The following is a 161,657-nucleotide window of genomic DNA, read 5'->3' on the forward strand; positions in this document are numbered from 1 at the left end:
AGATAAAGGTTTGGATATACTTATAAATGCAATGATAAATTGCATAAAGAAAGGCATTAAAGTTGAATTAGATATAATTGGTGATTTTAATTCTGATTTTGGATTTAACCTGAAAAAGGAGGTAGATAGATTTGGTTCCAAACAGATTAAATTTTTAGGTGTTATAGACTCTAATGAAGTTAATATCACATTAAGAAACTATCATTTTTCCGTAGTTCCATCAAAATGGTATGATAATATGCCAAATTCTTTGATTGAAAGCTCCTTGGAAGGAGTACCCGTAATAGTTTCCAAGATAGGAAGTTTAGAAGAACTTATACAGAATGGCTATAATGGCTTTACTTTTGAGCATTTAAGTTCTAAAAGTTTAGAAGCTACAATTATTTCACTAGTTGACTTAGGGGAAAAAGAATACTATAAGGTTTCGGAAAACTGCATAAAGTGGATACGGGAATACTGTGACAAAGAAAAGCACTTAAAAAGATTACTAAAAATCTTTAAAAGAGTTATCAATGAAAAAACTAGTAAATAAGGTAATCACTTCGCTTGGCAGAGATGGCTACCAACTTGATAAATCAATAAGTTCCTATCATCTTATTGGTATTCTTTTTTCAAAAGGTATTCAGGCGGTTAGGGGAGTATTTTTAAAACCATTTTTAAAGGAGTCTAAGGGATTAATTTTTTTAGGGAAAAATGTAAAAATTACCGCAAAATCAAAAATTTCATTTGGACGAACCATAATTATTGGCAATAATGTTTTTATTAACGCGTTGTGCAAAGAAGGTTTAATGTTTGGAAATAATGTGTCGGTCGGCGATAACACGATTATCGAATGCACGGGTGTAATAAGTCATTTAGGCCAAGGCATTAAAGTAGGTAATAATGTTGGTTTTGCTCAAAATTGTTTTATTCAAGTAAGAGGCAAGGTTGTGATAGGAAATAATGTGATTTTTGGTCCAAATAGTTCAGTATTTTCTGAAAATCATAATTTTTCAAGTTTAGATGTGCCAATTAACATGCAGGGTGTAAATAGAAAAGGTGTGGTTATAGAAGATGGGGTTTGGATTGCGAGTGGCGCTAAAATTTTAGACGGAGTAATTGTCGGCAAAAACAGTATAGTAGCTGCCGGAGCTGTAATCAATAAGGACGTCCCCCCCAATTCTATAGTGGGTGGAATTCCTGGGAAAATATTGAAGTATAGAAATTAATAAATATTTAAATATAAACATGAAAAAAAGAATTTACATCGCTGGAAGTGGCGGTATGTTAGGAGAAGCCTTTTATACCCAATTTAAGGATCAGTACGACATTAAGTGTTCCGATAAGGACGTAAACGAAACCTGGCTTTCCTATTTGGATTTTCGTGATTTTAATGCCTATAAAAAAGAGGTGGAAGAATTTAAACCTGATTATTTATTTCATTTAGGCGCCTATACCGATTTGGAATTTTGTGAGGAACATGTAGATGATACCTATGCTACCAATACCATGGCCGTTGAAAACGCTGTGTATTTGGCCAATGCCATGGATATTCCGTTGTTATATATAAGCACGGCGGGTATTTTTGATGGAAAACAAGATCTCTACGATGATTGGGATTTACCAAACCCGTTAGGCGTTTACGCGCGTTCTAAATATATGGGAGAACGCTTTGTTTGCGAAAATGCAAAGCGCTTTGTGATTTGCCGTGCCGGCTGGATGATGGGCTCCGGTCCCAAAAAGGACAAGAAGTTTATTCAAAAGTTAATGAAGCAATTGAAAGACGGTAAAAAAGAGCTATTCATTGTAAACGATAAGGACGGTACACCTACCTATACCCACGATTTCGCAAAAACCGTAAAAAACTTGATTGAAAAAGAGTATTGGGGGCTTTACAATTGTGTATGCGGAGGTGAAACAAGTAGATTGGAAGTAGCAGAAGAGTTGGTTAAATTATTAAAATTGGAAGATGAAATTAAAATTACCTCTGTAAGTTCGGACCACTTTAAGGACGTCTATTATGCGGAACGCCCCCCCTCCGAGCGTTTGATAACCAAAAAACTAGACCTTAGAGGAGTCAATGAAATGCGCGATTGGCGTATTGCCCTTAAGGAATACATTGAGAATTATTATCAAGATTACATATAATCAATGACAAAAAAAAAGAAGGTTGCTATAATAGGGTCCGTAGGTTTGCCCGCCAATTATGGCGGGTTCGAGACCATGGTTTTCTATTTGACCAAAGAAAAGGGTGATGAATTTGATATTACCGTTTTCTGTGAAAACGTACCTAAAGAGCAACGTATTCAAAAATATCATGGATGCACCCTACGGTATTTACCTTTTAAGGCAAATGGGGCCCAAAGCATCGTTTATGACGTAAGCGCCATTTTTTTAAGTTGGTTCAAGTATGATACATTATTGATTCTTGGAACTCCGGGTTGCCTTGTTCTGCCTTTTCTAAATATTTTTAGAAAAACAAAAACGGTCATCAATTTTGGTGGCTTGGAATGGAAACGGGACAAATGGGGGGCATTTGGGAAGTGGTACCTAAAACTAACCGAAAAAATTGCTGTTAATCAGGCAACCGTTATGGTTGCCGATAATCAACATTTCATTGATTATGTCCATCAGGAATACAGTAAACCAAGTCTTTTAATAGAGTATGGAGGGGACCATACATCAGCAAAAGAAAAAAATACTTCGCTTATTGCAAAATATCCATTTTTAACTGTTGATTATGACGTAAGTGTTTCTAGGGCGCAAGTAGATAATAATTTGCATCTGGTACTGGAGGCTTACACCCAGTTACCACAAAGAAATCTAGTATTGGTTTCCAACTATGACAAGTTTGAATACGGTAGGGAACTAAAAATAAAATATGCGGGTTATCCAAACATTTACATGCAAGATGCGGTTTATGACCTTCATGAATTGGATGTCATACGGAGCAACGCACAACTTTATATCCATAGCCATACGTTTTGTGGCACGGCACCTTCTTTGGTGGAGGCTATGAACTTAAATTTGCCTATTATGGCTTTTAACGTACCTACCAATCATTTTACTACGGAGGAGAAAGCATTTTATTTTTCAGATGCTAAGGACTTAGTAGAAATCCTTAAAAACATTTCCCAAAATGGACTGAATAAAAATGCCGAAAGTATGAAAGCAATTGCTGAAGGAAGATATACCTGGGCCTTAATTGCAAATAAATATGCAAAACTTTTTTAGGAAAAGGTGATTTTCTTCTGCATTCCATACTATTTAGCCTTTTAAGGAGATAATTTAATATTACTTCCTTAAAAGGCTAAAGTTTATTTACCTATTCCAAAATTGAAGAATCGCCTCGCTTTTTCATTGTCACCAGTTGACAATTTTAGCATAATTGCAGATATTAATCAGGACAAGAATTATTGTTTTGGCTTACGTTTGTAGAGCCTTTTATATCTATACACATATAACCGTACCACGTAATAATGTTATTGCTTATTACAGTTCCACTATTATTGGTTATGGCAATAGCATCTTGACCTCCTCCTTCTGCATCTTCCTCACCAGTCCAAGTTTTACCTTGAGAAACACTTGGTACTCCACCCCATTTGGTACTTATGGTATTTTTATCAACAACACAATTAGTACAATTGACCAAACCAATACCTTCATTTTCAACATAAAGACTATTTCCACGAACAGTTACATTTTTATTTATACCGTAATTCACTCCAATACCATTGTTTATTTTATACAAAACATTATCCTCTATTAGAATATTCTGATGAATAGCTGCTGGTTCATCAGGTTTACCTATTAATATGCCGTGCGAATATCCTTTGTTTTTTATTGTATTTCTACGGATATTCAAATGGTTATGACTGCCTCTATAAAAGGCTATAGGCTCCGACCAATGATGGCCATCCATAAAATTATCATCAATATTGATATACTCAGTGTTACCGTAAGTCTGTATTTGACAATCTGAATTGGTTAGTTTGTTATTAGTAAAATCTCCGTGAGTGGCATTTTTAATCTGAATATTATTGTACCAAGAATTTCTGCCTGTAAAATTGTCTACAGTAAAGTAGTTGCAGTTATCAATGAGTAAATTAGCAACACCCTTCTCTGCTGTACCTACTACATTATTCCAGTTACCGTCAATTACCAAATTTCTTATTTCCCAGTTATCGGCATCTTTAACCAACAAGATTGTACCCCAACTTAAAACTGGATCAGGAGGAATGGTAATAACGGAGTTTTCCCCTTCACCGATTAAAATGGTGTTTCCATACATTTTTAACCTGTTCTCGCTTTGCTTTCTAACAAGATACGTGCCAGAAGGAACAAAAATAACTGAGGGGTCGGAAGGGGTTCCAGAATTTTTTGCGGCGTCAAAAGCAGCTTGTAAAGCAACTCTATCGTCCGAAACTCCATCACCTTTTGCTCCAAAATCCCTAACATTCAAATCAAAGGTAATATCATTGGTAATAACCTTTACATTACCCGTATCCGTGGTTACTGACTCATCTTCATTTACAACTTCTGTGGTGTAGTCAAAAGTATCGGTTACAGGTCCGGTTTCTTCATTATTAGTACTTCCCTCGTCAACATTGGTGGTAGTTGGGGTGTACGTTAAGGTGTTGTCATCATTTATTTGGATAGTACCATTTTCAGGTTCAGAGGTGTTAGTTATCGTTACCTGAGCCTGATCATCAATGATATCGTTGGTTAAAACATCCAATACCACACTGGATCCTGGACGAACATAATAATTATCATCAACAATATATTGAGCGTATAACACCTGCTCGTCATCCGTAATTACATATTCAGAAAGAAGATCCGCATCTTTAGAACAGGAAAAGCAAAAAACTAAAAGGGTTCCCAAAAGTAATTGGGCTGGTGGGGACAAAAAGAATCTTTTCATAAGTGGGATTGTAGGTTAAGATTTAATATTCAAAATGTAAAATAGACATATGGGTTTGTCAAAAATATTTCGAAATTTTATAAAATCGATAGGATTAATGATTTATTCGATGAACTACATAATTGGTAACGTAGCTTATACGAAAGTTATGGTCTAGACGGATGTCTAAATATTTTTTTTTCGACAAACTACCTATTTCTTTAACATTCTTTTAATATTATGGTAGATAGTTATACTTCTAGAACAAAAGTTGTAATTCTCTATAGGATAGGATTAATTTTAAATTTCCCAACTATTGTGTAGATGATTAAAACGAGGTATGGCTTTTTATATTATATGACAGAATAACAAGATTACGAGAGGTAGTTAAGGGGGTTGTGCTCCAATTAATTTAATAACAATAGTTTGTTACTTTTTAGATTAAGCAAGAAACTCACTTTTCATTTTAGAAAAAGCATATGATTTTTAAAATAAAACCTATAGGTTAGTTTCCTATATTTAAATTTTATCAATAAGATAATACTTTCGGGTAAAAAAATTAAAAATGATGTTGTGAATATCTCTTTTTCAGTTAAAGAAATAAATTAAATACGCCACCACTTTTTGGTTGTCTTAGCGTAACCATAGCCATATTTACCGCCATATCCCAAATTAGAATCTTTTACACCATTCACAACGAAAGACAACCCTTTTAACTTACCCTCATTTGATAGTTTTAAAGGATAGTTCAACACTTTTAATTCCGTCATTCCTGCCCTAGTAACATATAGCGTTTGATGGGCAAACTCACTTATCAATAAGGTATCAGCAACTACTAGTAAAGGTGCTGTATCCACAATAATATAATCGTATATACCTTTTATTTCATCAAATAGTTCCTTCATCCTGCCATTCATTAAAATTTCTGCGGGATTAGGAGGTATTTTCCCCGAATAGATGACGTCTATGGTCTGCTCATAAGCCAACATTGTGGAAATAATATTTTCAGACTTTAATGTATTATCCACTAAATACTCGGTGAGGCCTTTATCCCTTGAACTTCTGGATGATTTACCCAATTTATCCACATTCTTCCCTGAATAAAATTGGTAAAGTTTTGGATTTCTAATATCCGCACCAATAAGTAAAACCTTCTTGTTGGTATTTGCAAAAATCATCGCCAAATTGGACGATACCAAAGTTTTACCTTCCCCGGATACACTTGAAGTGACAAAAATAATATTCCCGTTAGTTCCTAGATTTTTTTTAGATTTAAGAATGTAGTCTAGATTGGCCCTTAAAATTCGAAGAGACTCTGCCATAACCGTCCGTTCTCCCTGTCTGATCAAGATATTGTCCTTTTTTGAAATCTTTGGTAACTCAGCAAGTACAGGGGTGGAACCCACCAATTTTTCCAAACTTAATTTATTATGGACTTTATTATCCAGTAAATCTATAACATATATGTATGAAAAAGGAAGCAACATACCCAATAAAAAGGCGGCTGCCAAAACAATTGATTTTTTTGGAAATACCGGATATTTGCTTACTAAATATGCGTTATCGACAATTTTGGATTTTGGTGACGAGGACGCAAAAGCAATTTGTGCTTCCTCGCGTCTCTGTAATAAGTACAAATATAAAGACTCTGTGGTCTCCTGTTTTCTACCTATATCTCTAAGGGCCTGCTCATTTTTGGGCGCGGAATAGATTCGGGAATTTATTTTTGATAGGCGGCTACTAAGGCTATTTACTTGTAATCCTAGATTATTAGTCATGCTGCTAAGACTGGAACGCATACTTCTCTTGAGACCGTCCAACTGTTGGTCCAAGTTTACAATAGTTGGATTCTTCTCATTAGAACTTTCCAATAACCGTTTACGCTCCAATGCAAGCTCATTATATCGCTCCGTTGCACTGGCTATAGAGGCATCCTGTAATCCGATATTTGATGGGAGTAATTCATACCCATCTTCATTTTCAATGATATCCTTCATAGAAGAGGCAATATCCAATTGAATAGATGCATTCTGCAATTGTTCCTGATTTTCTGCCCCAATACTGAGGTTGAGACTATTTTGTGTGGCAATATCAGCTATACCCCTGTCTGATTTAAATTCCACAGCGGACTGATCAGCAGAGGATAAATTGGATGAAATACTTGCAATTCTATCGTCTATGAAATTTGAGGTTCTATCTGCTAAAGCTTTTTTATCATCGATAGCATTTTGGTTATAGTCCGCAATTAAAGTATTAATAATATCTTGTCCCCTTGCCGGAATAGCGTCCTGTAGGAGAATTGAAATTATCTTAGATTTTTCATCCGCTACGGTAACCTGGATTTCTTTTTGGTATTGTTCTGCTACCAGCGAAACCGGCGAAATTGAAACCATATATTTTTTGTAATTTACACCACCGGTATTTTTTACGTTTGGTGTGATAATAATGTCTCCAACAGGAGAGGATATGGTTTTCCCATAGGAATGTAATTTATAAGGACCGTCACTACTTTCAGCATATTCGTAAGTGTTCTCATCATTAAGGTTAATATAGAAATCGACCATCGAATTATAAATCAATGAATCGGCCGCAATAAAATTTACTTTGAATGGAAGGTTTTGACTACCATAAATTTCTGAATCTTTAATGTTTCCAAGCGCGATAATTTCCACATTTAGACCAAGCTTCTTTACGAGATTAACAAGGTTAGACCTAGAAGTTAAAATCTCCATTTCATCCTCTATTTGATTACCCACTCCCCCAAAAACATCTAAATCCTGGAAAACGTCTAATTGGGAAGAGCCACTTTCGTCTTCTATTATTTGTATTTTTGCCTGTAACTCATAAAGAGGTACAGAATAGCGAACAAACAACAATCCAAGTAAAATTGTTATAATAACAAAAACAACAAATAATTTCCATCGTTTCGTGTAGGGGTATAGCATTTGCCTATAATCAAAGTTACGTTCCGAAATATTGTTAAAATCTGAATTCATTGTTGGGCGGTACCTTAAATATTTAGTTTTCTATTGTCTTGTAAGTATTAATACCGATGAGGTTATTAATAGTGAAGCTATGGAAATGGCAATTTGTGCTCTAGTATCCAATGATGATGCCGTTATACCGGATTTATTTGGCTCTACATAAACCACATCGTTCTGAGTGAGATAATATACAGGGGACTTGACCATGTTCTTCGTTGTCAAATCTATACGGGTATATACTTTGGTGCCATTAAAATCCCGAATAACCAATACATTTTTACGAACACCACGAATGGTTAAATCCCCCGCCAAACCCAGCGCTTCTAATATGGTAATCTGCTCCCCGTTAACAGGATACGTTCCTGGCGTTCTTACTTCTCCAAGTACAGTAACCGTAAAATTACGAAGCCTTATATTTATTATGGGGTCCTTTAAATAATCGGAAAGACGATTTCTTAACAAAAGCCTTAATTCATCAGGCGAAAGACCCTCAATCTTTAACTTACCAATAACAGGAAAATCTATTTCACCGGCCTGGTCAACCAAATAATCAACTTGTTGGGGAACCATTCCATTTTCCCCTGCGGCACTAACTAAATTGAAAGGGGCGCTGGCTTCGGGATTTAAAGAAGAAACGTGAATAGACACCAAGTCATCTACCTTAAATTTAGAAACGAAAGTAGTTGTATTCACTAAGGTTTCAAAATTACTTGAATCCTGAAAATACACTACCTCCTTCCTGGAAGCACAGGACATTATCATTGTATATACAATAAAGAGGAAAACGAATCGCTTTATTAATTTTATCATGTTCAAATTGTTTATTTTGCAATTATATGCAATCTTTAAAAGAAATTAAAAAACCCTAAGGTGCAAACCAATTGTTAATAATTACAACTATCATAATTGAATAACAATTGAGTCCCTTGCTAATTTAGCCATAATGAATTATCAATGCCTTGAAGTAATGATTTATTTCGGTAAAAATATACATATTATCGGTTTATAACCAACATGTTTATCAAAGAAGTTTAAAGCAAGAATGATTAACATTTTTTAAACAAAAGTATCTTACTTTTAAACCAAAAAAATGGTCAATTTGCAGAAAAGTAATACTGAGTCACCATATTATTTAGTTAATTTGCCATCTAAATAAATACTCAAACTATTTAATGAAGGTTTTAATTACTGGTGCGGCGGGCTTTATCGGTTTTCATACATGTAAAAGTTTAATTGCCAATGGACACCAAGTTATCGGACTTGATAACATCAATGATTACTATGATGTAAACCTGAAGTTTGGAAGACTTGAAGAACTTGGTATTTCCAGACAAGATTCGGAAGATTTTAATCGGTTAACAAGCAGTTCAAAATATCCTAATAATTTTAACTTTACGCGAACCAATTTAGAGGATGGCAAGTTTCTAGCTGCTCTATTTGAGTCGGAAAAATTTAATGCTGTTTGTAATCTAGCAGCTCAAGCAGGTGTTCGATATAGCATTGAAAATCCTCGGGCATATATAGATAGTAATATTATCGGCTTTTTTAATATTTTGGAATGTTGCCGGAATTATCAGGTAGAACATTTAATATATGCCAGTAGTTCCAGCGTTTATGGTTTAAACAAAAAAATCCCGTTCGAAACTTCGGATAACGTAGACCACCCTATTAGCCTCTACGCTGCCACAAAGAAAAGTAATGAGTTAATGGCCCATACTTATAGCCACTTATACGGTTTCTCGACAACCGGACTTCGATTCTTTACAGTTTATGGACCCTGGGGAAGACCCGATATGGCATACTTCCTCTTCACTGATGCCATTATAAAAAACAAGTCAATTAAAGTATTTAATAACGGCCATATGGAGCGTGATTTCACCTATATTGACGATATAGTGAAAGGTATTGTGAAAATCATTGAAAAAGGATTAGACAACTGTCCACAAAGTTCTGATTTATACAAGGTTTACAACATTGGCAATAATGATTCCGTGAAATTAATGAGTTTTATTGAATCAATTGAAGACAACTTAGGAATGAAGGCAAAAAAAGAAATGCTTCCTATGCAACCCGGGGATGTAATACGAACCTGGGCTAATGTTGATGCATTAATTGAAGACTATAATTATAAGCCTAGCACCCCAGTAAAATTAGGTGTCAAAAATTTTATAACATGGTATAAAAACTATTATAAAATATAATGAAGGTTTTATTACATTGTTTTCCTATTTTAAATCCCACCTTTAAGCTCTTAACTTTTATAAATAAATGTTTGCCCAAAGAGCAACACAATGGATAATAAGTCGTTATTTTACTTATTTATGACATTTACAAAGGAAGATAAAATCATAAAAAGTAGTTATTTGAAATTAAATTAAGCCCAAATATTTACGCAATAAAGAAAAGAAATTATGAATTTAACTGTGATAGGTACAGGATATGTTGGTTTGGTAAGTGGTACATGTTTTGCTGAAATGGGCAATAATGTAACCTGTATTGATGTAGATAAAAAGAAAATAGACGCCCTTAAAAATGGCACTATTCCAATTTATGAGCCTGGTCTTGAACCCATGGTCAAGCGTAATATTGAGAGTGACACATTGCACTTTAGTACAAAACTCTCGAAACACTTGGAAAACTGTGACATTGCATTCATTGCCGTGGGTACTCCAATGGGTGATGATGGTTCTGCAGATTTACAATATGTTTTGCAAGTTGCCAAAGAGATTGGAAAAAATATGGTGCAACCACTCATCGTCGTTGATAAATCAACAGTTCCTGTCGGAACAGCCGATAAAGTAAAGGAAACTATACAAAAAGAATTAGATTTAAGAAATCTTGACATTGAATTTCACGTGGTGTCAAACCCTGAATTCCTTAAGGAGGGAGATGCCATTAATGATTTTATGAAACCAGATAGAGTGGTTATTGGTTCGAATGATAATAAATCGACCCAAAAAATGAGAACACTTTATAGTCCGTTTTTTAGAAGTAGTATGGATCGATTGATAACAATGGATGTTAGATCTGCTGAGATGACAAAGTATGTTGCCAATGCCATGCTAGCAACAAAGATTTCATTCATGAACGAAGTAGCCAATATTTGTGAGTTGGTAGGCGCTGATGTAAATAAAGTACGAATAGGAATTGGCTCAGATAGTAGAATAGGCTATAGTTTTATTTACCCCGGTAGTGGTTACGGGGGGTCATGTTTTCCCAAAGATGTAAAAGCCTTAAAAAAAACAGCCCAAGATCATGGTTATAAAGCTGACTTAATTACCGCGGTGGAAGATGTAAATGATAAGCAGAAAATGGTTATTGCGAAAAAGGTAGTTAATAGATTTGGTAATGATTTAAAAGGGAAAAAAATTGCCATTTGGGGCCTCGCATTTAAACCACAAACGGATGATATGAGAGAGGCCCCTGCGATTTATATCATAAAGGATTTAGTAAAACGCGGAGCAGAAATTCAGGCATATGATCCAAAGGCTATGCAAGAAGCACAGCACTTTTATCTTAAGGATGTACCTAATATCACTTATTTTAATTCCAAATATGAAACCCTCAATGGAGCTGACGCTATGATTCTCCTTACAGAATGGAAGGAGTTTAGGTCTCCAGATTTTGGAGAACTTAAAAAACAGTTAAATTATCCCATTATCTTTGACGGAAGGAACCAATATAATGACCAAATGATGGAAGATTTAGGATTTGAATATTTCCAAATAGGGAAAAAATAAAAATCTTAAAAGTATGTGTAAGTCAAATTGCATTTGACCATTCTCGATTTAATGATTTAAGCCTAATGATATTCAATAAATCTGTGTCTATTTAAAGAGATGGATTTATAATTTAACCATCATAGTTCGTGATTCAACTGAAAAATAAAAAGTTTAAAATAAGCTGACCTTATTTAATCATCATAATCAACCATTTCACAAAACTCTAAATTACCCATTTCCAAAAGTAGGGAAGACCAACTAAGACCAGCTCCAAAACCTGCCAAACATATTTTTAAAGAATCTTCTTTAAGTTTTTCTCCAAGGTTAAACGTTATATTGGTAGGTGTTGAAACACTGTTAGCATTACCAAAATTTTCAACCACGTTATGGGGCATTTTTTCGTATGGAACCTCCATTTTATCAGCTAATTTCTTAAGCATAAACTTGTTAGGCTGATGAAACATAAAATAGTCAACATCATTTTTGGTGCAATTAGCTCTTTCCAATAGCTTGTCGATCATAGGAGGCACTTCCTTTTGTACAAAATTAAATACATCATCACCTTTCATTACCAAATGGTCCAATGATCTTGCATTTCCTTTACTATCAGTTTTCAATTCCCTCGTTTCCGGACTGGATGGCATTTTAAAACCTCCCGCCGGAATTATCAATGCTTCTGCTCCAGTACCATCGGTATTAATAGAGCCATATATTAATGTATCCGAAATAGAAGAGCTATCATTTTCGACAATGGTAATAGAAGCGGCATCACCGGTCAAAGGGCGACTACCTCTATCTTTTTCAGATACTTTACGGCTAAAAATATCCGCATTTAAAACTACAACCTTTTTTATTTCCTCTTGTTCCAGTAGCATAAATGCTTGAATAATTCCAATAGGATATCCAGAACAGGCCTGGCTGGTATCAAGACATACCATATCGGTTTTTAAGCCTAATCTACCTTGAATAATATGGCTGGTAGAAGGTATAAAGACATCTGGTGACTGGGACACTAAAACTATAGCATCTATATCCTCCTTTTTAAGTAGGTTATTATCGAATAGATGGTTTAAACCATGAACGCATAAATCTGAAATAGTGGTACCCGCTTTGACAACCCTTCTTTTGTTGTAACCCATGATCAGTTTAAGTTTCATAGATTGACTTCTAGAAAAGGCATAGTTCTCTATTTCATCTTCAAATTTAACCTCGTTTTTTGGTAGAACGGTTAGAATTCCTGTTATCTTTTTATTTTTAAATTTTAAATTCATTTTGTTCTATTTTAAATTAAACACTGATTAACTCTGAAAAAGTAAATTTTAATTGGATTTATAAAACACTATATAAGTGGCCCGCCAAAAGTACTCCATCTTACCATTCTTTCCATTAGAAAAATTCCGTCCCATGGAGATTCAAAATTCAGCATTCTACCCATTTCAGGACAACGCATCACCCCTTTTTCCACAGCTTCCTCTGCAAATTTCAAAGCTTTTTCGCCACTAGAAGCAAGGCCAATCGTTTGCATATTGTCATCAATATATTGTAAAGTTTCATTGATATGATCAACAGGATGTACCATTATAACCCTGGAATATACAGGTGCGGCCAAATTTGAGTCTTCAGAATACACCACTGTCCAGGTAGTATCGTCACTTGCCCAAACCTCTCCTTTAAAATCATATAGTCCCCTAATAGAGTGAATAGCGGATATTTGTTCTACCGAGGTCTCCCCCTTAGGTATCTGAACAGAAGCTTTTACCATGCCTTCTGCCAAGAATTGGCAAAATTCCTTTGGTGAAACCTCTCCTCCTCTTTCAATATATAGATTATGCGGGGAAGCACAACCCGTTTGATCAAAAACACTGGAATCAACGGCTACCTTTCTAGCAAGTTTCTTTGCTTTTCTTTCAGTACCAAGAACTTCTTTGGATATGGCAGAAAAGGATATCTTAGGTCCAAAAATAATATCTTCCGTATCATACATTGCCGGATAATTAGCTACGGTTTCTACAGCTTCACGTCCACCCCATGCTATTCTTACATTGGCAGATTTGGACATAAGCTCACCAAGGTCTCTATCCTTACTGGAAAAATATACAACGGCAATGGTTTGTAATAAATCTTCTCCATCAATTTTGTATCCTCCAGGGGTGGTATAACTTACCCCTTCAAACGTTCGTAATAGATTGGCAAAAACACCTCCGTCCTTAGAAGATATTTTTAATAGGTTCACATTCTTTGTGAGTATGGCCTGTAATAGAGCAAACATACCTAACACCTGAACATTACCAGCTAACCAATGGCATACCAAACCTTTTTGATTTGCTTTTAAAAATTGTTTTCTAGATTCATTTAAGGGTAAAAAACCATCGATATACTGGCGATTATTTCTAAGGCCAATTGTGGAAATTCTATTCAGGTGAATCGGCTTGGCCCAATTGGCAAGAAAAGCTAAGCCCTTTTCCTTCATGGATTCTAAATCTCCCTCTGCCTTCAGCCAAACTTTTGACGCTTCACCAATTAGCCCTATCAAAGCATCTATTGGTTGGTCCTTTAACCATTGCTTTTTTGCATTAAGTTTAGTGATAAGTTCTGTTAACTGAGCCTCTGCTGCCAATGTTTGGTCCAACTTTTCTCCCTTCCAGAAATGGAGCTCTAAATTCGATTTTTCCGATATATCTAGTGTCAAATCATCATTTGAAAATTTAAGCTTACTACCTAATATATCACCACAACCTCTAATTTCAGCCTTTTTTAATCTTCCTAAAATTTTAAACCTGGTCCCATTTCTTCCATACGGACAGGGTTCGGGGTTTACAATTCCCATATCATCCGTTAGCACCACGTTTCCAGGGTAAGAGTGGGGAATAGGAGACAAAAATTCTAAAACACCTTCTTCACCATCTTGGACCTGCTCCCGAGTTGCTGGGTTTCTTACAATAATTTCAGAATAAATTGGTGTGTGTTTCCACCCACATTCACAATCGGGATAATTCAATCCCATTTGTTCCGTAAAGCCATAAATATCTATTACGTGTTCCTCTTCTACAGAGAACAATTGTGACATGGCTGCATTGAATTGCGGTTTACTGATTTTTTCGTTTTCTAATTTTTTCCATCCACCGATATGAATGATTTTAGATCCCTTAGGCAGCTCAAACTTTACACCTTTGTCCAATAATGGTTTTACAACCTGTGCATATAGCATATAGGTAAAACCGAAAACGACCATAGGCACATTCTTATCCATGGAACTTATGAATTCCTTGGTCTTTTCAATATTGAAAGAAACGTTATCACCCGCTTCTATATCCAGAGCATAATTTACTTCGCTCGCAAAATTAAGGTAGCCCCCAATAGCTGCATATCTTGCGCCTAAAAACCTTATATTTTCAGGATTTGGGGTTACGTCAACTATAATAAACGGTTTTCTTTCAGCTCCAATAAAATCCTTTACCACCTTCACCATAACCTTAGCCTGGCGTTTGGCAGTTATTTTATCCAGGACCACGGTACTAGGAATCCCTGATGTTGCCGAAGACTGTAGCGATAACTTAACCTCATTGTCAGGAACGGATTTTAAATCCTTGCCCAAGTCTTTAAAAACACTTACCGCAATTGGTGGAATCTGTTCTAGATTTCCATTAAAATCATGCGGATTAAAGTCTTTATTTTTACAAAAATTTCTGTACTGTTCATTATTGTCATAATGAAACTTTATTTCTTCAAATAAAGCTTCAGAAAAAAGCTGTTCTTTTTGTTCAGAGCCTATTTCATATGGGTTGTTACCAATTAGGCTATCGGTCATCGTACTATTTTTCATGAGCAAGCTTCTTTAAAAATTTCAAGTAAAAATCCCTTGTCCATAGGTACTGGGTTTCCTTGTCCGCCTTTATCATCTAATGCTTGAATAAAAAAGTCATTATCCGAAAGGATATGCTGTTCATTTTCCTTGACTATTTTTCTTTCCTTGGTCAGGTCAACACCTGCTATAAAATCTTCTACGAAAGTCAATAAATCTTCACCATTGTTAAATCCTGAATGTTTTGCCAACTGACCAAATCTTTCTTTTGAAGCTTGGTCGTTATTATTTTTTCTGATTACTGCAGGTAAAAAAATTGCGATTGCAGCTGAATGTGATAATCCATATGCAGACATTTGATGTGCCAATGCGTGTGTGGCCCCCACGATACAGTGATTTTGTACTAAGCCAGCAAACAAAGATGCCAATTGTAATTTATTGATATTTTCAGGGGAAGTGCCTTCACTGATTACTTGGTGGAATTGCGATATTATTTGAATGGCCTTTTCCGCATAACTATCCACCAACATATTATCAATATTGGACATATACCCTTCTATGGCATGGCTTAATGCATCTACCATTGAAGCCAATAACATGTTCTTTGGCGCATTTACTATAAGGCTTGCGTCCAAAACAATTATTTCCGGAATGAATTGATGGCTTACCACAAATTCCTTTGTCCTATGACTATCATTGTACATTACGGAAGCTGAGGAAATTTCAGCTCCACTACCAATCGTCGTAGGTATTGCCACGAATGTCGTTTTCCAATTTAACATTGAAAAACTTGTCTCGTTAATATTGAAAAATGGAAATTCGTAATAGGTCCTAACCATTTTAGCACCATCAATAACACTACCTCCACCTACAGCGATAATCAAATCAGGATTAAACTCCTCAATTTTTTTTATTGTTGCATGAAGTGTTTTCAATGTTGGTTCGCCTATCCAGGTCTTTTTAACAAAAGAAATTTCAAAAGCCGATAAGGCATTTGAAATTTTATCCTTGTAGTCCTCATCTAAACCAGAACCATAAATTACAGATACCCTAGAAGTAGCATAGGTTTTAAGACCCATAATAGCGTTATCCCCAAATAGTATGGTTGGTTGTTTTAATAAGAACTTTGAATACATTCCTTGTGGTTCCCACATATGCTATAATAATTTTTGTCTTTGTATTTTACCTGATTTTGTCTTGGGAATTTCATCTATCCATTCAAAAAAAACAGGCACCTTATACGATTCAAGATTTGATTTTAAAAACCTCTTGATATCGTTGAAATTATGATGGGCGTCCGTTTTGACAATAAACAGCTTAACCACTTCACCTAAAACACCCTCTGGGTCTTCAACACCTATACAGGCCGTTTCTAAGGAAGCATCAAATTCAGTGATTTTGGATTCAACTTCAATTGGCGATAACTTCTTACCGCCCACATTTATAATTTCTTTGTATCGTCCCTTGAGAGAGATATAACCATTAGCATCTATACTACCAATATCTCCTGTTCTGAAATAATCGCCATGGAAAAAATCATCTTTTGACATGTTTAGATATCCATCAAAAACATGATCCCCTTTTACACAGATTTCTCCTTCATTGCCTAAATTTGTGGTTTTACCTAACTGGTCCAATATTGCTATCTCTACATTGGGACTTGCCTTTCCTACTGTATCCAAATAAATTGAATCTGTCGAGAACTCCATAAAAGCCGATCTAGAGGCTTCGGTAAGTCCGTAATGCATACATATCCTTGTATTCGGAAAAAGCGCTTTTATATGCTTCTTATCCTTTGGGGACATATAGGCACTACCCAATTCAATATAATTTAACTGTTCTGAAAAATCCGATAACCTATTCCCACTCATCTTTTGAATATATTCCCAACTTGCAGGTACCATTCCAAAACCGGTGATTTTATGTTCTTCAAAACTTCTGAACATTCTTTTCATATTTACGATACTACCCAATAAAACCAAAGTTCCCCCTGCCGACAAAACACATTTAATACGACCAAGACCAAAAGAGTGGCTTATGGGCAAGGCCAAAAGTTCAATATCACTGTTCGTATTACGAACAAAAGTATTTATATTTTCTGCACTTGCCGCTATATTGCCATGGGTTAATAAAACTCCTTTTGGATTTCCCGTGGTACCTGTTGTAAATAGAACGTCAGCGTGTTGCTTAACTTTAGGGTAATCAATATCGACCGGTATATTGGTTGACTCAATATTTTTAAAAATATCAAAATCATAACACCTGTTGTCATTTTTTAAAGCAAGCCCAACAATTAGTTTTGGTTTGGTCTGATCAACTACGTGATCAAGTTTGTCAACTTGTATTTGTTCATCCAAAGGAGCTACTTTTGCCCCAATAAGATGGAGTGCAAAATATGAATAAATAAAATTGACATTTTTGTTGGCTGCCAATAAAACAACATCATCCTTTTCTATGAAAAAATCCTTTTCAAGTTTTGCTTTTACAGACCAAATATTGTCAACAAGCTCTTTATAGGTAATAGAAACTTTCTTATCTACAAGTGCTGTTTTTTCCGGGGTTCTTCTTGCCCATTCAAATATTTTTTCCTCTATTGAAACAAAAGGCATAGCCAACATTTATTAAGAAATGCGTTCTTCCACAGCTTCTATCATATCACCTACATCCTCTAAATCCATTATTACCTCAGGATCAAACTTAATATCAAATTCTTTTTCAAGTGCCGAGATAATAATTACTTGCCCCATAGAGTCCCATTTAGGAAAGTCACCTATTGCCGTATCCTCTTCTATTTTAGAAACTTCAACTTCTATAGCTTCTGCTATTATATTTTTCACCTTTTCTTCTGTATTCATCTTAAATAATTGTAATTGTTTGATTGTCTTTTGATTTTCACCTTTTCTCTTCTTAAAAACTTAAAACAATTCATTTTAGTGTGCAAAAGAAAACATTTTCATTTTTAAATCATCATAATTTTGATAAAACCCACAAAGCATCGATGAGGATCAATCTTTTCAAGATTTAAAGCTTTATTTTTCTATATTTTATACCCCTAGGAAATATGAAATCCCGCGTAAAATCTATCATTTTTTTTCAAAGAACTATAGTTCGAATCATTGAAACCTGCCATTTTCATTAGTTCGTTCACCTTGTCTATATCATAAGCTACCCTATGTAAAGATATTTCACCTTGATCATAAATGGCAAATGCCGATTTTGGGTTTTTATCTCGAGGTTGGCCAACTGAACCTGGGTTACAGTAAACCTTTTCTTTATATATTTCTAATTTTTGGATATGCGTATGACCAGAGATAAAAGTTTTACCTTCTATTGTTGAAAAATATTCTTGTGATGGGTTAAAGAGGTACTCATCGATGGGGTCTGACCATCCGCCATGTACCATATGAAGATCATTTAATACAAATTGAAGCTGATTTGAACCTAGCCATTTTAAATTTTCTTTTGTGATTACCCGTCGTTGATATTCTAAACATTTGTTCACATGTTCTGACCTTGTACAAAATCCTCCACTGACCATATACCAATCATGATTGCCCATTAATGTTGGTATATTTCTTTCAATCAAGGCATTACAACATTCGTTTACTTGAGAGTAATATCCCACAACGTCACCCAAACAATAAACTTTAGAGATATTTAATTGATCTAAATGTGCCAAAACCATCTTTAGAGCTTCATAGTTTCCATGTATATCCGATATTATACCTATTTTCATGAATAATATATATGTTCTTCAATATATCTAATTGCTTTTCCCTTTCTTATAATTGGTTGTTCAGGGGCTTCGCTTTCTAAAAAATAATCAACTGCCATAACAGCATCATTATAACCAAAAGCACTCCTCATTGAAGTAGAGGCAGAAAAACGTGGATTAATTTCTAGCAATTGAAACTGATTATTATGCAATCTAAATTGGAAATTTGTTGGGCCTAATGGCTTAAGAATTTTACATATATTAAAGACCGCTTCCTGAATATTTGTATTTTCGATAACCTCTGCTTTATTTGTATAGCCTTCAGCAGATAATTTTCTTCTAAGTGTTATTATAGCATAATAACCTCCTTTACCATCACAGAAAGCACCTGTTGTATACTCCTCCTCCTCAGTTCCAATTAGTGGTTGTACCATTAATTTTTCACCTATTTCGTCTTTATGTAAATAAAAAGTTTCCTCATTAAGAACCTTAACAATACCTTTTGATGCACTTCCACGTCTAGGTTTTAAGATTAATGGCAATCCAAACTGTGTTTTTAACCTTTTAAAATCGGAGGATAAAGAACTAGGAATTACAAAAGGGCAATTATTAACTTTTAATTCTTCATAAAACTTCCATTTGTCCTCACACAAGGAAATTAAATCAACATTGTTTAAAACCAACTTGGCTCGCGAGTTTTCTAATAAATATTTTTTTTTCGACCAAAAATTCACATCAATTTCAAAGCTTGGAATTATCAAATCAACTTCATACTCCCTTATAACGTTCATTAACCAATCTATGAAACCATCTGAGAGCGTCAATGGAGCTTTTAAGACTGTATCACAATATTTAGGAGCCACGGAATCATCATAATCGTAGATTGTTGTCCCAATTAGATTGTAATTCCGGTTCGACATCCTTAGGGATTTTAGAATTCCATAACCCATAAGTGCACACGCACCCGAAACCAGAATATTTTTCATTTTAAATCAATCTTAAAATATTAAGCTAAAATTCAACTAATTCTAATAGCTCTGTATTAAAAACTCTAACCGTCTATTTTCCTGATGCTGTGCCTCTGTACATCTGACCCCATCAGTACAATTGTTGGTAAGTTCTGTTTCTCCTTTGGCCTTTCCGATTATTCGCCCGGAGGCGATTCCTTTTTCCTTTAAATATGCTACTGTTCTTTCCAGTCGCTTTTCCGATAACCATTGATTATAGGTTTCCGTACCACGCGCATCTGTATGGGCTGAAATTTCTAAAACAACGGTTGGGTTTTCATTCAAAATATTGGTTAAACTACCCAATAGCTCCTCGTCTTGGGATGTTAAGGAAGAAGAATTCAATTTAAAATATACCTTTCCTAAGGCATCAATTCTTTGTTGAATATCTCTCCTTTCAGCCTCCTTTTTGTCTTTTGCGGCCTTTTCTGCCGCAGCTAATTTAGCAGCTTCTTTTTCTCTTTTTAATTTTTCGGCCAATAAAGCCTCCTCCCTTTGTCTATTTACCTCTGCTATAGAATCTGCCTGTCGCTGTTTCTCTTTTTCTATAGCAGCCAATAATTCCATTTTTTCTTCTCCTCGTTTGGACAGTCCTTTTTCAATTCCAAATTGATATACAACACCAACGGCGTGTTGAATATGGTTGGTAGCACCATCGGATTGACTCATGGCCCATTTTCCAGACGAATTGAAATCCAATCCCCAGGTATCCGAAAACCATGTCCTGAATCCAACAATAGCATTATAGGTTCCTCTACCTAAATTATTGGCGTCGGTATATCCCAATCCGATTCCTACATAGGGATCAAACCAACCGGTCTGTCCGACAATCTTATTCAAGTCGTACGTCAAACGCGCATCCAATCCAAAATAGTCTATATCGCTTGGGTTCACTTCACCGTCAACTATGTTTCCTTCCTTATAAACACTATAAGTTCCAATAGCCTCAACCCCTAGTCCACTTTTAAAATACTTACCAATACTCACTCGACTGGGATAGGGTACAAAATTCCACTCCGAGCCTACGTTAAAAAGTCCATCAAAAACATTGCCTGAATCATCAACGGCATTGAAACCAATACCAAGTATCCAGGAACTTTGCACAATACTGTCTTTTGATGTAATTTGAAGTTCTTCCTGTGCAATGGACATATTATAAAATGCCAACACTAGGAATGCTGAAAATAAAAATTTAGTTCTCATGTCTCTTACATTTGGGGTTTAAAATGTAAAACTAAAACTTTAAAATTGACATTTCAAAAAAGTACTTTGTAAGGTAATTATTATCGTTTGATAGATGTAATCCTATAATTAACCGATGTATTTATTGGAGTTTAATGTTTTTGGTCGTTTTTGGAATACTGTAGATCACAAAAGGGGAAAGTATGGCCGTAGTGTTTAATTTCTTTTTGGACTTTGTCTTTTTTAGATATACAGTTTTTTCTGATAGAATACCTACTTGCAACTCCGTATTACTGGAGGTGGTTTTACCCCCTAGCCAAACCACTAAGGTCTTATGGTCAAAATCGATATTGGGTACAGGAATACCCGGTTTTCTCGTTCTATTTATTTTCCCGAAAAACACTACTAATTCGGACTGATTTTCAATTTTCAATAACTCTTCTGTTTCTTGTCCACTATAGTCTCCCCTCAGAACTGTTTCCAAAACCATTTTTTCGTTTGGCTTAATTTTAACCTTTTCCTGACTTTTGCAAGAGCAGCATATAGTTAACAGTAAAAAACCTGAGATCAATATAGGTTTAAACATTTTTAAACCTGCTTTTATAGGCTCTTTCATATACTTCCTCATATAAGGGGAGTACTTTCAGAATATCAAACTTCTCGGCTTCCTTGACCGAGTTATTTTTGAATTCTTCCAAGGTCTTTTTATCCTTCAAAATGAAAATAGCATTTTCTACCATTTCATCAATATTACCAATATCACTTAGAAATCCAGTTACCCCTTGGATATTTACTTCTGGAATACCCCCAGTATTACTTGAAATCACGGGTACTTTATTTATCATTGCCTCCAGTGCGGCCAATCCAAAACTTTCTGTTTGAGATGGTAACAAGAATAAATCGGAAAAACACAGGATTTTATCTATCTCATTACTATTACCCAAGAAGATTACCTTATTGGCTATACCCAAATCCTCACATAGTCTTTCTGCTCCTTCTTTTTCTGGTCCTTCGCCGACCATTATCAATTTGGCCGGTAATTGTTTCTGAATCTTATTGAAGACTTTGATAACGTCAGGAATGCGTTTTACCTTCCTGAAATTACTTATGTGCGTAATTATTCTCTCACCCTCCTTGGCCATGGTAGACCGCTGACAATCCGTAAAAGAATTTTTATATTTACTTTTATCAATAAAATTGGGGATTACCTCAATTTCCTTTTGTATGTCAAATATTTCAAGAGTTCCCTGTTTAAGACTTTCTGAAACCGAGGTAACTATATCGGATTGATTAATGCTAAAGTTAACGGCAGGCTTATAAAATGGATGTTTTCCGACCAAGGTTATATCCGTACCGTGCAGTGTAGTGACCATTGGCACATAGATGCCTTCCTCTTCCAACATTTTCTTTGCCATATATCCTGCGTAGGCATGCGGAATGGCATAGTGAACATGAAGTAAATCTATTTCGTACAGTTTAATGGTATCGACCAACTTACTTGAAAGTGCCAATTCATAGGGTTGGTAATGAAAAAGCGGGTATTCCGGTACATGAACTTCATGAAAGTAAATACTATTGTTCAAAAGTTCTAATCGTACCGGTTGCCTATAAGTAACAAAATGAACTTCATGACCTCGATTGGCAAGTGAGATTCCCAATTCCGTAGCTACTACTCCACTACCCCCAAAGGTGGGGTAACATACTATTGCAATTTTCATAATTACAAAACTACTCTTTAATTTATAATGGAATCGTAAATCGCTTGCTGAATCCTTGTTCTTAACCCAGATTTAACTAAAAGCGTATTGGAAGCGGTAGGGTAAGTCCTATTGGACAAAAACACATAAACTATTTCTTCTTCAGGGTCTGCCCATGTGTATGTTCCTGTAAAACCACTGTGTCCAAAGCTTTTTCTAGAAACGCACCCACAGGTGGGCCCACTATGCTCTAACTGGGGTTTGTCAAAACCGACTCCTCTCCTTACATTTTTATTGCAGAAATAGCAGGTATTAAACTTTTTTACGGTTCTGGACTCAAAAAATTTAGTGCCCCCATAATATCCATTCTGTAAATACATTTGCATGATTTTGGCAATGTCGTTCGCATTGCTAAAAAGTCCGGCATGGCCACCTACCCCACCTTGCATTGCAGCTCCCATATCATGAACATAACCCTGCACCTTTTGATACCTATAGTAATTATCCTCCTCGGATGGAATTATTTTATTTTTGGGAAACTTTTCCAACGGGTTGTAGGAAGTATAATTGGCCCCAATTCTACTATAGAGAAAATCGTCCGCCAAAATATTCAATTTCTCCCCGTAGGTATCCTCTATATATTTTTTCATTACATAGTAAGGAACATCGCTATACCTATATCTGTTGGATTTTAAATCTTGTCGACCGATTCTATTATAAATGGAATCATTATAGGCATCTGTCAAATACAAATTATCGGCTACTTTAACCGAATATCCTAATGATGGTTGCGTCCTATAAAATTCCTTTGAAGGCTTCCTGTCCTTATCAAGGGTTCTCACATAAAAAGGAATCCAGGCCGGTAACCTCCCATAATGGGACAAAGCTTTTAATACCGTCACATTTTTGATTTCTGTATCCGAATACTCGGGTACCAGTTCCTCAAAAGTATCGTTCAAGGCTATCTTTCCTTCCTCTTCCATTTTCATTACCATGGGCAGGGTCGCCAAAATTTTGGTCAAAGAAGCTAAATCGTAAATATTATCATTCAATACATCTGTGTCCGAGTCATATGTAGGCTTACCAAAACTTTTATTATAGACCACTTTACCGTGTCTAGCCACTAAAACCTGTGCACCAGGAAACATAAGACTATCCAATCCGTCCTTTACGAGTTTATCCACTTCCTGCAGTGCATACGAGCTAAGCCCGACTCTTTCCGGAAAACTGTAACCCAAGCGACTCAAGGAACTAACTTTAATCCCGGAACCTGCACGATATTCAAAACTACCGCTTACTGGAAGTTTACCAGATGCTGGAATAGCTCCGAATAGAATCTCTGCTGTTTTCTTTTGGGCTATTTTACTGTTTTGATAAGAAACGACTACAGCATCGATATTCTGAAATGTTGCAATGTCCGATAAGGCGTAAGGCTTTGCAAATACAGTTAAAATAAGATTTGATGTTCTAAGATTTGAAATTTCCTGCAACCACGCCAGTTCTTTGTCTGAGAACTTATAGGACTTCCATGGGCTTTCATTGCTTTTATGATGACCTATAATCACTAAATTATAGTTGGCCAATTCTTTTTTGAAAGTTTCTATATTATTAGCGTTGACCTGAGTGACTTTGGTGTACTTATTAAGTTCCTTAATAAAGGCATCGTTTGGAGCATCACCAAACTTTACATAAGCTATACGCTTATTTTCAAGGTTTTTTATTCCTAATAGATCGTATCTATTTTTAACCACTGTAATAGCATTTTCAATGGCTTCCTCATAAAGAATATCATCTTCGTTGGAATTCAAATCCTCATACAGATTATCCAATTTAATGGGTTGGTAGTCATTAAGACCAACCTTGTATTTGGCCTTCAATATTTTTTTTACAGATTCTGACAATCGCCTTTCACTAATTCTTCCCCTATTATAATTTTTGATCAACAAATTCTTGGCTTCCAAAACATTTTCCGGCATCAATAAAATATCATTACCCGCATTGAATGCTGCCAGCTCAACTTCTCCCTCTTTCCCAAATTTTGAAGCACCCTGCATGTTCAAGGCATCGGTAAAAACCAATCCCTTAAAACCCAATTCTTCCTTAAGTACTCCCGAGATAATCTGTTCCGACAAAGAAGAAGGCAATCCTTCTTTTATTTCCAAAGAAGGCACTTCCAAATGTGCGACCATTACGCTGCTAAGACCTTCATCTATGAGTTTTCTAAAAGGATAAAGCTCTAAACTATCAAGTCGCGCCCGAGAAAATGGGATTACAGGTAAATCTTTATGGGAGTCTACCTCCGTATCACCGTGGCCTGGAAAATGTTTGCCACTGGAAAGTACCCCAGCACTTTCCATCCCTTTCATAAAGGCAATACCTTTGTTAGTGACAACGTCACGAGTCTCACCGAAAGACCGATTTCCTATTATCGGATTCTTTGGATTAGTGTTGATATCAATATCCGGAGCAAAATTAATATGAACGCCTAAACGCTTGGCGTGTAATCCAACCCGATGTCCTACTTTTTCAATAATACGGTTATCTTGAATAGCGCCCAAAGTCATGTTCCATGGAAAGGCATACGTGGAATCCAGACGCATAGCGAGACCCCATTCTGCATCCATACCTACAAGCAAAGGCACTTTGGATAAAGCTTGATAATCATTACAAAGTTGAGCTTGTCTTAGGGGTCCACCTTTGGAAAAAATCACCCCTCCAATATGCTCATTTTCTATAAGTTCCTTGATTTTGTCGGTATCCTGTTTATTTTGATTTGAGGCTACCATGACCATGAATAACTGACCCACTTTTTCCTCCAGTGTCATTTTTTCATATTGGTCATTAACCCACTCAGCTTGTGCAAGACTGTCCCTAGTTATTAAGGGATTCTGTGCAAAAAGAGCGAGTGAACTAAAAAGAAAAAAGAAAATTCTCAAAAAAAGCCTCATGTGTTTTTGATGTATGGAGATAACATAAAACCATGAAATTTATTGCATTTCATCGATAAAACCTAATAAATATAGCTATTGGGGAAAGTTTTTGCTTAAACGAAGCGTGCGTGCCAACTTTCAGAAGCAGGAACTTCCCAATGCTCCTTATACTCCCCTTTTGTTGCTACAAGATTGTTAAAAACAATTGTTTTTTTAGAAATTGCCTTTTGTTTGGCCATCGCCTTAAAATCTAAAAGTGTTTTATACGCAATAAATTCACCTTGCTTATAAGAAACATTCATTTTGTCCAAAAGCTCAACCTCGTATTTTTTTTCTAAATTTTGAATAAAATGAACAGAAGCATCTATTGAACAACCCGTTGCCGACTGGCCACTTTGATCTAAGCCAATGATTAGAAAACGTTTGTACCTTATTTCGTATCCAGCTTGTAAATCTTTTCCATGTGCCGTCCAGTTTTCTAAAAAAATATCCAAATCCTTCTTAATTTGATTCAGTTCTTCTTCTGTAAAGCTTCTATTGGCCTGATAAATCCATACTCGAGAGGTATCCGGTAATGTATTAAAATCTGCTAACATTTTTCCTTCAATAATTTTTAATAGTATTACTTCTTTACAATTTGCTATAGGTCTTCTGCGGTCGCGATTAACTCAGCGATGTCCATAACGGCAATTTCACTTTCTTTCTCTTTATTTTTTACACCATCCGTCATCATCGTATTGCAAAATGGACATCCGGCCGCAATGATATCTGGAGTGGTTTCCAATGCTTGTTCCGTACGTTCTATATTAACATCCTTATTTCCCTTTTCTGGCTCCTTGAACATTTGTGCACCCCCCGCTCCACAGCACAAACCCTTTTGCTTGCAGTTTTTCATTTCTACCAACTCAGCATCCAGTTTTTGAATAAGTTCTCTAGGCGCTTCGTAAACACCATTGGCCCTTCCTAAATAGCAAGGATCATGAAAGGTTATCCTTTTACCTTTAAAAGTTCCACCCTCCATCGAAATACGTCCCTCATTCAATAGTTCTTTTAAAAACTGGGTATGGTGAACTACTTCATACGCCCCCCCCAAACCAGGGTATTCATTTTTAATGGTATTGAAACAATGTGGACAGGCCGTTACTATTTTCTTTATCTCGTAGGCATTTAAAACCTCAATATTACTCACTGCCTGCATTTGAAACAGAAATTCGTTTCCCGCTCTTTTAGCCGGATCTCCAGTGCAACTTTCTTCCGTACCCAAAACAGCAAATGATATATTTGCTTTATTTAATATCTTCACAAATGCCTTGGTAATCTTTTTGGCCCTATCGTCAAAACTACCGGCACAGCCCACCCAGAACAACACTTCAGGTTTCTTACCGGCAGCAAACATTTCTGCCATTGTTGGTACTTTTAATGCATCAGCCATTTTCTTTGGTTTAAGATTCCTTGCTCCAGTTTAAGCGGTCCATCTGGTTAAATGGCCACGGAGCTCCATTATTCTCTATATTTCCCATCATATTGTTCAAATCTGAAGGTGCTGCAGACTGTTCCATAACCAAATATTGCCTCATGTCCATGATAATCGATAATGGGTCTATACTTACCGGACATGCTTCTACACATGCATTGCAGGATGTACAAGCCCATAACTCTTCTCGGGTAATATAATCATCCAATAGTTGCTTGCCATCCTCTTTAAACTCCCCTTTGTTTGCATCCAATACCTTACCCACTTCTTCCAGACGATCCCTCGTATCCATCATTATCTTTCTAGGAGATAATTTTTTACCGGTTTGGTTGGCTGGACATTCGTTCGTGCATCGGCCACACTCGGTACAGGTATATGCATTTAATAATTGAACCCAATTCAAATCCATCACATCCGAAGCACCAAACTTGGAAGGATCCTCTGTATCTTCACTTGGTGCGGCAAAAGGGTCTGCATCGGGGTCCAACATAAGCTTAACTTCCTTGGTAACCGCCTCCAAATTTTTAAACTGTCCTTTAGGCCCTAATTTGCCATAATAGGTATTAGGAAATGCCAAAAGGATATGTAAGTGTTTGGAATAATACAAGTAATTCAAGAAAAACAATATTCCAACAATATGGAGCCACCAAGCTGTTCTCTCCAAAAGTATCAAGTTTGGTAAGGACAAACTACCAAACAATTCCGAAATATATTGGCTCACAGGAAAACTTCCTGCTTGTAAGTAGTGTTCGGCATTCATTTGTTGCAAGCTATAATCGGCAGCGTTCATCGTAAGAAAAAGCAACATCAAAACAAATTCAATATATAAAATTAGATTACCATCCTTTTTAGGCCAGCCTTTCATTTCAGGCTTAAAAAAACGGCTCAATCGAATAATATTTCTGCGCACCCAAAATACAACCACAGCAACTATGACCAATACGGCCAAAATCTCAAACGAAGCAATTAAGAAGTCGTAAACAGGACCCAATCCAGCAAAGATTCTATGCGTACCAAAAATTCCATCAATGATGATTTCCAATACCTCTATATTGATAATAATAAAACCTAGATAGACAATAATGTGAAGTAGACCTGCGATAGGTCTAACCACCATTTTTGATTGTCCCAAGGCAATTAAGGCCATGTTCCTCCAACGTGTGGGTTTGTTATTATTTACATCCACTTCTTTCCCCAAAAGGATATTTCGTCTAAGCTTTCCAAGGTTCTTGACAAAAAAGCCAATTCCTATTACCAGAATTGCAACAAAAAGAATATTAGGAAGGTATTGCATGGGGTATTATTCGATTTTTGATGCTGGGTCATCTTCAGGAACTTCGTATTCCTTTTGCTTCTTCCCGAAAACGGAAACATTGACGTACCTTTTTGGATTGAGTCTAAAATCCTGAAGTAAAAGATCAAGCTCCCTAGAGGCATTATTTAGATTAGTGTACAGTTTCTCATCGTTCATGAGTTTGCCCAACGTCCCGTCTCCCTCTTCAATTTTGGATAATACCTTATCTAGATTGGCAACGGTAGATTCCAAACTTGATAATGTTCTGCCCAGCCCAGCATTATTCAGGGTATCTGAGAGTTTTGCAAAATTATAGGTCAAATCTTCAAAGTTGGTAAGTGAACTATCCAATTTGCCCTCGTTTGTTTTTAAAATGTTATTCAGGACCTTAGCGCTACCATTAAGACTTACCATAAGTTCACTTAGGCCATTGATTGCCGTTTGTAAATCTTTTTTGGTTTTGGTATCCAAAACGTTATTGACATTTATCAAGACTGAATCAGCATCGGTGACGGCAGATTCAAATTTTTTAAACAATGGAGTTAGTTTCTCCTGGGCCAATTCCGTTAATCCCGGTCTAGTTTCAGCACTAAGTGTATCGCCGGATTGAACGTTCGCCGCTCCATCGAATACTGGGGTAATTTGAAGGCCTTTTCCTCCTATAATACCCGTATCATATAATTCTACCGTGCTGTTTTTAGAAAATTCAAAATCGCTACCCACAGTAAATGTCACGACCAAATTTCCTTTTGTGTCCTTAAATTGGATGTCATTTACCTTTCCAACGGAGAATCCGTTTATTGAAACAACAGTTCCAGCTTGTAGTCCTCCCACATCCGGATAAACCGCATATAAAGTTTTACTATTGTCAAAAAGAGGTGAAGACTTTAAATAACTAAATCCTAATACAAATAATAGAATTCCTCCAATTACTATGATTCCCGTTTTAATTTCCCTCGATAGTTTCAAGCAATTAGTTTTATGTTTATCACAAAATTAGGAATAATTATTACACCAAAAGGAATTATTGGGAATCCTCCTGCAACTCTTTGGGAACCGCGACTCTTTCGCCTTGCTTATAAGCCACAATATAAGCAGAAGGATAACCTATTCTCGCCGCCTTGGATTGAAGCATTTTAGCCTCCCTATAAGACAATGTAGAACCATACAGATACCGGAATAGCTTATTATACGGTTCTTTTGTTATTTGGGACAATCCCTTAAAATTATCCGAAACCAGAGGTAAGTCTCTACTACTCGCCATTAGTTGTACTTTATAAACCAATTTATCCGGATTTGATTGCTCCGGGTCTACTTTTGGTTTTTCGACTACGACAGTCTTAATTTCTTCCTTTGAGGGAATTTCCTTGGTTTTTTCTTCAATCTTATTCTCAGAGGTTTCTTTAGATGGGATGTCAACAGAAACCACTTCTCTGGTTTTATCGTCAATAATTTCTTTAGGGGCATTGGATGTTGAGTTTTGAGCTATCTGCCCAACACCACCCTGTGCATCTACCTTATACTTCAAAATAGCATCGGCTATAGCAGTACCCATTTCTGATTGCCCTTTTTTAGAGTTCAGATAAGACCCTTCATCTTTGTTGGTCAAAAACCCAGTTTCGACTAAGACACTTGGCATGAAAGTTTGATGTAACACGATAAATCCTGCCTGTTTTACTTTTCTATCCGTTCTTTTTAATCTTCCGGACATATTGTCCTGGATATTTTTTGCCAATGCAATACTTTGGTCTAAAAATTCTTCCTGCATAATTGTTAAACCAATTACCGATTCAGGAGAGTTTATATCGTAATCCGCATAACGAGTCTCATAATTATCCTCCAAATAAATTACGGAGTTTTCCTTCTTCGCTATCTCAAAATTTTGCTTGTTGGCGTGTAATCCCAGTACAAAGGTTCCGGCGCCATGTGCATCTGAAGAATGGGAATCACAATGGACGGAGACAAACAGGTCGGCATTCGCCTTGTTTGCAATTTCTCCCCGAACAAAAAGATCTATAAAAGTATCGTCCTTCCGCGTATAAATTACTTTAATGTCCTTATTTGCGGATAAAATCTCCCCTACCTTGAGTACAATATTCAGTGCAATGTTCTTCTCTAGGTAACCATTGCCCAAATTACCTGGATCGTGACCACCATGACCTGCATCCAATACTACAACAAATGGATCAATTGGAGATTTTTCCAAATCCATTGCGTTAATCCAACAGAACGATGTGGAAAAACTCAAAATTAAGAGAACAAAAACAGATTTAATTTTCATATTCGATTTAGGTATTTATAGCTCTATACATGGTTAAATTTATGGTAATACCCTGTATAGAGAATAAAAAATATATGTAAGTTTGACATCTGAATCTAATGGCTATTAGATTGCCAAACCTTTACAAAAATAGGATATCTAGCCTTGCAATCAAATAAACAGAACGTACTTTTCCTATTCCTACTTTTTGTTGGTGTAATTTCCCTAACGGCACAAGAGGACAAAATTGTTCCCCTTGAAATAAAGGTAGTGAAGGATACCCTTGTAGCACCATTAATGCCCAAACCTATAGCCAATGATAGTGTTGTTCGAGATTCTTTGCAAAGAGATTCCACGAACCAGAAGACTTCAATACTACTTGATAATATTACTTACAAGGCAAAGGATTATGTTAAATTAAGTCAGCGGGAGCACAAAATATATCTTTATAACGAAGCCGAAATTTATTATCAAGATACGGAGTTAAAAGCGGGCATCATCATCATGGACTATGTGAAAAATGAGGTTTATGCGGGTAGATTAAAAGATTCCCTAGGCAATTACACCCAACTCCCTTACTTTAAACAAGGTTCTAATGTAGTAATACCAGATTCTATCCGTTTTAATTTTGATACGCAAAAAGCCATTATTTGGAATTCCCGTACCGAACAGCAAGCTGCTGCCGGGCAATTGGGAAGTGATGCCATGAAAGTCTATGCAGAAATCACCAAAAAAGAGAATGATTCCGTTTATTTTTTAAGCGAGGCAAAAATCACCACGGCTAAGGATACCATCAATCCAGATTATTACATACGCGTGAGAAAGGCAAAGTTTGTGCCCAGCAAAAAGGTAATTGCAGGTTTTAGTAATTTGTATATTGCCGATGTCCCTACTCCGATTGCAATGCCCTTTGCCTATTTTCCACTGGATGTTGGTAGTGCGCCGGGTATAATTATGCCCACTTTTGGCAATGACCCCAATCGGGGTTACTTTTTACAGGATTTTGGATACTATACCCCTATAGGGGATTATGCCGATGTTACTTTAAGCGGTGATTTCTATACCAATGGGAGCTGGGGCTTTAGAACGGCTTCCATTTACACCAAAAGATATAAATATCGTGGTAACGTCAATTTTAGATATGAAAACCTAGTAAATAGTCAGAAAGGATTTAGCGATTATAGCCTTACCAAAAACTGGAACCTGCAATTTTCACATTCCCAAGACCAAAAGGCCAGTCCCAATTCAAGGTTTTCGGCCTCCGTTAACTTAGGGAGTAGTGAATATTATAGAAATTCTTTACAACAAAGAAATTTACCGAATACACAGAACAATACACTATCCTCCTCTATCTCCTATTCAAAGACCTTTCCGGAATATCCATCGGTTAATATGAGTTTAACGGCCACACATTCACAGTTGACTTCACCTTCGGCAACAGCTTCGAACAGCGATAATATTACCATGACCTTACCGACATTACAGGCCAGTATGGAACGTATTTTTCCGTTTGCCAAAAGGGACGGAATAAAAAAAGGGGCAATCCAAAACATTAATTTTCAATATGACCTAAATGCCCAAAATAGGCTTACCACAAATGATGAAAATTTTCTTACCGGTAGCATGTTCGATAATGCCAGGATTGGTGCTAGACATAGAATTCCAATCAGCACAAACTTTAAAGTAGCCAAGTATTTTAGTGTTACCATGGGCGGAAGCTATGAAGATGTTTGGACCATGGAAACCTATGAAAGGAGCTATGATACGGAAACAGAGGGTGTTGTGATAGACAGTGTAAGTGGTTTTGACCGATATAATCAATATAATCTAAGCGCTAGTATCGGTACTACACTTTATGGAACCTTTGATTTTGGGGAGGACAAAAAAATTCAAGCAATTAGGCACGTTATGCGACCTACCTTAAGCTATGGGTATGCCCCTTCATTTGAACAATACTATGACGAGTATACCGAAGGGATTAACGGCGAAGGTGAAGTAGTCCAGTACAGTCGTTTTCAAGGGACTTTGAACGGGGCTCCTAGATTGGGGCGCTCCAATAGTTTAAGTTTTTCATTGGCCAATACGCTAGAAGCCAAGGTTCGCGATAAAGACTCAACAAAATTAGAACCCAAAAAAATTCCACTTTTAAGCAATCTAAATTTGTCCACATCCTACAATATGGAATCAGATTCTTTACGTTTAAGCCCTTTAAGTCTTAATGGAGGTACCAATATATTAAACAACAAAATGTCCATTAACTTTTCCGCTGGATTGGACCCCTACGCCATTGATAATAACGGAAGAAGAATTGATACTTGGAATATAAACAATGGGGGTAGCCTGTTTCGTTTAACTCGGGCAAATGCGAATATCTCATATTCTATAGACAGTGAGATGTTTGGCAAGAAGAAGGAAGAAGAACAAGAAGAGGAAGAAGAAGACCCATTTGACTACGTAGCACAAAGTGGAGGTAGAACGGATGATTTATTTGGTAGAGCAGATAGTTTTAGGGACAACCCAGTTAGATCTGAGAACAAAGATGAGGATATAGAAAACCCAGTTTATGGAACAAAAATACCTTGGAATTTTAGATTAGCTTATTCCGCGAGTTATTTGAACAGTGCGAGACAGAATGAGTTCAGTTCACATTCCCTCATGTTTTCTGGAGATATAGAACTTGCACCACGCTGGAAAGTTGGCGGTTCATCTGGATATGATTTTAAAAACAAAGGATTTACCCTTACTCAATTGAGATTTCAAAGGGATTTAAAGAGTTTCTCCATGCGATTCAACTGGACACCTTTTGGCCAATACAAACGGTGGTATTTCTTTATTGGGATAGATGCCTCTATACTTAGTGATTTAAAATGGGAAAATAGAAGTCAACCTTTTAGAAATTAAACAAAACACGATGAAAAAAATAATTAATACCTCCAAGGCCCCCGCGCCTATCGGACCTTACAATCAAGCTGTTTTAATCGAGAACACCTTATATATATCAGGGCAAATCCCGTTAAATCCAGAATCTGGAGAATTAGTTGAAGGGGACATTAAAAAGGAAACCGAACAATCCATGGAAAACCTAAAGGCCATACTACATGAAGCTGGAATGACCTTTGAAAATGTTGTAAAATCTTCGATTTTTTTGAGTGACATGAACCAGTTTATTCATGTCAATGAAGTCTACGGTTCCTATTTTAACGCTGATACCGCCCCAGCTAGGGAAACCGTTGAAGTCGCCAACCTTCCAAAATTTGTGAATGTTGAGATTTCTATGATTGCCTTTAAATTCTAGCCTACATATTTTCTTTGTGAAATTCAACCAAACCTTCAATCGGTTTCTGACGAATTACGCCTACGATTAAATCATTTCGTTTTAAGACCGTAGATAGTTCATCCCTTAAATAATGCGCTATACTACCTACAAAATTGATTGGCACTTTTGTAGCCAAATCAAATTGCATGATGTAATTATTTATAAACTGTTGAAAGCCTTTGTCTATAACACCCTTGGAATAAGGGTGCTCCTTATTTTCAATTAAAAACCTGGCAAAAGTTGCCAGATAAGTGTTTGGATTAGGTTGCTTGTAAAGATTGTCCTTAATAACATCAGCTTCTAAATCATGCTGACTTGCAAATTTCTCCGCCAAATCCTTTGGCATTTTATTGAAGTAGTAATCCCTAATTAATTTGCGGCCAAAAAAGTTCCCACTACCATCATCCATTGGTATATAACCTAAGGACGTTACTTTTTGATGTAACTTTTCCCCATCATAATAACTACAATTGGAGCCTGTCCCCAAAATACAGACGATTCCTTGATGTCCTATTTTTGTGGTAGCGAATATAGCGGCATAGGTATCCTCTTTAACTTCTGCCACGGCATTTGGAAAAAAGTCTTTAAAGATTTCCTTTAGAAATTTTTTCATTCGGTCCGTTCCACATCCTGCCCCATAAAAAAACAAGTGACTAACATCTTCCCTGTTTTTTGAAAGTTCAAAGTTATTCGCCAAGCGATCTTCAATAACATCTTTGGTTAAAACTTCTGGGCTAAGTCCCAGTGTTTGGGTCAAGAAAAGCTTCTCCCCATTATCGTCCAATGCAATCCAATCCGACTTGGTTGCCCCGCTATCCACTATTAAAATCATAAACCCTGTATTTAAAAAATAATCCTGAAAATAAGGAAAAAATACCTTATTCTCAGGATTATCATTATTAAATCTAATTGCCTAATTAAAGACTGTTTACGTGCTGAATTAAATCTACCATTTTATTGGAGAAACCAGCTTCATTATCGTACCAGTTAATCAACTTGTAGAACTTAGAATTCAATTCAATACCAGCTCCGGCATCAAAAACACTTGTATTTGCCTCACCAACAAAATCTTGGGAAACAACCGCTTCTTCCGTATAACCCAAAACACCGTTCAACTCACCTTCTGAAGCAGTTTTAAATGCTTTTTTAATTTCTTCATAGGAGGTTTCCTTTTTCAAACGAACGGTTAAATCAACTACAGATACGTCTGCAGTAGGAACTCTAAAGGCCATACCCGTAAGTTTACCTTCTAAGGATGGAATTACTTTTGTAACCGCTTTGGCAGCTCCCGTGGATGCAGGTATGATGTTTAGCATAGCACTTCTACCACCTCTCCAGTCTTTCTTAGAAGGACCATCAACCGTCATCTGTGTTGCAGTGGTAGCGTGAACTGTCGTCATTAGTGCTTCTTCTATACCAAAAGCGTCATTTAACACTTTGGCCATTGGAGCAAGACAGTTCGTAGTACAGGATGCATTTGAAACTATCGTATCAGAAGATTTAACCTCTTTATGGTTAACCCCCATTACAAACATTGGAGCATCCTTAGAAGGTGCAGATATAACTACTTTCTTGGCACCCCCGTCGATGTGATATTGAGCCGTCTCCAAAGTTGTAAAAATACCTGTACATTCAGCTACTATGGAAGCACCAACTTCATCCCACTTGCAATTTTTTGGATCTCTTTCCGCGGTAATTCTTACTGTTTTACCGTTTACGATTAAGTTACCATCCTTCACATCGACAGTTCCATCAAAATGTCCGTGTACGGAATCATATTTTAATAAGTAAGCCAAGTGCTCAACATCCAATAAATCATTAATAGCGACTACATCTACGTCACCTCTTTTTACGGTAGTCCTAAACACCAATCTACCTATTCTACCAAAACCGTTAATTCCTATTTTTAAATTTGACATTTTCTATTGTTTTTATCGATTAAATTTTAAGTTGTCATTATTTCAGAAACTCGAATAAGTTCCTTATCTATCTTAGTATGTCCCTTTATTGCCTTGTTTATAGGTGTTAGGGTAATTTTATTATCTTGAATACCTACCATTAAATTAGTCTTGCCCTCCAGAAGCGATTCCACCGCCCTTACTCCCATTCTACTGGCCAGAACACGATCATAACAAGATGGGGCACCTCCTCTTTGCATATGTCCTAAAACGGAAACCCTAACATCATAGATCGGTAAATGCTCTTCCACGTATTCCTTGAGTTCAAAAACGTTTTTACCTGTTTTGTCTCCTTCAGCGACTATAACTATACTTGACGATTTACCTGATTCCTTACTTCTCCTCAAAGACTCCAATAAACGGTCTAGACCAAGATTTTCCTCGGGAATCAAAATCTCCTCGGCACCTGCACCTACTCCGGCATTAAGGGCAATGTGCCCAACATCACGGCCCATGACCTCAACGAAGAAAAGTCGGTTATGCGAACTAGCCGTATCCCTAATTTTGTCGATACAATCCACGACGGTATTAAGTGCCGTATCAAAACCAAGTGTGAAGCTTGTTCCAAAAATATCGTTATCTATGGTTCCCGGAATTCCCATAATAGGAAAATTATATTCTTGATTAAATATCATAGCTCCGGTAAAACTTCCATCTCCTCCAATCACTACAAAGGCATCAATTCCTGCCGCGAGCAATTGGTCATGCGCCTTTTTCCTACCTTCAGGAGTTCTAAATTCAGTACATCTTGCAGATTTTAAAATAGTACCACCCTTATTAATGATATTATTTACACTTCTTGCATCCATAGGTTTAAAATCTCCTTCTATCATTCCTTGATAGCCTCTATAGATACCCATGCACTCCACCTTCATGTAGGCACACGTCCTAACTACAGAACGTATGGCCGCATTCATACCAGGAGAATCCCCCCCGGAAGTAAGCACTCCTATTTTTTTTATGTTTGAAGACATTCGAAAAATTAAGCCAACGAAATTAGTAAAACTTCTTCCAATTATGAAATATGGCAAGCTTCCATTTTACGTTTAATCTGGAAAAAAGTTGTGGATGTTATATTTTAACCAAAATATAAAGCAAACCTATGTTAACCTAACAATTTTTATCTGCTATAAACCAATTAAAATGATTTTGGTTTAGCGTAAAAATTAAGCAGACTATCCTTACCCATTACAGAAATAGGTGGTTCTGCTTGAGGAACAACCTTTACCTTTACGGAATCTTGGCTTTGTTCCTTTTTTAGTATTTTCCTGAATAACTCCTTAAAGCTGTTAAAGTCCACTTCATAGGAAAGGCCTGCACCCTGTGTGGAACCTTGTTGATCGGGCAAAAAAGCTTGAATCTCACTTTGCCTACTAAAAAACTTGGCACTTAGACTACCCTCCTCATTTAATAGAACTTGAATCTCAAAATCTCCTGCCACTAAAGTTTCACTGGCTCCCCCAACCGGCACCCCTACCTTACCGTTAAATAAAACTCTATCCGAAATTTGAGTAGATACAGTCACACCGATTCTATCGTCCGTTTCCAAGTCCGTACTTTGGAACCCCTGCTCATAGGATAAACCAAAATTGAGTTTGTCATTTCCACCTCCTAGGATCGAATTTAAAATACCGGATGCACTTTGCACCAAGTTACCCGTAATGGCTTGTTGATTGATACCACTTTGATCGTTTACGAAATTCCCTTGGGCCAAAAGAAAAATTGCATTTTTCTCCGCTACGGTTGGATCCTGCAAACGGTACTCCAATTCAGACTGAACAATGGAATTTGTGCTCGGAAAATCGATTCCAAATTCTATATCTGGATTCTGTAATTGTCCAGTTAACTTTATAACTACATCTGTTGGTATTCTTCGAGTATACCCTTGATTGTCCAGCAATGGTGCCGGGTTAGCGGTTAATGAATATACAGCTTCCATATCTAACTGTGCTTCCAAAGGTTTTTGGTCCCAATTAATTGTACCACCAGGTTCAACCATAAAGGTCTTATCTATAATTCCTCCAAATTTGTATCGAAATTGTCCCGTAACTACAACAAAATCACCATACATCTCAAATTTCCCGTTGGTATTGATTTGAATCAGCAAAATACCTTCCCCAGTACCCTTTAATGCACTACCTGTTTTGGTATCCGTAACGATCTCCACTTCAGCAGCAGGTGTAACATCCAAGTTAAATTCCAACTCTAGACCTTGGTAATCCTTTAATTGTCGTTGTTCCTCAATAGATTTAATATTATCCTTTTCTAAAAAATTGATGAAAGAGTAGTCACCCACGCTAGCAACATCGCTGAGAGGAATTTTCAATGAGGTCCCTCGTGCAGTTTCGCCATCCACAGTAATATTAAGTGCAGTAGTGGGTCCATAGATTCTACCTGTTCCATTTAAGTATCCGGTACCATAGTATAAATCACCTTCTTCAAATTCTGTATTTAATATTAAAAATCGGTTATTATTGGTATCAACATTCAAGTTGAGGACCCAATTGTCAAAATAACTGTGGGTGATAGTACCGTCTAGATTAGCCCTTGTACCATTGGTCACATCCGAAAGTGCTATGTTTTCAAAATTGAATGTTTGATTTTCTAAACGAACCCTTGACCTTGGTGCAAATCCATAATCTACATTTAAGTACGGAATGGCAATACCCGCATTATCCAATGTTAACAGGCCATTAAAGTTAGGATTGTCCACTGGTCCTGAAATACTTACTCGACCATCCAGATCACCTCGAATATTATCTATAACTCCTTCTCCTAATGGACTAAAAGGCTCAAGTTTAAATTTGCTGAAATTTGCCACTAAGTTGGCGGTCGGCATTTGTTCCTTATTCTCAATCTTTCCGACCACGCCAAATTTCTCAATTCCATTCTCACTTAATTGCGAATTCACCTGAAATTCTGTTAAATCCCTATTACCGACAATACTAATTGCCAAATCGCCCATGGGCATATCGTTAATTCCAAATTGATCGATGTTCAAATTTGAGGAAGGCAAATAAATTCCATCCTTTTGAAGGACATTGAGGTTTCCATTGACCTCTCCCTGTAATTTTAGACTATCTATTACAGGTGTAATCTTATTCAATGATACTATTTTGAATTGAAGTTGCAAATCCTTGTAGGTAGAATCCGCCAATTGGCCACGAAGTCTAATTTGCTCCTGCTCATCATTATTCATCACAATTTCCTGAATGGTAATGCTATCCAATGACCTATTCAAGATTACTTTGTTCATGGAATTACCTTCCTTATTTAATATCCACTTGTTACCTTTAAAGCTGACATCCGAAGTTTTTAAGCCAATGACAGACTTATTTTCCTTGTTGAAGGTATGATAAAAATTAAGGTTATAACTATCGTTATACTCACTTCCTCCCTTGAATTCCGACCTAAAGAACAAGGTGTCCTTTAAAGTGGTATTGATTAAACTAAAATCCTTTACATTGTAGTATGGAGTGTTTAAATCACCTACTGAAACATAGGTATTGAAGAGTGGGTTCTTATTATCAATTTTAATCTCTATATTGTCTGCTTCATTTCCAAAAGCAACAATACTGGGAGATTCAAAATTAAGTTTGAAATCTCCTTCGTCCGAAATAATTTTACCCTTTATGAATGTATTTGGATCAAACTGAACCTCGGGAAAGAAAACATCGACAATTTTATTATAAATTTTAAAATTGAAACTTAGATTTTGTCCCCTAGAAATTTCAAATGGTCTATAATTGGTATAGATGCTACCTATGGAGTTTTGGACCAATTTCCCTAATTCCTTAACCCTAAAATTACCTTTCATGTAACCCGTAATAATATCGGGTGAATTAATATCGATGACCCTTACAGAATCACTTTCAAAAGTGGAGGTAATGGTAAAATCCTCAAAATAATACGTATCGTTTTTATTTTGAAAATTGGTCTTGGTAAAGTTTACATCACCGACGATATTGTCCAAGGTATTCCCCTGAATATTCATGCTTACATCGCCCTTAAAAATAGAGATACTATCACTAATAAAGTTTAGTTTTTTTAAGTCGGCATAATCCACAGAAGCCTTAAAATTAAAGTTATTGCTTTCCTCTCCGAAATCCGCTAGTCCCTTAAAATTGAATTTTAGATTCTCATCATTACTGGTCAATGATCCATCGAACAATTGTTCCTTTAAAATTCCGGATACTTTAATATCGCGGTAATTATAGTTGTTGAACTCAATGGAATAAATTTGTCCTATTACTTCAGTATTCAATTTATCCGTCACAAAACCCCTACCTTCAACATTAAAATCCAAATTGGCCTTTCCTAGGCTTTTGCTGTTCACAAAGTCCCCCAAATCGAAATCGATCAAAGAGATAAAACCTGAATAGGTGGCATTATCTATATTATTAAAATTAGTAAGTACAATATCGGAATAACTACTACCTACCGCCGTGTTTAAATTAACTTTAGCGTCAACGGAAGAATCTGTAATCAACGCATCACCACGAATAGTGAACTGACCCAATTTACTAAAGGTAGAGGGGAGCGAATTTCCAATTAAATTTGGCAATAAGGCATTTAATTGATAGTAACTACTGGTAACATTTTTCATACTGGCATCCAGTATGAAGGATTTTTGTTTGTTGAAAAGATGCTTAAAATTAAAGTCTCCCCGAATACCTGTATTATCGGATATTAGAAATAAATTTTCAATATTCAAATCATTTAAAACTCCGTTTACACTAGTAGTCAAGGTAGCCAACTTACCTTTTCCAAACTCATTGTAAATCATATTGATTTCATCAAAGGAAACCGTGGATTCCTCGAAATTGGCCACTACATTTACTTTGTTAAGAAAGTCTTGAAAATCCTCTCGATTATAATTGAAAACAACATTACCATCCAACTGGGACAAAGGTGTCTTAATTTGTAGGGAATCAAAACGCATTTGCTGTTTGGTGTATTTAAAATCTGTATTCAATTTTTCAACTAAAATACCCCTATGACTAAAAAATGACATTTCATTAATATCGGCCGTAACTTCCGGACCCAATATCTGAAAATCATCGGCTTGTATGTTCAAATCCTTAAAATTAAGGGCCTCTTCATTCTGCAGATTCTCATCAATATATTGAAATCTACTATTGTTAATGTCTACGAAAGAAGAGGAAAAATAAAAAGGAGGTGTTCCTGGCGCTCTAGGCTTGCCATCATCTAACTTGTCAACAAACACGTTGATATTGGTGGTTTGTTCCCCGTAATAGGTTTTCAGTTTAAAATGAAGGTCATCAATTTCAATATCTCCGAATTCTAGCCTGCCCCGGGCCAAATTTCCAATACTTACAATTGAGGTCTTTAATTCATTGATGTAAAAAAGTGTATCCTGCTTGTAATCCTCAATATAAACGCCCTTAAGAGAAGTGTCCCAAGAAATTAGGGAAACCCTTAGCCTTTCCACATTGATATTGGTACCAAACTCTTCATTGATTGAATCTGTAGCGTATTTCGCCAAAGTAGTTTGGACTATGGGCAGGGAAAGTACAATAGTCCCCAAAACACAGGTCAACAAAAGAACCAAAAGTGTTCTAACCAGTATTTTTCTAAGTTTTTTGATAGGGCTATTATGTTTTACCTTTGTATTTCAATTTTTATTCCAAACACGTTGGAAAAAGAAACTATTTATATTCTAGCCATTGAATCTTCCTGTGATGATACTTCCGTAGCAGTCTTACAAAACGATACTATGCTAAGTAACGTGGTCGCTTCCCAAAAAATTCACGAAGAATATGGTGGGGTTGTACCAGAGCTCGCTTCCCGTGCGCACCAACAAAATATAGTCCCCGTTACAACCCAAGCTTTAGCTAGGGCAAATATCGATAAAAAACAATTATCCGCCATAGCTTTTACAAGAGGACCGGGACTTATGGGATCTCTTTTGGTAGGAACATCGTTTGCAAAATCGCTTGCACTGGCTTTAGATATACCTTTGATAGAGGTAAATCATATGCAGGCCCACATCTTAGCCCATTTCATTAAGACTGAAAATATGGCTCCACCGGCATTCCCGTTTATAGCTTTGACCATAAGTGGAGGCCATACCCAAATTGTAAAGGTTAACGATTATTTTGAAATGGAAATATTGGGGCAAACCTTGGACGATGCCGTAGGTGAAGCTTTTGACAAGAGTGCGAAAATTTTAGGTCTCCCCTACCCTGGTGGCCCTTTAATTGACAAGTATGCCGCGAAAGGTAATCCTAACGCTTTTGAATTTCCAAAACCAAAGGTAAAAGACCTGAATTTTAGTTTTAGCGGATTAAAAACGAGCATCCTCTACTTTATCCAAAAACAAACTGCTCAAAACCCCAATTTCATCCAAGAGAATCTTGAGGATATTTGTGCCTCCATTCAATACACCATAATTAATATATTGATGAGCAAACTTAAAAAAGCGGTTAAAAGTACCGGAATTAATCGAATAGCAATAGGGGGTGGAGTTTCCGCAAATTCGGGGATAAGAAGTGCCTTGAAAGACGCTGAAAACGAATTGGGCTGGACAACCTATATCCCAAATTTTGAGTTTTGCACGGATAACGCCGGTATGATCGGAATTGTAGGATATTATAAATTTAAATCCAATCAGTTTACAGGACAGGAAATTTCTGCGAAAGCCAGGTATAATCTAACTTCATAAAAGAACATGCAATTATTCTATAATCCCGATCTTGACGAAACCAGTTCGCAATTCTTTTTTGATGCCTCGGAAAGCAAGCATATGATTCGGGTCCTTCGAAAAAAAGTGAACGATGAAGTTTTAATTACCAATGGAAAAGGGTTGATGCTTAGTGCTAAAATCACGGATAACAATCCTAAAAAATGTGCTGTAGAAATTACCGGAGTAAAAAAGGTACATCCTAGAAGTTACTGGTTGCACATGGTAGTTGCCCCAACAAAAATGAACGATCGATTTGAGTGGTTTCTGGAAAAGGCTACCGAGATTGGAGTCAACGAGATAACACCTGTCCTTTGCGAACATTCCGAAAGAAAGAAAATTAAATTAGACCGATACAAAAAGGTAGTGCAATCTGCGATGAAGCAATCTTTTCAGGCCTATCTCCCTAAATTAAATGATTTAACAACAATGGAAGAGTTCATTAAAAACCCGCGAGAAGGAGCCTTGTTTATTGCCCACTTGGATGAGTCGGAACGATATGAACTGAAAAGAAGGGTTATTCCGGATAAGCCCATTACCATACTTATTGGGCCAGAGGGAGACTTTTCGGCCAATGAAATCAAAAAAGCAAAAAAGAACGGGTATCTCCCAGTATCTATGGGCCGTAATCGATTAAGAACCGAAACGGCAGCCATAGTGGCTTGCACGACAGTTGCTATCATCAACAATGGTTAAAATTATAAGAGCCCAAACTTTCGTTGTTTCTAATTGTTTATTTTTGATAGGCAATTTTAACTAAATGAATCACTTTCCCTATATCTTACTTCTAATTTTAAGTTTCGGTTTCAATACCTATTCGCAAGAAATTGCAATTTTGAAGTACCAAGGAGGTGGAGATTGGTACGCTAATCCAACGGCGTTACCCAACCTTATAAGTTTTTGCAATACCCATATTGGTACAAGTTTGAACACCAAGCCCGAAACCGTGGAAGCCGGAAGCAATGCTATTTTCCAGTACCCTTTTCTACACATGACGGGACATGGAAACGTAGTTTTTTCCTCCGAAGAGAAAGATAATCTAAGAAACTATTTATTATCGGGTGGGTTTTTACATATTGACGATAATTACGGCATGAAAGAATATGTGATGACCCAAATTAAGGAATTGTTCCCGAATAGCCCCTTGGAAGAAATTGGTGTGGACCATCCCATATTTGGCCAAGAATATCAATTTCCTCAGGGTTTACCAAAAATTCATGAGCATGACGGTAAAAGACCAGAAGCGTTGGGTGTTTTTGTAAACAATAGACTAGTTTTACTACTCACTCTAGAATCGGACCTCGGAGATGGATGGGAGGACCCTGCGGTGCATAATGACCCAGAAGAAATCAGGATTAAGGCTTTACAGATGGGAGCAAATATTATTTCTTATGTCTTTAAAAACTGACAATGACTTCTAAAACAATTGCAAACGGTATTTTAAGAGCTGTGGGAATACTTGCCGCTATAGTTCTACTTCTTTATTTCTTTTACATTATTCGTTCTGTCCTCGCCTATTTGGCCGTGGCGGTTGTAACCGCATTAATCGGTAGGCCGATAGTGCTTTTTTTAAGGAGAAAATTAAATTTTCCTAATTTGTTGGCAGTCATTTTAACCATGCTTCTTTTAGTTGGAGTATTGGCAGGTGTCTTAGCCCTTTTTATTCCTTTAATTACAGAACAAAGTAAAAACCTATCATTACTGAATATAGATGAACTACAAAACAGTATTAATACACTTTATCACAAAACCACCCACTATTTTGGGTTGTCTTCACATCTAGTTGAAGATGTTATCCAGGATACGGAAATAGAAAAAGACATTCTGAGGGATTTGGACATAGGTTTTATTCCAAATTTTTTGAATTCTTTATTGGATATTCTAAGTTCGGCAAGTATCGGTCTTTTTTCCGTACTGTTTATTTCGTTTTTCTTTTTAAAGGATAGTAAGCTTTTTCAAAACGGTTTGCTCATATTCGTTCCTCAAACAAAGGAAAAAGGGACCATTAACTCAATAGAGAAAATCAATAATTTACTTTCGAGATATTTTGTTGGCCTCTTACTTCAAATTTTTATTCTATTTATAATTTATACAATAGTCCTTTTAATTGTAGGTATAGAAAATGCTATAGTTATAGCCTTTCTATGTGCGTTATTCAATATTATACCTTATATAGGACCATTGATTGGTGGAGGACTCATGATTATTTTAACCATGACCAGTAACTTGGGAGCAGATTTTAGTGAAGTTATTTTACCCAAGGCTGGTTATGTTCTTATTGGTTTGGCCATAGGACAGTTGGTGGATAATTTTTTCTCTCAACCCTTTATCTTTTCCAATAGTGTCAAATCACATCCTTTGGAAATCTTTTTGGTCATTATAATCGCAGGGTTATTGTTTGGCGTTGTGGGTATGATTGTCGCCGTACCGGGATACACCGCAATCAAAGTAATACTGAAGGAATTTTTGGCCGAAAACAAAATTGTAAAATCCCTGACGGAAAATCTTTGATACTTTTTGAATAAAAATCTATTAAATACTGAGGTTCAAGATTATATTACCAATAATCTTAAAACCGATATCCATTCCATCCTTTTAGGTAAAAATGATTTCCCCAATGTTAGTTCAAGAGAGTTGGTAGAACAGCTAGAATCAAAAGGAAGAGCACAAAAAAAATTACCCACTTGGTTTTCTACGCCTAACATATATTATCCCAATAAGCTTAATATATCGCAAACATCTTCAGAGGTGACTGCAAGATATAAAGCAGAGCTTATGCAAGGGAACACTATTCTAGATGTAACCGGAGGTTTTGGGGTTGATACCTTCTATTTTTCCAAAAGGTTCCAAAAGGTTTTCCATATTGAGAAAGAGCAGCAACTCTCAAAAATAGCAGAGCATAACTTTAAGCAACTTGGCGTTACGAATATTGAGTCCATCAATGCTAATGGAATAGAGTTCCTAAAGTCCACTGAGGAAAGTATCGATTGGATTTATCTAGATCCATCTAGAAGGGACAATCGGAATAAAAAAGTATACTTTCTTCAGGACTGTGAACCGGATGTAACTTTACATTTGGGTTTTTTGTTTTCAAAATCGGAAAATATTCTAATAAAAACTGGACCCCTACTTGATTTGTCTATGGGGATGAGCCAATTGGAACATGTTAGAGAAATACACATTGTAAGTGTAGAGAACGAGGTCAAGGAAATTCTCTGGATTCTAAAAAAACAGTATGTGGGAAATATCAAAGTCAAGACCATTGATATTTCCAAGGACCGGAAGAATACTTTTCAATTTGATGTGAAGGAATTAAACGAGTCCAAGGTTGAATATTCAGAACCCATGAAGTATTTATATGAACCGAATTCGGCGATTATGAAATCGGGGGCGTTCAACTTAATTGGAAAAAAATATGGACTAAAAAAATTAGAGGAACATGCCCACCTTTACACCTCGGAAATCCTCATTCCTTTTCCGGGTAGAAAATTTATCATTGAAAAAGTATTTCCGTACCATAAAAAAATAATAAAGCAATTAGGTCTGGATCAGGCAAATATCACTACTAGGAATTTCCCAGAATCTGTGGCTCAGATTCGTAAAAAAACAAAACTGAGGGATGGAGGTAAAACCTACCTATTCTTTACAAAAGATCTTAACGGCAAACTCATCGTAATTATTGGCGTAAAATCCTAAAAAAGGAACAGAAAAAGATTACAAATAGATTATTGACCATCGGTTGCAATAGCAAACTATAACGTTTGAAATATGCGAAAAGATTCGATTATTGACACATCAAGAGACAATAATGTTAAATTTAAAAAATTATCAATTTGATAATTTTCAACACCTCTAATTTCCTATAAACACAATAAAAACAGTCAATTATAGGATTTACCCAATATTTTAAGTGAATTTTTAACACTAAAAATTAAAAAATATTGAATAATCCATTATTTGTATGTCATAATATTTTGTTATCATTACGCCGAATTTGGTTTTTTTTAACACTTTCTCATACTCAGGGGGAGCCCTTTAAAACCAATTCGGGAGATTAATTTAAACTAACAAACAACAAGGATTATGAATCAAAAGCATGATTTCAAGTCGGTCAAATCCAAAAAAGGACTATCCTTTTTTAAATCTGGGATTTTATCGATGATCATTTGTTTAGGAACACAATGGGTTTCTGCAAATGCGACGACTACAAATTTTAAAATTGTAGTAGACGAAAATTTACAGTCTACCGTTACGGGTACTGTAACAGATGAGGCAGGCACACCTTTACCAGGTGCCAACGTATTAGAAAAAGGTACTACTAACGGTACCCAAACTGACTTTGATGGTAACTTTACATTAAACGTAGAGTCCGGAGCGGTTTTAGTATTCAGTTATATTGGATTCCAAAGGCAAGAAGTTGCGGTGGGAGGGCAATCAACTGTTAATGTTACTCTTTTAGAAGATGCCGCTGCTTTGGATGAAGTAGTTGTTACTGGTTATCAGGTTCAGTCAAAAAGAGAAACTACTGCTGCCGTTTCCATTGTTAAGGCCGAAGATTTAGCCGCTGTACCCTCAGGTAACATCGAACAGCAATTACAAGGTAGGGTTGCTGGTGTAACTGTATTAACAAACGGACAGCCAGGTACTACAAGTCAAATTAGGGTACGTGGTTTCAACTCTTTTGGAAACAACGCACCTTTATATGTAGTTGATGGTGTTCCCACTAGAAATGTGGATTTTATAAATCCAGATGACGTACAGACCGCTACTGTACTTAAAGATGCGGCTGCCGCTTCCATCTATGGAGCCAGAGCTGCAAACGGTGTAATTGTTTATACAACTAAACAAGGTTCTAGGTCTAAAAGAAAGACTAGAATGACACTTAATCTTAATAGTGGAGTCGTGGATCCAAATGTGGCTGGCGCTCCTCAACAGTTAAATCCATTGGAAATGGCCCGCTATACCCATATTGCTTATGAGAACAATGCCGCCGTTAATGGAACTGCTGTACAATATACACATCCTCAGTATGGGAGTAATCCAACACCTACTATTCCAGATTATTTACATGCTAATGGCGCTAACGGAGTTAGTGCTTCAGAGGTTGACCTTGCTGCTGTAAGAGCGGCGTACGAAGCTGATCCTGAAAATGTATTTTTAATTCGTCCAAATTTACAAGGAACTAACTGGTACAAGGAAATCACAAGGATTGCTCCTCAAAGTAGACTTTCCATTGGTTTCGATGGTGGAAATGAAAATGGTAGATTTTACATGGGTGTTTCTGCACAAAACCAAGATGGTATCGTATTATCACAAAAATTTTCCAGATACGCAGCACGTTTCAATTCAGAATGGGATGTTACCCCATGGATGAGTATTGGAGAGAACTTTCAAGCTACTTACCGATCAGCTGTAGGTATTGCCGGTGGTGCTGGTGGTGTTGAGGCAGCCGATGATGAGACTGAGGTATTATCTGCGTTTAGAATGCCAACTATCCTACCTGTTTATGACGATTTTGGAAGTTTTGCAAGTACTAAGGCGGCTGGGTTCAACAACCCAAGAAACCCGGTTCGTCGATTAAAATTGAATAATGGAGACGACAAATCCTATAATATAGGAGGGTTTGGAAATATTTATATGCTACTAAAACCATTTGAAGGTCTTACGCTTAGATCAAGCTTAGGTGGAACTTATAACAACTATCACTATGTAGATTACAACTTTAGATATTTAGGAGATTCCGAACCTGAAGCCAGTAATTTCTTTGGAGAAGGTAGTGGTTATAGCTTTGCTTGGACTTTTACCAACACGTTCAGTTATGAAAAACTATTTGGCAAACATAAGATTACCGCTTTCGGTGGTATAGAAGCTTTAAACACGGGTAGAGGTAGAAATATCTCCGGTTCCGGTATCAACCCATTCTCTACGGATTTGGATTTCCAAAGTCTTAGTGTAGTACAAAGCCCAGTGGTTAACAGTAACCAGTTCAAAGGTTCCAACTATTTCTCCTACTTTGGAAAGTTGGATTATAACTTTGATGAGAAATACTACTTAACAGGGGTGTTAAGACGAGATGGTTCCTCCCGTTTCGGTGAAAATGCAAGATATGGTACATTCCCTGCAGTTTCTGCTGCTTGGAGGATAATTTCAGAACCCTTTATGCAAAACCAAAATTTTATCTCTGATTTGAAAATTAGAGGTGGTTGGGGACAAATGGGAAGTGATTCTAACGTGGCTCCAAACAACCAGTTCTCATTGTTCGCATCGGACAGAGCAAATACCTTCTATCCAATAGATGGTCAGAACAGTGGTGCAAACGAAGGGTTTGCCGCTAGTAGAATTGGTAACCCTGACGCACAATGGGAAACTTCTGAAACCACAAACATTGGTTTTGACCTTTCTTTGTTCGATAATAAATTAGAGTTTATTCTGGATTGGTGGAAAAAGGATACCAAAGACCTTCTTTATCAGGTACCCTTACCAGGTGTGACCGGTAACTACGCTGCCTCCCCCTCTGTTAACATTGGTGGTATGAGCAATTCTGGGGTTGACTTTCAGATTATTGGAAGAGGTAATATTACAGAAGATTTATCTTTCACAATAAGTAGCACGAACTCCTTCTTAAAGAACGAGATTACTGCACTTGCTCCAGGAATTGAATCTTTTGGTGATAACATCGCTTTTCGTGGTATTGCACCAATCAGAAACTCAGTGGGAGAACCCATTTCTACTTTCTTTGGATATCAACAGATAGGTTATTTTAATTCCCAAGCTGAAGTAGACAACTCACCAACACAGCCAGACGCCGCTGTGGGGCGTTTCAAGTATGCCGATATCAATGGAGATGGTGCCATTACGCCAGAAGATAGAACCGTTATTGGTAATGCAGTACCAGATTATACCGGTGGACTTGATTTATTGTTCCGTTATAAGAATATAGAATTCCAGACCTACTGGTATGGTTCTGTTGGAAATGAAATATTTAATCAATCCAAATGGTTTACAGATTTCTTCGGAACTTTTGAGGGTTCTGCTAAAGGTGCAGCCGCTTTCAATTCATGGACTCCTGAATTAGGAAATAATGCAGGTGCTCCCATTTGGGAAAGTGCTTCCAACTTAAGTACTAGTGGGGCTGCTAACTCATGGTATGTAGAAGATGGTAGTTATCTAAGATTGGTTCAATTGCGTTTAGGTTATAATTTTGATACAGATTTGGTAGAGAAATTAGGTCTTAGCAAATTCAGCATTGGACTCAACGCTAACAATATATGGACGATAACAAAATATAGCGGTCTTGATCCACAGGTTGCCGGTCCAGATACAAACTTCGGTGTTGATATTGGTAACTTCCCTGTTACCCCTAGTTATGCAATAACCTTAGAGATAGGTATTTAACATATTCAAAATTAAAATATTATATAATAATTAGTAACTTTAACAAAAAGTAAACTATGAAAACATTTAAATTAAAAACTCCGTCACTATTACTGGGAGCCATGCTTATGGCGACTATGTCCTGTAGTGATGAATTTTTGGAAGTTGCGCCAACCGACTCCCTAGCAGATGCTCAGGTGAGTACACAGGCTGGTATCGACGGATTGTTAATCGGAACGTATTCTGCGCTTAATGGCGTATTTGGTAACCGATTCGAAGGACCAAACCATTGGGCTACAGGTTCTGTAGTTGGTGGAGAGGCCAATAAGGGGACCGATGCCGGTGATTATAGCTCTTTAAACCCTATTCAGCGGTATGAGGCAAGCCCAGTTGACCCCAACAACGACTTTAACAACCTTTGGAGAGGTAGATATGAAGGTATCAGTAGGGCCAATAAAGTCCTGTCTGCTATTGCTAACTCTACGGAGTTAAGTGCTGCAAATGCGGCCAGATTAGCTGGTGAGGCCCGGTTGTTAAGAGGTCATTTCTATTTTGATCTTAAGAAGCATTTTAATAACATCGTTGTTTTTGATGAAACCGTTCCATCTCCAGAGATTGCTTTATTGCCAAACAACGGAGATGCCTGGGCTATCATAGAATCTGATTTCCAATATGCTTATGATAACCTACCTGCCGTAAATGGAGCTGGTAGAGTTAACAAGTGGGCAGCTGCTGCCTATATGGGAAAAGCCAAGTTATTCCAACAAAAATTTGGTGAGGCTAAATCATGGTTCGATGATGTTATCGCCAATGGTGTAACATCAGACGGTCAGAAATATGCCTTATTGGATGACTATGCACAGATTTTTAATGCTGAAAATGATAACCACGCGGAGGCAGTATTTGATGTTGAATCTGCCAATAATACGGGAAGTGTTAATAACGCTAACTGGTTCGATGACTTGAATTATCCTTATAACACAGGGGCTGATGGTCCTGGTAACTGTTGTGGTTTCTTTCAACCAAGTTTTGAAATGGCCAACTCATACAGAACATCAGCTGAAGGTTTACCACTATTGGACGGATCGTATAATGACCCAGCAAACGTGGTTGCAAATGACTACGGTATCGAAGCGGATGAACCATTTACTGAGGATGCCGGTCCACTAGATCCTAGAATTGATCACGTTATCGGTAGAAGAGGTATTCCTTATTTAGATTGGATAGAGCATCCAGGTAAGGCTTGGATTAGAAGCCAACCCTATGGTGGTCCTTATTCTCCTAAAAAATACATCTATTACAGAAGTCAAGAAAATAGCTTTACAGATGGTAGTTCATGGACTCGTGGTTATGCCACTATGAACTATACGATTATACGCTTTGCAGATGTTCTTTTAATGGCTGCCGAGGCTGAAATTGAAGCTGGATCTTTGGATAAAGCTTTGGAATATGTAAACTTGGTAAGAGCCAGAGCTGCAAATTCGGAGCACTGGGTAAAAGAGTACGATTCGGATGACAATGCTGCAAACTATGTAATTTCTGAATATACATCATTCCCAAATGCTGACTTTGCCAGACAAGCCGTTAGATTTGAAAGAAAATTAGAGCTTGGTGAAGAAGGTCATAGATTCTTTGACCTTGTAAGATGGGGTGTTGCCGCAGATGAGTTGAATGCATACTTAGATTATGAATCCACATTGTTGGTAACTAAATTTGGAGGTGCTAGCTTTACGGCAGGTAAAAACGAGTTTTTCCCAATACCACAAGCTCAAATTGATCAAAGTGAAGAGGGTGTTTTAACTCAGAACCCGGGTTATTAATAATAAGTATTTTGTACTTAAAGAAAAGGGCGTATTTAATACGCCCTTTTTTTATAAACCAAAAATTAAAATAGATTAATAAAAGTTTAAACTAGATTTCTTTTGTGCACTACAATTTTAAAAAGACTAGCTTTTAATTAAATTTGCCAGCAAATCATCTTTTAACCACCATTAGAACTCACTAATTCCTTTTACTAAAATCCATGAGTTTAAAAAACCTCAAATTATCGATGAGAAAATTAATTGGTCTTCTAACTTTAATTGGTCTAGTCACATTTTCATGTAGTAATGAAAAAGAAAAACTCTTTTCACTTATTCCTTCAAAAGATTCAGGTATTGACTTCAATAATAAAATAGTTGAAACGGATAGTTTTAATATTCTTACCAGCGAGTATATTTTTAATGGCGGCGGTGTTGCCATAGGAGATTTTAATAATGATGATAAGCCTGATATTTTCTTCTCCGGAAATCAAGTCTCCAATAAACTCTATCTCAACGAAGGAAATTTTAGTTTCTCGGATATTACAAATGAGGCAAATGTAGCTGCAGATAACAAATGGAGTACTGGTATTACCTTGGTCGATATTAACAAGGACAATCTACTGGATATCTATGTTTGTGCGGCCATGCTTGAATCAGAGGAAGAAAAAGCAAATATGTTATTTGTTAATCAAGGAACAGATAAAAATGGAATTCCAACCTTTAAAGAATTAGCAAAAGATTATGGCGTTGCTGATGTAGGCAATAGCATGGGAGCAACATTTTTCGATTATGACAAAGATGGGCTATTAGATTTATATGTTCTTAATAATGTTGACATTCATGTCTTGCCTTCAAATTACAGAAAAAAAATTACTGATGGTTCTGCCTTGAGTAATGACAAACTGTATCACAATAATGGTGATGGGACTTTTACGGATGTTACCAAAAAAGCCGGAATTACAATTGAGGGATACGGTCTAGGGTTGGCCATTGCAGACATTAATTACGATAATTGGCCAGATATCTACGTAAGCAACGACTATCTTACCAATGATCTACTATATATTAATAATCAGGATGGAACATTTACCAATAAAATATCCGATTTAGTAAAGCATCAAAGTAAATTCTCGATGGGTAATGATATTTCGGATTTCAACAATGACGGCTATTTGGACATTATAACCTTGGATATGTTGGGAGAAACCAATGAAAGGCTTAAAACGACTATAGCTAGTAACAAGTATACCAACTACATTCTTAATGACCGTTACGAATACGAATACCAATACACTCGAAACATGCTTCAGAAGGGAAATGGAAACGGAGTTCCATTTAGTGAAGTAGGATTGATGTCCGGTATTTCAAAAACCGACTGGAGTTGGTCTCCCCTATTTGCGGACATGGACAATGATGGTTATAAAGATTTATTGATAACCAATGGATTTCCGCGCGACATTACGGATTTAGATTTCGGCGATTTTAAATTCAATGTAAGCAGATATTTAGGTCCGGAAAAACTATTGGACTCTATACCTACCATAAAGATTCCAAATTATGTATATAGGAACAAAGGGGTAGGTAAATTTGAAGACAAGGGGGAGGATTGGGGATTAAATATACCCTCTTTTTCTAACGGGGCAGCTTTTGCAGATTTAGACAATGACGGAGATTTGGACTATGTTGTAAACAACATAAATGATCCGGCCTTTGTTTTTAAAAATAATTTGAAAACAGAGGCGAATTACCTCAAATTGAACTTAAAAAATTCAAGTACCTATGGTATCGGGGCAAAGATTGTTCTCAGGTTTGCCGATGGTACTTTTCAATACTATGAAAACTACCTATACAGAGGCTATATGTCGTCATTAGAGGGCATCGTCCATTTTGGACTAGGTAATAAAAATGAAATAAAGACTATCGAAGTACTATGGCCAAATGGCAAATTTCAAAAATTGGAAAATGTCAAGGCAAATCAAACCATTGTATTGGATCAAGAAGATGCCGTTTCATTAGACCTTTTGGATTTAGCATTTCCGTTCAATCCAAAAAATGAACAAAGATTTTTTACCGAGGTTTCAAAAGATATGGGTATTGATTATGAACATAAGGAATTGGACGTTGTGGATTTTAACATTCAACGAATTCTTCCTCATAAACTTACACAAAATGGACCGTGTTTGGCAGCTGGTGATTTGAATGGTGATGGTACCGACGATTTTATTATGGGCAGTTCAGCAAGATATTCCCCAGTTTTATTTTTACAAGATGAGCAAGGCAATTTTACCCAACGTGAATTATTTACCGAAGAAGAGGATAAAAAATATGAAGAGGAAGGGATAACTCTTTTTGATATTGACAATGATGGTGATTTGGATATTTATTTTGTATCCGGAAGTAATGAATTTACACCTGATGACAGTTATTATCTAGATAGGTTACTTTTAAATGATGGTAAGGGCAATTTTACATTGGACCAAGCCAATTTACCGGAAATTAAAAAAAGTGGTTCTATCTCGGTAGCTAATGATTTTGATGGTGACGGCTACGTCGATTTATTTGTAGGTGGCCGGACGCCCTTTGCCAAATATCCTATCCCTGAAAGGAGTTTTCTACTAAAAAATGAAAAAGGAAAACTGATTGATATTACAGATTCCAAAGCTCCAGGATTAGGGGATATTGGAATGGTGACGGACGCTACCTGGGCAGATGTAGATTCCGATGGAATAAAAGACCTGATAATTGTTGGAGAGTTTATGCCAATAACCATTTTTAAAAACGATAAAACAAAACTAACCAAAATCGAAAATACTGGCATAGATAGCCTTTATGGGTTTTGGGAAAGTATTAAAGCACACGATTTTGATAAGGACGGAGACCTAGATTTCATCGTTGGTAATTTAGGTGCAAATAATTTTTACCAACCTACTCCGGAGAGACCTACCAAACTTGTCTCAAAGGATTTTGACAACAATGGTACCGTGGATCCCGTAATGTTCGCCTACTTTAAAAATAGTTTCGAGAATCCAGAATATAAGGCTTTTCCTGTAAATTTCTGGGGAGACTTAAACGGCCAAAGCCCATTGTTTAGATCAAAATTTAACACGTACAAGGGTTATGCCAAGGCAGATATCGAAACACTGTTCAACGAAAAAGAGCTGGAGGGAGCACAGACTTTTACCGGTAATTTTGACAGAAGCGTATATCTAGAAAATCTAGGAAACGGTAAATTCAACTTAAAAGAACTTCCTTGGGAAGCTCAGATGGCTCCTATAAACAGTATTGCTATTACAGATTTTAACAATGACGGAAACGATGATGTTATGCTTGTTGGAAACGATTATGGCAATGAAGTTTTTATTGGAAAATATGATGCTTCCAATGGGTTTTTACTAGAAGGAGATGGACGAGGCAACTTTAATGTTGTTGATATCCAAAAGAGTGGTTTTGTGACACAAGGAGATACTAAAGATATTGTACTTTTAAAAAATGCAAATGGGAAAAATCCATATATTGTAGTATCTCAAAACCGTGGACCTGTACAAGTTTTTAAAAAGAAAGAATAGTTAGGCTATTAGTACTAGGTTCCCTAATTGCAAAATTGTGTTGCCTTTAATAATTTTTTGTTAAAACTCTCTGCTTTCAGGGGTACAATGCAATCAGATAACCACCCTGAATTTAATAATGACTAAAATTAAAATTCTGAAATATCCTTATTTTGCCCTTATACTGTTATTAGTTTCCTGCATAAAAACAAAAGAAGAAAAAGCAGTAGCGCTATACGATACTTATTGCTCAAGTTGTCATTTATTACCTGAAATAAACAGTCTACCAAAACACATTTGGGAGGAAGGCGTGCTTCCCGATATGGCTGCGCGAATGGGAATTCAAGATTCTACATATGACCCCTATGAAAAGGTTTCTCGAATGGAAAAATTTGCCATTATGGAGTCTGGTATATATCCCAAAAAACCGATAATCGAAACCGAGGATTGGAATTTATTAAAGGATTATATTCTCAAAATGGCGAATGATTCCCTAGATACTAGTGACGTATTTACCCCCATAAAAAAGATATCACAATTTCATCCACAATCTGTCATTCTAGATAGCACCAAGGGTGCACTCATCACTTTTTTGGAATATGACTCACTGCAAAAAAAAATAGTTGCAGGCAATCTCAATGGTAAATTGATTCATTATGACCCATTGCAAAAAAAAGTAATTAAAACCGAACGTACTGAAAATGCACTTACCGCCTACGCTCAAAAAGATACATTGAGATATCTTACCTACGTAGGCTATCTTAATCCATCAGAGCTTGCCAGTGGTAGCGTTCATGTTATTGAGCCAAGCAAAAGAAAATTAAATAAAGTAGGCATACAATTACATAGACCGGTACATACACTGGTTTATGATTTTAACGAGGATGGCAATGATGAAGTTGTAGTCTGTGAGTTCGGAGATTTAACCGGGAAGTTATCATTACTTAGTCATACTGGTGATTTTGAATACCAAAGAGAAGTGCTTTTAAATCAACCTGGAAGTATTAGAACCATTGCAAAGGATATGAACAAAGATGGTAAAACTGACATTGTCGTTTTAACGTCGCAAGGAAGGGAGGGTATCACTATTTTATACCAGGAGGATAATTTGGAGTTTAAAATGGAAACTCCAATAAAATTTAGTCCTGTATACGGGTCCAGTTGGTTTGAAATCATAGATTACAATCATGACGGTTTTTACGATATCGTTACCGTTCATGGCGACAATGCGGATAAAAGTTATGTGCACAAGCCTTATCACGGACTACGGCTACATATAAACGACGGAAATAATAACTTCGAAGATAAATATTTCTATCCTTTGAACGGTGCCACTAGGGTGGTATCCAATGACTTTGATCAAGATGGGGATATTGATTTTGGTATTCTGTCTACTTTTCCCAATTATGAACAAAAACCTACCTATTCCTTTGTTTATTTACAAAACAACGATGCCGATCTATTCAATTTTGAGCCATACCGATTAAATTCTAGTGATTTAGGTAGATGGCTATTGATGGATTCTGGAGATTTTGACGATGACGGTGATATAGACATAGTTTTGAGCGCCTTTAGTTATTCATTTACTCCTGTGCCGAAGAATTTGCATGAAGCTTGGCGGAACTCAGATGTTGATTTACTGATTCTGGAAAACAATTTAAATCCTGCTGTTCCCAATCCTTAAATCAAAATTTTAGATTAAATTAATACCTAGTTTCCAAGTTTCTGTGAAATCATCCATTCATAAAGCTCTTCCGTTGCATAAGCTCTTGACCAAGCATTATGGCCTACTCCTTCATATTTTGTGAATTTTACGTCATACCCTAAGGACTTTAGTTTTTCAACCATTTCCTCTGATTCTTGAACGGGAATAACGGGGTCCTCTTCACCATGAAAAACCCAAATAGGCATTTTCCTATTAATCCAGGATGCATAAGGTACCGGTGTCATTCCACAAACGACAGCCATAGCAGCAAAAGTTTCCGGATATTGAACGGCCATTTCCCAAGCTGCCCCTCCCCCACGACTAATACCACTTAAATAAATCCTTTGTGTATCAACGCGATTGTTCACAATTACACTATCCAATAATTGTTTTACAGCTCTAGTATTCCACCATTTTTTAGCAAAGGAATTTTGGGGAGCCAAGATTATAAAAGGAAAATCCTTTCCCTCTAAAATTAATTTTGGTGGCGGAATTCTTTTGTTTTTGTCATCATCCGGTTCAATTTCGCCTCCCCCATGCAGAAAAAGCAGAATAGGGAACTTCTTATTGGTTTCTATCTTATAGTTTGGTGGATAGTACAGATAATAGTTGAGCGTCTCCTTTACCTTCGTTTCTAATTTCTCATCTATTAAACTAAAGCTTTGCTGTGAAGCACAGCTATTAAAAATAAAAGCAAGTAAAAGAAGAGGTAATTTTTTGAGCAATTTAAATGTACTTTATACCTTTTGAAGATACATAATAAAGAATTATAAAGCTAGTTGAATTAAAAAGGGAAGACTTTATCTTCCCTTTTTTTAAGATTATCTATAGAGTGTGAAATGTCCCACATAACGTGTCTCACGCTTCGCCAAGGCATTTACGACATACCAATAATCGCCTGAGGGCACTTCTTTTCCTTCATAGGTGCCGTCCCATCCACTTACTTTGTCCAATACCGCCACTACCCTACCATAACGATCATAAATCTTAACCTCAACATCATCAAAAAACTCTCTGTTTCTGGGTTCCCAAACATCGTTCATATTATCACCATCAGGGGTGAAGAAATTTGGAATTTCCAACATTCCGGTGAACTCAAATGGCAACTCGACCTCTGCGATACATCCATTGGCATCCACTACGCGAATATTTACCATACCACTTTCATTTGTAGTATATGTAGTTTCTTCTCCGTAGGAAACCCCATTGAAAAAATATTCATATCCACCATACCCACCTTCGGCCATGGCAACCATCTCATTAGGTCCAGTTTTCTCTGCGCTTAGGGTCAATGGATTATAACTATCCACATCGAACTCAACAAAATTGGTACAACCATTTTGATGATATATATATACAATATGAGTTCCTGCAGTTAAATCTCCCCATTGGTTTTCAACACCTGCATTGGATGTAATGGCATCGGTAGCATCCACGGGATCCAATGCGAACATTAAATCCCCCATAGCTACATTACCAGTCATATCAATGGTAACCGTACTATTAGGGAATATTCCCTCGCACCCATATTCTACTATTGGTTCAGCGGTTAAATCAACACCGATGCCAATGGTAAATAATTCAGTATTTGAACATAGATTAACGTCCCTAACATAAATGGCATAAGATGCACCTCCCTGTAAATTCTCTATCACCTGTCCAGTAATAAATGGTTCAAATGTTCCAGTACCTGTTTCATCAACCGGGTCTATCATTTCCACTTTGTATTCATAGTACGGAGTAGCACTTACCATTGGGTCGTTAAAAGTAGTTCCCCCGGTAATATCAAAAGTCATAGTTCCATCATTTGCCCCAATACACAATTCAGGAGTTGTCTGAATATTGATGACCTGAAGTACTTCCGGTTCATCAACTGTAATAAAGTCACGCTCAAAACATCCATTTTCATCTTGAATCAATATCTCATAAGTGCCTGCGGCCAAATCCTCAAAGATATATTGGCCCGGAGTGGTGGGATCACTAAAAAATTCATTGAAAGTTGGACCTATGGCAAATTGAATAAGACCTATTCCTCCAGAAAGTACTTCAACCGTAATTGTTCCATCTTCTTCTCCATTACAAGTTACCGGAGTAGGGTTAGCTTCAAAAACAATGGGTTCAGGTCTTGTAATTTCAAAAGGTCCAGCGATATCCATACAGGTAGCACCACTGGTAACCGCTATATAATAGTCCGTTCCCTCAGGCAAACCTTCAAAAGTACCATTGTCTTGCGGACCTCTGAATAAAGTTGCAGTTGCTGCCGGATTAAATGCATCTAAGGGATCACCATTATACAAAAAGAACGTGTCGTCTCCTACCCCGCCGTTAACGAAGGACTCTATTCTACCATCCAACTCGGAAGCACAGGAAATATCATCCGGTAAATTGGGCAATAGTGTTATTCCGGTTGCATCAGTCATTGTAATTCCATTGGAACGCACAGCTAAACAAGTGCTAGCCAAACTCGTCTTTCTAACATCGAATTGATAGGTTATACCTTGCACACCTGAAACCAAAACAGAGGTACCCGACATAGGTTGATAAGGTCCTATTACAACACCATTTTCTACAGGTGCAAATTCATAAGTGAATGAAGGATCTGGATTTTGTATGGACAAGCGCATTTCACCATCTCCTCCACAACCAGGCACCCTTGTTTGTACCAACAATGGTGCAACAGGTGGCGGTGGATCAACAAAATATGGTTCTGTTACATATAGACAATCAAAACTTGAAGATACCTCGATTGCATACCAACCTGCGCTTATAAATCCGCCACTAGCACCAATAAAGGTTGGTGTATTTTGTAATCCACTTGTAGATGCTATATCTGTATTATCGTTACTATTCAAGTACAACAACCTATAGTTATAACCGGCACCAGGGAATCCTCCCGTTGCTCCGGCGATTGCCGATGTTGCATCACCTGTGGAAGGGTCAAATGCTTCAAGAACAGCATTGTTACCATTGGGACAATCCAACCCTTGTGGTTGTCTAATACCTGCATCAATCTGTGGAACTTCTTCCAATTCAATATCGAAAGTACTTGGACATCCCTCAGTATCTTGGACCTCAACACGGTAAAATCCAAAAGCAAGGCCCGTAAATTCGTTATTGATTGAGAATGGCGCAATTTCAGTTGTATACGTACTACCGTTATCCGTACTGAACCACAATCTATATTCATATGGTGCATTATCCCATCCGCCACTACCTGTAGCCTCTATTTCTCCAGAATCATTGTTACAGCCCACATTTCCGATAGAAACCGCGGTTACTTGCAACGGTCCATTAGGTGTTCTAATATTGGCCACGTTACTATCATTCGTACAAAAGGGAACATCTGTTGAAACAACCTCTACGATTAAGTTACCTCCTGGTAGACCAGTAATCCGAGCTTCCTCACCATTAATATCCGGATAATTAGTGGTATCAAAATTACCCGTTGCAATTAATGTACTCTTGGTAACATCATCGGCCATATAGACATTGTATGTATACTGTCCTACATAATCGGATACCTCTATAAATAATTCTCCATCATCTAAACCAAAACAACTCACAGGCTTAGCTTCTGTAATAAAAGCAGTGGGTAATTCTGGTTCCGCTACCGTATGTACTGGCAATGGATAAGTACATCCACCCGTATTATCGGTAATTTCAAACAAATAGTCTCCCGCTGCGGGTAAATCTACAAACCCAAACGATGAACCACTTACATTAACATTGGCTACAGGTACTACCGAAGTGGTCACAATTGTAAAATCCGTAGTTCCAACCACATCTATTCGAACTCTCTCGTCATTGGCACAATCCAGAGGACTAACAACACTCAGAGATGTGACCACATCAGTTGGTGGATTAATTGTTGGTACATCAAAGGTTGTTTGACACCCATTTCCATCTATGGCATATACCGTAATATCTTGAGAGGAACCATTATCTACGATTTCGAAAGTGTTCGATGATTGATAGTTAGAAAATCCCGTTATACTATATCGATATCCAGAACCAATAGTGCCCGGATCTACCACATTAACCGTTATGATTGTGGAGCTATATCTATTTGCACCGGGCTCACATGCAAAATCAGGAGCAACTGCCGTGATACTGAAGTTTTCTGGGTTTGTTATGGTATGTACACCGGACAATACTTCGCATCCACGCTGAGTAAGTACCTGAACTTGATAGTCACCTTCAGGCAAATCTGAAAATGCACCGGTATTATTGCGATCCTGTTCCAATGAAGTGGTTAAATTATTAAGTATATAGGTAATCGGTGTATCCTCTGATGTAAATGGAACCAAGGGATTAGCGGGTCCTACGACCACCTCAATAGTTCCATCATCACTATCCCTACAAGTTATATCCGTAGCTATTTCAGAAGTAATGACAGGTTGCGCAGCCTGGTTAAGGTTAATATCACTAACGATATATTCACAGAAATCCGTACCATCAAACATTATTCTGTCCACTACTAAAACATCGTATAATCCTGGAACCAATCCGGTAAATACAGGATTGTCTTCCTGTGTGATAGGACCTACGGCCGCTCCGGTATAATCTGTTCCGGATAGGATAAAGCCAAAATCACCACTCCCACCAAAAGTATCAATGGTTATTTCCCCGTCGGCATCATTACAGGTTGAGTCCGTGGAAAAGGTACCGGTGGCGGATAAAAAGTTATATACAGTAGCAGTTCCCTGACTTGTACAACCATTGGCATCAACAACATCTACTATATAATCTCCAGGACTGGCTACGGTATAAGTATACACCCAATTGGTACCGTCATCTGTTGGTATCTGTTCATCACCTCCTAAAGTAAAACGCGGAGTATTTACAGCGTTCGACATGGAAACGGTTATATCAAAAGATGTAGAACTTGGATTACATTGATTTACAACCGTAAAAGTAGGTACTGGCAAATCTGGATCTAATTGAATAACCGTAGCGATATCAAAAGAAATACAACCACTAGCATCACGGACATAAACGTCATAATCGCCCGCTGGCGCCACAAAAGTGGTAGCTGTATCATAATCAGCAGGATAGACAGGTTCGGGAGAACCATCAGTTACAAATGCAAATTCATAAGGACCACCAGAACCGCCTCTACCCTGAACAGTTATCTGACCAAATGCATTACAATTTGCAGGCACTTCTGAAATAATATCAATGGCAGGCAGGTTTTGGTCAATAATAACAGCGGCTGCATCCCTACAAGTATCCGTTTCGTTGACCACAATTATTTGATAATCACCTGGGAGTTCAGGATATGTATTATTATAAGGTAAAGCAGTAGTTGTAAAGGATGGAACAATTACCGTTGTGGTGTTATCATCATTATTCAACAATTCTATACGTAATTGATCACCTATCGTATATCCTGTAACCTGATAGCTGATTTCCCCATTCCTGTTTACATCGCAGGCTCCCGGAGTGGAAGATGCCGTAATGGCCAAAGTAGAGGGCGCGTCTACAGGCGGAATTTCTTGCTCATAGATACAGCCTGTAACCGTATCCCTAACTTCAACGGTATAGGCAATACCATATTGAATACCATCAGCAGTATTACTAAAAGTATGATCATCAATTCCAGGAGTATTGTTTAAGGGGTAAAAGGATGGTTGTTGCGCCAACTTTATCTCATAGGAACCAGAACCTCCACTAACACTTACCGCGTAGGTAAATGCACTGTCATCGCAAGTTGGTGGTAAAGGAGGCATAATAGGCGTTATTACTACCTCATTGGAGGTTATAGTAACCGTGTCAATATCTGTACAACCATTGGCATCCAAAGTAATCACAGTATAGTCTCCAGGTACCAGGTTTACGTCGCTTATCGTTATTGGAAAAATGGATTGATTCTCTAGCCTAGTGATCTCGGTTCCTGTATTATCCTCAATTCGGAAATCAAAATTGGCCGTTCCATCGGTAACTCCCGTTATATTAATACCTCCACTAAGTGTTCCACTACCGTCACAAATAGCAGGATCTTCGGTTACGGTAGCATCTGGTGGAAGGGTTGCATCTGTACCAATCACGGCATTGGCAGGTGCCGTTTCGCAACCTCTTGCATCCCTTACTAAATAAGGATAAGTTCCTGCCGGCAAATCAGAATAAACCGTTTGCGAGCTCCACCCCATACCGTTAAAATTAACCTCATAAGGCGGCACACCACTAGTAGCATCTGGAATAATGGTTGCAACACCATTATTAGGCGCTCCACAACTTACAGGTCTCGTAGTTACCGAGGCCGCAGCAATATTTGCAGGTGGATTTAATATTAAAGGTGCAGAAGTAGCTTCACACCCAGTATTGGTGGTATTATTATCGGTTATTCTAAAAACATAGGTTCCGTCAACATTAGTATCATATAAGAACGTACTCGATGAATAAGGAACAGGAGCACTAAATGTTACTCCATTATCAGAACTAACTTCGTATAATCCCGTTCCAGAAGCATAGCCTCCAGAGACTTGAACACGAATCTGTCCTGGAGCACCACCACATGGTATTTCTGTGACAACTGTTGTATTAACTCTTAACTGTGGCGCTATGTTTATAGTAATGGTGTCACTACAATTATTTCCATCTACCACCTCTATCGTATAATTACCGGGAGTTAGGTTACTGAAAGTTCCTGTGGGTTGTAAAGTTCCACCGTTGATTCTGTACTCATGTGTTCCAATGGCCGCACTTCCCGCTGTAGAAGTAACTACTGCCGTGGCCCCTGTCCCAGGTATATAACAAAAATCGGAAGCGGCATTATCCAAGCTTAATGCTGGAGCATCAATAGGCGTAAGATCAAATGTAAAAGTATCAATACAACCTTCGGCATCTTCAGCAGTTAAGGTATAGGTACCGGCCACCGTAAGATTATTAAACGTTCTTCCTGATTTTGGTCCAATTGTAGGACCAGATGGTGGTACCAACGTATATTGATTTCCGCCCCAACCGCCAGTGAAATTAGCCCTAACCCGACCAACGTTCCCATTGGCACAGCTCATTGCTGTCACACTACTTGTACTTATATCTAAAACTGGTGCGTCCTCAATATCAAAAGAAGCCGTATCTGTACAGCCCGTATCGGCATCTGTAACCGTAATGGTATAGGTTCCTACTCCAGATAAAGGCAAGTCGACCTCGGCATCATTTTGAGGTCCCCCTGAGAATAATCCTCCATTAATCTCATAGGTGTAATTATTGGCAAAACCATCGATAATGAAAGTTCCTGTACCATCCGATGCACCATTGCACACCCTTAAATCTCCTCCCGACTTTACACGTGCCCGAATAGAACTAATGACGGCAGGACTAAAGCCTTCGGTATATGTACAATTGTTTGCATCGGTAATTTGGAAAATATAGGTTGTCGATGTGCTTAATCCTATAAAAGTGTCACTACCACCATTGTCAATAGAAACAGGACTTATGATGGAATAATTAACGATGGCAGCATTGGACGTAGGTGTTAACGTTACATCCGAAGTTCCTGCCGCACAACTTATATTGCTTTGTGCAAAATCAAGGTTCGTTGGAGGGTCAACATCTAATATATCTATGGGTGTTAATTCTAAACGACAACCTCCACCATCGCGGATGATTGGTGTATAGGTACCGGCTGAAAGATTTGAATATGAGGTTATGGTTGTAAAATTTACTCCATCAATACTAAATTCATATCCACTCCCAGCCCCCCCTGAAAATGGGCCAACAAAGTCAATTTGACCACCATTTGTTCCTCCACCGCCGTCACAAGTCACGTCAGAAATCTTGTTCGCAGCACCATTGATAACCCCAACATTAGTTACCGTAACCGACGGCAAAGTGATAGTACATTCGAATCCACTCTGTTGATATCTTACCTCAATGTTGTTATAGGTTCCGGCAGCAACGGATATCTGTGGGTTAGTAACCCAGGGATTACCAGAATCAACCCTATAAGAAAGATTATAACCTCTCGCATCATTAATTGTAAAATCTATTTTGGCTCCGCCATTACTACAGGTTCCATCTATTCCAGTCGCTATAATATCTGGTGGTAATAGATTTTCCACATTTGAGGAAGCAGTTATGGTACAACCGTTGCTATCTGTAATAATGAAGTCATAAGTGCCTGCCGCTGTAACCGTAAAGGTTGTTGTTCCCGTATCCGTTGATGGATTACCGTAAGAGGGCTGTACAGCACCCCCATTTACAGTAAACGAGTAAGGTGCAGAACCGCCTTCTGTGTTTACGGTAATATCCACATTTGAAATTGTAGAGCAACCAAAACTACTGTTTACTTCGGTAGAAGCATCCAAGGCATTGATTCCAGAACCAATTGTAATCGGATTACCAAAAGTATCTACGTCAATTCTTGGCGGATCAATCCCGTTCAGTGGGTCTCCAGTACATTGCTGAGTTTCTACCTGAGCAATGTAGGTTCCTGAACCAACGGCTGAAAACGTGTAGGTTTCATCAGGTATAAAGGCCGTAAATTCTTGAGCCACACCACTGCTATTCAATAAAGTATATTTATAAGGTCCAAGTCCCGGAGTTGGAGTTACCGTAATAGTACCCGTTTCACCAAAACAGGAAATATCCGTAAAATTTACGGATAGATCTAAATTTCTTTCTACAATTTCTATAGGTTCATAAGGGTATTCGCAAGTATTAGGTATATTCCTTAATCTAGCCTTTACTATATAAGTACCGGGCAATAAATTCGAAAAAATAGCTCCCTGCCATGGTCCAAAACCACTACCACTGTTGATGCTGAATTCATAAGCACTAGATAAATTAGTAATTTGAATTCTACCGGGTACATCACATATATAATCTTCCTTGACATATGTTTGGCTTATTGTACTCTTTTTAACTTTAAAATAGAAAATTTGGCCATCCGCGACCACACGATATTCTGCACCCACCGTAGCCGGCACTGTACTAGCATCCAAATTGAATGTTTGTCCTGTAGCTACTTGTGAATAACAAGAACCCGTATTGGGACAATCCTCATTTATATCCGGTGAACATGAACCCCCTAATATTTGCCAAGAAACGGATGAATATGGACCTCCTGATAAACTAATGATTCTATCATCACTACTACCACAAAGATTAAAACGGGCGACAGTGAATCCATTACTGCTACATCCCACTTCTTCGTCGGCGCCTTGAATAATAGTTGTGAACATGGGCGCCATGGCAGTCATTGTACTTGCCTCTGAGTCTAATGTGGAAAAGGGAATGGATTTAGATTTTGAATCAAGAGTCTCCTTGGAAATAGCTTTTTCAACTACTCTTTCCACCGCAAGGGTTACCTCACTAAAAATTTTATTAATGCTAGAATCCGCAAGTGCCGTAGAGCCTACTACCGATAAAAGTATCAGCAGAACTACATACAGCGATTTACGCTGTTGTGATGGATGCATAGGTTAAGTAGTGTTTGGTAAGAAGGATATTGATTTGGGGTCAATATCAATCCTTGGTGTAATTATTTTTGCTTATATTCTTCGTATTATCTTAAAAAATCTATCTTCATTAAATAATATATATCTAACGTAAAGACATGAAAAAAAGTGTATTATTCTTGAGTTTTTTTGCCTTTTTACTAAATAATTCCTGTGCGCAAAACCCTGAAAATAAAGTTTCTACGCCAGAAACAGTCCCTTTTTCAGCTGAGCTGTTTGTCGATCAGCTACAGATTCCATGGGGATTTACATTCCTTCCGGATGGAAGTATGTTGATTACCGAAAAAAACGGTGATTTAATCCATTTTTCTAATGGAAAAAAAGCTAAAATTTCTAATGTACCTGAAATATATCAACGTGGACAAGGTGGGTTATTGGATGTTGAACTGCACCCTAATTATAAAGATAATGGGTGGATTTATTTATCTTATGCTTCTCCAGCCGGAGATGAAAAAGGAGGTAATACGGCAATCATGAGAGCTAAGCTTAAGGGTGACAAATTAGTTGAAAATCAAGTGTTATACAAAGCTGTTCCCAATACTACCAAAGGCCAACATTTTGGATCGAGAATCGTTTTCGATAAGCAAGGATATCTCTATTTTTCAATTGGAGAACGGGGTAATCGTGATGAAAATCCGCAGGATATAACGAGAGACGGCGGCAAAATATATAGGCTCTATGACGATGGAAGAATCCCCGAAGACAATCCTTTTGTTGGACGAAACAATGCAAAAACTGCTATTTATAGTTATGGACATAGGAATCCACAAGGTCTTATAGTAAACCCAGAAACCGGAGCTGTATGGGATAATGAACACGGACCACGGGGAGGCGATGAAATCAACATTGTTAAAAAAGGGGCCAATTATGGGTGGCCTGTAATTACTTATGGTATCAACTATAGTGGTAGTCCTATAACCGACAAGACAAAAATGGAGGGTATGGAACAACCTATTCATTACTGGGTACCTTCTATCGCCCCAAGCGGAATGGTCTATATTACAACGGACAAATATAAAGATTGGAAAGGTAGCCTACTTGTTGGTTCATTGGCATTTCAATATTTGGAACGTTTGGAACTAAATGGAACAAAGGTCACAAAAAGAGAAAAATTGTTAGATGGTGAAGGTCGGGTTCGCTCAATAGAACAAGGACCTGATGGTCTTATTTATGTTGGTGTTGAAGGAAAAGGCATCTATAAGTTAGTACCTAAAAACTAAAGCTATATCCAGTTTTAAATTCCGGATTCCAAGGCTTTTTTTACGGAACCGTGTTTTTTGAGCAATTGTTCGGCTTTGTCGTAGCTCACGCCAAGGCCTTCAACAATATACCGCGTTCCCCGATCGACCAATTTTTCATTGGTAAGTTGCATGTTGACCATTTTATTACCCTTAATTCTGCCAATCTTGATCATGAGAGCAGTTGAAATCATATTTAAGACAAGTTTTTGGGATGTTCCACTTTTCATTCTAGTACTGCCCGTTACAAACTCTGGTCCTACATTTACCTCAATAGGTATGTCCGAAACTGCAGTAATGGGAGAATTTGGATTGTTTGTGATACAGGCGGTCAAAATATGATGTTTTTGCGCCATTTTTAGCCCACCTATAACGTAAGGAGTAGTTCCCGAAGCCGCAATTCCTACTACAACATCATTGGAATTGATATTATGTTGATTAAGGTCCAACCAAGCTTGTTCCGTATTATCCTCCGCATTTTCCACTGCCTTTCTAATGGCTTTATCGCCTCCGGCTATGAGACCAACTACACGTTCATGGGACATTCCAAAGGTTGGGGGTATTTCTGAGGCATCTAAAATGCCTAATCTACCACTGGTACCGGCTCCAATATAAAATAAACGTCCACCTTTCTTGAATCTTTCCGATAGCCCATCTACCAGTTTGGTTATCTGCGGTATGACCAAAGCCACGGCATCGGCAACCTTTCTGTCCTCTTCGTTCATTTTTTTAAGAATCGAAGTCGTATCCAATTGTTCTAAGTCATCATGATTAGATGGGGTCTCCGTTATTTTATTAAAATCCATAGCTTCTTACAAGATTTTGATATCATGATTTCTAAAAACTTCTAAAACCCTATCCGTGGGATCCAATTCAGTAATCATGGTGTTAATTGAGTTTATATCGCAAGTTTTAAATCGATGTTGCGAATTTAATTTTTCCGAAATAGATAGTAAAACTGTTTTCTTCGCGGCCTGTATAACAGCTTTTTTTACTTGTACAATATCCCAATCGAACTCGGTAAGCCCATAAACCGCATCAACATAACCAGTACCAATGAAGCTATAGTCCACCTTAATTTCCGATAAATTATGAATTGCATTGGCACCAATAGAAATTTGTGCCTCTTTGGAAATTTGTCCACCAATGGAGATTACCGTAACATTAGGTTTATGGGATAATTCCATGGCCACAGGCAAGCTTATTGTAAAGCAGGTTAAATTTAAGTTATCTGGAATCAACCGAACCAATTCCAAACATGTAGTTCCACCGTCGATAAAAATAACAGCACCATCTTTTAATAAGGTAATGGCCTTCTTTGCTATAGCAATTTTATCGTTTAACGCATAAATATGGTTGTTTCTACTATTACTATTCGTAAAGCCCAAGGAAATAGCGCCTCCATGTACCTTTTTTAGTTTTTTTTCAGCATCTAATTCCTTTACATCCCTACGGATGGTATCTATGGAAACATCTAAAGTTTCAGCGATATCCGTTAACAATATTCTATTGTGTAGTTCTACCTCGCTTAAAATTGTTTGCTGACGCTCTTCCTTCAACATAATACTTCATTAAATAGGATAATTCGGCAAAGATAATCAAAATTTTATATTTGCCGTTTTATACCGTTATATAGACTTTTTAATCTAAAATATATTTATAAACGCAAAAAACTGCATTAAAAAATAGCAAAAAACTGCAAATTATGATTTTTATGCCTATATTTGCATGATTTTAAATATCAAATTATCACACAGTATGAAGACCACCATTGTAAAAAAGAAAACAGACATAAGCCACAAACCTATTGGTCAATTTGAAGAGACCCGTTTTGAAAAAATCCATAATGTAATTTTCTCCGACTCCAATGAGGCATCCATTCGAGTAGCGGAAGAAATTGCCGAACTGATACGAAAAAAGCAAAATCAAAATAGAACCTGTGTATTAGGTTTGGCCACAGGCTCCTCTCCTATTCGCGTGTACGAAGAATTGGTGAGAATGCACAATGAGGAAGGGCTTAGTTTTCAAAACGTGGTAACCTTTAATTTGGATGAATATTTGCCCATGGAAAAAAGTAATATCCAAAGCTATCATTACTTTATGCATGAGCACCTGTTTAATCATATAGATATAGACCCGGAAAATGTCCATATACCCGATGGTACGGTTTCACCAGATGAAACCGTTGCATATTGCATTGATTATGAGAAAAAAATAAAAGATTTTGGAGGATTGGATTTTCAATTGCTAGGTATCGGTAGAACTGGGCATATCGGTTTTAATGAACCCGGGTCGCATTACAATTCTGGAACTAGAGTAATTACATTAGACCATATAACTAGAGTGGATGCCGCTCCTTCCTTTTTAGGAATTGCAAATGTGCCAAGGAAGGCTATAACTATGGGGATTTCTACCGTCAGAAAAGCTCGAAGGATAGTGTTACTAGGTTGGGGTGAGAACAAGGCGGAAATCATAAAAAAAACAATAGAGGGCGACATTTCTTCCCATGTACCCGCCACTTACCTACAAAATCACGCTAATTGTACCTTTATTTTGGACACTGGTGCGGCTTCAGAACTTACAAAAAACAAAACACCTTGGTTAGTAGATGCATGTGAGTGGACCGAGGAATTAAAGGCTAAAGCAATTATTTGGCTCTGTGAGGAAACTGGTAAAACCGTACTAAGTTTAACCGATAAGGATTACAATGACAATGGTATGGCAGATTTGCTTTCCAAGGAGGATTCATATGACTTAAACATTCAAATCTTTAACAAATTACAACACACCATTACAGGATGGCCAGGAGGTAAACCCAATGCAGATGACACAAACAGGCCAGAGAGAGCTGAACCTGCCAAAAAAAGAGTTATCATTTTTAGTCCCCACCCAGATGATGATGTCATATCGATGGGAGGTACATTTGATAGGCTTGTGGAACAAGGTCATGAGGTGCACGTGGTGTATCAAACTTCGGGTAACATAGCTGTTTCAGATGCCGATGCGCGAAAATTTGCGGAAATCTCCATGAATTTAAATCCTTCGGATAAGGCACAAAAAATTATAAACTCCATCACGCAAAATAGCGATAGTCAAGTAGATTCCCCTGAGCTACGAAAACTTAAGGGGGATATTCGCAGATCGGAATCCTATGCGGCTACCAGGTTTATAGGATTAAAGGATGCAAATGTCCATTTTTTGGATTTACCGTTCTATGAAACGGGAACTATAAAAAAGAATAACCTTTCGGAAGAAGATATCGCATTGATGACGGACATAATTAAACAAATAAAACCTCATCAAATATACGCTGCAGGTGATCTGGCCGATCCGCACGGGACGCATAAAGTGTGTTTGGATGCCGTTTTCGAATCTTTAAAGCGTTTGAAGTCAGAACCGTTTATAAACGACTGTTGGCTTTGGTTATACCGGGGAGCTTGGCACGAATGGGATATTAATGAAATAGAAATGTGTGTCCCTATGAGTCCAGGTCAAGTACTTAAGAAAAGAAATGCCATCTTCTGTCATCAATCTCAAAAGGACGGTGTAATGTTCCAAGGAGACGATTCTAGAGAGTTCTGGATGAGAGCGGAGGAACGAAATAGGGATACGGCGAATAAATATAAGGCCTTGGGGTTATCTTCCTATGCCGCCATGGAAGCTTTTGTGAGACATAAGTTTTAGAACCTTTCAAAAAGGCCTATTTTCGAATTAAATAGGCCTTTATTTTTTATTATGCCAAGAAAATTTTTGGGAGTTATCCTCCTTTTATTCCTTAATTCCTGTGGTATTTTCAAATCCAACATACCGCAACCCAAAACTGAATTTAGGGGCGTTTGGATTGCTACTGTGGTCAATATAGATTGGCCTAAAAACGGGCTGGATTCCGTTGAAAAGCAAAAAAAGGACTATCTTAAAATTCTTGATTTCTATCATGACTTGAAATACAACGCTGTGATTGTACAAGTACGGGCTGCTGGGGACGCATTTTACAAATCCGAACACGCACCATGGTCCAGATTCTTAACAGGTAAAGAAGGTGAAAACAACAAGTGGAATGAAGACCCCTTAGAGTGGATGATTCAAGAAGCGCACCAAAGGGGAATGGAATTCCATGCTTGGTTAAACCCCTATCGGGCTACATTCGATTTAAATACCGAAATACTCAGCGATAACCATGATTTTAATGTCCATCCAGATTGGATGGTTCAATATGGAAGTAAATATTACTATAATCCGGGCCTACCGGAAGTACAAAACAAAATCACCTCCATCGTTGAAGAACTCACTGATAAGTATAATATCGATGGCGTGCATTTTGATGATTATTTCTATCCTTATACTATTCAAGGCGAAGTCTTCAACGATAGTATTACCTTTTATAATTGCGCCAAACCTCGACAGTCTTTGGCCGATTGGAGAAGAAGCAATGTAGATAGCCTAATAAATAAAAGTCATACCGCAATAAAAAAAGCAAAACCAACAGTTCAATTTGGGGTTAGCCCGTTCGGAGTTTGGAAAAATAATGCTACGGACCCAAGAGGTTCCTACACCAAAGCAGGACAGACAACGTTTGAAAATCTTTATGCCGACCCCCTTATTTGGATGGAAAATGGTTGGTTGGATTATCTGGCACCTCAGATATATTGGAGTATGGACTTTCCCGTTGCATCACATAAAATATTGGTGGATTGGTGGGCCAAAAACAGTAGCAGTAGCAATACCAACATCTATATTGGCAACGGTGCATACAAAGTTAGAAACAACAGCGATAGTGCTTGGGATAATAAAAAAGAACTACCTAATCAATTTAGGTTGGCACGCCTTACTCCAGAAATTTCTGGAAATATCGTTTTCAGCGCTAGGTCGCTTATGGAAAACAATTCCGATGTCGTTTCTTATTTAAAAAGGAAATATTACAAATGGCCAGCTTTAACACCAACCTCACCTATTGTTGATGCCCCATTGGAAAAAATAAATATCATTGGGAAGGTGCAGACCAAGAACGCCATTCAATTGACTCTTAATAAACACGATAGATTTCAATTTGCCCTTATTTACAAATCTGGTAAAAAATTAAGTCCAGAATTAAAACTCAAGCATCTACAGGATAAAATATTCATAGCTCCCGATTCCACTACGATATTAATTCCTGAAAAAATAGTGAAGCGCAATTATTTTGCGATAACTTTTTTGGACCATTTCGGTAGGGAATCTGAACCTACAATTATAAATTTAAAGAAAATTAGTGGGTATGGTACAAAAAGATAAAGGTGCCTGGGGATGGGTCCCGTTATTATATTTTACTCAAGGTCTACCTTACGTATTAGTGGTTACCGTTTCTGTTATCATGTATAAAAAATTAGGGGTAAGTAATACCGATATAGGTCTTTACACGAGTTGGTTGTATTTACCCTGGGTACTAAAACCACTTTGGAGCCCATTTGTGGACCTAAAGGGCACCAAGCGAAAATGGTTCCTTATTATGCAATTGATTATTTCCATAGCTCTGTTTGGAGTTGGCCTTAGCATATCTACCAATATGTTTTTTATCACCACATTAGCTTGTTTTTGGATGGCAGCCTTTGCCTCTGCCACGAATGATATTGCCTCTGATGGTTATTACATGATTGGACTAACGGAAAAAAAACAATCGTTTTTTGTGGGTATGCGAAGCACCTTTTATCGGTTGGCCATGGTCACCGGTGAAGGGTTAATTGTTATTATGGCAGGTTTTCTTGAAAACAAGTATGGTGATAATTCCAAGGCATGGAGCATCACAATGATAGCTACTGCAGTATTAATGTTGTTACTAACAATTTCAAATTTCCTGGTCGCTCCTAAATACGAATCTGTACAGAGCGAAAATCAGGAAAAACCAAAAGGCTTTTTAGAAGTTTTCGCTTCCTTTTTTCAAAAGAAAAATATAGGTATTGCTTTGGCCTTCATTTTGACATTCCGTTTGGGAGAATCTCAATTGGTTAAAATGGCTGCTCCATTTATGCTTGATAGTACAGAGAAAGGTGGGTTGGGCTACTCAACAGAACTTATCGGTACCATTTTTGGTACAGCCGGTGTAATCATGCTATCGGTCGGTGGTATTTTAGGCGGTATCTTAATTTCAAGGGACGGATTAAAAAAATGGATGCTTCCAATGGTACTTTCCCTAAATCTTCCTAATATCTTGTACGCTATATTGGCCATTACCAAAACAACCCATGTGGTTCCAGTAGCCGCAACAGTGATGTTCGAGAAGTTTGGATATGGGTTTGGATTTGCTGCGTTTTTAATGTATTTAATTTATATAGCCGAGGGAAAATCCAAAACCAGTCATTATGCCATTGCCACTGGATTTATGGCCTTAGGGATGATGTTACCTGGAATGATAAGTGGGTATATGCAACAATGGTTGGGCTATGATGGTTTCTTTATCTGGGTCGTAATTGCAGCTTTACCCGCATTGTTCCTATTAAAATATATTAGCTATCCTCCTGAATTTGGTAAAAAAACCAATACCTGATATGAATAAAATTCCGCCTTTGGATATTGCTAAAACTGAATTGAGCACCATTGAAAAAATAGGTCAGTTTTTTATGCCTGCGGCATTCATCAATGATACTGAGGAAGAAATTAAGGCCTTGGAGACATTGATCAAAAAACATGGAATCGGCGGTATTTGTTTCTTTCATTCCAGAGCCAGCGCTGCGACCAATTTTGAAGGCAAAAAAAAGGTTGTTAGAAATGAAGCGAGTTTAAAAACCCTTAAAGGCTTAATAAAAAGATATCAAGCGGCCTCGAAATATCCATTATTAATTGCCATTGATGCTGAATGGGGATTGGCCATGCGTATTGAAAATACCCCCCAATATCCGTATGCAATAACACTGGGTGCAATAGTGAATGATGATGATGAACTAATCTACGAGGTTGGAAGAAATATTGCTAGAGATTGCATTAGTGCAGGTATTCATTGGAATTTAGCACCCGTCGTTGATATTAACAACAACCCAAATAACCCCGTTATTGGGTACCGATCGTTCGGTGATAATAGGGAGCAGGTCTATACCAAAGCGGCGGCATTTATCAGAGGGACCGAAAGTTTAGGAGTTTTAACCAGTATTAAACATTTTCCCGGTCATGGAGATACCGCTGTGGATTCACATCTGGGAATTCCGATAATCAACAAGTCTAAAGAAGAACTGCTCCAAAATGAACTCTACCCTTATCAAAAAATTATTGAAGAAGGAGTAGATTCAGTAATGGTGGGTCATCTTTCCATTCCTGCTTTGGCCAATGGAAATGAAACTCCGGCAAGTATTTCAAAGGAAATAATAACGGGATTTTTAAGAGAGGAAATGAGATATACAGGTGTTGTTATTTCAGACGCCTTAAACATGCATGCCGTATCGAAAGACTACCCTGTACCGGGCGAATTGGAATGGTTGGCCTATGATGCCGGGAATGATGTTTTATGTTTTTCAGAGCATGTAAAAGAAGGTATCCAAAGCATTACCAAGAACAGCTCTACGCAACAAATTGAGGAAACTTTTTCCAGGGTTTGGAATTTGAAACGCAAGGCCATTAAAAATCCTATACTAAATAAGCTTGGGGAGCGCTACGGTCATTCTAAATTGAACAGGAATATAGCAGAGGAAAGTATAACATTATACCACGGAAAAGAAAATACCATTGAAAAATTTAGTAACACTTCATTTTGTACACTTACCCTTGAACGAAAAGATGTTAATCAAAACGCAATTGAAATTCTTGAGTTCCTAAAAACTGCTGAAAAGGAAATACAGGAAGAACAAAATATCTTGTTATTACTTACCCCACCTAAAGTAAAACCAGCCAGCAATTTTGGTTTTTTGGATAAGGAAATCGAATTTATCAATAACATGATTTCATCTAAAAACGTAGTGCTATACCATTTTGGAAACCCATATGCACTTAAACTCTTTGAGACCGATAAATCACTTGCCACTGTAATTGTGTATCAAGATTTTAAGGAGTTTCAAGATGTTGCCGCTAATCATTTTCAGGGAAGGATTAAGGCAAAAGGGGAATTACCGGTTTCTTTAATATAAAAATTTAAAATTGATTCATTTAACCTAAGTCCTAATTGGAATAAAATGAAAACATATAAAATAATTGGAATGATGTCGGGAACCTCCCTGGATGGACTCGACCTTGCGTATTGTCATTTCTGGAACAAAAAAAACAAATGGGAGTTCGAAATTAAGAACACAAAAAGTATTTCCTATAGCTCAGAAATGCAAAAGGAACTCAAAGACGCTATTCATTTATCTGCGGAAAAACTAATTCAACTTCATAATAATTACGGTACCTGGCTTGGAGAACAAGCATTGAATTTTATTTCTGAAACTAATTTGGAGGTAGATTTTATTGCAAGCCACGGACATACCTCTCATCATAGACCAGAGCTAGGAGTTACCTTTCAATTGGGTTGTGGGCAACATTTGGCCAATGCTTCAAAAAAAACTGTCATATCCGATTTTAGAAGCAACGATTTGGCCTTGGGTGGTCAAGGCGCACCCTTGGTACCCATAGGAGATCGCCTTCTTTTTGGTGAATATGATTTTTGTCTAAATCTAGGTGGGATCAGTAATATTTCTTTTGAATTGAAAGGAAGGCGTATAGCCTATGATATAGGACTTGCCAATATGATATTGAATTATATCACCAGAAAAATAGATTTGGATTACGATGAAAATGGAACACTTGCCAGATCGGGCACTATTAATCCAAAGATGTTAAAAAAATTGAACGATTTATCCTATTACCTACTTCCTCACCCTAAATCCATAGGGTATGAGTGGTTTTTGGAGGAGGTGGTGCCCATCGTAGATGTAACCAAGGATAGCACCGAAAATCTACTCCACACCTCAGTACATCACATCTGTGAAAAAATTGCCCAACAAGTGGCCTTGAATGCTAATAAAAACCATCAAAAATTATTCGTCACCGGAGGAGGGGCCCTAAATACTTTTCTTATTGAAACTTTAAAACAAAAATTGGATTCTAAAATTGAAGTGGTAGTTCCAGAAAAGATATTAATAGAATTTAAGGAGGCACTCGTTTTTGCATTTATGGGAGTACTAAGGTCTGAAAGGGAAATCAATGTGCTTAAAACGGTAACAGGTGCTAAAAGAGATTCCTCAAGTGGTGTTATTTTCTTACCTAACTAAAGTATTTTCACTAAATTTCTATGCAAATTAGATAATTCCTAAAAATGTCGGACAAACAAAAGAAGGCTACTGCTTACTGGAAAGAAAACGTTAAGTATCTATTTATTCTATTAACCATTTGGTTTCTGGTATCCTATGGGGCAGGAATTCTGTTCAAAAATGCACTTGACTCTATTAAAATAGGTGGTTTTAAACTCGGCTTTTGGTTTGCACAACAGGGTTCAATTTATGTATTCGTGATACTTATTTTCGTTTATGTTCACCTTATGAATAAGTTGGACAAAAAATATGGTTATAATGAATAAGTTAAATCATTCAATAAAGTAAAAATCCATATTTAGGTCAACCGATCAAACCACAAAATTATGAGTGTTCAAATCTGGACGTATCTATTAGTAGGAATAACTTTCGCCTTATATATAGGGATAGCAATTTGGTCACGAGCCGGCTCCACCAAGGACTTCTATGTTGCAGGAGGTGGTGTTTCCCCTCTGGCCAATGGAATGGCCACTGCAGCAGACTGGATGTCGGCTGCCTCTTTTATCTCTATGGCGGGTATTATAGCTTTTGCTGGATATGATGGCTCCGTTTACCTAATGGGATGGACTGGCGGTTATGTACTTTTAGCATTATTATTGGCGCCGTATCTCAGGAAGTTCGGAAAGTTTACGGTCCCTGATTTTATTGGAGATCGCTATTACTCCAAAACGGCAAGGATTGTTGCGGTGATTTGTGCACTTATCGTTTCTTTTACTTATGTAGCGGGTCAAATGCGAGGGGTTGGCGTAGTGTTTTCCAGATTCTTGGAGGTCGATATAAATACAGGTGTAATAATTGGGATGATAATCGTGCTATTTTATGCAGTTCTAGGAGGAATGAAAGGTATAACCTACACGCAAGTGGCTCAATACTGCGTCCTCATATTTGCCTTTATGGTACCGGCCATTTTTATTTCGATTCAGATGACGGGTAATCCAATTCCTCAATTGGGTATGGGGTCCAAACTATCGGATGGTTCAGCTACCTTTTTACTGGATAAATTGGACGGACTTTCAACCGAATTAGGTTTTAACGCCTATACAGATGGCACAAAATCAATCGCAGATGTTTTTGCCATTACTTTGGCCTTGATGGTAGGTACGGCCGGCTTACCCCACGTTATCGTGCGTTTCTTTACCGTGAAAAGAGTAAAGGACGCCAGAAAATCTGCCGGTTTGGCATTGTTACTTATTGCCATTCTTTATACCACAGCGCCCGCAGTATCGGTTTTTGCAAGGACCAATATGATTAAAACTGTGAGTGAAAAAGAATACAGTGAAATGCCGGCTTGGTTTACGAATTGGGAAACCACTGGATTGCTAACATTTGAGGACAAGAATAAGGACGGTAAAATCCAATATGTTGCCGATGCCAATAAAAATGAGTTAATCGTGGATCGAGACATTATGGTATTGGCCAATCCAGAAATTGCAAATTTACCACCGTGGGTAATAGCTTTAGTAGCTGCAGGTGGTTTAGCCGCTGCCTTGTCAACTGCCGCCGGATTATTACTGGTTATTTCGGCCTCCGTATCCCATGATCTTATTAAAAAAGTATTTAAACCGAATATTTCCGATAAAGGAGAATTATGGGCAGCTCGTATGGCGGCTACCGTAGCTGTCGTAATCGCTGGGTACTTCGGAATTAATCCCCCGGGCTTTGTTGCCGCAGTGGTAGCCTTGGCTTTTGGTCTTGCCGCTGCTTCATTTTTTCCGGCTATCGTACTGGGTATTTTTTATAAAAAAATGAACAAGGAAGGTGCTATCGCCGGAATGGTCGTAGGTACTCTTTTAATGTTATTTTATATGACAAAATTTAAATTTGACTGGTTCGGGGGAGGTACATCGGAGGATTGGTGGTTTGGGATATCTCCAGAAGGATTTGGAAGTATTGCCATGGTGGTCAACTTTTTAGTCTCCATTACGATTATGAAATTCACCCCACCGCCACCAGAAAATGTGCAAGAAATAGTAGAAGATATTAGAATACCAAGCGGAGCAGGTGAAGCAACAGATCATTAATTATTTATTATTTTAGTTGAAATCAGAATTTAGAAATGAGTAACTATCACATCAAACATTTAGAGGAATATTATCAAGTCTATAGAAAGTCGGTACGAAATCCAGAAGCCTTTTGGGAAGAAATAGCCGAGGAGCATTTTGTATGGCGAAAAAGATGGGATAATGTATTGAGTTGGGATTTTTCCAAACCTGAAATTAAGTGGTTTGAAGGTGCCCAATTGAACATCACCGAAAATTGTCTGGATAGGCATATACCTACACGGGGAAATAAAACGGCTATTATTTTTGAACCGAACGACCCAAAGGAAGAGGCAGAGTATATTACCTACAGACAATTACATGAACGTGTGTGTAAAATGGCCAATGTACTTTTGGAAAAAGGAATCAAAAAAGGAGATCGCGTTTGTATCTATTTGCCCATGATCCCGGAATTGGCAATTTCCGTATTGGCCTGTGCCCGTATTGGGGCAATTCATTCGGTGGTCTTCGCTGGTTTTTCTTCCAATGCTCTGGCTACACGAATAAACGATTCTGATTGTAAATTAGCCATTACCTCCGATGGTTCCTATAGAGGGTCCAAAACCATAGATTTAAAGGGGATTGTGGATAAAGCACTTGAAGCTTGCCCTGGAATTGAAAATGTTTTGGTAGCCAAAAGAATCAATAGTACCATTGAAATGGTTCCCGATAGAGATCATTGGTTGCAACCTTTATTGGACGAGGCTTATGGAGATAATGTAGCCGAAATTATGGATGCAGAGGACCCGTTATTTATTCTTTATACTTCCGGCTCAACGGGCAGACCAAAAGGCATGGTACATACCACTGCGGGATATATGGTCTATACGGCATATACCTTCAAAAATATATTTCAATATAGAGAGCACGATGTGTATTGGTGTACTGCAGATATTGGGTGGATTACGGGTCACTCCTATATTGTTTATGGTCCACTAGCTAATGGAGCAACCACGGTTATGTTCGAAGGTGTTCCCTCCTACCCTGATTATGGGCGCTTTTGGGAAGTCGTCCAAAAACATAAAGTGACCCAATTTTATACAGCACCAACGGCCATAAGAGCTTTGGCCAAAGAGAACTTGGAGTTCGTTGAAAAGTATGATTTATCCAGCCTTAAAGTCCTAGGCTCGGTTGGAGAACCTATCAACGAAGAAGCTTGGCATTGGTATAACAATAATGTAGGTAAAAAAAACAGTCCTATCGTAGATACTTGGTGGCAAACCGAAACAGGCGGTATTATGATAAGCCCTATACCCTATGTTACTCCAACGACCCCAACATACGCAACTTTACCTTTCATTGGTATTCAACCGGCGCTGATGGACGAAAATGCTGAGGAAATTAAAGGCAACCAAGTGGAAGGTAGATTATGCATAAAATTTCCTTGGCCTTCCATAGCCAGAACTATTTGGGGAAATCATGAAAGGTATAGAGACACCTACTTTACGGCCTATGAGAATATGTATTTTACGGGCGATGGTGCATTAAGGGATGCCGTAGGCTATTACCGTATTACAGGAAGGGTGGATGATGTAATCATCGTTTCTGGACATAACTTGGGAACCGCTCCCATCGAGGATTCCATAAATGAGCATCCTGCTGTGGCAGAATCTGCTATTGTTGGTTTCCCTCACGATGTAAAGGGAAATGCCCTCTATGGATACGTAATCCTGAAAGAAACTGGTGAAGGTAGGGACAAGAACAATCTAAGAAAGGAAATCAATCAACAGATTACAGAGCAGATTGGACCCATTGCAAAACTCGACAAAATTCAATTTGTATCAGGATTACCGAAAACACGAAGTGGTAAAATCATGCGGAGGATACTACGGAAAATAGCAAGTAACGATACTTCAAATCTTGGGGATACCAGCACCCTATTAAATCCTGAAATTGTTCAGGAGATAATGGACAATGCCCTTTAAATTTATTGATATGCCCGGTTACTGGCAAAGAGTGGTCTTGTTTTAAATGCTATGAACAGGGCCACTGAAAGTAACCCACAAACCCCGAGACCTGCGAACAAGGCCCATACAGAATCTGTAATATATTTTCCAATAAATATGGAAATAGGTATCGACAATACGGTGGAAACGAAACCTGTTATTGCGGCACCAATCCCAGCGATATGACCAATAGGCTCCATGGCAATGGATCGCATATTACCCCAAATAAAACCTAAACATAAAAATAGTACCGAAAGAAAACTGAGTAAAACAGGAACACTAGGATCAGGACTGTTCCAGAATAACGCGCTATATAATAACGCGATTGCCGTATATGTTGAAAGTGCTACAAATGAAAGGTTTCTCATACCAAAACGAAGTACCAGAGTACCATTCATCAAGGTAGAAAGACCAATGGAAATAGCCAGTCCAGCAAAAATTAAAGTAAAGCTGTCAGCAAGTCCGTACAGCTCTTCAAAAACATGTTGCGCAGAACTCAAATAAACCAAAAAGGAACCTGTTATCAACCCTGAAATTATTGTACATGAAACGGTTTCCCTGTATCTAAATATCTCTTTAGTTCCTTCAATGAATACGGATGCTTTAAAAGCTACCTTATATTCTGGTTTTAAGGTTTCCTCCTGTCTTTTGTAGAACCAGATACAAACGACCAAAGCAAAAAATAATTGGGCATAAAAAATACCTTCCCATCCGGAAAAACTCATAATTGCCTTGCCAAAAGCTGGCGCTACTACAGGTATTAGGATAAAAAAGGCGGTGACAAAGGACATTATTTTTGCCATGTAATCTCCCCGATACGTATCCCTTATAATAGAAATACTTATGGTCCTAGGAGCCGAAAGCCCTACCCCTTGAAGAATTCTACCAATAATCATTATTTCCAAATTAGGAGCCAATAGACATATGACGCTGGCAATTGCAAACACTACAAAACCCATATAAACGATTGGCTTTCTTCCCAAACTGTCGGATATCGGGCCAAAGAAAAGTTGTCCTACCCCAAGACCCAAAAAAATCATGATAATCAGCAACTGGTTCTGAGTTGGGTCCAAGCTATTTATGGCAATTCCAATATCTGAAATAGCCGGTATCAAAGCATCTATCGTTAAAGCGACAATAGACATTAATGAGGCCATTAAAGCGACAAACTCGAAATTAGGTTTTACATTTTCATTCTGCATGGTGCAAAAATAAAGCTTAAAGCCAGAAGGAACGTTATCTAATCTTCAATTTTAAGTTTTGGCCAATTTTGATGTTCAAATATGTATTTTTGATCTAAATATTTTTTCGAATATGTTGATCATAGGAATTGCAGGAGGTACCGGCTGTGGTAAAACCACAGTGGTAAATCAAATCATTAATGAGTTACCGAATGAAGAAGTTGGGGTAATTTCACAAGATTCCTATTACAATGACCTATCTCATCTTTCTTTGGAGGAAAGACGAAAGACAAATTTCGACCACCCAAACTCCATAGATTTTAAACTATTGGAAAAACATTTAAAAACTTTAAAATCCGGTGAATCCATAGAACAACCCGTATATTCTTTTTTAGAGTGTAATAGAACAGAAAAGACAGTTCCTACCCACCCGAGAAAGGTTATGATCGTCGAGGGAATTCTTATTTTGACCAATGCAGAAATAAGAAATATGTGCGATATTAAAATTTTTGTGCATGCGGATACGGACGAACGTCTGATAAGGAGACTAAAAAGAGATGTAAACGAAAGAGGTTGGAACTTGGATGAAACCTTGGATAAATATCAGCGTGTAATAAAACCTATGCACGATCAGTTCATTGAACCCACAAAGGAGTATGCCGATATTATCATTCCCAATAATAAATACAACACAGTTGCCGTTGAAATTGTAAGAAGCATTATTAATGAAAAACTGGCAGAAGCTTAATGGGATTCAAGGAACTTAAAAAGAAAAAGTGGTTTAAGGTACTGACCAATATTTATGTATTGGTTCTCACCGTTTTTGTAATATGGATGGTCTTCTTCGATACCAACTCCTTATTGATTCATTTAGAACTTAAGCGAGAAATCAATAAACTGGAAAAAACTCAGGAATTTCTAAAAAAGGAAATTGCCAAGGACAAGGAGGTAATCGAAAAATTATCCGACGAAGACGAGTTGGAAAAATTTGCCCGTGAGGAATATTACCTAAAGAAAAAAAATGAGGAAATTTACCTAATAGAATATGAGGATAGTCTCAAATTGAAGAAAAAAAACGAATAACTGTCCTCAAAACTAAGTTTCCACCCCCTTTATCATTTTCATTCTAAAGTTTTGATATATAAAACTTTAACGCTATTTTAATGAAAAGCTTTTGGTTATTCACCTAGTGTTAACAAAATCCTTTTAACAGCCCCACAAATAATCGTATTTTTACACCCTAACTTACTTTGAATATGGGCAAGATAATTGCTATTGCAAATCAGAAAGGTGGTGTTGGTAAGACTACAACTACGGTTAATCTGGCTGCCTCGCTAGGTGTGCTGGAAAAGAAAGTTTTACTGATTGATGCCGACCCCCAGGCGAACGCAACATCTGGACTAGGTATTGATGTGGAAAGTGTTGAATTGGGAACCTACCAACTACTGGAACATACCAAAACCGCTAAAGAAGCTGTAATCCCTACAACTTCTCCTAATGTAGATTTAATACCAGCCCATATCGACTTAGTGGCTATTGAGATTGAATTGGTTGATAAGGAAGAAAGGGAATATATGATGAAAAAAGCCATCATAGAACTTAAGGATGATTACGACTATATTCTTATAGACTGCGCACCATCCTTAGGCCTTTTGACGCTAAATGCCTTAACCGCTGCGGATTCCGTAATTATACCCATTCAGTGCGAATACTTCGCCCTGGAAGGCTTGGGTAAACTTTTAAATACCATTAAAAGCGTTCAGAGAATCCATAATCCACAATTGGATATCGAAGGTATGCTATTAACGATGTACGATTCCAGATTACGCTTGTCCAATCAAGTAGTGGAAGAAGTTAAGAAACATTTTGGGGATATGGTCTTTGAAACCATTATTCAGCGCAATGTTAGACTTAGTGAAGCCCCTAGTTATGGAGAAAGCATTATTAAATATGATGCCTCCAGCAAAGGTGCTACCAACTATCTTAATCTAGCCAATGAGGTAGTAAAGAAAAATAAGCAGACAGTATAAGATGGCAAAAGCAGTAAAAAAACAAGCTTTGGGGAGAGGTCTTTCAGCTTTATTGAAAGATCCCGATAATGACATTCAATCTGCAACGGATAAAAATGCCGATAAGGTTGTAGGAAACATCATTGAATTGGATTTGGAACATATTGAGGTTAATCCATTTCAACCCCGTTCCAATTTCAACGACGAAACACTACAGGAACTCGCAACCTCCATTAGGGAGTTGGGTGTTATACAACCAATAACGGTAAGAAAACTTGGTTTCAATAAATATCAGTTAGTCTCCGGAGAGAGAAGGTTTAGGGCCTCTAAACTTGTCGGTTTGGAAACTATTCCTGCCTATATACGTATTGCCAATGACCAAGAGTCACTGGAAATGGCCTTGGTGGAGAATATTCAGCGGCAAGATTTGGACCCCATAGAAATAGCCCTTTCTTACCAAAGGCTGATCGATGAGATAAATTTGACCCAAGAGAAACTTAGTGATCGTGTTGGAAAAAAGCGTTCGACCATTGCGAACTACCTAAGACTACTAAAATTAGACCCTATTATACAAACCGGTATGCGCGATGGTTTTTTAAGTATGGGACATGGTAGAGCTTTAGTAAATATCGATAACCGGCAGGACCAGATTTCACTGTATGAAAAGATAGTGGGTCAAAACCTTTCGGTTAGGGATACGGAAAATGCCGTTAAAACCTATCACCAGAAAGATACTTCCAAGCCGCCCAGTAAAACTTCATCCAAAAACGAAGCACCAGTATATATAAAATCGGGAGTAAAAGAGATTGCAGAGCATTTATCCGTAGGTGTCAATGTTAAAACTTCGGGAAAGTCCAAAGGAAGTATTTCCATACCTTTTAATTCTAAGGAAGAATTTGAGCGTATTAAAAAGTTAATTACGGGTGCATAAACTCCTAGCTATATCTTCTATACTATTTTTTCTGGCTCTTTCAGCATATTCGCAAGAGGAAGAAGATGTGCTAGAAAATAAAGAAGTAGACAGCCTTTCCAATTCATTAAGTACCGATGTCTTGGTCATAGAGGATTCAATTTCCCAAAAAAAGAAAAGAAATATAAATCCTTTGGCCCCAAGTAAAGCCGCCTTCTATTCGGCAGTTTTTCCTGGACTAGGTCAAATCTATAATAAAAGGTATTGGAAAGTACCGCTCGTATATGGGGCAATTGGAGGCAGTATTTATGCCTATACCTGGAACAATGATAATTACCAACGGTTCAGAACCGCCTTTAAAAGGAGGCAGGCTGGATATACAGATGACGAGTTTTATGACCTTAATGGAGACAATGCTTCTGGAGCTCCACCGGATTTGGATTTGGACGATTTAGAAAATCAGCAAGAACGTTTTCAACGAGACCGTGATCTATGGTTGGTGGTTGCCATTGCTGCATATGCCCTTAATATTATAGATGCCAATGTGGATGCCCACCTAAAGCAATTTAATATTGATGATGAATTAGCTTTTGATTTTGAACCTTTTCTTGACCTTAATTCCGTCACGAACGATCCAACGTACGGAATGGCATTAACCATAAAATTTTAATCATGATGTTAAATGGCAAATTACAACTGAATTGTAATAGAGAAATAAATTTGTAAGGATGAAGATAGCACTATTTGGCTACGGTAAAATGGGAAAAATGATTGAGCGCCTTGCCATTGAGAAAGGACATGAAATTACCGCCAAGATTGACTTAGGTACTGAGAAAATTGACTTTACCAATGTTGATGTCGCCATTGATTTTAGCACACCAGATGCCGCCTATGGAAATATTACAAAATGTCTGGAGAACAACACTCCCATAATTTCCGGAACAACCGGTTGGCTGGATAACTATGGGGATGTCGTGCAACTTTGTAAGCACAAAAAAGGTGCTTTTATCTACGCTTCAAACTATAGTTTAGGAGTAAATATCTTTTTTGAACTCAATGAATATTTAGCAAAAATGATGAAGAGCCTTTCTCAGTATAAAGTTTCTATGGAGGAAATTCATCATACCCAAAAGTTGGATGCCCCAAGTGGAACCGCTATTACTTTGGCTGAAGGTATTATTGAAAATTCTAATTATACAGGTTGGGAACTAGACCAAGGTGGTAATCAACAATTATCAATTACTGCCAAAAGGATTGGAGATACACCGGGAACACATTCTATTGATTATCAAAGCCCGGTAGACAGTATAGAAATTAAACACACGGCACATAATAGAGAAGGATTTGCCCAGGGTGCGGTAATAGCTGCCGAATGGATACTTGGGAAAACAGGTGTCTTCACTATGAAAGATGTGTTAAACCTTGGTTAAATAACGTAACAAAAAAGAATACATAAGACAGATACTATCAATATCGAACCAATAAAGGTTTGATCATAAGTACAAAAATTATAACATCATGAATGGAACCCAGTGGATTATTTTCATCTTAATAATACAAGTAATTCATTTTCTTGGAACATGGAAATTATACGTAAAAGCAGGTAGAAAAGCTTGGGAAGCAGCAGTTCCAATATATAATGCTATTATATTAATGCAAATCATCAACAGGCCTAAATGGTGGGTGATTTTGTTGTTTATACCTATTATTAATCTGTTAATGTTTCCAGTAATCTGGGTGGAAACGATTAGGAGTTTTGGTAGAAATAGTCTAGTGGAGTCCTGGTTAGTTGTTCTTACCCTTGGTTTCTATATTTATTATGTCAATTATGCGCTGGATGTAAAATACATTGAAAATAGGAGTTTGCATCCGGGAACGGCTCTTGGCGAATGGGTAAGTTCTATTGTCTTCGCCGTAGTAGCGGCAACCTTGGTGCACACTTACTTTATACAGCCATACGTTATTCCAACCGGTTCTTTGGAGCGAACCCTTAGGGTTGGTGACTTCCTATTTGTCAGCAAATTCCACTATGGTGCTAGGGCGCCGATGACTACGGTTGCCGCACCTATGGTGCACGACACTCTGCCTATTATCGGGACTAAATCATACCTCAACAAGCCTCAACTGCCTTACTTTCGTCTTCCTGGATTTACCAAAGTAGAACGAAACGATATTGTAGTTTTTAGTTGGCCAGCGGATACGGTAAGACAGTTTTTTAGAAAGGAAGCAGGAGTTAAAAAACCAATAGACAAGAAATCTAACTACGTTAAACGATGTGTTGGAATCCCCGGAGATTCAATCGAAGTGATTGATGGTTATGTTCATGTTAACGGCAAACAACTGGAACTGCCGGGAAGTGCAAAACCACAATACGATTATTTAGTCTACTCTCAAAAAGGTGTTTCTTCAAGATTATTCGATCAATTGGGGATAACTGATTTTACTAGAAAATATATTTCCGGACCTGTTAACCAAGAACAGGTACAAGCCATAAGCCCTTATATAAAAGGTTATAATCAATTGGGCGATGGACAATTGGAACTCTATACCGGTAGTTCCGGGATACCAACTGGTACCATTCGCAAATATCGATTATCGTTAAAGGAGGTTACTGATCGGGAGCGTTTAGTTCCCTTAACCGATGAGATGGTGCAGACCTTGAGAAATGACTCTGGTATTGATTCTGTGGTTCGACAAATTATACCTAAAGGACAAAGAGGAATTAACCTTTTTCCTCAAAGTCCGGACTATCCATGGAATTACAGTCAAATGGGGCCAATTTACATACCTAAGGAAGGGACTACAGTTCCTTTAAGTTTAAAAGTGCTTCCACTTTATAAAAAAATAATTAGGGAATATGAAGGCAATACCATTGATATATCTGGTAATCAAATAAGTCTCAATGGAGAAATTGTAGACTCCTATACCTTTAAGCAAGACTATTACTGGATGATGGGTGACAATAGAGATCACTCCGAGGACAGTAGAGCTTGGGGATACGTTCCCGAAAATCATATTGTAGGAACTCCAATTTTTATTTGGATGAGTTTTGATAATTTTACGGAAAGTATTTCTAACTGGAGACCTAGATGGAACCGAATCTTCACCACCGTGAATGGAGATGGAGAGCCACAGTCTTATTTTAAGTATTTCCTTATTCTTTTGGTCGCCTATTTCGTGGGCAGTTGGTTTTGGAAAAGAAAAAAGTCAAAGTAATTCCATAAGATTAGAATGACCGTATTACATCCTGCATATTTTCCAAATGCCGCCTTTTTCAGCATATTTATGACCGCCGAAAAGGTTACATGGGAATATCATGACAATTACCAGAAACAGACTTTTAGAAATAGGGCCTATATCTGTACGGACAGGGGTAGACATATGCTAAGTATTCCCATTTTGCACACCAAAAGTGAGCATGGAAGACAACAATACAAAGACGTAAGGATTGATAATTCATATTCTTGGCAACGCCTACACTGGAGAACATTGGAAACTGCCTATAGGACCTCTCCCTTTTTTGAGTTTTATGAAGATGAGATAAAACCCTTGTATGAAACACCGTTTGAATTTCTAATTAATTTCAACCTTAAGACCATAGAAATTATTTGTGAGTTACTAGAGATTGAATTTCCAGAAGAGCGGACAAAGGAATACGCACTAAATTATGATATGGATAATCGGTTTTTAGTCAATGCGAAAAAAGAAATTAAACTGGATGCACCCGAATACGTTCAGGTATTTGGCGAACGACACGGTTTCATCCCTAACCTGAGTATTTTGGACCTACTTTTCAATCTTGGACCTAATACTACAACCTATTTAAGGGATGTTGAAATCAACAGCCTAAATGCTTAGGTTCTTTATACATTACGGAATTCACTTCATAGTGCCCTTTATAGTGGCATTTCTTTTTTATAAAGCGCATTTTTGGAAGATTAGCCTGATACTGATTTCGGCCATTCTAATTGATATAGACCACTTATTGGCCACTCCCCTATTCGACGCTAATCGTTGTAGTATAGGCTTTCACCCCCTGCACAGTTATGGGGCAATATTCGTTTATATTTTGATGTTGTTTTGGCAAAGAACAAGGATATGGGGAATAGCATTTTTACTCCATATGATTGCCGACCTAGCGGACTGCTTCTTTATCCGCTCCTATTCTTAGGGTGGCCATAATCGGCTCATGATCGGATAGTTTCACATTATAATTTTCATGTTCTAAAACCTCGATACCGGGGTCTGTTAGAATAAAATCAATCCTTAAAGGAAACTTCCAAAAATTAATTGTTCTACCATAACCAAAACCTTTTTCCTCAAAAGAATCTTTCATGTCGTTTTTGACGGCGTTATAAGCATAAGAATACTGAGTATTATTGAAATCTGCACAAACTATTTTTTTGTAATTCACTAAATCCATATGATTTCGAATCAAATCCGCCTGTTCCTGTTGTTTGGCAAACGAATTTCTTAATCGACCCAATAGCCTATCAGAACGTTCCCTTTTAATACTTCTTGGACGCACCTTTAAAGATTCTAAATGTAAATTGTAAACTCTTACCGTATCCTTGTTATAAAGTACATCGACATAACTTGCACCATTCCCTGAGTTAGGAAAATTTATGTTTCCTTTATCAACAATAGGATATTTTGAATATATTGCCATGAGTACCCCAGCTTCTTTCGAATACTTTTGACGATTTATAAACCTATAGGGATAATTGACAAATAATTTTTTCCATATCCGCCGATAACCAAATTCCTGAAAACAAATAATATCAGGATTTTGATTTTGAATAAAATCTTCAAAGACTTGAATATTCGGCCTAGTCATTTCTGTTGGATGCCCCTCAAAACCTTGGATATTAAAACTCATCACTTTCAATACATTTTCCGATGCAGATTTGTCCATAGAATTAAACTGAACAAAGGAACCCAAAACAAAATATCCCACTGCTAAAACGGTAAACGATAGCCATACCCTTTTTGGAGAGACCATTAACCAATACAAGAGAAAAAGAAGATTGACCAGCACCAATAAAGGAACGGTCAGACTTAAAAATGAAAGACTGGCAGACTTGGTATAAGGGACTACACAAGCCAGAAATAGCAAAGCTGAAAAAAGTATATTTAACCCGTATACGGTTTTACTCCAAAAGGACATCACTAATATTTTTATTCCTTTCCGGCCTTGAACAAAAAATCCTTTTCGGCCTTGGAAAGGCTTTCATATCCTGACTTACTAATTTTGTCCAAAATGGCATCTACCTTTTTCTGTTTGCTTTGCGCATCATAATCTTTGGAACTACCACCAGTAGTATTCTTACGCTTATTCTTATAGACAGTTTTCATGGGTGCCTTTCGTTCAGATTTTTTAAACATATTCGTAAGACCATCCAAAAGCTTTGAAAAACCAGACCCTATATCATTCCCTTTAAATAGTTGGTTAGCATATAAATAACCTAGCAACGCTCCGCCCAAATGGGCTAAATGTCCTCCTGCATTACCACTTGGCAACTGAATCAAATCCATTACCACTACAAAGACACCGATATACCATAGCTTAACATTAAAGAAAATAACCCTAACCTCTTGGTTGGGTATATAAGTGCATATGAAAATTAAGATGGCGCTAGCACCGGCTGAAGCACCTATCAAAGCAGCGCTAACATTAAAAAAAGCAGGAAAAATATTGTATCCAAACATAAAAAAGAGCCCCCCAAGAACCACTCCCAAAAAATAAACGTTCAAAAATCGTCGTCCATCAAAAAGATTTAGAAAAATTCTTCCAACGAAAAATATAAGTAACATATTCCAGAACAAATGGCCCAAACCACCATGAAAAAAGGAATAGGTAATAATAGACCATGGTTGAACCAAAAACGCAAAAAAATCATTTGGCAATTCAAACCACTGTACAATAGTATTTTTAGAAATCCCCAATAAAAATGGGATAAGCGCATTTACAATAAATACAACAACGTTGACTGCGATAAGCTTTTCCGCCACACTCAACCTCTCAAACTGGTATCTTAAATTGTTTCCTGCCATTATCTATCCCAGCGATTATTGTTAAACTGATTCTTCTTCCAGTACCACATCATCAAGAATCCAACTAAAGCACCTCCGACATGGGCAAAATGTGCTATACCCTGACCAAAAATACCATAGCCCGTTATCCCTGAGAACAAGTCCAAAGCAATCAATACCGGTATAAAATATTTTGCCTTGATAGGTACGGGCAGAAACAAAAGAAACAGTTCGCTATTGGGATAAGACATTCCAAAGGCGACAAGTATACCATAAATTGCTCCAGAAGCCCCGACCGCGGGGGTATGATATGCACTTAAAAAGTTATCGATCGTGGTTTTACCAGCTATATTGTACCATTCTGTATTGTATTGTCCACTAGATACTATCTCCATGACAGTACTTTCGGAAACACCCGAATTAACAATTGCATTCAATCCTTCTTGAAAATAATAATAGTTTACCCCAGTATGGAGCAATGCCGCACCAAGTCCTGCCGAAAAATAAAAGAACAAAAACTTGTTCCGTCCCCACATTCGTTCCAGCGGTGTTCCAAAGGCGTATAGCGCATACATATTAAATGCTATATGCATAAAACCGCCATGCATAAACATATGGGTTACTATCTGCCAAATACCAAAGTTTTCATTCTTCGGAAACCAAAGGGAGAACCATTGATACATTTGGTCCCCGTAAATTTGAGTGGCCACAAAAAATAAAATATTGATAATCAATAAGTGTTTTATCGCCTCGGTTAATCTGCTCATCTAAATAAATTTTCGATCAATATCATTTTCTGTAATCGTCGTATAGGTTCTTTTATTAAAAGGACTTAACGTACTTTCTTTGCAAGCGAACAACTTATTCACCAAACTAATCTGTGAAAGTTCATCCAAAACCTCACCGGTCTTAACGGATAGTGTTTTGGACAGCGTTTTGGCCAACATATCCACTTGGGAAAAACTATCCTCGGAAACTTCCATTTGAAAATCGGAAATGAGTTGTTCCATGACCATTTGCACTTCACTTTCGGTAACGACCACGGGAACACCCTTTACTTCAACTGTTTCATTGGTCATTTCTCCAAAAACAAAACCAACCGCACACAAACTTTCTTTTATTTCCTTTAAGATGGCTAACTCACTCTTGGTAAAATTAAGGGTTAAAGGGAATAATAATTGTTGACTTACCGCTTCTTGTATGGTGATATTTTTTAAAAACCCTTCATAAAGCACACGCTGATGGGCTCTACTCTGGTTAATAATCAACATTCCAGATTTTATGGTCGATACAATATATTTTTTTCTAAGTTGAAAGGTTGTGGTTACGGTGTCTTGGGTTTCTATATCCGAATCAAAGATAGTACTGTTTATTTCTTCGGATTCCATTTCCATAATTCCAGATCCACTACTAGGTACTTTTCGATCGAGACCCTGATAAATATTCTCCCAGCCTCTGGCACTTGTCTTTGTAAAACCTGATGCTCTTGAGCTTCCTGATTGCTTAAAGGGATTAAAATCAGAATCAACCGTTATGCCGGGTACGGCAGCCGATCTATTCTTAAAATCATAAGGAGTTTCTAGGTTTTGGTCTTTTTCAAAATCAAGTGAAGGAACCACATTGAACTGCCCCAAACTATGCTTTATGGTCGATTTTAGATAAGCATATAAAGTGTGCTCATCATCAAACTTTACTTCAGTTTTTGTAGGATGTATATTGATGTCGATAGTGGATGGGTCAACATCTAAACGAATAAAATAACCTGGATGTGTACCCGATTTTATCAATCCTTCAAAAGCGCCCAACACGGCATGATGCAGATACGGACTTTTTATAAATCGATTGTTTGCGAAAAAAAATTGTTCCCCCCTGCTCTTCTTGGCAAATTCCGGCTTCTGTATATAGCCAGATATTTTTACCACGTTGGTCTCCTCATTGATTGGAACCAGTTTTTCATTGGTTTTCCTACCAAAAACCTGAACGATTCTTTTTTTAAAATCATTGTTTGGAAGATTAAAAACATCACTTCCATTATTATAAAAACTGAACGAAATTTGGGGATGTGCCAACGCCACCCTGTGAAACTCATCCGTTATATGGCGGAACTCCACTTGATCCGACTTTAAAAAATTACGTCTGGCGGGTATATTGAAAAAAAGATTTTTTACTAACATGGAAGTACCTTTGGGAACCACCGCAACTTCCTGACCTACAATTTTACTTCCTTCAATTTTAATATGGGTTCCTACCTCATCATCTTGGGTTCGCGTCATCATTTCTACATGTGAAATTGCAGCAATGGACGCCAGTGCCTCCCCTCTAAAACCTTTGGTATGTAAATTAAACAGATCTTCCGCCTTCTGTATTTTGGAAGTCGCATGACGTTCAAAACTAAGTCTGGCATCTGTTTCGGTCATACCAATGCCATTATCGACCACCTGAATTAAGGTTTTTCCTCCATCCTTTACAATTAACTGTATATCACTTGCTTGGGCATCAATGGCATTCTCCAGCAACTCCTTTACCACGGAGGCCGGTCGCTGAACTACTTCTCCCGCTGCAATTTGGTTAGCAACGTGATCGGGTAAGAGTCTAATAATATCCGCCATTATCAGGAATAAAATATGGAAAGGTCAAAATCAATTATAAAAAGGAAAATAAGTATAAGAACCACTAAAATAATAGCGAAACGAATTTTTACATTTCGATCACCCTCTCTACGGGTATCTTCCAAAGCATTACTGATTTTATTTTTTAAACCCCGTTGATTGTGGACCGTACTTCTAAACTGGTCGAACTTAGGTTCTATTTTATACGGGTTCCCCTTACCCTTATCATCATAAAATCTAGGATTATATTCGAATTGCCTATTCTTTCGTAAACGTGTTATTTTACTTAGCATTCCCATAACCTCAAAGTTACTTAAAATAGAAAAAAAGGCCCCATAGGGAAAGCCAAAATTTGTTAACAGAATGCTATGGTCAATTACATTGAATAGAAGATTCTTAGAATAAAGTATATTGCTAAGCTCCTAAAACGGCCATTTTGATTGCCGCTATGGCAGCTTCCGCGCCCTTATTACCGTGTTTACCCCCACTACGGTCAATGGCTTGTTGCATAGTATTATCCGTTAAAACGCAGAATATTACCGGAACCCTGTGTAAAACGTTAAGGTCTTTGATACCTTGCGCAGTAGCACTACAAACAAAATCGAAGTGTTTAGTTTCACCCTGTATAACACTTCCAATGGCAATGATAGCATCCGGTTTTTCCTGTTGTATCATCCTTTTACAACCATAAGTAAGCTCAAAACTACCAGGCACATTCCATCTAATAATATTGGAATCCTGAGCACCACAATCTTTAAGTGCTAACTCGGCACCTTGATATAAGCCTTCCGTAATATTGGAATTCCACTCAGATACAACAATCCCAAACCGAAGGTCTTTCGCATTTGGGATTGTTTCCTTATCGTATTCGGATAAATTTTTGTTTTCCGTGGCCATTACGCCCCAGTTTTAGCTATTCCAATAAAGGCATCGATAGTGTTGGCCGCTTCGGAGTTAGAAAATTCATCTTTAATTCGTTGAAAATATTCTAGTGCTTTAGTGTTATTACCCATTTCCAAAGCGGTAACACCTGCCTTGTAAAGGAATTTTGGAGTTGTATAGTCATTTGTACTATGAGCAAAGGCAGATTCGTAATAACCCAAAGCATCCGATGGTTGGTCTAGTTGCATAAAAGCGTCTCCAAGACCTCCTTTTGCCAAAGCCCCCAGTATATCATCATCTGAATTAAAGTCTTCCAGATAATCGATTGCTTCTTGATACTTATTCATATTCAAGTAGGACATACCTGCCGAATAGCTAGCAAGATTAGCCGCTTTGGTACCATTGTATTCCTCTATAATATCTAGAAAACCATATTTACCTTCTCCACCTTCCAATGCTAAAGTGAACAAAGAATCTTTGGCGGTAGTGCTTGTCAAAGCTTGGTCAAAATATTGCTGAGGGTAATACATTTCATTGGCTGCATTAGCCTCTTTTGGTTTCAAAACGAATTGGCTATATGCCAAGTATCCCAATACCGCCACCGCAATAACACCTATTGTACCTAAAATATAATTCTGATTCTTAGAAACCCACTCCTCGGTTTTAGAGGCGCCTTCATCCAACGAACTAAAAACTTCGGCAGTTGTACTTTCCTGTTCCTCAAACTCCTGAGCCTCAACCTTTGTTTTGGGTTTAAATCCTCTTTTCTTATATGTTGCCATCTCTAATTTTATTGGTCGCGCAAAAATAAAGTTTTTATTGAAATCCAATAGTGTATTTATTCGTTATTTTTGGAAGTCTTGTTAGCTAATGCTCAAACACCGACGAAAAACCTATTATTTTTAATGTTTCTTAAAAATCTTTCCCTTCTTAATTACAAAAACTTTGAATCCAAAAATCTAGAATTTGATTCAAAAATTAACTGCTTCGTAGGTGATAATGGGGTAGGTAAAACCAATATTTTAGATTCGATTTATCATCTTTCCTTTGGTAAAAGTTACTTTAATCCGGTTTCGTCCCAAAACATTAAACACGGTACGGAATTTTTCGTAATCGAAGGAATATTTCAAAAAGCAGACAAAGAAGAGAAAATAGTTTGCAGCCTCAAAAAAGGTAGTAAAAAGATTATCAAGAGAAACGGCAAACCTTATGAGCGATTCGCAGATCACATTGGGGTCTTGCCTCTTGTTATAATATCCCCAGCAGACCGAGATTTAATTTTAGAAGGTAGCGATGTTCGCAGAAAATTTATGGATGGTGTTATTTCCCAGTCCGATAAGGAGTATTTGCAATCACTAATCAATTACAATAAAGTATTATCGCAACGTAATGCACTGTTAAAATACTTTGCAGCCAACCACACTTTTGATAAGACTACACTAAATGTCTACAATGAGCAATTGGAAAGGTATGGTACAGATATCTTTACAAAACGATTGAAGTTTCTAGATGAGTTCATCCCTATTTTTAAAGAACAATATATCGCTATTACCAATAATACAGAGGAAGTAAATCTTACCTATGACAGTAAACTGATAGACGAAGAGCTTAAAACTTTATTAGAGAATAATATTGATAAGGACAAAGCATTACAATATACGAGTGTCGGAATACACAAGGATGACCTGAATTTTACCATCAGGGACTATCCCATTAAAAAATTTGGAAGCCAAGGTCAGCAAAAATCCTTTTTAATTGCCTTGAAATTTGCCCAATTTCACTTTATGCAGGAAATATCGAAGACTAAGCCCATTTTAATTTTGGACGATATTTTCGATAAATTGGACGAACACCGAGTTTCCCACATTATTTCACTAGTTAACCAAGAAAATTTTGGGCAAATATTTGTAAGTGACACCCACGCAGAAAGAACTGAAGCGGTGGTGAAAAAAATTCATCAAACTTATAAAATCTTCAAACTTGAGTCATGAAAAGATTTTTGCTTTTAACCCTACTTATTGGCATGTCCTGTTCCCATAACATAAGTAAGGAAAAATTAGACCTTTTAAACGGTTATTGGGAAATCCAGGAAGTTGAATTCCCAAACGGGGAGAAAAAAGAATACCAAATGAGTGCTGTGGTCGATTATATTCAATTGGATAATCTCCAAGGGTATAAAAAAAAAGTGGTTCCGAAATTTGATGGGAGTTTTGAAACTTCAGATGATGCAGAAGCCTTCAAAATAATAGAAAGAAATGAAAAATTCCTTATAAAATATGAGAATCCATTGAGCGAATGGGAAGAAAGTCTTATATCTTTATCCTCCGATAATTTCTCCGTAAAAAACCCTGACGGCTTAATTTATCACTTCAAACGTTTTGAACCCCTAAAATTAGACCTTTAATGTCACGTAGAGAAAATGACCATTTAAACATGTCTGATGCACTTTCGGCCTTTTTAAAGAAAAACAATCTTCAAGAAGGAATGGATAAGGTGGATGTGAGGACTGCTTGGGCCAGATTAATGGGAAATGGTGTAGAGAACTATACAACGGCCGTGGAGCTTAAAAAAGAAACCTTATTTGTATCCCTCTCCTCCTCGGTTTTAAGGGAAGAATTAGGGTTGGGAAAGACAAAAATTATCTCTATGCTCAACGAAGAACTGGGAAAAGACCTTATCAAAAAACTGGTACTCCGCTAAAACTTAGTTTCATAAAAACAAAAGACCGGCCCATTAAAAGCCGGTCTTTTTGTAACAAACTTATTTTACTCTAGTAGATTTCCCTGCCTGAAAAATGGAAGGCACCTTCTACAGCTGCATTCTCATCACTATCCGAACCGTGTATTGCATTCTCTGCAATATCGGTTGCGAACATTTTTCGAATAGTTCCTTCGGCGGCCTCTGCTGGATTTGTAGCTCCTATTAAAGCCCTAAAATCTTCTACCGCATTTTCCTTTTCCAAAATAGCCGAAACAATGGGACCTCTGGTCATAAAGTCCACCAATTCCCCAAAGAAAGGTCTTTCCTTGTGAATCGCATAGAATTCCTGAGCATCCCTCATACTCAACTGAGTATATTTCATAGCTACAATTTTAAAGCCAGCAGCTGTAATTTTTTCTAAAATGGCACCAATATGACCGTTTTCAACGGCATCTGGCTTTATCATTGTAAATGTTCTATTTGTAGTCATTTCTTTTAATTTTGCGCAAAAATACGCTTTTCCCTAAAAACAGCAACTTTATGGCGCTTTACCAAACCGTTATTTACAAGCATTTTGAATTTAACTATTAACTCCTTTTACTATTAAATTGTATCTTTGCGCCCATGAATTTTGAGCAAATAGAGGCACTAAAGCAATTGCTTTCCACTTCAAAAAGGATAGCTATTGTTCCACATAAAAATCCGGATGGCGATGCAATTGGCTCCACATTAGCTCTTTGCCACTATTTGACAAAAAAGGGACATCACGCCCATGTTATAGCACCGAATGATTTTCCAAAATTTTTAAAATGGATGCCGGGAGCCAACAGGGTTTTCAATTTTGAGCGGCATAACACAGAAACCAAAAAAATTATTGCGGAGGCCGAATTGATATTCACTTTGGACTTTAATGATTTTGGAAGGGTAGGTCAAATGGCGGAAAGTCTTGAAAACGCCTCGGCCAAATACATTATGGTGGACCATCACCAGCAACCCTCCGATTATGCAGATATTACCTATTCTGACGTTCTTATGAGCTCCACATGTGAAATGGTCTACAATCTTATTGGGTATATGGGTGATTTGGATGTAATCGATGAGGATATCGCTAACTGCATCTATACAGGGATTATGACCGATACAGGTTCTTTTAAATTTAAAGCGACTACTAGCCAAACGCATCGTGTTGTGGCAGACTTAATGGATAAAGGAGCAAATAATACTGAAATCCATGAACGAATATACGACACCAACTCCCCCAGTAGGTTGCACTTGTTAGGATGTGCCTTAAAAAACATGGTTATTCTGGAAGAATTTAATACCGCCTACATTTCATTAACACAAGAAGAACTAGACCACTACAGTTACGAAAAAGGTGATACCGAAGGTTTTGTAAATTATGGGCTTACCTTGGACAAAATACGCTTTGCGGTCATCTTTATTGAAAACAAGGAAGAAGGGATATTTAAAATATCATTCAGGTCCGTTGGGAATTTCTCTGTAAATGAATTTGCCAGAAATCATTTTCATGGCGGTGGACACACCAATGCCGCCGGAGGTAGAAGTGAAAGCAATTTAGAAGAAACAATTAACCATTTTGTTTCCTTATTGCCGCAATACAAAAAAGCATTGACAGAATGAGAGCACTTGGCATACTTTTTATTTCAGTTATACTTTTTAGCTGTGATGGTCCTGAACCCCGAAAACCGGTTCAAAGAAAAAGTGGAAGCTACTTTAAAGCCTCTATCGAAAGGAGTCGAAAACTTTTGGAAGTCGAGGAAAAAAAGATTCAGGAGATTATTACAAACGATTCCTTAAAACATTATACCCACAGTGCTTCCGGTTCTTGGTATCATTATTTAAGGGTTAACGATTCTTCTGATTATACCCCTAAAACGGATGACCTTGTAACGTTTAATTACAATGTACTTACCTTAGATAACGACACATTGTATTCCGAATCTGAAATTGGAACTGTTACCTATAAAGTAGATAAACAAGAGCTATTTCTAGGACTTAGGGCCGCTATAAAATTATTAAAGGAGAATGAAAAGGCGACTTTTCTCTTTCCTTCTTCCATCGCTTTTGGGTATCATGGAGACAACAATAAAGTAGGAACAAACGTTCCCTTAAAATCAACAATTTCCATATTAAACATTGAAAAACAAGAGAGTAATTTAGAAGAATAAACAAATATTATGATAAAAAAAGTTTACTTATTGGCAGTTATTGCCATCATTATGGCAAGTTGTAAAACCAGCCAAAGAGCAGATTTAGGCGATGGTCTCTTTGCAGATATCAAAACCTCTATGGGTGACATTGTTGTAAAATTGGAACATGGTAAAACTCCGGTAACCGTAGCAAATTTTGTTTCCTTGGCAGAGGGAAATAGTCCCTTCGTTAGTGAACAATATAAAGGAAAGAAATACTATGATGGACTAACCTTTCATAGGGTAATGAAGGACTTTATGATACAAGGCGGTGATCCGCTAGCAAATGGCACAGGCGGTCCAGGCTATAAATTCATGGACGAGTTCAATGATTCCTTAATCCATGGTGATAAAGGCATCCTATCCATGGCCAATCCGGGTCCAAATTCCAATGGGAGTCAATTTTTTATAACCCATGCTCCAACACCCTGGTTGGATAATAGACATAGTGTATTTGGAAAAGTCGTTGAAGGAATGGATGTTGTAGATTCAATTGCAAATGTTGAAGTAGCTGCTGGAAGCAACAAACCGGTAGTGCCTGTAACCATGAATACGATTGAAATCATCAGAAATGGCAAGGAAGCCAGAAAATTTGATGCCGTTAAGGTTATGTCCGACTATTTCGATGGTGAAGAGGAGCGTCTTGCCGCCATTGAAAAAGAAAAACAGGAAAAACAGGCTGAAATAATTAAGGTAAAGGAAGATTTTGTATCCACTACCGAAAAGCAAAAAGAGAATGCCAAAACTTTTTCTTCGGGACTAAAACTAGTTCAGTTAGAAGAAGGAGACGGGGAAAAACCTAAAGTCGGTCAAAAAGTATTGGTCATGTACTCTGGATATCTTCCAGATGGTACTTTATTTGAAAGTAATTATGAGGAAGTAGCACGTAAGTATGATATGTTCGACGAACGTAGGCAACAAGGTGGAGGATACTTTCCTGCGCCCATGGACTATAGCCCAGACTCCGGTTTAATCGCTGGATTTAAAGAAGGTATGCTAACGATGAAAGTCGGTGACAAGGTAAGATTGTTTATTCCATCACATTTAGCATGGGGACCACAAGGTTCCGGTCCAATACCACCAAACTCCGATGTTGTATTCGATATAGAAATCACAGGAATTCAAGAATAGTATTCGATACTACGTAAAAAAGCCGATTGTTAATTCAATCGGCTTTTTTCGTTTTATGGTGTTTGTTTTAAAATTTCTATCAAGAATTTCCAAAATTTTTGAACTGAACTGATACTTACACGTTCATCCGGTGAATGCGCCCCCTTTATAGTCGGACCAAAGCTTACCATATCCATTTCTGGATAATTTTGTCCTAAAATACCACATTCCAAACCTGCATGGCAGGCAACAACTTCAGGTTCAGATGCAAAAAGATTGGTATAAACACTTCTAACCACCTTCAATATCTTGGAATCCATATTCGGATTCCATCCAGGGTAAGCACCAGAAAAGTCTACTGCAAAGCCACCTAATTCGAATACCGATTTTAAGGAATTTGCCAAATCCATCTTGCCAGATTCCACGGAAGACCTTGTTAAACACCCAACAAGTATAGTGCCATTACCTACTGAGACCTTGGCGATATTATTGGAAGTTTCAACCAAATCCTTCATTGAAGCGCTCATGCTATAAACCCCATTATGCAAACCATACATAATTTTTATAAACTTATCTTGAGCCTCCAACTCCATAAGCTGCTCATTGGGCTTATCCAAATCTTCTACGGAAATCTCTAGCTTCGGTTCTTTTAACACTAACTCAGACTTGATTGTTGTAATCTCCCTATCCATTATTTCCAAAAAGGCATTTTTCTGATTTTCATCAACATTTAATTTACAACTACTTTCCCTCGGAATGGCATTTCTTAACCCACCTCCAGAAATTTCCGCAATCCTGAAGTCAAGTTCATTTCCATTGTAGAGCAAACGATTCATAATTTTGTTGGCATTTCCCAGACCTCGATGAATGTCCATTCCACTATGCCCTCCAGAAAGACCTTTTACATTAATTTCAAGTCCTACTTCTTTAGGTAAAACCGATACTTCTTTATAGGTTCTCGTTGCCGTAACATCAATACCACCCGCACAACCAATGTCGATTTCATCGTCCTCTTCGGTATCAAGATTTAATAAGATCTCACCTTTTAACAATCCTCCCTTAAGCCCAAAAGCTCCGGTCATACCGGTTTCCTCGTCAATAGTAAACAATGCTTCCAAGGGTGGATGTTGTATATCATCCGCCTCAAGTAAACTCATAATAGCAGCTACTCCCATGCCATTATCAGCGCCAAGGGTCGTTCCTTTTGCCTTGACCCAATCTTCCTCTATATACATTTGGATGCCTTGCTTATCAAAATCAAATTGGGTATCGGAATTCTTTTGGTGAACCATATCCAAATGGGATTGTAAGATCACCGTTTTCTTATCAACCATTCCCGAACTTGCGGGCTTACGAATGATTACATTGCCCACCTCATCGCTCAGTGTTTCCAAACCAAGAGATTTTCCAAAATGAATCATAAATTCAATTACTCTTTCCTCTTTTTTCGAAGGTCTTGGAACCTCATTCAATTTTGCAAAATTCTTCCAAACACTTCTTGGGGTCAATTCAACTATTTCTTCGTTCATGATTATCAAAATTTTGAGTAAAAATACGTACCATGATATCAATTCCCTATTTTTGACTACATGAAGATTTCCTTAAAAACTGCCATTGCAGTTTCATTAATCCCCCAAATCATTCTAGTAAAGTGGCTCGGCCAAAACACGGATTTCATCGAAAGGTACTATAGCACTGGAGCATACCCCGCCATTTCAAAATTTTTTAGATTTCTATTTGGCTGGATTCCATTTTCGATGGGAGATATTATTTATTTCCTCCTGTTATTAATTGCAATATGGTATCTATACAAAAATTGGATGCATATTAAAACCCAAAAGATTTCCTTTTTAAGGGATGTTATTATGGTGCTCTCCATAGCCTATTTAACCTTTCACTTATTATGGGGTTTTAATTACTATCGAAAACCGCTCTCAAATAAATTGGCATTGACCGAGAGTAAGGATTATCAAGAACTAGTAACTTTCACCCAAGAACTGATTTGTAAAACCAATACAATTCAGGAACAAATAGCTGGCGATACTATTCAAAAAATTGACATTCCCTATTCCCAAAAGGAAATGTTCTCCATGAGCATAAATGGCTATGAAAAGCTTGCCAAAAAGTTCCCATTTTTGACTTATGAAAAACCCAGCGTTAAGACTTCAATTTTTAGTACGGGATTAACCTATATGGGATATGCCGGATATTTAAATCCTTTTACCAATGAAGCACAGGTGAATGGAATTTTACCAAATTTTAGATTTCCAATCGTTACGGGGCATGAAATAGGACATCAATTGGGCTATTCTGCTGAAAATGAAACGAATTTTATTGGATACTTGGTAACTTCAAACAACAACGATCCATATTTTCAATATGCGGCATACGCCTACGTTTTGGGCTATTGTTTAAGTGATGTGAGGAGGGGTGATATTGAAGTTTTTGACCGACTATTCCTAAGCTTAAACCCAGGAGTAAGAGCCAATTTCCAGGAAATGGCCTTGTTCTGGCAGAAATATGAAAACCCGATGGAACCAGTCTTTAAAGCTATTTTTAATTCTTTTTTAAAAGCCAACAACCAGTCGCAAGGAATTAAAAGTTACAATGGCGTAGTTTCCTTATTAATAGCATACCACAAGAAATATCCATTATGAGGTCCTTTTAAATTTTTCCTTTAAAATGGCAATTATTCCTTATGCCATCATTAGAAGACTGACAAAATTTTAAGAATTTAGGTAAGAATACCCTATTTTATTTAAAATAAGGATTATGGATATTCAATTCCTTGATTTCAAGTGTTAAAAAAAACTAAAATCCATGTAAACCAGTTATTCAAGCCTTAATTTTAAAAGGACTAATCAAACGAACTCAAAATGAAAAAAATTTTATTTTCACTATGCCTCCTTTGGTGTGGTGCAACAATCTTTTCACAGGATTATTTTCCTGAAAATGAAGGTGTAAAGGCAAACAACAATAACTATACGGCCTTTACGAACGCTACAATTTATGTTACTCCGACCGAGATAATAAAAAAGGGCACGCTATTAATTCAAAACGGTAAGGTAGTCAACGTTGGAAGTTCTGTCAACCTTCCTCAAAACACCATTGTGGTAGACCTGGATGGAAAATCCATTTACCCCTCCTTTATCGACGTGTATTCGAAATTTGGAGTAGAACAGCCCAAACGAAGTAGCGGAGGAAGAAGGTCTCCACAATTTGAACCCACACGAGAGGGTTTTTATTGGAATGACCATATCATGCCAGAAAATGATGCTATCAACAGTTTTAAGTATGATGAAAAAGAGGCAAAAGAATTGATAGATGCTGGTTTTGGAGCGGTAAATTCTCATATACATGATGGTATTGCTAGAGGAACAGGAGTGCTTATAGCACTCAATGGATCGGGAACGGATGCCAATCGTATTTTAGATGACCGTTCTTCACAATACTTCTCACTTACTAAAAGTGTCACCAAACAACAATCCTACCCTACTTCATTAATGGGAACCTTAGCATTATTAAGACAGATGTACAGTGATGCCGCTTGGTACGCCAAAGGAAACGCAGAGACAAAAGACAGATCTTTGGAAGCCCTTAATAGGAACACGGGTCTACCTCAAATCTTTGAAGCGAAAGATAAGGGCAACAATCTACGTGCCGACAAAGTTGGCGATGCCAATGGAATACAGTATACCATTCTTGGGGGAGGAAACGAATTTGAAAGAATAAATGAAATAAAGGCCACTAACGCGACTTATATAATTCCTTTGGATTTCCCGGATGCCTATGATGTTTCCGACCCTTACCAAGCGAGTTACGTTTCTTTGGAAGATATGCGCTATTGGAATCAAGCACCAAGCAATCCAAAAGTATTGGCAGAAAATGGGGTTGCCTTTTCATTAACACCTTATGAGTTGAAATCGATGTCAAAATTCAAGGAAAACTTAATGAAAGCAATCGAATATGGTCTCCCAAAGACAAAAGCACTAGAAGCGCTTACTGTTGTACCTGCCCAGATTTTAGGAAAGTCAGGAGAAATTGGAAGCCTAAAAAAAGGTGCACATGCCAATTTCTTGATTACTTCCGGTGATATTTTTGACAAATCGACCACGCTTTATGAAAACTGGGTCCAAGGGAACAAGAATGTTATCAATGATAAGAACACTAAAGACATTAGGGGTAATTATACCATCGCACTTAAGGGAAACAGTTATGACATTTCCATAAGTGGGGAAATTTCCAAACCTAAATTAGAAGTAAAACAAGATACCATTAAATTACCTTCAAAAATATCCTATACCGATGATTGGCTCACGTTTTCCTTTGCCACTGATGATGGGGATATGACCTATAGAATGATAGGAGCCGTACTCCCCGATACCGAAAATCTTTCCGGTAGACTTATACTCCCAGATGGAACCGAAACCTTTTACACAGCCAATAAAATATCAAGTTTTGAAGAGAAATCAGAGAAGGATAATGAAAAATCCGATGCTCCAAAGGTGATGCCGGTTACCTTTCCCAATGTAGGCTATGGATATGCCACTAAGCCGAAACAGGAAAATCTACTCTTTAAAAATGCCACGGTTTGGACAAGCGAAGATGCCGGAATATTGGAGAATACAGATGTGTTGGTCAAGAATGGAAAAATCGCAAAAATAGGGAAAGATTTAGGCGCCAGAGGTGCCAATGTGGTTGACGCCACGGGAAAACATTTAACGGCGGGAATAATAGATGAGCATAGCCATATTGCAGCGCTTTCCGTTAATGAAGCAGGACATAATAGTTCCGCAGAGGTAAAAATGGAAGATGTTGTTGACCCCGAACATATGGGTATATATCACTCATTGGCCGGTGGAGTTACATCCCTGCAGTTACTACATGGTTCGGCGAATCCCATTGGAGGTCGCTCGGCCATATTAAAATTAAAGTGGGGAGAAGAAGCGGACGGACTAATCTATGATAATTCACCAAAATTTATAAAGTTCGCTCTAGGAGAAAATGTTAAACAATCCAATTGGGACAGTCGTTCACGGTTTCCACAGACAAGAATGGGAGTTGAACAGGTATTCATGAATTATTTTCAACGTGCCAAGGAATATGATGAAAAGAAAAAAAGCGGACAACCTTACAGATATGATGAAGAGTTGGAAGTTTTAGCAGAAATCATTAATGGTGAACGCTTTATATCATGCCATTCCTATGTGCAAAGTGAAATTAATATGATGATGAAGGTGGCCGAAAAGTTTGGATTTAGGGTAAACACCTTTACCCATATCCTCGAAGGATATAAGGTAGCCGATAAAATGTACGAGCACGGTGTTGGTGCCGGTACATTTAGCGATTGGTGGGCCTACAAATTTGAAGTGAATGATGCCATCCCCTACAATGCCGCAATAATGCAATCCCAAGGTGTAACGGTTGCTATCAATAGTGATGACCGAGAAATGATAAGAAGGCTAAACCAGGAAGCTGCTAAAACAATAAAATATGGCGGCATGACGGAATTAGAAGCTTGGAAAATGGTAACGATCAACCCTGCAAAACTTTTACACTTAGATGACCGTGTCGGCAGCATTAAAGAAGGTAAGGATGCTGATTTGGTTCTATGGTCCGGTCACCCTATGTCCGTATATTCCAAAGCAGAAAAAACCCTTATCGAGGGAACTACTTATTTTGATTTAGAAAAGGACCAACAACAAAGAGCAGCCATTAAAAAGGAAAGAAATCAATTGGTGAAAATGATGCTCGAGGAAAAAGCTGGAGGAAAAAAGATGCAAAAGCCAAAGCAAAGTACCAAGAGAAACTTTACTTGTGAAAGTCTATAAAAATCTTTAATTGAAAATATAAATAAAATGAAAAAAGTAATATTCATACTTCTGGCCTTAGCTGTTTTTATTCCAGGTTCGGCGCAACAGACTCCTGCACCTAAGCAGACAGAAGCCTTAACAATAGAAGGTGCTACCGCACACTTAGGAAATGGAGAGGTCATAGAAAGCTCCTTGATTATGTTCGAGGATGGAAAACTGACATTCGTTGGTGATTCTAAAATGAAAATTGCCCGAAAAGGAAAAGTAATCGACGCTGCAGGAAAACATGTTTATCCAGGTTTTATAGCCCCGGCCAAAACTTTGGGATTGATAGAGATAGAGGCCGTAAGGGCAACAGAAGACCAAGATGAAATTGGAGAATTAATTCCACATGTCCGTAGTTTAATAGCCTATAATGCGGAATCCAAGGTAGTAGAGAGTATGCGTCCGAATGGAGTATTGCTCGGCCAAATAGCCCCTACGGGCGGTAGAATCTCTGGAACATCATCCATTGTACAATTTGATGCTTGGAACTGGGAGGACGCTGCTATTAAAGTTGATGATGGCGTACATTTAAATTGGCCCAGAAGCTTTAGACAAGGCAGATGGTGGATGGGAGAAGAAAGAGGATATCGACCCAATAAAGATTATATGGAGGAGGTTGAAACCGTAGTTACCTTTATAAAAAATTCTACGGCCTACGGAAAAGGAACACCTAAAGAGGTAAACCCAGCTTTTGCTGCAATGCAAGGTGTTTTGGACGGTTCACAGAAAATGTATGTGTACGCTGATGGAGAAAAGGAAATAATCGATGCGGTAAACACCCTAAAGTCTAACGGTATCAAGGAAGTTGTTTTGGTAGGTGGATATGAAGCCTATAAAATAACCGATTTCCTAAAAAGAAACGATATTCCGGTTCTCGTTCAATTTACACATAACCTTCCCAATTTTGACGATGACGACTACGATTTACCGTACAAGCTTCCAAAATTATTAGTGGATGGTGGTCTATTGGTTGGTTTGCAAAACAACGAGGCTTCTAACTTCCAAACAAGAAACCTACCTTTTTACGCGGGTCAGGTGGGTCAACAAGGCCTGGATAAGGAAAAGGCACTTCAACTTATTACGGGAAATTCAGCAAAAATTCTTGGCATAGATGACAATTATGGAACTCTGGAAGTAGGTAAAAGTGCAACTTTGTTCATTTCTGAGGGTGATGCCTTGGATATGCGCACCAATAAGCTTTCCCATGCTTTTATCGATGGTAGGGATATTTCTTTGGAAACTCACCAGACTGAGTTATGGAAAAGATATATGGGTAAATATGAAGGACAATAACATCAATTCGTGAAATCAATATAAAACAGTACATTTAAGTTGATAAGTATCGACATAAATAGTTACTCTTCCACAGTATTAAAAAAGCTCGAGCACATATCGAGCTTTTTTTATAACCTAAAACCAAAAGTATGAAGCGATTAACCTTGATTGTACTTACAGCACTTCTTTTTTCTTGTAAAGAAAACAAAACTAGCACAACAGACTTATATATAAACGGGCTGCAAGAGCCTGTAGAAGTTGTCAGGGACAAATGGGGCGTTAACCATATCTATGCGAAGAATCAGCATGACCTGTTTTTTGCGCAAGGATATGCCGCTGCGGTCGATAGACTTTTTCAGTTCGAAATCTGGCGGAGACAGGCTACTGGTACAGTTTCAGAAATACTTGGAGAAAGAGAGTTAAAAAGAGATATGGGTACCCGTCTTTTTATGTTTAGGGGAGATATGAAAACGGAAATGAATCATTACCACCCGGATGGGGATGAAATTATTACTGCCTATACTAACGGAGTAAATGCATATATAGAGGAAATGTTGAATAACCCTGAAGACCTACCCATAGAATTTAAAATTCTGGACATAGTACCCCAAAAATGGACTCCAGAAGTAGTTATTTCAAGACACCAAGGCTTATTGGGTAATATTAAGGAAGAATTACAAATAGGAAGGGCCGTTGCCAAATTAGGACCCGAAAAGGTTAAAGATTTGTTTTGGTTGCATCCCAAAGATCCTGATCTTACTTTGGATAAGAAAATCGATGAAAAATTGTTATCCCAAGACATTTTGGAACTCTATAATGCTTATAGAAAATCGGTAGAATTTACCGCATCTGATATACAACCCGAATATAGAAATAAAGAAATAAGCTCAAACCTTATAAACAAAAAGGGTGAAAAGACGGATTCCCTTTCTATAGGAAGTAATAATTGGGTAGTGAGTGGCGACCGAACCATTGACGGTAATACCTATATGGCGAACGACCCCCATAGAACCATAGCCGTACCCTCATTACGCTATATGGCGCATCTCGTAGCACCGGGTTGGAATGTAATTGGAGGTGGTGAGCCAGAGATTCCAGGTATTTCGATAGGACATAACGAATATGGTGCCTGGGGGCTTACGGTTTTTGAGACTGATGGCGAAGATTTATATGTATACGAACTAAACCCAGAAAACCCAAACCAGTACAAATACCAAGGTAAGTGGCTGAACATGAAAAATATTAAGGAAACCATAAAAATAAAAGGACAAAAAGATACTCTGGTAAACCTCTCTTACACAAAACACGGTCCGGTCACCCTTATTGACAAAGAAAATAATGTGGCCTATGCGGTCCGTTGTGCTTGGTTGGAGCCCGGCGGTTCCCCTTATCTGGCCTCCTTAAGAATGGATCAGGCTAAAAATTGGAAAGAATTTAGGGAAGCATGTAACTACAGCCATATTCCAGGTGAGAATATGGTATGGACGGACAAGGAAGGTAATATTGGATGGCAGGCCGTAGGTATTGCCCCTATCCGAAGAAACTTTAGTGGAATGGTTCCCGTTCCAGGAGACGGAAGCTATGAATGGGATGGTTATTTACCAATCATAAAAAAACCGAATGACCTTAATCCCCAGAAAGGTTTTATTGCTACCGCCAACCAAAATGTCACACCACCTGAATATGAACATTGGGATGCCATTGGCTATTCGTGGGCGGACCCCTATAGAGGTAACCGGGTTAATGAGGTATTAGGTAAGAATACAGAGTTTACCATGGAGGACATGAAATCCTTACAAACGGATTATTTGTCCTTACCTGCCAAAGAACTTGTTCCACTCTTAAAAGACATTGTGTTTGAAGGAAAATATCAAAAGGCAAAACTTAAATTGGATGATTGGAATTTCAAACTAACATCTAATTCTATCCCTGCAGCCATCTATGTGGTTTGGGAAGAGTCCTTAGCAGAATCGATAGAGGATGAGTTTATTCCAAAAGAGGTAAAAGATATCATACCTTATTTACAGCTAAAAAAGATCTTGGATGTTTTTACCAGCCCTGATGCCCTTACAGAAAATGAAAGGGAAGAGCTCCTAAAAAAGTCCTTTCAATATGCCATTGATGATTTGGAAAACAGATTGGGTCCGGATATGAAATCATGGCAATATGGACAGAGCAACAACAAACATATTTATATAGAACATGCTTTAAGTAATGCCGTTAATGGCGCAATGAGAGATTCCATGTTTAACTTAGGACCTCTCCCCAGGGGAGGAAATGGAAGCACTCCGGGATCAACAGGAAGTAACCTCAACCAATCCAGTGGAGCATCATTCCGATTGATCGTAAATACAGGAGACTGGGATACCGCTGAAGCAAGCAATGGACCAGGACAGTCCGGTAATCCTGAAAGCCCATTTTATAGAAATCTTTTTGAACCTTGGGCCAAGGATCAATATTTTCCAGTCTACTATTCTAAAAACAAAATCGATTCCGTAGCAGTTGATCTAAAAAGGTTGCTCCCAATAAAGAAATAAGTTTTACTATTGACCTTAACCCTGTTTACCATTGAATTAACTGGCCATCAAAGAAATCATGCACAGCCATTACTCCTATTGATGATCATTAAGTGAGTTTTTTTACGTCCTTCTCTCTTAGTGAAATAGTACGAATAAAAATTAAATTATGTTCGTGAGAAGGTGTCACAAAATCAATATTATTTTCTTGAATCCAAAATTTATCTAATGTTCACAAACCTGACCCGCTCCCCTATTTTGTAAACTTCATCCCTTGGCTCTAAACAAATAAAACCATCTGCCCTGGTAAGGCTTGTTAAGTCACCAGAACCATTTTCAACTACCGGAGTTACCTCAAGACAGTTTTTGTTCCATTGCGATTTTACTTGAATGAATCTGGTTAAAGGGGGATTTACATCCAAATTGACCTTTAATTTAGCGTATTGCTTTTCCATTTTAATGTCCCATGATGTGTACAACCATGGCAAAAAATACAAATGATAGTTAGCAAATGTGGAAACCGGGTTACCTGGAAATGAAAAAATAACAGTTTGCAATTCTTTATGGATTCCAAACCAAAATGGCTTTCCGGGCCGTTGTGCCACACGATGAAAAATTTTCTCTACACCCAAGGAATCCATTACTTCGGGAATAAAATCAAACTTTCCTTTGGAGACTCCTCCACTCAACAGCAGTACATCATTTTCTATAAGGGCTTGAGAAAGTCCTTTTTCAATACTTACTTTGTCATCTACTAAATGCAAGGAATTTCCTTTTATCCCAAATCCGGAAAGGGCAGAGAGCATAGTAATACTGTTGGATTTTCTTATTTGATGTGGCTCCGGCTCAACATCGATATCTACCAATTCATTTCCTGTAGCTATGCTACAAACCTTGGGCACTTTCTTGACCAACACCTTTGGCTTACCTACGGAGGCCATGACACCAATTTCTGCAGGAGTAATTCGAATTCCTACAGACAATACTTGTATTCCTTTGGATTCATCGCTCCCTTTATAATGCACATTTTGACCCTTGTTTACTTTCTCATTAATAACTACGAATTCGCCGTCAATGGTTAAATGCTCATACATAATAACAGTGTCCGTATTTTTGGGAAGTACCGCTCCAGTCATCACTTCTATACAATTCTTATCATCCCTTAAGGAAAGTTGTGCCATACCGGCACTGGCCATATTTTCAATCTTAATGTTTTGAATGCTATCGATTACCCCATCAAAATTAATTGCAATACCGTCTTTTGTGACCCTGTTAAACGGTGGGAAATCCCTATCGGCAAAAATAGGTTCGTCCAGAAACCTGCCAACGCTCTCTAATAATGGAACTGCTTCATTGCCCAAATGCAATGGATGTCGCAATACCATTTTTAATGCTTCCTCAAATGTAATCATGGTTTCAAAAAATTATAATCAAAAAACTCCCAGTCCATTCACCAATAATACTCTAACACCAACAATCAATACCAGCAAAGCTGTTACTCGCTTAATTCTATTGGCAGAAAATCTTTTAAGACTGATCCTGATTCCCAATTGACCTCCCAAGAGAACTGTGATGGCCAAACACAATGTTTCGATCCATGGTAAGGTAAGAGAATCACTAGAAATTAAACCCATTAAACCCGAAACAGAGTTTACCAAAATAAAAAAGCTTGCCAAAGCTGCTATTTTAATTGCTTTATCCCATTTTAAATGATTTAAAACAGGAGCTAAAAAAATTCCTCCACCTATTCCTACAAGTCCGGACAAAAAACCTATCCCTGCTCCTAATAAATAACATAAGTAGCTTGGATATTCTTTAGTTTCCGATTGGGAATGTTTCCAATTATACGTTTGGAGAGCCAAAAAGGTTGCGGACAAAATCAGTGATGCTCCTAGGATTACGAAAAAGATATGTTCCTTTAATCTAAACGAGGCGCCTAAAAATGCAAGTGGAATACTGGCAATAATAAACGGGAGAAAGTCCTTTAATTTGGCATGGCCATTTTTAAAATAGAGATACGTACTTCCAGAAACCACAACTAGGTTACAGATTAAGGCAATTGACCGAATAGCAAAAAAACTACCAAGAAAAATTGTGAGTAAGGCCAAATAGCTTGATCCTCCTCCAAAACCAACAGAAGAGTAAAGAGTAGCAACAATAAAAAAACCTAAGCACAAGAAGATAAAATTCTCAATAGGTATTTGCATAGGTATCTATTTGATTCATCCCCCCTGTGACATTTATAAACCTATTATTTGGAAAAAGCTTTTGCAGGGTTATTATTGCTTTTAGACTCCGGGTTCCTGATTGACAAATAACATATACCGGTGTTTCTTGTTTTACCTCCCTTACTCTTTCCTCCAATTCATCCAAGGGTATGTTTTTAGCTCCTACTAAATTTTTGGATTGGAATTCTTGGGGGGTCCGTACATCAATCAGTTCTATATTTTTATCCTTTAAAAGGTTTTGAATTTCAACAGCTTGAATCGATTCGTTGGGAACTTCACATTCAAATTCATAGCTATCCAAAACTTGTGAAATTTTTAAATTTTCTTGATTAATATTAAATTTCATCCTTTGCATCCGTTGTGAAATTCCATCGTACAATAATAATATCCCGGATAATACCCCATCTAGACCAGATACTATCTTTATAACCTCCAAGGCCTGCAAATTTCCTATGATACCCGGAAGTATTCCAAGTACTCCGTGTTCGTTACAATTAGGAACTTCATCCATTTTTGGCATCTTTGGAAATAAACAACGATACGTTGGACCATTTTTATAATTAAAGACACTCACCTGACCTTCAAATCCATGCAAGGCACCATATACAAATGGTTTATTTTGGATAACACAGACATCATTGATCAAATACCTGGTGGGAAAATTATCGGTAGCATCCACGACCAAATCATACTTTCGTATAATTTCGGAAGCATTGGAAGGTTCCAGAAAAGTCTTGTAAACTAGAATCGTTGTCGCGGAATTTTGAGCCTGAAGTTGGTCTTTGGCAACCTCTACTTTCTTCTTACCTACCATAGCTTCTGTAAAAAGCACTTGCCTGTGGAGATTTGATTCCGAAACGATGTCGGCATCAACAATACCAAGCGTACCCACTCCCATGGCATTCAAATACGTCAAGACCGGAACCCCAAGTCCACCGGCTCCTACAATAAGAACCTTAGCTTTCCTCAAAGCCTCCTGTCCCTCTGTACCAAATCCCGGTAAAATGGTTTGTCTAAGGTATCTAGAATCCATTATACTTCTAATTTTTGCAAAGCTTCCTGATATTCCAATTGGGAATTTGCATTGAGTAAAACTTCCTGTTTTTCGGGAAAAACCAAGGATACATCATTATGGATTAAAAACTTCCTTGGGCATGTTCCATTTCCGGCCTTTAAATAAGAAATAGATATTTTTAATGCCTCAGGTTCCCAAATGGCAGCTAAAGGTTCAGGTAATGGATTTTCTTCATTGGCAAAGGCGGTTGCCATTTTTTTACTGTTTCTTTTGCCAATTAATTCCTTTAATGCTTCCTCATTTATAAGGGGAAGGTCACATGCCAATACCAACCAAGACACCTCTGAATATTTTTTATGTGCCGATAACAATCCGTTATAGGGTCCTCGAAACTCATCTTTGTCCACAATAACATTGAAATCAGGGGCAATTGAATTCTGTTGATCACTACGGATACTTAGGAAGGCTTCATCACAAACTTTACTTAGTAAGTGATATAGGTATTCTCTTTGGGGTATTCCATGATAGGGAATTAAGCCTTTGTCCTGTCCCATTCTGGTACTTTTCCCTCCAGAAAGCACCAATCCATATATTCTATCTTTCGAAGTCATTTTTCCCTCCTATTTTTTTTTCGAGTTGTAAAGTGGAGATTACTATATTCTGGGATAGGGCTTTACACATATCATAAATAGTCAAAGCTGCTACACTAACCCCAGTGAGTGCCTCCATTTCTACCCCAGTCTTTCCATTGCATTTCACGGTACAACTAATATGAAATTCGTTTTCACCTGGAACAATGTCCAGATCAATTTTCGTTAAGTTTATTTGATGACATAATGGAATTAATTCAGATGTCTTTTTCACCCCTTGAATTCCTGCGATTACAGCAGTTTGTACAATACTTCCCTTTTTACCTAAAAAATCTTGGTCCGATAGTTCCTTAAAAACTTTCGAGGGAAACAACACGCGACCAGAAGCCACAGCAATCCTTGAAGTCATCCGTTTTTCAGAAACATCCACCATGGTGGCATTCCCATCCTCATTTACATGTGATAACTTCTTTTCCATACTATCCTCCGATTGATGTCATTGAATTGGAAAAAACATCCTTATATTTTTCTTGGGCTTCAAAACCTGTTTTAGCCCTACTGCCAACTGCTTTTAAAACTTGCTCCCTGACTTTTTTTTCTGAATCTTCCCTTCGGAGAATATCCCTTAGATTGGTAAAGGCTTTAGCATATAAACAAGTAATTACATCACCTGTTGCAGAAATCCTTAACCGATTACAGCTTCCACAAAACGTCCTACTAAAAGAGGGTATGACCCCAAAAGTTCCCTTAAATCCAGGTATTTTATAATTAATGGATGTTGACGTTTTGGGCGATTCCAATTTATAATAATCCGGATGTTCTGCTTTTATATGCTCCAATATATGTTTATAGTCCCAAGTAATTTTTTGGAAAGATTTAGACCCGCCGTTAAAGGGCATTTCTTCCAAAAACCGAACGGATACCGGATAGTGCTTGGCCAGTTCCAAGACGGGTATTATGTCTTGAGTGTTTTGCCCGTCCAAGGCTATAAAGTTAATGCGCACATTAAACCCTTCACTTATTAACCGAATTAGATTATTATGTACGGTATCGTATTGATTCCTTCTTGTAATTCTTTCGAAAGTGGCTTTGTTTATGGCATCCAAACTAACATTGATGTTCTTTATATCGAGTGACTTTAATTCATCTATATAAGGACCAATCAAAGTAGCATTAGTGGTCACAGAAATATCCATTAGTCCGTCCAAAGAGCGAAGGTGACGTAATAGAACCATTAAATCTTTTCGAACGAAAGGTTCTCCCCCAGTAATTCTAATTTTATCAATTCCCTGATCGACCAAAATTTCGCTCAACACTTTCAGTTCATCTATAGTGAGTAGCTTGTTATTTTTGGCAAAGTTTATTCCTTCGGCTGGCATACAGTAATTACAGCGGAGATTACAACGATCCGTTACTGCAAGCCTTAGGTAATTAATTTTTCTATTATGATTATCTATTAACATATTCAATCAATATAATGTATTGAAACAGGAACTCAAAACGACCAACAACTTTCCATAGTTCTATTGTAAAAAATTATGGGTGAGCCGAAACCCAAACAGATTTGTTTTTAAAAATCTCTTTCTTCCATATGGGTATTGTTTCCTTTAAAGTATCTATCAAAAATCTACAAGCCTCAAAACAAGCAGAACGGTGCGCGGATGAAGCTCCTACGACGACCACTGGTTCCTGCACTTCCTTCTTTCCAATCGCATGTTTAATGACAACCTTATTAAGTCCCCATTTTTCCAGAGCAGTATCTGCTAACTTGTTCATTTCCTTTAAGGCCATTGCTTCATAAGTTTCAAATTCCAAACCAGTGACCTGCTCGTTATTGGTGAATTCACGAACAGCTCCAAAAAATACACAAATACCTCCACTATTGGGATGGGAGAGCTCCGCATATACTTGATTGGTATCAAGTGAACTTACTATCTCTATTATTTTATTCATTAACCTCCACTTACGGGTGGTATTATGGCCACCTCATCATTAGTTTGCAATTGAACATTATCATCCGCATACTCACTGTTAACAGCAACTGCCAAAGAAGACAACTTTGAAAATTCTGGGTATTTCCTTTCCAATTTCATCTTTAGCTCCCCGACAGACTTTGGAACTTCGTTTTCAAAATCCAATTTTACTTGTGAGGATCCCACAATATCCTTAGTTATTCCAAAAAAAAGAATTTCCATATTTATTTATTCAAAGGCACAAACCCCATATTCGCTAAATGTCTAAATTACTTATTATTCTGGAAGAAATGAATTTGTAACCGAGCTATTTAACCTTTCCTTAAGTTTGAATTTTATAGTAAATTAGAATTGCTTATTCCCTTCCACAAAAACACCACCTTCTGGTTTTTTGTAAAATTCCTTCGGTCTGGATTCTTCACTCAGATTCACATTATCAAAAAACACGGTGTTTTTCTTTTGTTTTATTGTTCGTCCTTCATAGTCAAACCAAGAAATTGAACGAGGCAATAGAACATCTTCTACCTTTTCCCAATCATTATATCGAATCCATTTAATATTATCAGAATCTTCACCACTTCTATAGGTAACCGTATACCCCAACCAAGCCATTTGGTATGTTTCCGGATCATAGTGAAGATAATATTCGTCTTTTGGGGAGGTTCCTACTCCCTTGTTATAGGTAATGCTAATTCCAGGATATAATTTTCCTTCAAATCGAAGTGCCTCGGCAACCCCATAATTTATACCATCGTCCCCAAATACAAATGGCATTGCAAAAAAGTAAAACATTAAATTATGATAAAAAACGGGATCTCCTTCATAACTATTTTCGGGGTTTTGTAACCAAACTTTTGAACCATCGAACCCCATTTCCACTCCACCTATGGATATCACATCCATTCTGCTGTAAAGGTCAATCGTATGTATTTCTTTATTTTTTTCCTTCGGTATCTCGTAAGACAAGGTTTTATACTCTTGCCAAGAATCCAACCCTCCATGTGCATTAAAAATTTTCTCCAAAGCCTCTGGGTATTTTTTAATTACGGATTCAGAAGTATCATTTTCAGAAATCTTTACTTCTTGTTCCTTTTTTGAAATATCCTTACAACTGAATACACTTAGGGTAAAGACCACTAACGCCAATTTTTTTATCATCATTTTTTCATTTCAATTTTTAGATAAGTCGAAGCTAGAGGTAATACTTAACATAATCGATTATTTTTGCAAACAATGAAGGATATAAAACATATTAGTAGCTTACAAAACCCATTGGTAAAGCAAACTATTCTTCTAAAGGAAAAATCAAGGGAAAGAAAGAAAACCGGGCTTTTTGTTTTAGAAGGGAAAAAAGAGTTGGAAATCGCTACTCGAGCAGGTTATTCAATGGATACAATCTTGGTTTGCAAAGATTTTATTGATGAGGAGGCGTTCCATAGGTTTTCCATTATCCCAAATAATTCTTTTGTCTCCGTTAGTTCTGTTGTTTATAAAAAATTGGCACATAGAGATACTACCGAAGGAGTCATTGCAATTGCGCAAGCAAAAAACCATGATCTTAGTGCTATTAATATCGAGAATAAAAACCCATTAATTCTTGTTGCAGAAGCACCTGAAAAACCAGGAAACATTGGTGCGCTTTTAAGAACGGCAGATGCAGCAAATCTGGATGCGGTATTTATTGCCAATCCGAAGACTGACCTTTATAATCCAAATATCATCAGGTCAAGTGTTGGATGTGTTTTTTCAGGAAATATTATCTTGTCCGACACGAGTTCTATCATTGCTTTTTTGAAAGAAAGGGATATTAATATATTCTGCGCAGCATTAACTGCAAGTAAACGATATACCACAGTAGCATATACCAAACCGACAGCTATAATTGTGGGAACAGAACATAGTGGGTTAAGCGAAGAATGGCTTTCAAGTTCTTCACAAAATATAATAATCCCCATGGAAGGCAAGATAGACTCTATGAATGTTTCCGTCTCCGCGGCAATACTTATCTTTGAAGCAAAGCGACAGCGGCATATCTCATAACAACAAATGAGAAGTTCGCTCGTTAACCTGAAAAGCCTATATGAGTCATACTTTTATTTTTTACTGTATTCTTGCCATTCTCATAGGTGATTTTTTATTGTCGACCGTATTAAACTATTTAAATGCAAAAAAATTTCGGGATCCCGTTCCAGAAGATGTTGAAGACGTTTACAATACCGAGGAATATGAAAAATCGCAGGACTACAAACTTACTAACTATAAGTTTGGGATAGTTACCTCTACATTCTCATTGGTTTTAATTATAGGCTTTTTAATATTTGGAGGTTTTGGGTATGTAGACAACTTAGTCCGGGATTGGACAAATAATCAAATTTTACAAGCACTACTGTTTTTTGGTATTATTATGATAGGTAGTGATTTTCTTGGCACTCCTTTATCTTACTATCAAACCTTTGTGATCGAAGAAAAATTCGGCTTTAACAATACTACCAAAAGTACATTTATACTGGATAAAATAAAAAGCTGGTTAATGACCATAGTTATTGGTGGGGTAATCCTTTCTTTGGTAATCTGGTTTTATCAATGGTCGGGAAAGAATTTTTGGGTATACACTTGGATACTGGTAGCGCTATTTACGGTTTTTATGAATTTATTCTACAGTAAGTTAATTGTACCTCTTTTCAACAAACAAGAACCTTTGGAGCGTGGAAGCCTCAAACAAAAAATTGAGTCTTATGCCAGTAATGTAGGGTTTGAACTCAATAATATTTTTGTTATCAATGGTTCAAAAAGATCTACCAAGGCAAATGCCTACTTTTCAGGATTTGGGAAGGAAAAAAGGGTAACCCTGTATGACACTCTAGTCAATGACCTTGAAGAGGATGAAATTGTAGCTGTTCTGGCCCATGAGATAGGGCATTATAAGAAGAACCACATAGTTTTCAACCTAGTGACTTCTATTTTATTAACGGGACTTATGTTATTTATACTCTCCATTTTTATCAATAACCCAAGTATCTCTTTGGCTGTTGGGGTCGACCAACCAAGCTTTCATGCTGCCTTAATCGGTTTTGGAATTCTGTACAGTCCAATATCGGAAATCACGGGTCTGATAATGAACCATTTTTCAAGAAAATTCGAATATCAAGCGGATGATTTTGCAAAAAACACCTTTGCGGCCGCTCCTTTGGTTACCTCCCTAAAAAAATTGTCCAAAAACAGTTTAAGTAACCTTACCCCCCATCGTGCATATGTTTTTGTTCACTATTCACATCCTCCTTTAATAGAAAGAATACGAAATTTAAAGGCATAATTTTTGTTGTCTAACAGTTAGGATTGTACTAATTTTAATCTAGTATGACAAAGGCTGCATTAGAGAAGGAAAACAAACTTATAGCAAAGGAATACAAGGAATTACTTCGTATTAGTTATCAAACTTTAACAGAGGATGATAAAAAATTAATTCGTAGTGCTTTTGAAATTGCCGTAGATGCCCATAAGAATCAGCGAAGAAAATCAGGGGAAGCCTATGTTTTTCATCCAATTGCCGTGGCCAAAATTGTAGCTTCCGAAATCGGTTTGGATGCCGTGAGTATCGCTTCCGCTCTTTTACACGACGTAGTAGAGGATACCGAATATACACTGGACGATATTGATCGCATGTTTGGAGAAACAGTGGCACGTATCGTGGATGGGCTTACGAAAATTTCCCATCTTAAAAAGGACATGAACATCTCCCAGCAGGCGGAGAATTTCAGAAAGATGTTATTGACGCTAAACGACGATGTTAGAGTAATAATTATCAAAATTGCAGATCGTTACCATAATATGCTTACCATGGATGCCATGCCCGAGCATAAACAGGTGAAAATAGCCTCGGAGACTCTTTACATCTATGCCCCTTTGGCACATAGAATAGGGCTATATAATATAAAAACAGAGCTAGAAGATTTAAGCTTAAAGTATACCGAGCCTGAGGTATACAACGATATAAAAAGTAAAATAGAGGAAAGCAAGGAAGAACAACAGGCCTATATAGATGCCTTTTCCGAAGTTATTGACAATTCCCTAAAGCAAGAAGGGCTTAACTATATTATTAAGGGCAGAATGAAATCCATTTTCTCCATGAGGAGAAAAATGAAGGCCCAAAATGTCGGTTTTGATGAGATTTATGACAAGTTCGCGATTAGAATTATTTACCGGTCCGATGCCAAAAACGAAAAGTTTTTGGCCTGGAAAATATATTCCATAGTTACCGATCACTTTACACCTAACCCTGTTCGGCTTAGAGATTGGATTTCTTCTCCAAAATCTACAGGTTATGAGGCCCTTCACATTACGGTCATGGGACCCAAAGGGAAATGGGTAGAGGTACAGATTAGAAGTGAGCGAATGCATGAAATTGCAGAAAAAGGGTATGCCGCCCATTTTAAATATAAGCACGGGGACCAGAAGGAACAGGGCATAGAAGTGTGGCTAAACAAACTACAGGAAGCATTGGAAAATTCCAATGCTAACGCCGTGGATTTTGTAGAAGAGTTTAAACTCAACTTATACTCCAAAGAAATTTTTGTTTTTACCCCAAAAGGTGAACTAAAGTCACTACCTAAAGGAGCAACTCCGTTAGATTTTTCCTTTAATATACATACAGAGGTAGGAATGCGTACCAGGGGTGCAAAAGTCAACGGAAAACTTGTTCCCTTGAACACGCCATTGCAAAGTGGGGATCAGGTTGAGATTATAACTTCCGACCAAGCAAAACCTAATCAAAATTGGTTAGACTACGCTACCACAGCAAGAGCGCGTTCAAAAATTAAATCCGTTTTAAGGGAAGAGAAGAAATCGGTTGCAGAAGAGGGTAAAGAGATTTTAAGAAGAAAATTAAAATCCCAAAAAATTTCCCTCAATGAGGATTCCATTAACAAAATGGTAAGCTATTTTAAACTCAAGACCAGTTTAGATCTTTTCTTTAGAGTGGGCATTGGTTCCATAGACAATCAAATGATCAAGGACTTTGCTTCTTCCTACAGTAACGCCTTTATTAGTTTCTTTAAAAATAGAATACGAAGGACTCCCGCCCCCGAAGACGTAAACAAGGAAGAAATCACCTCCAAATTCGACCTCTTAGTATTTGGAAAAGAGGAGGAAAAATTGGATTACAAACTATCCCAATGTTGCAATCCCATTCCTGGCGATGAAGTCTTTGGGTTTGTAAGTGTATCAGAAGGAATCAAAGTGCACAAAAAAAATTGCCCAAATGCCATATCATTGCAATCCAATTATGCCTATCGTATTATAAGTGCCAAATGGGTGGATTCTTCACAAGAAGAATTTAAAGCTGATATTCAGTTGACCGGTATTGATAATTTAGGATTGGTAAGTGATATAACCGAAGTTATTTCTGATAACATGCATGTTAATATGCGAAATTTAAACTTTAGTACCGATGGTGGTACCTTTACCGGTAGAATAACAGTTGTGGTCAAAAACAAGGGCATTTTAAATAAATTAACGGAAAACCTTCAGCAAATACACGGTATAGACAAAGTGACTCGACTTTAGAAAAGGAATTAAAATTTAACTGTACCTTTGCTTATTAATGCAAGTTATATGACTTCTGATAAAAATCAGGAAATAGTAAAAAATGTCTTCACCTCCTTTTTGGAGGATAACGGACATAGAAAAACCCCCGAGCGTTACGCAATCCTTCAGGAGATTTATGAAAGTGAAGAGCACTTTGATATTGAATCGCTCTACATAAAAATGAAAAACAAAAATTATCGTGTTAGTCGTGCTACACTATACAATACGATAGAACTTTTGTTGGATTGTAAATTGGTGCGCAAGCATCAATTCGGAAAAAATCAGGCGCAATATGAAAAGTCATATTTCGATCGTCAGCATGATCATGTTATCCTTACGGATACCGGTGAAGTGATGGAGTTTTGTGACCCTCGAATACAATCAATCAAAAAAACAATAGAAGAAGTCTTCGATATTAAAATCAATACACATTCGCTCTATTTTTATGGAGTAAAAAATAATTCAGATAATACAAATAACTAACCAAGCAAGTTTTTTTTAGATGGCAGTAGATTTATTGTTGGGCCTACAATGGGGTGACGAAGGAAAAGGTAAAATTGTTGATGTACTCACAAAAAATTATGATATAATAGCCCGTTTTCAAGGTGGGCCAAATGCAGGGCATACCTTGGAATTTGATGGAATAAAACACGTACTACATACGATTCCATCGGGGATTTTCCATAAAAACGCCCTAAATGTAGTGGGGAACGGTGTGGTTATAGATCCGGTAATATTTAAAAAGGAAATAGACAACTTAAAAAAGTTTGATTTGGACATCAAGTCCATTTTATTAATTTCTAGAAAAGCACATCTCATACTTCCAACGCATCGCCTGTTGGATGCCGCATCCGAAGCCTCAAAAGGAAAAGCAAAAATTGGTTCCACCTTAAAGGGTATAGGACCAACCTATATGGACAAAACTGGTAGGAACGGCATGCGCGTAGGTGATTTGGAGTTGGACGACTGGAAAGAAAAATATAGAAGTTTGGCCAATAAACATGAGGCCATGATCAACTTTTATGATGTGGACATTCAATACGACCTGGCCGAACTGGAGGCTGATTTCTTTAAGGCCGTTAAGGAGCTGAAAGAATTAACTTTTATCGATAGCGAAGAATACATCTACCAAGCCCAAAAGGCTGGAAAGAAAATACTGGCAGAGGGTGCTCAAGGTTCTTTATTGGACATTGATTTCGGGACTTATCCTTATGTAACTTCTTCCAATACTACAGCGGCTGGTGCTTGTACCGGCTTGGGCGTTGCACCTAACCAAATAGGAGATGTTAAAGGTATCTTCAAGGCTTATACTACTAGAGTAGGTAGCGGACCATTTCCAACCGAACTCTTCGATGAAGTTGGTGAAACTATGGGCCGAGTAGGTAACGAATTCGGAGCTACAACGGGAAGGCCTAGAAGATGTGGATGGTTGGATTTAGTTGCACTTAAATATGCAGTCCAAATAAACGGGGTGACCGAATTAATGATGATGAAGGGTGATGTTTTAAGTGGGTTCGATAAATTAAAGGTATGTACAGCCTATAATTATAAAGGAAAAAAAATTGAACATTTACCTTTTAATATTGAAGCTGAAAATGTCACTCCTATCTATACAGAAATGGATGGATGGGCAGAAGACCTAACAAAAATGAGCAAGGAAGATCAATTCCCAAAAGCTTTGAATAATTATATAGAATTTTTGGAAAAAGAATTGGAAGTGCCAATAAAAATTGTCTCCGTGGGACCGGACAGAACCCAGACAATACATAGGTAAAAAAATAGAATTCATAAATTTTAGGATAGCGGTATTGGCAAAAGTCAGTATCGCTATTCTTTTTTTATTAAATTACCATTTAAACCAAAAAATCTACCATAATATAAAATGAAATATCTCAAATTTCTACCTATCCTTTTTTTACTTATTCAATCATGTAAGACAGAAAAAAAGGAAATTACAGATACCACAAAGGATGATAAAGAATTAAGCGATGAGTGGATTGTTTTATTCGACGGTAAAAGTACGGAAGGCTGGCGTGCCTATAACGGAGATAAATTACCTCCTGGTTGGATTGCGAAAGACGGGGCCTTGACTTTTGATACGGAACTGGGGCTGGAACAGGATTACACAGGCGGCAAAGATATTATTTACGGCGCTGAGGAATTTGAAAACTTTGAGCTGTACATTGAATGGAAAATACCCGAAGGAGGTAACAGTGGTATTTTTTATCATCTCAAAGAAGGCTATGATGCCCCCCCTGAAGTAGCTCCGGAGTATCAGCTCATAGATGATGAGAATTACGCTAAAATCCATGATTTGACCGCCTACAACAAAAGTTTGGGGTATACCGAAAAGCCGGAAGAATTAAAACCATTACAACAAACTGCTTCGGACTATGCCATGCATGCCGCCGATTCCAGTAAAAAAACGCTTCATCCCGTTGGGGAATGGAATACGTCCAAGATAGTTTTTACTCCAGAAAAAGTAGAGCATTGGTTAAATGGTGAAGTAGTACTGTCCTTTGTGCCCTGGTCCAAAGATTGGTACGAAAGAAAGAACTCTGACAAATGGAAGAATAGTGAGGACTATGGTAAATATAAGACTGGGTACATAGGCTTACAAGACCACTCCAGCCCAATCTGGTTCCGTAATATCAAAATCAAAAAACTTTAAACCAAACAAATGAAAAAAAGGGAATTTTTAAAAAAATCGGCCATACTTGCCTCGTCAACAGCTATCATGCCCTCTGTATTAATAGCTTGTAAGGAACAGCAACAAAAGTCAGAAGGACAACCAATATCAAAGTTGAGAACGGCACATATCGGTGTAGGTAATATGGGCGGTGAGGATTTAAGGGATATCTCCTCTCATGCCAAGGTTGAAGTAACAGCTTTATGTGATGTAGATGCCAATAACCTTGCGGCGGCAAAGGAATTGCATCCCAACGCAAAAACTTATACGGACTACAGGGTTATGCTAGAGGAAATCGGTGATGAGATTGATGCGGTTATTGTAAGCACACCAGACCATACCCACGCGCCTGCCTCCATAATGGCCATGAATATGAATAAGCCGGTTTACTGTCAAAAACCCTTAACTCATTATGTTTCAGAAGCAAGAGCCATGAAAAAATTGGCTGAAGACAAGGGCCTTGTAACACAAATGGGAATACAGGTTCATTCTTTTTACGACTATAAATTGGCCACTTTATTGATTCAATCCGGTATTATCGGCAAGGTTCATACGGTTCATGCGTGGTCACCTAAAAATTGGGGATATGATGGCCCTGAACCAGAAGGTTCGGATCCGGTTCCCGAATCCCTGGATTGGAACTTATGGCTTGGAACATCTGCCGAAAGACCTTATAAAGAAGGGATATACCATCCAGGTAATTGGCGAAAATTGGTAGATTATGGTTGTGGAACGCTTGGTGATATGGGTGTCCATATATTCGATACGCCATATAACGCGTTGGAACTTGATGTCCCGAGGACCATTAAAAATGAATGTAGAGAACCGAACGGTTTTGGATTTCCAGAAAAAAATATAGTCACCTATGAGTTTCCGGGCACAAAACATACGGCAGAATCTTTAAAATGGGTATGGTATGATGGACCCGGAGCACCAGAAATGCACGAAGATTTAAAGTTGCCTAATGTTGCTTCCTCCTCAGAAAATAATAAGGATGAGGATGGGGATACATCAATGGAGGATAAAATGTCATTGGACGCAAAAGTTGCCGATGAAGGGCAACTACCAGAACAAGGCGCGATGTTCGTCGGTGATAAAGGCCGACTCCTTTTACCACATTTTATGCAATTGCCTCAAAAAATAGTAGATGGTAAATATGTAGATATTTCAGAAGAAATAGCTCAGGTAGAGAAAGCAAATAATATGGGGGAACCCATTAGAGACTATGCATCTGAAGGACCAAAGCATTATCATCAGTTTGTGGATGCATGTTTAGGTGAAGCAGAAACTAGCGCTCCCTTCTCCTATGCCTCCAGACTTACGGAAACTATTCTATTAGGCGTAATAGCAGGTAGATTTCCAAACCAGACATTACACTGGGACAGTGAAAATGCTAAATTCGCCGAAGATGATGCCAATCAATATTTAGAGGGAGATTATAGAAATTTTTAAGGACACATCCATTCGGATCAAACAAAAAAGCCACTATGTAGTGGCTTTTTTATGTTTATATTTAAATACAATTTTATCCAATCAATGAATACAAGAAAGCAAAACCTATATCTACTATTTTTCTTTACAGTAATTATTTTTTTTACTTCCTGTGAAGGTAAAGAAGAGCCCCTGATAGAAATCGAACCAAATAGTAATATCGTTCTTATAGGTAACAATTTGGGATCGAGAATGCAAAATTTTGGTTTTTTTGAAACTGAAATGCAGTTGAGGTTTCCCAATGATTCCCTTAAAATTAGGAACATGTGTGATGGAGGGAATACCCCTGGATTTCGCCCCCATTCCGCCAGAAACGCACCATGGGCCTTCCCGGGAGCTGAGAAATTTCAAACCGAATTGGCAATAAACTCAGGGAGCGAAGGTTTTTTTCCTACCCCAGATGAATGGTTAACCCATTTAAAGGCAGATATCATTGTGGCCTTTTTTGGATATAACGAGTCATTTCAAGGTCCAGATGAACTTGAGAGTTTTAAAGAGGAATTAGAAACTTTTATTAATCATACTAAGAACCATAATTATAATGAAAGTAGCAGTCCTAGTTTAGTTTTAGTTTCCCCCATAGCTTTTGAAGATCTTTCTGACAAAATGGACCTTCCAAATGGTGTAGAAGAAAACAAGAACTTAAAATTATATGCCGAGGCTATGAAGCAAGTTTGCTTGGACAATCAAATTCCCTTTATTGATGTTTTTACTCCAACTATGGAATGGTTCAATGGTGATGACGACCTTACCATAGATGGTTCCCAGTTGAACGAAAGAGGATACAAAAAATTTGCGGAGTTCTTAGCTTATAATATCTCCGGTATCAAAACCGCAGGTAACACCTCAGAAAGAATGGCCATTAATAAATTGGTAAATGATAAAAACTTCTACTGGCATAATGACTACAAAATCCCGAACGGAGTTCATGCATATGGTAGAAGGTATGATCCTTTTGGACCGGACAATTATCCCTTTGAAGTACAAAAGGTAAGGGAAATGACCGCCATAAGGGATACCGCTATTTGGTCCAGGCTTCGAAATGATGAATTTGATATTGCAAAAGCGGATATCAAAACCACGGTACTTCCAGAAGTTGAAACGAATTACAACTTGGCAGATGAAGGTGAAATGATTACTTATAAATATGGGGAGGAAGCCGTAAATACCTTAGCCGTACCCGATGGATACAAGGTGGAATTGTTTGCATCCGAGAAAGAATTCCCTGACTTGGCCAACCCTGCCCAAATTTCTTTTGACAATAAAGGCAGGTTATGGGTTGCTACACTACCCTCCTACCCTCACTATAAGGTTGGTGACCCAAAACCTAACGATAAATTAATTATTCTGGAAGACACCGATAAAGATGGAAGAGCTGATAAACAAACAATATTCGCAGATAGTCTTCATTTACCCATAGGTTTTGAATTTGCCCCCGAGGGTGTTTATTTGAGCCAAGGCACTAACCTTAAACTATTAACCGATACCGATGGTGACGACAAAGTAGATAAGGTTGAAATCGTACTGAGCGGTTTCGATGACCATGATACGCACCATGCAATTTCTGCATTTTGTGCAGATCCTTCCGGTGCTTTTTATATGTCTGAAGGTATCTTTCTTCATACAAACGTGGAAACCTCATATGGACCCATTAGAGCTACAAATGGTGGATTTTACCGCTATAATCCCCAAAGAAAAAAATTGGAGCGTGCGTTACAAGTAAGCATTCCCAATCCTTGGGGCATTGCCTTTGATGAATGGGGCCAGGATTTCTTCCTTCATACTTCTGGCCCAACAGTAAACTGGATGATGCCAAGTACTTTAAAACCCATCTATGGTATTGCTTCTCCATTGACGGAAGACCTTATAGAGGAAGCCCACCAGGTAAGGCCAACTTCCGGATTGGAATTTATCTCCAGCAGTCACTTCCCAGATGAGGTTCAGGGCGATATGATTTTGGCCAACTCCATTGGCTTCTTGGGTATGAAACAACATCAGGTCCTAGAAGATGGAACGGGATATATAACAAAACATAGACAAGACCTAATCAGTAGTACGGACAATAACTTCAGACCTGTTGAAATGGAGTTCGCTCCAGATGGCTCGCTTTACCTTGTGGATTGGCATAATGTACTTATAGGACACATGCAGCATAACGCTAGAGACCCCCTAAGAGACCATGTTCATGGTAGAATATATAGAATAACTTATCCTTCAAGGCCACTAGTGGAACCGGCAAAAATTGACGGGGCTTCTATTGAACAACTCTTGGACAATTTAAAACTTCCTGAATACAGAACTAGATATAGAACGAGAAGGGAATTAAGAGCTAGGGACACCGAAGAGGTTCTCAACAAACTGCAAACTTGGATTACTAAATTAGACGTTGATGATGAAAACTATGAACATCATCGTCTTGAAGCTTTATGGGTAACTTGGGGTGTGAACAAGGTGGATAAAACTCTTTTGAAAGACTTACTACAATCCAAAGACCATCGAGTAAGAGCTGCATCCGTTCGAGTATTGAGATATATGGGGCATCAGCTTGATAATTCCTTAGAGTTGCTAAAGACAGCGGCCGCTGACGACCATGGAAGGGTTCGTCTGGAAGCGATTACCGCAGCATCTTGGCTACCAGAAAAAGAGGGTATTGAAGTATTGAATATTGCAGAGCGGCACCCATTGGATAGATGGATGAAAGATTCTTTCAAATTTGCCAAAAGTAGACTTACCGGCGACTTTTTGGCCAAAAACGACGAAGAAATCTTGATTACCACTTTGGAAGGTGAAGATTTGGAAGTGTTTGCCAAAGGGAAGAAAATTTATGAAACCGAAGGATATTGCATTACCTGCCATCAAGAAAGCGGTACTGGTCTGCAACAGGCTGGTTATCCAACATTGGTAAATCAAGAATGGGTTACCGGTGATGAAGAAAGATTAATCAAACTAGCCCTACATGGACTTTATGGTCCGATGGATGTAATGGGCAACCATTATGAAGGTCAAGTACCCATGATGCCCTTTAAAGGGCTTTTAAATGATGAAGAAGTAGCGGCCGTTTTAACCTATGTTAGAAATGCCTTTGGAAACAAAGCATCGGTTATTAAACCAAATATGGTCAACAAAGTAAGAGAATTGACAAAGAATAGAAACGACTTTTATACCCCAGATGAATTATTGAAAGAGCATCCTATGAAATAAGCCAAAATACTATTTCGTGTACTTGTAAAAAATCATATTTCAAATTAAAACTGAACCGTAATATCCACAATATGCTGAAAAAACCAATATTCAAAAGCTTGGTGTTAATTGCTACTATCATCTTATTTACCTCCTGTAAAGAAGAAAAAAAGCCAACGGTAGATACCATTGAAAAAACCGAGCGTAGACCACACATCGTATTTGTAACAGGAGACGAAGAATACCGATCTGAAGAATCTATGCCAATGTTGGCATCTATTGCGAAAAGAGAATTAAACGCTAAAGTCACGGTTTGCTATGCTTTGGATTCGTTAGGGATAATCGACCCGAATAGGATTGATCATATTTCCAATTTAGAAGCGCTAGAAAATGCCGATTTGATGGTTATTTTTACTAGATTCCGTCAACTTCCCAAAAAGGAACGGGATTACATTGCCAATTATGTGGAATCGGGTAAACCCATTGTAGGTTTCAGGACCGCTACACATGCGTTCAATTATGAAGACCCTTCTTTAGCCTACTGGAACAATGAATGGCCAACGAAGGTATTCGGCCAACAATGGATAACACATCATGGTCATTTTGACGATGGAAAATTTCCGGTAACCCAAATAACAAAAATAGATTCCAGCAGTGTTATATTAAATGGTTTTAAACCTTTTGAAGCTTATTCATGGTTGTATCACGTAGACGGGGGAGACTGGAAATTATATGGGGATTCCAAACCCATTCTTCAAGGACATTCATTAAAATCCCAACATCAAATGGACGGTAATCTAGATAAGTTCCCTTTGACAAATCCGGTAGCCTGGACCAAGAGTTATACTGCAGAAAGTGGAGGGAAATCCAGAGTGTTTTTCACTACTCTGGGGCACCCTTATGATTTTAAAATTCCGGAAGTAAGGAAGATAGCCATGAACGGTATCTTTTGGGCACTTGGAAAAGAAAAAGGAATTCCTGATAACGGCGTTAATGTGGAATTGAACACACCTTATGAGCCAAACAATTCAGGTTTTGGTGAAAAATATAAAAGGAACAGAAAGCCCCAACCTATTCTGTAAATTTTACCGGATTAGAATCAAAGATCATCTGAAAAATCAAAGATTTGATCTCGGGGCTTAACTCACGGCCATGAGATCTGAAGTAGCAAGGCTAAGGATTCCTAAAAGTATGCAAATAATATACCAGCCTACACTAAAAATCCTATTTTTGACAAAAATTTCATCTTGCGCTGTACTTCAATAGGAACTTTGTTCTTCTTTATAAGCTTTTCCATATTCTGTCAGGAGAATACCGAAGAACCTAAACAAATCAATATTGTTTACGGGGCAAATTTTACCAAAAACGAAACCGAATATCCTGGAGCATCTATATTTAGCAAGGATGAAAGACAGGTTCAATTTGAGCATCAAGGAGCCGACTTATGGTGTGATGTGGCCATTTATTTCCAAAGGGAAAACAGATTAGAGGCTATTGGAAATGTCTTGTTGAAACAGGGTGATTCTGTGGAGATGACAGCAAAAAAGATTAATTATCAGGGAGATGTGAAGCTAGCTAAGGCCTGGGGAGACGTAGTGCTAACTAATGCCGATATGACCCTAAAAACGGACACTTTACGTCTGGATAGAATTAACCAGGAGGCATATTACCAAGACAATGGAACCGTAATAGATTCCGCAAATACATTGACCAGTAAAATTGGTAGGTATTTTATGGAGTTAAAAAAATATCAGTTCTTGGATAGTGTCCATATAAAAAACCCGGAATATATTCTCGATTCCGAGCAGTTAGACTATTACACAACTTCTAAAAATGCATATATGTACGGGCCATCCACTATTGTCGGTGAAACCTACAAAATATATTGCGAAAGAGGATTCTACGATACAAAAGTGGAAAGTGGCTATGGTATCAAGAATACCAAAATAAACTATAATAATCGCATCGTTGAAGGCGATAGTGTCTACTTTAATAAGGCCAGGGAATTTGCATCCGCAACCAATAATATAACCGTTACGGATACCATAAACAATGGAGTAATACGAGCACATTATGCAGAGGTCCATAAAGCAAAAGATTCTGTTTTCGCCACAAAAAGAGCTGTTTCGATATTGGTTCAAGAACTAGATTCCCTCTACGTTCATGGAGATACATTAATGGTAACTGGTAAGCCGGAAGCAAGAATTACAAGGGCCTTTAGAAACGCCAAGTTTTACAAAAAGGACCTTAGTGGAAAGTGCGATTCTATTCATTCCGAAGAAAATACAGGAATTACGCAGTTGATTAAAAACCCTATTATCTGGAACGGGGCCAACCAGATGACTGGCGATAGTATTCATCTTATTTCTAACTTGGAGACGGAAAAACTTGATTCTTTAAAAGTCTTGGAAAATGCGTTCATTGTTTCATTGGACAGTATTAGCAAGACAGGTTATAACCAAGCAAAAGGAATTAACTTGTATGGACAGTTTATCGAAAACGAATTAAAAATTATAGACCTTGTTCAAAATACCGAGGTGGTCTATTATATGTATAATGACGACGATGAACTTATCGGAATAGATAAAACGGTATGTAGTTCTATTCGAATAACCATGGCGAACAACGATGTTGAAGACCTAACATTTTATACCAACCCGGACGGAACAATATATACCGAAGCCAATCTTCCCGAAAACAGCAGAATTCTAAAGGGATTTTTATGGCGCGGCGATGAGCGCATTCTTACCAAAGAAGACATATTTGACGAGGATGATAACAATATTGAACTGGTTACGATTAGAGGTATAGACAATCCCATAGATATTGATGCAGAAGAGGAAGAACGAAGTCAAAATGAAAATGACCCTGTAAATAATATTCCTAATAACAAGGTGACGGACCCAAGAAAAAAAAGTTCTTCCAAACAGTAAAAAATAGCCTTCGATGAAAGAGGACTTCCTCAAATATCAAGCTCAAACCTCTTTACACCCTTTAGGCATAGAAATTTCACATGCCAAAGGAAGTTATATTTATGACGTTCATGGAAATGCCCATTTAGACTTCGTTGCGGGCGTTTCAGCTTGTAGTCTTGGCCATTGTCACCCGAAAGTAGTCAATGCAATTCAACAGCAAACTTCCAAATATATGCATGTGATGGTCTATGGAGAATATGCCCAATCACCTGCTACGGAATATGTGAAATTATTACAACAAAACCTTCCTAAAAAACTAGAAGTAACCTATTTGGTAAATTCAGGTACGGAAGCCATTGAAGGTGCCATTAAATTGGCAAGAAGATTCACAGGAAGGTCTCAAATTATATCCGCACAAAAAGCGTATCATGGCAATACCATGGGGAGTCTAAGTCTTATGGACTACGAAGAACGTAAAGCTCCCTTTAGACCCTTACTCCCCGATGTTTACCATATTCGGTTCAATGCATCGGAAGATATCGATTTGATTACCGAAAAAACAGCCTGCGTAGTCTTGGAGACCATACAGGGTGGAGCGGGTTTTATCTTACCTGACGATGGTTACCTAGAGAAAATAAGTAAACGTTGTAAAGAGGTTGGAACATTGCTGGTATTGGATGAAATTCAGCCTGGCTTTGGACGCACTGGAAAATTATTCGCATTTGAGCATTTTAATTGTATACCTGATATATTGGTCATTGGTAAGGGTATGGCTTCGGGAATGCCCGTTGGAGCCTTTACATCAAGTCGAGAAATTATGAACACGCTCAGTGAGAATCCAAAAATGGGACATATCACGACTTTTGGCGGCAATCCAGTCATAGCAGCTGCCTGCCAAGCAACCCTAGAGGTTTTATTGGATTCCTCCGTTATTGAGGAAACCTTGAATAAAGAAAAACTACTCCGAAAACTATTAGTCCATTCAAAGATTAAAGAAATCCGAGGTCGCGGATTAATGTTGGCATTGATTATGGAAACCCCGGAATTTGCCAACCAACTTATACTAGAGGCGAAGAAGGATAATCTTATTTTATTTTGGCTTTTATATGAAACAAGGGCTGTTAGAATTTCCCCGCCACTTACCATCTCCATGGAAGAATTAGAAGAAGGGTGTAAGATAATTCTAGACATTTTGGATAGGCTATAACAATATGTTGTTAACTAATTTGTTAATAATATAGCGTGCAATCATTGAGTTTAGCCCTACAAAAGATTAATTTTAAATCCATAGTTTAACCAAAACGTTCCTATGGCGTTAGAATCTAACGAAAGACCTGACAAGCCCATTACCAAGTTTGAATCCATGCTGAGGACAGATGATGTCTACTTCTTTGATGCGGAGGATTTTGAAGATATTGTGCACCACTATCTTAATAACGGTAAAATTTCCCTGGCAAAAAAAGGAATTAAAATAGGATTGCAGCAACATCCAGGTTCTACGGAGCTTAAGTTATTACAGGTGGAGGTTATGGTTTTTGAAAATAACCTTGACTATGCCGAACGGTTATTGGATGAATTACAATTACTAGATGCCAATAACGAAGAAATATATATTCAACGTGCCAATATTTTTTCCAAACGGGATAACCACGAAGCAGCGGTAGCATTTCTTCACAAAGCCTTGGATTTAACTTCTAATTCCTTTGATATATATTCTTTGCTGGGCATGGAGTATCTTTTTATGGACGATTTTAAATTAGCCAAGGAAAGTTTTATGCGCTGTGTAGAATTCGACAATGAAGACTATTCCTCCCTTTACAACGTAGTTTATTGTTTTGAGTTTTTGGAGGACTACGATGGTGCCATCGTTTATTTAAACGAATACTTGGAAAGCAATCCATACTGTCAAGTGGCCTGGCATCAATTAGGAAAACAATACTCTGAAAAGGAAATGTTTCAAGAGGCACTAACGGCATTTGATTTTGCCGTTATTTCCGATGACAGTTTCATTGGTGCTTATTTTGAGAAGGGAAAAGTATTGGAGAAACTCGGGAAATATGAAGAAGCAATAGAAAATTATGAAACCACCATCACTATAGAAGATCCAACTTCACATGCCTTTTTAAGAATCGGTAAGTGCTATGAAAAGTTGAAGAACAGGGACATGGCAAAGTATTATTTTTATCAAACGGTCCATGAAGACCCTTTGCTCGATAAAGGTTGGTTGGCCATCACCAACTTTTATTATAATAACAAAAACTACGAAAAAGCCCTATACTACATAAATAAAGCGTTGAATATAGACGGTGAAAACCCGTTATATTGGAAGAAATGTGCCAATATTAATTATGCCTTGGAGAATTTTGACCAAGCAGATTTTGCGTATAAGCAAGTGGTCGATTTGGGGAATTATGAATTGGAAACTTGGCTTAAATGGGCAGATGTGGCACAAATTAACGGTGATACCATATCGGCTTTACAGATACTCGCACAAGGACGGGAATTCTATCCCAATAATTTAAAAATTATATATAAGTCAGTAGGGTTTCACCTAATTTTAAAAGACTTCATTAATGCAAGAATATGCATGTTAGACGCCTTAAAATTGGACAAAAAACACAAGCAATTACATCTTTTCAACAAACAATTCCCCCAATACTGCAATTCTGAATGGATTAATACTATTTTAGCCAACTACAAAAAGGCTTCTTGACGTTTTACTCCTAAGATTTATGGGAAATAGAAATTTTTTAGATTACATATTCATAACTCTTAAAGGAATGGCTATGGGTGCCGCCGATGTGGTACCGGGAGTATCTGGTGGAACCATTGCTTTTATCTCTGGAATTTACGAAGAACTCATCACCTCCATTAACAGTATTAATCTTGGGTTATTAAAAACTTGGAAAACCGAAGGTTTTATGTCCGTTTGGAAAGAGGTAAACGGTAATTTTTTACTTGCGCTGTTTGCCGGAATCTTTATCAGTCTATTTTCATTGGCCACGTTAGTTAGTTGGTTATTGGAAAATGAACCCGTTTTGCTTTGGTCTTTCTTCTTTGGCTTGGTTTTAGCCAGTGTTTTTTTTGTCGGAAAGGAAATAAAACGTTGGAATTTAGGCATCATAACTGCCCTGATATTGGGGGCTATTGTTGCCTTTTTTATTACCACACTACCCCCTAACGAAAATATAGAGAGTCTTCCTTTTTTGTTTCTTTCAGGGGCATTGGCGGTCTGTGCAATGATTTTACCAGGAATTTCCGGAGCGTTTATTTTAGTGCTTTTAGGATCCTATAAAACAATTTTGGATGCGGTTCACGAAAAAGATATTAAGATAATAATTACGGTAGGATTGGGTGCTGTTTTTGGTCTCTTGAGCTTCGCAAGACTGTTAAAGTGGATGTTTACTCATTATAAAAACATTACCCTAGCCATACTTACTGGGTTTATACTAGGTTCGCTTAATAAAATATGGCCATGGAAACGTATCTTGGAAACCAAGGTTTTTGGTGATAAAACAGTCATTATAGATACCAACACCTCCCCGTTTAACTACGATGGAAATCCCCAAATATTATATGCGATCATAGCCGCGTTCATAGGTTTTTCCCTTATTTTTATATTGGAAAAAACAGCTTCCAAAAAGTAAGTAAGGTCCCAAATGAACGATTCTAGAACTTTAACGGATAAACTATTTTTAATAGTTAAAGGATTGTGCATGGGTGCTGCCAACAAGGTGCCGGGGGTTTCTGGTGGAATTGTAGCTTTTGTAGCTGGTTTTTACGAGGAGTTTATTTATTCTCTGCAGAAAGTCAATTTAAAAGCTTTTAAGCTACTAATAAATGGTAGGTTAAAGAGTTTTTTTAGGTATGTCAACGGTACCTTTCTTACACTATTAATTTTTGGAATGCTGGTCAGCTATTTTAGCGTTTCTAAGGTGCTAGACTATTTTCTGGTCAAAAAAGAATTGTTCGTATGGTCCGCTTTTTTTGGTATGATTCTAGGTTCCATATATTACATTGGAAAAGACTTTGGACACTGGACAAAAAAAACAATTCCTTCTGCAATTTTAGGTTTGTCGGTAGGTGTTGCCATAAGCTTTTTGAGTCCTGCAAAAGAGAACGACAACTTACTTTTTATATTTTTTTGTGGAATGATTAGCGTTTCCGGAATGACCTTGCCAGGACTTTCAGGTTCCTTCATACTTATTTTGTTAGGCAATTATGTTTTACTATTGGTAGACTCCGTAAATGCCTTGTATGATACTTTCTCCGAACTTATAGTCGGTGACTTCAGTTTTACTTCTAATAGTGAACGATTAAGAACCTTAAAAATACTGGCTGTTTTTACTCTAGGTTCTGCAACCGGCCTGGTTACTTTATCCCATATCCTTAGTTATGTTCTAAAACACTACAAGCATATTTCAACAGCTGTTATATTGGGCTTTATAACAGGATCTCTAGGAGTAGTTTGGCCTTGGAAAGAAACTGTTTACAAAAGGGATATGACCGGAAATATTCTTTTGGATACAAATGGAAAAGAGATTATTGTGAATTATGAACGCTATCTCCCAAATCTATCATTTTCGGAAACGTGGTGGGCCTTCTTTTTTATAGTTTTTGGAATTAGTATTTTACTACTTTTAGATTGGTATGGAAAAAACAGAAAAAGAGTTGCATAAATTTGGTTTGATAGGTAGAAATATATCCTATTCATTTTCTAGAGGTTACTTCGCAAAAAAATTTGATCAATTAGGACTAGATGATCATAGTTATGTAAATTTCGATATTCCGTCAATCGATGAATTTAAAAACCTAATTTCAAATACTGAAAACCTCAAAGGATTAAATGTCACCATTCCGTACAAACAGGAAGTAATACCTTTCTTAGATGAATTAGATTCCGCCGCTGCCAAAATAGGAGCAGTGAACACAATAAAAATAGAAGGCAATAATTTAAAAGGCTATAATACAGATGCCTATGGTTTTCATAAATCACTGGAACCCTTACTAAAAACTCATCACAAAAAAGCTCTTGTCCTTGGAACGGGTGGTGCTTCCAAAGCCATTACATATGTGTTAAATAACTTGGGCATAGTAAGTACCTTGGTCTCTAGATCCTCAATGTTAAATGGACTCACCTATGATCAATTAACGAAAAATGTTATTGAAAATCATCTTTTAATCATTAATTGCACGCCTCTAGGAACATACCCGGAAACCGATAAAAAGCCCAATATACCCTACCAACATATAGGGCAAAATCATCTTTTTTTTGATTTGATATATAATCCAGAAAAAACTACTTTTTTAAGAATGGGAGAAGAAAGGGGAGCCACTATTTTAAATGGATATAAAATGCTAGAATTTCAAGCTGAGAAAGCTTGGGAAATCTGGAACGAGTAATATACTTCATTTAAAAACCCCAATTAATACTAAAATTTTAAGTACTCATTGAGTCTCAAATTTTGAAAAATGAGATATCAAAGCTCCTAAAAAGAAATCCTATATACTTTGCAGTTATTTAGCTTGTCACTATCTTGTAAACACCTAATTTTGGAAGATGTCTGAAGAAAGCGATAAAAAAACACAAGAAACCAAAGTAGCCGAAGAAAACAACGAAACCGTTAAAGTTGAAGAATCCGCTAAAGTGGAAAGTCCGATTGAGGAGGAAAAGGTTGATGAGGAGGTCATTAAGAGTGCGGATGACAAAACAAAAGACCAAAAGGAAGAGAGTGTTTTAGACGAAATTGATGAGAGTAATGCCGAGGATGCCGAGGATACAGAAACTCAGAAAAGACATGAAATTCCTTTTTTAGATTATCATTCCATTTCCATGGAAAACCTCGTCGGGGAGCTTCAAAAACTGGTTCGTAATGAAAAAGTCCAGGCCATTAAAAAGCATGTCGATTCCATCAGGGACGAGTTCAATCTAAAATTTCAAGAGTTTATTGAACAAAAGAAAGAGGATTTTGTATCCAATGGTGGTAACGAAATAGATTTTAGATATAACTCGGTTACCAAAAGACAGTTTAACGAAGTTTACTCCGACTATCGAGAAAAAAGAAATCAGCACTACAAAAATCTCGAAAAGAGCCACAAAGAAAATTTGGCATACCGTCTAGAACTCATAGAAAACCTAAAAGGTCTTGTAAATGTGGAGGAAGACATGAATACCACGTACAAGAGTTTTAAAGAAATTCAGGAAAACTGGCGCAATGCAGGACCTATTCCACGAGCCGAATACAATAACGTTTGGCGTACGTATCATCACCACATCGAAATATTCTATGATTTTCTTCACCTAAATAGAGAGCTTAGAGATTTAGATTTTAAACACAATCTGGAAGAAAAGTTAAAACTTGTGGAGCGGGCAGAAGCATTGGCCGTAGAACCTGATTTAAATAGGGCCTTTAGGGAACTACAGGCGCTTCATAAAATTTGGAAGGAAGAAATAGGGCCAGTTGGAAAAGAACATAGGGAGGAAATTTGGGAACGTTTCAGTAATGCCACTAAAGCTATTCATGAGAGAAGGCAGGAATATTTTAAGGAGTTGGATAAACTGAGTGAAAAAAATCTTGAAAGAAAAAATGAAATAATTAAAGAAATAGTTAAACTGTCAGAAAATGTAGCCAATAATCATAGAGCTATCCAAAAGCAGATTAAACACTTAGAAGAGCTAAGAGAGTTATTTTTCAAAGCTGGTAAAGTTCCCCAAAAGGATAACGAAAAAACTTGGAGTGCATTTAAAAATGCGGTCAGGTCATTTAATAGAAGTAAAAACGCTTTTTATAAAAACCTAAAAAAGGACCAACAGGAAAACCTGGACAAAAAAAGGGCGTTATTGGATGTTGCAGTTTCCTTGAAGGATAGTGAAGATTTTGATACCGCAACCAATGAAATGAAGCGGATACAAAGCGAGTGGAAAAAAATTGGACATGTTCCCAGAAAGTATTCCGATAAACTTTGGAAAGAGTTTAAAGATGCCTGTAACCATTATTTTGACAGACTACACGCTTCCAAAAACGATTCCTATAAGGAGGAACTAGAAAATCTGAACAAAAAGGAAACTATTCTTAATAGATTAAAGGAATTTAAACTCAGTGGTAAAAAGGATAGCGACACAAAAAATATCCAGAAATTTTTGGAAGAATGGAAGGTTATCGGTCATGTGCCGTTTAAGCAAAAAAACATCAATCAGAAATTTCATAAAATAATAGATGCGCTGTTCAATAAGCTAAATATTAGCCCACAGGAATCTGAGTTGTTAAAATATGGGAATAAAATTCAAAAGCTAAAACAAGAAGAAAACCAAGAAAGGGCAATTTATAAAGAACGTAGCTTCATAAAAAAGAAGATTGAAGAAAGTAAAAATGAAATTAGACAGTTGGAAAACAACCTTCAATTTTTTTCCGATGACTCTGAAAGTAACCCTCTGGTAAAAGATGTAATCAATAGAGTAGAACAACACAAAGAGGCCCTGGACTCCTGGAAAACGAAGTTAAAAAAACTAAATATTCTAAAGAATAATCTAGAAAAGGAAGTAGAGGAAAGTACGGATAACACCGAAGAGGAATAATAGAAACCGATAGAGTTACAATTAACAACATTTTTTACAAATCCAGTATTTAGCAACAGCATATTTTAAGACTTAAAAACAAAACTATGAAAAGTACCGTTTTGAATAGTTTATTGCTCTTGTTTTCTATGCTTTTTATTAATTGCAATTTCAATGACAAGAAGTCTGACGAACCACTATCCAAAATAGATTGGAGCAATAAGGAGACACAACTTACCGAAAAGGACTCTCTTACGATGGGAACGTCATATCTATCCGTTTATTCACAAATTTATAGTTACACAGAACATACTTCCATTGATTTGACGGCGACCGTTAGCATTAGAAACACAAATGCTAATGCCAAAACCTATTTATTGAAAGCTGATTATTTCGACACTCATGGAAACAAAATTCATTCTTATGTAAACAGACCTATTGCCCTTTCGGAGTTGGAAACGCTTGAAATAGTAATTGCCGAATTTGATAAAAAGGGTGGAACGGGGGCGAACTTTATTTTTGAATGGGCGGTAGCGCCAGAAAGCACAAAACCAATATTTGAGGCGGTAATGATTTCTACCTATGGTCAACAAGGCCTCTCTTTTACCACGCAAGGTCATCAAATAAAATAAGTTGAGGGAAATAGTCGCTTCTATTTTATTTGTTATCACCGTGTTAAATCCCGGAAGAACAGTCCTATTTGGTTTGGAAATAAGTCCGTATAAAAATAAAAGCAGCCTATATTCTCCAAATATATCTACTGATCAAAATTCGTATAAAAAAGAAGCGTTCCAGGTTTTAGTACAAAAATGCAATGTTTGTCATTTAACCAAGAAAAGAGTTGAAAATTTTACCTTGGAAAATATGGATAGTCTTGCAACGGATATTAACAAACAAGTATTCATTAAAAAGAAAATGCCAAAAGGGAAAAAGATTACACTTACAAAGTCAGAAAAAGAATCTTTAACCTTGTGGCTTAATCAAGTCCTTATCAAATAAAAAGGAGACTATAAAAGCCTCCTTCCTACTCTTCTATCTAAGCGATGTGTAATATTATTTCGCAACGTTTACAGCTCTTGTTTCCCGTATAACCGTAACCTTTACCTGTCCTGGATAGGTCATATCCGTTTGTATTTTTTGTGAAATTTCAAAGGAAAGCTGTGCCGCTTTATCATCGTTCACTTTTTCACTCTCCACAATAACCCTTAGCTCCCTACCTGCTTGGATTGCATATGCCTTTTGAACTCCACCGAATCCGAATGCTATTTCTTCTAAATCCTTTAAGCGTTGAATATAGGAGTCCAACACTTGTCTCCTTGCTCCTGGACGAGCACCACTAATGGCATCACAAACCTGCACAATTGGTGATATTAAGGTCTTCATTTCTATTTCATCATGGTGTGCACCGATAGCATTACATACCTCCGGTTTCTCTCCGTATTTCTCAGCCCACTGCATACCTAAAATTGCATGGGGTGTTTCTACCTCAGCCTCCGTATTTGGAACTTTACCAATGTCGTGCAAAAGACCGGCCCTTTTGGCTATTTTTGGATTCAATCCTAATTCTGATGCCATTACTCCACAAAGTTTAGCTACTTCACGGGAGTGCTGCAATAGGTTTTGTCCATAGGAAGAACGATATTTCATTCTACCAACGGCTTTAATTAATTCTGGATGAAGGCCATGGATACCTAAATCGATTACCGTCCTTTTTCCAATCTCTACAATTTCTGCCTCAATTTGTTTTTCGGTTTTCTTAACAATTTCCTCAATTCTAGCAGGATGTATTCTACCATCTGTGACCAATTTATGCAAAGACAATCTCGCTACCTCCCTTCTAACGGAGTCGAAGCAAGACAAGATAATGGCCTCAGGCGTATCATCAACAATAATTTCCACTCCGGTAGCAGATTCCAAGGCTCTAATGTTTCTTCCTTCCCTACCTATGATTCGTCCTTTGACGTCATCGGACTCAATATTAAAAACCGAAACACAGTTTTCAACGGCCTCCTCGGTACCAATTCTTTGAATGGTATTGATTACTATTTTCCTAGCTTCCTGTTGCGCCGTAAGCTTTGCTTCTTCAAGAGTAGTTTGTATGTAGCCCATTGCATCAGTCTTGGCCGTATCCCTAAGACTTTCTATCAATTGACTTTTGGCTTCCTCCGCGGATAGGCCAGAAATAACTTCTAACTGTTGTACTTGACTATTATGAAGCTTATCAACCTCTGATTGTTTCTTTTCAAAAAACTCTCTTTTATGCTCAACCTCTTTAATCTTGCCCTCAAGTTGGGAATTTAGCTGTTTATTTTTGGCAAGCTCACTGCTAACTTGAGACTCTTTATCCCTTGTTCTTTTTTCTGCCTCCCCAATCTTTTTATCCTTTCCTATGATTACCTTCTCGTGTTCTGCCTTTAATTCTAGGAATTTTTCTTTTGCCTGTAGTATTTTATCTTTCTTTATACTCTCACCCTCCACTTTGGCCTCTTTCAAAATTTGTGCGGCATCTTTTTTTGCATTTGCAATTGTTTTGGAGGCCTTACCCTTTTCCATAAACTTGGCGATGGCAAATCCGATGGCCAAACCAACGATACCAGCTATTATAATCATTGTACTATCCATAGTTTCATATTTAAAAAAAAGCCCACATTGGAGAAGTTTTGTACAAACTCCTATAAACAGGTTTAGGGCTAACAGACTGATCAAGGATCCTTATACTAGTAAGGCTTGCTTTTACAACCTAAACTCACCCTTTTTAAACTAATTAGTGTTGAGTTCGTCAAAAGATAATACCAATGTGGGCAGTAACTTAATGTATTTATAAGAACGTTTTTATTTTGAAGCAAGCTGTAAATTCACCAATTCCGAAAGCGCTTTTAAACGCTCCTCGGCTTCTTTGGTTCCTTCAGTCTGTTCAATGCCTTTCTGCTCTATTTTCGAAGCAAACTGCAAGGCGCACATAGCCAATACATCCTGTTTGTCCCTTACAGCATAATTCTGCTCAAATTTCTTGGCCAAATGTTCTATATTTTTGGCCGCCTTTCTTAAACCCTCTTCCTGGCTTGGGTCTATAGTCAAAGGATAAACCCTATCCGCAATTGAGAGCTTTATTTTGAGCTTTTCCGACATATTAGTTTACATTATTCCGAAAGTTGCGCTATACAATAATCCAACTCCCTTATCAATGTATTTATTTTAAGCTTAGCTTCAGTTTTGTTTGTATTACTGCCAAGCATTGAATTTGCTAGTTTGAGCGAATTATATTTTTCCTCCCATTCCGACACAGTTTTCTGTGCGTTTACCTGATTGGATTTAATATGATTTAATTCATCTTCCAACGTCCTATTAGCCTTGTCTAAAACCTCCAACCTATGAAGCAACTTACTAATTTTATTCTCTAAGGAATCAACGATTTGAATTAATTCGCTCATACAAAAATTCGATGCGATTTACACAAAGTTAACATTCGTTTGCAGACTTAGCAATACTTTTCAAAAATATTCTTTCAAGTACTTTGCCATTATCCGTAAACACGAGAGCTTAATCAATTTGAGCATTTTAGACATAATCAATTTTCATGGATTGATACCTATTATTTACTTTCGTACTAACTTAACACTGCTATGAGGAAAATTACGGTTGCCCTACTACTTATATTTTCAGTTTCCATTTTTGCGCAAGAGAAGTATCCACAAGATTACTTCAGGTCCCCATTGGATATTCCTATTATTTTAGCGGGTACATTTGGCGAGTTACGTTCTAATCACTTTCACGCAGGTATAGATATAAAAACGCAACAAAGGGAGGGACTTCCTGTTTATGGCATAGCCGAAGGCACTATTACCAGAATCAAAGTATCACTATGGGGCTACGGCAAGGTAATTTATATTGCACATCCTAATGGCTATACTTCCGTGTACGGACATCTTCAGAAATTTTCTCCCAGAATAGAGGAATACATTAAAAAGCTTCAATACAGTAAGAAGTCTTATGAAGTGGAGGTGTTCCCAAACTACGGGGAACTTAAAATTGAAAAAGGAGAGCTTATCGCATATAGCGGAAACACTGGTGGCTCGGCTGGGCCTCACCTTCATTTTGAAATTAGAAGCAGTATTTCCGAAAAGCCCACAAACCCCTTACTTTATGGTATCGATGTAGCGGATGCTACAAACCCTACACTTGAAAAACTTTTTGTCTACCCCTTATCGGAAAGTTCTCGAGTAAACCAAAGCGCAGAAAAAATTCAAGTTAATTTTAGTCGGCAGGCGGATGGTTCCTACCTGGCGGATAAGGTCAACGCTCTAGGCAAAATTGGAATCGGGTTCGTCGGTTACGACAGACTGGATTTGGCTGCGAACAAAAATGGGATTTATGAGGTATCACTCACTGTAAACGGTAAGACCTATAGTTCCTATGATTTTGAATCCTTTTCCTTCGGGGAAACCAGATATATAAATACACTGATAGATTATAATTATTTTGGAAGGTATAGACAAAGAATTCAAAAATTGTTCAAATCTCCAGGGAACTATCTCAGTATTTACGATGAACTTTATAACAATGGAATAATTGAAGTAAGGGAGGGGCTTAGCTATAACCTTCAATTGGTCATAAAAGATTTAATGGGTAATGACGTCAAGCTGGATATACCTGTAGAAGGAAAGGCGGAAGAAGTGAAGATTCAAAAAGAGGACGATAGGACCGATAATTATATAATCGCTAAAAAACCCAACAATTTCGATTTGGGCGGAGCCAAGGTTTACTTCCCGGAAAATACTTTCTATGAAGATTTTTATATCGATTTAAAAAAGGGACAAGATACCGTAACCATACATAGAAATACCGTTCCTGCCCATCGTAACTTCACGATTACCTTTGACGTTGATAAATATAGCGAGGAGGACAGGGAACAACTGTTCATAGCTAGATTGGACGATGAATTAAACCCAAGTCACTTAAGCACCTATAAACGGGGAAATACGTTTACGGCGAGGACTAGGAACTTAGGAACATATACCTTAGCCAAGGATACCCTATCACCGACCATTAGAACCAAGAATTTTAAGGAACAGCAATGGTTGAATAATTACAGGTACTTAAGTGTTTTTATTTCAGATGACCTAAGTGGTGTTAATACGTACTCTGCTACACTGAACGGTGAATGGATTCTTATGGAATATGAACCCAAAAGAAATACGCTTACCTACAATTTTGATGATAAGATTTTAGATAAAAAGCAATGTGTTCTGGAAGTTACCGTTACTGATAATGTAGGCAATACCAGTGTGTTGACCACATCCTTTTATAGAAAATAAAATCTTTGAAGCTTAGAAAGTTTTTTTATTTCTTAATCTTATTGTGTTGCTCTATAGGAGTAGCCCAAACCGCGACAGTAACAGGGATAGTTTTGGACGAGGATGAAAATCCTATTTCCAATGTAGGTATTAGGTCAGGGGATTTAGGCACCTATACCGATGACTCCGGATTTTACCTTCTAGAAATTGTCGCGGATGTAAAAGCTAACCTAACTTTTTCCCACATAGGCCATCAAAAAGTAGTTCTCGAGAACCTAATACTTAATACCAACGAGACATTTGAATTTCATCCAATTCTAAAATCAGATGCCATCCAAGTAGACGAGGTTACCGTAACGTCTAGCGGTAATAAAGAATCAGTGGAAATCTTATCCATATCACCAGAACAAATAAGAAAAATACCTGGAGCCAATGCCGGCGTTGAAAATATATTGAAGTTATTACCAGGTGTAACCTCCAACAATGAGTTAAGCACGCAATATTCAGTGCGCGGCGGGAACTATGATGAAAATTTGGTCTACATCAATGAGATTGAGGTTTATCGCCCTTTTTTAATTCGTTCCGCACAACAAGAAGGTCTGAGTTTTGTGAATAGTGACTTGGTGCAAGATGTAAAGTTCTCTCCCGGAGGTTTTCAGGCCAAGTATGGTGATAAGCTATCATCCGTACTTGATATCAAATACAAAATCCCAACTGCATTTTCCCTAAAGGGAGATTTTAGTTTTTTAGGTGCCAAAGTATCCATGGATACACGCTCTAAAAACAACAGGTTTAGCAGTACAACTGGATTTCGATACAGAAACAATTCACTTTTATTGAATAGCTTACAGACGCAAGGCAATCTGAATCCATCATTTACAGATGTTCAGAGTTTTATAACCTATCAGTTTTCTAACAAATTCAACCTGAATGTATTAGGAAACTTGTCCATAAATAATTACAAAAATGAGCCACGACGAAGACAGACGAATTTTGGCACATTGGATTCGCCCCAAGCACTAACCATATTTTATGAAGGCAAGGAGGCAAACAGATACTCGACAGCATTTGGAGCAATTAAAGGCAATTATTTTCTTAATGATAATATCGTCCTAAAACTCATCTCCTCAATGTATCACACTACCGAAGAGGAATACTCAGATATCATCGCGAGCTACGAATTAGGTGAAGTGGTTAGCAACCTAGGCAGCGAAGAATTTGGCGAACCTACCAACTCAAGGGGCATCGGCTCACAGTTTAATCGGGCGAGAAATGATTTGGATGCTTTAATTTTTAATCTTGGCCATAAAGGAATATATCAAAAAGACAAAACACAAATAGAATGGGGTCTAAAATATACTCATGAGGATATTCGAGACCAGCTTAGGGAGTCAGAATTTATTGACTCCCTAGGTTTTTCGGTCAGACCGCCAGGAAATGAATTTGTTAACAATCAACCAGAAACTCCTTTTGAAGCGCCTCTCGAGGCATATCAAAGTTTAAGTGCAACCAATTTTGTAAAAACAAATCGATTTTCTGGATTTGCTCAATTGGCAACCCAAACCAAATGGAGTGAAAATTCATTTTACTATAATCTAGGAATTCGCTCACAACATTGGACCGTTAGCGGAAAGGGTATAGAAAAAGTATCTCACACTGTAGTAAGTCCAAGGGCACAAGTCGCTTTTAAACCGGATTGGAAAAAGGATATGTTGTTCAGAATTGCCACAGGGCTCTACCATCAGCCACCCTTTTACAGAGAGCTAAGGGATAGTACCGGGACCATAAATCCAAATGTAAAAGCACAGAAATCTTTTCATGTTGTGGTAGGGAACGAATATAGCTTCATACTTTGGGAAAGACCTTTTTCCCTGACCAGTGAGGCCTATTTTAAAAAATTGACCAATGTTAATCCTTATACACTTGAGGATGTTAGAATACGATATAGTGCAAACAATATCGCCGAAGCTTATGTATACGGAGCGGAATTTAGAATGAACGGTGCCTTTGTTCCAGGTACGGAATCTTGGGTAAGTGTCGGTTACTTACAAACAAAGGAAAATAGGAGTAACAGAGGTTATATTTCTAGACCTACCGATCAACGGTTGAAATTAGGTATACTTTTTCAGGATTATATTCCTAACATTCCTGAATTTAAGATGTACTTAAATTTAGTATACTCCACAGGGGTGCCGGGAGGTTCTCCAAGTTATGCGGACCCGTATATATTTCAGAATAGATTAAGAGATTATAAACGTGCAGATTTAGGAATTTCCTATATTTTTGCAGATAAGAACAAGACCTTTAATGAGAATCATTGGTTAAGCTCTTTTAAAGAATTAAGTGTTGGTTTTGAAATTTTTAATCTATTCAATAATCAAAATTCCATAACAAACACGTGGGTTAGAGATGTAGATAGCAAGAACGAATACGCAGTGCCTAACTATCTTACCTCTAGGGTTCTTAACTTAAGACTTCAAATGAGATTGTAGTATAAAATGCAGAAAGTTATCCTTTATTTTTTTCTTTTGGGCACCTTAACCTTAAGCGCCCAAAAAAATATTTATGAAAACGCCCAATTTGATGAATTGAGTGATGATCATAGAGTTTTGGCCATTTTACCTTTTTTGACAAACTTGGATTTAAAGAACATGGCGAATGAAGATGACTTGAAGTCATTGGAAGAAAAGGAAGGCTATGCCGTACAGGATGCCTTAGAAACCTATTTTTCCAAAAGAAAGAAAAAAAAGAAATTTCCCGTAAATTTTCAAAATATAAAGGACACCAAAGCAATATTGGCACAGAATGATATCGATTACAGCAATATCGATGTTTTTACCACAAAACAGCTCAGTGAAATTTTGGGCGTAGACGGTATTATCAGTGGTACGTTAGATTTGAATGTTCTATTATCCAAAGGAGTTTCCACCGATTTTAGTATAACGGATTATTTCTCAGGTAATGCAAATTATGGAAGAATAGGTGTTAAGATAAGTGATGGTGATACCGGAAAGCTACTTTGGAAGTATGAAAAGGAAATCAATAAAAAGACCGGAAAAAATACAACCGACCTTATTGACAGAATGATGAAACTTGCCATAAGGAAATTTCCTTATGAAAGGGAACGCAAAAAGGATAGAAAAAATAACTGAGAAAATATCTCCGGGCTACTTTAAAGTAAAATCCTTTAGAACTTCTACGGTAAAATCTATATCTTCCTTTGTATTGTACTTTGAAAAAGAAAATCGAAGTGAAGGTTTATTGAAGTCTTCTTCTTGCAGAATTTCGTTTAGTACGTGAGATCCCTTATCACTTCCAGATTGGCAGGCACTTCCTTTTGAACAAGCAATACCTTTAATGTCCAAATGAAATAATAACATCAGGCCCTTTTCCGGGGTAACGGGCAAACAAACATTTGCAAGTGTATAGGTGCTATTTTCCATATCACCAGATAATCCATTGAATTTGGCATCAGGAATTTCAGCTTTTACCTTAGCGATAAAATATTTTTTTAACCCCTTCACATATTCCTGTTCTTCATCTAAATTATCATAGGCCAATACAAAAGCTTCTTCCAGGCCTACAATATTATGGAAGGACTCCGTTCCAGCTCTAAAACCACGCTCTTGAGATCCACCGGATATCATACACTTAAGTCCGGAGTTCTTTTTAATAAATGCAAAGCCAATTCCTTTTGGACCATGAAATTTGTGAGCCGCAGCGGCCAAAAAATCCACTGGCACTTCCTTTACGTCCCAATGATAATGACCTATGGATTGCACAGAATCGGAATGAAATAACGCACCATGCTCCTTTACCAAGTTGGCAATGGAGGCAATATCCAGTTTATTACCTATTTCATTATTAATATGCATAAGGCTTACCAATTTTTTGGAGTCGTCCTTTTCCAATAATTCTTTTAGATGAATTCTATCTGGATTCCCATCAGCGTCTAGTTGAACATACCAAAGGTTAATGAGTCCAGATTGTTCCAACTCCTCCACAGTATGCAAAACGGCATGATGTTCTATTTTCGTAGTAATAATGGTCTGTACTCCCAAATCCTTGACAGCACCTCTTAAAATCATATTATCGGCCTCTGTACCTCCAGAGGTAAATATTATCTCAGATGGTTGTGCATTGAGGTATTTGGCGATAGTTTTTCTGGCACTCTCTATGGCTGTTTTTGCCGTCCGACCAAAACTATGTGTAGAAGAAGGGTTTCCATAATTTTTGGTCAAGGCCTCCTGCATTTTCGTGATTACCTCTTCTCTTACTTGTGTGGTCGCAGCATTATCAAGATAAACATGTTTCATTTCTGGTGCAGTAATTTTAGAGAGAGCAAAAATAATTGAATTTAAGTTAATTTACGCTTAAATGGCCGTAAAGCTGTCAACCCATATCCAATAATTAATTTAAATTTGAACTATCTAAGGAGTCCTAAATATTCTTGAATAACTTCAAAACGGTTATGGTTAACTTGCATTGAGTTACTAATCTTTTTAGAACCATTGCTTTGTTGAGGTTTGTAAAAATAAATTAATGAAGAAATATATTGCTAGTGCGATTTGCGTTCTATTTTTATCTTGCGACGATGGAGATTTAGAAATAGAAACATTAGATTTTGACAGTATTACCTCCGTTCAAAGTTGTGGCGAAGTTTCTTCTACAGCCTCTAATGTTTTGTTTAAGATAAACGGGGATGAAGCGCTCATTTTAGAATTACCGAATGGAGCCATAGCTAATGAAGTAACTTTGGAAGACATAGCGGTAAATGTGAATGAATCCGGTTCTGTTATCTACAGAATATTTTCAGGTGATGTATCCAACAGTTATTTCTGTGACGATGTACCACCCGTAGAACCTATAGTAGCGGAGGAGATAAGCGCTGAGGACGGTATTATTTACATTACTACTACCGCTACGGATTCAGTCACCTTTGAGCACACTATACGTCTAAGTGGCATTTCGTTAATCACCGGTAACGATAGCAGGATAACGGATTTAAGAATAAATGAATTTGGTACGATTACAACAAGCCTATAGCTTCAATAGTTTTGAAAAATATAAACTTCCGTAGCCCCAAGTCCATATTTTTGATAGTCGGCATCGTAATATTTTACATTCTCGTATTTCCTGAATAAATAATAAAGTTCCTCTTTAAGGACACCGGCCCCTATGCCATGGATAAAAACGACTTTTTGTATTCGTTTGCGCATGGCAAAATCCAACTGACGTTTTGCGGTTTCTAATTGTAGATTAAGCATATCGAAATTACTCATTCCCTTTGGGTTGGTAACCAATTGGTTGATGTGTAAATCCACCTCCATTTTAGGCTGATTTCTTTCCTTAGGTTTTATGGTTCTTTTAGGTTTCTTTTTAGGTAGTTCCTTTTCTTTTTTTACTTGGGCCACCTCAAAGTTACTAACCTTAATATCACCGGTCATCTTAAGCAACTCACTTTCTTGAAATTGCATTGGGAATCCATCATCGGTTATTATAGTTATCAAGGAGCCCTCAATTTTAGTAACCTCTCCTTTGATTATATCATCAACAGCTTCCACCTTATCCCCTATTTTAAAATCAGCCATAAATTTGTTTTAATTACCCAAAAATAATGGTAATTTTCAGCTTGCGAATTATAATTACTATGCATCTTTCGGCTATATTTTATATTATAAGTATTGAAAAGTATATGCTTCCTTGTTTTACAAAACAAATATTTGGGGTAGATTGTCCTGGATGCGGGTTACAGCGATCTGCCTTATTTTTATTCAAAGGAGAATTTGTTGAGGCTTTTAAAATGTATCCCGCCATATATCCAATGATAATCTTATTTTCTTTTTTAGTATTTGGAAAAACACTTAAATTAAAATATTCCAACGTCATCACCAACGTGTTAATGGTAACCACTGTAGGTGTCATATTGATTAATTACGTACTTAAATTTAAATAACCAAACCTTTTAAAAATTATGGAACAACAAAAATTACCCAATGTTACTATTGTAATCGTATTATCCATTTTAGGATTTATATGCTGCTGTTTTGCTGGTCTTCCGGGAGTTCTTTTTGGCGGAATTGCTTTATTTCTCGCCTTAAAGGACGAAAAATTGTATAAGGAAAATCCTGAAAATTACTCTAACTACAGTACTTTAAAAACTGCCAAGACTATATCTATAGTTGTACTTGCTTTAGGAGCAATTTACTTATTATGGTCTATCTACTCAATCATGTCCATGGGAGGTTGGGATGCATATATGGAACAATCCCGGGATATGATGGAACAATGGGGAATTGAAGAGTAATTAAAATGAATACACAACCATTACCAGGAGCTAGCAATGCCCTTACATTTGGCATATTATCAATAGTATTGACTATATTTTGTTGTGGCCCTTTTGGTGCCATATTCAGTTTTATTGGTCTTAGCAGTGCTAAAAAGGCAGAGAATATCTTCAATACGGACATGAACAATAGTTATAGCGGTTATGAAAATGCAAAAACGGGAAGAATACTTTCTTATATAGGTTTGGGTCTTGCCCTAATCTATCTCATTTTCACCATTATATACTTCGGGGCCATTGTAGCCTTGATAATGTCTTCTGGAGAATTCTAGAAATTGGAATCGATAAGTAAATAAAAATCCCCAGGAACACCCTGGGGATTTTTTTATTTTTCAAAATTTTTCAATGTTGTAATAATAATGGTAACACACTCCATTAATTGTTCCTTGGTCATAACCAATGGTGGGGCAAACCGTATAATGTTTCCATGAGTTGGTTTTGCCAGCAATCCATTTTCCTTAAGTGCCATACAAATATCCCACGCAGTTGAACTCTCTTCGGTATCGTTTATTAAAATAGCATTTAATAGGCCCTTTCCCCTAACTGAGTTCACCAAATCACAATTGGGGATAAATTCATTCAAACGAGAACGAAACAATTCACCCAATTCCTGTGCATTTTCGGCCAAGCGTTCATCCTTTATAACCTTCAGGGCCGCCATACCTACTGTTGCGGCAATCGGATTCCCACCAAATGTACTCCCGTGATTACCAGGGCGAATTACATTCATTATTTCATTGTTCGCCAAAACAGCAGAAACAGGATATGCACCTCCAGAAAGTGCTTTGCCTAAAATTAAAATATCCGGTTTTACCTCTGGCGTGCCGCTGCAATGTTTGTCTGCACACGAGCAATTTCCGCAAGTAGCCAAAAGTCGACCCGTACGGGCTATTCCTGTTTGAACTTCATCGGCAATAAACAATACATTGTACTTCTCACAAAGTGCTTTTGCCTCCTTTAGGTAACCCTCTGAAGGTACATAAACACCAGCCTCACCTTGTATGGGTTCTACCAAAAAGCCACCCACGTTTTTATTATTTTTCAGAGCTACTTCCAACGCTGTCAGGTTATCATATTCAATTTTTATAAAACCTTCAGTATACGGCCCAAAGTTCTTTCGGGCTACTGGGTCATTGGAAAATGAAATAATAGTAGTAGTCCTGCCGTGAAAATTATTCTCACAAACAATTATTTCTGCCTCATTCTCTGGAATATTTTTCTTTTCATAGGCCCATTTTCTACATATTTTTAAAGCAGTTTCTACAGCCTCAGCACCTGTATTCATGGGTAGGAGTTTATCAAAACCAAAAGTCTCGGTGGCATACTTCTCAAACGCACCTAGTTTATCATTATAAAAGGCCCTTGATGTTAGGGTTAACGTTTGAGCCTGTCCCGTCATTGCGCCAACTATTTTTGGGTGGCAATGACCTTGATTTACTGCGGAATAGGCAGAAAGAAAATCAAAATATTGGTTTCCTTCCACATCCCAAACGTAAACACCATCGCCTTTACTTAGTACTACAGGTAATGGGTGATAATTGTGGGCTCCGTACTTATTTTCCAAAGCCATAGCGTCTTCAGAACTGATGTTTTCTAAAACTGACATGATAAAAATTACTTTAAATAAAACTTTAGCAATTCCTTCTGTACCTTTTTCCTTTCGAAATCCCGATGGCCATCGGGACGAAAATTCAGCGTAGGAGAGAAATCATCCTTGTAGAGCTTCAAAAGTACAAATAATAGGGATCATTTTAAAGCAACTCCGTAAGAGGTTAAAATCCCATGTTAATACTATCCATATCCTTCATAACAATCCAAAGAAACCTGTTATTTTTGCCGCATGCGAAAAAAGAACAAGAGAATCGTTTTTGAAAATGTTGAAGTAGTAGATGCCGGTGCAAAAGGAAAAACCGTTGGTAAGGCACCGGACGGTAGGGTTGTTTTTTTAACCAATGCCGTACCCGGCGATGTGGTGGATGTTCAAACGCATAAAAAAAGAAAAAACTATTTTGAGGGAACGGCCATTAACTTTCACACCCTATCCAAAAAGCGTACAACTCCTGAATGTCAACATTTTGGTGTTTGTGGTGGTTGTAAATGGCAAAACATGGGCTACGAGCATCAGTTATACTACAAACAAAAAGAGGTCGAAAACAATCTGAGGAGAATTGGTCATTTGGAACTACCCGAGTTACATCCCATTTTAGGTTCTAAAGATCAATATTTTTACAGAAATAAAATGGAGTTTTCATTTTCTGATAGTAGATGGCTCACACTAGAGGAAATAAAATCCGAAGAAGAAATAGCAAATAAAAATGCTTTGGGTTTTCATATTCCTGGTATGTGGGACAAAATACTCGACATAAAAAAATGTCACCTTCAGCGTGACCCTTCCAACGCCATACGATTGGAAACCAAAAACTTTGCCATTGAAAATGGACTTACTTTCTTTAATCCACGAAACCAATACGGATTGCTACGTACCTTAATGATCAGAACGTCCTCAACAGGAGAGCTTATGGTCCTCATACAATTCTTTGAGAATGACAAAACAAAGAGAGAACTACTTTTAAACCATTTGAAATCGGTATTTCCTGAAATAACTTCTTTGCTTTATGTAATCAACTCAAAACAAAATGATACGATATACGACCAAGAAGTGGTATGTTTTTCCGGCAGGGATCATATTTTTGAAGAGATGGAGGGGCTTCAGTTCAAAATAACAGCCAAATCCTTCTATCAAACCAACTCGGAGCAAGCTTATGAACTTTATAAGATTACCAGGGATTTTGCTATGCTTACGAGAGATGAACTGGTTTATGATCTGTACACGGGTACAGGAACCATAGCCCAATTTGTCTCTAAAAACGCCAAGAGAGTTATTGGAATAGAATCGGTTCCAGACGCCATTTTAGATGCCAAGGCCAACGCAGAAAGAAATAAAATTGATAATGTGGATTTCTTTGTTGGAGATATGAAGAATGTTTTTAATAACAATTTTATTAGTCAACACGGAACCCCGGATGTTATCATAACCGACCCTCCAAGGGATGGCATGCACAAAGATGTAGTGCAGCAAATTCTAAATATAGCTCCCAAACGTGTAGTCTATGTAAGCTGTAATAGTGCAACACAGGCAAGGGACCTGGAGATGATGAAAGACACTTACAATGTGGTTAAAGTGCAGCCCGTAGATATGTTTCCGCAAACACACCACGTTGAAAATGTTGTACTTTTGGAAAAGAAAAAATAGCATGAACAAAATTCATTGGGTCTGTTTAAGCCTATTTGCCATAATTGTAATATCCTCTTGTGAAAAGGATGATATTTGTGTGGAAGGTGATACACCCCTACTAGTATTGGAGTTTTATAATGTTTCCGATACCTCTGCCACCAAAGATGTAACCAGCTTAAGAATTGTAGGTGAGGGACAGAATATTACTATAAATACGTTCACCGATAGAACTAACGTAAGCAGTGTAAACATTCCATTAAAAACGGAAAACGATGAGACTACCTTTTACCTTATTTCAAATTCAGCTACTAATGACGATGGTCAAGAAACCGGAAATATAGATACCCTAACCTTCAATTATAATCGAATAGAGGATTTTATATCTCGTGCTTGTGGTTTTGTTATAAACTACGATAATTTAACTACCGACTTGCAGTCAGGATCCGGAAATTGGATAGCGGATATTGAAGTACTTAGGGCCAGCGTAACAAATTCAGATTCTACCCATGTTAAGATATTTCACTAGGATTCTTTTACTTTTTAGTGCAATGTCAATAGTTGCACAGAGTAAACCCATTGACACAAAACCCAAGGATACCGTTGAGTATAGACAATCCTATGGCCTTAGAGCAGGAATTGATCTAAGTAGGCCTATTATTTCTTCCTTGAATGATAATTATTCAGGTTTTGAGTTGGTTGCTGATTATAGGTTGACACAAAATTTATATATAGCTGCCGAATTAGGTGCAGAAGACAAAACAAAACAAGAAGATCTGTACAACTTTACAACAAATGGAAGTTATATAAAAGTGGGTGTTGACAATAACACATATGCCAACTGGTATGGGGAGCAGAATTCAATTTTTTATGGTGGGCGTTTCGCATTCAGTAGTTTTAGTCAGACCTTAAATAATTACCAATATTTTAATAGCAATAGATACTGGAATCCAGAATCTTTTGCAGAAGGTTCCAATGTGTCCCAGGAGTTTTCTGGGCGTTCCGCTGCCTGGGTGGAAGCAATATTTGGTACTAAAGTGGAACTTTTCGCCAATATATTCTTAGGGGCCAGTGTAAGGTTAGGTATTTTAGTTTCCAATTCTGATGGTGGTGATGACCGTTTTCCAAACCTTTGGATACCAGGGTTTAATAAAGTAACGGATGGAAGCCGATTTGGTGTGGGCTATAACTATTCCATATCTTACTTTTTACCTTTGTATAAAAAGAAGAAAAAAGTTGAAAAAGAAATTGAGGAGTTAGAAAACCAACAATAGCTATAATTCCTTTACATCCTTTAAAAAAATCCACTTCATCATTAATTTTTTTGAACTATTCACTTGGGCTACAGCGAACTTTGGGGCAAGTAACATGGCTATTAAGGCAGATGTAATAGCATAATAAAAAGGTTTAACTTCTAGCAAATAGACCAAACCAAACCGAGCTATCAAGAAAATTATGGCAAAACCTAAAAAATTATATAGAAGTGCTTTATGTTTTAATTTCATAACTGTGCATTAATTATTTTTGTGTTTAGCCTTTTTACTGCCCTCATAAATCTCATATTTAACCAATCTTGATTCCAAATGGCTATTGAAGACTTTTATCTTTCTAGATGGTCTTAGGCCAACAAATTTTAAGGCGTCCAAATTTGAGGTAATCAACCAAGCATTGGTTCCAGGGTAACCTTGTTTTAGAGTATCACCTATGGAGCCATAAAAATCCTGCATATCAATATCCAAGCGCTCGCCATAGGGTGGATTAAAACACATATGCAAGGGACCTTCCGTTTCTTTTTCAGTTTTAAAGAAGTTCTCTCGTCTCACCGCAATATATTCGGAAAGATTTGCATTTTCAATATTATCAATAGCTTTTCTTACGGCCGAAGGGGCTTTATCTAACCCTGTAATCTTATGATGAAATTCCCTTGTTTTCTTTAAACTGGCATCCACTATTTTTTCATAAAGTTCCTCATCAAAATCAGGCCATTTTTCAAATGCAAAACCTTTTCTATTTATATTGGCCGGTATATTACAGGCAATCATGGCGGCCTCTGTCAGCATAGTACCGCTACCACACATTGGATCTAAAAAATCACACTGTCCATCCCAACCGCTCATTAACAAAAGGCCAGCTGCCAATACCTCATTTATCGGGGCAATGTTGGTAGCTATTCTGTAACCTCTATGATGCAATGATGCGCCCGAACTATCCAAGGATACATTACAATTGTTCTGATGTATATGTATATTGATTCGTAAATCCGGATTTTTTACATCCACATTGGGACGTTTTCCATCCGTTTCACGGAACTTATCTACAATGGCATCTTTTGTTTTTTGTGAAACATAAAGTGAATGGGTAAAATTATCCGAGAAAACAGTAGCGTCTATTGCAAAGGTATCATCAACGGATAAGTATTCGGTCCAGTCTAGATTGTAGATTTTACGATACAGGTCATTTTCGTTGGAAACCAGAAAAGAGTTTATGGGTTTTATAATTTTGATGGCGGTTCTTAAACTTAAGTTGGCTTTGTACATAAACCCAGTATCACCATCGAAGGTAACGTTACGAACTCCCTCCTGTACATTTCCCGCTCCTAAATTTCTTAATTCCTTCGCCAATATTTCCTCAAAACCAAAAAGTGTTTTGGCTATCATCTTAAAATTATTCCCCATAAACTATGTTTAACATACTGCAAAAATACGTTAATTTTGATGTAGCATGGATTTTATACCGCGCAATTCAAATACTAATAGCAACCACCAAATGATTTATTTACTGCCTATTCTTGGGGTATTGTTGAGTTTTATTTTCGTGTACTTCACCAAACCCAAGAAAAAAGACCGGTTTAAGTTATTGTTGGCCTTTAGTGGCGCTTTCCTTTTAGCACTTACCATTTTTGAATTATTACCAGAGGTCTATGAACATTCAAATGCCAGGAGTATTGGCATTTTTATTATGCTTGGTATACTATTACAGATTTTTTTAGAGTTCTTTTCAAAAGGTGCCGAACATGGACATGTTCATTTATCTTACGAAAACAATACCTTTCCTTGGTTGCTATTTGGAAGCCTATCCATCCATTCCTTGTTGGAGGGTATTCCCTTATCTGAAAATACCGGTATAGTATATGGCATCCTAATTCATAAAATTGCTATAGCAATTATACTCAGCATCTTCCTATTAGGTACAAAACTAAGGCCCATAATCTCAGGGTTTTTCATACTTCTATTCTCGCTAATGACCCCTTTAGGAACATATTTAGCCACCCATTTTAGTTTTGTAAAAGATAACTTGGTCCAATTAAATGCTATAGTAATAGGCGTGTTGTTGCACATTTCAACAGTCATACTTTTTGAAAGTTCCGAAGGACATAAATTTAATCTCAGAAAATTAATCGTGATTACTTTGGGAATAACCATAGCCTACTTTCTCTAATGTTCAGTAAAGAGGAATCACGAAAACTCCGGGAAGAATTCTGGATTTCCTTTGGAAAATCTTATCCACGCAAATGGATACTTTACAAGACCAAAATCAAAGGTCTTAGCTTCAAATTTCATTTTACGACCAAAAAAGCAATGGTATCCATGGACATAGATGGTGATTTGGAACAGCGAATATTGATTTGGGAAAAACTATTGTCCCTTAAATCGACATTAGAACAAGATTTTCTTCCGAAAGCTATTTTTGAAGAATACTATATACTAGAAAATCAAAAGGAAATTTCTAGAATTCATGTAGACCTTAACGACGTTTCCATCCATAATAAAACTACTTGGCTTCAAACTATGGCGTTTTTGAATGAAAAAATGATTAAGGTCGAAGAATTTTTTATAGCCTATAAAGATATTCTTCAACCCTAAGCGAATTCTAGGAATAAGATTCTTTCTTATTATTATTATACCCCTGAAAAAGAGTTAAAACCGCCATCTACGTCATAACAGACACCAGTTACAAAACTAGATGCATCACTTAGTAAGTAATGAACCATCCCATTAAGTTCCGAAGCATCACCAAATCTGGCCATAGGAGTATTATTTATTATTTTATTGCCTCGATCCGTGAACGAACCATCGTCATTTGTCAATAAACTTCTATTTTGATTTCCTATAAAAAACCCCGGTGCAATAGCATTGACCCTAATTTTGCCCGTGAATTTAGAGGCCATTTCATTGGCCATCCATTGGGTAAAAGTATCGACACCAGCCTTTGCCATTGAATATCCCAACACTCTTGATATAGCCTGCTTGGAAGCCATGGAGGATATGTTAATAATGGATCCATAGCCTTGCCTAGCCATTATTCCGCTTAATACAATTGTAGGTATTACGGTGCCGAAGAGATTAATATCCAATACCTTTTGTGTATCTGATAGTGCTATATCATAAATATTTTGATTAGCACTTAATGTGGCTCCCGGAATGTTACCCCCTGCAAGATTAACTAAACCATCTAGTGCGTCGAATTGAAGTGCGATTTCTTCTCTTACCTCGTTTAATGCTTCTTCATTTAAAACATCCACCTCATAGGTATACGTACTATCCTTAGAAATAGCATCCAGCTCATTTTTTTTATCCCTTAACTTCTTAGTAGACCTACCGAGTAAAATTACTTTGGCATTTTGCTCTACAAGATATTTGGCAATAGAACCACCCAAGGTTCCCGTACCACCAGAGAGTGCGAAAATCTTATCTTTTAATGAAAACAAATCACTCATAAATACTATAGTATTGAATATTTAGATTATACCTAATTTGATGACTTTAAAGACTCCACTTGTAATATGTCCATAGTCTAGAAAGAGCTAAAAATAATATTTTAGAGACTTTTTTATACTATCACAACCGGACTTATTCAAGAAATTAAATTTAATTACATTAGCAAAAATCAATTATTTTAAAAAGAAATTGAATATAAAAGAATTTATGAAACCCTATTTATATTTAGCCTGCCTATTGATTTCTATTTTCACTGGACATTCCCAAGACTTAAAACCATTTGAACTAACGGATGAATGGACCAATTCAATAGTCTCAAAACTACCTAACGATTATCCCAAACTTGAAGTAAAGAAAAATATCTTAATTTTTTCCCTGTTTACAGGTTTTGATCATTGGACAGTGCCGCATACAGAAGCTGTTATCGAAGGAATTGCTGAAAGAAGCGGAAACTTTAAAATTACAACCTCCAATGATATTGAAATGTTTAATGAAGAAAATATATTGGAGTTTGACGCTATAATCTTAAATAACAATTGCTCGCAGAGGGATAATAGAAATATTTTCTTCGATGTTTTTAAAGAGGATGAGTCGATAGCTACTGACGAAGCTTGGTCCAAAGCCGAACAATATGAAAAAAGACTTTTAGATTATATCCGCAAAGGAAATGGATTGGTTGTTCTACACGGAGGGATTACCATGCTGAACAAGTCAAAACAGTTTAGTGAAATGATGGGAGGAAGCTTTGACTATCATCCAAAACAGCAAGTTATTCAAGTGAAACTTACAGATAAGAAACATACACTTTTAAAAGGTTTTAAAGGTAAAGGTTTCGAGCATATAGACGAGCCCTATTTTTTTGATAATGCCTACTTTAACTATGATTTTAAACCCTTACTATATATGGAGGCAGATAAAATAGAAGGAAAAAATAAGGAGATCGAAGAAAATATTCAGTACTTGGCATGGATAAAAAAATATGGCAAAGGTAGGGTGTTCTACGCTTCGCCTTCACATAATCCCCAGAGTTATGAAAATCCAGGTTTATTATCCTTTTTCTTGAATGGAATTTTGTATGCTACGGGTGGTTTGCAATGTGATGATAGTTCCTTAAAGTTATAAAAGTACCCCTTCACTACTTAATCTATCTTGATGTATTTAATCCTCTAAGGGGACAAAATACCATTATACCTTTTATTTATAAAAGTTTTTGTGCTCTTGAACACCATTATCATCTAAATGCGAATGGGAAGTTGTTAGACTACATCCAAATAAATAAAAAACCAATGACAAATTGCCCCTGCCAATACAAACAAGTGCCAAATAAAGTGATTATATCTGATTTTTTCAATAGCATAAAATAAAATTCCAACAGTATAGAATAGTCCTCCCAAGAACAAAAGAAACACACCAATAGTAGTCGTATTGTTCATCAAATTTTCAAAGTCAAAAATAATTAACCAGCCCATTCCTAAATAAAGAAATAGGGATATATACTCATAGCGACCGGTGAAAAATAATTTAAGTAAAGTACCTAAGGCTGCAATAAACCAAACAATGTAAAATATGAACCATCCATTTCCATTAAGTAGAGTTATTAAAGCTACAGGTGTATAGGTACCGGCAATTAAATAATAAATATTAATGTGATCTAAAATTCTAAGCTTTCTTTTATAGTGTTCACTTAATACAATATGGTATGCACTCGATACCGAGAACATAGAAACCAATGTTACACTATATATTATAAGGCTAAGGCCTGCATATTCCGATTTATTTGTATTTACATTTAAAAGTATAATGAAACCTATAATTGAGAAAAGTGTTCCGACTATGTGTGAAACTGTATTATAGATTTCTTCTTTAGGTAAACTGGAATTCTCCATTGCTGGAATCAAAAATATGTATTTATCTGGGCGTATAGAACTACGTCTAACATAGACATTATAAAATAAAAAAAGCCCCTTACCTAACGGTAAGGGGCTTCGAGGAAGGCGGCTACCTACTCTCCCACTTGGTATAGCAGTACCATCGGCGCAAACGGTCTTAACTTCCCTGTTCGGAATGGTAAGGGGTGTGCCCCGTCGCCATGGCCACCTAAATCTTCAATGTTTTAATACGGATACTGAGCGTAGCCGAAGTATGACATAATAATGGAACAGGTACCTTAAAAAAAGGAAGCACGATGCTTTTGCAAAGAGGAAAGAAAGTTTAGAAAAAAGGAGTGCTCCCTCCCGTCCAAGGACGGGAAGGGGCGTTATGCGCAAGCCT

At 37.4% G+C, this 161,657-nt stretch carries 131 protein-coding genes, 1 rRNA gene and 1 other RNA gene (1 of these 133 running past the window's edge); 76 read left to right on the top strand and 57 right to left on the bottom strand.

Annotated features, from left to right (window positions below):
- The 4 genes in view from PP182_RS13810 to PP182_RS13825 are tightly spaced (at most 19 nt apart) and all read left to right on the top strand, a layout consistent with a single transcriptional unit that may run on beyond the window.
- Window positions 1-532: the 3' end of a glycosyltransferase family 4 protein gene (locus tag PP182_RS13810; RefSeq protein WP_272651852.1), read on the top strand. 764 nt of this gene lie to the left of the window's left edge; only the last 532 of its 1,296 coding nucleotides appear in the window; its start codon lies beyond the left edge, outside the window; its stop codon occupies window positions 530-532.
- On the top strand, window positions 513-1,208 hold the full coding sequence (locus tag PP182_RS13815) for an acyltransferase (RefSeq protein WP_272651853.1): 696 nt from the start codon (window positions 513-515) through the stop codon (window positions 1,206-1,208). The genes PP182_RS13810 and PP182_RS13815 overlap by 20 nt, the downstream gene beginning before the upstream one ends.
- Before the next feature lie 19 nt (window positions 1,209-1,227).
- Window positions 1,228-2,127: an SDR family oxidoreductase gene (locus tag PP182_RS13820; RefSeq protein WP_272651854.1), complete on the top strand. Its 900-nt coding sequence runs from the start codon at window positions 1,228-1,230 to the stop codon at window positions 2,125-2,127.
- A 3-nt stretch (window positions 2,128-2,130) separates the two neighbouring features.
- A complete protein-coding gene (locus PP182_RS13825) occupies window positions 2,131-3,213 on the top strand; it encodes a DUF1972 domain-containing protein (protein WP_272651855.1) in 1,083 nt (360 codons plus the stop codon).
- Between the two features lie 163 nt (window positions 3,214-3,376).
- Here the strand turns inward: PP182_RS13825 and PP182_RS13830 are convergent, their stop codons facing one another.
- From PP182_RS13830 to PP182_RS13840, 3 genes are all read right to left on the bottom strand, one after another.
- Window positions 3,377-4,903 (bottom strand): glycosyl hydrolase family 28-related protein, encoded by a 1,527-nt coding sequence (locus PP182_RS13830; protein WP_272651856.1) that lies wholly within the window; start codon window positions 4,901-4,903, stop codon window positions 3,377-3,379.
- Between the two features lie 584 nt (window positions 4,904-5,487).
- A complete protein-coding gene (locus tag PP182_RS13835; protein ID WP_272651857.1) occupies window positions 5,488-7,878 on the bottom strand; it encodes a GumC family protein in 2,391 nt (796 codons plus the stop codon).
- A 30-nt stretch (window positions 7,879-7,908) separates the two neighbouring features.
- Window positions 7,909-8,676: a polysaccharide biosynthesis/export family protein gene (locus PP182_RS13840; RefSeq protein WP_272651858.1), complete on the bottom strand. Its 768-nt coding sequence runs from the start codon at window positions 8,674-8,676 to the stop codon at window positions 7,909-7,911.
- 362 nt (window positions 8,677-9,038) lie between these two features.
- Between PP182_RS13840 and PP182_RS13845 the strand changes: the two genes are divergently transcribed.
- Window positions 9,039-10,067, top strand: coding sequence for an NAD-dependent epimerase (locus PP182_RS13845; protein WP_272651859.1), 1,029 nt, complete (start codon window positions 9,039-9,041; stop codon window positions 10,065-10,067).
- A 210-nt stretch (window positions 10,068-10,277) separates the two neighbouring features.
- Complete coding sequence (locus tag PP182_RS13850; RefSeq protein WP_272651860.1) at window positions 10,278-11,606, top strand: UDP-glucose dehydrogenase family protein; 1,329 nt, start codon at window positions 10,278-10,280, stop codon at window positions 11,604-11,606.
- A 173-nt stretch (window positions 11,607-11,779) separates the two neighbouring features.
- Here PP182_RS13850 and PP182_RS13855 read toward each other — a convergent pair whose 3' ends face one another.
- The 16 genes from PP182_RS13855 to PP182_RS13930 form a co-directional block, all read right to left on the bottom strand.
- Window positions 11,780-12,859 (bottom strand): 3-oxoacyl-ACP synthase III family protein, encoded by a 1,080-nt coding sequence (locus PP182_RS13855; protein ID WP_272651861.1) that lies wholly within the window; start codon window positions 12,857-12,859, stop codon window positions 11,780-11,782.
- Window positions 12,860-12,927: 68 nt separating this feature from the next.
- On the bottom strand, window positions 12,928-15,411 hold the full coding sequence (locus PP182_RS13860; RefSeq protein WP_272651862.1) for a LuxE/PaaK family acyltransferase: 2,484 nt from the start codon (window positions 15,409-15,411) through the stop codon (window positions 12,928-12,930).
- Window positions 15,408-16,544, bottom strand: a complete 1,137-nt coding sequence (locus PP182_RS13865) for an iron-containing alcohol dehydrogenase (protein WP_272651863.1) — start codon at window positions 16,542-16,544, stop codon at window positions 15,408-15,410. The genes PP182_RS13860 and PP182_RS13865 overlap by 4 nt, the downstream gene beginning before the upstream one ends.
- Before the next feature lie 3 nt (window positions 16,545-16,547).
- Window positions 16,548-17,999, bottom strand: a complete 1,452-nt coding sequence (locus tag PP182_RS13870; RefSeq protein WP_272651864.1) for a class I adenylate-forming enzyme family protein — start codon at window positions 17,997-17,999, stop codon at window positions 16,548-16,550.
- A gap of 12 nt (window positions 18,000-18,011) precedes the next feature.
- Window positions 18,012-18,245, bottom strand: a complete 234-nt coding sequence (locus PP182_RS13875) for an acyl carrier protein (RefSeq protein WP_272651865.1) — start codon at window positions 18,243-18,245, stop codon at window positions 18,012-18,014.
- A gap of 197 nt (window positions 18,246-18,442) precedes the next feature.
- Window positions 18,443-19,126 carry a metallophosphoesterase family protein gene (locus PP182_RS13880; protein WP_272651866.1) on the bottom strand — a complete coding sequence of 228 codons (684 nt, stop codon included), beginning with the start codon at window positions 19,124-19,126 and terminating at the stop codon, window positions 18,443-18,445.
- Window positions 19,123-20,091 (bottom strand): ATP-grasp domain-containing protein, encoded by a 969-nt coding sequence (locus PP182_RS13885; protein ID WP_272651867.1) that lies wholly within the window; start codon window positions 20,089-20,091, stop codon window positions 19,123-19,125. Before PP182_RS13885 ends, PP182_RS13880 begins: the two co-directional genes overlap by 4 nt.
- A 42-nt stretch (window positions 20,092-20,133) precedes the next feature.
- Window positions 20,134-21,315, bottom strand: a complete 1,182-nt coding sequence (locus PP182_RS13890) for an OmpA family protein (RefSeq protein WP_272651868.1) — start codon at window positions 21,313-21,315, stop codon at window positions 20,134-20,136.
- A 121-nt stretch (window positions 21,316-21,436) separates the two neighbouring features.
- Complete coding sequence (locus PP182_RS13895; RefSeq protein ID WP_272651869.1) at window positions 21,437-21,778, bottom strand: hypothetical protein; 342 nt, start codon at window positions 21,776-21,778, stop codon at window positions 21,437-21,439.
- A gap of 94 nt (window positions 21,779-21,872) precedes the next feature.
- Entirely contained in the window at window positions 21,873-23,012 is a 1,140-nt protein-coding gene (gene bshA / locus PP182_RS13900; RefSeq protein WP_272651870.1) for an N-acetyl-alpha-D-glucosaminyl L-malate synthase BshA, read from the bottom strand.
- 17 nt (window positions 23,013-23,029) lie between these two features.
- Window positions 23,030-25,939, bottom strand: a complete 2,910-nt coding sequence (locus PP182_RS13905; RefSeq protein ID WP_272651871.1) for a glycoside hydrolase family 3 N-terminal domain-containing protein — start codon at window positions 25,937-25,939, stop codon at window positions 23,030-23,032.
- 95 nt (window positions 25,940-26,034) lie between these two features.
- Window positions 26,035-26,517, bottom strand: a complete 483-nt coding sequence (locus PP182_RS13910) for an ABC transporter ATPase (protein WP_272651872.1) — start codon at window positions 26,515-26,517, stop codon at window positions 26,035-26,037.
- 44 nt (window positions 26,518-26,561) lie between these two features.
- Window positions 26,562-27,353, bottom strand: coding sequence for a (Fe-S)-binding protein (locus PP182_RS13915; RefSeq protein ID WP_272651873.1), 792 nt, complete (start codon window positions 27,351-27,353; stop codon window positions 26,562-26,564).
- Window positions 27,354-27,363: 10 nt separating this feature from the next.
- Window positions 27,364-28,689: a (Fe-S)-binding protein gene (locus tag PP182_RS13920; RefSeq protein WP_272651874.1), complete on the bottom strand. Its 1,326-nt coding sequence runs from the start codon at window positions 28,687-28,689 to the stop codon at window positions 27,364-27,366.
- A 6-nt stretch (window positions 28,690-28,695) separates the two neighbouring features.
- Window positions 28,696-29,658, bottom strand: a complete 963-nt coding sequence (locus PP182_RS13925) for an MlaD family protein (RefSeq protein WP_272651875.1) — start codon at window positions 29,656-29,658, stop codon at window positions 28,696-28,698.
- A gap of 55 nt (window positions 29,659-29,713) precedes the next feature.
- Window positions 29,714-30,970: an N-acetylmuramoyl-L-alanine amidase family protein gene (locus tag PP182_RS13930; RefSeq protein ID WP_272651876.1), complete on the bottom strand. Its 1,257-nt coding sequence runs from the start codon at window positions 30,968-30,970 to the stop codon at window positions 29,714-29,716.
- A gap of 144 nt (window positions 30,971-31,114) precedes the next feature.
- On the opposite strand from PP182_RS13930, the gene PP182_RS13935 reads away from it, so the two are divergent.
- Both PP182_RS13935 and PP182_RS13940 read left to right on the top strand, forming a co-directional pair.
- Entirely contained in the window at window positions 31,115-33,850 is a 2,736-nt protein-coding gene (locus PP182_RS13935; RefSeq protein ID WP_272651877.1) for a putative LPS assembly protein LptD, read from the top strand.
- A 10-nt stretch (window positions 33,851-33,860) separates the two neighbouring features.
- Window positions 33,861-34,244: a RidA family protein gene (locus PP182_RS13940; protein WP_272651878.1), complete on the top strand. Its 384-nt coding sequence runs from the start codon at window positions 33,861-33,863 to the stop codon at window positions 34,242-34,244.
- Window position 34,245: 1 nt separating this feature from the next.
- Here the strand turns inward: PP182_RS13940 and PP182_RS13945 are convergent, their stop codons facing one another.
- From PP182_RS13945 to PP182_RS13960, 4 genes are all read right to left on the bottom strand, one after another.
- Window positions 34,246-35,097 (bottom strand): N-acetylglucosamine kinase, encoded by an 852-nt coding sequence (locus PP182_RS13945; protein WP_272651879.1) that lies wholly within the window; start codon window positions 35,095-35,097, stop codon window positions 34,246-34,248.
- A gap of 85 nt (window positions 35,098-35,182) precedes the next feature.
- Window positions 35,183-36,184, bottom strand: a complete 1,002-nt coding sequence (gap, locus tag PP182_RS13950; protein WP_272651880.1) for a type I glyceraldehyde-3-phosphate dehydrogenase — start codon at window positions 36,182-36,184, stop codon at window positions 35,183-35,185.
- Between the two features lie 26 nt (window positions 36,185-36,210).
- Complete coding sequence (pfkA, locus tag PP182_RS13955; protein ID WP_272651881.1) at window positions 36,211-37,197, bottom strand: 6-phosphofructokinase; 987 nt, start codon at window positions 37,195-37,197, stop codon at window positions 36,211-36,213.
- A 164-nt stretch (window positions 37,198-37,361) separates the two neighbouring features.
- Complete coding sequence (locus PP182_RS13960) at window positions 37,362-41,786, bottom strand: translocation/assembly module TamB domain-containing protein (RefSeq protein ID WP_330097997.1); 4,425 nt, start codon at window positions 41,784-41,786, stop codon at window positions 37,362-37,364.
- Between the two features lie 54 nt (window positions 41,787-41,840).
- Here PP182_RS13960 and tsaD point away from each other — a divergent pair, with 54 nt between their 5' ends.
- The 9 genes from tsaD (at window position 41,841) to PP182_RS14005 (ending at window position 57,331) form a co-directional block, all read left to right on the top strand.
- Window positions 41,841-42,908, top strand: a complete 1,068-nt coding sequence (tsaD, locus tag PP182_RS13965; protein WP_419197733.1) for a tRNA (adenosine(37)-N6)-threonylcarbamoyltransferase complex transferase subunit TsaD — start codon at window positions 41,841-41,843, stop codon at window positions 42,906-42,908.
- Between the two features lie 6 nt (window positions 42,909-42,914).
- Window positions 42,915-43,622, top strand: a complete 708-nt coding sequence (locus tag PP182_RS13970; RefSeq protein WP_272651884.1) for a 16S rRNA (uracil(1498)-N(3))-methyltransferase — start codon at window positions 42,915-42,917, stop codon at window positions 43,620-43,622.
- A gap of 64 nt (window positions 43,623-43,686) precedes the next feature.
- Window positions 43,687-44,334: a DUF4159 domain-containing protein gene (locus PP182_RS13975; RefSeq protein ID WP_272651885.1), complete on the top strand. Its 648-nt coding sequence runs from the start codon at window positions 43,687-43,689 to the stop codon at window positions 44,332-44,334.
- Between the two features lie 2 nt (window positions 44,335-44,336).
- Window positions 44,337-45,437 carry an AI-2E family transporter gene (locus PP182_RS13980; protein ID WP_272651886.1) on the top strand — a complete coding sequence of 367 codons (1,101 nt, stop codon included), beginning with the start codon at window positions 44,337-44,339 and terminating at the stop codon, window positions 45,435-45,437.
- Between the two features lie 6 nt (window positions 45,438-45,443).
- Complete coding sequence (locus PP182_RS13985) at window positions 45,444-46,622, top strand: THUMP-like domain-containing protein (RefSeq protein ID WP_272651887.1); 1,179 nt, start codon at window positions 45,444-45,446, stop codon at window positions 46,620-46,622.
- Window positions 46,623-47,009: 387 nt separating this feature from the next.
- Window positions 47,010-50,321 carry a SusC/RagA family TonB-linked outer membrane protein gene (locus PP182_RS13990; RefSeq protein ID WP_272651888.1) on the top strand — a complete coding sequence of 1,104 codons (3,312 nt, stop codon included), beginning with the start codon at window positions 47,010-47,012 and terminating at the stop codon, window positions 50,319-50,321.
- A 56-nt stretch (window positions 50,322-50,377) separates the two neighbouring features.
- Window positions 50,378-52,120: a RagB/SusD family nutrient uptake outer membrane protein gene (locus tag PP182_RS13995; protein WP_272651889.1), complete on the top strand. Its 1,743-nt coding sequence runs from the start codon at window positions 50,378-50,380 to the stop codon at window positions 52,118-52,120.
- Window positions 52,121-52,350: 230 nt separating this feature from the next.
- Window positions 52,351-55,668: a VCBS repeat-containing protein gene (locus PP182_RS14000; protein ID WP_272651890.1), complete on the top strand. Its 3,318-nt coding sequence runs from the start codon at window positions 52,351-52,353 to the stop codon at window positions 55,666-55,668.
- A 118-nt stretch (window positions 55,669-55,786) separates the two neighbouring features.
- Window positions 55,787-57,331 carry an FG-GAP repeat domain-containing protein gene (locus tag PP182_RS14005; RefSeq protein ID WP_272651891.1) on the top strand — a complete coding sequence of 515 codons (1,545 nt, stop codon included), beginning with the start codon at window positions 55,787-55,789 and terminating at the stop codon, window positions 57,329-57,331.
- A gap of 26 nt (window positions 57,332-57,357) precedes the next feature.
- Here the strand turns inward: PP182_RS14005 and PP182_RS14010 are convergent, their stop codons facing one another.
- Window positions 57,358-58,077, bottom strand: a complete 720-nt coding sequence (locus tag PP182_RS14010) for a dienelactone hydrolase family protein (RefSeq protein WP_272651892.1) — start codon at window positions 58,075-58,077, stop codon at window positions 57,358-57,360.
- A gap of 96 nt (window positions 58,078-58,173) precedes the next feature.
- Window positions 58,174-66,774 (bottom strand): T9SS type B sorting domain-containing protein, encoded by an 8,601-nt coding sequence (locus PP182_RS14015; RefSeq protein WP_272651893.1) that lies wholly within the window; start codon window positions 66,772-66,774, stop codon window positions 58,174-58,176.
- A gap of 137 nt (window positions 66,775-66,911) precedes the next feature.
- Here PP182_RS14015 and PP182_RS14020 point away from each other — a divergent pair, with 137 nt between their 5' ends.
- A complete protein-coding gene (locus tag PP182_RS14020) occupies window positions 66,912-68,033 on the top strand; it encodes a PQQ-dependent sugar dehydrogenase (RefSeq protein ID WP_272651894.1) in 1,122 nt (373 codons plus the stop codon).
- 14 nt (window positions 68,034-68,047) lie between these two features.
- Here the strand turns inward: PP182_RS14020 and murQ are convergent, their stop codons facing one another.
- Window positions 68,048-68,857: an N-acetylmuramic acid 6-phosphate etherase gene (gene murQ, locus PP182_RS14025; protein WP_272651895.1), complete on the bottom strand. Its 810-nt coding sequence runs from the start codon at window positions 68,855-68,857 to the stop codon at window positions 68,048-68,050.
- Between the two features lie 6 nt (window positions 68,858-68,863).
- Complete coding sequence (locus PP182_RS14030) at window positions 68,864-69,613, bottom strand: DeoR/GlpR family DNA-binding transcription regulator (RefSeq protein WP_272651896.1); 750 nt, start codon at window positions 69,611-69,613, stop codon at window positions 68,864-68,866.
- Between the two features lie 196 nt (window positions 69,614-69,809).
- On the opposite strand from PP182_RS14030, the gene nagB reads away from it, so the two are divergent.
- The 8 genes from nagB to acs are packed head-to-tail and all read left to right on the top strand — an operon-like array spanning window position 69,810 to window position 81,263.
- A complete protein-coding gene (nagB, locus tag PP182_RS14035; RefSeq protein WP_272651897.1) occupies window positions 69,810-71,735 on the top strand; it encodes a glucosamine-6-phosphate deaminase in 1,926 nt (641 codons plus the stop codon).
- 51 nt (window positions 71,736-71,786) lie between these two features.
- The gene (locus PP182_RS14040) at window positions 71,787-73,322 is read left to right on the top strand and encodes a glycoside hydrolase family 10 protein (RefSeq protein WP_272651898.1); all 1,536 of its coding nucleotides are present in this window, start codon (window positions 71,787-71,789) and stop codon (window positions 73,320-73,322) included.
- A complete protein-coding gene (locus PP182_RS14045; RefSeq protein WP_272651899.1) occupies window positions 73,306-74,571 on the top strand; it encodes an MFS transporter in 1,266 nt (421 codons plus the stop codon). The genes PP182_RS14040 and PP182_RS14045 overlap by 17 nt, the downstream gene beginning before the upstream one ends.
- Window position 74,572: 1 nt before the next feature.
- Window positions 74,573-76,138, top strand: coding sequence for a glycoside hydrolase family 3 protein (locus PP182_RS14050; protein WP_272651900.1), 1,566 nt, complete (start codon window positions 74,573-74,575; stop codon window positions 76,136-76,138).
- Window positions 76,139-76,183: 45 nt separating this feature from the next.
- A complete protein-coding gene (locus PP182_RS14055) occupies window positions 76,184-77,260 on the top strand; it encodes an anhydro-N-acetylmuramic acid kinase (protein WP_272651901.1) in 1,077 nt (358 codons plus the stop codon).
- A 44-nt stretch (window positions 77,261-77,304) separates the two neighbouring features.
- Window positions 77,305-77,565, top strand: coding sequence for a DUF4212 domain-containing protein (locus PP182_RS14060; protein WP_272651902.1), 261 nt, complete (start codon window positions 77,305-77,307; stop codon window positions 77,563-77,565).
- A gap of 60 nt (window positions 77,566-77,625) precedes the next feature.
- Window positions 77,626-79,320 carry a sodium:solute symporter family protein gene (locus PP182_RS14065; protein WP_272651903.1) on the top strand — a complete coding sequence of 565 codons (1,695 nt, stop codon included), beginning with the start codon at window positions 77,626-77,628 and terminating at the stop codon, window positions 79,318-79,320.
- Between the two features lie 35 nt (window positions 79,321-79,355).
- Window positions 79,356-81,263 carry an acetate--CoA ligase gene (acs, locus tag PP182_RS14070; protein ID WP_272651904.1) on the top strand — a complete coding sequence of 636 codons (1,908 nt, stop codon included), beginning with the start codon at window positions 79,356-79,358 and terminating at the stop codon, window positions 81,261-81,263.
- 2 nt (window positions 81,264-81,265) lie between these two features.
- Here the strand turns inward: acs and PP182_RS14075 are convergent, their stop codons facing one another.
- Window positions 81,266-82,486: a multidrug effflux MFS transporter gene (locus PP182_RS14075; protein WP_272651905.1), complete on the bottom strand. Its 1,221-nt coding sequence runs from the start codon at window positions 82,484-82,486 to the stop codon at window positions 81,266-81,268.
- Between the two features lie 112 nt (window positions 82,487-82,598).
- Between PP182_RS14075 and udk the strand changes: the two genes are divergently transcribed.
- From udk to PP182_RS14120, 9 genes are all read left to right on the top strand, one after another.
- On the top strand, window positions 82,599-83,213 hold the full coding sequence (gene udk, locus PP182_RS14080; RefSeq protein WP_272651906.1) for a uridine kinase: 615 nt from the start codon (window positions 82,599-82,601) through the stop codon (window positions 83,211-83,213).
- Entirely contained in the window at window positions 83,213-83,548 is a 336-nt protein-coding gene (locus PP182_RS14085) for an FtsB family cell division protein (protein WP_272651907.1), read from the top strand. Before udk ends, PP182_RS14085 begins: the two co-directional genes overlap by 1 nt.
- Window positions 83,549-83,721: 173 nt before the next feature.
- Entirely contained in the window at window positions 83,722-84,495 is a 774-nt protein-coding gene (locus tag PP182_RS14090; RefSeq protein WP_272651908.1) for a ParA family protein, read from the top strand.
- A 1-nt stretch (window position 84,496) separates the two neighbouring features.
- Complete coding sequence (locus PP182_RS14095; protein WP_272651909.1) at window positions 84,497-85,405, top strand: ParB/RepB/Spo0J family partition protein; 909 nt, start codon at window positions 84,497-84,499, stop codon at window positions 85,403-85,405.
- Window positions 85,398-86,054: a DUF5683 domain-containing protein gene (locus PP182_RS14100; protein ID WP_272651910.1), complete on the top strand. Its 657-nt coding sequence runs from the start codon at window positions 85,398-85,400 to the stop codon at window positions 86,052-86,054. The genes PP182_RS14095 and PP182_RS14100 overlap by 8 nt, the downstream gene beginning before the upstream one ends.
- A 58-nt stretch (window positions 86,055-86,112) precedes the next feature.
- Window positions 86,113-86,814, top strand: a complete 702-nt coding sequence (gene dapB, locus PP182_RS14105; protein ID WP_272651911.1) for a 4-hydroxy-tetrahydrodipicolinate reductase — start codon at window positions 86,113-86,115, stop codon at window positions 86,812-86,814.
- A gap of 88 nt (window positions 86,815-86,902) precedes the next feature.
- Window positions 86,903-88,600, top strand: a complete 1,698-nt coding sequence (gene lepB, locus PP182_RS14110; protein ID WP_272651912.1) for a signal peptidase I — start codon at window positions 86,903-86,905, stop codon at window positions 88,598-88,600.
- A 15-nt stretch (window positions 88,601-88,615) separates the two neighbouring features.
- The gene (locus tag PP182_RS14115; RefSeq protein WP_272651913.1) at window positions 88,616-89,242 is read left to right on the top strand and encodes a WbqC family protein; all 627 of its coding nucleotides are present in this window, start codon (window positions 88,616-88,618) and stop codon (window positions 89,240-89,242) included.
- A complete protein-coding gene (locus PP182_RS14120; RefSeq protein WP_272651914.1) occupies window positions 89,235-89,555 on the top strand; it encodes a DUF6122 family protein in 321 nt (106 codons plus the stop codon). The genes PP182_RS14115 and PP182_RS14120 overlap by 8 nt, the downstream gene beginning before the upstream one ends.
- Here the strand turns inward: PP182_RS14120 and PP182_RS14125 are convergent.
- The 6 genes from PP182_RS14125 to PP182_RS14155 form a co-directional block, all read right to left on the bottom strand.
- Window positions 89,520-90,551: an endonuclease/exonuclease/phosphatase family protein gene (locus PP182_RS14125; protein WP_272651915.1), complete on the bottom strand. Its 1,032-nt coding sequence runs from the start codon at window positions 90,549-90,551 to the stop codon at window positions 89,520-89,522. The two genes, PP182_RS14120 and PP182_RS14125, sit on opposite strands and share 36 nt — an antisense overlap.
- 11 nt (window positions 90,552-90,562) lie before the next feature.
- Window positions 90,563-91,438 (bottom strand): rhomboid family intramembrane serine protease, encoded by an 876-nt coding sequence (locus PP182_RS14130; protein WP_272651916.1) that lies wholly within the window; start codon window positions 91,436-91,438, stop codon window positions 90,563-90,565.
- Window positions 91,438-92,184: a rhomboid family intramembrane serine protease gene (locus PP182_RS14135; protein ID WP_272651917.1), complete on the bottom strand. Its 747-nt coding sequence runs from the start codon at window positions 92,182-92,184 to the stop codon at window positions 91,438-91,440. Before PP182_RS14135 ends, PP182_RS14130 begins: the two co-directional genes overlap by 1 nt.
- Window positions 92,185-94,026 carry a DNA mismatch repair endonuclease MutL gene (gene mutL / locus PP182_RS14140; protein ID WP_272651918.1) on the bottom strand — a complete coding sequence of 614 codons (1,842 nt, stop codon included), beginning with the start codon at window positions 94,024-94,026 and terminating at the stop codon, window positions 92,185-92,187.
- A gap of 414 nt (window positions 94,027-94,440) precedes the next feature.
- A complete protein-coding gene (gene ribH, locus PP182_RS14150; protein WP_272651920.1) occupies window positions 94,441-94,923 on the bottom strand; it encodes a 6,7-dimethyl-8-ribityllumazine synthase in 483 nt (160 codons plus the stop codon).
- Complete coding sequence (locus PP182_RS14155; RefSeq protein WP_272651921.1) at window positions 94,923-95,690, bottom strand: tetratricopeptide repeat protein; 768 nt, start codon at window positions 95,688-95,690, stop codon at window positions 94,923-94,925. Before PP182_RS14155 ends, ribH begins: the two co-directional genes overlap by 1 nt.
- Before the next feature lie 123 nt (window positions 95,691-95,813).
- Between PP182_RS14155 and recF the strand changes: the two genes are divergently transcribed.
- Genes recF through PP182_RS14170 form a run of 3 tightly spaced genes read left to right on the top strand, consistent with a single transcriptional unit; the run spans window position 95,814 to window position 97,608 of the window.
- Window positions 95,814-96,899 (top strand): DNA replication/repair protein RecF, encoded by a 1,086-nt coding sequence (recF, locus tag PP182_RS14160; RefSeq protein WP_272651922.1) that lies wholly within the window; start codon window positions 95,814-95,816, stop codon window positions 96,897-96,899.
- Entirely contained in the window at window positions 96,896-97,312 is a 417-nt protein-coding gene (locus PP182_RS14165; protein ID WP_272651923.1) for a hypothetical protein, read from the top strand. Before recF ends, PP182_RS14165 begins: the two co-directional genes overlap by 4 nt.
- The gene (locus tag PP182_RS14170; RefSeq protein WP_272651924.1) at window positions 97,312-97,608 is read left to right on the top strand and encodes a DUF721 domain-containing protein; all 297 of its coding nucleotides are present in this window, start codon (window positions 97,312-97,314) and stop codon (window positions 97,606-97,608) included. Before PP182_RS14165 ends, PP182_RS14170 begins: the two co-directional genes overlap by 1 nt.
- Before the next feature lie 70 nt (window positions 97,609-97,678).
- On the opposite strand, the gene PP182_RS14175 is transcribed toward PP182_RS14170, so the two are convergent.
- The gene (locus PP182_RS14175; RefSeq protein WP_272651925.1) at window positions 97,679-98,098 is read right to left on the bottom strand and encodes a nucleoside-diphosphate kinase; all 420 of its coding nucleotides are present in this window, start codon (window positions 98,096-98,098) and stop codon (window positions 97,679-97,681) included.
- Between the two features lie 134 nt (window positions 98,099-98,232).
- On the opposite strand from PP182_RS14175, the gene PP182_RS14180 reads away from it, so the two are divergent.
- The 3 genes from PP182_RS14180 to PP182_RS14190 are packed head-to-tail and all read left to right on the top strand — an operon-like array spanning window position 98,233 to window position 100,949.
- Window positions 98,233-99,249 (top strand): DHH family phosphoesterase, encoded by a 1,017-nt coding sequence (locus PP182_RS14180; RefSeq protein ID WP_272651926.1) that lies wholly within the window; start codon window positions 98,233-98,235, stop codon window positions 99,247-99,249.
- Window positions 99,246-99,797, top strand: coding sequence for a gliding motility-associated peptidyl-prolyl isomerase GldI (gene gldI, locus PP182_RS14185; protein ID WP_272651927.1), 552 nt, complete (start codon window positions 99,246-99,248; stop codon window positions 99,795-99,797). The genes PP182_RS14180 and gldI overlap by 4 nt, the downstream gene beginning before the upstream one ends.
- A 9-nt stretch (window positions 99,798-99,806) precedes the next feature.
- On the top strand, window positions 99,807-100,949 hold the full coding sequence (locus tag PP182_RS14190; RefSeq protein ID WP_272651928.1) for a peptidylprolyl isomerase: 1,143 nt from the start codon (window positions 99,807-99,809) through the stop codon (window positions 100,947-100,949).
- Between the two features lie 53 nt (window positions 100,950-101,002).
- On the opposite strand, the gene PP182_RS14195 is transcribed toward PP182_RS14190, so the two are convergent.
- Window positions 101,003-102,457, bottom strand: coding sequence for an aminoacyl-histidine dipeptidase (locus PP182_RS14195; protein WP_272651929.1), 1,455 nt, complete (start codon window positions 102,455-102,457; stop codon window positions 101,003-101,005).
- Window positions 102,458-102,517: 60 nt separating this feature from the next.
- Here PP182_RS14195 and PP182_RS14200 point away from each other — a divergent pair, with 60 nt between their 5' ends.
- The 4 genes from PP182_RS14200 to PP182_RS14215 all read left to right on the top strand — a co-directional run bounded on the left by PP182_RS14200 (window position 102,518) and on the right by PP182_RS14215 (window position 110,598).
- On the top strand, window positions 102,518-103,585 hold the full coding sequence (locus tag PP182_RS14200; protein ID WP_272651930.1) for a DUF3810 domain-containing protein: 1,068 nt from the start codon (window positions 102,518-102,520) through the stop codon (window positions 103,583-103,585).
- Between the two features lie 219 nt (window positions 103,586-103,804).
- The gene (locus PP182_RS14205) at window positions 103,805-106,759 is read left to right on the top strand and encodes an amidohydrolase family protein (protein ID WP_272651931.1); all 2,955 of its coding nucleotides are present in this window, start codon (window positions 103,805-103,807) and stop codon (window positions 106,757-106,759) included.
- A 27-nt stretch (window positions 106,760-106,786) separates the two neighbouring features.
- Window positions 106,787-108,079, top strand: coding sequence for an amidohydrolase family protein (locus tag PP182_RS14210; protein WP_272651932.1), 1,293 nt, complete (start codon window positions 106,787-106,789; stop codon window positions 108,077-108,079).
- A 131-nt stretch (window positions 108,080-108,210) separates the two neighbouring features.
- The gene (locus PP182_RS14215; protein ID WP_272651933.1) at window positions 108,211-110,598 is read left to right on the top strand and encodes a penicillin acylase family protein; all 2,388 of its coding nucleotides are present in this window, start codon (window positions 108,211-108,213) and stop codon (window positions 110,596-110,598) included.
- A 200-nt stretch (window positions 110,599-110,798) separates the two neighbouring features.
- On the opposite strand, the gene PP182_RS14220 is transcribed toward PP182_RS14215, so the two are convergent.
- The 9 genes from PP182_RS14220 to PP182_RS14260 all read right to left on the bottom strand — a co-directional run bounded on the left by PP182_RS14220 (window position 110,799) and on the right by PP182_RS14260 (window position 117,544).
- Window positions 110,799-111,989, bottom strand: a complete 1,191-nt coding sequence (locus tag PP182_RS14220) for a molybdopterin molybdotransferase MoeA (RefSeq protein WP_272651934.1) — start codon at window positions 111,987-111,989, stop codon at window positions 110,799-110,801.
- A gap of 18 nt (window positions 111,990-112,007) precedes the next feature.
- Window positions 112,008-112,784 (bottom strand): sulfite exporter TauE/SafE family protein, encoded by a 777-nt coding sequence (locus PP182_RS14225; RefSeq protein WP_272651935.1) that lies wholly within the window; start codon window positions 112,782-112,784, stop codon window positions 112,008-112,010.
- On the bottom strand, window positions 112,768-113,838 hold the full coding sequence (locus PP182_RS14230; protein ID WP_272651936.1) for a HesA/MoeB/ThiF family protein: 1,071 nt from the start codon (window positions 113,836-113,838) through the stop codon (window positions 112,768-112,770). The genes PP182_RS14225 and PP182_RS14230 overlap by 17 nt, the downstream gene beginning before the upstream one ends.
- On the bottom strand, window positions 113,838-114,431 hold the full coding sequence (gene mobA, locus PP182_RS14235; protein WP_272651937.1) for a molybdenum cofactor guanylyltransferase: 594 nt from the start codon (window positions 114,429-114,431) through the stop codon (window positions 113,838-113,840). The genes PP182_RS14230 and mobA overlap by 1 nt, the downstream gene beginning before the upstream one ends.
- Window positions 114,415-114,888: a cyclic pyranopterin monophosphate synthase MoaC gene (gene moaC, locus PP182_RS14240; protein ID WP_272651938.1), complete on the bottom strand. Its 474-nt coding sequence runs from the start codon at window positions 114,886-114,888 to the stop codon at window positions 114,415-114,417. The genes mobA and moaC overlap by 17 nt, the downstream gene beginning before the upstream one ends.
- 1 nt (window position 114,889) lies before the next feature.
- On the bottom strand, window positions 114,890-115,873 hold the full coding sequence (gene moaA / locus PP182_RS14245; RefSeq protein WP_272651939.1) for a GTP 3',8-cyclase MoaA: 984 nt from the start codon (window positions 115,871-115,873) through the stop codon (window positions 114,890-114,892).
- A gap of 73 nt (window positions 115,874-115,946) precedes the next feature.
- Entirely contained in the window at window positions 115,947-116,363 is a 417-nt protein-coding gene (locus PP182_RS14250; protein ID WP_272651940.1) for a molybdenum cofactor biosynthesis protein MoaE, read from the bottom strand.
- A complete protein-coding gene (gene moaD / locus PP182_RS14255; protein WP_272651941.1) occupies window positions 116,363-116,605 on the bottom strand; it encodes a molybdopterin converting factor subunit 1 in 243 nt (80 codons plus the stop codon). Before moaD ends, PP182_RS14250 begins: the two co-directional genes overlap by 1 nt.
- Before the next feature lie 123 nt (window positions 116,606-116,728).
- Complete coding sequence (locus tag PP182_RS14260; RefSeq protein ID WP_272651942.1) at window positions 116,729-117,544, bottom strand: DUF6503 family protein; 816 nt, start codon at window positions 117,542-117,544, stop codon at window positions 116,729-116,731.
- A 72-nt stretch (window positions 117,545-117,616) separates the two neighbouring features.
- Between PP182_RS14260 and PP182_RS14265 the strand changes: the two genes are divergently transcribed.
- From PP182_RS14265 to PP182_RS14350, 18 genes are all read left to right on the top strand, one after another.
- Window positions 117,617-118,423, top strand: coding sequence for a TrmH family RNA methyltransferase (locus PP182_RS14265; RefSeq protein ID WP_272651943.1), 807 nt, complete (start codon window positions 117,617-117,619; stop codon window positions 118,421-118,423).
- Window positions 118,424-118,463: 40 nt separating this feature from the next.
- Window positions 118,464-119,696, top strand: a complete 1,233-nt coding sequence (locus PP182_RS14270; protein ID WP_272651944.1) for a M48 family metallopeptidase — start codon at window positions 118,464-118,466, stop codon at window positions 119,694-119,696.
- Between the two features lie 44 nt (window positions 119,697-119,740).
- Complete coding sequence (locus tag PP182_RS14275; protein WP_272651945.1) at window positions 119,741-121,945, top strand: RelA/SpoT family protein; 2,205 nt, start codon at window positions 119,741-119,743, stop codon at window positions 121,943-121,945.
- Between the two features lie 48 nt (window positions 121,946-121,993).
- Window positions 121,994-122,449, top strand: coding sequence for a Fur family transcriptional regulator (locus PP182_RS14280; RefSeq protein WP_272651946.1), 456 nt, complete (start codon window positions 121,994-121,996; stop codon window positions 122,447-122,449).
- A gap of 19 nt (window positions 122,450-122,468) precedes the next feature.
- Complete coding sequence (locus PP182_RS14285; protein ID WP_272651947.1) at window positions 122,469-123,740, top strand: adenylosuccinate synthase; 1,272 nt, start codon at window positions 122,469-122,471, stop codon at window positions 123,738-123,740.
- A 108-nt stretch (window positions 123,741-123,848) separates the two neighbouring features.
- On the top strand, window positions 123,849-124,637 hold the full coding sequence (locus tag PP182_RS14290) for a 3-keto-disaccharide hydrolase (protein ID WP_272651948.1): 789 nt from the start codon (window positions 123,849-123,851) through the stop codon (window positions 124,635-124,637).
- 9 nt (window positions 124,638-124,646) lie between these two features.
- Entirely contained in the window at window positions 124,647-126,107 is a 1,461-nt protein-coding gene (locus PP182_RS14295) for a Gfo/Idh/MocA family protein (RefSeq protein WP_272651949.1), read from the top strand.
- 84 nt (window positions 126,108-126,191) lie between these two features.
- The gene (locus PP182_RS14300; protein WP_272651950.1) at window positions 126,192-129,347 is read left to right on the top strand and encodes a PVC-type heme-binding CxxCH protein; all 3,156 of its coding nucleotides are present in this window, start codon (window positions 126,192-126,194) and stop codon (window positions 129,345-129,347) included.
- A gap of 71 nt (window positions 129,348-129,418) precedes the next feature.
- Window positions 129,419-130,408 (top strand): ThuA domain-containing protein, encoded by a 990-nt coding sequence (locus tag PP182_RS14305; protein ID WP_272651951.1) that lies wholly within the window; start codon window positions 129,419-129,421, stop codon window positions 130,406-130,408.
- 165 nt (window positions 130,409-130,573) lie between these two features.
- Window positions 130,574-132,259 carry an OstA-like protein gene (locus PP182_RS14310; RefSeq protein ID WP_442915270.1) on the top strand — a complete coding sequence of 562 codons (1,686 nt, stop codon included), beginning with the start codon at window positions 130,574-130,576 and terminating at the stop codon, window positions 132,257-132,259.
- A gap of 13 nt (window positions 132,260-132,272) precedes the next feature.
- Complete coding sequence (locus PP182_RS14315; RefSeq protein WP_272651952.1) at window positions 132,273-133,448, top strand: aspartate aminotransferase family protein; 1,176 nt, start codon at window positions 132,273-132,275, stop codon at window positions 133,446-133,448.
- 102 nt (window positions 133,449-133,550) lie between these two features.
- Window positions 133,551-134,954 (top strand): tetratricopeptide repeat protein, encoded by a 1,404-nt coding sequence (locus PP182_RS14320; RefSeq protein ID WP_272651953.1) that lies wholly within the window; start codon window positions 133,551-133,553, stop codon window positions 134,952-134,954.
- 19 nt (window positions 134,955-134,973) lie between these two features.
- Window positions 134,974-135,888 (top strand): DUF368 domain-containing protein, encoded by a 915-nt coding sequence (locus tag PP182_RS14325; protein WP_272651954.1) that lies wholly within the window; start codon window positions 134,974-134,976, stop codon window positions 135,886-135,888.
- 12 nt (window positions 135,889-135,900) lie between these two features.
- Window positions 135,901-136,920 carry a DUF368 domain-containing protein gene (locus PP182_RS14330; RefSeq protein ID WP_272651955.1) on the top strand — a complete coding sequence of 340 codons (1,020 nt, stop codon included), beginning with the start codon at window positions 135,901-135,903 and terminating at the stop codon, window positions 136,918-136,920.
- Window positions 136,892-137,644, top strand: coding sequence for a shikimate dehydrogenase family protein (locus tag PP182_RS14335; RefSeq protein ID WP_272651956.1), 753 nt, complete (start codon window positions 136,892-136,894; stop codon window positions 137,642-137,644). Before PP182_RS14330 ends, PP182_RS14335 begins: the two co-directional genes overlap by 29 nt.
- A gap of 157 nt (window positions 137,645-137,801) precedes the next feature.
- Window positions 137,802-139,817 carry a DUF349 domain-containing protein gene (locus PP182_RS14340; protein WP_272651957.1) on the top strand — a complete coding sequence of 672 codons (2,016 nt, stop codon included), beginning with the start codon at window positions 137,802-137,804 and terminating at the stop codon, window positions 139,815-139,817.
- A gap of 86 nt (window positions 139,818-139,903) precedes the next feature.
- Window positions 139,904-140,428: a DUF3124 domain-containing protein gene (locus PP182_RS14345; protein ID WP_272651958.1), complete on the top strand. Its 525-nt coding sequence runs from the start codon at window positions 139,904-139,906 to the stop codon at window positions 140,426-140,428.
- Window position 140,429: 1 nt separating this feature from the next.
- Window positions 140,430-140,795 carry a hypothetical protein gene (locus tag PP182_RS14350; protein ID WP_272651959.1) on the top strand — a complete coding sequence of 122 codons (366 nt, stop codon included), beginning with the start codon at window positions 140,430-140,432 and terminating at the stop codon, window positions 140,793-140,795.
- A 54-nt stretch (window positions 140,796-140,849) separates the two neighbouring features.
- Here the strand turns inward: PP182_RS14350 and rny are convergent, their stop codons facing one another.
- The 4 genes from rny to PP182_RS14370 form a co-directional block, all read right to left on the bottom strand.
- Entirely contained in the window at window positions 140,850-142,418 is a 1,569-nt protein-coding gene (rny, locus tag PP182_RS14355; RefSeq protein WP_272651960.1) for a ribonuclease Y, read from the bottom strand.
- A gap of 44 nt (window positions 142,419-142,462) precedes the next feature.
- Window positions 142,463-142,572, bottom strand: a non-coding RNA gene (gene ssrS / locus PP182_RS14360) — 6S RNA.
- Window positions 142,573-142,628: 56 nt separating this feature from the next.
- Window positions 142,629-142,925: a cell division protein ZapA gene (locus PP182_RS14365; protein WP_272651961.1), complete on the bottom strand. Its 297-nt coding sequence runs from the start codon at window positions 142,923-142,925 to the stop codon at window positions 142,629-142,631.
- Between the two features lie 11 nt (window positions 142,926-142,936).
- Window positions 142,937-143,227 (bottom strand): hypothetical protein, encoded by a 291-nt coding sequence (locus PP182_RS14370; protein ID WP_272651962.1) that lies wholly within the window; start codon window positions 143,225-143,227, stop codon window positions 142,937-142,939.
- 192 nt (window positions 143,228-143,419) lie between these two features.
- Between PP182_RS14370 and PP182_RS14375 the strand changes: the two genes are divergently transcribed.
- Genes PP182_RS14375 through PP182_RS14385 form a run of 3 tightly spaced genes read left to right on the top strand, consistent with a single transcriptional unit; the run spans window position 143,420 to window position 148,242 of the window.
- A complete protein-coding gene (locus PP182_RS14375) occupies window positions 143,420-145,111 on the top strand; it encodes a M23 family metallopeptidase (RefSeq protein WP_272651963.1) in 1,692 nt (563 codons plus the stop codon).
- A gap of 5 nt (window positions 145,112-145,116) precedes the next feature.
- The gene (locus PP182_RS14380) at window positions 145,117-147,582 is read left to right on the top strand and encodes a TonB-dependent receptor (protein ID WP_272651964.1); all 2,466 of its coding nucleotides are present in this window, start codon (window positions 145,117-145,119) and stop codon (window positions 147,580-147,582) included.
- Between the two features lie 6 nt (window positions 147,583-147,588).
- Window positions 147,589-148,242, top strand: a complete 654-nt coding sequence (locus PP182_RS14385; RefSeq protein ID WP_272651965.1) for a hypothetical protein — start codon at window positions 147,589-147,591, stop codon at window positions 148,240-148,242.
- A gap of 15 nt (window positions 148,243-148,257) precedes the next feature.
- On the opposite strand, the gene PP182_RS14390 is transcribed toward PP182_RS14385, so the two are convergent.
- Window positions 148,258-149,406 (bottom strand): cysteine desulfurase family protein, encoded by a 1,149-nt coding sequence (locus tag PP182_RS14390; protein ID WP_272651966.1) that lies wholly within the window; start codon window positions 149,404-149,406, stop codon window positions 148,258-148,260.
- Between the two features lie 226 nt (window positions 149,407-149,632).
- Between PP182_RS14390 and PP182_RS14395 the strand changes: the two genes are divergently transcribed.
- The gene (locus PP182_RS14395; protein ID WP_272651967.1) at window positions 149,633-150,136 is read left to right on the top strand and encodes a hypothetical protein; all 504 of its coding nucleotides are present in this window, start codon (window positions 149,633-149,635) and stop codon (window positions 150,134-150,136) included.
- Between the two features lie 2 nt (window positions 150,137-150,138).
- Here the strand turns inward: PP182_RS14395 and PP182_RS14400 are convergent, their stop codons facing one another.
- Window positions 150,139-150,681 (bottom strand): Smr/MutS family protein, encoded by a 543-nt coding sequence (locus PP182_RS14400; protein ID WP_272651968.1) that lies wholly within the window; start codon window positions 150,679-150,681, stop codon window positions 150,139-150,141.
- A gap of 104 nt (window positions 150,682-150,785) precedes the next feature.
- Between PP182_RS14400 and PP182_RS14405 the strand changes: the two genes are divergently transcribed.
- The 3 genes from PP182_RS14405 to PP182_RS14415 are packed head-to-tail and all read left to right on the top strand — an operon-like array spanning window position 150,786 to window position 151,708.
- Window positions 150,786-151,046 (top strand): DUF2752 domain-containing protein, encoded by a 261-nt coding sequence (locus tag PP182_RS14405; protein ID WP_272651986.1) that lies wholly within the window; start codon window positions 150,786-150,788, stop codon window positions 151,044-151,046.
- 18 nt (window positions 151,047-151,064) lie between these two features.
- Window positions 151,065-151,397 carry a CCC motif membrane protein gene (locus PP182_RS14410; protein WP_272651969.1) on the top strand — a complete coding sequence of 111 codons (333 nt, stop codon included), beginning with the start codon at window positions 151,065-151,067 and terminating at the stop codon, window positions 151,395-151,397.
- Window positions 151,398-151,402: 5 nt separating this feature from the next.
- On the top strand, window positions 151,403-151,708 hold the full coding sequence (locus PP182_RS14415; RefSeq protein WP_272651970.1) for a CCC motif membrane protein: 306 nt from the start codon (window positions 151,403-151,405) through the stop codon (window positions 151,706-151,708).
- A gap of 53 nt (window positions 151,709-151,761) precedes the next feature.
- On the opposite strand, the gene rocD is transcribed toward PP182_RS14415, so the two are convergent.
- The gene (gene rocD, locus PP182_RS14420) at window positions 151,762-153,042 is read right to left on the bottom strand and encodes an ornithine--oxo-acid transaminase (protein ID WP_272651971.1); all 1,281 of its coding nucleotides are present in this window, start codon (window positions 153,040-153,042) and stop codon (window positions 151,762-151,764) included.
- Between the two features lie 234 nt (window positions 153,043-153,276).
- Between rocD and rlmD the strand changes: the two genes are divergently transcribed.
- Genes rlmD through PP182_RS14435 form a run of 3 tightly spaced genes read left to right on the top strand, consistent with a single transcriptional unit; the run spans window position 153,277 to window position 155,942 of the window.
- Complete coding sequence (rlmD, locus tag PP182_RS14425; RefSeq protein WP_272651972.1) at window positions 153,277-154,689, top strand: 23S rRNA (uracil(1939)-C(5))-methyltransferase RlmD; 1,413 nt, start codon at window positions 153,277-153,279, stop codon at window positions 154,687-154,689.
- A 1-nt stretch (window position 154,690) separates the two neighbouring features.
- Window positions 154,691-155,197 (top strand): DUF6452 family protein, encoded by a 507-nt coding sequence (locus tag PP182_RS14430; RefSeq protein WP_272651973.1) that lies wholly within the window; start codon window positions 154,691-154,693, stop codon window positions 155,195-155,197.
- Between the two features lie 22 nt (window positions 155,198-155,219).
- Window positions 155,220-155,942, top strand: coding sequence for a DUF6048 family protein (locus tag PP182_RS14435; protein ID WP_330097998.1), 723 nt, complete (start codon window positions 155,220-155,222; stop codon window positions 155,940-155,942).
- Here PP182_RS14435 and PP182_RS14440 read toward each other — a convergent pair whose 3' ends face one another.
- Together PP182_RS14440 and PP182_RS14445 are read right to left on the bottom strand one after the other, a co-directional pair.
- Entirely contained in the window at window positions 155,943-156,173 is a 231-nt protein-coding gene (locus PP182_RS14440; protein ID WP_272651975.1) for a hypothetical protein, read from the bottom strand. It abuts the gene before it with no gap.
- A 9-nt stretch (window positions 156,174-156,182) separates the two neighbouring features.
- Entirely contained in the window at window positions 156,183-157,343 is a 1,161-nt protein-coding gene (locus PP182_RS14445) for a THUMP domain-containing class I SAM-dependent RNA methyltransferase (protein WP_272651976.1), read from the bottom strand.
- 91 nt (window positions 157,344-157,434) lie between these two features.
- Between PP182_RS14445 and PP182_RS14450 the strand changes: the two genes are divergently transcribed.
- Both PP182_RS14450 and PP182_RS14455 read left to right on the top strand, forming a co-directional pair.
- Window positions 157,435-158,106, top strand: a complete 672-nt coding sequence (locus PP182_RS14450) for a ZIP family metal transporter (protein ID WP_272651977.1) — start codon at window positions 157,435-157,437, stop codon at window positions 158,104-158,106.
- Window positions 158,106-158,531, top strand: coding sequence for a DUF4268 domain-containing protein (locus PP182_RS14455; RefSeq protein ID WP_272651978.1), 426 nt, complete (start codon window positions 158,106-158,108; stop codon window positions 158,529-158,531). Before PP182_RS14450 ends, PP182_RS14455 begins: the two co-directional genes overlap by 1 nt.
- Window positions 158,532-158,566: 35 nt before the next feature.
- Here the strand turns inward: PP182_RS14455 and PP182_RS14460 are convergent, their stop codons facing one another.
- A complete protein-coding gene (locus tag PP182_RS14460; protein ID WP_272651979.1) occupies window positions 158,567-159,385 on the bottom strand; it encodes an SDR family oxidoreductase in 819 nt (272 codons plus the stop codon).
- Between the two features lie 208 nt (window positions 159,386-159,593).
- On the opposite strand from PP182_RS14460, the gene PP182_RS14465 reads away from it, so the two are divergent.
- Window positions 159,594-160,508: a ThuA domain-containing protein gene (locus tag PP182_RS14465; protein ID WP_272651980.1), complete on the top strand. Its 915-nt coding sequence runs from the start codon at window positions 159,594-159,596 to the stop codon at window positions 160,506-160,508.
- Window positions 160,509-160,642: 134 nt separating this feature from the next.
- On the opposite strand, the gene trhA is transcribed toward PP182_RS14465, so the two are convergent.
- Together trhA and rrf are read right to left on the bottom strand one after the other, a co-directional pair.
- A complete protein-coding gene (trhA, locus tag PP182_RS14470; protein WP_330097999.1) occupies window positions 160,643-161,284 on the bottom strand; it encodes a PAQR family membrane homeostasis protein TrhA in 642 nt (213 codons plus the stop codon).
- Between the two features lie 91 nt (window positions 161,285-161,375).
- Window positions 161,376-161,487: ribosomal RNA gene (gene rrf, locus PP182_RS14475) — 5S ribosomal RNA — on the bottom strand.
- Window positions 161,488-161,657 lie beyond the last annotated feature (170 nt).

It is taken from the genome of Maribacter sp. PR1 (assembly GCF_028464145.1).
In the GTDB taxonomy this organism is placed as follows: domain Bacteria; phylum Bacteroidota; class Bacteroidia; order Flavobacteriales; family Flavobacteriaceae; genus Maribacter.

What these genes read in the sequence shown, in the direction of transcription:
- PP182_RS13815 (WP_272651853.1), top strand. Translation starts at nt 513, where the DNA reads ATGAAAAAACTAGTAAATAAGGTAATCACTTCGCTTGGCAGAGATGGC.
- PP182_RS13820 (WP_272651854.1), top strand. Translation starts at nt 1,228, where the DNA reads ATGAAAAAAAGAATTTACATCGCTGGAAGTGGCGGTATGTTAGGAGAA.
- PP182_RS13825 (WP_272651855.1), top strand. Translation starts at nt 2,131, where the DNA reads ATGACAAAAAAAAAGAAGGTTGCTATAATAGGGTCCGTAGGTTTGCCC.
- PP182_RS13830 (WP_272651856.1), bottom strand. Translation starts at nt 4,903, where the DNA reads ATGAAAAGATTCTTTTTGTCCCCACCAGCCCAATTACTTTTGGGAACC.
- PP182_RS13835 (WP_272651857.1), bottom strand. Translation starts at nt 7,878, where the DNA reads ATGAATTCAGATTTTAACAATATTTCGGAACGTAACTTTGATTATAGG.
- PP182_RS13840 (WP_272651858.1), bottom strand. Translation starts at nt 8,676, where the DNA reads ATGATAAAATTAATAAAGCGATTCGTTTTCCTCTTTATTGTATATACA.
- PP182_RS13845 (WP_272651859.1), top strand. Translation starts at nt 9,039, where the DNA reads ATGAAGGTTTTAATTACTGGTGCGGCGGGCTTTATCGGTTTTCATACA.
- PP182_RS13850 (WP_272651860.1), top strand. Translation starts at nt 10,278, where the DNA reads ATGAATTTAACTGTGATAGGTACAGGATATGTTGGTTTGGTAAGTGGT.
- PP182_RS13855 (WP_272651861.1), bottom strand. Translation starts at nt 12,859, where the DNA reads ATGAATTTAAAATTTAAAAATAAAAAGATAACAGGAATTCTAACCGTT.
- PP182_RS13860 (WP_272651862.1), bottom strand. Translation starts at nt 15,411, where the DNA reads ATGAAAAATAGTACGATGACCGATAGCCTAATTGGTAACAACCCATAT.
- PP182_RS13865 (WP_272651863.1), bottom strand. Translation starts at nt 16,544, where the DNA reads ATGTGGGAACCACAAGGAATGTATTCAAAGTTCTTATTAAAACAACCA.
- PP182_RS13870 (WP_272651864.1), bottom strand. Translation starts at nt 17,999, where the DNA reads ATGCCTTTTGTTTCAATAGAGGAAAAAATATTTGAATGGGCAAGAAGA.
- PP182_RS13875 (WP_272651865.1), bottom strand. Translation starts at nt 18,245, where the DNA reads ATGAATACAGAAGAAAAGGTGAAAAATATAATAGCAGAAGCTATAGAA.
- PP182_RS13880 (WP_272651866.1), bottom strand. Translation starts at nt 19,126, where the DNA reads ATGAAAATAGGTATAATATCGGATATACATGGAAACTATGAAGCTCTA.
- PP182_RS13885 (WP_272651867.1), bottom strand. Translation starts at nt 20,091, where the DNA reads ATGAAAAATATTCTGGTTTCGGGTGCGTGTGCACTTATGGGTTATGGA.
- PP182_RS13890 (WP_272651868.1), bottom strand. Translation starts at nt 21,315, where the DNA reads ATGAGAACTAAATTTTTATTTTCAGCATTCCTAGTGTTGGCATTTTAT.
- bshA (WP_272651870.1), bottom strand. Translation starts at nt 23,012, where the DNA reads ATGAAAATTGCAATAGTATGTTACCCCACCTTTGGGGGTAGTGGAGTA.
- PP182_RS13905 (WP_272651871.1), bottom strand. Translation starts at nt 25,939, where the DNA reads ATGAGGCTTTTTTTGAGAATTTTCTTTTTTCTTTTTAGTTCACTCGCT.
- PP182_RS13910 (WP_272651872.1), bottom strand. Translation starts at nt 26,517, where the DNA reads ATGTTAGCAGATTTTAATACATTACCGGATACCTCTCGAGTATGGATT.
- PP182_RS13915 (WP_272651873.1), bottom strand. Translation starts at nt 27,353, where the DNA reads ATGGCTGATGCATTAAAAGTACCAACAATGGCAGAAATGTTTGCTGCC.
- PP182_RS13920 (WP_272651874.1), bottom strand. Translation starts at nt 28,689, where the DNA reads ATGCAATACCTTCCTAATATTCTTTTTGTTGCAATTCTGGTAATAGGA.
- PP182_RS13930 (WP_272651876.1), bottom strand. Translation starts at nt 30,970, where the DNA reads ATGAAAATTAAATCTGTTTTTGTTCTCTTAATTTTGAGTTTTTCCACA.
- PP182_RS13940 (WP_272651878.1), top strand. Translation starts at nt 33,861, where the DNA reads ATGAAAAAAATAATTAATACCTCCAAGGCCCCCGCGCCTATCGGACCT.
- PP182_RS13945 (WP_272651879.1), bottom strand. Translation starts at nt 35,097, where the DNA reads ATGATTTTAATAGTGGATAGCGGGGCAACCAAGTCGGATTGGATTGCA.
- gap (WP_272651880.1), bottom strand. Translation starts at nt 36,184, where the DNA reads ATGTCAAATTTAAAAATAGGAATTAACGGTTTTGGTAGAATAGGTAGA.
- pfkA (WP_272651881.1), bottom strand. Translation starts at nt 37,197, where the DNA reads ATGTCTTCAAACATAAAAAAAATAGGAGTGCTTACTTCCGGGGGGGAT.
- tsaD (WP_419197733.1), top strand. Translation starts at nt 41,841, where the DNA reads ATGTTTTACCTTTGTATTTCAATTTTTATTCCAAACACGTTGGAAAAA.
- PP182_RS13970 (WP_272651884.1), top strand. Translation starts at nt 42,915, where the DNA reads ATGCAATTATTCTATAATCCCGATCTTGACGAAACCAGTTCGCAATTC.
- PP182_RS13975 (WP_272651885.1), top strand. Translation starts at nt 43,687, where the DNA reads ATGAATCACTTTCCCTATATCTTACTTCTAATTTTAAGTTTCGGTTTC.
- PP182_RS13980 (WP_272651886.1), top strand. Translation starts at nt 44,337, where the DNA reads ATGACTTCTAAAACAATTGCAAACGGTATTTTAAGAGCTGTGGGAATA.
- PP182_RS13990 (WP_272651888.1), top strand. Translation starts at nt 47,010, where the DNA reads ATGAATCAAAAGCATGATTTCAAGTCGGTCAAATCCAAAAAAGGACTA.
- PP182_RS13995 (WP_272651889.1), top strand. Translation starts at nt 50,378, where the DNA reads ATGAAAACATTTAAATTAAAAACTCCGTCACTATTACTGGGAGCCATG.
- PP182_RS14000 (WP_272651890.1), top strand. Translation starts at nt 52,351, where the DNA reads ATGAGAAAATTAATTGGTCTTCTAACTTTAATTGGTCTAGTCACATTT.
- PP182_RS14005 (WP_272651891.1), top strand. Translation starts at nt 55,787, where the DNA reads ATGACTAAAATTAAAATTCTGAAATATCCTTATTTTGCCCTTATACTG.
- PP182_RS14015 (WP_272651893.1), bottom strand. Translation starts at nt 66,774, where the DNA reads ATGCATCCATCACAACAGCGTAAATCGCTGTATGTAGTTCTGCTGATA.
- PP182_RS14020 (WP_272651894.1), top strand. Translation starts at nt 66,912, where the DNA reads ATGAAAAAAAGTGTATTATTCTTGAGTTTTTTTGCCTTTTTACTAAAT.
- murQ (WP_272651895.1), bottom strand. Translation starts at nt 68,857, where the DNA reads ATGGATTTTAATAAAATAACGGAGACCCCATCTAATCATGATGACTTA.
- PP182_RS14030 (WP_272651896.1), bottom strand. Translation starts at nt 69,613, where the DNA reads ATGTTGAAGGAAGAGCGTCAGCAAACAATTTTAAGCGAGGTAGAACTA.
- nagB (WP_272651897.1), top strand. Translation starts at nt 69,810, where the DNA reads ATGAAGACCACCATTGTAAAAAAGAAAACAGACATAAGCCACAAACCT.
- PP182_RS14040 (WP_272651898.1), top strand. Translation starts at nt 71,787, where the DNA reads ATGCCAAGAAAATTTTTGGGAGTTATCCTCCTTTTATTCCTTAATTCC.
- PP182_RS14045 (WP_272651899.1), top strand. Translation starts at nt 73,306, where the DNA reads ATGGTACAAAAAGATAAAGGTGCCTGGGGATGGGTCCCGTTATTATAT.
- PP182_RS14050 (WP_272651900.1), top strand. Translation starts at nt 74,573, where the DNA reads ATGAATAAAATTCCGCCTTTGGATATTGCTAAAACTGAATTGAGCACC.
- PP182_RS14055 (WP_272651901.1), top strand. Translation starts at nt 76,184, where the DNA reads ATGAAAACATATAAAATAATTGGAATGATGTCGGGAACCTCCCTGGAT.
- PP182_RS14060 (WP_272651902.1), top strand. Translation starts at nt 77,305, where the DNA reads ATGTCGGACAAACAAAAGAAGGCTACTGCTTACTGGAAAGAAAACGTT.
- PP182_RS14065 (WP_272651903.1), top strand. Translation starts at nt 77,626, where the DNA reads ATGAGTGTTCAAATCTGGACGTATCTATTAGTAGGAATAACTTTCGCC.
- acs (WP_272651904.1), top strand. Translation starts at nt 79,356, where the DNA reads ATGAGTAACTATCACATCAAACATTTAGAGGAATATTATCAAGTCTAT.
- PP182_RS14075 (WP_272651905.1), bottom strand. Translation starts at nt 82,486, where the DNA reads ATGCAGAATGAAAATGTAAAACCTAATTTCGAGTTTGTCGCTTTAATG.
- udk (WP_272651906.1), top strand. Translation starts at nt 82,599, where the DNA reads ATGTTGATCATAGGAATTGCAGGAGGTACCGGCTGTGGTAAAACCACA.
- PP182_RS14085 (WP_272651907.1), top strand. Translation starts at nt 83,213, where the DNA reads ATGGGATTCAAGGAACTTAAAAAGAAAAAGTGGTTTAAGGTACTGACC.
- PP182_RS14090 (WP_272651908.1), top strand. Translation starts at nt 83,722, where the DNA reads ATGGGCAAGATAATTGCTATTGCAAATCAGAAAGGTGGTGTTGGTAAG.
- PP182_RS14095 (WP_272651909.1), top strand. Translation starts at nt 84,497, where the DNA reads ATGGCAAAAGCAGTAAAAAAACAAGCTTTGGGGAGAGGTCTTTCAGCT.
- dapB (WP_272651911.1), top strand. Translation starts at nt 86,113, where the DNA reads ATGAAGATAGCACTATTTGGCTACGGTAAAATGGGAAAAATGATTGAG.
- lepB (WP_272651912.1), top strand. Translation starts at nt 86,903, where the DNA reads ATGAATGGAACCCAGTGGATTATTTTCATCTTAATAATACAAGTAATT.
- PP182_RS14115 (WP_272651913.1), top strand. Translation starts at nt 88,616, where the DNA reads ATGACCGTATTACATCCTGCATATTTTCCAAATGCCGCCTTTTTCAGC.
- PP182_RS14120 (WP_272651914.1), top strand. Translation starts at nt 89,235, where the DNA reads ATGCTTAGGTTCTTTATACATTACGGAATTCACTTCATAGTGCCCTTT.
- PP182_RS14125 (WP_272651915.1), bottom strand. Translation starts at nt 90,551, where the DNA reads ATGTCCTTTTGGAGTAAAACCGTATACGGGTTAAATATACTTTTTTCA.
- PP182_RS14130 (WP_272651916.1), bottom strand. Translation starts at nt 91,438, where the DNA reads ATGGCAGGAAACAATTTAAGATACCAGTTTGAGAGGTTGAGTGTGGCG.
- PP182_RS14135 (WP_272651917.1), bottom strand. Translation starts at nt 92,184, where the DNA reads ATGAGCAGATTAACCGAGGCGATAAAACACTTATTGATTATCAATATT.
- mutL (WP_272651918.1), bottom strand. Translation starts at nt 94,026, where the DNA reads ATGGCGGATATTATTAGACTCTTACCCGATCACGTTGCTAACCAAATT.
- ribH (WP_272651920.1), bottom strand. Translation starts at nt 94,923, where the DNA reads ATGGCCACGGAAAACAAAAATTTATCCGAATACGATAAGGAAACAATC.
- PP182_RS14155 (WP_272651921.1), bottom strand. Translation starts at nt 95,690, where the DNA reads ATGGCAACATATAAGAAAAGAGGATTTAAACCCAAAACAAAGGTTGAG.
- recF (WP_272651922.1), top strand. Translation starts at nt 95,814, where the DNA reads ATGTTTCTTAAAAATCTTTCCCTTCTTAATTACAAAAACTTTGAATCC.
- PP182_RS14165 (WP_272651923.1), top strand. Translation starts at nt 96,896, where the DNA reads ATGAAAAGATTTTTGCTTTTAACCCTACTTATTGGCATGTCCTGTTCC.
- PP182_RS14170 (WP_272651924.1), top strand. Translation starts at nt 97,312, where the DNA reads ATGTCACGTAGAGAAAATGACCATTTAAACATGTCTGATGCACTTTCG.
- PP182_RS14175 (WP_272651925.1), bottom strand. Translation starts at nt 98,098, where the DNA reads ATGACTACAAATAGAACATTTACAATGATAAAGCCAGATGCCGTTGAA.
- PP182_RS14180 (WP_272651926.1), top strand. Translation starts at nt 98,233, where the DNA reads ATGAATTTTGAGCAAATAGAGGCACTAAAGCAATTGCTTTCCACTTCA.
- gldI (WP_272651927.1), top strand. Translation starts at nt 99,246, where the DNA reads ATGAGAGCACTTGGCATACTTTTTATTTCAGTTATACTTTTTAGCTGT.
- PP182_RS14190 (WP_272651928.1), top strand. Translation starts at nt 99,807, where the DNA reads ATGATAAAAAAAGTTTACTTATTGGCAGTTATTGCCATCATTATGGCA.
- PP182_RS14195 (WP_272651929.1), bottom strand. Translation starts at nt 102,457, where the DNA reads ATGAACGAAGAAATAGTTGAATTGACCCCAAGAAGTGTTTGGAAGAAT.
- PP182_RS14200 (WP_272651930.1), top strand. Translation starts at nt 102,518, where the DNA reads ATGAAGATTTCCTTAAAAACTGCCATTGCAGTTTCATTAATCCCCCAA.
- PP182_RS14205 (WP_272651931.1), top strand. Translation starts at nt 103,805, where the DNA reads ATGAAAAAAATTTTATTTTCACTATGCCTCCTTTGGTGTGGTGCAACA.
- PP182_RS14210 (WP_272651932.1), top strand. Translation starts at nt 106,787, where the DNA reads ATGAAAAAAGTAATATTCATACTTCTGGCCTTAGCTGTTTTTATTCCA.
- PP182_RS14215 (WP_272651933.1), top strand. Translation starts at nt 108,211, where the DNA reads ATGAAGCGATTAACCTTGATTGTACTTACAGCACTTCTTTTTTCTTGT.
- PP182_RS14220 (WP_272651934.1), bottom strand. Translation starts at nt 111,989, where the DNA reads ATGATTACATTTGAGGAAGCATTAAAAATGGTATTGCGACATCCATTG.
- PP182_RS14225 (WP_272651935.1), bottom strand. Translation starts at nt 112,784, where the DNA reads ATGCAAATACCTATTGAGAATTTTATCTTCTTGTGCTTAGGTTTTTTT.
- PP182_RS14230 (WP_272651936.1), bottom strand. Translation starts at nt 113,838, where the DNA reads ATGGATTCTAGATACCTTAGACAAACCATTTTACCGGGATTTGGTACA.
- mobA (WP_272651937.1), bottom strand. Translation starts at nt 114,431, where the DNA reads ATGACTTCGAAAGATAGAATATATGGATTGGTGCTTTCTGGAGGGAAA.
- moaC (WP_272651938.1), bottom strand. Translation starts at nt 114,888, where the DNA reads ATGGAAAAGAAGTTATCACATGTAAATGAGGATGGGAATGCCACCATG.
- moaA (WP_272651939.1), bottom strand. Translation starts at nt 115,873, where the DNA reads ATGTTAATAGATAATCATAATAGAAAAATTAATTACCTAAGGCTTGCA.
- PP182_RS14250 (WP_272651940.1), bottom strand. Translation starts at nt 116,363, where the DNA reads ATGAATAAAATAATAGAGATAGTAAGTTCACTTGATACCAATCAAGTA.
- moaD (WP_272651941.1), bottom strand. Translation starts at nt 116,605, where the DNA reads ATGGAAATTCTTTTTTTTGGAATAACTAAGGATATTGTGGGATCCTCA.
- PP182_RS14260 (WP_272651942.1), bottom strand. Translation starts at nt 117,544, where the DNA reads ATGATGATAAAAAAATTGGCGTTAGTGGTCTTTACCCTAAGTGTATTC.
- PP182_RS14265 (WP_272651943.1), top strand. Translation starts at nt 117,617, where the DNA reads ATGAAGGATATAAAACATATTAGTAGCTTACAAAACCCATTGGTAAAG.
- PP182_RS14270 (WP_272651944.1), top strand. Translation starts at nt 118,464, where the DNA reads ATGAGTCATACTTTTATTTTTTACTGTATTCTTGCCATTCTCATAGGT.
- PP182_RS14275 (WP_272651945.1), top strand. Translation starts at nt 119,741, where the DNA reads ATGACAAAGGCTGCATTAGAGAAGGAAAACAAACTTATAGCAAAGGAA.
- PP182_RS14280 (WP_272651946.1), top strand. Translation starts at nt 121,994, where the DNA reads ATGACTTCTGATAAAAATCAGGAAATAGTAAAAAATGTCTTCACCTCC.
- PP182_RS14285 (WP_272651947.1), top strand. Translation starts at nt 122,469, where the DNA reads ATGGCAGTAGATTTATTGTTGGGCCTACAATGGGGTGACGAAGGAAAA.
- PP182_RS14290 (WP_272651948.1), top strand. Translation starts at nt 123,849, where the DNA reads ATGAAATATCTCAAATTTCTACCTATCCTTTTTTTACTTATTCAATCA.
- PP182_RS14295 (WP_272651949.1), top strand. Translation starts at nt 124,647, where the DNA reads ATGAAAAAAAGGGAATTTTTAAAAAAATCGGCCATACTTGCCTCGTCA.
- PP182_RS14300 (WP_272651950.1), top strand. Translation starts at nt 126,192, where the DNA reads ATGAATACAAGAAAGCAAAACCTATATCTACTATTTTTCTTTACAGTA.
- PP182_RS14305 (WP_272651951.1), top strand. Translation starts at nt 129,419, where the DNA reads ATGCTGAAAAAACCAATATTCAAAAGCTTGGTGTTAATTGCTACTATC.
- PP182_RS14315 (WP_272651952.1), top strand. Translation starts at nt 132,273, where the DNA reads ATGAAAGAGGACTTCCTCAAATATCAAGCTCAAACCTCTTTACACCCT.
- PP182_RS14320 (WP_272651953.1), top strand. Translation starts at nt 133,551, where the DNA reads ATGGCGTTAGAATCTAACGAAAGACCTGACAAGCCCATTACCAAGTTT.
- PP182_RS14325 (WP_272651954.1), top strand. Translation starts at nt 134,974, where the DNA reads ATGGGAAATAGAAATTTTTTAGATTACATATTCATAACTCTTAAAGGA.
- PP182_RS14330 (WP_272651955.1), top strand. Translation starts at nt 135,901, where the DNA reads ATGAACGATTCTAGAACTTTAACGGATAAACTATTTTTAATAGTTAAA.
- PP182_RS14335 (WP_272651956.1), top strand. Translation starts at nt 136,892, where the DNA reads ATGGAAAAAACAGAAAAAGAGTTGCATAAATTTGGTTTGATAGGTAGA.
- PP182_RS14340 (WP_272651957.1), top strand. Translation starts at nt 137,802, where the DNA reads ATGTCTGAAGAAAGCGATAAAAAAACACAAGAAACCAAAGTAGCCGAA.
- PP182_RS14345 (WP_272651958.1), top strand. Translation starts at nt 139,904, where the DNA reads ATGAAAAGTACCGTTTTGAATAGTTTATTGCTCTTGTTTTCTATGCTT.
- rny (WP_272651960.1), bottom strand. Translation starts at nt 142,418, where the DNA reads ATGGATAGTACAATGATTATAATAGCTGGTATCGTTGGTTTGGCCATC.
- PP182_RS14365 (WP_272651961.1), bottom strand. Translation starts at nt 142,925, where the DNA reads ATGTCGGAAAAGCTCAAAATAAAGCTCTCAATTGCGGATAGGGTTTAT.
- PP182_RS14370 (WP_272651962.1), bottom strand. Translation starts at nt 143,227, where the DNA reads ATGAGCGAATTAATTCAAATCGTTGATTCCTTAGAGAATAAAATTAGT.
- PP182_RS14375 (WP_272651963.1), top strand. Translation starts at nt 143,420, where the DNA reads ATGAGGAAAATTACGGTTGCCCTACTACTTATATTTTCAGTTTCCATT.
- PP182_RS14385 (WP_272651965.1), top strand. Translation starts at nt 147,589, where the DNA reads ATGCAGAAAGTTATCCTTTATTTTTTTCTTTTGGGCACCTTAACCTTA.
- PP182_RS14390 (WP_272651966.1), bottom strand. Translation starts at nt 149,406, where the DNA reads ATGAAACATGTTTATCTTGATAATGCTGCGACCACACAAGTAAGAGAA.
- PP182_RS14395 (WP_272651967.1), top strand. Translation starts at nt 149,633, where the DNA reads ATGAAGAAATATATTGCTAGTGCGATTTGCGTTCTATTTTTATCTTGC.
- PP182_RS14400 (WP_272651968.1), bottom strand. Translation starts at nt 150,681, where the DNA reads ATGGCTGATTTTAAAATAGGGGATAAGGTGGAAGCTGTTGATGATATA.
- PP182_RS14405 (WP_272651986.1), top strand. Translation starts at nt 150,786, where the DNA reads ATGCTTCCTTGTTTTACAAAACAAATATTTGGGGTAGATTGTCCTGGA.
- PP182_RS14410 (WP_272651969.1), top strand. Translation starts at nt 151,065, where the DNA reads ATGGAACAACAAAAATTACCCAATGTTACTATTGTAATCGTATTATCC.
- PP182_RS14415 (WP_272651970.1), top strand. Translation starts at nt 151,403, where the DNA reads ATGAATACACAACCATTACCAGGAGCTAGCAATGCCCTTACATTTGGC.
- rocD (WP_272651971.1), bottom strand. Translation starts at nt 153,042, where the DNA reads ATGTCAGTTTTAGAAAACATCAGTTCTGAAGACGCTATGGCTTTGGAA.
- rlmD (WP_272651972.1), top strand. Translation starts at nt 153,277, where the DNA reads ATGCGAAAAAAGAACAAGAGAATCGTTTTTGAAAATGTTGAAGTAGTA.
- PP182_RS14430 (WP_272651973.1), top strand. Translation starts at nt 154,691, where the DNA reads ATGAACAAAATTCATTGGGTCTGTTTAAGCCTATTTGCCATAATTGTA.
- PP182_RS14435 (WP_330097998.1), top strand. Translation starts at nt 155,220, where the DNA reads ATGTCAATAGTTGCACAGAGTAAACCCATTGACACAAAACCCAAGGAT.
- PP182_RS14440 (WP_272651975.1), bottom strand. Translation starts at nt 156,173, where the DNA reads ATGAAATTAAAACATAAAGCACTTCTATATAATTTTTTAGGTTTTGCC.
- PP182_RS14445 (WP_272651976.1), bottom strand. Translation starts at nt 157,343, where the DNA reads ATGGGGAATAATTTTAAGATGATAGCCAAAACACTTTTTGGTTTTGAG.
- PP182_RS14450 (WP_272651977.1), top strand. Translation starts at nt 157,435, where the DNA reads ATGATTTATTTACTGCCTATTCTTGGGGTATTGTTGAGTTTTATTTTC.
- PP182_RS14455 (WP_272651978.1), top strand. Translation starts at nt 158,106, where the DNA reads ATGTTCAGTAAAGAGGAATCACGAAAACTCCGGGAAGAATTCTGGATT.
- PP182_RS14460 (WP_272651979.1), bottom strand. Translation starts at nt 159,385, where the DNA reads ATGAGTGATTTGTTTTCATTAAAAGATAAGATTTTCGCACTCTCTGGT.
- PP182_RS14465 (WP_272651980.1), top strand. Translation starts at nt 159,594, where the DNA reads ATGAAACCCTATTTATATTTAGCCTGCCTATTGATTTCTATTTTCACT.